The 207,564-nt window shown below is 59.7% G+C and carries 192 protein-coding genes, 4 tRNA genes, 2 rRNA genes and 2 pseudogenes (2 of these 200 only partly in view); 62 read left to right on the forward strand and 138 right to left on the reverse strand.

The window, feature by feature from the left end; translation table 11 throughout:
• The 3 genes in view from ACA071_RS22600 to ACA071_RS22610 are tightly spaced (at most 42 nt apart) and all read left to right on the forward strand, a layout consistent with a single transcriptional unit that may run on beyond the window.
• A protein-coding gene (locus ACA071_RS22600; RefSeq protein WP_497641201.1) for a glycosyltransferase crosses the window boundary here: on the forward strand, nt 1-408 show its 3' portion. It extends 789 nt beyond the left edge of the window; only the last 408 of its 1,197 coding nucleotides appear in the window; its start codon lies beyond the left edge, outside the window; its stop codon occupies nt 406-408.
• Between the two features lie 42 nt (nt 409-450).
• Entirely contained in the window at nt 451-1,815 is a 1,365-nt protein-coding gene (locus tag ACA071_RS22605) for a UDP-glucose dehydrogenase family protein (RefSeq protein ID WP_497641202.1), read from the forward strand.
• Nucleotides 1,812-2,825: an NAD-dependent epimerase gene (locus ACA071_RS22610; protein ID WP_497641203.1), complete on the forward strand. Its 1,014-nt coding sequence runs from the start codon at nt 1,812-1,814 to the stop codon at nt 2,823-2,825. The genes ACA071_RS22605 and ACA071_RS22610 overlap by 4 nt, the downstream gene beginning before the upstream one ends.
• 423 nt (nt 2,826-3,248) lie before the next feature.
• Here ACA071_RS22610 and ACA071_RS22615 read toward each other — a convergent pair whose 3' ends face one another.
• From ACA071_RS22615 to mtnA, 10 genes are all read right to left on the reverse strand, one after another.
• A complete protein-coding gene (locus tag ACA071_RS22615) occupies nt 3,249-3,740 on the reverse strand; it encodes a hypothetical protein (protein ID WP_497641204.1) in 492 nt (163 codons plus the stop codon).
• Between the two features lie 136 nt (nt 3,741-3,876).
• Complete coding sequence (locus ACA071_RS22620; protein WP_497641205.1) at nt 3,877-4,200, reverse strand: hypothetical protein; 324 nt, start codon at nt 4,198-4,200, stop codon at nt 3,877-3,879.
• Nucleotides 4,201-4,489: 289 nt separating this feature from the next.
• Nucleotides 4,490-6,184: a 30S ribosomal protein S1 gene (gene rpsA / locus ACA071_RS22625; RefSeq protein WP_123406822.1), complete on the reverse strand. Its 1,695-nt coding sequence runs from the start codon at nt 6,182-6,184 to the stop codon at nt 4,490-4,492.
• Nucleotides 6,185-6,304: 120 nt separating this feature from the next.
• Complete coding sequence (gene cmk / locus ACA071_RS22630) at nt 6,305-6,994, reverse strand: (d)CMP kinase (RefSeq protein ID WP_054051914.1); 690 nt, start codon at nt 6,992-6,994, stop codon at nt 6,305-6,307.
• Nucleotides 6,991-9,198, reverse strand: a complete 2,208-nt coding sequence (locus ACA071_RS22635; protein ID WP_497645372.1) for a bifunctional prephenate dehydrogenase/3-phosphoshikimate 1-carboxyvinyltransferase — start codon at nt 9,196-9,198, stop codon at nt 6,991-6,993. Before ACA071_RS22635 ends, cmk begins: the two co-directional genes overlap by 4 nt.
• 28 nt (nt 9,199-9,226) lie before the next feature.
• Nucleotides 9,227-10,339, reverse strand: a complete 1,113-nt coding sequence (hisC, locus tag ACA071_RS22640) for a histidinol-phosphate transaminase (protein WP_497641206.1) — start codon at nt 10,337-10,339, stop codon at nt 9,227-9,229.
• Between the two features lie 10 nt (nt 10,340-10,349).
• Complete coding sequence (gene pheA, locus ACA071_RS22645) at nt 10,350-11,444, reverse strand: prephenate dehydratase (protein ID WP_028620536.1); 1,095 nt, start codon at nt 11,442-11,444, stop codon at nt 10,350-10,352.
• The gene (gene serC, locus ACA071_RS22650) at nt 11,444-12,529 is read right to left on the reverse strand and encodes a 3-phosphoserine/phosphohydroxythreonine transaminase (protein ID WP_497641207.1); all 1,086 of its coding nucleotides are present in this window, start codon (nt 12,527-12,529) and stop codon (nt 11,444-11,446) included. Before serC ends, pheA begins: the two co-directional genes overlap by 1 nt.
• A 243-nt stretch (nt 12,530-12,772) precedes the next feature.
• Nucleotides 12,773-15,436, reverse strand: coding sequence for a DNA gyrase subunit A (gene gyrA / locus ACA071_RS22655; protein WP_123510133.1), 2,664 nt, complete (start codon nt 15,434-15,436; stop codon nt 12,773-12,775).
• A 424-nt stretch (nt 15,437-15,860) separates the two neighbouring features.
• The gene (mtnA, locus tag ACA071_RS22660; protein ID WP_497641208.1) at nt 15,861-16,937 is read right to left on the reverse strand and encodes an S-methyl-5-thioribose-1-phosphate isomerase; all 1,077 of its coding nucleotides are present in this window, start codon (nt 16,935-16,937) and stop codon (nt 15,861-15,863) included.
• A 108-nt stretch (nt 16,938-17,045) separates the two neighbouring features.
• On the opposite strand from mtnA, the gene ACA071_RS22665 reads away from it, so the two are divergent.
• From ACA071_RS22665 to ACA071_RS22685, 5 genes are all read left to right on the forward strand, one after another.
• A complete protein-coding gene (locus ACA071_RS22665) occupies nt 17,046-18,380 on the forward strand; it encodes a TRZ/ATZ family hydrolase (RefSeq protein WP_497641209.1) in 1,335 nt (444 codons plus the stop codon).
• Between the two features lie 58 nt (nt 18,381-18,438).
• Entirely contained in the window at nt 18,439-19,137 is a 699-nt protein-coding gene (ubiG, locus tag ACA071_RS22670; RefSeq protein ID WP_497641210.1) for a bifunctional 2-polyprenyl-6-hydroxyphenol methylase/3-demethylubiquinol 3-O-methyltransferase UbiG, read from the forward strand.
• 4 nt (nt 19,138-19,141) lie between these two features.
• Entirely contained in the window at nt 19,142-19,813 is a 672-nt protein-coding gene (gene mupP / locus ACA071_RS22675) for an N-acetylmuramic acid 6-phosphate phosphatase MupP (RefSeq protein ID WP_497641211.1), read from the forward strand.
• A gap of 75 nt (nt 19,814-19,888) precedes the next feature.
• The gene (locus tag ACA071_RS22680) at nt 19,889-20,629 is read left to right on the forward strand and encodes a YciK family oxidoreductase (RefSeq protein WP_497641212.1); all 741 of its coding nucleotides are present in this window, start codon (nt 19,889-19,891) and stop codon (nt 20,627-20,629) included.
• Nucleotides 20,630-21,003: 374 nt separating this feature from the next.
• Entirely contained in the window at nt 21,004-21,930 is a 927-nt protein-coding gene (locus tag ACA071_RS22685) for a GGDEF domain-containing protein (RefSeq protein ID WP_497641213.1), read from the forward strand.
• A gap of 120 nt (nt 21,931-22,050) precedes the next feature.
• Here ACA071_RS22685 and ACA071_RS22690 read toward each other — a convergent pair whose 3' ends face one another.
• Together ACA071_RS22690 and ACA071_RS22695 are read right to left on the reverse strand one after the other, a co-directional pair.
• On the reverse strand, nt 22,051-22,812 hold the full coding sequence (locus ACA071_RS22690) for an iron-containing redox enzyme family protein (RefSeq protein ID WP_497641214.1): 762 nt from the start codon (nt 22,810-22,812) through the stop codon (nt 22,051-22,053).
• 79 nt (nt 22,813-22,891) lie between these two features.
• The gene (locus tag ACA071_RS22695; protein WP_497641215.1) at nt 22,892-25,348 is read right to left on the reverse strand and encodes an EAL domain-containing protein; all 2,457 of its coding nucleotides are present in this window, start codon (nt 25,346-25,348) and stop codon (nt 22,892-22,894) included.
• Nucleotides 25,349-25,640: 292 nt separating this feature from the next.
• Here ACA071_RS22695 and ACA071_RS22700 point away from each other — a divergent pair, with 292 nt between their 5' ends.
• Nucleotides 25,641-26,348: a hypothetical protein gene (locus ACA071_RS22700; protein WP_497641216.1), complete on the forward strand. Its 708-nt coding sequence runs from the start codon at nt 25,641-25,643 to the stop codon at nt 26,346-26,348.
• Nucleotides 26,349-26,501: 153 nt separating this feature from the next.
• On the opposite strand, the gene ACA071_RS22705 is transcribed toward ACA071_RS22700, so the two are convergent.
• The 5 genes from ACA071_RS22705 to ACA071_RS22725 form a co-directional block, all read right to left on the reverse strand.
• Nucleotides 26,502-28,319 carry an ABC transporter ATP-binding protein gene (locus ACA071_RS22705; protein WP_497641217.1) on the reverse strand — a complete coding sequence of 606 codons (1,818 nt, stop codon included), beginning with the start codon at nt 28,317-28,319 and terminating at the stop codon, nt 26,502-26,504.
• Nucleotides 28,312-28,914 carry a DsbA family protein gene (locus tag ACA071_RS22710; RefSeq protein ID WP_497645373.1) on the reverse strand — a complete coding sequence of 201 codons (603 nt, stop codon included), beginning with the start codon at nt 28,912-28,914 and terminating at the stop codon, nt 28,312-28,314. The genes ACA071_RS22705 and ACA071_RS22710 overlap by 8 nt, the downstream gene beginning before the upstream one ends.
• 40 nt (nt 28,915-28,954) lie before the next feature.
• Complete coding sequence (trhO, locus tag ACA071_RS22715; RefSeq protein ID WP_497641218.1) at nt 28,955-29,896, reverse strand: oxygen-dependent tRNA uridine(34) hydroxylase TrhO; 942 nt, start codon at nt 29,894-29,896, stop codon at nt 28,955-28,957.
• A gap of 168 nt (nt 29,897-30,064) precedes the next feature.
• Nucleotides 30,065-30,361, reverse strand: coding sequence for a BolA family protein (locus tag ACA071_RS22720; protein WP_497641219.1), 297 nt, complete (start codon nt 30,359-30,361; stop codon nt 30,065-30,067).
• 12 nt (nt 30,362-30,373) lie between these two features.
• Nucleotides 30,374-30,901 (reverse strand): DUF2059 domain-containing protein, encoded by a 528-nt coding sequence (locus ACA071_RS22725; protein WP_475268110.1) that lies wholly within the window; start codon nt 30,899-30,901, stop codon nt 30,374-30,376.
• Between the two features lie 193 nt (nt 30,902-31,094).
• Here ACA071_RS22725 and ACA071_RS22730 point away from each other — a divergent pair, with 193 nt between their 5' ends.
• Entirely contained in the window at nt 31,095-32,489 is a 1,395-nt protein-coding gene (locus tag ACA071_RS22730) for a class II fumarate hydratase (RefSeq protein WP_497641220.1), read from the forward strand.
• A 126-nt stretch (nt 32,490-32,615) separates the two neighbouring features.
• Here the strand turns inward: ACA071_RS22730 and ACA071_RS22735 are convergent, their stop codons facing one another.
• Nucleotides 32,616-33,569, reverse strand: a complete 954-nt coding sequence (locus tag ACA071_RS22735) for a DMT family transporter (RefSeq protein WP_497641221.1) — start codon at nt 33,567-33,569, stop codon at nt 32,616-32,618.
• Between the two features lie 210 nt (nt 33,570-33,779).
• On the opposite strand from ACA071_RS22735, the gene ACA071_RS22740 reads away from it, so the two are divergent.
• Nucleotides 33,780-33,974 carry a DUF6316 family protein gene (locus ACA071_RS22740; protein ID WP_497641222.1) on the forward strand — a complete coding sequence of 65 codons (195 nt, stop codon included), beginning with the start codon at nt 33,780-33,782 and terminating at the stop codon, nt 33,972-33,974.
• Between the two features lie 111 nt (nt 33,975-34,085).
• On the opposite strand, the gene ACA071_RS22745 is transcribed toward ACA071_RS22740, so the two are convergent.
• Nucleotides 34,086-35,270: a thiolase family protein gene (locus ACA071_RS22745; RefSeq protein WP_497641223.1), complete on the reverse strand. Its 1,185-nt coding sequence runs from the start codon at nt 35,268-35,270 to the stop codon at nt 34,086-34,088.
• 102 nt (nt 35,271-35,372) lie between these two features.
• Nucleotides 35,373-36,887, reverse strand: coding sequence for a polyphosphate:AMP phosphotransferase (pap, locus tag ACA071_RS22750; RefSeq protein WP_497641224.1), 1,515 nt, complete (start codon nt 36,885-36,887; stop codon nt 35,373-35,375).
• A gap of 263 nt (nt 36,888-37,150) precedes the next feature.
• On the opposite strand from pap, the gene mnmC reads away from it, so the two are divergent.
• The 5 genes from mnmC to ACA071_RS22775 all read left to right on the forward strand — a co-directional run bounded on the left by mnmC (nt 37,151) and on the right by ACA071_RS22775 (nt 44,627).
• Nucleotides 37,151-39,130, forward strand: coding sequence for a bifunctional tRNA (5-methylaminomethyl-2-thiouridine)(34)-methyltransferase MnmC2/FAD-dependent 5-carboxymethylaminomethyl-2-thiouridine(34) oxidoreductase MnmC1 (mnmC, locus tag ACA071_RS22755; RefSeq protein ID WP_497641225.1), 1,980 nt, complete (start codon nt 37,151-37,153; stop codon nt 39,128-39,130).
• A gap of 253 nt (nt 39,131-39,383) precedes the next feature.
• Nucleotides 39,384-41,156, forward strand: a complete 1,773-nt coding sequence (locus ACA071_RS22760) for an N-acetylglutaminylglutamine amidotransferase (protein WP_497641226.1) — start codon at nt 39,384-39,386, stop codon at nt 41,154-41,156.
• A gap of 3 nt (nt 41,157-41,159) precedes the next feature.
• A complete protein-coding gene (ngg, locus tag ACA071_RS22765) occupies nt 41,160-42,905 on the forward strand; it encodes an N-acetylglutaminylglutamine synthetase (protein WP_497641227.1) in 1,746 nt (581 codons plus the stop codon).
• Between the two features lie 142 nt (nt 42,906-43,047).
• Complete coding sequence (locus ACA071_RS22770) at nt 43,048-44,238, forward strand: osmoprotectant NAGGN system M42 family peptidase (RefSeq protein ID WP_497641228.1); 1,191 nt, start codon at nt 43,048-43,050, stop codon at nt 44,236-44,238.
• 161 nt (nt 44,239-44,399) lie between these two features.
• Entirely contained in the window at nt 44,400-44,627 is a 228-nt protein-coding gene (locus tag ACA071_RS22775; RefSeq protein WP_010461751.1) for a YheU family protein, read from the forward strand.
• A gap of 5 nt (nt 44,628-44,632) precedes the next feature.
• Here the strand turns inward: ACA071_RS22775 and csrA are convergent, their stop codons facing one another.
• From csrA to ACA071_RS22790, 3 genes are all read right to left on the reverse strand, one after another.
• Nucleotides 44,633-44,818: a carbon storage regulator CsrA gene (gene csrA, locus ACA071_RS22780; RefSeq protein ID WP_497641229.1), complete on the reverse strand. Its 186-nt coding sequence runs from the start codon at nt 44,816-44,818 to the stop codon at nt 44,633-44,635.
• Nucleotides 44,819-44,970: 152 nt separating this feature from the next.
• Nucleotides 44,971-45,303 (reverse strand): YnfA family protein, encoded by a 333-nt coding sequence (locus tag ACA071_RS22785; RefSeq protein WP_497641230.1) that lies wholly within the window; start codon nt 45,301-45,303, stop codon nt 44,971-44,973.
• A gap of 64 nt (nt 45,304-45,367) precedes the next feature.
• Nucleotides 45,368-46,183: an SDR family oxidoreductase gene (locus tag ACA071_RS22790; protein WP_497641231.1), complete on the reverse strand. Its 816-nt coding sequence runs from the start codon at nt 46,181-46,183 to the stop codon at nt 45,368-45,370.
• 400 nt (nt 46,184-46,583) lie between these two features.
• Between ACA071_RS22790 and ACA071_RS22795 the strand changes: the two genes are divergently transcribed.
• The gene (locus tag ACA071_RS22795) at nt 46,584-46,742 is read left to right on the forward strand and encodes a DUF3309 family protein (protein ID WP_177331420.1); all 159 of its coding nucleotides are present in this window, start codon (nt 46,584-46,586) and stop codon (nt 46,740-46,742) included.
• A 62-nt stretch (nt 46,743-46,804) separates the two neighbouring features.
• Here the strand turns inward: ACA071_RS22795 and ACA071_RS22800 are convergent, their stop codons facing one another.
• From ACA071_RS22800 to ACA071_RS22845, 10 genes are all read right to left on the reverse strand, one after another.
• The gene (locus ACA071_RS22800) at nt 46,805-48,898 is read right to left on the reverse strand and encodes an LTA synthase family protein (protein ID WP_497641232.1); all 2,094 of its coding nucleotides are present in this window, start codon (nt 48,896-48,898) and stop codon (nt 46,805-46,807) included.
• A 645-nt stretch (nt 48,899-49,543) separates the two neighbouring features.
• Nucleotides 49,544-50,149, reverse strand: a complete 606-nt coding sequence (locus ACA071_RS22805; protein ID WP_497641233.1) for an START domain-containing protein — start codon at nt 50,147-50,149, stop codon at nt 49,544-49,546.
• Nucleotides 50,150-50,191: 42 nt separating this feature from the next.
• Nucleotides 50,192-50,446, reverse strand: a complete 255-nt coding sequence (locus tag ACA071_RS22810) for a YkgJ family cysteine cluster protein (protein WP_497641234.1) — start codon at nt 50,444-50,446, stop codon at nt 50,192-50,194.
• 166 nt (nt 50,447-50,612) lie between these two features.
• Entirely contained in the window at nt 50,613-51,092 is a 480-nt protein-coding gene (locus ACA071_RS22815) for a translation initiation factor 2 (protein WP_497641235.1), read from the reverse strand.
• 90 nt (nt 51,093-51,182) lie between these two features.
• A complete protein-coding gene (locus ACA071_RS22820) occupies nt 51,183-52,622 on the reverse strand; it encodes an aminotransferase-like domain-containing protein (RefSeq protein ID WP_123425576.1) in 1,440 nt (479 codons plus the stop codon).
• Nucleotides 52,623-52,822: 200 nt separating this feature from the next.
• A complete protein-coding gene (locus ACA071_RS22825; RefSeq protein WP_497641236.1) occupies nt 52,823-53,635 on the reverse strand; it encodes an OmpA family protein in 813 nt (270 codons plus the stop codon).
• Entirely contained in the window at nt 53,632-53,988 is a 357-nt protein-coding gene (locus tag ACA071_RS22830) for a DUF4398 domain-containing protein (RefSeq protein ID WP_149660027.1), read from the reverse strand. The genes ACA071_RS22825 and ACA071_RS22830 overlap by 4 nt, the downstream gene beginning before the upstream one ends.
• A gap of 9 nt (nt 53,989-53,997) precedes the next feature.
• Nucleotides 53,998-54,822: a substrate-binding periplasmic protein gene (locus ACA071_RS22835; protein ID WP_497641237.1), complete on the reverse strand. Its 825-nt coding sequence runs from the start codon at nt 54,820-54,822 to the stop codon at nt 53,998-54,000.
• Between the two features lie 224 nt (nt 54,823-55,046).
• Nucleotides 55,047-55,976, reverse strand: a complete 930-nt coding sequence (locus tag ACA071_RS22840) for an electron transfer flavoprotein subunit alpha/FixB family protein (protein ID WP_497641238.1) — start codon at nt 55,974-55,976, stop codon at nt 55,047-55,049.
• A 2-nt stretch (nt 55,977-55,978) separates the two neighbouring features.
• Nucleotides 55,979-56,728: an electron transfer flavoprotein subunit beta/FixA family protein gene (locus tag ACA071_RS22845; protein WP_497641239.1), complete on the reverse strand. Its 750-nt coding sequence runs from the start codon at nt 56,726-56,728 to the stop codon at nt 55,979-55,981.
• 546 nt (nt 56,729-57,274) lie between these two features.
• Between ACA071_RS22845 and ACA071_RS22850 the strand changes: the two genes are divergently transcribed.
• On the forward strand, nt 57,275-58,939 hold the full coding sequence (locus ACA071_RS22850; protein WP_497641240.1) for an electron transfer flavoprotein-ubiquinone oxidoreductase: 1,665 nt from the start codon (nt 57,275-57,277) through the stop codon (nt 58,937-58,939).
• Between the two features lie 111 nt (nt 58,940-59,050).
• Here ACA071_RS22850 and ACA071_RS22855 read toward each other — a convergent pair whose 3' ends face one another.
• The gene (locus ACA071_RS22855; protein WP_497641241.1) at nt 59,051-59,941 is read right to left on the reverse strand and encodes an AraC family transcriptional regulator; all 891 of its coding nucleotides are present in this window, start codon (nt 59,939-59,941) and stop codon (nt 59,051-59,053) included.
• A 179-nt stretch (nt 59,942-60,120) separates the two neighbouring features.
• On the opposite strand from ACA071_RS22855, the gene ACA071_RS22860 reads away from it, so the two are divergent.
• Nucleotides 60,121-61,173, forward strand: coding sequence for an NAD(P)-dependent alcohol dehydrogenase (locus tag ACA071_RS22860; RefSeq protein ID WP_497641242.1), 1,053 nt, complete (start codon nt 60,121-60,123; stop codon nt 61,171-61,173).
• On the opposite strand, the gene ACA071_RS22865 is transcribed toward ACA071_RS22860, so the two are convergent.
• The 9 genes from ACA071_RS22865 to ACA071_RS22905 all read right to left on the reverse strand — a co-directional run bounded on the left by ACA071_RS22865 (nt 61,170) and on the right by ACA071_RS22905 (nt 69,161).
• Complete coding sequence (locus ACA071_RS22865; protein ID WP_497641243.1) at nt 61,170-61,973, reverse strand: IclR family transcriptional regulator; 804 nt, start codon at nt 61,971-61,973, stop codon at nt 61,170-61,172. The two genes, ACA071_RS22860 and ACA071_RS22865, sit on opposite strands and share 4 nt — an antisense overlap.
• Before the next feature lie 60 nt (nt 61,974-62,033).
• Nucleotides 62,034-63,344 (reverse strand): MFS transporter, encoded by a 1,311-nt coding sequence (locus tag ACA071_RS22870; protein WP_497641244.1) that lies wholly within the window; start codon nt 63,342-63,344, stop codon nt 62,034-62,036.
• A 181-nt stretch (nt 63,345-63,525) separates the two neighbouring features.
• Nucleotides 63,526-64,674, reverse strand: coding sequence for a galactonate dehydratase (gene dgoD, locus ACA071_RS22875; RefSeq protein ID WP_497641245.1), 1,149 nt, complete (start codon nt 64,672-64,674; stop codon nt 63,526-63,528).
• 47 nt (nt 64,675-64,721) lie between these two features.
• Entirely contained in the window at nt 64,722-65,342 is a 621-nt protein-coding gene (locus ACA071_RS22880) for a 2-dehydro-3-deoxy-6-phosphogalactonate aldolase (protein ID WP_497641246.1), read from the reverse strand.
• Nucleotides 65,343-65,361: 19 nt separating this feature from the next.
• On the reverse strand, nt 65,362-66,354 hold the full coding sequence (locus ACA071_RS22885) for a 2-dehydro-3-deoxygalactonokinase (RefSeq protein ID WP_497641247.1): 993 nt from the start codon (nt 66,352-66,354) through the stop codon (nt 65,362-65,364).
• Between the two features lie 97 nt (nt 66,355-66,451).
• A complete protein-coding gene (locus ACA071_RS22890) occupies nt 66,452-67,387 on the reverse strand; it encodes a hypothetical protein (protein ID WP_497641248.1) in 936 nt (311 codons plus the stop codon).
• A 26-nt stretch (nt 67,388-67,413) separates the two neighbouring features.
• The gene (locus tag ACA071_RS22895) at nt 67,414-67,965 is read right to left on the reverse strand and encodes a hypothetical protein (protein ID WP_497641249.1); all 552 of its coding nucleotides are present in this window, start codon (nt 67,963-67,965) and stop codon (nt 67,414-67,416) included.
• 53 nt (nt 67,966-68,018) lie between these two features.
• Nucleotides 68,019-68,531 carry a hypothetical protein gene (locus ACA071_RS22900; RefSeq protein WP_497641250.1) on the reverse strand — a complete coding sequence of 171 codons (513 nt, stop codon included), beginning with the start codon at nt 68,529-68,531 and terminating at the stop codon, nt 68,019-68,021.
• Nucleotides 68,532-68,678: 147 nt separating this feature from the next.
• On the reverse strand, nt 68,679-69,161 hold the full coding sequence (locus tag ACA071_RS22905; RefSeq protein ID WP_133838361.1) for a GNAT family N-acetyltransferase: 483 nt from the start codon (nt 69,159-69,161) through the stop codon (nt 68,679-68,681).
• 271 nt (nt 69,162-69,432) lie between these two features.
• Between ACA071_RS22905 and ACA071_RS22910 the strand changes: the two genes are divergently transcribed.
• From ACA071_RS22910 to ACA071_RS22930, 5 genes are all read left to right on the forward strand, one after another.
• Nucleotides 69,433-70,086 (forward strand): HD domain-containing protein, encoded by a 654-nt coding sequence (locus ACA071_RS22910; protein WP_497641251.1) that lies wholly within the window; start codon nt 69,433-69,435, stop codon nt 70,084-70,086.
• Nucleotides 70,087-70,198: 112 nt separating this feature from the next.
• Nucleotides 70,199-71,401, forward strand: a complete 1,203-nt coding sequence (locus ACA071_RS22915) for an MFS transporter (RefSeq protein ID WP_497641252.1) — start codon at nt 70,199-70,201, stop codon at nt 71,399-71,401.
• 84 nt (nt 71,402-71,485) lie between these two features.
• Nucleotides 71,486-71,821, forward strand: a complete 336-nt coding sequence (locus tag ACA071_RS22920) for a hypothetical protein (protein WP_497641253.1) — start codon at nt 71,486-71,488, stop codon at nt 71,819-71,821.
• 53 nt (nt 71,822-71,874) lie between these two features.
• A complete protein-coding gene (locus tag ACA071_RS22925) occupies nt 71,875-72,129 on the forward strand; it encodes a hypothetical protein (protein ID WP_497641254.1) in 255 nt (84 codons plus the stop codon).
• Between the two features lie 117 nt (nt 72,130-72,246).
• Nucleotides 72,247-72,627, forward strand: a complete 381-nt coding sequence (locus ACA071_RS22930) for a termination factor Rho (protein ID WP_497641255.1) — start codon at nt 72,247-72,249, stop codon at nt 72,625-72,627.
• A 127-nt stretch (nt 72,628-72,754) separates the two neighbouring features.
• On the opposite strand, the gene ACA071_RS22935 is transcribed toward ACA071_RS22930, so the two are convergent.
• From ACA071_RS22935 to ACA071_RS23070, 28 genes are all read right to left on the reverse strand, one after another.
• Entirely contained in the window at nt 72,755-73,738 is a 984-nt protein-coding gene (locus ACA071_RS22935) for a DUF3829 domain-containing protein (RefSeq protein ID WP_497641256.1), read from the reverse strand.
• Nucleotides 73,739-73,963: 225 nt separating this feature from the next.
• On the reverse strand, nt 73,964-74,893 hold the full coding sequence (locus ACA071_RS22940) for a PfkB family carbohydrate kinase (RefSeq protein WP_497641257.1): 930 nt from the start codon (nt 74,891-74,893) through the stop codon (nt 73,964-73,966).
• A complete protein-coding gene (locus ACA071_RS22945) occupies nt 74,886-76,352 on the reverse strand; it encodes a purine-cytosine permease family protein (RefSeq protein ID WP_497641258.1) in 1,467 nt (488 codons plus the stop codon). The genes ACA071_RS22940 and ACA071_RS22945 overlap by 8 nt, the downstream gene beginning before the upstream one ends.
• A gap of 183 nt (nt 76,353-76,535) precedes the next feature.
• Nucleotides 76,536-77,534 (reverse strand): ADP-ribosylglycohydrolase family protein, encoded by a 999-nt coding sequence (locus ACA071_RS22950; protein ID WP_497641259.1) that lies wholly within the window; start codon nt 77,532-77,534, stop codon nt 76,536-76,538.
• A complete protein-coding gene (locus ACA071_RS22955; RefSeq protein WP_497641260.1) occupies nt 77,531-78,244 on the reverse strand; it encodes a GntR family transcriptional regulator in 714 nt (237 codons plus the stop codon). The genes ACA071_RS22950 and ACA071_RS22955 overlap by 4 nt, the downstream gene beginning before the upstream one ends.
• A gap of 186 nt (nt 78,245-78,430) precedes the next feature.
• Entirely contained in the window at nt 78,431-79,399 is a 969-nt protein-coding gene (gene araH, locus ACA071_RS22960) for an L-arabinose ABC transporter permease AraH (RefSeq protein ID WP_054052214.1), read from the reverse strand.
• A 12-nt stretch (nt 79,400-79,411) separates the two neighbouring features.
• The gene (araG, locus tag ACA071_RS22965; protein WP_497641261.1) at nt 79,412-80,953 is read right to left on the reverse strand and encodes an L-arabinose ABC transporter ATP-binding protein AraG; all 1,542 of its coding nucleotides are present in this window, start codon (nt 80,951-80,953) and stop codon (nt 79,412-79,414) included.
• Between the two features lie 64 nt (nt 80,954-81,017).
• Nucleotides 81,018-82,022 (reverse strand): substrate-binding domain-containing protein, encoded by a 1,005-nt coding sequence (locus ACA071_RS22970; RefSeq protein ID WP_169373629.1) that lies wholly within the window; start codon nt 82,020-82,022, stop codon nt 81,018-81,020.
• A gap of 130 nt (nt 82,023-82,152) precedes the next feature.
• Nucleotides 82,153-82,971 carry an SDR family oxidoreductase gene (locus tag ACA071_RS22975; RefSeq protein WP_497641262.1) on the reverse strand — a complete coding sequence of 273 codons (819 nt, stop codon included), beginning with the start codon at nt 82,969-82,971 and terminating at the stop codon, nt 82,153-82,155.
• Between the two features lie 198 nt (nt 82,972-83,169).
• Nucleotides 83,170-84,045, reverse strand: a complete 876-nt coding sequence (locus ACA071_RS22980) for an SMP-30/gluconolactonase/LRE family protein (protein WP_497641263.1) — start codon at nt 84,043-84,045, stop codon at nt 83,170-83,172.
• A 123-nt stretch (nt 84,046-84,168) separates the two neighbouring features.
• On the reverse strand, nt 84,169-84,885 hold the full coding sequence (locus ACA071_RS22985) for a FadR/GntR family transcriptional regulator (protein WP_497641264.1): 717 nt from the start codon (nt 84,883-84,885) through the stop codon (nt 84,169-84,171).
• A 207-nt stretch (nt 84,886-85,092) separates the two neighbouring features.
• Entirely contained in the window at nt 85,093-85,653 is a 561-nt protein-coding gene (locus ACA071_RS22990) for a DUF1285 domain-containing protein (protein ID WP_497641265.1), read from the reverse strand.
• Between the two features lie 16 nt (nt 85,654-85,669).
• Nucleotides 85,670-86,275: a DUF4823 domain-containing protein gene (locus ACA071_RS22995; protein WP_497641266.1), complete on the reverse strand. Its 606-nt coding sequence runs from the start codon at nt 86,273-86,275 to the stop codon at nt 85,670-85,672.
• 193 nt (nt 86,276-86,468) lie between these two features.
• The gene (locus ACA071_RS23000; protein ID WP_497641267.1) at nt 86,469-87,437 is read right to left on the reverse strand and encodes a GTP 3',8-cyclase MoaA; all 969 of its coding nucleotides are present in this window, start codon (nt 87,435-87,437) and stop codon (nt 86,469-86,471) included.
• A gap of 140 nt (nt 87,438-87,577) precedes the next feature.
• On the reverse strand, nt 87,578-88,216 hold the full coding sequence (locus ACA071_RS23005) for a TetR/AcrR family transcriptional regulator (protein WP_133838378.1): 639 nt from the start codon (nt 88,214-88,216) through the stop codon (nt 87,578-87,580).
• 342 nt (nt 88,217-88,558) lie between these two features.
• Nucleotides 88,559-89,344, reverse strand: coding sequence for a TatD family hydrolase (locus tag ACA071_RS23010; protein ID WP_497641268.1), 786 nt, complete (start codon nt 89,342-89,344; stop codon nt 88,559-88,561).
• A 15-nt stretch (nt 89,345-89,359) separates the two neighbouring features.
• A complete protein-coding gene (locus ACA071_RS23015; RefSeq protein WP_497641269.1) occupies nt 89,360-89,716 on the reverse strand; it encodes a PilZ domain-containing protein in 357 nt (118 codons plus the stop codon).
• 32 nt (nt 89,717-89,748) lie between these two features.
• Complete coding sequence (locus ACA071_RS23020) at nt 89,749-90,735, reverse strand: DNA polymerase III subunit delta' (protein ID WP_497641270.1); 987 nt, start codon at nt 90,733-90,735, stop codon at nt 89,749-89,751.
• Nucleotides 90,728-91,360, reverse strand: a complete 633-nt coding sequence (tmk, locus tag ACA071_RS23025; RefSeq protein WP_497641271.1) for a dTMP kinase — start codon at nt 91,358-91,360, stop codon at nt 90,728-90,730. Before tmk ends, ACA071_RS23020 begins: the two co-directional genes overlap by 8 nt.
• Nucleotides 91,361-91,379: 19 nt before the next feature.
• Nucleotides 91,380-92,615 carry an endolytic transglycosylase MltG gene (gene mltG / locus ACA071_RS23030; RefSeq protein WP_497641272.1) on the reverse strand — a complete coding sequence of 412 codons (1,236 nt, stop codon included), beginning with the start codon at nt 92,613-92,615 and terminating at the stop codon, nt 91,380-91,382.
• A 3-nt stretch (nt 92,616-92,618) separates the two neighbouring features.
• Nucleotides 92,619-93,434, reverse strand: coding sequence for an aminodeoxychorismate lyase (gene pabC, locus ACA071_RS23035; protein WP_497641273.1), 816 nt, complete (start codon nt 93,432-93,434; stop codon nt 92,619-92,621).
• Nucleotides 93,434-94,678 (reverse strand): beta-ketoacyl-ACP synthase II, encoded by a 1,245-nt coding sequence (gene fabF / locus ACA071_RS23040; protein WP_497641274.1) that lies wholly within the window; start codon nt 94,676-94,678, stop codon nt 93,434-93,436. Before fabF ends, pabC begins: the two co-directional genes overlap by 1 nt.
• Nucleotides 94,679-94,786: 108 nt before the next feature.
• On the reverse strand, nt 94,787-95,023 hold the full coding sequence (acpP, locus tag ACA071_RS23045; RefSeq protein WP_003442511.1) for an acyl carrier protein: 237 nt from the start codon (nt 95,021-95,023) through the stop codon (nt 94,787-94,789).
• A 191-nt stretch (nt 95,024-95,214) separates the two neighbouring features.
• Nucleotides 95,215-95,958 (reverse strand): 3-oxoacyl-ACP reductase FabG, encoded by a 744-nt coding sequence (gene fabG / locus ACA071_RS23050; protein ID WP_169373617.1) that lies wholly within the window; start codon nt 95,956-95,958, stop codon nt 95,215-95,217.
• Nucleotides 95,959-95,974: 16 nt separating this feature from the next.
• Complete coding sequence (gene fabD / locus ACA071_RS23055) at nt 95,975-96,913, reverse strand: ACP S-malonyltransferase (protein WP_497641275.1); 939 nt, start codon at nt 96,911-96,913, stop codon at nt 95,975-95,977.
• 125 nt (nt 96,914-97,038) lie between these two features.
• Nucleotides 97,039-98,049, reverse strand: a complete 1,011-nt coding sequence (gene plsX, locus ACA071_RS23060) for a phosphate acyltransferase PlsX (protein ID WP_497641276.1) — start codon at nt 98,047-98,049, stop codon at nt 97,039-97,041.
• A 4-nt stretch (nt 98,050-98,053) separates the two neighbouring features.
• Nucleotides 98,054-98,236, reverse strand: coding sequence for a 50S ribosomal protein L32 (gene rpmF / locus ACA071_RS23065; RefSeq protein WP_008152339.1), 183 nt, complete (start codon nt 98,234-98,236; stop codon nt 98,054-98,056).
• A gap of 13 nt (nt 98,237-98,249) precedes the next feature.
• Nucleotides 98,250-98,777 carry a YceD family protein gene (locus ACA071_RS23070; protein WP_497641277.1) on the reverse strand — a complete coding sequence of 176 codons (528 nt, stop codon included), beginning with the start codon at nt 98,775-98,777 and terminating at the stop codon, nt 98,250-98,252.
• A gap of 105 nt (nt 98,778-98,882) precedes the next feature.
• Between ACA071_RS23070 and ACA071_RS23075 the strand changes: the two genes are divergently transcribed.
• Nucleotides 98,883-99,461, forward strand: coding sequence for a Maf family protein (locus ACA071_RS23075; protein ID WP_497641278.1), 579 nt, complete (start codon nt 98,883-98,885; stop codon nt 99,459-99,461).
• A 482-nt stretch (nt 99,462-99,943) separates the two neighbouring features.
• Here ACA071_RS23075 and sppA read toward each other — a convergent pair whose 3' ends face one another.
• The 3 genes from sppA to rluC are packed head-to-tail and all read right to left on the reverse strand — an operon-like array spanning nt 99,944 to nt 102,566.
• Nucleotides 99,944-100,933 (reverse strand): signal peptide peptidase SppA, encoded by a 990-nt coding sequence (gene sppA / locus ACA071_RS23080; RefSeq protein WP_497641279.1) that lies wholly within the window; start codon nt 100,931-100,933, stop codon nt 99,944-99,946.
• A 24-nt stretch (nt 100,934-100,957) separates the two neighbouring features.
• Entirely contained in the window at nt 100,958-101,617 is a 660-nt protein-coding gene (locus ACA071_RS23085; RefSeq protein WP_497641280.1) for an HAD-IA family hydrolase, read from the reverse strand.
• On the reverse strand, nt 101,604-102,566 hold the full coding sequence (gene rluC, locus ACA071_RS23090) for a 23S rRNA pseudouridine(955/2504/2580) synthase RluC (protein ID WP_497641281.1): 963 nt from the start codon (nt 102,564-102,566) through the stop codon (nt 101,604-101,606). The genes ACA071_RS23085 and rluC overlap by 14 nt, the downstream gene beginning before the upstream one ends.
• Before the next feature lie 702 nt (nt 102,567-103,268).
• Here rluC and rne point away from each other — a divergent pair.
• Nucleotides 103,269-106,532 (forward strand): ribonuclease E, encoded by a 3,264-nt coding sequence (gene rne / locus ACA071_RS23095; RefSeq protein WP_497641282.1) that lies wholly within the window; start codon nt 103,269-103,271, stop codon nt 106,530-106,532.
• Between the two features lie 177 nt (nt 106,533-106,709).
• On the opposite strand, the gene ACA071_RS23100 is transcribed toward rne, so the two are convergent.
• The 12 genes from ACA071_RS23100 to ACA071_RS23155 all read right to left on the reverse strand — a co-directional run bounded on the left by ACA071_RS23100 (nt 106,710) and on the right by ACA071_RS23155 (nt 118,159).
• Entirely contained in the window at nt 106,710-107,300 is a 591-nt protein-coding gene (locus ACA071_RS23100) for a nucleotidyltransferase family protein (protein WP_497641283.1), read from the reverse strand.
• Entirely contained in the window at nt 107,297-108,280 is a 984-nt protein-coding gene (locus ACA071_RS23105) for an XdhC family protein (RefSeq protein ID WP_497641284.1), read from the reverse strand. Before ACA071_RS23105 ends, ACA071_RS23100 begins: the two co-directional genes overlap by 4 nt.
• A complete protein-coding gene (locus ACA071_RS23110) occupies nt 108,280-110,601 on the reverse strand; it encodes a xanthine dehydrogenase family protein molybdopterin-binding subunit (RefSeq protein ID WP_497641285.1) in 2,322 nt (773 codons plus the stop codon). Before ACA071_RS23110 ends, ACA071_RS23105 begins: the two co-directional genes overlap by 1 nt.
• Nucleotides 110,598-111,068 carry a (2Fe-2S)-binding protein gene (locus ACA071_RS23115; protein WP_497641286.1) on the reverse strand — a complete coding sequence of 157 codons (471 nt, stop codon included), beginning with the start codon at nt 111,066-111,068 and terminating at the stop codon, nt 110,598-110,600. The genes ACA071_RS23110 and ACA071_RS23115 overlap by 4 nt, the downstream gene beginning before the upstream one ends.
• Nucleotides 111,069-111,309: 241 nt before the next feature.
• Nucleotides 111,310-112,329: a UDP-N-acetylmuramate dehydrogenase gene (murB, locus tag ACA071_RS23120; RefSeq protein WP_497641287.1), complete on the reverse strand. Its 1,020-nt coding sequence runs from the start codon at nt 112,327-112,329 to the stop codon at nt 111,310-111,312.
• Nucleotides 112,326-112,790 (reverse strand): low molecular weight protein-tyrosine-phosphatase, encoded by a 465-nt coding sequence (locus ACA071_RS23125; RefSeq protein ID WP_497641288.1) that lies wholly within the window; start codon nt 112,788-112,790, stop codon nt 112,326-112,328. The genes murB and ACA071_RS23125 overlap by 4 nt, the downstream gene beginning before the upstream one ends.
• Entirely contained in the window at nt 112,790-113,554 is a 765-nt protein-coding gene (gene kdsB / locus ACA071_RS23130) for a 3-deoxy-manno-octulosonate cytidylyltransferase (protein ID WP_463258175.1), read from the reverse strand. Before kdsB ends, ACA071_RS23125 begins: the two co-directional genes overlap by 1 nt.
• Complete coding sequence (locus ACA071_RS23135) at nt 113,551-113,736, reverse strand: Trm112 family protein (RefSeq protein WP_007945752.1); 186 nt, start codon at nt 113,734-113,736, stop codon at nt 113,551-113,553. The genes kdsB and ACA071_RS23135 overlap by 4 nt, the downstream gene beginning before the upstream one ends.
• Before the next feature lie 25 nt (nt 113,737-113,761).
• On the reverse strand, nt 113,762-114,772 hold the full coding sequence (lpxK, locus tag ACA071_RS23140; protein WP_497641289.1) for a tetraacyldisaccharide 4'-kinase: 1,011 nt from the start codon (nt 114,770-114,772) through the stop codon (nt 113,762-113,764).
• Nucleotides 114,772-115,203, reverse strand: a complete 432-nt coding sequence (gene pocB / locus ACA071_RS23145; protein WP_169373602.1) for a flagellar polar localization protein PocB — start codon at nt 115,201-115,203, stop codon at nt 114,772-114,774. The genes lpxK and pocB overlap by 1 nt, the downstream gene beginning before the upstream one ends.
• Complete coding sequence (pocA, locus tag ACA071_RS23150; RefSeq protein ID WP_497641290.1) at nt 115,200-115,838, reverse strand: flagellar polar localization protein PocA; 639 nt, start codon at nt 115,836-115,838, stop codon at nt 115,200-115,202. The genes pocB and pocA overlap by 4 nt, the downstream gene beginning before the upstream one ends.
• Before the next feature lie 86 nt (nt 115,839-115,924).
• Nucleotides 115,925-118,159 (reverse strand): DNA internalization-related competence protein ComEC/Rec2, encoded by a 2,235-nt coding sequence (locus tag ACA071_RS23155; protein ID WP_497641291.1) that lies wholly within the window; start codon nt 118,157-118,159, stop codon nt 115,925-115,927.
• Nucleotides 118,160-118,295: 136 nt separating this feature from the next.
• Between ACA071_RS23155 and ACA071_RS23160 the strand changes: the two genes are divergently transcribed.
• Nucleotides 118,296-118,811 carry a DUF2062 domain-containing protein gene (locus ACA071_RS23160; protein WP_497641292.1) on the forward strand — a complete coding sequence of 172 codons (516 nt, stop codon included), beginning with the start codon at nt 118,296-118,298 and terminating at the stop codon, nt 118,809-118,811.
• 82 nt (nt 118,812-118,893) lie between these two features.
• On the opposite strand, the gene ACA071_RS23165 is transcribed toward ACA071_RS23160, so the two are convergent.
• From ACA071_RS23165 to ACA071_RS23180, 4 genes are all read right to left on the reverse strand, one after another.
• On the reverse strand, nt 118,894-119,673 hold the full coding sequence (locus ACA071_RS23165; RefSeq protein WP_497641293.1) for an ABC transporter permease: 780 nt from the start codon (nt 119,671-119,673) through the stop codon (nt 118,894-118,896).
• Nucleotides 119,670-120,602 carry an ABC transporter ATP-binding protein gene (locus tag ACA071_RS23170; RefSeq protein WP_429529115.1) on the reverse strand — a complete coding sequence of 311 codons (933 nt, stop codon included), beginning with the start codon at nt 120,600-120,602 and terminating at the stop codon, nt 119,670-119,672. Before ACA071_RS23170 ends, ACA071_RS23165 begins: the two co-directional genes overlap by 4 nt.
• A 132-nt stretch (nt 120,603-120,734) precedes the next feature.
• Nucleotides 120,735-121,358, reverse strand: a complete 624-nt coding sequence (locus ACA071_RS23175; RefSeq protein ID WP_497641294.1) for a glutathione S-transferase family protein — start codon at nt 121,356-121,358, stop codon at nt 120,735-120,737.
• Nucleotides 121,359-121,401: 43 nt separating this feature from the next.
• The gene (locus tag ACA071_RS23180; protein WP_497641295.1) at nt 121,402-122,061 is read right to left on the reverse strand and encodes a transglutaminase-like domain-containing protein; all 660 of its coding nucleotides are present in this window, start codon (nt 122,059-122,061) and stop codon (nt 121,402-121,404) included.
• Between the two features lie 248 nt (nt 122,062-122,309).
• Between ACA071_RS23180 and ACA071_RS23185 the strand changes: the two genes are divergently transcribed.
• On the forward strand, nt 122,310-124,757 hold the full coding sequence (locus ACA071_RS23185; protein ID WP_497641296.1) for an acyl-CoA dehydrogenase: 2,448 nt from the start codon (nt 122,310-122,312) through the stop codon (nt 124,755-124,757).
• A 65-nt stretch (nt 124,758-124,822) separates the two neighbouring features.
• The gene (locus ACA071_RS23190; protein ID WP_054051726.1) at nt 124,823-125,230 is read left to right on the forward strand and encodes a PA2817 family protein; all 408 of its coding nucleotides are present in this window, start codon (nt 124,823-124,825) and stop codon (nt 125,228-125,230) included.
• Between the two features lie 110 nt (nt 125,231-125,340).
• On the opposite strand, the gene ACA071_RS23195 is transcribed toward ACA071_RS23190, so the two are convergent.
• The gene (locus tag ACA071_RS23195; protein ID WP_497641297.1) at nt 125,341-126,339 is read right to left on the reverse strand and encodes a LysR family transcriptional regulator; all 999 of its coding nucleotides are present in this window, start codon (nt 126,337-126,339) and stop codon (nt 125,341-125,343) included.
• 89 nt (nt 126,340-126,428) lie between these two features.
• On the opposite strand from ACA071_RS23195, the gene ACA071_RS23200 reads away from it, so the two are divergent.
• The 4 genes from ACA071_RS23200 (at nt 126,429) to ACA071_RS23215 (ending at nt 130,503) form a co-directional block, all read left to right on the forward strand.
• Nucleotides 126,429-127,055, forward strand: coding sequence for an alanyl-tRNA editing protein (locus ACA071_RS23200; RefSeq protein WP_497641298.1), 627 nt, complete (start codon nt 126,429-126,431; stop codon nt 127,053-127,055).
• Nucleotides 127,056-127,147: 92 nt separating this feature from the next.
• The gene (locus tag ACA071_RS23205; RefSeq protein WP_497641299.1) at nt 127,148-127,918 is read left to right on the forward strand and encodes a 2OG-Fe(II) oxygenase; all 771 of its coding nucleotides are present in this window, start codon (nt 127,148-127,150) and stop codon (nt 127,916-127,918) included.
• Between the two features lies 1 nt (nt 127,919).
• Entirely contained in the window at nt 127,920-128,558 is a 639-nt protein-coding gene (locus ACA071_RS23210) for a LysE family translocator (protein ID WP_497641300.1), read from the forward strand.
• 196 nt (nt 128,559-128,754) lie between these two features.
• The gene (locus tag ACA071_RS23215; RefSeq protein WP_497641301.1) at nt 128,755-130,503 is read left to right on the forward strand and encodes a dipeptidase; all 1,749 of its coding nucleotides are present in this window, start codon (nt 128,755-128,757) and stop codon (nt 130,501-130,503) included.
• A gap of 107 nt (nt 130,504-130,610) precedes the next feature.
• On the opposite strand, the gene ACA071_RS23220 is transcribed toward ACA071_RS23215, so the two are convergent.
• From ACA071_RS23220 to ACA071_RS23235, 4 genes are all read right to left on the reverse strand, one after another.
• Nucleotides 130,611-130,686: transfer RNA gene (locus ACA071_RS23220), tRNA-Gly, on the reverse strand.
• A 3-nt stretch (nt 130,687-130,689) separates the two neighbouring features.
• Nucleotides 130,690-130,765, reverse strand: a tRNA-Glu gene (locus ACA071_RS23225).
• 105 nt (nt 130,766-130,870) lie between these two features.
• Nucleotides 130,871-130,946, reverse strand: a tRNA-Gly gene (locus tag ACA071_RS23230).
• A 3-nt stretch (nt 130,947-130,949) separates the two neighbouring features.
• Nucleotides 130,950-131,025 (reverse strand) — tRNA-Glu (locus tag ACA071_RS23235).
• A 393-nt stretch (nt 131,026-131,418) separates the two neighbouring features.
• Here ACA071_RS23235 and ACA071_RS23240 point away from each other — a divergent pair.
• Complete coding sequence (locus ACA071_RS23240; RefSeq protein ID WP_178117470.1) at nt 131,419-132,177, forward strand: hypothetical protein; 759 nt, start codon at nt 131,419-131,421, stop codon at nt 132,175-132,177.
• Between the two features lie 833 nt (nt 132,178-133,010).
• On the opposite strand, the gene ACA071_RS23245 is transcribed toward ACA071_RS23240, so the two are convergent.
• The 4 genes and pseudogenes from ACA071_RS23245 to ACA071_RS23260 form a co-directional block, all read right to left on the reverse strand.
• Nucleotides 133,011-133,892: a methyl-accepting chemotaxis protein gene (locus ACA071_RS23245; RefSeq protein ID WP_413787206.1), complete on the reverse strand. Its 882-nt coding sequence runs from the start codon at nt 133,890-133,892 to the stop codon at nt 133,011-133,013.
• 27 nt (nt 133,893-133,919) lie between these two features.
• Nucleotides 133,920-135,164 (reverse strand): annotated as a pseudogene (locus ACA071_RS23250) (HAMP domain-containing protein); the annotation flags it as partial.
• The gene (locus tag ACA071_RS23255) at nt 135,088-136,491 is read right to left on the reverse strand and encodes an aminotransferase-like domain-containing protein (protein WP_497641302.1); all 1,404 of its coding nucleotides are present in this window, start codon (nt 136,489-136,491) and stop codon (nt 135,088-135,090) included. The pseudogene ACA071_RS23250 and the gene ACA071_RS23255, both read right to left, overlap by 77 nt.
• A gap of 184 nt (nt 136,492-136,675) precedes the next feature.
• On the reverse strand, nt 136,676-137,437 hold the full coding sequence (locus tag ACA071_RS23260) for an SDR family oxidoreductase (RefSeq protein ID WP_497641303.1): 762 nt from the start codon (nt 137,435-137,437) through the stop codon (nt 136,676-136,678).
• A 234-nt stretch (nt 137,438-137,671) separates the two neighbouring features.
• On the opposite strand from ACA071_RS23260, the gene ACA071_RS23265 reads away from it, so the two are divergent.
• The gene (locus ACA071_RS23265; RefSeq protein ID WP_497641304.1) at nt 137,672-138,676 is read left to right on the forward strand and encodes an NADP-dependent oxidoreductase; all 1,005 of its coding nucleotides are present in this window, start codon (nt 137,672-137,674) and stop codon (nt 138,674-138,676) included.
• Nucleotides 138,677-138,762: 86 nt separating this feature from the next.
• On the opposite strand, the gene pyrF is transcribed toward ACA071_RS23265, so the two are convergent.
• Nucleotides 138,763-139,461: an orotidine-5'-phosphate decarboxylase gene (gene pyrF, locus ACA071_RS23270; protein ID WP_497641305.1), complete on the reverse strand. Its 699-nt coding sequence runs from the start codon at nt 139,459-139,461 to the stop codon at nt 138,763-138,765.
• 293 nt (nt 139,462-139,754) lie between these two features.
• Here pyrF and ACA071_RS23275 point away from each other — a divergent pair, with 293 nt between their 5' ends.
• The 3 genes from ACA071_RS23275 (at nt 139,755) to xopAW (ending at nt 142,586) form a co-directional block, all read left to right on the forward strand.
• The gene (locus ACA071_RS23275; RefSeq protein WP_054054921.1) at nt 139,755-140,513 is read left to right on the forward strand and encodes a response regulator; all 759 of its coding nucleotides are present in this window, start codon (nt 139,755-139,757) and stop codon (nt 140,511-140,513) included.
• Nucleotides 140,513-141,562 carry a sensor histidine kinase gene (locus ACA071_RS23280; protein WP_497641306.1) on the forward strand — a complete coding sequence of 350 codons (1,050 nt, stop codon included), beginning with the start codon at nt 140,513-140,515 and terminating at the stop codon, nt 141,560-141,562. Before ACA071_RS23275 ends, ACA071_RS23280 begins: the two co-directional genes overlap by 1 nt.
• Nucleotides 141,563-141,701: 139 nt before the next feature.
• On the forward strand, nt 141,702-142,586 hold the full coding sequence (gene xopAW / locus ACA071_RS23285; protein WP_497641307.1) for a XopAW family type III secretion system calcium-binding effector: 885 nt from the start codon (nt 141,702-141,704) through the stop codon (nt 142,584-142,586).
• Between the two features lie 227 nt (nt 142,587-142,813).
• On the opposite strand, the gene ACA071_RS23290 is transcribed toward xopAW, so the two are convergent.
• The 9 genes from ACA071_RS23290 to ACA071_RS23330 form a co-directional block, all read right to left on the reverse strand.
• Nucleotides 142,814-143,866, reverse strand: a complete 1,053-nt coding sequence (locus ACA071_RS23290) for an AI-2E family transporter (protein WP_497641308.1) — start codon at nt 143,864-143,866, stop codon at nt 142,814-142,816.
• A 68-nt stretch (nt 143,867-143,934) separates the two neighbouring features.
• The gene (locus tag ACA071_RS23295) at nt 143,935-144,753 is read right to left on the reverse strand and encodes a DUF4892 domain-containing protein (RefSeq protein WP_497641309.1); all 819 of its coding nucleotides are present in this window, start codon (nt 144,751-144,753) and stop codon (nt 143,935-143,937) included.
• A gap of 115 nt (nt 144,754-144,868) precedes the next feature.
• Nucleotides 144,869-145,723, reverse strand: coding sequence for an alpha/beta hydrolase (locus ACA071_RS23300; protein WP_497641310.1), 855 nt, complete (start codon nt 145,721-145,723; stop codon nt 144,869-144,871).
• Complete coding sequence (locus ACA071_RS23305; protein WP_497641311.1) at nt 145,720-146,526, reverse strand: alpha/beta fold hydrolase; 807 nt, start codon at nt 146,524-146,526, stop codon at nt 145,720-145,722. The genes ACA071_RS23300 and ACA071_RS23305 overlap by 4 nt, the downstream gene beginning before the upstream one ends.
• A gap of 264 nt (nt 146,527-146,790) precedes the next feature.
• Nucleotides 146,791-147,234 (reverse strand): hotdog fold thioesterase, encoded by a 444-nt coding sequence (locus ACA071_RS23310; protein WP_497641312.1) that lies wholly within the window; start codon nt 147,232-147,234, stop codon nt 146,791-146,793.
• Between the two features lie 32 nt (nt 147,235-147,266).
• Nucleotides 147,267-148,934: an AMP-binding protein gene (locus ACA071_RS23315; protein ID WP_497641313.1), complete on the reverse strand. Its 1,668-nt coding sequence runs from the start codon at nt 148,932-148,934 to the stop codon at nt 147,267-147,269.
• Nucleotides 148,935-149,099: 165 nt separating this feature from the next.
• Entirely contained in the window at nt 149,100-149,552 is a 453-nt protein-coding gene (gene sixA / locus ACA071_RS23320; RefSeq protein WP_497641314.1) for a phosphohistidine phosphatase SixA, read from the reverse strand.
• Nucleotides 149,549-149,896, reverse strand: coding sequence for a DUF4389 domain-containing protein (locus tag ACA071_RS23325; protein WP_123510001.1), 348 nt, complete (start codon nt 149,894-149,896; stop codon nt 149,549-149,551). Before ACA071_RS23325 ends, sixA begins: the two co-directional genes overlap by 4 nt.
• A gap of 29 nt (nt 149,897-149,925) precedes the next feature.
• Entirely contained in the window at nt 149,926-150,951 is a 1,026-nt protein-coding gene (locus tag ACA071_RS23330; RefSeq protein ID WP_497641315.1) for an NAD(P)H-dependent glycerol-3-phosphate dehydrogenase, read from the reverse strand.
• Nucleotides 150,952-151,147: 196 nt separating this feature from the next.
• Here ACA071_RS23330 and ACA071_RS23335 point away from each other — a divergent pair, with 196 nt between their 5' ends.
• The 6 genes from ACA071_RS23335 (at nt 151,148) to ACA071_RS23360 (ending at nt 158,783) form a co-directional block, all read left to right on the forward strand.
• Nucleotides 151,148-153,271, forward strand: coding sequence for a TonB-dependent receptor plug domain-containing protein (locus ACA071_RS23335; protein WP_497641316.1), 2,124 nt, complete (start codon nt 151,148-151,150; stop codon nt 153,269-153,271).
• Nucleotides 153,272-154,201, forward strand: a complete 930-nt coding sequence (locus ACA071_RS23340) for an ABC transporter substrate-binding protein (protein ID WP_497641317.1) — start codon at nt 153,272-153,274, stop codon at nt 154,199-154,201.
• Nucleotides 154,198-156,102 carry an ATP-binding protein gene (locus ACA071_RS23345; RefSeq protein ID WP_497641318.1) on the forward strand — a complete coding sequence of 635 codons (1,905 nt, stop codon included), beginning with the start codon at nt 154,198-154,200 and terminating at the stop codon, nt 156,100-156,102. The genes ACA071_RS23340 and ACA071_RS23345 overlap by 4 nt, the downstream gene beginning before the upstream one ends.
• A 248-nt stretch (nt 156,103-156,350) precedes the next feature.
• A complete protein-coding gene (gene fabA / locus ACA071_RS23350) occupies nt 156,351-156,866 on the forward strand; it encodes a 3-hydroxyacyl-[acyl-carrier-protein] dehydratase FabA (protein ID WP_042560484.1) in 516 nt (171 codons plus the stop codon).
• An 11-nt stretch (nt 156,867-156,877) separates the two neighbouring features.
• Nucleotides 156,878-158,098, forward strand: a complete 1,221-nt coding sequence (gene fabB, locus ACA071_RS23355; protein ID WP_497641319.1) for a beta-ketoacyl-ACP synthase I — start codon at nt 156,878-156,880, stop codon at nt 158,096-158,098.
• A gap of 496 nt (nt 158,099-158,594) precedes the next feature.
• Nucleotides 158,595-158,783: a hypothetical protein gene (locus ACA071_RS23360; RefSeq protein ID WP_497641320.1), complete on the forward strand. Its 189-nt coding sequence runs from the start codon at nt 158,595-158,597 to the stop codon at nt 158,781-158,783.
• A 70-nt stretch (nt 158,784-158,853) separates the two neighbouring features.
• Here the strand turns inward: ACA071_RS23360 and ACA071_RS23365 are convergent, their stop codons facing one another.
• From ACA071_RS23365 to ACA071_RS23390, 6 genes and pseudogenes are all read right to left on the reverse strand, one after another.
• The gene (locus tag ACA071_RS23365) at nt 158,854-159,396 is read right to left on the reverse strand and encodes a DUF2058 domain-containing protein (protein ID WP_497641321.1); all 543 of its coding nucleotides are present in this window, start codon (nt 159,394-159,396) and stop codon (nt 158,854-158,856) included.
• A 28-nt stretch (nt 159,397-159,424) separates the two neighbouring features.
• Complete coding sequence (mazG, locus tag ACA071_RS23370; RefSeq protein ID WP_497641322.1) at nt 159,425-160,258, reverse strand: nucleoside triphosphate pyrophosphohydrolase; 834 nt, start codon at nt 160,256-160,258, stop codon at nt 159,425-159,427.
• Nucleotides 160,259-160,390: 132 nt separating this feature from the next.
• Nucleotides 160,391-162,634 (reverse strand): GTP diphosphokinase, encoded by a 2,244-nt coding sequence (gene relA / locus ACA071_RS23375; RefSeq protein ID WP_497641323.1) that lies wholly within the window; start codon nt 162,632-162,634, stop codon nt 160,391-160,393.
• A 125-nt stretch (nt 162,635-162,759) separates the two neighbouring features.
• Nucleotides 162,760-164,112 carry a 23S rRNA (uracil(1939)-C(5))-methyltransferase RlmD gene (rlmD, locus tag ACA071_RS23380; protein ID WP_497641324.1) on the reverse strand — a complete coding sequence of 451 codons (1,353 nt, stop codon included), beginning with the start codon at nt 164,110-164,112 and terminating at the stop codon, nt 162,760-162,762.
• On the reverse strand, nt 164,112-165,014 hold the full coding sequence (gene cysM / locus ACA071_RS23385; RefSeq protein WP_169374307.1) for a cysteine synthase CysM: 903 nt from the start codon (nt 165,012-165,014) through the stop codon (nt 164,112-164,114). Before cysM ends, rlmD begins: the two co-directional genes overlap by 1 nt.
• Before the next feature lie 114 nt (nt 165,015-165,128).
• Nucleotides 165,129-165,551, reverse strand: a pseudogene (locus ACA071_RS23390) (DUF1016 N-terminal domain-containing protein); the annotation flags it as partial.
• Between the two features lie 349 nt (nt 165,552-165,900).
• Here ACA071_RS23390 and ACA071_RS23395 point away from each other — a divergent pair.
• Nucleotides 165,901-168,651, forward strand: coding sequence for a response regulator (locus ACA071_RS23395; protein ID WP_497641325.1), 2,751 nt, complete (start codon nt 165,901-165,903; stop codon nt 168,649-168,651).
• Between the two features lie 198 nt (nt 168,652-168,849).
• A complete protein-coding gene (locus ACA071_RS23400; protein ID WP_497645374.1) occupies nt 168,850-169,839 on the forward strand; it encodes a 2-hydroxyacid dehydrogenase in 990 nt (329 codons plus the stop codon).
• Here the strand turns inward: ACA071_RS23400 and ACA071_RS23405 are convergent.
• Nucleotides 169,836-170,279, reverse strand: a complete 444-nt coding sequence (locus tag ACA071_RS23405) for a hypothetical protein (protein ID WP_497641326.1) — start codon at nt 170,277-170,279, stop codon at nt 169,836-169,838. The genes ACA071_RS23400 and ACA071_RS23405 overlap by 4 nt on opposite strands.
• A 134-nt stretch (nt 170,280-170,413) precedes the next feature.
• On the opposite strand from ACA071_RS23405, the gene ACA071_RS23410 reads away from it, so the two are divergent.
• The gene (locus ACA071_RS23410; RefSeq protein ID WP_497641327.1) at nt 170,414-170,848 is read left to right on the forward strand and encodes a hypothetical protein; all 435 of its coding nucleotides are present in this window, start codon (nt 170,414-170,416) and stop codon (nt 170,846-170,848) included.
• Nucleotides 170,848-171,252 carry an META domain-containing protein gene (locus ACA071_RS23415; protein ID WP_497641328.1) on the forward strand — a complete coding sequence of 135 codons (405 nt, stop codon included), beginning with the start codon at nt 170,848-170,850 and terminating at the stop codon, nt 171,250-171,252. Before ACA071_RS23410 ends, ACA071_RS23415 begins: the two co-directional genes overlap by 1 nt.
• 141 nt (nt 171,253-171,393) lie before the next feature.
• Here ACA071_RS23415 and ACA071_RS23420 read toward each other — a convergent pair whose 3' ends face one another.
• Nucleotides 171,394-171,861, reverse strand: coding sequence for a TlpA disulfide reductase family protein (locus ACA071_RS23420; protein ID WP_497641329.1), 468 nt, complete (start codon nt 171,859-171,861; stop codon nt 171,394-171,396).
• A 114-nt stretch (nt 171,862-171,975) separates the two neighbouring features.
• Here ACA071_RS23420 and arsC point away from each other — a divergent pair, with 114 nt between their 5' ends.
• From arsC to ACA071_RS23435, 3 genes are read left to right on the forward strand one after another with little or no spacing between them, the layout of a single operon-like run.
• Nucleotides 171,976-172,329, forward strand: a complete 354-nt coding sequence (gene arsC / locus ACA071_RS23425; RefSeq protein ID WP_497641330.1) for an arsenate reductase (glutaredoxin) — start codon at nt 171,976-171,978, stop codon at nt 172,327-172,329.
• Nucleotides 172,326-172,922 (forward strand): NAD(P)H:quinone oxidoreductase, encoded by a 597-nt coding sequence (gene wrbA / locus ACA071_RS23430; protein WP_133840441.1) that lies wholly within the window; start codon nt 172,326-172,328, stop codon nt 172,920-172,922. The genes arsC and wrbA overlap by 4 nt, the downstream gene beginning before the upstream one ends.
• A gap of 1 nt (nt 172,923) precedes the next feature.
• Nucleotides 172,924-173,349 (forward strand): DUF2069 domain-containing protein, encoded by a 426-nt coding sequence (locus ACA071_RS23435; RefSeq protein WP_123509979.1) that lies wholly within the window; start codon nt 172,924-172,926, stop codon nt 173,347-173,349.
• 134 nt (nt 173,350-173,483) lie between these two features.
• Here the strand turns inward: ACA071_RS23435 and ACA071_RS23440 are convergent, their stop codons facing one another.
• On the reverse strand, nt 173,484-174,158 hold the full coding sequence (locus ACA071_RS23440; protein ID WP_054054851.1) for a DNA-3-methyladenine glycosylase I: 675 nt from the start codon (nt 174,156-174,158) through the stop codon (nt 173,484-173,486).
• Between the two features lie 67 nt (nt 174,159-174,225).
• Nucleotides 174,226-175,050, reverse strand: a complete 825-nt coding sequence (gene ttcA, locus ACA071_RS23445; RefSeq protein WP_497641331.1) for a tRNA 2-thiocytidine(32) synthetase TtcA — start codon at nt 175,048-175,050, stop codon at nt 174,226-174,228.
• Nucleotides 175,051-175,511: 461 nt separating this feature from the next.
• Here ttcA and ACA071_RS23450 point away from each other — a divergent pair, with 461 nt between their 5' ends.
• Both ACA071_RS23450 and ACA071_RS23455 read left to right on the forward strand, forming a co-directional pair.
• Entirely contained in the window at nt 175,512-176,114 is a 603-nt protein-coding gene (locus ACA071_RS23450; protein ID WP_133840438.1) for a Yip1 family protein, read from the forward strand.
• Nucleotides 176,115-176,257: 143 nt separating this feature from the next.
• The gene (locus ACA071_RS23455; protein ID WP_497641332.1) at nt 176,258-176,752 is read left to right on the forward strand and encodes a SprT family zinc-dependent metalloprotease; all 495 of its coding nucleotides are present in this window, start codon (nt 176,258-176,260) and stop codon (nt 176,750-176,752) included.
• A 118-nt stretch (nt 176,753-176,870) separates the two neighbouring features.
• Here ACA071_RS23455 and ACA071_RS23460 read toward each other — a convergent pair whose 3' ends face one another.
• Nucleotides 176,871-178,052, reverse strand: coding sequence for a CaiB/BaiF CoA transferase family protein (locus ACA071_RS23460; protein WP_497641333.1), 1,182 nt, complete (start codon nt 178,050-178,052; stop codon nt 176,871-176,873).
• Nucleotides 178,053-178,196: 144 nt separating this feature from the next.
• A complete protein-coding gene (locus ACA071_RS23465) occupies nt 178,197-179,531 on the reverse strand; it encodes a dicarboxylate/amino acid:cation symporter (RefSeq protein ID WP_497641334.1) in 1,335 nt (444 codons plus the stop codon).
• Nucleotides 179,532-179,872: 341 nt separating this feature from the next.
• Between ACA071_RS23465 and ACA071_RS23470 the strand changes: the two genes are divergently transcribed.
• Nucleotides 179,873-180,871 carry an AraC family transcriptional regulator gene (locus ACA071_RS23470; protein WP_497641335.1) on the forward strand — a complete coding sequence of 333 codons (999 nt, stop codon included), beginning with the start codon at nt 179,873-179,875 and terminating at the stop codon, nt 180,869-180,871.
• A 136-nt stretch (nt 180,872-181,007) separates the two neighbouring features.
• Here ACA071_RS23470 and ACA071_RS23475 read toward each other — a convergent pair whose 3' ends face one another.
• The 3 genes from ACA071_RS23475 to ACA071_RS23485 form a co-directional block, all read right to left on the reverse strand.
• Nucleotides 181,008-182,354, reverse strand: coding sequence for an ATP-binding protein (locus tag ACA071_RS23475; protein WP_497641336.1), 1,347 nt, complete (start codon nt 182,352-182,354; stop codon nt 181,008-181,010).
• On the reverse strand, nt 182,351-183,028 hold the full coding sequence (locus ACA071_RS23480; protein ID WP_008029360.1) for a response regulator: 678 nt from the start codon (nt 183,026-183,028) through the stop codon (nt 182,351-182,353). The genes ACA071_RS23475 and ACA071_RS23480 overlap by 4 nt, the downstream gene beginning before the upstream one ends.
• Nucleotides 183,029-183,147: 119 nt before the next feature.
• A complete protein-coding gene (locus tag ACA071_RS23485) occupies nt 183,148-183,750 on the reverse strand; it encodes a putative outer membrane beta-barrel protein (RefSeq protein WP_497641337.1) in 603 nt (200 codons plus the stop codon).
• Nucleotides 183,751-183,896: 146 nt separating this feature from the next.
• On the opposite strand from ACA071_RS23485, the gene ACA071_RS23490 reads away from it, so the two are divergent.
• The gene (locus tag ACA071_RS23490) at nt 183,897-184,688 is read left to right on the forward strand and encodes a dienelactone hydrolase family protein (protein WP_497641338.1); all 792 of its coding nucleotides are present in this window, start codon (nt 183,897-183,899) and stop codon (nt 184,686-184,688) included.
• A gap of 163 nt (nt 184,689-184,851) precedes the next feature.
• Nucleotides 184,852-185,577 (forward strand): 4'-phosphopantetheinyl transferase family protein, encoded by a 726-nt coding sequence (locus tag ACA071_RS23495; protein WP_497641339.1) that lies wholly within the window; start codon nt 184,852-184,854, stop codon nt 185,575-185,577.
• A gap of 189 nt (nt 185,578-185,766) precedes the next feature.
• Here ACA071_RS23495 and ACA071_RS23500 read toward each other — a convergent pair whose 3' ends face one another.
• Complete coding sequence (locus tag ACA071_RS23500) at nt 185,767-187,377, reverse strand: ATP-binding protein (protein ID WP_169373545.1); 1,611 nt, start codon at nt 187,375-187,377, stop codon at nt 185,767-185,769.
• Entirely contained in the window at nt 187,374-188,099 is a 726-nt protein-coding gene (locus ACA071_RS23505; protein WP_497641340.1) for a response regulator, read from the reverse strand. Before ACA071_RS23505 ends, ACA071_RS23500 begins: the two co-directional genes overlap by 4 nt.
• 734 nt (nt 188,100-188,833) lie before the next feature.
• Between ACA071_RS23505 and ACA071_RS23510 the strand changes: the two genes are divergently transcribed.
• Complete coding sequence (locus tag ACA071_RS23510) at nt 188,834-191,728, forward strand: ribonucleoside-diphosphate reductase subunit alpha (protein WP_497641341.1); 2,895 nt, start codon at nt 188,834-188,836, stop codon at nt 191,726-191,728.
• A gap of 258 nt (nt 191,729-191,986) precedes the next feature.
• Here the strand turns inward: ACA071_RS23510 and flgE are convergent, their stop codons facing one another.
• The 6 genes from flgE to ACA071_RS23540 form a co-directional block, all read right to left on the reverse strand.
• Entirely contained in the window at nt 191,987-193,321 is a 1,335-nt protein-coding gene (gene flgE / locus ACA071_RS23515) for a flagellar hook protein FlgE (RefSeq protein ID WP_497641342.1), read from the reverse strand.
• 31 nt (nt 193,322-193,352) lie between these two features.
• On the reverse strand, nt 193,353-194,081 hold the full coding sequence (gene flgD, locus ACA071_RS23520; protein ID WP_497641343.1) for a flagellar hook assembly protein FlgD: 729 nt from the start codon (nt 194,079-194,081) through the stop codon (nt 193,353-193,355).
• A gap of 15 nt (nt 194,082-194,096) precedes the next feature.
• A complete protein-coding gene (gene flgC / locus ACA071_RS23525; RefSeq protein ID WP_133840425.1) occupies nt 194,097-194,540 on the reverse strand; it encodes a flagellar basal body rod protein FlgC in 444 nt (147 codons plus the stop codon).
• Between the two features lie 3 nt (nt 194,541-194,543).
• Nucleotides 194,544-194,951: a flagellar basal body rod protein FlgB gene (gene flgB / locus ACA071_RS23530; protein ID WP_169373539.1), complete on the reverse strand. Its 408-nt coding sequence runs from the start codon at nt 194,949-194,951 to the stop codon at nt 194,544-194,546.
• 338 nt (nt 194,952-195,289) lie between these two features.
• Nucleotides 195,290-196,117 carry a protein-glutamate O-methyltransferase CheR gene (gene cheR, locus ACA071_RS23535; RefSeq protein WP_054054816.1) on the reverse strand — a complete coding sequence of 276 codons (828 nt, stop codon included), beginning with the start codon at nt 196,115-196,117 and terminating at the stop codon, nt 195,290-195,292.
• Between the two features lie 46 nt (nt 196,118-196,163).
• On the reverse strand, nt 196,164-197,096 hold the full coding sequence (locus ACA071_RS23540; protein ID WP_497641344.1) for a chemotaxis protein CheV: 933 nt from the start codon (nt 197,094-197,096) through the stop codon (nt 196,164-196,166).
• Nucleotides 197,097-197,181: 85 nt separating this feature from the next.
• Between ACA071_RS23540 and flgA the strand changes: the two genes are divergently transcribed.
• The 4 genes from flgA to ACA071_RS23560 all read left to right on the forward strand — a co-directional run bounded on the left by flgA (nt 197,182) and on the right by ACA071_RS23560 (nt 199,772).
• Nucleotides 197,182-197,943: a flagellar basal body P-ring formation chaperone FlgA gene (flgA, locus tag ACA071_RS23545; protein WP_497641345.1), complete on the forward strand. Its 762-nt coding sequence runs from the start codon at nt 197,182-197,184 to the stop codon at nt 197,941-197,943.
• A gap of 149 nt (nt 197,944-198,092) precedes the next feature.
• Nucleotides 198,093-198,419 (forward strand): flagellar biosynthesis anti-sigma factor FlgM, encoded by a 327-nt coding sequence (gene flgM / locus ACA071_RS23550; RefSeq protein WP_497641346.1) that lies wholly within the window; start codon nt 198,093-198,095, stop codon nt 198,417-198,419.
• A 48-nt stretch (nt 198,420-198,467) separates the two neighbouring features.
• Nucleotides 198,468-198,935: a flagella synthesis protein FlgN gene (locus ACA071_RS23555; RefSeq protein WP_497641347.1), complete on the forward strand. Its 468-nt coding sequence runs from the start codon at nt 198,468-198,470 to the stop codon at nt 198,933-198,935.
• A gap of 90 nt (nt 198,936-199,025) precedes the next feature.
• Complete coding sequence (locus ACA071_RS23560) at nt 199,026-199,772, forward strand: flagellar brake protein (protein ID WP_497641348.1); 747 nt, start codon at nt 199,026-199,028, stop codon at nt 199,770-199,772.
• A gap of 65 nt (nt 199,773-199,837) precedes the next feature.
• Here the strand turns inward: ACA071_RS23560 and ACA071_RS23565 are convergent, their stop codons facing one another.
• The 4 genes from ACA071_RS23565 to ACA071_RS23580 form a co-directional block, all read right to left on the reverse strand.
• On the reverse strand, nt 199,838-201,217 hold the full coding sequence (locus ACA071_RS23565; protein WP_497641349.1) for an MFS transporter: 1,380 nt from the start codon (nt 201,215-201,217) through the stop codon (nt 199,838-199,840).
• 69 nt (nt 201,218-201,286) lie between these two features.
• Entirely contained in the window at nt 201,287-202,528 is a 1,242-nt protein-coding gene (locus tag ACA071_RS23570; protein ID WP_497645375.1) for a glutamine synthetase family protein, read from the reverse strand.
• Nucleotides 202,529-202,755: 227 nt separating this feature from the next.
• Nucleotides 202,756-203,445 (reverse strand): sensor histidine kinase, encoded by a 690-nt coding sequence (locus ACA071_RS23575; RefSeq protein ID WP_497641350.1) that lies wholly within the window; start codon nt 203,443-203,445, stop codon nt 202,756-202,758.
• Nucleotides 203,442-205,046 carry a response regulator gene (locus ACA071_RS23580; RefSeq protein WP_497641351.1) on the reverse strand — a complete coding sequence of 535 codons (1,605 nt, stop codon included), beginning with the start codon at nt 205,044-205,046 and terminating at the stop codon, nt 203,442-203,444. The genes ACA071_RS23575 and ACA071_RS23580 overlap by 4 nt, the downstream gene beginning before the upstream one ends.
• A 351-nt stretch (nt 205,047-205,397) precedes the next feature.
• Here ACA071_RS23580 and ACA071_RS23585 point away from each other — a divergent pair, with 351 nt between their 5' ends.
• Entirely contained in the window at nt 205,398-206,708 is a 1,311-nt protein-coding gene (locus ACA071_RS23585) for a lysozyme inhibitor LprI family protein (RefSeq protein ID WP_497641352.1), read from the forward strand.
• A gap of 155 nt (nt 206,709-206,863) precedes the next feature.
• Here ACA071_RS23585 and rrf read toward each other — a convergent pair.
• A 5S ribosomal RNA gene (gene rrf / locus ACA071_RS23590) occupies nt 206,864-206,979 on the reverse strand.
• Nucleotides 206,980-207,130: 151 nt separating this feature from the next.
• Nucleotides 207,131-207,564 (reverse strand): 23S ribosomal RNA (locus ACA071_RS23595) (it continues 2,458 nt past the right edge of the window).

Consider the following 207,564-nt stretch of genomic DNA (forward strand, 5'->3'; position numbering starts at 1 on the left):
GACTTGCCACCGTATCAGCGAGCAGTTACGCATGGTGAGACGGGACTGCTCGTCGAGCACACTGCAGATGCGTGGACATCAGCGATACGCCAGCTCATCTTGGATACGCCATTGCGAGAGAAAATCGCAAAGCAGGCGTATGACAATACTTTCGAAAAACACTGCGTGACGCGTGTATCGATTATTTGGGCTGAGCAATTCACCCTTGTGCATCGGCATATGAAATCAACGCGTGGTTATGCGCTAAGGGCAAACAACTTTCGCAGTTTCGTTGTTACGCGTTTTCTCCAGTTTGAGTCGCTATGGGTCAGAACTGCTAATATTTATGCCCAAGGTGGATTACGGCTTCTGACCATAAAGATCTTTAATCGAACCAAACTCTTTTTTTCGCGCAAGACATCTCTCTAAGGAAGCCACACGAGCTCCCCGCATTTATCAGGATCATAAATCATGAGAATTACAGTTTTTGGCACAGGTTACGTTGGATTGGTTACCGGTGCCTGCCTCGCTGATGTCGGACATTCAGTTATTTGTGTAGACATCGATAGCGCGAAGATCGAAGGCTTGAAGAAAGGCGTTATTCCGATTTATGAGCCCGGACTGGCAGATCTTGTCGTTCACAATCAGCGCCAAGGCAGACTTGCCTTCACGACAGATGCGAAAGAGGGCGTTGAGTTTAGCGATATTCAGATCATCGCAGTCGGAACCCCTCCCAGCGAAGACGGTTCGGCTGATTTACAGCACGTACTGGCTGTGGCCGAGACGATCGGCAGACATATGGGCAATTGCAAGATAGTCGTGAACAAGTCCACTGTACCGGTAGGAACGGCAGATAAAGTACATCTCGCGATTAAATCTGTACTGGCAGAACGAAAATTCGAAGTCGATTTTTATGTTTGTTCAAATCCTGAGTTTCTCAAGGAAGGTTCAGCCATAGACGACTTCAGTAAGGGCGCTCGCATCATCGTTGGCACCGACTCCGACTATGTCAAGACGACTATGCGTGAGTGCTATGCCCCGTACAGCCGTAATCATGACAAGATGATTTTTATGGATGTACGCTCCGCGGAACTCACTAAATACGCAGCTAATGCGATGCTTGCGACAAAAATCAGTTTTATGAATGAAATTGCTCAAATGGCCGAACGACTGGGCGCAGATATTGAGCAAATCAGACTCGGCATTGGCTCCGATCCTCGCATAGGTTTCCAGTTTATCTACCCAGGCTGCGGCTATGGGGGCTCGTGCTTTCCGAAAGATATCCAAGCCTTGGTCCGTACCGCCCACGCAATTGGCTACGATGCGGAACTGCTGAATGCCGTGGAGTCAGTCAATAATCGCCAGAAGAATGTATTGTTCGATAAGTTATCCCAAGCCTTTAATCATGATCTGGCTGGCAAGACAATTGCGGTCTGGGGACTTGCCTTCAAACCAAATACAGATGACATGCGCGCGGCTCCGAGCCGGAGCCTGATTGAATCAGTGTGGGCGGCAGGCGGTAAAGTTCAGGCATACGATCCAGCGTCTATGGAAGAAACGACACGCATTTATGGGAAACGTGACGATCTAAAGCTGGTTGGTAATCGCGAGCAAGCTGTCGACGGTGCCGACGCACTTGTAATCTGTACCGAATGGAAGCAGTTTCGCACTATTGATTTTAATTGGCTAAAGACGTGTTTGAAGTACCCCGTATTGGTCGACGGACGTAACTTGTTTGAGCCTGCCGCAGCCAAAGACGCGGGAATTATGTACTTCGCGATAGGCCGAGCCGACTCGATTCGCCAAGTATCGGCGCTCGATGGAGAACCCAATTGAAGATACTCGTAACAGGGGCTGCCGGATTCATCGGTTTCCACGTAAGCCGATATTTACTTGAGCGTGGAGATGAAGTTGTCGGCATTGACAATCTCAATGACTATTACGAAGTCTCTCTCAAAGAGGCGCGCCTCGCACAATTAACTTCGCGTCAAGGTTTTCGCTTCATACGCATGGATATTGCAGATCGAGAAGCTATGACCTCACTTTTCGAAGGCGAAGGTTTTGACAAGGTTGTCCATCTCGCAGCCCAAGCCGGTGTTCGTTATTCTCTGGAAAAACCTCATGCCTATGCCGACAGCAATCTGATTGGCTTCTTGAATGTTATTGAAGGCTGTCGCCATGGAGCAATCAAGCATCTCGTATATGCCTCATCTAGCTCGGTTTATGGCGCGAACGAGAGCATGCCGTTCGACGTACGTGACAACGTCGATCATCCTGTATCTCTCTATGCAGCGACCAAAAAAGCCAACGAACTGATGGCTCATTCTTACAGCCACCTCTATGGAATACCCACTACCGGCTTGCGATTCTTCACGGTGTACGGTCCGTGGGGAAGACCTGACATGTCGCCATTCCTGTTTGTCAGGGCCATTCTTGAGGGTAAACCGTTAAAGGTTTTCAACTATGGCAAACACCGCCGCGACTTTACCTACATCGACGATATTGTCGATGGAGTAGTACGGGTGCTTGACCAAGTTGCGAAATCAAATGCCGAATGGTCTGGACTTACACCTGATCCGGCGTCTAGTCGCGCCCCATGGAAAATCTACAATATCGGGAACAGCGAACCGGTTGAATTGCTGACTTACATCACTCAAATCGAAAATGCATTGGGCAAAACCACACATAAAGAGCTACTGCCGTTGCAACCGGGTGATGTAGAACATACTTACGCAGATGTCGGACAGCTGAAGGCCGATACCGGCTACGTACCCAGCACTCCCATAGAGCACGGCATTAAACAGTTCGTGAGCTGGTACAAGGACTTCTACCGCATCACAGACTAATGAGTGGCTCCAGCTGACACGGCAGCAGTCACCAAAAAGCAGGAATCGGCATTAGGGGCCGGCCTTCACAGGCCGTTCCCCTGCCACACCACCTGGCATGTGGGTCCGCACCGGGCGGTTCGAGAGATTGAGGTTATGAGAGAAGCACTAATCCCAGCCCGTCGAACCACGCGATATTAAGCACGCGGTTCAGATCAAGACGACTGTTATGCCACCTACTGCGCCACCTGGTTACTCGCGCCAAGTGCTCGCAGCACACGATACGTCGTCGTTCCACGCTTCCATTGTTTAAGCTGGATAGCTCGCAATCGGTGTCATATCCATTTGTCCAGTTCACGCCAGACGGCTGGGGTTTGCGAAAATCCGAATTAGGCTATCCAACCAAAAATGTAAGGTCTCAGTTCATCGACGATCTACTGCAAGCTACGACCATACGAGCGCCGGGTATAGCTTGAACTGCTTTTGCGACTTGTAAGGCGCTGCGCACTTGATCTCGTTTCGGGAGAGCCACAGTTCGTAGTCCAGGAACTTGCGACCAAACGCAGTCGCCACCGCACTCTTGTTCTCGTTGACACTCAAGTGCGGCTTTTCATACAGACGCCCCAGCAAGACCATGACTCGCTCGCCTGCCTTCCGGCTGCGAACATACACGTTCGTCGTCGGTATAGCGCACAAAACAATGGCATCGGCGTTCAAACTCCCGCTCCACTTCGTCCAGCAGCACGTTCGCCAGCAATGGCAATAACGGGCCGCCTTGCGGCGGCTTTTCTCGACTACACCATTGATCAGCGGTCCCGCATCCAGAAATGCGCAAATCAGCCTGACAACCGCCCGATCCTCGATCCGATTGTGTAAACGATCTATCAAAATGTCATGGTCGACCCGGTCGAAAAATCTCTCCAGATCAGCATCCACCACCACTTTGCGCCCCGAAGACACGTAGCGCAGCCGACAAGGAAGGGTCCTGTGCGCGGTGGCCCGGGCGAAAGCCGTAGCTGTGTTCACTGAAAGTCGAATCGAGTAATGGCTGCAGGACTTGTAGTAGCGCTTGTTAGATCAAACGGTCGATTACCGTCGGGATACCCAACTCGCATTGTCCGCCGTCAAGTTTGGGAATGACCACACGTCGCACGCGATTGGGTCGGTAGACACCTGAAAGAAGATGTTCACAAATCGCTGCCCACTGGGTTAACAAGTGTTCGGCGGTCTGTTCAATATCCAGACCATCGAATCCCGCTGCCCCCTTGTTGGCCGTGACCCGTTTCCACGCCCGTTTCAGTTTTTCTCTCGCAAAGACCCGTTCCCGCACCTCTTGCCCTGCGTTGTCGGATTTGTCTTGCGGGCGATTGACCTCGTCGCTGACGGGAAACCTCACGGCTTCACCGCTCGCTATCTCCTACTATGGCCTCTGTTGAATTCTCGCTCCGGTTCGCACCGTCGCCCTTTCAGACATAAGGTGAAATCTCGCCCCAGGTAAGAACGCAATATTTCACCACACAGCCGCTGGACTTACACAGTCTGATCCTTGGCCACAAGAGCTTCGCTTCCTCCCCACACTCGGTCGCCCTCATGTAGTTGTGCCTCACTTCGTTCGCTGTGGTCTGCTTACAGAGCACACAAAAAAGGGCGACCGAAGTCGCCCTTTTTCTATGGTCTGACAGAACTTAGTTCTGTTTTTCCATTTGTGCACGCAACAGGTCGCCCAGAGTGGTAGGACCAGCAGCAGGTTCCGAAGTCGCTGGCTTGTCGCGCAGGCTTTGGATTGCTTCTTTCTCTTCAGCATCGTCTTTCGACTTGATGGAGAGCTGGATTACGCGGCTCTTGCGGTCAACGCTGATGATCTTGGCTTCTACTTCCTGGCCTTCTTTCAGAACGTTGCGCGCGTCTTCAACGCGGTCACGGCTGATTTCGGAGGCTTTCAGAGTCGCTTCGATATCGTCGGCCAGAGTGATGATGGCGCCTTTAGCGTCAACTTCCTTCACGATGCCTTTAACGATTGCGCCTTTATCGTTCTCTTGAACGTACTCGGAGAACGGATCGCTTTCCAGTTGCTTGATACCCAGGGAGATGCGCTCGCGCTCTGGGTCAACCGACAGGATAACGGTGTCCAGCTCGTCGCCCTTCTTGAAGCGGCGAACGGCTTCTTCGCCCACTTCGTTCCAGGAGATGTCGGACAGGTGAACCAGACCGTCGATGCCGCCGTCCAGACCAATGAAGATACCGAAATCGGTGATCGACTTGATGGTGCCGGAGATTTTATCGCCCTTGTTGAACTGGCCAGAGAAATCTTCCCATGGGTTAGATTTGCACTGCTTGATGCCGAGGGAGATACGACGACGCTCTTCGTCGATGTCCAGAACCATAACTTCCACTTCGTCGCCGACTTGTACGACTTTCGAAGGGTGGATGTTCTTGTTGGTCCAGTCCATTTCGGAAACGTGTACCAGGCCTTCAACGCCTTCTTCCAGCTCAGCGAAGCAGCCGTAGTCGGTCAGGTTGGTTACACGAGCGGTAACGCGAGTGCTTTCTGGGTAACGGGCTTTGATAGCAACCCATGGATCTTCGCCCAGTTGCTTGAGGCCCAGGGAAACACGATTGCGTTCGCGATCGTACTTCAGAACCTTGACATCAATCTCGTCGCCAACGTTGACGATTTCGGAAGGATGCTTGATACGCTTCCAAGCCATGTCGGTAATGTGCAGCAGGCCATCGACGCCACCCAGATCGACGAATGCGCCGTAATCGGTGAGGTTCTTGACGATACCTTTGACTTGTTGGCCTTCCTGCAAGGATTCCAGCAGAGCTTCGCGCTCGGCGGAGTTCTCGGCTTCCAGGACGCTACGACGGGAAACGACAACGTTGTTGCGTTTCTGGTCGAGTTTGATGACCTTGAATTCCAGCTCTTTGCCTTCCAGGTGCGTGGTGTCGCGCACTGGACGAACGTCAACCAGAGAACCTGGCAGGAACGCACGGATGCCGTTAACGTCGACAGTGAAGCCGCCTTTAACCTTACCGTTGATAACGCCCTTGACCACTTCTTCGGCTGCGAAGGCTGCTTCCAGAACAATCCAGCATTCAGCGCGCTTGGCTTTTTCACGGGACAGCTTGGTTTCACCAAAGCCGTCTTCAACCGAGTCCAGAGCAACGTGAACTTCGTCACCGACGTTGATAGTCAGTTCGCCAGCATCGTTGTAGAACTGCTCAAGCGGGATGAGTGCTTCAGACTTCAGGCCAGCGTGAACGGTTACCCAGCGAGCTTGGTAATCGATATCAACGATAACACCGGTGATGATGGAGCCTGCCTGAAGGTTCAGGGTTTTTAGGCTTTCTTCAAAGAGTTCCGCAAAGCTTTCGCTCATTTTAATTCCTGTTGAATAAGGGCGAAGGATACGCCCATCTCCACATCCCAGACGACGTGGGTTACGTTCATTAGAAGAAGCATCGCAAGACTATGACTGGTCCCCTGCGAAGCTTCTTGGTCACCCGGCGATATCGCGAATGGCGATTTCACTCATGATGCGTTCCAGCACCTGATCGATGGATAATTCCGTGGAATCCAGCTGTATGGCGTCAGCCGCCGGTTTGAGCGGGGCTACCGCTCGCTGGGTGTCACGCTCATCGCGGACACGTATCTCATCTAGCAGACTCGACAGACTAACACCATCGACTTTGCCCTTCAACTGCAAGTATCGACGGCGCGCACGCTCTTCGGCACTGGCAGTCAGGAATATCTTCAGCGGCGCGTCCGGAAAAACCACGGTGCCCATGTCGCGGCCATCAGCCACCAGGCCCGGTGGCTCCTGAAACGCCCGCTGGCGTTGCAGCAGCGCGTCGCGCACCGCCGGCAGCGCAGCAACCTGGGAGGCCCAGGCGCCAACCTGTTCGTTGCGCAGATCATCAGTGACATCGTCACCTTCAAGGATGATTCGCTGCGGATGACCTTCGGTCGCGCCGACGAACTGCACGTCCAGATGAGCGGCCAACAGCTTCAGCGACTCTTCATTGGTCAGATCGACACCATGATTGCGCGCCGCGAATGCCAGCAGACGATAAAGCGCACCGGAATCCAGCAGGCACCAACCCAGGCGCTTGGCCAGAATCCCGGCAATAGTGCCCTTGCCCGAACCGCTAGGGCCGTCGATGGTGATGACCGGTGGCTTGATAATCACGACTGAGCCTCTTGTGCAACACGAATACCGACCTGCGCGCACAGCGCGAGGAAATTCGGGAACGAAGTCGCGACGTTGGCACAGTCATGGATGCGGATCGGCGCCGTGGCGCGCAATGAAGCCACGCTGAAGGCCATCGCGATCCGGTGATCGCCGTGACCATGCACTTCGCCGCCGCCGATCAGGCCGCCGTCGATGATGATGCCGTCCGGGGTTGGCTCGCACTTGACGCCCAACGCCAGCAAGCCATCGGCCATGACCTGGATCCGGTCCGATTCCTTGACCCGCAGCTCTTCGGCGCCGCGCAGCACGGTGCGCCCTTCGGCACAGGCCGCGGCCACAAACAGCACCGGGAACTCGTCGATGGCCAGAGGTACCAGCGCTTCGGGAATCTCGATACCCTTGAGTTTAGCTGCTCGCACGCGCAGGTCGGCTACAGGCTCGCCACCCACTTCACGCTGGTTTTCCAGGGTGATGTCGGCGCCCATCAGACGCAGGATGTCGATCACGCCAGTCCGGGTCGGGTTAATACCGACGTGTTCAAGCACCAGCTCCGAACCTTCGGCAATTGACGCCGCGACCAGGAAGAACGCCGACGACGAGATGTCACCCGGCACTTCGATGTGGGTCGCGGTCAGTTTGTGGCCGGACTCGACCGACGCGGTAGCGCCGTTGACGGTCACCGGGTAGCCGAAGCCACGCAGCATGCGCTCGGTGTGGTCGCGGGTCGGTGCCGGCTCGGTGACGGTGGTCTTGCCTTCAGCGTACAGACCCGCCAGCAGCAGGCAGGATTTAACCTGGGCGCTGGCCATCGGCATGGTGTAGGTCAGGCCTTTGAGCTTGTTGCCGCCACGAATGGTCATCGGCGGACGACCTTCTGCGGCGGTCTCGATCACGGCACCCATCTCACGCAGCGGATTGGCTACGCGATTCATCGGACGCTTGGACAGAGAAGCATCACCGGTCAGGGTGCTGTCGAAGCTCTGCGCAGCCAACAGGCCGGACAGCAGACGCATCGAGGTGCCGGAGTTGCCCAGATAGATCGGACCCGGCGCAGGCTTCAGGCCATGCAGGCCGACGCCGTGAATGGTCACGCGACCGTGGTGCGGACCTTCGATCACGACACCCATGTCACGGAAGGCTTGCAAGGTCGCCAGGGCATCTTCGCCCTCGAGAAAACCTTCCACTTCGGTGGTGCCTTCGGCCAGGGAGCCGAGCATGATCGAGCGGTGGGAAATCGATTTGTCGCCCGGTACACGAATCCGCCCAGTCAGGCGGCCACCAGGTTGTCCCAGGAAAATCAGGTCGTTGGAATTCATAGCGTCCACATATGCCCGGCGGGCCAGGATTTTACTGAAATGTTCGCGAGCAACCCGGGCGCGAGTGAACACGCCCAACAATTGGTGCCCATCCCCTGCATCGACCGCGTCGCGCAAGGCGTCGAGGTCACTGCGAAATGTATCGAGTGTGCGCAGGACAGCTTCGCGGTTGGCGAGGAAGATGTCGTGCCACATCACCGGGTCGCTTCCGGCGATTCTTGTGAAATCGCGAAAACCGCCCGCAGCGTAACGGAAGATCTCAAGATTTTCATTGCGCTTGGCCAACGAGTCGACCAAACCGAACGCCAGCAAGTGCGGCAAATGGCTGGTTGCCGCCAACACTTCGTCATGGCGCTCGACCTGCATATGCTCGACATCGGCGCCTAATTCGCGCCACAAACGGTCAACCACGGCCAGGGCTGCCGGATCGGTTTGATCCAGCGGTGTCAAAATCACTTTATGGCGACGGAACAACTCGGCATTGGAGGCTTCCACCCCGCTCTGCTCGGAGCCGGCAATCGGATGCCCCGGCACGAAACGCGCCGGCATGCCGCCAAATGCTTCGGTGGCCGCACGCACCACGTTGCCTTTGGCGCTGCCGACGTCGGTCAGGATCGCTTGCCCCAGGTCCATGCCCGCCAAACGGACAAGCATTTTTTCCATGGCAAGAATCGGCACGGCCAGTTGAATCACGTCGGCGCCCTGGCAAGCAACGGCCAGGTCTTCTTCGCAACGATCCACTACGCCCAGCTCAACCGCCAGCTTGCGCGACTGCGGATCGAGATCGACCCCAACCACTTCGCGGCACAGGCCACTTTCGCGCAAACCCTTGGCAAACGAACCACCGATCAACCCCAGACCGACCACCACCAGGCGCCCGATCATAGGTTCAGCAGATTGCAGTGCAGTGACATCAACCACGAGCCAGAACCTTGGTCAGCGCCTCAAGGAAGCGACTGTTTTCAGCCGGCAGACCGATGGTGATGCGTAAGTGGTTCGGCATGCCGTAATTGGCCACCGGACGCACGATCACGCCTTCGCGCAGCAGGCCCTGGAAGACTGGCGCAGCGACCTGCCCCAGATCGACGCAGATGAAGTTGCCTTTGGACGGAATCCAGCTCAACCCCAGCTCACGGAAACCCGCTTGCAGTTGCAGCATGCCGGCTTCGTTCAGGCGACGGCTTTCAGCCAGGTATTCGGCGTCCTGCAGTGCAGCGCACGCGGCGGCCAGGGCCAGGCTGTTGACGTTGAACGGTTGGCGCACGCGGTTCAGCACATCGGCCACCACAGCGGTGGACAAGCCATAACCGACCCGCAGCGCCGCCAGACCATAGGCCTTGGAGAAGGTGCGCGAAACCAGCAGGTTCGGATAGGCCGCGAGGAAGTCCAGGCCATCCGGCAAGTCGCTGCCTTCGGCGTATTCGATGTAGGCCTCATCCAGCACCACCAGCACATGCGCCGGGACGTCCTGGAGGAATTCGTCCAGCGCTTCGGCACCGAACCAGGTCCCGGTCGGGTTGTTCGGGTTGGCGATGAACACGACTCGGGTGTCGGCATCGATCGCGGCCAGCATGGCCGGCAGGTCGTGGCCCCAGTCTTTGGCTGGGATAACACGCGCGTCAGCACCCACGGCCTGGGTCACGATCGGGTAAACCGCGAACGCATGCTCGCTGAACACAGCATTCAGGCCCGGGGCCAGATAAGCGCGCGCGACCAGTTCCAGAATGTCGTTGGAACCGTTGCCCAGCGTTACTTGATTGAGCTCGACGCGGCACTGCTCGGCCAGCAGGGTCTTGAGCGCAAAACCGTTGCCATCGGGATAGCGGGTCAGCTCGGCCAATTCTTCACGAATCGCGGCCAGAGCCTTGGGACTGGCGCCCAACGGGTTTTCATTGCTCGCCAGTTTGACGATTTTCGCCGGATCGATGTCCAGCTCGCGCGCCAGTTCATCCACAGGCTTGCCCGGAACGTACGGCGAAAGTTGTTGCACGCCCGGCTGTGCCAGAGCGAGGAAGTCACCACTCATTTGCTACCCCTTAGAGAACTGCTTTCGGGTAGGAACCCAGCACTTTGAGTGCTACTGCTTCCTGACTGATCTTTTCCAGCACACCTTTGATCAACGGATCGCGGTGGTGGCCGACGAAGTCGATGAAGAACACGTAGGTCCATTTACCGCTGCGCGACGGACGGGTCTCGATCCGTGTCAGATCGATGCCGTTGTCGTGAAACGGCACCAGCAACTCGTGCAGCGCGCCGGGTTTGTTGCTCATGGAGACGATGATCGATGTCTTGTCGTCGCCGGTCGGCGGCACTTCCTGGCTGCCGATCATCAGGAAGCGCGTGGAGTTGTCCGGGCGATCCTCGATTTTCTCGGCCAGACGGGTCAACCCGTACAGGCCTGCGGCCATGTCGCCGGCAATCGCCGCCGAGTTCCACTCACCCTTGACCCGCTTGGCCGCTTCGGCGTTGCTGGACACCGCCACGCGCTCGACATTCGGGTAATGGGCGTCCAGCCACTTGCGGCACTGGGCCAGGGACTGGGCGTGGGAATAGATGCGGCTGATGCTGTCGGTCTTGGTGTTTTCACCGACCAACAGGTGATGGTGAATCCGCAGCTCGACTTCGCCACAGATCACCATGTCGTGTTCGAGGAAGCTGTCGAGGGTGTGGTTGACCGCGCCTTCGGTGGAGTTTTCCACCGGGACCACGCCAAAATTCACCGCGCCGGCCGCCACTTCACGGAACACTTCGTCGATCGCCGCCATCGGCTTGCTGATCACGGCGTGGCCAAAATGCTTCATCGCCGCGGCCTGGGTAAACGTACCTTCAGGGCCGAGGTAAGCCACTTTCAGCGGCTGCTCGAGGGCCAGGCACGAGGACATGATTTCGCGGAACAACCGCGCCATCTCTTCGTTGCCCAACGGGCCCTGGTTACGCTCCATCACGCGCTTGAGCACCTGAGCTTCACGCTCAGGACGATAGAACACCGGCACTTCGCCTTCGGCCAGCGAGGCCATCTTTACTCGCGCAACTTCCTGGGCGCAGCGTGCACGTTCGCTGATCAGCTCCAGGACTTTGGTGTCCAGGGCATCAATGCGAACGCGCAGCGCCTTGAGTTCTTGCTCAGACATTAGCCGTGTTCCTTCTCGAACTCTGCCATGTACGAAATCAGTGCGTTGACCGCAACGATGTCGACGGCGTTATAGATGGAGGCGCGCATGCCGCCCACGGAACGGTGACCCTTGAGGTTCAGCAGGCCACGTTCGTCGGCGCCGACCAGGAACGGCTTGTCCAGACGATCGTCGGCCAGACGGAACGGCACGTTCATCCACGAGCGATCCGACTTGTTGATCGGGTTGCTGTACAGGCCGCTGGCGTCGATGAAATCGTACAGCGTGCGCTGCTTGACTTCATTGAGCTTGCCGATGGCCTCAACACCACCCTGCTCTTTCAGCCACTCGAATACCAGACCCGATAAGTACCAGGCCAGGGTTGGCGGCGTGTTGTACATCGAGCCGTTATCAGCCGCGACCTTGTAGTTGAGCATGGTCGGGCACAGGGAACGGGCGTGACCGAGCAGGTCTTCGCGGATGATGTTCACCAGGATGCCGCTCGGGCCAATGTTTTTCTGGGCGCCGGCGTAGATCATGCCGAAACGCGAGATATCCACGGGGCGCGAGAGGATGTCCGAAGACATGTCGGCGACCAGCGGAATATCACCGGTTTCCGGGATCCAGTTGAATTCCAGGCCGCCGATGGTTTCGTTCGGCGCGTAGTGAACGTAGGCCGCGTCTTTCGACAGGCTCCATTCGTTCTGACCGGGAATGGCGAAATAGTCGTAAGGCTTGGCGGTCGCGGCGACGTTGACGTGGCCGTAGCGCGAAGCTTCTTCGATGGCTTTCTGCGACCAGATACCGGTATCGATATAGTCGGCAGAGCCGCCTTCAGGCAACAGGTTCAGCGGAATCTGAGCAAATTGCTGGCTGGCGCCGCCCTGCAGGAACAGCACTTTATAGTTCGAGGGAATATTCAGCAGATCACGCAGATCCTGCTCGGCCTTGGTGGCGATGGACACAAACTCATCACTGCGATGGCTCATTTCCATGACCGACAGGCCCTTGCCGTGCCAATCGAGGAGTTCACCCTGAGCGCGCTTCAGGACAGCTTCAGGCAGCGCCGCAGGACCGGCACAGAAGTTATAGGCTCTCTTGCTCACATCCAATCTCGCTCTGATTTGGTGGTATCACGCAATAAACTGAAAATTCTGAAATTCTGAAATTCTGAAATTCTGTAGGAGCTGTCGAGTGAAACGAGGCTGCGATCTTTTCCTGGATCCTACAAAGCAAGATCAAAAGATCGTAGCCTCGTTTCACTCGACAGCTCCTACGGCTCCTACATTCCATATTCAAACAGGAGAAACAAGAAGGGGCGAATTCTCATCCGCCCCCTGTTTACCCGATTATTCCTGTGGCTCTTCGTCGGCTGCGGCGTCGAGTTGCTGGTCTTCGGCAACGTCGTCGATCACGACCTCACCGTCGAACACTGCACCTTCTTCGCCCTCTTCACCTTCGAGCTCTTCGCCCTCGACTTCCGACGGCTCCTGAACCCGCTCCAGACCGACCAGCGTTTCGTCGCTGGCGAGTTTGATGAGGGTCACACCCTGAGTGTTACGACCCAGGCTGGAGACTTCGTCGACACGGGTACGAACCAGTGTGCCCTGGTCGGAAATCAGCATGATTTCCTCGCCGTCGAGCACCTGGACGGCACCGACCAGACGGCCGTTGCGATCGTTGCTGACCATGGCGATAACGCCCTGACCGCCACGCTTGTACTCAGGGAACTCGGTGATCGCCGTACGCTTGCCGTAACCACGGGCAGACGCGGTGAGGATCTGGCTGCCTTCTTCCGGGATCAGCATGGAAATCAGCTTCTGGCCTTCCGGCAGACGCATGCCGCGGACACCGCGAGCGGTACGGCCCATGGCGCGAACGTCAGTTTCCTTGAAGCGCGTTACCTTGCCGCCGTCGGAGAACAGCATGACTTCGCGGCTGCCATCGGTAATGGAAGCAGAAATCAGCACGTCGCCTTCGTCCAGCTCCAGCGCGATCAGACCAACGCTGCGTTGACGGCTGAAGGATTCCAGCGGGGTCTTCTTCACGGTGCCTTTGGCGGTCGCCATGAAGATGAAGTGACCTTCGGTGTATTCATCAACCGGCAGCATGGTGGTGATGTATTCATCACTGTCCAGCGGCAGCAGGTTGACCAGCGGACGACCACGGGCAGCGCGGGACGCTTCCGGGATTTCGTAGGTTTTCAGCCAGTACACTTTGCCTTTGCTGGAGAACAGCAGCAGCGTGGTGTGGCTGTTGGCGACCAGCAGGTGAGCGATGTAGTCCTCATCCTTCACGCCAGTGGCCGATTTGCCTTTACCGCCACGACGCTGAGCCTGATACGCAGCCAAAGGCTGGGTCTTGGCGTAGCCACCGTGGGAGATGGTCACGACGCGCTCTTCTTCCGGGATCATGTCACCCAGGGTCAGGTCGAGACGGGCATCGAGAATTTCGGTGCGGCGCACGTCGCCGTATTCGGCGCGGATCACTTCCAGTTCTTCGCGGATCACTTCCATCAGGCGCGTGGCGCTGCTGAGGATGCGGATCAGCTCGCCGATCTGGTTGAGGATCTCTTGATACTCGGCCAGCAGCTTCTCGTGTTCCAGACCGGTCAAACGGTGCAGACGCAGCTCCAGAATGGCTTGTGCCTGTTCTGGCGAGAGGAAGTACTTGCCTTCACGCAGGCCGTATTGCGGGTCCAGGGTTTCCGGACGGCAGGAATCGGCACCGGCACGCTCAACCATCGCGACCACGGCGGAAGATTCCCACGCGGTCTTGATCAGCGCTTCCTTGGCTTCCGACGGCGTCGGCGAAGCCTTGATCAGGGCGATGACCGGGTCGATGTTCGACAGGGCAACCGCTTGACCTTCCAGGATGTGGCCACGTTCGCGGGCTTTACGCAGCTCGAACACGGTACGGCGGGTAACCACTTCGCGACGGTGACGAACGAAGGCTTCCAGCAGGTCCTTGAGGTTCAGGATCCGTGGACGGCCGTCGATCAGCGCAACGATGTTGATACCGAACACCGCCTGCAACTGAGTCTGGGCGTAGAGGTTGTTGAGGATCACCTCAGGCACTTCGCCACGACGCAGCTCGATCACGACGCGCATACCGTCCTTGTCGGACTCGTCGCGCAGTTCGGTGATGCCTTCCAGCTTCTTCTCTTTTACCAGCTCGGCGATCTTCTCGATCAGACGGGCCTTGTTCAGCTGGTAAGGCAGTTCGGTGATGACGATCTGCTGACGACCACCGACCTTGTCGATGTCTTCAATCATCGAGCGGGCACGCATGTAAATGCGCCCGCGACCGGTACGGTAGGCTTCGATGATGCCGGCGCGACCGTTGATGATCGCGGCGGTCGGGAAGTCCGGACCCGGGATGTATTGCATCAGCTCATCGATGGTCAACTCAGGGTTGTCGATGAGGGCCAGGCAACCGTCGATGACTTCACCGAGGTTGTGCGGCGGGATGTTAGTCGCCATGCCCACGGCGATACCGCTCGAGCCGTTGACCAGCAGGTTGGGAATACGGGTCGGCATGACCGCCGGGATCATTTCGGTGCCGTCGTAGTTCGGCACCCAGTCCACGGTTTCTTTGTGCAGGTCAGCCAGCAGCTCGTGCGCCAGCTTGGTCATGCGCACTTCGGTGTATCGCATGGCGGCGGCGTTGTCGCCGTCCACGGAACCGAAGTTGCCCTGACCGTCTACCAGCAGGTAACGCAGCGAGAATGGCTGCGCCATCCGAACGATGGTGTCGTACACCGCGGTATCACCGTGAGGGTGATACTTACCGATCACGTCACCGACAACACGGGCAGATTTCTTGTACGGCTTGTTGAAGTCGTTGCCCAGCTCGCTCATCGCGAACAGCACACGCCGGTGCACGGGCTTCAAGCCATCGCGCGCATCCGGCAGTGCCCGCCCGACAATTACGCTCATCGCGTAGTCGAGGTAGGACTGCTTCAGCTCGTCTTCGATATTGACCGGGAGGATTTCTTTGGCCAGTTCGCCCATGAGAAGCCTGATTCCTTTTTCTGGTGAAACTTCGTCACATCCATATGGGACGAACGAAGCTCGCCGACGCAGGCTGAGTGCCATGCACCGACTTACGACAAATCAACGAGTTATGCCATGGATCTGCGCAGTAAAGACAACCCCGCGGGACTGCCTCGGAAAACGCCGGATGTTATCACAAGAGCCGCCACGCACCTATCCCCCTGATGCGCATGGAGCATAGTTAGTTGACCGGTGACAGGCTTAACGGGGACGAGAGAGGCTTAGAGCCGTCACAACCCTCTATTCGCAAGCAGAATATGGGACAGCAGGGACGAGAGATCGAGTCATGGTTCATCGCGGGCAAGCTTTACTCCTACAGGAATGTGGAACCTGTAGGCGCGAGGCGTGCCCGCGAAGGCGTTTTAACTGACAACAAATACCGTCAATGCAGGCGCTTGCGACACATCAACTGCGCCATTTTCGCCGTATCCGGTCGCTCGACGATGCCCTTCTCGGTGACGATCGCATCGATCAGATCCGCCGGGGTCACGTCGAACACCGGGTTGAAGGCCTCGACATCGGCCCCGACCCGCTGACCACCCACATCCAGCAGTTCGCTGCCGGCGCGTTCTTCGATAGGAATGTCGTCGCCACTGGCCAGGCTCATATCGATGGTCGAGCTCGGCGCCACCACCATGAACCGCACACCGTGGTGCATGGCGCTCACCGCCAGTTGATAGGTGCCGATCTTGTTGGCCACATCGCCATTCGCGGTGATCCGGTCAGCGCCGACGATCACCCAGGTAATGCCTTTGGTTTTCATGATGTGCGCGGCGGCGGCGTCGGCATTAAGGGTCACTGGAATGCCTTCATTGGCCAGCTCCCACGCGGTCAGCCGCGAACCTTGCAGCCACGGGCGGGTTTCGTCGGCGTAGACGCGCTCGACCATGCCTTCGATGAAGGCGCCGCGAATCACCCCCAGCGCCGTGCCGAAACCGCCGGTGGCCAGGGCGCCGGTGTTGCAGTGAGTGAGGATTGCCTGGGCATTGCCTTGATGCTTGCGGATCAGGTCCACACCCAACTGCGCCATGGTCAGGTTGGCCTCGCGATCACTTTCGTGAATGGCGATGGCCTCTGCCTCCAGAGCCGCCAGAGGGTCTGCATCTTCCTTCAGGCGATCCAGGCGATCACGCATGCGACTCAAGGCCCAGAACAGGTTCACGGCCGTTGGACGGGAATCGGCCAGCAATGCGTAATCCTCTTCCCACGCGGCCTGCCAGTCACCGCCCTCGGCAATACGGGCGCGGGCTGAAAGCACCATGGCATACGCGGCACTGATGCCAATCGCCGGCGCGCCGCGCACCACCATCGAGCGAATGGCCTCGGCCACGCCAGCAGCGCTGGTGTAGGCGATCCAGGTTTCCTCGAATGGCAAAATCCGCTGATCCAGCAGGTACAGGGCGCCATCACGCCAATCGATGGCCTTAACCTTCTCCGCAGCCAACAGTCGATCGCGCATCCCACACCCCGCACTCATGAACAAAAGCCGCCGATTATAGCGATCCCCCCGCGAAGACGCTCGGGTATACTTCGCCATCCTTTACAAAAGCACTGGAACCGACCCTCGATGCCGAAACCTGCCGTTGCGCTCGACTTATTATTGCTGCCGACCTGGCTGGTACCCGTCGAACCCGCTGGCGTGGTTCTCAAAGAGCACGGCCTGGGCATTCGCGACGGTCGCATCGTGTTTATCGGCCCGCGTGCCGAAGCGCTGAAGTGTAACGCGACAGAAGTCCGCGAGCTGCCGGATGTTCTGCTCGCCCCCGGCCTGATCAACGCCCACGGTCACGCGGCGATGACGCTGTTCCGTGGCCTGGCCGACGATCTGCCGCTGATGACCTGGCTGGAAAACCACATCTGGCCGGCCGAGGCCAAGTGGGTCGATGAAGACTTCGTGCGCGATGGCACGGACCTGGCGATCGCCGAGCAGATTAAAGGTGGCATCACCTGTTTCTCTGACATGTATTTCTTCCCGAAGGTTGCCAGCGAGCGGGTTCATAACAGCGGCATTCGCGCACAAATCGCCATTCCGATCCTTGATTTCCCGATTCCTGGTGCCGCTACAGCGGATGAAGCCATTCGTCAGGGCGTTGAACTGTTCGGCGATCTCAAGCACCACGAGCGCATCAAAATCACCTTCGGCCCCCATGCACCCTACACCGTGGGCGACGAAAATCTGGAGAAAATCCGGGTGATCGCCGAAGAGCTGGACGCAGCGATTCACATGCACGTCCACGAAACCGCCTTCGAAGTGCAGCAATCAGTGGAACAGCGCGGCGAACGCCCGCTAGCCCGCCTCGGGCGCCTGGGTTTGCTAGGGCCACGCTTCCAGGCGGTTCACATGACCCAGATCAGCGATGAAGACCTGGCCTTGCTGGTAGAAAGCAACACCAATGTGATTCATTGCCCGGAATCGAACCTGAAGCTGGCCAGCGGTTTCTGCCCGGTGGAACGCTTGTGGCAAGCCGGGGTGAACGTCGCCGTCGGCACCGATGGCGCGGCCAGCAACAATGACCTGGACCTGCTCGGCGAAACCCGCACCGCCGCGTTACTGGCCAAGGCTGTCGCCGGCTCGGCCACGGCGCTGGACGCCCACCGTGCGTTGCGCATGGCCACCCTCAACGGTGCCCGCGCGCTGGGCATCGAGGCTGAAGTCGGCTCGCTGGAAATCGGCAAGGCTGCGGACATCGTCGCCTTCGACCTGTCCGGTCTCGCCCAGCAACCGATCTACGACCCGGTTTCGCAGCTTATCTACGCCACCGGTCGCGACTGTGTGAAACACCTTTGGGTCGCCGGCAAGCAACTGCTCGACGACCAGCGCCTGACGCGTCTGGATGAAGCACAACTCTGCGCCACGGCCAAGGCCTGGGGCCAACGCATCAGCGGCCACACCGAATCGTAAGCACCCCGGGCGTAAACCTGGGGCAACAGGATTTTTCAAGTTTTAGAGGACTTAAACCATGAGCAACGTCGACTACGCCGAAATCGCCAAATTCGAAGCCCTGGCTCACCGCTGGTGGGACCGTGAAAGCGAGTTCAAACCGCTGCACGACATCAACCCGTTGCGGGTCAACTGGATTGACGAACGGGTCAACCTGGCCGGCAAGAAAGTCCTCGACGTCGGTTGCGGCGGCGGCATCCTCAGCGAAGCCATGGCCCAGCGCGGTGCCACTGTCATGGGCATCGACATGGGCGAAGCACCGCTGGCGGTCGCGCAACTGCATCAGCTGGAATCCGGCGTGAGCGTCGAATACCGCCAGACCACCGCCGAAGCCCTGGCCGAAGAAATGCCCGAGCAGTTCGACGTGGTTACCTGCCTGGAAATGCTCGAACACGTGCCGGACCCGTCCTCGGTGATCCGCGCCTGCTTCCAGATGGTCAAGCCCGGCGGGCAGGTGTTCTTCTCCACGATCAACCGCAACCCGAAGGCGTACCTGTTCGCCATCATCGGTGCCGAATACATCATGAAGCTGCTGCCGCGCGGCACTCACGATTTCAAGAAATTCATCCGCCCGTCCGAACTGGGTGCCTGGAGCCGCATGGCCGGCCTGACCGTCAAGGACATCATCGGCCTGACGTACAACCCGCTGACCAAGCACTACAAACTGGCGGCCGACGTGGACGTCAACTACATGATCCAGACCCTGCGCGAGGAGTAAGCCGATGCGAATCAGAGCAGTCCTTTTCGACATGGACGGCACCCTGCTCGACACTGCGCCGGACTTCATTGCTATCTGCCAGGCAATGCGCGCCGATCGCGGCCTGCCACCGATGAACGACCAGCACATTCGCGACGAGATCTCCGGCGGCGCCAAGGCGATGGTTGCGGTAACGTTTTCCATGGACCCGGAATCACCGGGGTTCGAGGAGTTGCGCCTGGAGTTCCTGGAGCGTTACCTCGTGGGTTGCGCGGTTCACAGCAAACTCTTCGACGGCATGGGTGAACTGCTGGCCGACATCGAGAAGGCCAACCTGATCTGGGGCGTGGTCACCAACAAGCCGCTGCGGTTTGCCGAACCGATCATGCAACAGCTTGGATTGGCCAAGCGTTCGGCGCTGCTGATCTGCCCGGATCACGTGAAGAACAGCAAACCGGACCCTGAGCCGTTGATCCTCGCCTGCAAGATGCTCGAACTGGACCCCGCCAGCGTGTTGTTTGTCGGTGATGATCTGCGCGATATCGAGTCGGGGCGCGATGCCGGCACCAAGACCGCCGCCGTGACCTACGGCTACATCCATCCGGACGATAACCCGCGGCATTGGGGCGCGGATGTGGTGGTCGATCATCCGCTGGAGTTACGTAAGGTGCTTGATAGCGCGCTGTGTAGTTGCTGAGCGGCGACGCGGAGCGTCACTGGCTGCATTCCCACGCGGAGCGTGGGAACGATCTAACTCTCGTAGAGGTTTTTTATGTTTGATTATTCCGCCCGCCCTGAATTGCTCAAGGACCGGGTCATTCTGGTCACCGGCGCTGGCCGTGGTATCGGCGCCGCCGCCGCGAAAACCTACGCGGCCCATGGTGCCACCGTGCTGTTGCTGGGCAAGACCGAAGCCAACCTGACTCAGGTCTACGACGAAATCGAAGCCGCCGGTCATCCACAACCGGCCGTGATTCCCTTTAACCTGGAAACCGCCCTGCCCCATCAATACGATGAGTTGGCGGCGATGATCGAGACTGAATTCGGCCATCTCGACGGCTTGCTGCACAATGCGTCGATCATCGGCCCGCGCACGCCGATCGAGCAGTTGTCCGGCGAAAACTTCATGCGCGTCATGCACATCAATGTCAACGCCATGTTCATGCTCACCAGCACTCTGCTGCCGTTGCTCAAGCTATCCCAGGACGCTTCGGTGGTATTCACCTCCAGCAGCGTCGGACGCAAGGGTCGGGCGTACTGGGGCGCTTATGGCGTCTCCAAGTTTGCTACCGAAGGGCTGATGCAAACCCTGGCCGATGAAGTCGACACCGTGGCACCGGTGCGCTCAAACAGCATCAACCCCGGCGCCACCCGCACCAGCATGCGTGCCCAGGCCTATCCGGGGGAGAACCCGCTGAACAACCCGGCGCCTGAGGAGATCATGCCGGTCTACCTGTACCTGATGGGTCCGGACAGCACGGGCATCAACGGCCAGGCCTTTAATGCCCAGTAACGCCCGCACGTCGCATTTGTGCCGCGACATTTAACCGTCGCGGCACGCAACAACCGCTGCAACCTCCACCCTTTCCAGTCAAACAAATGCCGCCGGATCCGCCGACATTTTCAAAGCAGCGCTCTAATCCGATGATTTAGAACGGCTTTTATTCAAATGAACCGAATGGCACGACTTTCGCTCTAATTTTGTTCAGACACGCCGTGTGAAAGCAGCTGGCAGTCGCGCCTGAGTCGATAGGTACTTATCTTCGACAAAGCGGACTAAACTCGTACCAAATGTCCTACGGGACTGATGGACCAGTATGACGCGCAGCCCAAAGCCGCTCTCACCCAGCCTGTAAGACAGCCTTACTGCTTAGGGGCTCACGCCATATGAAATCACCTTCCCAGACCAACGCAATTGACTTCGATAGCGCCAAATTGCAACGCCTGGGCTTTGGTCAGCAGCCTCCTCTCCTGGAGCGGCCAGTCAGTCTCGCGCAATTGCGCCAGCAACTGGGCCAACAGCTGCAAACCAGTCTTGAGCCGCAACGCATTCTCGGGCTCTTTTTCCGCGAAATTCAACGCCTTGTTCCTCTGGATGCCTTGAGCTATCAGCACAAGGCCAGTGACTTACGCCTGGAATTCGGTCAGCGCGGTCATCACTCGGTCAGCTATAGCCTGAGCCACGAAGGTGAACATCTGGGTGAACTGGTGTTCCGCCGCAATAAACGCTTCAACGAACAGGAACAGGGCAATCTGGAGTCGCTGCTGTCTGCGCTGCTCTATCCGATGCGCAACGCCCTGCTTTACCGTGCAGCGACCCAAAGCGCCTTGCGTGACCCGCTCACCGACACCGGCAACCGTGTTGCCATGGACCAGACCCTGCAACGGGAAATCGAAATGTCGCGGCGGCATTTACAACCGTTGTCGTTGCTGATGCTGGATATCGACCACTTCAAACGCGTCAATGACAGCCACGGGCACAGCGCCGGCGATGAAGTGCTCAAAGCGGTTGCCGCTTCGATCAAGGGCCAGTTGCGTAACGTGGACATGGTGTTCCGGTTTGGCGGCGAGGAGTTTTTGATTTTACTGTCGAACACCACTCGGGAAGCGGCGGCCATGGTTGGCGAACGTTTGAGGTTTGCGGCACAGGCCCAGGACTATCAAGCCGATGGCCATTCAATCGAGCTGACCGTCAGTCTTGGTTGCTCGACCCTGCTGCCCGGCGAATCTGCCGAAAGCCTGTTGCGCCGAGCCGACAGCGCGTTGTACGTGGCCAAGCGCGAGGGGCGTAATCGCCTGGCGATGGCGGGTTGAGCCCGTGAGGGCTCATGTAGGAGCTGGCGAAGCCTGCGATCTTTTGGCGACCTTGAGACCGCAGAGGATCAAGATCAAAAGATCGCAGCCTGCGGCAGCTCCTACAGGGTTTGATTACCTTTAGCTTTCAGCCAGCGCCATCCGCTCACGCGCTACCGGCACCCGCTCCGCGTGTTCCTGCTGCATGCAGCGCTCCAGGAACAGGAACATGTAGTCGTAGCTCTTGCACACGGCCTGGCGCAATTCCACTTGCAAGGATTTGCTCGGGTGCATGCCCGCCAGGGTGCAGATAATTTCCAGCGCTTCCCACGGGTGGGCGTCATCGTACTGGGCGTGCATCTTCAGCCACTTCATCGCCCGCTTGCGATCTTCCTCAGGGAAGGCCGCCGCGTAGAGCCCACTGGAACAAACCAGCGCCGACCACTCCCCGGTCGCACCTTCAATGGCGTAGTTGGTGGCAGCGATGGCCACGATCAGCGAATCCGCCGAACTGGTGTGCCAGCACCAGTGGCTCAAGGCATGAAGCTCAGGGGCAACCTGTTGCGCTTGCAGATCTTCCAGGCTGACACCATGCGCCCGACTCCAGTGCACCCAGTAATCGGCGTGGTTCAGCTCGACGCGAATGTTACGCATCAGCCAGCGTCGCGCCATGTCTTCGCCGGGGTGGCGGGCAAAACGGGTCTTGGTGAGATTTTGTGCCATATACAACGCGAACTGCTCGACCACCGGCCAGCCACCTATCAGGTACTGACGCATAGTCTTGGCGCTGAGTTTGTTATCTCGCATGCGCTGATACAGTTCGTGTTCGACAACCCGGCGTTTGCTCTCGCTGCAATCCTGGATCAGTTGCTGAGCCCAGGCGGGATAACTTGCAGCTTCCATGAGTGGTCCGGTTCGGTTGAATGTGTCGATCACTGTTCGGCTCCTTTTGATTTGTGATTGTAAGGATCAGCAAGAGATTTCAACGGAACGTGCCAGGCGCCTTGAATAACAGCGGTTGCGGTCTGGCGGGACGACTTTGCAAACTGTCACAGGTAAACAACTGCGGGCGTTCGATGACATACCCTTGAGCGTAATCCACACCGATTTCGAGCAATGCCTGCTCGATCTGGGGTGTCTCGACAAACTCGGCAATAGTGCGCTTACCCATGACATGGCCGATGTGGTTTATCACCTCGACCATTGCGCGGTTAATCGGGTCGTCCAGCATATCCTTTACGAAACTCCCATCGATCTTCAAGAAGTCTACAGGTAAATGTTTCAAGTAAGCGAACGAGGACATTCCGGCGCAAAAGTCATCAAGTGAGAAGTGGCAACCTAAACCTTTGAGTTCATTAATAAATCTGATTGCACTTCCCAGATTCGAAATAGCGCTGGTTTCTGTAATTTCAAAACAAATCATTTCAGGAGGAATAGCGTAAGTAACAAACTGTTCACGCAAGAAGTCCAGGAACGCCTCATCTCCGATAGTAATACCTGACAGATTAATCGCACACATGGCCAACGGACCTTTGCGCTGTTCGGCAATACATTGGGCAATGATCTTGAAGACGTTCTCCACTACCCAGCGATCCAGCGACGTCATCAAGCCATAACGCTCGGCGGCCGGAATGAAACTGTCGGGCAAAATCATCCGCCCGGCCTCGTCATGCAGACGCAGCAGTATTTCGATGTGTCCGCCCTGTTCGATATGCCCCAGCGGCGCAATTTCCTGGGCGTACAGGCAGAAGCGGTTCTCTTCCAGCGCCATGTGCAAACGCTGGACCCAGGCCATTTCTCCGAAACGCAGGGACAGTTCCGAATCGTCGGCATGGTAGACCTGAACCCGGTTGCGGCCCTTTTCCTTGGCCATGTAACAGGCCATATCGGCGGCACGCAGCGAGGTTTCGAGGGTCGTCGGCGTCTGGGCGACATGCACCAGGCCGATGCTCACGGTGGTCAGGAACGGCCGCCCCTTCCACACAAAGTGCAGGTTTTGCACAGTCTGGCGCAGCACCTCGGCGATTTTTTCCGCATGCTCCGGCGCACAGTTCTCCAGCAGGATGCCGAACTCGTCACCGCCCAGCCGGGCCAGGGTGTCGCCTTCGCGCAAACCGGATTGCAGCAACGCGCAGATATGCCGCAGCAGCTCATCGCCCGCCGCATGGCCGCAGGTGTCGTTGACCAGTTTGAATTGGTCGAGGTCGAGGAACATCAAGGCATGCCGCCCAGGCTGGCGCGTCAGGTTGTGCAGCGCTTGCTCCAGGCGATATTCGAACTCGCGGCGGTTGGCCAGCCCGGTCAAGGCGTCGTGGGTGGCCTGCCAGGACAGGTTGGCGATGTATTGCCGTTCCTGGGTCATGTCGTGTAGCACCAGCACCGTACCACTGACTTTACCGGCGTTGCGGATCGGCGCGCCGACCAGGGTCACCGACACCGTGCTGCCGTCCAGGCGCTGGATCAGCTTGGAATGCTCGCTGCCGCCGCTGAGCTGGCCACTCAAGATGTGCTCGATCAAGGTAAAGCCGTCGGCCTGGGCATTCTCGTCCAGCAGATTGAACAACGCCGCCAGCGGTAACCCGGTGGCCTGCTCGGCTTTCCAGTGGGTCATGGCCTCGGCGGCCGGGTTCATGTAGGCAATCGCCCCTTCGACATCCGTGGTGATCACGCCATCGCCAATCGACTGCAAAGTGATCTGCGCCCGGTCCTTCTCCAGTTGCAGGGCCTCGGCAAAGGCATGTCGCTGCTTGAGCAGCTTGTGGGTGCGCAGCAATGCCAGCACGATCAACCCCAGCGCGGTGGCCAGGTTGGTCACCAGCAACAGCCGCAGAATCACCCGCGAACCCTCGCCCAGCGCATCGCTGAACGCCTTGGCAGCTGGGGTTACACCGTCGTTTATGGCAAAAATCTGATCCTTCCAGCGCTTGATATCGACCACGTTGGCCTGATTGTCGACCACATGCTGGTGCATCTCCCGAGCGACGTCATCCAGTCGCACCAGATAAGAGTCGCCCACCGTCCAGAGATCAATGGCTTTTTCCAGATAACTGAAATGCCGGAAGTTCAAGTACAGCCAGATAACGCTGGAAACGTCGTCCGGATGGTTACCCCCCTTGAGAATCCCCAGCCGTGCGGCTTCGAGGTCCGGCGGCTGCTTATCCAGTGCCACGCGCAACTCATGCCCGCCCTGGGGCACGGCAATCGCGTTCTGGTATTTGAGGAAGATCGTCTCGTCGCGGCTGTCGGCGTAGAGATTGAGGTAATAAATGGCGTCCTTCTGGCCCTTGGACCAAAGGCTTTCCCCGGCCACATAGCCACGAACCGCCGACAGCACATACAGGCTGACGCCGCCGAGCAACGCTTGAAACAGCACGACGGCGATAAACGGCCAGACGATGCCCAACAATCGTGGCGTTCCGAGAGTCCGTTTTGGCTTCATGAGGTCCCTTGCATAGGTACTGCCCTGATCATCATCCAGATCTGACCACTCCCGCAAGACTAGGAGGCGTTCCCTGTCCCCGCAAGGAGACGCCTGCTCCCGACGTGGACAAGTTGCCATAAATAACGGTTTTTCAGTGCAGATCGGACAAAAAGGAGGATCAACCGCCTCTGGAAAACTCCCCCGGCATAACTATGTACCGCCTGATCCTTCACTTGATCGCTTGTAATCGAGCCCGGACGCCAACGCCCCGAGCGATGCGCAGTTCATCGACAATCAAGAGAAGACTCTCATGCAAACGATCACTCCCGGTGGCCTGTTTCCCCCCACAAACCCTTCCGAAGCCGAACTACATAAAGGTCAGTTGGAAGATTATGAACTCATGCTGTCTGCCCTGCGTGAGCTGCCCACAACAGTCAATCTGAGCAACTTAATATCGACAGGGCTTTTTTCACCGTTACATAGGGTGAGTGAGGATGGGCTTAATGCTCTATGGCATGTGTTGCGTGATCGAGACTACATAGACATGTGCACAACACACCAAATAAAGCAGGGCGACCTGAGCGTCACCCTTGAAGAGGGCAAGTATGTTTATCAAGGCTGGAGTAACGAGGGCCACAAAGTCACTTTGGAACTGACGCAGAAGGCAAGTTGGCAAGTACTCAAACCCCGGATCGAACGGGCAGCCACTTTATTGGGCGGGCAGATCAACTCTAACCGTACTATCAGCCTGGGCAGGATGTGCGGGTTTTACGGTCTCGTGCCGTGGAGGCCGCGACACCTGCAGGAACATCCGGCCGCGATACAGGCCCTGCAAGAAAAAATAGCCAGCCATCATCTGAGACTGGAGGACGACTTCGACATTCTGGCGCTTAGACGACGTCCCACCGATAAAGATCGTGCCGCATTCCGGACCAGTCGACGTAATGCGTCCGATTCTGCACTGATTGATACACAGCAAATACACGGCCGGCGTCTCTGGACAGTGAAGCCAAACTGATCAGCGTGATCCGCGGGAAATACCCGGATCGCGAAATGATGCAGTCAGTCAATATCGCCACGACCATGCCGCCGTGCAACAGCTGCTCGGTCGTGGTCAAAGAGTTCGGATACGACGGTGGGCAGAACGCGCTGGAAGTGATGTGGAAATGACTTACAACTGCTGGAGATGCCCATAAAGCTTGGCGTACAACCCACCATCGGCAATCAATTGCTGATGGTCGCCATCCTCGGCGATGCGCCCGCCGTCGAACACCAGCACGCGGTCGGCCTGCTTCACTGCTGACAAGCGGTGGGCAATGATCAGGGTCGTGCGTTCGCTGAGGAATCGCGTCAGCGCCTCGTGCAGGTTGTATTCAGTGGCGGCGTCCAGCGCGGAGGTGGCTTCGTCGAGAATCACCACTTTGGGTTGGGCCAGGACCATCCGGGCAATAGCCAGGCGCTGGCGCTGGCCACCGGACAAGCGCACGCCGGAGCGGCCGACGACACTGTCCAGGCCCTGGGGCAAGGCGCGAACGGTGCCATCGAGCTGAGCGATTTCCAGGGCCTGCCAGCACGCTTCGTCGCTGCGTTCGCGGCCCATGGTCAGGTTGGCGCGCACGGTGTCGTTGAACAACGCCGGATGCTGCAGCACCACGGCGACATTTTCCCGCACGGTTTCCAGGCCGATCTCTTGTTGCGTCGCACCACCAAAGCGAATCGTCCCGGCCAGCGGCGTGTACAAACCCAGCAGCAACTGCACCAGAGTACTTTTGCCGCCACCGCTGGCGCCGACAATCGCGACTTTTTCACCGGGGGCGATGGACAGGTTCATCTGGTCCAGCACCAGTTCGTCGCCGTAGCTGAAACTCAAGCCTTGAACGTCGATGCCCACGGTGTTGCGCCCCTGGAATGGGTCGATGCCACCGGGGTATTGCGGCTCATCGGCCCGGGCCAGCAACTCGTTGATCCGCGACAGCGCGCCACCGGCGGCGTAGTAGGCATATTGCAGATTCAGCAACTGCTCCACCGGACCGATCATGAACCACAGGTAGCTGAACACCGCGAGCATCTGACCGATGGACAGGTCGGAAAACAGCACCGTGAGCATCGCCGCCGCGCGAAAAATATCGATGCCGAACTGAAACAGCAAGCCGCTGGCTCGGTTCGAGGCGTCGGTTTTCCACTGAGAGTTCACCGCGTAATCGCGCACTTCCCGGGCGCGCTGACCGAGGCGTCCGAGGAAGAATCCCTGCCGGTTGCCGGCCCGCACTTCCTGAATCGAATCCAGGGTTTCGGTCAATGCCTGGGTGAAGCGCGAAGTGCTGTCGTTTTCGAGTTTCTTCAGGTGTTTGACCCGTTTGCCCAACTGCACTGTGGCGTAGATCACCAGCGGGTTGAACAGCATGATCAGCAGCGCCAGCTTCCAATGCATCCAGATCAGGATGCTCGCGGTGCCGACCAGGGTCAGCATCGCCACGAGGAAACGACTGAGGGTTTCGCCGACGAATTTGTCCAGGGTATCGAGGTCGGTGACCAGGTGTGTGGTCACTGTGCCGCTGCCCAAACTTTCGTATTCACCCAGGGAAATCCGCTTGAGCCGTTCGATCAGCCGCACGCGAATCCGATAAACGATGTCCTTGGCCAGCGCCGCAAACAACTTCGCCTGCACCACGTTGAACAGCAACGCGCCACAGCGCAGGACAAAGGTCACCAGCAGCATCAGGCCGATGTAGCCGGCGGCTTTCTGCCAGGCATCAGGCAGTGCGTGGTTCATGACCTTCAGGGCGGAATCGCCGTGGCCCAGCAGCACTTCGTCCACCAGTAACGGCAGAAGCAAAGGTATTGGCACGCTGCACAGGGTCGCCAGAACGGCCACGCCGTTGGCGATCCACAGGGATTTTTTGTGATGCAGGGCCAAGCGGCGGATTTCTGCCCAGCTCAGTCGATCGACTCGCGGGGCTGCGGGTGCGTCATCGGGCAAATCATGCACAGGCAGCGCGCTCCAGCCAGCGGCCGAGCAGCGGTGACAGTTCACTCAAGGGTTGATAGCCGTTGGTCAGCAGCGCCAGTTGCCCGTCGCGTTCGGCGAGCAAGGTCGGGAACCCGGCGATGCCCAGGTCCTGGACCCAGGTGAAATCGGCCGCGGTCGCGGCGTGCTGATCGGCGCGATCAAATGCAGCGGCGAATTCGATGCGCGGTAAACCGGCCTGTTCCGCCAACTCCACCAGCACGCTGGCGTGGGTGACATCGCGCCCCTCAGCGTAGAACGCATGCTGAATCAGCCCCATCAGCTTCCACGCACAATCCGGCGCCAGGTTGCGCGCCGTGACCAAGGCCCGGCAAGCGGGCTCGGTGTCGTAGACAAAACCGTCGGGCAAGGCGCCTTCGGTTTTGAACGGCTGGCCGGTGGCCTCGGTGACCGCCTGCCAGTGCTCAAGAATGTAGCGCCGAGTGGTCGGCTCCAGTGCCGCGCCGCTGCCGGTGCGCAAGCCGCCCACCACCAGATGCAATTCCACGCCCGCTGCCTGTGCCTGCTCGACCAGCGCTTCGGCCACCGGCGCGAAGCCCCAGCACCAGGAACACATCGGGTCCATCACATAGAGCAGGCGGCGAGCAGACATGGATTCAAGCCTCGGAAGGGGTTTGCTTGTAGTTGTAACCGATCGGGTGCGGCAAATTGCGCGCCTTGGCCAGTTCGATCTGCTTCTGCCGATCGATGGCGCTGCGACGGGTTTTCTCGCTCAGCTTATCCCAGCAATGCGGGCAACTGATGCCGGCCACGTAGTGCTCGGATGCGCGGTCTTCGACGCTGATCGGTGTACGACAGGCATGACATTGATCGTAGTCGCCTTCGCTCAAGTCGTGGCGCACGGTCACGCGGTTATCGAACACGAAGCAGTCGCCCTGCCACTTGGTCTCTTCCTGCGGCACCTCTTCGAGGTACTTCAGAATCCCGCCCTTGAGGTGATAGACCTCGTCGAAACCCTGGCTGAGCATGTAGCTCGAAGCCTTCTCGCAACGAATGCCACCGGTGCAGAACATCGCGACTTTCTTGTGCACGGCCGGGTCGAAGTGTTCTTTGATGTAGTCAGGGAATTCGCGAAAACTGGTGGTTTTCGGATCGATGGCGCCTTCAAAGGTGCCGATCGCGACTTCGTAGTCGTTGCGGGTGTCGATCAACAGGACTTCCGGGTCGCTGATCAGCGCGTTCCAGTTCTCTGGATCGACGTAGGTGCCGACGGCTTTGTTCGGGTCCACGCCTTCGACGCCGAGGGTGACGATTTCTTTCTTGAGCTTGACCTTGGTGCGGTAGAACGGCTGGTCATCGCAGTACGATTCTTTGTGATCGATATCGTCCATGCGCGGGTCGTTCTTGAGCCAGGCCATCAGCCCGTCAATGCCTTCGCGGCTGCCGGACACGGTGCCGTTGATGCCTTCTTCGGCGATCAGCAGGGTGCCTTTGACGCCGTTGTCGACCATCGCTTGCAGCAATGGCTCACGCATTTCGACGTAGTTTTCCAGGGTGACGAACTTATACAGTGCCGCCACGACAATCTGTTGTGTCATGGGTGATTCTCCAGGTGGCTACCCTCGTAAGGGGTGAACCGGATGCGAAAAAAAACGCGCCGGGTGAGCGGCGCGTTGCGGATTTTAGCAAGAAAGCAGCTTCGAGCGGCAAGCTTCAAGCGGCAAGTTGAAGCAGGGCGCCGTAATCTTGCAGCTTGAAGCTGCTTTTTACTGCTTTCCTCCAGCACAGGTCGGTGAGGCCGGAGCCGCATCCATCTGTGCCCATTCTTCAGGCGTGTAGGTATGCAGCGCCAACGCATGAAACTCACCCATCAGCTCGCCCAGAGTGCCGTAGACCTTCTGGTGACGCTTGACGCGATTGAGCCCCTCGAACTGCTGGCTGACCACCACGGCCTTGAAGTGAGTCTGCAACCCACGGCTGTGCATGTGGCTTTCATCCAGCACCTGCAGGTGCTGGGGCTGCAGCAGCCCCAAGGTCGATTCAATGCGTTGTTGCATGGTCATACCCGACTCCGCTTAAGGCTTTTTCTTGACGGCAGGAGCAGCGGCGCCTTTCGGCTCCAGCTCGGCGGTCATATCAGCCAGCAGTTTGTTGACCACAGGTACTGCGCTTTCGAGCTTGGCCTGGGTCATCTGGGCCGATTGCTGAGTCAGCTGCGGCATTTTTTCCAGGACTTTTTTACCCAGTGGCGACTGGTAGAACGCGACCAGGTCCTTGAGCTCGGATTCGCTGAAGTTGGTGGTGTAGAGCTTGACCATGTCAGGTTTCAGCTTGTTCCAGCCAATGGCTTGGTCCAGAGCGGCGTTGGCCTTGGCCTGGTAGGTTTCCAGCAGGGCTTTTTTCGATTCAGGGGCTTTGGTCTGTTCAAAGCGCTGAGCGAACATTTGCTGCACTTGCATGTACACCGGAGTGCCCAATTTGTCAGCGTGCGCCAGGGTCAGGAAAGCTTCGGCACTGGCGTTGTGGCTGGCGGTATCGGCAAAAACCTGGCCGCTGGCGCAAACCAGTGCAACCGCGGTACAGATGGCACGAAGACGAGTCATCGAGTTTCCTTTTCTAGCAGGCGAGGTCGTTACCCCAAGGACGACCATTCTGCACCTAAAAAAGTGTGTCACTCAACCCCAAGCCTTATCGGGCCTGATTTAGAGGGGTTAAAGGGGCAAAAACCAGACTGATGGAACCACAGCGGCCGAACACGGCCTAAACTGCGCAATCAGACCTACAGGAGTGTGAGCGATGAGCCGTATCGAAACCGACAGCCTTGGTGAAGTGAACGTCCCGGATGAGGCCTACTGGGGCGCTCAGACCCAACGTTCGCTGATCAACTTCGCCATCGGTCAGGAACGCATGCCTCTGGCGGTGTTGCACGCCCTGGCGCTGATCAAGAAGGCCGCGGCCCGGGTCAATGACCGCAATGGCGACGTGCCCGCCGACATCGCCCGGCTGATCGAGCAAGCCGCCGACGAAGTACTCGACGGCAGCCATGACGACCAGTTCCCGCTGGTGGTCTGGCAGACCGGCAGCGGCACTCAGAGCAACATGAACGTCAACGAAGTGATTGCCGGTCGCGCCAACGAACTGGCCGGCAACGCCCGCGGCGGCAAGTCGCCGGTGCACCCCAACGATCACGTCAACCGCTCCCAGAGTTCCAACGATTGCTTCCCCACCGCCATGCACATCGCCACCGTCCAGGCCGTGCAGCAGAACTTGTTGCCGGCGATCAGCGAATTGTCTGGCGGGCTGGCCGAGCTGTCGGCACGGCACATGAAACTGGTCAAGACCGGCCGCACCCACATGATGGACGCCACGCCGATCACCTTCGGCCAGGAGGTTTCGGCGTTTATCGCGCAGCTGGATTACGCCGAACGGGCGATCCGCAGCGCCGTGCCGCAGGTCTGTGAACTGGCCCAGGGCGGCACGGCGGTTGGCACCGGGCTCAATTCGCCCCACGGTTTTGGCGAAGCGATCGCCGCTGAACTGGCGGCACTCTCCGGCCTGCCGTTCGTCACTGCGCCAAACAAATTCGCGGCCCTCGCCGGCCATGAACCGCTGACCACGCTGTCGGGGGCGCTGAAGACTCTCGCTGTGACCCTGATGAAAATCGCCAACGACTTGCGCTTGCTCGGTTCCGGGCCGCGCGCCGGTTTCGCCGAAGTGAAGCTGCCGGCCAACGAGCCGGGCAGTTCGATCATGCCCGGCAAGGTCAACCCGACCCAGTGCGAAGCCCTGTCGATGCTCGCGTGCCAGGTGATGGGCAACGACGTCGCCATCGGGTTTGCCGCGAGCCAGGGTCACCTGCAATTGAACGTGTTCAAACCGGTGATCATCCACAACCTGCTGCAATCGATTCGCCTGCTGGCCGATGGTTGCAGCAACTTCCAGCAGCATTGCATCGCCGGGCTGGAACCGGATGCCGAGAAAATGGCGGAACACCTGGAACGTGGCTTGATGTTGGTGACCGCGTTGAACCCGCACATTGGTTACGACAAGTCGGCAGAGATTGCCAAGAAGGCCTATGCCGAAGGGCTGACCTTGCGTGAGGCGGCGTTGCAGTTGGGGTATCTGACTGATGAACAGTTCGATGCCTGGGTGCGGCCGGAGAATATGCTGGAGGCGGGCGCCAAGGGCTGAGCGTCCTGCTCTGATCGTTCCCACGCTCTGCGTGGGAATGCCTCACTGGACACTCTGCGTCCGCTTCAAAAGGGACGCGGAGCGTCCCGGGCTGCATTCCCACGCAGAGCGTGTGAACGATCATCTTCAGGCCATTCTTACCCGCCGCGCCCTGAGCCCCGCCATCAACGACGGCCCCAACGCCACCAGCGCCGACCCCAGCACCACCAGCAGCGCCCCGCCATACCCCAGACCATTGATGGTCTCGGCATGCACATACTCCGGCCATGCCCACGCCGCCACGGCCACCGCAACAAATGTCACCAGCGGCGTAATCGCCAGCGTCGCACTGACCCGCGAAGCCTCCCAGTGCGCCAGCGCTTCGGCGAACGCGCCATAGGCGATCAACGTATTCATGCAGCACGCCAGCAGCAACCAGCCTTGTCGCGGACTCAGACTCAGCGCCTCCAAAGGATGCACCCACGGCGTCAGCAGCAGCGCGCAGAACAGGTAGATCACCATCATCACCTGCAACGAATTCCACACCGTCAGCAATTGCTTCTGGCCCAGGGCGTAGAAGGTCCAGACCGTGGACGCCGCCAACACCATCAACACGCCAGCGGTGTAGTCAGTCAGGGAAGTGAGCAATTCACTCAGGCGCTGATTGAAAAACAGCCCGAAACCGATCAGCAGCACCAACAGGCCAATGCCCTGCCCCACGCTGAAACGCTCCTTGAACACAAACAGACTGGCGATCAGCAACATGATCGGGCCCATTTGCACCACCAGTTGCGCAGTACCGGGGCTCAGCAGGTTGAGGCCCATCAGGTACAACACGTAATTGCCCACCAGCCCGAGCACCGCCATCAGCACCAGCCAGCCGCCCCTGGGGCCGAGCACTTTGCGGCTTGGCAGGCGCCGGGTCGCGGCCAGATAAAGGAACAGGCAGCCGCCGGATACCAACAGGCGAAACCAGGTCACCGTCACCGGGTCCATCACCTGCAGCACTTGCTTGAGCTTGATCGGCAAAATGCCCCACAGCAGCGCCGTCAGCAAGGCCAGGAACAGACCGTAAACCCAGCGACCCGATGAAATATGCATGCCGACCCCGAAGCCCAATGACGAGAGCCGTCATTCTAGGCCTGGCACCCGGCGGCACACAGGGACAGTTGCCGCCTAGCCGCGAATGAAACTGTGCAGGTCGCAACGTTAAATTGACGCAGTGCCGTCGATCAGGTCGCCGGGCACCGCAAGTACTTCAGATCTAAGCTCATTAGATCCGTAAACAGGACCTAGCCTCAGGAGATCGCTATGTACGGCATGCGCGCCCAGGACAACGCCCCCGCCACGCACTTTCGCAGTGACCGGATGTGTCGTGTGAATGGGGAGTTGTATTTCAGCACCCGGGAAAACACCCTTGAAGGGCCGTTTGATAACCCCGAGGCGGCGGCGCGGGAGATTCAGGCGTATATCGAGCGGATGCAGCTTCAGAGCAGGAACCGGTAGACCGAGCCGCACCATTCGCGGCAAGCCTCGCGCCTACAAGAGATCGCATTCGCTCGTAGGTGCGAGGCTTGCCGCGAAAGCAAGTGACCAGTCGCTACAAACCTTCCGGTTTCAGCGCACTGCCTCAAACAACCCCGTAGCCCCCATCCCGCCACCGACGCACATGGTCACCACGCCATAGCGCAAATTGCGCCGTTGCAGTTCACGCACGATGTGCCCGACCTGCCGCGACCCGGTCATGCCAAACGGATGACCGATGGAAATCGAACCACCGTTGACGTTGTACTTCGCGCTGTCGATTTCGAGTCGATTGCGGCTGTACAGGCACTGGGAGGCGAACGCTTCGTTGAGCTCCCACAAATCGATATCGGCAATCTGCAACCCCTTGGCCTTGAGCAACTTCGGTACCGAGAACACCGGGCCAATGCCCATTTCATCCGGCGCGCAACCGGCCACGGTAAAACCACGGAAGAACGCTTTGGGCTTCAAGCCCAGCTCCAACGCTTTTTCCAGGCTCATCACCAGCGTCATGGACGCGCCATCCGACAACTGCGACGAATTGCCGGCCGTCACCGAACCGTCCTCGGCAAACACCGGTTTCAAACCGGCGAGGCTTTGCAGGGTGGTGTCCGGGCGGTTGCAGTCATCGTGATCGACCACACCGTCGAGGATCTGTATTTGCCCGGTGGCCTTGTCTTCGACCCGGTACTTGACCGCCATCGGCACAATTTCATCGTCAAACAACCCGGCGGCCTGAGCCTGCGCCGTACGTTGCTGGCTCTGCAATGCGTACAGATCCTGTTCTTCGCGGCTGACGTTGTAACGCCGGGCAACGATTTCGGCGGTTTGGCCCATCGGGAAGTAGATGCCCGGCACCTGCTCCTTGAGCAACGGGTTGATCAAGTTGTCGGTGTAGACGCTTTTCATGGTCAGGCTGATGGACTCGACACCACCGGCAACGATGATGTCGCTGCATCCCGAGGCGATCTGGTTGGCGGCAATCGCGATGGCCTGCAAGCCCGAGGAGCAGAAACGGTTGAGGGTCATGCCAGCGGTGCCGATGCCCAGGTGCGAGAGCACCGCGACATTACGCCCGATGTTGTAACCCTGAGCGCCTTCGTTGGAGCCGGCACCGACAATGCAATCCTCGACACTGGCCGGGTCGATGTCGTTGCGCGTAAGCAGCGCATTGACGCAATGGGCCGCCATGTCGTCCGGGCGGGTCTGATTGAACTTGCCGCGAAAGGATTTGGCCAGGCCGGTCCGTACGCTGTCGACGATCACCACTTCACGCATGGCATACCTCATTGTTGTTGTCGGTTGGGAGTGGACCGAGCATAAGTCCACCCCATTACCGACCGCGACAATCATTCACCTCGCGTATGCGTAACCATCGTCTTACTTCTTGTGCTTCTTCGCCTTCTTGTCGGCTTTTTCGAACGCCTCTTCCAACGCTCGGTTGATCGTGCGCAGCACCTTGACCCGCGCCCAGCGCTTGTCATTGGCTTCCACCAGGGTCCAGGGCGAGATCTCGGTGCTGGTGCGATCGACCATGTCGCCGACGGCGGCGCGGTAAGCGTCCCACTTGTCGCGGTTGCGCCAGTCGTCCTCGGTAATCTTGAAGCGTTTGAACGGGATCTCTTCCCGGGACTGGAAACGTTCCAATTGGGTCTGCTTGTCGATGGCGAGCCAGAATTTGACCACGATGACGTTCGACTCGGCTATCTGCTCTTCGAAATCGTTGATCTCGCTGTAAGCCCGCAGCCAATCCGCTGGCGGGCAGAACCCTTCAATGCGCTCCACCAGGACCCGGCCATACCAGGAACGGTCGAACACCGTGAACTTACCCTTGGCCGGGAGGTGCCGCCAGAACCGCCACAGGTACGGTTGCGCCCGTTCCTCTTCGGTCGGCGCTGCAATGGGGATGATGCTGTACTGACGCGGATCGAGTGCCGCCGCGACCCGGCGAATCGCCCCGCCCTTGCCCGCCGCATCATTGCCTTCGAACACCGCCACCAAGGCGTGCTGACGCATGCGTTTGTCGCGCATCAGGCCGGAGAATCGTGCCTGCTCGGTAATCAACTGTTCTTCGTAATCGTCCTTGTCGAGGTTCTGGGTCAAATCCAGACTGTCGAGCAGGTTCATTTGATCGACATGGATGGGCAACGGCGCGGCGTTGACTTTGTCGGGATGGACCTTGGCTCGCTTCAAGGCATTTTGCAGGCCTTCGAGCAGGATCTGGCCCACCGCCAGACTGCGATAATGCGGGTCAACGCCTTCGATCACATGCCAGGGCGCGTAGTCGCGACTGGTACGGCGCAACACGCGTTCGCCGTACTTGACGAATTTGTCGTAGGTTTCAGATTGCTGCCAATCCAGCGGGCTGATGCGCCAACTGTGCAATGGATCGTCGGCCAGCGCCTTGAGTCGCGCTTTCATTTGTTGCTTGGAGAGATGGAACCAGAACTTGAAGATCAGCGCGCCTTCGTCGCAAAGCATTTTCTCGAAACGCTCGGACTGGTTGATCGCCTGATCCAGCACCGCATTCTTGAACAAGCCATGAACTCGCCCTTGCAGCATCTGGCTGTACCAGTTGCCGAAGAAAATCCCCATTCGGCCCTTGGCCGGGAGCATCCGCCAGTAGCGCCAGGCCGGTGGCCGCGCCAGTTCTTCATCGGTCTGCTGGTCGAAGGTGCGCACCTCGATCAGGCGCGGGTCCATCCATTCGTTGAGCAACTTGACCGTCTCACCCTTGCCGGCGCCTTCGATGCCATTGATCAGAATGATCACTGGAAAACGTTTTTGCTGCTGAAGTTCGAACTGCGCTTCGAGCAAGGCCTCACGCAGGGCCGGCACTTCGGCGTCATAGGTTTCTTTGTCGATGGCGTGACCGATTTCGGCAGATTCGAACATGGGCGGCTCCCTTCCAAGATTGAGCAAGACTAGCGGATTGACCTCTCCAACGGGGGGAGAAGTTCAAGCTTTAAGATCAAAAGATCGCAGCCTTCGGCAGCTCCTACAGTTGTACATCGATCCCCTGTAGGAGCTGCCGAAGGCTGCGATCTTTTGATCTTGCTCTGCATTTTCCTCGCCTTGCCTGGACCAGCCCTTGCCATGGATCAAGCACACACCCGCCGATCAGCTAGAATGCCCGCCTTGCCGCTGCCGAGCCTGCCATGAACCCTGAATTGCCCAACGCCCAGCTCGACTGGGACGACCAGGGACGCCCTTATTCGAGGGTGTTCGATGATGTGTATTTTTCCGACCTGTCCGGGTTGGACGAAACACGCTATGTGTTCATCGAACAAAACCGTCTGAAGGAGCGCTTTGCCGCATTGCCCGCCGACGGTCGACTGGTGATTGGCGAGACCGGTTTCGGCACCGGGTTGAATTTTCTCTGCGCCTGGCAACTGTTCGAAGAGCAGGCCGTGGCCGGCGCGCGATTGCATTTTGTCAGCGTGGAAAAGTACCCGCTGACCGCCCCGGATCTGCAACGGGCGCTGGCGTTGTGGCCAGAGCTCAAGCCGTTCGCCGATCAATTGCTGGCCCAGTACGTGGCCATCCATCAAGGCTTTCAACGGCTGGTGCTGGATAACGGCCGGGTGACCCTGACGTTGCTGATCGGCGATGCGCTGGAACAGTTGCCGCAACTGGATGCGCAGATCGATGCGTGGTTTCTCGATGGTTTCGCCCCGGCGAAAAACCCCGATATGTGGACCGCCGAGCTGTTTGCTGAACTGGCGCGCCTGGCCGCTCCCGACTCGACCATCAGCACCTTTACCAGTACGGGTTGGGTCCGTCGGCTGCTCAACGCGGCGGGCTTCAAGATGAAGCGCACGCCGGGCATCGGCCACAAATGGGAAATCCTGCGGGGCGCCTTTGTCGGCTGGCCTGCCGAGGTGGTAGCACCGACACCTGCCAAGCCTTGGTTCGCTCGCCCTCCCCGACCCGAAGGCGAGCGCCGCGCATTAGTGATTGGCGCCGGCCTGGCCGGTTGTGCCACTGCGGCCAGCCTCGCGGCACGCGGCTGGCAGGTGAGTTTGCTGGAGCGTCATGCCGACATCGCCCAGGAAGCCTCGGGCAATCCGCAAGGCGTGTTGTACCTCAAGTTGTCAGCCCACGGCACCGCGTTGTCGCAATTGATTGTCAGCGGTTTCGGTCATACCCGGCGGGTGCTCGAACAGTTGCATCGCGGCGTCGACTGGGACGGCTGCGGCGTGCTGCAACTGGCGTTCAACGCCAAGGAAGCCGAGCGTCAGGCGCAACTGGCGGCGGCATTCCCCTCGGACTTGCTGCACGTGCTGGATCAATCACAAGCCGAGGCGCGGGCCGGCATTGCCTTGGCTCATGGCGGATTGTTCTATCCCGAGGGTGGTTGGGTTCATCCTCCGGCGCTGTGCCAGTGGCAGGCTTCGCAGCCCAACGTTCAACTGCTGACCCATCGTGATGTACTGGAACTACGCAAGGTCGATGACCAGTGGCAAGCCTGGGACGGCGACACCCTGCTCGCCAGCGCACCGGTGGTAGTGTTGGCCGGCGCCGCCGAGATCAAACGTTTCGAGCAAAGTGCCGACTTGCCGCTCAAACGCATTCGCGGGCAGATCACCCGACTGGCGCAAACCACCGAGAGCCAGAGCCTGGCCACGGTGGTCTGCGCCGAAGGTTATGTGGCACCGGCGCGGCTGGGCGAACATACCCTGGGCGCCAGCTTCGATTTCAACAGCGATGACCTGACACCGACCACCGCCGAGCACCTGGGCAACCTGCAATTGCTGGAAGAGATTTCCAGCGATCTGGTCACTCGCCTGCACGCCGATCAACTCGCCGCTGAACAACTGCAAGGCCGCGCGGCGTTCCGTTGCACCAGCCCCGACTACCTGCCCATCGTCGGTCCGCTCGCCGACGGCCAAGCGTTCAACCAGGCCTATGCCGCCCTGAGCAAGGACGCCCGACAAGTGCCGGACATCCCATGTCCGTGGCTCGACGGCCTGTATGTCAACAGCGGTCACGGCTCACGGGGTTTGATCACTGCTCCGCTGTCCGGCGAGTTGTTGGCCGCCTGGCTGGATAACGAACCGTTGCCCTTGCCACGCAGCGTGGCCGAGGCCTGTCACCCGAACCGCTTTGCCTTGCGGCGGTTGATCCGCGGAGTTTGATCCGGTCACACCTGCGCGATAGCGTAGACACCTGGGTCCGGCACTGCTTCGAGCCGTCACTTGCAGGCTTCGTATAACTATCTACCACCGGGCACACCTCCTGTTGTGCCTGTCACCCGCAAAGCCCTCGCCCCGCTGCTTATAACCGATCGATCTAAAACTCCCGCCAAGCTACCGGGTCAGTTTCAGGGTACCCGCCGTTTTGGCGGGGTATTGATTGACCCTCCCCAACGGAAAAACCGGTAAGGACTTTATGTGCGGATTAGCTGGCGAGTTACGCTTTGATCATCAACCTGCGGACCTCGCGGCCGTTGAACGAATCACCCATCACCTGGCCCCTCGCGGCCCTGATGCGTGGGGCTTTCATAGCCAAGGGCCGATTGCCCTGGGCCATCGTCGCCTGAAAATCATGGACCTGTCGGACGGCTCGGCGCAGCCAATGGTCGATAACCAATTGGGCTTGTCCCTCGCCTTCAACGGCGCGATCTACAACTTCCCGGAGCTGCGCACCGAACTTGAAACGCTCGGTTATGCCTTTTATTCCGGTGGCGACACCGAAGTGCTGCTCAAGGGCTATCACGCCTGGGGCGAAGCGCTGCTGCCCAAGCTCAACGGCATGTTCGCCTTCGCCATTTGGGAACGTGACGCCAAACGCCTGTTCCTCGCCCGCGACCGTCTCGGCGTCAAGCCGCTGTACCTGTCGCGCACCGGCCAGCGCCTGCGCTTTGCCTCGGCGTTGCCGGCGTTGCTCAAAGGTGGCGATATCAACCCGATGCTCGACCCAGTGGCGCTCAACCATTACCTGAATTTCCACGCGGTGGTCCCGGCGCCGCGCACCTTGATCGCCGGCATCGAAAAACTGCCCCCAGCGACCTGGATGCGCATCGAGTCCGACGGGACCACCGAGCAGAAAACCTGGTGGACCCTGCCCTATGGTCCCCACGCCGACGAGATGAACCTGACCCTGGAAGACTGGCGTGACCGCGTGCTCGACAGCACTCGCGACGCGGTAGCGATCCGTCAACGCGCCGCCGTCGATGTCGGCGTGCTGCTTTCCGGCGGTGTCGATTCGAGCATGCTGGTCGGCCTGTTGCGTGAAGTCGGCGTGGAAAACCTCTCGACCTTTTCCATCGGTTTCCAGGATGCCGGTGGCGAGCGCGGCGACGAGTTCCAGTATTCGGACCTGATCGCCAAGCACTACGGCACCCAACATCATCAACTGCGCATCCAGGAGAGCGAGATCATCGAGCAGTTGCCCGCGGCGTTTCGCGCCATGAGCGAGCCGATGGTCAGCCATGACTGCATTGCTTTCTATCTGTTGTCCCGAGAAGTGGCCAAGCACTGCAAAGTGGTGCAGAGCGGCCAGGGCGCGGACGAGTTGTTTGCCGGTTATCACTGGTATCCGCAAGTGGACGGCGCGGCGGATCCGTACACGGCGTATCGCGATGCGTTTTTCGATCGCAGTTACGAGGACTATGCCGCCACTGTGCAGCCGAAATGGCTGACGGCGAATGACGCCGCCGGTGACTTCGTGAAGGAACATTTTGCACAACCCGGCGCTGATGCGGCGGTGGACAAAGCCCTGCGTCTGGACAGCACGATCATGCTGGTGGACGACCCGGTCAAACGCGTCGACAACATGACCATGGCCTGGGGCCTGGAAGCGCGTACGCCGTTTCTCGACTATCGCCTGGTGGAATTGTCGGCCCGGGTGCCGGGCAAATTCAAACTGCCGGATGGCGGCAAGCAAGTCCTGAAAGAAGCAGCGCGATTGGTCATTCCAAGCGAAGTGATCGACCGTAAAAAGGGCTACTTCCCGGTGCCCGGTCTCAAACATTTACAAGGCGACACACTGAACTGGGTACGCGAACTGCTGCTCGATCCGAGTCAGGATCGCGGTCTGTTCAACCCGGCCATGCTGGATCGCCTGCTGACCGACCCGCAAGGCCAGTTGACCCCGTTGCGCGGCTCCAAACTGTGGCAATTGGCGGCGCTGAACCTGTGGCTCAGTGAACAAGGAATCTGATCGATGAAACCCCACGCCACGGCTTACAGCCAACGCTTGTTGCGCGGTCAGGCCCCCTCCTACGAACGCTTGCAGGCGCGGCTGGCAGAAGACGGCAGCGAATTGAACACGGCGCCGATTGCGGTGCATTGCGGTTGGGGCCGGCTGCTGATCGGGCATACCTTTCCCGATGCCGGGAGCATCGCGCAGGAGTTGCTCAACGAGCAGCCCGGCGAGCGCGACATCGCACTCTATGTTGCTGCGCCCCAGCAAGTGCTGGGGCTGGAACCGGCGCAGTTGTTCCTTGACCCGTCCGACACCTTGCGCCTGTGGTTCAGCGATTATCGCCCGTCGACCCGGGTGTTTCGCGGCTTCCGCATTCGCCGGGCGCAAAGCGATTCGGATTGGCAGGCGATCAATCAGCTGTACCAGGCCCGCGGCATGTTGCCGATTGACGCGTCGTTGTTGACCCCGCGTCATCAGGGCGGCCCGGTGTATTGGCTGGCGGAAGACGAGGACAGCGGCGCGATCATCGGCAGCGTGATGGGCCTCAATCATCACAAGGCCTACAACGACCCGGAAAACGGCAGCAGCCTCTGGTGCCTGGCCGTTGATCCTCATTGCTCGCGGCCCGGCGTTGGCGAAGTGCTGGTGCGGCACTTGATCGAACACTTCATGAGTCGTGGGCTGAGTTACCTCGACCTGTCGGTATTGCACGACAACCGCCAGGCGAAAAGTCTCTACGCCAAACTCGGTTTTCGTAACCTTTCAACCTTCGCCATCAAGCGCAAGAACGGCATTAATCAGCCGTTGTTTCTCGGGCCGGGCCCGGAAGCCGAGTTCAATCCCTATGCGCGGATCATTGTCGAGGAGGCTCATCGGCGTGGCATCGACGTGCAGGTCGATGACGCCGACGCCGGGATGTTTACCCTCAGCCACGGCGGGCGCCGGGTACGTTGCCGCGAATCCCTGAGCGACCTGACCAGCGCCATCAGCATGAGCCTGTGCCAGGACAAGAGCCTGACGCACAAGGTGTTGAAAGCGGCCGGTCTGAACCTTCCCTCCCAGCAACTGGCCGGTAATGCCGACGACAACCTGGCGTTTCTCGACGAGCACGAACGGGTGGTGGTCAAACCGCTGGACGGTGAACAGGGTCAGGGCGTGGCGGTGGATTTGCAGACCATCGAAGAAGTCCAGCAAGCCATCGAAGCGGCTCGCAAGTTCGATACCCGCGTGTTGCTCGAAAGTTTTCACGAAGGCCTGGATTTGCGGATTGTGGTGATCGGTTTTGAAGTGGTCGCCGCCGCGATTCGCCGGCCGGCGGAAGTGGTCGGCGATGGTCAGCATTCTATCGGTGCGCTGATCGAAGCCCAGAGCCGGCGGCGTCAGGCGGCCACCGGCGGTGAAAGCAAGATCCCGCTGGATCACGAGACCCAACGCACCTTGCAGGCGGCGGGATACGACTACAACAGCATCCTGCCGGCGGGCGAGCATCTGTTCGTACGGCGCACAGCGAATCTTCATACCGGCGGCGTGCTGGAGGATGTCACCGCGATACTCCACCCGACCCTGGTGGATGCCGCTGTGCGGGCGGCGCGGGCGCTGGATATCCCGATGGTCGGGCTCGACCTGATGGTGCCGGCCGCCGACCAGCCGGAGTATGTGTTTATCGAAGCCAATGAACGCGCGGGCCTGGCCAACCATGAACCGCAGCCGACGGCGGAGCGGTTTGTGGATTTGTTGTTTCCGCATAGTCAGCCGGCGGTTTAACCCCCTTCATGATCGTTCCCACGCTCGGCGTGGGAATGACTCCTCGGACGCTCCGCGTCCGGTCTTGGGACGCAGAGCGTCCCTGGCTGCATTCCCACGCAGGGCGTGGGAACGATCAGTCGTCAACTCATCAGGAGTTTCCATGACCAGCAAAATTCCCGAACCGGATCTCAACTACCTGCAAAAAGTCCTGCTGGAAATGCTCGCCATTCCCAGCCCGACCGGGTTTACCGACACCATCGTGCGTTACGTCGCCGAGCGGCTCGAAGAGCTTGGCATTCCGTTCGAGATGACCCGCCGCGGCACCATCCGCGCCACCCTCAAGGGCAAGAAAAACAGCCCCGACCGCGCGGTGTCCGCGCACCTGGACACTATCGGTGCGGCGGTTCGTGCGGTGAAGGACAACGGTCGCCTGACGCTGGCCCCGGTCGGCTGCTGGTCCAGCCGGTTTGCCGAGGGCAGCCGGGTCAGCCTGTTTACCGACAACGGCGTGATCCGTGGCAGCGTGTTGCCGTTGATGGCCTCCGGGCACGCGTTCAACACCGCCGTGGATGAAATGCCGATCAGTTGGGACCACATCGAGTTGCGTCTCGACGCCTACTGCGCGACCCGCGCCGATTGCGATTCCCTGGGCATCAGCGTTGGCGATTTCGTCGCCTTCGACCCGTTGCCGGAATTCACCGAAAGCGGCCACATCAGCGCCCGACATCTCGACGACAAGGCCGGAGTTGCCGCACTGCTGGCGGCAATGAAAGCCATCATCGACAGCGGCGAAGAGCTGATGATCGACTGTCATCCGCTGTTCACCATTACCGAAGAAACCGGCAGTGGCGCGGCGGCGGCATTACCGTGGGATGTCAGCGAATTCGTCGGCATCGACATTGCACCGGTCGCGCCGGGGCAGCACTCCAGTGAACACGCGGTGAGCGTGGCGATGCAGGATTCCGGCGGGCCGTACGACTATCACCTGTCGCGGCATCTGCTGCGGCTGGCCAGTGACAATGAATTGCCGGTGCGCCGCGACCTGTTCCGCTATTACTTCAGCGATGCCCATTCGGCGGTCACTGCCGGGCATGACATTCGCACTGCGCTGCTGGCCTTTGGTTGTGATGCGACTCACGGCTATGAACGGACGCACATCGACAGCCTGGCGGCGCTCAGTCGCTTGCTCGGCGCATACATTCTGAGCCCGCCGGTGTTCGCCAGCGATGCGCAACCGGCCAAGGGTTCGCTGGACCGGTTCAGTCATCAGATCGAACATGACACGCAGATGGAAAGTGATACGCGGGTGCCGTCGGTGGACAGTTTGGTCGGGCAGCGCAACGATAGCTAAAGCGAACACGGACTCGTAGGAGCTGCCGCAGGCCGCGATCTTTTGACTTTCAGCGATGTCACTGACGCCGAAGATCAAAAGATCGCAGCCTTCGGCAGCTCCTACTGGTGGTGTGTTCATAACCGCCGTAGCATCGCGACATTGTTTTAGCCGAGGTGCTTATGCTGATCCCCTACGACCAACTTGAAGTCGACACCCTGACCCGCCTGATCGAGGATTTCGTGACCCGCGACGGCACGGACAACGGCGATGACACACCGCTGGAAACTCGCGTGCTGCGGGTTCGCCAGGCGCTGACCAAGGGCCAGGCGCTGATCGTTTTCGACCCGGACAGCGAGCAATGCCAGTTGATGCTCAAGCACGACGTGCCCAAGCACCTATTCGACTGAATCGCTCAACTACCTTTGCTTTTAGCCAGTTTGGTCTGGATGCATTCGTAGACTTCAGCCCGATGCACATTGACGTTTTGCGGCGCTTCAACGCCGAAGCGCACGCTGCCGCCGTTGACCGCCAGAATGCGCACGGAAATGTTGTCACCGATGGAAATCAACTCGCCTACAACGCGACTGAGTACAAGCATGGCATTCGTCCTTCAGGGTTACCGGACCCTGAAGATGCCCGGCGCACGACGGGGCTTCAATGCGCCGCAGGCAAATCAGTCCTGCCCTACAGCGCAGGGCATCGCGACCTACAGACAACTCGTACAAACGCTTTGAATGAAGGACCTGTCCTTCAGGACGCGGATAAGCGCGGGCCGAAAAGGATGACAGTCGCGCCGATTACGCACAGCGCCACGCCAACCCAGTCCGAGCCCAGCGGACGAATCCGCTCGACCACCGCCAGCCAACCAATCGACGCAATGATGTAGATGCCACCGTAGGCGGCATAGGCGCGGCCGGCGTAAGTGGCTTCGACCCGGGTCAGCAGCAACGCGAACAAGGTCAGGCTCAGCAGCGCGGGGATAACCCACCAGGCACTCTTGCCCTGACGCAGCCACATCCAGAACGCGAAGCAACCGGCGATTTCGAACAGTGCGGCGAGAAAAAACCACAGGTAATTGAGCATGCCGATGTCTCGTGAGGATGGCCGAATGCGGCCACCCTAACGGCGCGGTTGCCAGCGGGCAAGATCAGCCTGCGGTTTGTTTGGCCTTGGCGCGCATTTTATCGGCCATGACGGTCATTTCGTTGTAGAGCAGTTGCGGGTTTTTCTGTTTGAGCGCCCAAGCCATGCGGCCCTGTTCGTGGGGCAGGATCATGAACTCGCCGGCGGCCACTTGCGTGTAGATGTAGTCGGCAATGTCGGTGGCGCTGATCGGTGAGCTTTCCAGCAACTTACCGACCTGAGCTTTCATGGCCGGTGTCGGGCCACGGAAGGAATCCAGCAAGTTGGTCTGGAAGAACGACGGGCAGACCACATGGACGCCGACTTCTTGCTGAGCCAACTCGATCAGCAGGCTTTCGGACAGCGCCACTACACCGGCCTTGGCCACGTTGTAGTTGCTCATGGCCGGACCTTGCATCAGCGCGGCCATCGACGCGATGTTGATGATCTTGCCTTTGCTTTTTTCCAGCAGCGGCAGGAAGGCCTTGCAGCCTTTGACCACGCCCATCAGGTTGATCGCGATCTGCCAATCCCAGTCTTCCAGGGACAGTTCGCTGAAAAAGCCACCCGAGGCGACTCCGGCATTGTTGACGATGACATCGATGCCACCGAGTCTCTCTTCGCAGGCTTGGGCGAACGCGGTTAGCTGGCTGTAATCACGCACATCGCAACGCTGGATAAAACCATCGCCGCCGGCTTCGCGAACCAGCTTCAACGTTTCCTGCAAGCCGGGCTCACTGACATCCGACAAGGCCAGTTGCCAGCCTTCGCGGGCCCAGCGCAGCGCGATTTCGCGACCCAGGCCTGAGCCTGCGCCAGTGATCATCATGCGATTTTGCATAGCAAACAGCCTTGTTGTTCTGGGGAAGATGCGCCGAGTGTAGCGAAGGATATTGCCTGACCCACGCTCCATCAGATTGCTGAATGGTCGGGGCAAACCCGCGCGCGGCTTGAGACCGAGTCACGGCCTTCGCGGGCCAGCCTTGCTCCTACAGGTTTTGCATCGATCACCGTCGACATATACCTGCAGTAGCGAGGCTTGCCCGCGAAGAACGTTAACGCGGTCCAACTTGCGAACTAGTCTGAGGGGCAAAAAGAAATAACGCTTCAATCTAAAAAACATTAAAAAACTTTGAATTTTTTTTCATGCGCGTGAGTCGGATTTTGTAAGCAGTTCGGATTTATCGCATTCCGGCTGATAGTTAACTACTCGGTCAATCCAGAACACTTCCAACAAGGAAATCGTCATGGGCACAATTCTTATCGTTATTCTGATCCTCTTGCTGATCGGTGGTTTGCCAGTCTTCCCGCACTCCAGAAGTTGGGGTTATGGCCCATCAGGTATCCTCGGCGTGGTGTTGGTAGTGCTGTTGATTCTGCTCTTGCTCGGCAAGATATAAAGAATTAACCGGCAAAAAAAAGAGGCCCTTGAAAAAGGGCCTCTTTTTTATTGCGTCAGACGTTAGTCCGGCTTGCCGTTAACCACACCGGCGGTGTTATCCAGCAGGCTCTTGGTCGCGGTTTGCAGGAACGACTCAAGTTTCTGTTTGAGCGCCGCTTCATCAGCCGACTCCGGAATCACCACACCTTTGGGGTTAGCGCCCAGTTCGTATTGATACAGCTTGGGCGGCATCTCTTTAGGCAGCACCAGCACGCGGTCCGCCGTCAGCAATGCCACGGTCTGATCGCTACCCGACGGCTTGATCACGCCAAAACCTTTGTCGCCTTCCGGCAGGTTCAGCAAGTCGCGGCCCCAGCATTGGTGAACCACATCGCCACCGACGCGGCCCATGATGGTCGGCACGATGTCGATCTGAGTGCCCACGGTGTGGTCACGCTGACCGAATTTTTCCTGGATGCCCGGTGCGATCATCAGCATCGGCACGTTGAAGCGGCCCAGGTCCATTTCAGTGATCTGTTGCTCGTCGCCGAAACCATGGTCGCCGACAACCACGAACAGGGTTTCGTTGAAGTAAGGCTCTTTGCGCGCCTTCTCGAAGAACTGACCCAGTGCCCAGTCGGAATAGCGCATGGCGGTCAAGTGTTCGTTGAGGCTGCCGCGATTGGTCACAGGCTCCACCGGCAATGGCGTCGGCAAGGCATACGGCGTGTGGTTGGACAGGGTCTGCAGCAAGGCATAGAACGGTTTTTTGTCCTTGCCGTCGCGCGCCTTCAGTTCTTCCAGGCCACGGTCGAACATGTCCTGGTCGGACACGCCCCAGGTCGGGTCGGAGAACACCGGATTGACGAAGTCATTGCGCCCGATGAAGTTGGTCATGCCCTGGTTGCTGAAGAAACCCGACTGGTTGTCCCAGGCGAAGTCGCCGTTGTAGACGTACACATCGTCATAGTCACGGGTACTGAGCAATTGCGGCAGGCCGGACAGTTTGTGGCTGCCTTCCGGGGTCTGCATCAGGTATTCGAAACCTGGCAGGTTCGGGAAGCAGGCCATGGTGGCGAACATGCCCTGGTGGGTATGGGTGCCGTTGGAGAAGAAGCGATCGAACAACAGGCCTTCTTTCGACAACTTGTCGAAGGCTGGCGTGATGTTGCCCGGACGACCCAGGGCGCCCACCGAGTGACCGGCGAAGCTTTCCATCAAGATGACGACGACGTTCTTGATCGGCAGGGTCTTGTTGGCGTCAGGCGTGTAGTTACGGCGTACCGCCGCGATGTCTTCATCGACCAGTTTGTCGCTCGGGGTCAGCAACATGTCACGCACGGTTTGCTGAGCCAGAGGCTGTGGCAACGTGGCTTTCCAGATGTTGTCGCGATCTTCGGACAGCCGCGCCTTACCCGCCGCAATCAGCGACAGCGTGCCGTTAAGGCCCAACTGGTTGGCGAAGTTGGAGTCGGTGGTGTAGACGTCACCCCAACGCAGGGGCGGGCCTTGACGCAGGGTGCCACGGGCGGCGACCACGCAGACCAACAGGCACACCACGAAGACCGCGATGCGCGCATACCACGGGGCGATCTGGCGCGTGCCGATGCTGCCACCGCTGAACGGACCGCGAGGACGGGTGGCGCGGTCGGCGCCCTTGAACGCCAGGGTCAGGATCAAGGTGCCCACCGCCCAGGCCAGCAAGTAACGAACCACAGGGAAACCGTACCAGAGCATGCTCATCACGGTTTTCGGGTCTTCTTTCACATACTGGAAGACCAGGCCGTTGAGGCGCTGGTGGAATTCACGATAGAAGTCCATCTCCATCAGGCCGAGGAACAGCGCGATGCTCGAAGCAATGGTCAGCCAGAAACGGAAGAACCCGCGGGCGGCCATGGCCCGCGCGCTGAACAGTGCCAGCAGCAGCGGAATACTGAGATAGACCACCAGGCGCAGGTCGAAACGCAAGCCGTTGGCGAACGCTTCGAGGAAAGTCGAAGCCGGTGTGTCGAGGATCATCGCGCGGTTGTAGACCAGCAGCGCGACGCGCAGCAGGCTGAACATGACCATCATGACCAAGGCACACAGCAGCGTGTAGGCCAGATGCGATTTGACGGTCGGTTGCAGCAGGCGACTAGAAGCTCGCTGCTGATTCAGGGCGTCCGGGTTTGCCATGTCGTTTTAGGACCCATTGGAAGTTGAAGTTGCAAAAAATACAGCTGCGCCCTGCCCTCTGTTGGCCACTACTTGGCCCCGGGGCTTGCGCGGTGCGCAAATGTTGCACGATCACTCGCGGCATTGCCATTGATTACTGTCCGCAATGTTGGCGCGGACGGATTGTCTTGGACACTTTGTGAAAATTTCGTGCAACGAATATCCGGAAACACAATAAAGCCCAGGCAAAACACGCACTTTGTAGCAGCTGCCGAAGCCTGCGTTCGCTCGTAGCAGCTGCCGAGGTACGAGGCTGCGTTCGCTCGTAGCAGCTGCCGAGGTACGACGCTTCGTTCGCTCGTAGCAGCTGCCGAGGTACGAGGCTGCGCTCGCTCGTAGCAGCTGCCGAGGTACGACGCTTCGTTTGCTCGTAGCAGCTGCCGAGGTACGAGGCTGCGTTCGGCTGCGAAGCAGTCGTAAGAACAGCCGCCGCGGTGCTTCTGGCAGACCGTGCGCTCAGGTTTACGACTGCTGCGCAGCCGAACGCAGCCTCGTACCTCGGCAGCTGCTACAGACCGGGCTACGGCTTAACTGACCGGTATTTTCCCTGTACCACAAAGAAAAACGCCCCGAACAAGTCGGGGCGTTATCGAAAGACCAGCGCGGTTACTTCTCGGCGCGTTCTTTCAGGGCCTTCAAGGTATTGAACGGTGCGTCGACCACGAACTTGTTGGCCACCATCGACGGCACACTGCCACCCGGCTCGGTGTGCACCTGATAGGTCACTTCGACCTGATCCCCCTTGGATACGAACTTCCAGAAGCCGTCGACTTTGGCGACCCGGACGAAACCTTTTTCCTCAGGAATGTACTTCGGCACGCCTTCGAGTTTGCGGGTCAGGCTGCCATCGGCGCCTTCAACGGTGGTGACGTGCAACACCGAATCACGCGGGGTGACGGGCCAAGGGGTATTGAACTGGGTGTAGGTCCAACTCTGGTCGCCTTCGTGCTTGAGCAGCTTCTGGGCTTTGCACTCGTGAATCCAGGCGCAGGCGCCCGATACGTCTTCTTGCAGCGCGCGCAGTTTGGCGATGGTCGTCTTCATGAGGGTGACGCCCTGATAGGCCTTGTAATCGGAACCGGCCACTTCACTCAGGGACACCTTGATGCCGTCTTCGTTTTTGGCGACTTTCCAGTCTTCAGCCTGAACGGCCGTGGTGGCCAGGAAAACCGTCAAACCACACAGCACAGCAATACGATGCAACGAACCCATAGTCTTATTCCTTATTGTTGAAGTTCCGTTCGTTTGAACACATCACGCCGCCGTCATTCGCTCCCACCAGCCAATCAGCCGGATGGCTTCTTCACTGCTGTTTCCGCAGACCTCGGCATCCGCCTCAAACGCTGAACAAACGGCCGGACGTTCGGCTTGGCCGAAAATATTGCACAGGTTTTCGACGGACAGTTGCACGCAACGTTCCCCGGCGGGTTTGCCTTGCGGCATACCGGGAATCGGTGAACTGATGGAAGGGGCAATACAACAGGCGCCACAGCCTTCACGGCATTTCATGACGACAAACACCTCGCGACGGGCAATGTGTAAAAGGGACGTGGCACAGAGTAACCGCTAAAACGACTGTTTAAAATTACCTGGCCCGGAGTTTTTACGCTCAAGTGAACGTGACTGACCAGTCTCCGACGAAGTGTCTGGCCCGCGGCTCACCGATGGGAATGATTTACCGCTTGAACTCGAATTCCAACGCCGCGCCTTCGACTTCACGACGCTCTTCGTTGCGCAGTTGCAGCTGCATTTCGTTGCTCAGCAGACGACCGTTGAGTTGGAAGTCACTGGTTTTGTCTCCGAACATTTGTGGCAATACCCCATCGTGTTTAGGCAACGGCACAGTGCCAACGGGCTTGAGTTCTTCGACCATGTGCTGGGGCAGGCTCAAGTCGAGAGTGGCCGGTGGCAGTTGAGTGGTTTTGACCACTTCACTGGCCGATTTGGACTTGGCGGCAATGGGAGGACGTTTTTTTACCGGGGCAGCCTTCTTTTTCGCCGGAGCGGCTTTACTGGTTGCCACCGGTTTTTTCGGTGTTGACTTGGCGCTGCTGGCTGCCGGTTTATCCTGGACGGCAGCCGCCATGACACCGACCGGGAACGTAGTCACCAACAGGCAAATCGACAGCCAGGCAGCAGAAAAAATCGTTTTCATGGACCCAACGGCACTAACGGCAGAGGGCGATATGCTCGCCTGTTGCAAGCGACATGACAAGCACGGGCAGCAGATGACCTGCCCGTGCGATCAAAAACCGCTGGCCGTCTCCTGACAGAGCTGGGTCGCCAACATGCCAAGCGTCATCAATGCCCGCTCGGCCTCACGGTTCCAGGGGGTGCCACAGTTCAGTCGAATGCAATGATTGAACTGCTCGGTGTTGCTGAAGATCAGCCCCGGCGCGATGCTGATGCCCTGCTGCAAGGCTCGCACATGCAATTCCTGAGTGTTGACCCGCCCCGGCAAACTGACCCACAAAATAAAGCCACCGGTTGGCCGGCTCATCTGCGTGCCTTCCGGGAAGTACTGCTGCACCGCCAATTGGAAGGCACTGAGGTTTTTACGGTACTCCTGACGGATGTAGCGCAAATGCCGGTCGTAGCCGCCGTTTTCCAAGTATGCCGCGATGCCCATCTGCGTGACGCTGCACGCTGAATGCGTGCTGAACGTTTGCAGACGCTGAATCTCCTGCTGGTATTTGCCGGCGATCATCCAGCCGATCCGCACGCCCGGCGACAGGGTCTTGGAGAAACTCGAGCAATAGATCACCCGATCCAGCCGGTCGTAAGCCTTGAGCGATTTAGTGCGGCCTTGCTCGAACATCAGTTCGCCGTAGATATCGTCTTCGACGATCTGGATGTCGAAATCCGAGGCCAGGCGCAGCAATTGTTTCTGGCGCTCTTCGGGCATGGTGCCGCCCAATGGATTGCTCAGGCGCGTGGTCAGTACCAGCGCCTTGATCGACCACTGGTTGGCGGCCAGTTGCAGCGCTTCGAGGCTCATGCCGGTGGCGGGATCGCTGGGGATCTCAATAACTTTGAGGCCAAGCAGGTCGGCCAGTTGCAACAGACCGTAATAAGTCGGCGACTCGGCGGCGATCAGGTCGCCCGGCCGGGTCAGTACGCGAAGCGACATCTGCAAGGCATCGACGCAACCGTGGGTGATCACCACTTCGGACGGATCAACCACCACACCGGCATCGCGCATGCGGATCGCCACCTGACGGCGCAACGGCTCGAAACCCGGGCTGAACATGTAGCTGAACGCCCGTGGACTGTGGAAACGAGTGACTTTGGCCAACTGCTGATGCAGCGCCCGCACCGGCAAATAATCGACACTCGGCACCGCAGCACCGAGCGGGAAAACACCCTCGCGGCGCGATTCGACCAGGACCTGCTGAATGATGCTGCTGCGAGTGACCAGGCCGGGCCGTTCAACCCGGGCAATGTCCGGCGTCGGTGCCGTCAGGGCCGGGGTCTGGTGCACGTAATAACCGGACTGCGGACGGGCGCGAATCAGGCCTTGATCCTCAAGGTTGGCGTACGCCTGCAACACCGTCGCATGGCTGACATTGAGCTGCGAGCTCATCTTGCGCACCGAAGGCACGCGCTCCCCCGGTTGATAGACACCACGGCGGATGTCCTCGGCCAGTTGCTGAGCAATACGTTGGTAGAGCAAGAGATTGGTCATGACGCAGCACTCGATTTCACGGGCATTTTATTCTTGTGTGAAACAATACCGGAACAGTTTAGAAGTGTACGGGGACAGTTGCCACAATAGTCGACCGTACAGTGCAGTGTCAGCAAAATCTGTACTGCTTTGCGAAGCAATTCGCAGACACAAAAAAACCCGGCGCTGACTGACAGGCCGGGTTTTCCAGTGACGCAGCTCTAGCGAGCGGCGCCGAGCTGGCCTTTTTCGTCGGAGAACACAATTTCCACCCGACGGTTCTGTGCGCGACCGCGCTCAGAGGCGTTCACGTCCACCGGGTATTCATCGCCGTAGCCTTCGACCTGGATACGTTTGTCGTCGATGCCCAGGTCCATCAGCACATCGGCCACCGATTGCGCCCGGTCGCGGGACAGCTTGAGGTTGTCCTGTTTGCCGCCGGTGCTGTCGGTGTAGCCCTCGATCCGCACCACGCGTTTCGGGTTGAGTTGCAGAAACTGGACGATCTTGAGCACCACGCGATTCGCCGAGTTTTTCAACTCTGCTTCACCGGTATCGAACAGTACGTCGCCCAAAGTCATCACCAGACCGCGATCGGTCTGGGTGGTGGCCAGCGCAACGATTTGTTCTTCGAGCCACTTGCCCTGTTGCTGCACGCTGAGCAGCTTGGACTCACGCAGGGCCAGTTGCAGGCGCTGGCGCTCCAGTTCGAGCTTGGCCGCCTGCTCCTCGTTGAGCACTTGATTGGTGTGCTCGCGGGCAATTTCGCTGTAGCGCTGGCTCAGATAGGCGTAATGCACCACATCCGAACCGCTGCCCCAGTAGCTGGACAGACGATCGGCGCGTGCCAGGGACTCACCGGCACGGATCACATCCTTGGGGGCGATACGCAGCACATTGGAATCTTCCTTGACCTTCTGGAAGTCAGCACCGGCTTCTTGCAACGCCGACTCACTGTGCTGGCCGGCACAGCCGTACAGGCTGACGCAGCCTGCGAGGAGCAAACCGCCGAGTGCTTTGGTCTTGAGGCTCATTGGGCATCTCCCAGTTGCTTGCGCAGGCGAGTGATGCGGGTATTGAGTACGTTCAACTGCTCCTGGCTCTTGAGGGTCAGAACCCGGGCTTCGGCCAGGCGCGCGTCCAGCTCGGCTTGTTCGGCGCGCATGCGGGCGTGCTTGTAGGACTGGTCGGTCATGTCGCCCTGGGCACGGGAAAACTTGTCTTCGGCCAGTTTCAGCTCTGGCACTTCGTCAGCGGTGGCGCCAACGGCTTTGGCTTGTACGAGGGCCTGCTCGGTCAGGCGTATTTGTTCATTCGGCGCCGGATCGGCTGCACAACCCGCCAGAGCCAGAACGGCCAGGGCAGCGAAAAGAGGTCGAATACTCACTAAAAATCCCTACTGTTTTGGGGTACTGGCGGGGTGTTGCTGCAGTTGCTGCTGGGCTTTCCAACGCTCGATGTTGTGTTGCAGCACGGCTTCCGTCAGTCCGGACGCGGGCAATTCTGTCATCTTTTTGGCCAGCTGTCCGCGCAACCACGGATCGTTGCAGGCGGAGTTATGGGAAACCGCGAGGAACAGGCCGGGTTTGTCGACCGGTTGCGCAAAGGCTTGCAGGTCATTGCCCATGCCCAATGCCTGCGCGGCCGCCATGCCCGAGTAGCGTCCGGCGAGTACATATTCCACCTCATTCAGCAGCAATTTCTGAAAGGCCTGGGTGAGGTTTGGTGTACGACTCAGGGTCAATTGCTGCTCGGCGAAAGTGCCGAATTCCCGTGTCATTCGAGACTTTTCCGACACGGCACCCGTGTGCCCGTGCAGGTCTTTTGCCTCGCTGTAGGTGAGCGTCGAGTCCTTGCGGGTCCAGACCACGTAATCATTTTCCAGCAGCGGCGGATGGATGTAATCCAGGGTTTCCAGCTCGCTGAGCGTCAACGGCGCATCCGCCAGCATGTCCATGCGCCCGCTGCGCACTTCATCCAGGGCCTGGGAACGTTTACCGGCGTAGAGCATTTCGACCTTGATGCCCAACTCCCCCGCCACTTGCTGCAATAAATCGGCACTGGCGCCGATCAGGTGCTTGGGGTTTTGCGGGTCTTGCCACAGGTAAGGCGGTGCATCCGGGCTGCCGGTGACCACCAGGCGTTCGCATTTACCGGCGGCTGCGCACAGCCCCGGCAATAGTGACAATCCCAGCAAGCCCCACACAAGACGCAGATCCATAGCAATACACTCTTCTCAATCCCGGTTATGCCAACTGTAGGAACTGTGTAGGAGCTGTCGAGTGAAACGAGGCTTCGATCTTTCCATGTTCACTTGAGTCTCAAGCGAAAGATCAAAAGATCGCAGCCTCGTTTCACTCGACAGCTCCTACATACAGCGCCTACAGAAGAACAAAAAAAAAGCCCGACCAAAAGGTCGGGCTCTTTATAAGTCAGGCCGCTGGATTAGACCAGCTTCTCGAACTCAGGGATTGCTTCGAACAGGTCTGCCACCAGGCCGTAGTCGGCCACCTGGAAGATCGGCGCTTCTTCGTCCTTGTTGATCGCAACGATCACTTTGGAGTCTTTCATGCCGGCCAGGTGCTGGATCGCGCCGGAGATACCGACTGCGATGTACAGCTGTGGAGCAACGATCTTGCCGGTCTGACCGACCTGCATGTCGTTGGGTACAAAACCTGCGTCGACTGCAGCGCGGGAAGCGCCGACAGCAGCGCCCAGCTTGTCGGCCAGGGCGTACAGGTGTTTGAAGTTGTCACCGTTCTGCATGCCGCGGCCGCCGGAAACGACGATCTTGGCAGCGGTCAGTTCCGGACGATCGGACTTGGCCAGTTCTTCACCAACGAAGCTCGAAGTGCCAGCGTCGTGAGCCGCCGCAACCGCTTCAACAGCCGCCGAACCACCTTCAGCGGCAACCGGGTCGAAACCGGTGGCACGCACGGTGATCACTTTGACTGCAGCGTTCGACTGAACGGTAGCAATGGCGTTACCGGCGTAGATCGGACGCTTGAAGGTGTCAGCGCTTTCAACCGAGATGATCTCGGAGATCTGGTCAACGTCCAACTGCGCGGCAACGCGCGGCAGGATGTTTTTGCCGTTGGAAGTGGCGGCAGCCAGGATGTGGCTGTAGCCCTTGCCCAACTCGGCAACCAGAGGAGCGACGTTTTCCGGCAGTTGGTGAGCGTAGGCGGCGTTGTCGGCCACCAGCACTTTAGCCACGCCAGCGATTTTCGCGGCGGCTTCAGCCACGGCGCCAACGTTCTGGCCAGTGACCAGGACGTGGATGTCGCCACCGATTTTCGCAGCGGCAGCCACGGTGTTCAGGGTGGCCGGGGCCACTACCTTGTTGTCGTGTTCTGCGATTACCAAGATAGTCATGATTAGATTACCTTCGCTTCGTTTTTCAGTTTCTCGACCAGTTCAGCCACCGACTTGACCTTGATACCCGCGCTGCGTGCCGCAGGCGCTTCGACTTTCACAGTCTTGTTGGTGGAGGCGGTGGAAACGCCCAAAGCGTCCGGAGTCAGCACTTCGAGAGGCTTCTTCTTGGCTTTCATGATGTTTGGCAGGGACGCGTAGCGCGGCTCGTTCAAACGCAGGTCGGTGGTGACGATGGCCGGCTGTTTCAGGGAAACTGTCTGCGCGCCGCCGTCGACTTCGCGAGTCACGGCAACGGTGTCGCCGGACACTTCGACTTTCGAAGCGAAGGTGCCCTGACCGTAGCCGCTCAATGCAGCGAGCATCTGGCCAGTCTGGTTGTTGTCGCTGTCGATGGCTTGCTTGCCAAGGATCACCAGCTGAGGCTGTTCCTTGTCGACAACAGCCTTCAACAGTTTGGCAACGGCCAGGGAAGTCAGATCTTCAGCGGATTCGACGAGGATGGCACGGTCGGCACCCAGAGCCAGCGCGGTGCGCAGTTGCTCTTGAGCGGTGGACGGGCCGATCGAGACGACGACGATTTCAGTCGCAACACCTTTCTCTTTCAGGCGTACGGCTTCTTCCACTGCGATTTCGCAGAACGGGTTCATCGACATCTTCACGTTAGCGAGGTCGACGCCGGAATTGTCCGCCTTGACGCGAACCTTGACGTTGTAATCCACAACGCGTTTGACAGCTACAAGAACCTTCATGGATTCCTCGTTACTCTCCGGTGAAAAGAAAGTCGCCTAGGCGAACCTGGCGGTTGATGCTCGTGGGTGCAAGGGCACCTCTAAAAACGCTGGCATCTGAACGGGGTGACACTGCTCGCGTTGCTGATGACCGTTCGTCAGTGGTGACCGATGAGTCATTCATTACCGCGGCGTGTAAACTGCGCGCCGAATCTTCGCTGCGCATCACCTTGTACTGCCATCGCCCTGTCTTTAGAGGTGCTCTTGAAACCAACAGTCAGCCTACGGCGAGCGCAAAACCGCCCGTATCTTGACCGGAACACCTATTCCGGTCAATACGGCAAAATGGCCAGTCATAAGCCGCGTGACTTGGATTTCTCTGGCTTTGAGCCAATTCAAACAAACGTTTGTATTGGACGCTAGGAGTGGTGTAGATATAATGCGCCACCTAGAGAGAAAGGTGGTTCATCGATTGTCCTCTTCCGGCATTGCGCCGGGATTCATGGATGCGACACCAAACCTCCAATTAGAAAAAAAAACTGTTGAGCCTTGAGTAGGAGATAACCTGTGGAACGCGAATACATGGAATTCGACGTGGTCATCGTCGGTGCCGGCCCCGCTGGTCTTTCCGCCGCCTGCCGCTTGAAGCAGAAGGCCGCCGAAGCCGGTAAGGAAATCAGCGTCTGCGTGGTCGAAAAAGGCTCCGAAGTCGGTGCTCACATCCTGTCTGGCGCCGTGTTTGAACCACGCGCCCTGAACGAACTGTTCCCGGACTGGAAAGAACTCGGCGCCCCGCTGAACACGCCGGTCACGCGCGATGACATCTTCGTTCTCAAGAACGCAGAAAGCGCGCAGAAAATCCCCGACCTCTTTGTGCCCAAGACCATGCACAACGAAGGCAACTACATCATCTCCCTGGGCAACCTGTGCCGCTGGCTCGCCCAGCAGGCCGAGAACCTGGGCGTGGAAATCTACCCGGGCTTCGCCGCTCAGGAAGCGCTGTTCGACGAAAACGGCGTAGTGCGCGGGATCATCACCGGTGATCTGGGCGTTGATCGCGAAGGCAACCCGAAAGAAGGCCTGTACACCCCGGGCATGGAACTGCGTGGCAAGTACACGCTGTTCGCCGAAGGTTGCCGTGGCCACATCGGCAAGCAACTGATCAAGCGCTTCAACCTCGACAGCGATGCCGACGCCCAGCACTACGGCATCGGCCTGAAAGAAATCTGGGAAATCGACCCGGCCAAGCATCAGCCAGGCCTGGTGGTGCACACCGCTGGGTGGCCGCTGGACATCATGGGCACCGAAAACACCGGTGGCTCGTTCCTCTACCACCTGGAAAACAATCAGGTGGTTGTCGGCCTGATCGTCGATCTGTCCTACAGCAACACTTATCTGTCGCCGTTCGACGAGTTCCAGCGCCTCAAGCATCATCCGGTGCTCAAGCAGTACCTGGAAGGCGGCAAGCGCATCAGCTACGGCGCTCGCGCGATCGCCAAGGGCGGCCTGAACTCGCTGCCGAAAATGGTCTTCAAGGGCGGCGCGCTGATCGGTTGCGACCTCGGCACCCTGAACTTCGCCAAGATCAAAGGCAGCCACACCGCGATGAAGTCCGGCATGCTCGCCGCTGAATCGGTGGCCGAGGCGCTGTTCGCCGAGAAGGATGGCACTGAAGAGTTGACCACTTACGTCGACGCCTTCAAGAAGAGCTGGCTCTACGACGAACTGTTCGCCAGCCGCAACTTCGGCCCGGCGATCCACAAGTTCGGCGCCATCGTCGGTGGTGGTTTCAACTGGCTCGACCAGAACATCTTCGGCGGCAAACTGCCGTTCACCCTGCACGACACCAAACCGGATTACGCTTGCCTCAAGCTCGCGGCCGACTGCAGGAAGATCGACTACCCGAAACCCGACGGCAAGATCAGCTTCGACAAACTCAGCTCGGTGTTCATCTCCGGTACCAACCACGAAGAAGAACAGCCGTGCCACCTGAAGCTGACCGACCCGAGCATCCCGATCAGCAAAAACCTGCCGCTGTACGATGAGCCCGCCCAGCGTTACTGCCCGGCCGGCGTGTACGAAGTGGTGACCAAGGAAGACGGCGAGAAGCGCTTCCAGATCAACGCCCAGAACTGCGTTCACTGCAAGACCTGCGACATCAAGGACCCTGCACAGAACATCACCTGGGTGGCACCGGAAGGCTCCGGTGGCCCGACTTACCCGAACATGTAAGCCGAACGCCTGAACATCAAGGCTCCCGAAATGGGGGCCTTTTTGTTGCCTGCAATTTATGAAACACCGAAGGACCAATGTGGGAGCAGGCTCGCTCGCGAATGCGGTGAATCAGGCCGCGCGCTCGTCCCCAGGATTACGCTCAAAGTAGCGCTTATATTCGCGACTGAACTGCGACGTACTCTGATACCCCACCCGATGCGCCACCTGCGCCACGCCCAACCCTTCCCCCAGCAACAATTGCTGCGCCTTGAGTAACCGCAAGCGCTTCAAATACTGCACCGGCGACAACAACGTGCTGCGCTTGAAATGCTCATGAAAGGTCGACGCACTCATGTTCGCGCAACCGGCCAGCGTCTCCACATTCAGCGGCTCGGTGAAGTGCCCGTGCAAATGGTTGAGCGACGCCGCAATCCGCGCGAACTGCCCTTGCTGCTCCACCAACGCCCGCAACACATCGGCCTGGGGTCCGCGCAAGGCCACGAATAATAATTCACGCACCCGCGCCTGGCCCATGATCTGGCATTCCAGCGGATCGTGCAGGCAGCGTAACAGCCGCTCCACGCAACTGCGCATCCCGTCATCGAGCACCGTCGAGGTCATGGATTCCAGCGTCTGCGCCGCAATACTGCGCCCCGACACCAGCCCCATGGCCAACACCAATTCACCGAGCAATATCCGGTCGATGGCGATGGAAATCCCCAGCATCGGCCCCTCCGGCGCGGCAAAGGTTTCGCACTCGAACGGGACCGGCAACGCCTGGATCAGATAATGCCCGGCGCCATATTCCAGGGTTCGCGGCCCCAGATACGCCAATTTGCTGCCCTGGACGATGATCACCAGGCTCGGCTCATAGATCTGTGGGCCACGGGCCACATCGCGACTGGCGCGCAACACCTGCACACCCGGCAACGCCGTGGGAGCGAAGCCGTCGCGGGTGGTCAGCGGCTGGAGCAGTGACACCAACGTGGCATTGGCATCGAGATGACGGGTCAACAACATGGGGAAACTTCACGGAAATCGGGATGAAAGCATCATCGCAGGTCTGACGGCCAATGCGACCAATCCACGGCACATGCCGGAGGATTAGGCATGACACCCGGAGGAATCGCCATGGCCGACACCCGCTTCGGTGCCCAAAATGGCCCACCTCACCTGTCACTGCTTTTGCGAGGTTCCTCATGTACACCGCTATCGGATACGCCGCCCAGTCGGCCACCACTCCCCTCGCCCCCGTGAAATTCGAACGTCGCAGCCCTCGGGCCGACGACGTGGCGATCGATATTCTCTACTGCGGCGTCTGCCATTCCGACATCCACCAAGCCCGCAACGAGTGGGGCATTGCCGTTTACCCGCTGATGCCCGGCCACGAGATCGTAGGCAAAGTGACCGCCGTCGGTGCAAACGTGACCAAGCACAAAATCGGTGATCTGGTCGGCGTCGGCTGCATGGTCGACTCCTGCCGCAGCTGCGAAGCCTGCCAGTCCAACCTCGAGCAATATTGCCTCGAAGGTCCGACCATGACTTACGCCACCCCAGACCGGGTCGATGGCAGCAACACCATGGGCGGTTACTCCGACAGCATCGTGGTCAGCGAGCACTTCGTGGTGCGCATCCCGGAAAAACTCGACCTGGCCAGCGCCGCGCCGATCCTCTGCGCCGGCATCACCACTTACTCGCCGCTCAAGCATTACGGCGTGAAGGCTGGCGACAAGGTCGGGATCCTCGGCATGGGCGGCCTCGGCCACATGGGCATCAAGTTTGCCAAGGCCATGGGCGCGGAAGTGACGTTGTTCACCCGCTCCGCGAACAAGGCTGAAGAAGCGCGGCGTCAAGGCGCGGACCACGTGATTGTGTCCACCGATGCCGAACAGATGAAGGCCGCCGCGGGCCATTTCGACTTCCTGCTGGACACCATTCCGGTGCAGCACGACCTCAACCCCTACCTCGATACCCTGCGTTTCGACGGCGTGCATATTCTGGTGGGCTTGATCGAACCGGTTGATCCACCGGTCCACGCCGGCAAACTGGTGATGAGCCGCCGCGTACTGGCCGGTTCGCTGATCGGTGGCGTTGCCGAAACCCAGGAAGTGCTGGATTTCTGTGCCGAGCACAACATCACCTGCGACATCGAAATGCTCAACATCCATCAGATCAACGAAGCCTTCACCCGCATGATTGCCGGTGATGTGAAGTACCGCTTCGTGATCGACATGGCGACGCTGAAGGTCTAAGCCTTCGCGCCGAGTTCGGCGGAGAGCCGAGCCGTGACCCCTTTGATCAGGGGAATCAGCTCGGCCATTTTTTCCAGCGGCATGTACGGCACAGTGCTGGCGATGCTGATACCGGCGACGATGCGCTTGCTGGCATCACGAATCGGTGCCGCTACACAACGGATCGACGGTTCGTTGTCTTCCAGATCGAACGCGTAGCCCCCCGCCACATACTCGACCATGCGCTGCTGAAATTGCTCCCAGGACTGCTCCGGGTGCAGCGGCCAGAACTGATTCTTCCCACCTGCCGGCAGGCTGACTTCGTACAGCCGCTTCCAGTCTTCCTGCGTGTCATCGAGCATCAGCGCCTTGCCGATCCCGGTACGCGCCAGCGGCATGCGATGGCCGACCCGCGAACGCATTTCCGGGCCATTGCGCCCCGGATTCTTGTGCAGGTACAGCACCTCGTCGCCTTCACGAATCGCCAGGTGAATGGTGTCGCCGGTCAATGCCGACAACTCGTCCAGATACGGCCCGGCCAGGGTCACCAGTGGCAATTCTTCCCGAGCCTGGAAACCCAGTTCGATCAGCTTCGGCCCCAGCAAATAACCGACTTGCGGCACGACCCGCAGATAACGCTCATCCACCAGGCAACTGGCCAGACGATGGGTGGTGCTGCGCGTAGTGCCGATCAGCCGGGCGATTTCCTTGAGATCACGGGCTCCACTGGCCACGGCCTGAACCACACCCAAACCACGAAGCAGAGTCTGGGTGCCGGTTGGCGCGGCATCCTTGGCGATTTTTGGGGCGTCTTCCTGCATATCCAGCCTTTACCGTTGAGCGGGGGAACGGGCGGCATTATGGTCGCCCGACGGCTGCGACTACAACTCGATACGCTCGACCTTGCCCACCAGCAGCACGTAGGAAAGCGCACCGATCAAAGCGAGAACCGCGATGTAGGTGATCGCCGGCGCAAATGAATCACCGGTGGCGAGGAAACCGATGACGATTGGCGTGGTAATCGCCGACAGGTTGCCGATGAAATTGAATACCCCACCGGTCAGCCCGAGCAACCTTGCTGGAGCCAGGGTCGAGACCAGCGACCAGGTGATCGAAGCGAGCCCGTTACCGAAGAATGCCAATGCGAGGAAGGCAATCACCAGCGGCGTCGACTCGACGAAATTGGCGCCGATGATCGAGGTGGAAATCAGCAGGCCGCCAATGATTGGCAGTTTGCGGGCAAACCCGACGGTGTAACCGCGACGGATCAAAAAGTCCGAGAAGAATCCCGAACATAGCACGCCGACAAACGCCGCGAGAAACGGCAACGACGCCAGCAAGCCGGACTTGATGAAGTCCATACCGCGATATTTCACCAGGTAGGTCGGGAACCACGTCAGGAAAAACCACAACGTCGAGTTGAGGCAGAACTGGCCGAGGTAAATGCCCCAGAGCTTGCGTTTGCTCAAGACGATTCCGAGGTCGGTCCAGCTGAATTTCGCCTTGGCCTTGGCGGTGTCAGCCTGGATATCCACCAACCCGCCGCCCTCGCGGATCAAGTCGATTTCCGCCTCGTTGGCGCCTTTGAAATCCCGCGGCTCGCGATACACCGCGTACCAGATCACCGCCCAAATGATGCCGACGACACCGGTGCTGACGAACACCATGTGCCAGCCGTATTGGTGTTGCAGCCAGGCCAGCACCGGCGTCAGGAACGCCAACCCGACAAACTGACCGGAGGTGTAGAAACCGATGGCCGTGGCGCGTTCGCGCTCAGGGAACCAAGTGGTGACCACGCGGCTGTTGATCGGATACGCCGGCGCTTCCAGCGCACCGACCGCCATGCGCAAGACGAACAGCGCGATGAAGCTGGCGGCGAAACCGAGCATCACCGTGGCAATCGACCACAACAGCAATGCGACGCTGTAGAGAATGCGCGGCGGTACGCGATCCACCAGCCAGCCGCCGGGGATCTGCATGGCGGCGTAGGTCCAGCCGAAGGCCGAGAAAATCAGCCCGACATGGATCGGGTCGATCCCCAGTTCGCTGGTCAGCGCCGGGGCGGCAATCGACAGGTTGCTGCGGTCGAGGTAGTTGATCACCACGGTGATAAACAACAGCACCATGATGAAAAAACGCTTACGGCTGGGCGTCACCAACGACGCCTGCCCGGTGAGGGTTTGCGGTTGCATGAGGGATGCCTCTTCTTATGTTTATTGAGGTCAATGGGCGCAACGTAACCTTGCGTTGATCGTTCCCACGCTCTGCGTGGGAATGCAGCCAGGGACGCTCCGCGCCCCAAGAGCGGACGCAGAGCGTCCGGTGAGGCATTCCCACGCAGAGCGTGGGAACGATCACCTCACCGCGCAGGAATCACCATTCGGCAAAACTGCCATCGGCATGGCGCCAGATCGGGTTGCGCCAGCGATGCCCGACGGCTGCGCGTTCGATCACATATTCCTCGTTGATTTCGATCCCCAGCCCCGGGCCATTCGGGATCTTCACGAAACCTTTGTCGTAGTCGAACACCCGCGGATCCTTGACGTAATCCAGCAGGTCGTTGCTCTCGTTGTAGTGGATGCCCAGGCTCTGTTCCTGGATGAACGCGTTGTAGCAAACCGCGTCCAGTTGCAGGCACGCCGCCAGCGCAATCGGGCCCAGCGGGCAATGCAGCGCCAGCGCCACATCGTAGGCTTCGGCCATGTTGGCGATCTTGCGGGTTTCGGTGATGCCACCGGCGTGGGAGGCATCGGGCTGGATGATGTCGACGTAACCTTCGCTCAGCACGCGTTTGAAATCCCACCGCGAGAACAACCGCTCACCGAGGGCAATCGGGGTGCTGGTCAGCGGCGCCAGTTCCTTCAGCGCTTCGTAGTTTTCGCTGAGCACCGGTTCTTCGATAAACATCAGTTTGTACGGGTCGAGTTCCTTCATCAGCACCTTGGCCATGGGCTTGTGCACCCGGCCATGGAAGTCAACGCCAATGCCGACGTTCGGGCCGACCGCGTCACGCACGGCGGCGACGTTGGCCAGGGCCATGTCGACTTTCTCGAAGGAATCGAGGAATTGCAGCTCTTCGGTGCCGTTCATTTTCACCGCAGTGAAGCCACGCTCGACCGCTTCTTTGGCCGCGCGAGCGGTGTCCGCTGGACGGTCGCCGCCGATCCACGAATACACGCGAATCTTGTCCCGTACCTGACCACCGAGCAAATCGCTGACCGACACCCCGAGGGCCTTGCCCTTGATGTCCCACAACGCCTGGTCGATACCGGCCAGTGCGCTCATGTGGATCGCACCGCCACGGTAGAAGCCGCCGCGATAGAGCACGGTCCAGATGTCTTCGATGTTGCGTGGGTCTTTGCCGATCAGGTAATCGGACAATTCTTCAACGGCAGCGGCGACGGTGTGTGCGCGGCCTTCGACCACGGGTTCGCCCCAACCGGTCACGCCCTCGTCGGTTTCGATCTTGAGGAAGCACCAGCGCGGCGGGACGATGAAGGTGGTGAGTTTGGTGATTTTCATCTTTTTGTCTCTCTTGTTAGATGTAGCGCGCTCGGCGCCAAAAAGTCTTAACGCAGCGCGTTCCATGCAGCGACATAGGCCTTGGCATTGGCCGCCACTTGCTCGGGGGTCATGCCCGGTTTGAACAACCCGGACCCCAGGCCAAATCCTTTGACCCCGGCGTCGATAAACACCTGCATGTTGTCCGGCGTAATGCCACCGACCGGCGCCAGGATGGTTCCGGCCGGCAACACGGCGAGCCAGGCTTTCACCACGGCTGGGCCCATCTGTTCGGCGGGAAACATCTTCAGCACATCCGCGCCTTCGGCCAGTGCAGCAAAGGCTTCGGACGGTGTCGCCACGCCCGGCGACAGAAACAACCCCGCCGCCTTCGCCGCGCGCAATACCTTGGGATCGCTGTGAGGCATGACGATCACCTGGCCGCCCGCCGCTTTCACCTGTTCGACCTGTTCCGGCGTCAACACCGTGCCCGCGCCGATCAGGCAATCGGCAGGCAAGGTACTGCGCAGGATGCGGATACTTTCGTACGGCTCGGGGGAATTGAGCGGCACCTCGATGACGCGAAATCCGGCGCTGTACAGCACTTCGCCGATGGCCGCAGCCTCTGTAGGACGCAGGCCGCGCAGGATCGCGATCAGGCCGTTTTGCGCCAGGGCTTGCTTGAGCATGTCAGACCTCCAGTCAGGTTTAACGGGATGGATTGGGTTTGATCAGGCCGGCGGCGAGCGCCAGTTGCCACAACCCGCGCTCGGTGGCTTGTTCGGCCACGGTCACCTTGGCAAAGCCGCAGGCTTCGAGGGCCCGGCCGTAGCGAGCGCAGAGTTGGGCGTTGCCGATAAGGATGATCGAGGGCAGATGCACGCTGTTGCGGCGGCGCCGCTGAACGTTGGCCAAGGCCGACAGTTCATGGCCAATCAACAGGCCAGACAAATAGTCCGGTTGCGCGGTGGCACTGAGTTCGCCGGTCAGCCCAAGGCTGCGAGCGCTGAACAGTGTCGACAACGGCCCGATCTCGCCGTCCGCCGACAACGCCACTTGCACGCCACGGTCAAACGCCTGGCTATCGAATGACGCGCCCTGCTGTTGGGTGCGTCCGAGAATGCTGTGTTCACTGAGCACGGCGAAGACTTCGCCGGTCATGAAAGTGTCGAAATGAACGATGCAGCCATCGGCCACTTCCACCCATTTCGAATGACTGCCCGGCAAGCCGATCAACAGATCGCCGCTCGCCCCGTCCGGCAGATTCTGCAACACGCCCAGCACCTGGGTTTCCTCGCCGCGCATCACGTTCGGTAGACGCGAACGCTGAATCACACCCGGCACGATGTGTACATCGACACCGCGAAGACTGCGTACGGTTTGTAGGGAGGTTCCGAGATTGGCGACGTTTGCCGGCGTGTCGCAGTAGGCCGCTTCGCGCCAGCCCTGGGCACTGCCGACCATGCCGCAGGCAATCACCGGTAAATCAGGTTGCGCGTCGAGCCAGTCACCGCAAGCGTCATCGAAGGCCAGTTCAAAACCGTCGGTGCATTCCTGGCCGTTGATGATTCGCGGCGTGCGCGGCAGCTGCATGATGCCGGACGACAGCGAACGCTGTTCCAGCACCTGGCCACCCGCGGCGAGTTTGTAAGCACGTAATGAGGTTGTCCCCCAATCGAGCGCGATCAATTGCGCCAGCATCGCTTCACCTGTTTTGTTTTTGGCAGTGAGTGAGCTGGACTATAGACCTTCTAGATGGAAAATCTCAATATGTAATTAATACTCCCACATATTGGGATTAGTCGATTTGTGGCGTCCACCGTTCTCTGGCCCCAATATCCGCCCCGACTTCAACCTTCAGCGTCTCCCGCGTCAGCGAGCCCACCAGATGGGTATCACCGTTCTCAGCCGAGATACCGGGTTCGCGCCGACCATCACCTCGAATCAGCGTGTAAGCCGTCAACGGTTTGGGGGTCTGATCCGACCATTTCACCAGGCGCATTTTTTTGTTGCTGGGCGCAAATGAAGCCAACAGGCCGGCGTAAGGCACATCGCGGCATAAACCGACGTCGTCGATCTGGTCGTAGGCTGGCGATAACTCGTCACGCCAGCGAACGATGCAAACCGGCTCGAATTGCAACCACGCCAACGGCCAATCTGCGGGTTTGAGTGAAACGCGTCGAGGCGCAATTCGAGGGTTTTTCACCTCGGCAATAATCCGCGATGTCGGCACGTACATCACTTTTGAATAGTAAGCGACGAAAGGGAACGCAGTAATGACGACCTTGCAGGGCATGTACTCCTGGGGTTCCAGGAGCCGAACTAATTCTGCTGATTCGATGTAATTCCAACCCGAGTGATCTTCATTGTTCTCGAATAGCATACTGGCCGATAGTTCATAGCGTCGGTCGCCCTCGATCAGCCGCATTCCGTCTATGCGGCCATAACCTTCCAGTGCAATGCGGTGTTCCACGGAAAAGTCGAGGTCACCATTGAGTGAACAATGCAGGCTGGTGCCTATTTGTCCGCCCCGCCCGTGTACCTCATATAAATTAATCAGGTCCCTGTCCGACGTGAACCGCAGGTTATAGGACGAATAGCCAGTATGATTGAACGAGACAAACTCGAGTCGAGCCGGCGGTACATCGAGATGCAGGCACCCCGAACACAATGCACACAACATCATTAAGGTAAAAAATCGCAGCTTTAGCGCGACGGGTAGCAGCCTTGCCATACTTACTCCGTTGAATTTCTGATGATTTACCAGCGTTTACGCTTTACCACGGCCAAGAAGTCGGCGGCGGGAATTGACATCACGCCCGAGTAATAGGGGCCGTACGAATCTCCCAAGATCAACACCCTGCAGGGTATGGATTCACGCGAACGCAAAAGAGCCAGCAGTTCATTTGTGGGTATCGATGTGTTCAAGGAACCGTCTTTTGTCTGCCTGACAAACACGCTCGCCGAGTAAGTACGTAAAGCGTTCGGTTGCGCCCGATCCACTTCCGCTATTTCATCCCGTGCATATTTCTGCGGCTCATTCCATGTGAAAAAATTTGTTCCGCCATCCAGTGAACAGACCAGTGACTCACCGTTCTGCGCTTCTCCGGTTTGCTGTTTGAAAAAATGCAAAACATCCGCAGTCGACGTAAAGCGAATGTCGTACAGACCTCCACCCTGAACATTATCTATAGAAAGATAAGCGACCTCGACCGGGAGAATAATGGGCCGCTGCGCACAGGAAGCACACAAAACCGCCGTGCCTGTCACATGCAGCCTTTTCATCTGAAGTTGCCAGCGACTCAAGCCCATGGGCAGCAGTTCTCGACCGTCGGCAGTGACCGGCCAGGTAAAAACCGCAGCATCTATTCGCCCGCTCTATTTAACTGAGAAACGATGTCAGCCACCGACATATAGAGCGAACCGGTGTAATAGGCCTTATAGCCGGTCGCCGTAGAAATCACCTTGCACGGAATAGAAGACTTCCCGGCCAACAGATTCATCAGCGTATCTTTGTCCAAATACTCAGATGACCGGCGCTTATCGGCCACCTTTTTAAAAGCGACATTGGCGATATATCCAAACCCCTTACTTCCTTTGAACAGTGGATCTGATTCAATCAAGCCTGTGGCTGCATAAGTGATCGTATGCGTCACCGAAAAATCGGTATCTTGTGCCAGCGCACACATGAAGACCTGATCAAAACGATTCGCCCGTTTTTCTCGCCAGAACAGCTCAAGTAACTCTATATCCGAATGGAAGCGAACCTCAAAGTAGACGCTATCCTTCCTGATCTGAATCGAATCAAATGCCAGGTGAGCAGGCCTGATGCCATGTGTACGGGCACAGGATGCACACAAAACCAGTGCCACCGTCATTACCAACAACCCAACGATCGGGCGCAGAGGAAATAAGCAGGAGCCTGATTGCATTGCAGGTGTCGTCCGTGAGCGCGCAAAGGGCGCACAGAGTGCCGGACTAGAGCGATGTCGACAACTGATTCAGAAGCAGATTGCCATCAGCCCTCAACGACCTTCGGCAAACTCCCGCAACACCGCCCCATCCATCCGATAACGCACCCACTCTTCCTGTGGCTGCGCGCCGAGGGATTTGTAGAACTCGATGGCCGGTTTGTTCCAGTCCAGCACGCTCCATTCGAAACGCCCGCAATCATTGGCGCAGGCAATTTTTGCCAGGTGGCGCAGCAAGGTTTTGCCGGCGCCGCCGCCGCGTTGTTCGGGGGTGATGTAGAGGTCTTCGAGGTACAGGCAGTTGCTGCCCAGCCAGGTCGAATAGCTGAAGAAGAACACCGCGAAGCCGATCGCCAAGCCGTCACGCAGGCAGATCAGGCCGTGGGCGGTGGCGCCTTCACTGAACAGGCTGCGCTCGATATCGGCAACGCTGGCGATGACTTCATGACGGGCACGTTCGTAGTCGGCCAGCTCAGTGATGAACGCGAGGATTTGCGGTGCATCGCTGGGGGTCGCCGGGCGGATCTCGATCGTCATGGACGTGCCTTGTCAGAAGTTGAAAACGCCATACTAAGGCGGCAATCGGCGCTCGTCACATGGGAAAGCAAAAAGTACCCTGTAACTCACCTCGCACCTGTAGCAGCTGGCGAAGGCTGCGTTCGGCTGCGCAGCAGTCGTGAATCCAGGCGGCGCGGTGTATCCGACGGACCGCGTGCTCAGGTTTGGCGTCTGCTTCGCAGCCGGACGCAGCCTTCGCCAGCTGCTACAAATCCGTGTCGCTACAAGAACTCTGCATAAAAGGATGTTTATGACTGCCACCGCCTTCACCCCCCTGCATACCCTCGCCGAAACGCTCCTGCCCCACGCGCTTGAACCCTCGGAAGACGGCGCCCACGACCTGTCGCACTTGCAGCGCGTCTGGCACAACGTGCGTACGCTTCACGCGCAAGAAGGCGGTGATCTGGACGTGCTGCTGGCGGCGGTGCTATTGCATGACTGCGTGGCGGTGGAGAAGAACTCACCGCTGCGCGCTCAGGCTTCAAGGCTGGCAGCGGAGAAAGCGGCGACGCTGCTGACAACACTGGATTGGTCCGGCGCAAAAATCACCGCCGTCGCCCACGCCATCGAGGCCCACAGTTTTTCCGCCAACATCACCCCGACCACTCTCGAAGCGAAAATCCTGCAAGACGCCGACCGGCTCGACTCCCTCGGCATGCTCGGCGTGGCGCGAACCTTCTACATCGCCGGGCGCATGGGCAGTGCGTTGTACGACCCGCTGGACCCGGAAGCCAAGGCCCGGGACTACGACGACAAGCGCTTTTGCCTCGACCATTTCCAGACCAAGCTGCTGCACCTGGCGGATGGTTTCCAGACCGCCTCGGGTCAACACCTGGCGCAGATTCGCCATCAGCGGCTCAAAGGTTTCATGGAGTTGTTCAAGGAAGAAATCGGCGTCTGCTGAACCCCTTACTCCGGCCTGCACTAACCCTGAAATCGGCAACCTCGGACCTAACATCGGCGCTTTGCATGGTAGATAGATCAATCGCACGTCTATCGGCTCAAGGAACCGCTGCATGTCTACCGCCCCGCCCCAGGTCTCAAGCAAGTTGTTCGGCCTGTTTTGCCTCGCCAGTTACCTGCTGTCGCTGTCCTATGGCTCGACGTTTTTGCTCTCGCTGTTGATCGGCTCCAGAGGCGGTAATGAGCATGACGCCGGCAGCGTGATTTCGGCGGCGATGCTCAGTACTTTTGCGGCGGTGATCGTTTCCGGGCATCTGTCTGACCTGCTCGGCGCGGCCCGTTCGATTGCGCTGTTTGGCATCCTGTTGGTAGCGGCAAGCCTGGGCTTCGCGCTGACGCCAGGCTTTGGCAACCTGCTGCTGTTTTTCGGGCTGCTGCTGGGGCTGGGCTGGGGGGTGTTCTACACCTTGGGGCCGATCATTGTGGCGAGTCTGGTGACGCCGGCCCAACGGGCCAAATACTTTGCGTTGCTGTCGGGCAGCATGATGACCGGCATTGGCAGCGGTCCGTTGCTGGGGCGCGCCGCCAGTGCGCTGGGTTATCCGGTGACAGCGGCGTTTTACCTGGCGGCGCTGGCCAGCCTTGTCGGCGTGTTGCTGTTTTGGCGGCTGGATTCGCAGCTCAAAAAAGCGCCTGCGAACGCGGCCACCGTCTCACGAATCTCCTGGGGCGCAGCGGTGCAAGTGCTGTCTTCCAAAGCGCTGTTCCCGATCATCATGGTGGGCCTCGGCGGCTGTGTGTTCGGCGGGCTGTCGAGTTTCCAGACCAGTTACGCAACGTCGCGCTCACTGGATTACTCGCTGTTCTTTTTCGGCTTCATGGGCGCGGCGATCAGCAGCCGAATGCTGATCGCCAGCTTCGTGGTCAAACGCGATCCGTTCCGTGCATCCTGCCTGTTGTCGGGGCTGATGATGGGCTCGATCCTGATGTTCGGCTTTGTGGTCGACAGCAGCTTCACGTACCTGTTGGCGGCGGTGATGCTCGGGGTCGGCTACGGCTTGACTTACTCGGTGATCAACGGCCTGGCCGCCAACGAAGCGCCGGCCGGCACTACTGCGCAAGCCTTGCTGCTGTTTAGCCTGTCTTATTTTATCGGCGTGTTCGGCTTTCCATTTCTGGCTGGCAAAATCATTGTTGAGCAAGGGATGGCGACACTGTTGCTTACAGTTTTACTGATCGCGGTGCTGAACTGGCTGATCACCGTGGGCCGGCTGGTCTGGCACCGAGTGGCCGGCAAAAACCTGCAACAAGCCTGAACCGTTCGTCGTTCATCAGGCACCAATCCAAATCGAGGGCGGACCAATATCAGGTAAGGACTCTAATAATCTGGAGACGACACCATGATCATGTCCCGGCTGACCGCTCTCGCTCTCGCTGCCCTGCTGTCCTCTACGGCCTTCGCCGCCACCTCGACCTCTGGCACCGGCCCGACCGACCCGGTCGAAAAACCCAAAGCCCCCGCCATCCAGAGTGCCCCTGGCATGAACACCAATGGTTCAGGGGTCGACAGCAGTCTGCCGCCGTCCACGGGCACCGATCCGCGCCTCAAGGGCAACGACACCGGCCGTCAGGGCGGGACAAGCATGCCGGACACCCAGACACCCGATAACGCCGGCCCCGGCACGGGCTCGAAAACCACCACCGGTGGTTCGGGCTCCGAAGGTACCGGCCAATAGTTCGCCGACGCGAGCGACGCAACACCCTATCCACAGCCATGAAAGAGGTAACCATGAACGTCGATAAAAACCTGGAAAAAGAAGTCTTGACCCGTCTGCTGCACGCCCATCCAAATGGTTTGGGCAAGGAGGTCCTGGACAATTACCGGGGGGAGAAAGTCGTGGCCAGTACCCTCGCCACGTTGCAGGATCGCGGGCTGATCCATCACGGTCATGTGACCTGTAACGAGGCGGGTGAGCATTCGCTGAACCTGCCGATCAAACTCAGCGCGGCGGGGGTTGAAGCGGCGCGTAAGTTGGACGTTTAACAACAGCAAGATCAAAAGATCGCAGGCTTCGCCAGCTCTTACGGGTGTACGCCATGCATCGCAGGAATTGCCGCAGGCTGTGATCTTTTAAACATTCGTGAAGCCAGGAGAAATCCCATGCCTCGTGGAAGCAAAGACAAGTACACCGCCGAGCAAAAGCGCAAGGCCGAGCACATCGAAGAAGGTTACGAACACAAAGGTGTGTCCAAGGACGAAGCCGAAGCCCGAGCCTGGGCCACGGTGAACAAACAGTCGGGAGGTGGCGAACGGGCCGGTGGCTCCGGGCGCAAGAAACCGGCGAGCACCAAGTCCGAGGATCGCAAGGAATCATCTCGCCGAGCGGTCGCCAGCCGTGAAGGTCATTCGCGCAACAGCAAGGCTTCGCGCGATACCCAGACCGTCGACAGTTTGATGAAAGAAGCCCGGGCGAAGAAAACTCCGGGGCGGTCGGGGATGCGCAAGCAGGCGTTGATTGAGGCGTTGCGCAAAGCCGGTTGACGCTCGGGATCTGTGTTGAATTTGATCGCCCCTTCGCGGACAAGCCTCGCTCCTACGGGGGATTGCGTGATCCCTTGTAGCAGCGAGGCTTGCCCGTGAAGACGTCAGATGTTTTAAGCGTGAGCGCTCAACACATCGGATGATTAAACCGGTTAATGACGTTCGAGTAATTGCGGTTGTAGCGGTTAGCCGAATTGACGATGTTGGAACTGCGCATGTGTGCCGGCATTTTTGCCATCAAACCGGTTTCTTCGCGTTTGAACACGCCGTCCTTGATGTCTTTGATCATCGAGCGGGACTGGCCGATAAACTCGTTGATTTCCAGCATGCCGCCACTGCAGCTCTTGCCGGTCTTGGCGGATTGCTCGGAGATTGTCTTGTTCCAACCGGCGGCAGCATCCGCCACTTGCGCCAGGGACTTCTCGAAAGCGTCCAGTGCTGCTGCGTCATTAGGCGCAGCAAACAACACGTTCGCGTCGGCATTGTTGACTTTGCCGTAGTAAATCAGCCCGGCGCGATAGTAAGCCGCAGTGTCCTTGGGCGCCTTGTCGAACGCGTCCTTGGTCAACGCCTGATCACGATCACTCAGCCCTTTGTAGAACGCCTCTTCTTTCTGCGCGACCAGTGTCAGTGCCGCCAGGTAATCCGTGCTCAATTGACGAGCCTTGGCGCCATTGTCGGCCAGGTAACCTTTGGAGTCGGCGTAGTTGTTCAACTCGTGGCTCAACGGCGACAACGCCTTGAGCGCTGCGGAGAAGTCCTTGGCGGCGGCATCGATTTCGACAATCCGGGTGTCGATGGCAGCGGCGGAGTCCAGTTTCGTCGCCGAGCGATCAACCAGAATGTCGTTCTCGATGCGCATCGAGGTTGGCGCTTCTTTGCCCTTTAACAGCGGCATCTGTTGATTCAGGTAGTTTTCCCGGGCTTCCTGGAAAGATGTCGTCAGGCTGTTGGCCACATCGACATACAGGTTGTACTTCTCGATTTGTTGCTGTTCAGCGGCGCTTTGGCTGGTCTTCGCGCTGACAGTCGCGTCAGGCTTATCGCCACAACCGGTTAACAAAGCAGAAGTCGCGACCAGTGTCGCGGCAATCATCATCCGGTAATTCATTTTTTCTCATCCATAAAAAAACGCGGCGGGCCATGCATGGCTTGCCGGGGGGGATTCGAGGGGAGGTTTTGCAAACGGGGGACTCTCTCCATGAGTGTACGAAACTGGCCTGACGAGTTGTCAGACGCCCCTTCCTGGGGGGCGCATTGTGCGAATTTTCAGACGTGATAGCAAATGCCTACCGCCATCGCTGTAGGAGCGAGGCTTGCCCGCGAAGGCGTCCGATCAGTCGCCGAACGTCTCGCGGATCAACGCATCGACTTCAGCAATACCCGGCGAAGTCGCCGGCCCCCACCGGGTCACGGCCAAAGCCGCCGCCGCGTTCGCCCGCCGCGCCGCCTCGACCGCCGGCAATCCTTGCGCCAACCCGGCCACAAACACCCCGGCATGGGCATCCCCGGCGCCGTTACTGTCCACCGCCTCGACCTTGTACCCGGGCACGTGCTGACAATCACCGCGCTGGCGAATCCAGCACCCTTGCGGGCCATCTCGCACCACCATCAACACTTCGGCCGGCAGATGATCGACCAACCGATCCAACGCCTCATCAATGTCCGAGCCCCCGGTAAACCGCAGCGCCTCGACGCTGTTGCTGGTCCACACATCGATTCGTGGCAGCAGCGCATTCATCAGCGGCTCATCCGGCGACTCCACCAACGGGCCCGGATCGAAAATCACGTTGATGCCTTTCGGCAATCCCAACACCCAATCCACCAGCGCCTGCGCTTTGCCAACGTGCAGCAAGCTATAACCGCTGACATAGACATAGTCCCCCGCCTCGGCCGGCACGCTCGCCAGGTCCTCGGTGGACACCTCGCCTTCGGCGCCGATATAGGAAATAAAACTGCGTTCGGCCGAGGCGTCGGTCACAGCGACGCACAACCCGGTATCGCGCTCGGCCTTGTGGGCGATGCCGATCTGAATGCCTTCGACCTTCATCGCCTCTCGCGCCAGGTCGCCGAAACGCCCGGTGCCATGCCGACCGAGGTAAACCACCGGCAAACCATTACGCTGGGCCGCGGCCATCACGTTGAACCCGCCGCCAGCTTCAAAACTGGCGGATTGCGCCAACACGTCGCCGCCAGCCTGGGGCAGTTTATCCACGGCCATGACCAGGTCGATGATGACCTGGCCGGTGTGCAACAACTTAGGCATGAGCGTTCTCAACCAGTGCAGCGCGACGATCCTTGGCCCCGCCGAGTACGAAATAAATGCCGCCCGCTACCAGAAAGGTCACGATCCAGCCGAGGCCGTTATGGCCCAGCCACGAGTCGGACAGGAAGCCGCGGAACCAGATGTTTTCGGCCGTGGTGCCGATGGTGGTGAAGCTGAAGCCCAGCACGATCGCAATCGCCCACGCACCGAAGGCACGCCACTCGATGCCGCCGCGATACCAATAGGCGCTGCTCGGGCTGACGTCCAGCAGGTCTTTGGGGCTGTAGTAATGACGGTGAATCAGATCAACGACGAAGATCCCGACCCACGCGGTGATCGGCACCGCCAGCAGGGAAATGAAGGTGATGAACGGGCCGTAGAAGCTATCGGCGATCAGCATGAAGTAGATCGAACCGGCGAAGATCGCGACGATATCGACCACCACCGCGTAGACGCGAGGGACCTTCAGGCCGAGGGTCAGCGTGGTCAAACCGGCGGAGTACACCGACAGGTTATTCGACAGCAGCAAGCCGCCGAATGCGGTGATCAGGTACGGCACGGCCATCCAGGTCGGCAGCATGTCGCGGATCGCGATGATCGGGTCAGTGGCTTGGGCCAAGTCATTGTTGCCCACCGACAGCAAGCCGCCGAGGGTGATCAGCAGCACCAGCGGAATCCCCGCACCGAATGCGGCGGAGGCCACCAGGCGCACGGCTTTGACGCTTTTGTGCTGATAGCGCGACATGTCGGCGCCAGCGTTGGCCCAACCGATCCCGGTGCCGGCAGCCATGGTGCCGACGCCGATGATCATTGCGCTCAGCGGTGCCGGCGTGGCGTTGAACACCGCGCTCCAGTCGATGGTGGCGCAGAGGAAACCGCCGACAAGAATGTTCAGCGCGCCGAACACGTAGGTCGCCCACTTCTGGATCACCAGCAACGTAGCGTGGCCGAGGCCGGATACCGACAGGGTCAGCAGGACGAAAATCGCAATGAAGATCAATGTCAGCACTGGCGCGCTTTTCGCTTCCACCGGCGAGCCGAACAGGATCGAGCACAACGACAGCAACACGAAGGCGGCGGTGGTGGTGTTGACCGTCTCCCAACCCAGGCGCGACATCAGCGAAACCACGGTCGGGCCGATGTTGCCGCGAACGCCGAAGATCGCTCGGGACAGGGTCAGGCTCGGTGCGCGGCCACGACGGCCGGCGATGGAGATGATCCCGACCACCGCGAACGAGCCGGCAGCGCCGAGGATCGCGACGATGATCGCCTGCCAGATCGCCAAGCCGCGAAACGCCACCAGCGTGGCGCCCAGCGGCAAGCCGAGGATGGAGATGTTGGCGGCGAACCAGACCCAGAACAGTTGCAGCGGATGACCGTTGCACTCGCTTTCCGGGACCGGTTCGATGCCACGGGTTTCCAGTTGCCCGGCGCTTGGCCCGGCGTTCGATGAACTCATGATGGATGCTCCTGTTGCCATTGTTTTGGTTGTGGGCAGACGGATTTCTAAGTGACCTGCGCAACCCCGCGTAGGCGCTGCCGAAGGCTGCGATCTTTTGATCTTGATTTACAGCTGCCTCAAGACTGCCAGGATCAAAAGATCGCAGCCTTCGGCAGCGCCTACAGGTTTATTGCGTACACCTCAGCGCAGGGCGAGGAGTCCTTTCACAAGGGGTTCCAGCTCCAGGCCATTCACGGTTTTGACCTTCTCGATCATCGCCGCCGGCCAGCTCTCCAGCCCCAGGCAAGCGCCGAGCATCGCGCCGAGAATCGCCGCAATGGTGTCGGTGTCGCCGCCCAGGCTCGCCGCCATGCACACGGCTTCGAAGGCGTTCATCTCCCCGATGGCCACTTGCTGGGCCAGGGCAAATGACACCACCACCGATTCCTGCGAGGCCACGGAAGTACCGATGACGTCGTAGAGCAAGTCCGCCAGCAAGGCCTTGTCGCTATCGATGCTGATGGTCCGCGCCCAACTGATCCGCGAGGCGATGCGCCCGCCGGCGACCCAGTGACCATGGCCTTCAGCTTGCTGAGCGATCTGCATGCCCAGGTTCAAGGCCTCGCCGAGGTCCATGCCATTGATCCCGGCCGACACCACCGCCGCCACCGCCGCCGCGCTGGAAATCCCCAGCGTGGTGTTGTGGGTGACTTGGCAGGCCTGCACCACAGCCTTGATGAAGCGCTCTGGATCAGCGACATCCGCCGCGATCCCGACCGGGGTGATGCGCATCGCCGCGCCATTGGTGGTGCCGTAGCGCCCCGCCTCTTCCGGCGAATGGCCGGCGAGGATCATCTCGATGGCGCGCTTGGTCGAAGGGCCGAGCAAATCCTGCGAGCCCTTGGCCTGCATCTCGGCTTCCCATTCGATCAGCCGTTGCGCGAGCACTGACGGCTCGATCCGGCCTTCGCCTTCGATCAGCAATTGGCCGACCAGGATCGCCTGTTCGGTGTCGTCGGTGATCGAGCCCTTGGGCATGTTGGCGGCGATCGGTTGATCGGGGCCGGCGTCTTCCAGATCGGTGATTTCGCCGAAGTGCGCCTTGATCTGGGCACGGCTCAGGGATTGGGTCGGCATGCCCAGGGCATCGCCCAACGCCAAGCCATAGAACGCGCCCAAGGCATGATTGAGCGCGGTCACTTTGACTCTCCAAATTGCAGGTGCAGACGAAAATGCACAGGGTCGAGCAAGCTTTCGACCTGTTCCATGAACCGGCCCTGACGGTCGTACGTGGTGCGCAGGGCCTTGAGGAATACCGTGCCGGTTGGGCGACCGAGCAATTCGGCGTCTTCGGCGTTCAGTGGCTCGGCGCCAATCCATTGATCGCCGCGTTCGCCGATGTAACCGTAGGCGGCCAGGGTGATAGTCAGTGAGTTATCGATCAGGCCCACTCGCGGCAGGCTTTCCAGGGTGCCAGTGGCGGGAATCAATGAGCGTTCAAGGGATACCAGCGTGCCGTCGTTGGCACGGCGGCGACGGTCGAGGGTGATGAACTGGTCGGTGCCGAACCGCGACACCAAGTCAGGACGACTGACCGCTTCCAGGCGCAGCACTTCGGTGTTGATCAGCGCCCCGCTGTCCGCCAGGGCCTGGGCCCAGCCGCTGTGCTGATCGAGCACCACACCGTCGAAGGTGACGATGGAGCCGACGCCGCTTTGCGTAGCGATGTAGTTGCGCCTCTTCAGTTCGGCCAGGGCTTCACGCAGCGTGCCGCGGCTGACCTTGAATTCTTGAGCCAACTGATGCTCGCCCGGCAACAGAAAGCCGTCCTCCATGAGGCCGCTTTCGATGCGCCGGATGAGTTCGTCGACCACCCGTTGTTTCTTGTCAAATCGAACCTGTCTAATCATGTACAAATTGATAACCGAAACAGGGTCGGGCGAGCAAGGCATTTTTTAAGGGAGGTGACCGGTGGACTGATCGTTCCCACGCTCTGCGTGGGAATGCAGCCCGGGACGCTCTGCGTCCCACAAGCGGACGCAGAGCGTCCATTGAGGCATTCCCACGCGGAGCGTGGGAACGATCAGGTAGAGGGGTTAGCGTTGTTTCAGACGGTCAATCACGACGGCCAACAACAGAATCGAACCACGAATCACATACTGATAAAACGTATCAATGTTCTTCAAGTTCATCGCATTCTCGATGATCGCCAGAATCAACACCCCGGCAATCACATGGCGAATCATGCCGATCCCGCCGCTCAACGACACCCCGCCCAACACACACGCGGAGATCACCGTCAGTTCAAAACCCTGGCCAATCATCGGTTGCCCCGAGGTCATGCGCGAAGCGAGGATCACCCCGGCCAACGCCCCGATCAAACCGTGCACGGCAAAGATGATGATCTTGGTCCGGTCCACGTTGACCCCGGCCAACAGCGCCGCTTCCTGGTTACCGCCGATGGCCATGGTGTTGCGCCCGTAGGTGGTGTAGTTCAGCAGCCAGCCGAAAAACAGGAAGCAAACGATGGTGATCAGGATCGGCACCGGCACGCCGAACAACTGGCCGTTGCCGAAGACGAAGAACTGTTCCTGCGACACGCCGACCGCTTTGCCATTGGCAAAAATGTAGGCCAGGCCACGCACGATTTGCATGGTCGCCAACGTGGTGATCAAGGCATTGACCCGCAGCTTGGCGATCACGATCCCGTTGATCAAACCGACGATCAGCCCCATGAACAGCGCCGCCGCGACACCAAGGAATACGCTGTCGGTGTCACGCATCACCACCGCCGCGACCACGCCGGCACAGGCAATCACCGAACCCACCGACAAGTCGAAGTGCCCGGACGCCAGGCAATACAACATGGTGCACGCGGCAATCCCGGTAGTGGAAATCGCCAGGCCCAACCCGCGCATGTTCAGCGGCGAGAGGAAGTTGTCGATCAGCAACGTGCAGGCGACGAAGATGGCGATGGCCGCCAGCAGCATCACCCAGTCATCGAGAAAACGCCGCAGGTCCAGGGGTTTGCGCTGGGTGGGCAGAGCGTTGTTTTGGATGGTCATCATAATTACCTCTCAGTTCGCCACGCCGTCAGCGCGTTGGCGCGGCAAAGCCAGTTGCAGCAGGTTGGGTTCATTGGCCTCGTCGCGGGACAGTTCGCCGCGCATCGCGCCTTCGCACAGCACCAGAATGCGATCGGAAATGCCCATGACTTCCATCAAGTCGCTGGACACCACAATCACCGCGATACCACTGGCGGCGAGGTTATGGATGATCTGGTAGATCTCGGCCTTGGCGCCGATGTCGATGCCACGGGTCGGTTCGTCGAGCAGCAGGACTTTCATCGGCATCGACAGCCAGCGACCGAGAATGGCCTTCTGCTGATTGCCGCCGGACAGGTACATGATTTTCTGCGAGGCGCTCGGCGTCTTCACTTTCAGCGCGGCGATTTGCTTGTCGGCATTGCCCTTTTCCCATAGACCGCGCAGCAGGCAACCGAACGTGGAATGGGCGCCCCGCGCACTGATGTTGATGTTCTCGGCGACGCTGGAGAGCGGCATGATGCCCTCCTTCTTGCGGTCTTCGGGACAGAGCAAAACCCCGGCGGCAATCGCATCTCGAGGGGAACGCAGTTTCAGTTCATGGCCCCGCAGCTCCAGGCGTCCGGCCGTGTTGCGGGTCAAGCCGCTGAGCATGCGGAACAGCTCCGTGCGCCCTGCCCCAACCAAACCGAACAGCCCGAGAATCTCGCCTTTGTGCACCTCGAAACTCACCGGTTCACGCAGGCCCGGCCCGAGTAGACCGTCAACCTTCAGCGCCACCGCACCGCGTTGACGCGGACGGTAATCGTAGATGTCCTGGATGTCGCGACCGACCATGCAGGTCACCAACTGGTCGTGGGTCAGTTCGCTCATGTTCTCGAACGTGCGCACGAAGCGGCCGTCCTTGAACACCGTCACCGCGTTGCAGATGCGGAACACTTCTTCCATGCGATGGGAAACGTAGAGCACCACTTTGCCTTCGTCCCGCAGGCGACCGATGATCGCCATCAAGCGATCGATCTCCCGGGCTGAAAGGCTGCTGGTCGGCTCATCAAAAGCGATCACATGGGCGCCACGGGATAATGCCTTGGCGATTTCGACCAATTGGCGCTGGCCGAGGGACAGCCGTCCGACTTTCTCCTGCGGATCGATTTCATCGGCCAGGCCCTTGAGGCAAGCCAATGCTTGCTGGCGCAAGGCACCGCGATTGATCAGGCCGAAACTGGCCGGCAGATGCCCAAGGAACAGGTTTTCCGCCACGGTCATTTCCGGGACCAGATGCAGTTCCTGGTGGATCACCGCCACACGGCTGGCGATGCTGTCGGCGGTGGACTTGAAAGCCATCGTCTGCTCGCCGATTTGCAGGTCGCCGCTGCTCGGGATGTAGGCGCCGCCGAGGATTTTCAGCAACGTCGATTTGCCGGCGCCGTTCTCGCCCATCAAGGCATGGACCTGCCCCGGATGGGCGACGAAGCTGATGCCGTCCAGCGCCTTCACCCCGGGAAAGGTCTTGCCGATCCCGTTGAAGCGCAAGCTGCCGCCGCGGTGTTCTTGTGTTTGTGTTTGCGCTTGCATAACCACCTCATCACACAGATCAGGCGGCCCCGTCGCCAGGGCCGCCAATGAAATCAACCGGCCTTCAGTTCCACAGGCCGATCTTTTCCAGTTCCTGCTTGAAGTTCTCACGAGTGATCAGCGTCACCTCGTCCATGGCGGTGTATTTCGGCGGCTCTTTGCCGGTGGTGACCCACTCGTACATCATCACTGCGGTGTTGTAGCCCTCGATGTGCGGGCTCGGCAGCATCGAGCCGAAGAAGCCGCTGTTGGGCTTTTTCAGTTCGCCGATGGCGTCAGTGCCGTTGATGCCGATCCCGATGACATTAGCGGCGGTGAACCCGGCGCTTTCGGTGGCGCGCACGCCGCCCAGCACGGTGTTGTCGTTCATGCCGCCGATGATCAGGTTTTTCGCACCGCTGGGCAGTTTCACCAGCGCCGAGTTGGTGGCGTCCATGCTGCCTGGGACGTCGAGGGTTTTCTGTGCGGTAAAGAGGATGTGGTCTTTCGGGAAGCCGGCATCTGTCAGCGCCTTGGCCGAACCGTCGGTGCGTTTCTTGCCAGTGTCGAGTTCGTTGAAGGTGTTGATCACGGCATAGGTTTCTTTCCAGTCCCAGCCGCGCTTCTTGGCTTCGGTGGCCATGGCATTGCCCTGTTTCTCGCCGACTTCAAACGCGGCCATGCCGAGGTAAGGCACGTCTTCCATGAATTTACCGCTGGCATCGACAAAACGGTCATCGACCGCAATCACTTTCAAACCGTTGGCCTTGGCCTTGGCGACGATGGCCGGGCCGAGACCGACGTCTGGCGGGCAGATCACAAAGCCTTTCGCGCCGTTGGCCGCCAAGCTGTCGATGGCCGAGAGGGTTTTCTCGCCATCCGGCACGGCGATCTTGATCACGGTGAAGCCTTTGTCCTTGCCGGCCTTTTCAGCGAAGGCCCATTCGGTCTGGAACCAGGGTTCTTCCGCCTGCTTGACCAGAAAACCGATTTTCACTTGCTCGGCCGCCAGCAGCGAACTGCTCAGGCTGACCGCCGTGACCGCCAAAGCGGCACAGCACAGGGAACGGATCCCACGACGACGATTCATAAGCTGACTCCTTGTTATTTTTTTTGAGCGTTATTTGAAAGCCGATACAGCGGTCAAAACGTGTAGCAAATAGTCATATCGTATGATGATTGGATGACGGACGGAGTTCCGCGTCCGACATCCGTTGTCCTCAGTCGTGGTACATGACCGAACGACCACCATCGATGGTGATGCACGAGGCATTGATGAACGGTGCTTCATCGCTGGCCAGGAAAACGGCCGTCATCGCCACTTCCATCGGCTGACCGATGCGTCGCGGTGGATGCAGATCAAAGGCCCGCTGACGTTCGGCCTGGGGGTCGGCAAAACCGTTCCAGTAATCGACGTTCAGTTGGGTTTCGATGTAGCCCGGCGCGATGGCGTTGACGCGAATGCCCTTCGCCGCGTATTCGATGCCGAGGGCGCGGGTCAGGCCGAGCAAGCCGTGCTTGGCCACCGGGTACGGGAAGCAGCCCGGAATAATGTGGGAGGAATGGGTCGAGGCAATGTTGATGATGCTGCCGATGCCTTGCTCGATCATTTGCGGTAGCACGGCTTTGCAGCCGAACCAGGCGCCGTCGAGGTCGATGGCGAAGCAACGACGCCAGTCTTCTTCGGTCATTTCCAGTGGATCGCGGAACACATTGACGCCGGCGCAGTTGACCAGCACGTCGATGCGGCTGTGGCGTTCGACGGCCAGTTTGGCCATGGCGTGCAGGTCTTGCTGATGGGACACGTCGGCCTTGATCGCGTGGACGTCAAAACCTTTGTCCCGCCAGTGGGCCGCGACTTTCTCGACTTTCTCACCCTGGATGTCGCTGATGATCAGCTTGGCTTGCTGGCAGGCGAAGGTCGCGACAATCGCCTCGCCAATGCCCTGAGCGGCGCCGGTCAGCAGTACGACTTTGTTTTTCAGTCGTTCGCCCTTCGGCGGCTCGGGCACCGGTGGCAAGGAAAGAGGCTCAGCCATGAAGCCGGACTCCCTTTTTCAGGCACGACAAAAACCGGGCATCTGTCGATGTCCGGCCGAAAAACTGTTTGGAAAATCGCTGCATCACTTCACCCGTTTTGTTTTTTTAAGTGTGAGTGCGTGTAACTGATGGAGCCGACTATAAACCCGACCGCCAAATAATCTCAATATATAATTTTACATCCCATATTTTGGGATTCACCCAGCAAATCTCGTACAGGTTTTTCCGGGCACATCGACCCGAAGCGACAGCACCGCGCCGTCCAATGGATGGTTGAGCGGGCTTGCGGCGCTGGTGATGTAGAGGGTTTGCAAGTCTTCGCCGCCGAATACGCAACTGGTAGGTCGGCTAACCGGCAGTTCGATCACCCGATCGACTTGGCCTTCAGGGCTGAGTCTGAGTAGGCAATTGCCATCCCATCGAGCGTTCCAGAAGTAACCCTGGGAATCCATTGCCGAGCCATCGGGGCCGCCGCGTTCGTGGGGGCCGAACCAGACCTGGGCCGGGTCGAGGGCGCCGTCGGTGCGGATGAAATGTTGATAGAGCGTGCTGTCGAGGCTGTCGGCGAAGTACAGGCGAGTCGAGTCATCGCTCCACAACAGGGTGTTGGGAATGCCCAGCCCTCTGAGCAGCGGCGTTACCCGAGCGTCGTGGTCGATACGGAACAGGCCGCCGGAGCGACGCTCGATGGGCAGGTCTTCGCCGTTCTCGCCGATATTGTTTTGCATGGTGCCGAGCCAGAGCCGGCCTTGGGCATCGCAGCGGGCTTCGTTGGGGCGGTTGCCTGGTTGTGGGTCGGCGACGCAGAGCAGGGTCAGCTGGGGTTCCAAACCCAGTGAGTCGAGATCCAGCCGATACACGCCGCTGCTGAGGGTCACCAGTGCGTCGCCGCTTTCGCAGGGGATGAAGGCGGACACATGCTCGGGCATCTGCCAGATCTGCACGTTATTGCCGATCAATCGCAGCGCTTGCTTGCCAGCGATATCTACCCAGTAAAGCGCTTGGGTGGGTGCGTCCCAGAAAGGGCCTTCACCGAGTTGGGCGCGGTGTTCGGTAACGGCAGTCCACGTCATGAAACCTCCTGCATTGTTATTGTTTTTTGTGTGGGAGCGGGTTTGCTTTTGTGACTGTGGCATCAATGTTGAATTTGACGACGCCTTCGCGGGCAAGCCTCACTCCTACATGGGAATTGTGTTTTAGCTGGCTTTTTTGTCGGCCATGACTTGTGGGTAGAAGCGTTTGATTGCCAGGTCGGCGTTGTCGATCAGGGTCATGCAGGCCCACACACCCCGCGCGGCATCCCGGGCGGCGATGGCGTCGGCCATGTCTTTGTGGATCGGCAATGTGCGGCGCAGTTCATCCGGGTCGGCGGCGGACACTTCGAAAGACACCGCCAGCAGCGCGCCGAGGGCCGGGACCATTTGTTCGATGAATTGATTGTGGCTGGCGGCGAGGATGCACTCGTGGAAGAACTGGTCGGCGCGGTTGTAATCGATGCCGCTGTCCACCGCCCGCTCCAGCGCGTTGTACGCCTGAAGAATGGCTTGCACCTGTTCGACGGTGGCGCGCTCGCAAGCCCAGCGCACCGCCATGGGTTCGATGGTGCGGCGCAGGTCGAGCAAGTCGTCAACGAAGTTTTCCGGCAGGCCACTGCGCGACAGCCAGCCGACGACTTGCGGATCAAACAGATTCCAACGTTTTATCGGCAGCACCCGCGTCCCGACCTTCGGCCCGACTTCGAGCAAGCCCTTGGCGACCAAGGTCTTGATGGCTTCGCGAATCACCGTGCGACTGACCCCAAGCTGCTCGCCGAGGGCGGCTTCAACCTTGATGGTTTCGCCGGGCTTCACCTGGCCGGCGGCAATCCAGCAACCGAGCCAATCGACCGTCGACGCATGAAAACTGCTGGACATGAAAACCTCGAAGCAGGGACGGCAAAAAGCCGTTCGCGATGGAGGTCCACGCTAATCATCATATGATTGGCTGTCAAATTGATTTTTCGAGACAACACAAAACAAATGTGGGAGCGGGCTTGCTCGCGAAAGCGGCCTGTCAGTTTATTAATATGCTGACTGACACGACGCCTTCGCGAGCAAGCCCACTCCCACAATTTGATCCGGTTACGGTTCGAGACCGATGGGGAAGAACTCGCCACCACTCCACACACCCAACCAGCGCTGCCCATCGATCTCACGACTCACCGCCAATTCCACCAATTGATAGAACACGTTGCGATGGATCAGCGCTTCGAGGTTGGTCCGCACATGCACGTAGGGCGCAGGTTCTTGTGTCACGGGATCGATCACGACGCGCATTGGGTGTTCGGCTCCCGCCTCGGCCGTCTCATCGACATTGGTGGTGAAACGTAGAAGCTGAGCTTCGCCCTCGCCTTCGACATCTACAGCAATCGCCACGAACGGCGCGTCATCGACTTTGATGCCGACTTTCTCGACCGGGGTAATCAGGAAGTAATCATCGCCGTCGCGGCGGATGATGGTGGAGAACAACTTGACCATCGGCTTGCGCCCGATCGGTGTGCCCAAGTAATACCAGGTGCCGTCCCGGGCGATGCGCATGTCGATGTCGCCGCAGAAGTCGGGGTTCCACAGGTGGACCGGTGGCAAGCCTTTGGTCTTGGGGATTTGCCCCAGCAGGTCGTTGGCTTTTTGCGGGCCACTCATGGCGATCTCCTCAGGATTACTGTTCGCTGAGGCCCAACAGGCTACGAGCGTATTGCTCCAGCGGCGGGCCCAGCAGATCTTCGGGCTTGGTGTCGTGGAACGTCAGTAAACCGCCACGACTCTTGATCCGTGCAGTATCGATCAAATACTGGGTGCTGGTCTCGATCAACATGATCTGAATCACGCCACTGTCGATGCCGAGGCGGTCCACAGCTTCCTGGTCGAGCCATTCGTCCGAGTTGCCGATGCGGTCGTCGGCCTTGGCAAACCGGGTATAGAGCAGGTAATGCGCACCAGCGGCCCGGGCTTCGCCCATGGCGGCGTCGAGGCCTTCCGGCGCACGGGCGCGGCGGACCATCGGGAAGTATTCGATAAAGCCGTCGAAGGCTGTTTCGGCGACCACGTTAGGTCGCGGGTAAGCACTGCCCGGTGGTGCGAAAGCACCCTGAGCAATGTAAATGAATGAGTCCGGCTGAATGCGGAAGTTGTTCACGCGCTGACTGTTGCTGTGATCCAGCAGCCCCGCGTCGCTCATGTGGTAGCGAACACCTTCGCCCATGTCGCTGACATTCATGCAGCCACCAAGCGCCATAACGGCCAGCAGCAAAACCAGGCTACGCATCCTACCCTCCAGAAGCCGGTGACGGAAAACCGGCGAATGGGCGTTGGATGCAGCTTCCGCGCCAGCTCAGGATTATCGTCGACTTATAGAACGCAATCGCGGGCAAGCCTTGCTCCTACAGGTTTGTGTCGTACGCAAATGTGCGGACACCATCAATCCTGTAGGAGCATGGCTTGCCCGCGATGAGGACTTGTCAGCCGCCGATGATTTTCATGATGGTCGCGCCACCGGAGAACGCCACTTCCTGCTTGTCCCCCAGAGCCTTCACCAACAGCCGCTGCAAGGCCGGCAGCGCCTGATGACGCGGCTTATCCAGTAAGTCGCCGACATAGTGGCGATTACTCGATGACAGGCAGCCATGTAGCCAACCGGTGGACGACAGCCGTAGCCGCGAACACGTCCGGCAGAACGGCACACTTTCGTTGGCGATCACGCCGAAGTGGCCCTGCCCCGGGATTTCGTAGCGCACCGCCGTGGCATCCACCGGGGCGTCGGCTTGCAGGTATTCATAGCGCTCGCCAATCAGGCTCAGCAACTGCTGAAGGCTGACGAACTGCTGCAGGAAGGCGTTGTTGTCGCTGGCCAGATGACCCATGCGCATCAACTCGATAAAGCGCAACTCATAGCCACGCTCCAGACAGTAATCGAGCAGCGGCATCACCTGATCGAGATTCTGCCCGCGCAACGGCACCATGTTGACCTTGATCTTCATGCCGGTCGCCGAGGCCTGGTCCATGCCATCGAGCACGGTAGCCAAGTCGCCACCGCGGGCAATGCTGCGAAATGCACTGGCGTCCAGGGTATCGAGGGAAACGTTGATGCGCCGGATACCGGCATCCACCAGCAGCGGCAGTTTTTTCGCCAGCAACTGACCATTGGTGGTCAGGCTGATGTCCTCAAGGCCCATCTGGCCGACGGCGCTCATGAAAGCTTCGAGTTTGGGGCTGACCAGCGGCTCGCCACCGGTGATGCGCAACCGCTCGATACCGGCGGCTTCGATCAGATACGCCACGCCACGCGCCATGGCCTCGGCCGACAATTCATCCTGCGCAGCCACCAGCCGCTTGCCGTTAGGCACGCAATAGGTACACGCGTAATTGCAGGCTGAAGTCAGGCTGATCCGCAAATTGCGAAAACGCCTGCCTTGACGATCAACGATCATGGAGCACTCCGGCAGAAGAAGTTTCGGGACCGCTAAAACTTGACTCACAAATCAAGTTTTAGCAATACCTAAGCCTGAGTATATTCCTGCGGTACTGCGCCATGTAGCAAAATCATGGCGCGATAAGGCCAGTGAATGGCTCAGCTGCTAGGCGTGTCGGTGTCGCGCTTGCGCTTGTTGCCCATGCGCACGCCGATGTCCATCAGGAACTGGAAGAAGCCTTCCTGATCTTCCAGCACATTGCTCCAGAACGGCGAGTGATACAGCGCCACGGCGCCATGCACCAGCGCCCAGGACGCGCAGTAATGGAAGTATGGCGGCACGTCTTCGAGCTTGCCTTCGCTGATCCGGCCCTTGATCAGCAGGGTCAGGCGTTCGAAGTTCGAGGCGCGGATCTTGTGCAGTTCCTCGACCATCTCCGGCACCTGGTTGCCCTTGACCACCTTTTCTTCGAGGCGATCGAACAAGCGATAGCGTTGCGGGTCGCGCATGCGGAATTCGAAGTAGGCCCGGGACAGGGCTTCCTTGTCCTTGTCGACATCGGCCGAATGCAACAGCTCGTTCAAATCGCGCTCGTAATCGAGCATCAGGCGCAGGTAGATCTCCGCCTTGGATTTGAAGTGCTTGTAGATCGTGCCTTTGCCGATACCGACGGCATCAGCAATCATCTCGACGGTGACACTGTCTTCACCCAGTTCGAGGAACAGCTTGAGCGCGGTATCGAGAATTTCTTGCTCGCGGCGACGAAACTCACGGACCTTACGAGGTTCTTTATGCATAAGAAAAGGTCTGTAGGGGTCAAAATTCGAAGCCGCGTATTATGCCTAACTTGCGCCAAAATGCACGGATCATCCGACCATATCTGCGTTTCTTGATCATTTCACGCAAGGTCACCGGTTGATGAGAACTCTTCCGAAGCGCCCGTATTCCAAAATTGTTTAAAAACCGGGGCGGCTAAACTGGACTCGGCGCAATACTGATCAATACTTGAACTGTCGGCGGGGCATCTCCCCCAAGTGTCGCGTCGATATAGGTACCAACGGACCGCGTACCTTTGTTTTACTCCTAATGGTCTTAACCCGGATTCACCCCCCAGAACCCGGGTTTTTTTTGCCTGCGATTTAACCTTTCACATGCGCCAACGGGAACAAACGCTTGAAGTTCTCGGTGGTCTGCTCGGCAAACCGCTCATAGGATTCCCCCCGCAGCATCGCCAGAAACTCTGCCACTTCCCGCACATATTGCGGCAGGTTCGGTTTGCCGCGATAAGGGATCGGCGCTAGGTACGGCGAGTCGGTTTCCACCAGCAAACGGTCGGCCGGTACTTTACTCGCGACATCACGCAACGCATCGGCATTGCGGAACGTGACAATTCCGGACAGGGAAATGTAATAACCCATGTCCAGCGCGGCCTTGGCCATGTCCCAGTCTTCGGTGAAGCAATGCAGCACGCCGGCTTGCGGGAGTGCGGCTTCGCGCAACAGATTCAGAGTATCGGCGCGAGCGCCACGGGTGTGAATGATTACCGGTTTGCCGGTCTGCCGGGCGGCTTGCAGGTGCAGGCGGAATGACTCCTGCTGCAACTCGGCGGCTTCCGGCTCGTAGTGATAATCCAGGCCGGTTTCACCAATCGCCACCACCCGAGGGTGATTCAGTTCTTGTAACAGCCAATCCAGCGCGGGCGCGGCACCGGGCTGCACATCCAGCGGATGCACACCTACCGAACAATCGACGTCGTCATAACGCTCGGCCAGGGCTTTGACATCGGCGGCGTTGTCGACGCTGACGCCGATACACAAAAAGTGCCCCACCCCGCGTTGCCGGGCCGCATCGAGTGCGGCATCCAGAGAGCCGTTGTGGGCGGCGAGGTCGAGGCGATCAAGGTGGCAATGGGAATCTACGAGCATAAAAAGGGCTGCAACTTACATCGTATGAGTGGGACGGTCGGATTTCAGGGCTCCGGCCAGATGGGTTTCGATTCGACTGCGAGCGGTGTTGTCACCCTCGTTGAACTGCACGCCAACCCCGGCAGCCCGGTTGCCCTGAGCGCCTTTGGGGGTGATCCATGTGACCTTGCCGGCGACCGGAATTTTTTCCGCATCGTCCATCAGGTTCAGCAACATGAACACCTCATCGCCCAACCTGTAGCTTTTGTTGGTCGGGATAAACAGGCCACCGTTCTTGATAAACGGCATGTAGGCCGCATAAAGCACGGACTTGTCCTTGATGGTCAGGGACAAAATGCCGTTGCGCGGCCCGGTATTGACGGGTTCATTCATGCTGACCTCCACGGCTGATGCTCAGAGTCTAGTCACTTCTGGCCAGGCAAAGACACCCATTGCACCAGCAACGCCTCAAGCAATAGCGCCGGATTCAGGTTGGCCTTGCTCATCACCTTCTGACGCTGGGCGAGGATCCAGTCCTGAATATTCAGCACTTTGCCCTGCGCGGACTTCTGCGCCAGGTATTGAATGACCTTGCGCATGTCCGTCAGGCCGAGGCCTTCTTCATCCTGAGTCAACTGATAGCGCAGGATCAAGCTCGACCAATCGCAGAACCAATCGAACAGCAGCAACTGCGGGATGGATTTCCATTCTTCGGCCAACTGGGTCGGTGATTTCTGTTGCTTGAGCAACTGCTTCACGCCTTCGACCACCAGCCCGCGCTGTTCGCGTACACCCTGGTTCTGCAACTTGACCGCGGCCAATGGCGAGCCAGCGGCCAAGGTCAGCAATTCGATGCGTTCTTCTTGAGAGCAATCCGGCAACGCCGTCGCCAACCACGCCAGGCTCATGGCCTCGCTGGGCAACGGGCAAGCCTGCTGCTGGCAGCGGCTCTTGATCGTCGGCAGCAGACGGCTGGTCTGGTGGCTGACCAGCAGCAACACGGTATCGCCGGACGGTTCTTCAAGGCTTTTGAGCAAGGCGTTGGCGGCGTTGACGTTCATCGACTCCACCGGCTCGATCAGCACCACTTTGCGCCCGCCCATCTGTGCGGTCTGGACCACAAAGCTGACCAAGTCACGAACCTGATCGACCTTGATTGCCTTGTCCGCCTCTTCCGGCTCCAGGATGTAGTTGTCGGGGTGGCTGCCAGCCTTGAGCAGCAGGCAGGATTTGCACCCGCCGCAAGCATCCTGCGCGGTCGGACGCTGACACAACAAATGCGCCATCAACCGCTCGGCCAACGCACGCTTGCCAATCCCGGCCGGGCCATGCAGCAAATAGGCGTGAGCGTGCTGTTTACGCCCCGCCAGTTGCTGCCAGAGCTCGTCCTGCCACGGATAGGCCTCAGCCACGGGTCAACTCCAGCAAGCGCGGGAGCAACGCATCCAGCGACCGCTGGACCTGCGGCAGCGGCTGGGCAGCATCGACCAGCACATAACGTGCGGGATCCGCCTCAGCGCGCTTGAGAAAGGCACTGCGCACCGCATCGAAAAAGGCCCGGCCTTCTAGCTCGAAACGATCCAGCCGACCGCGAGCACTGGCGCGAGCCAGACCGACTTCTACCGGCAGATCGAAAATCAGTGTCAAGTCAGGGCGCAAGTCACCCTGAACGAAGGCTTCCAGGGTCGCGATGCGCTCCAGCGACAAACCGCGACCGCCGCCCTGATAGGCGTAAGTCGAATCGGTGAAGCGATCGCACAAGACCACCGCACCACGAGCCAGCGCCGGGCGAATCACCTCGGCCAGATGCTGGGCTCGCGCGGCAAACACCAGCAACAGCTCGGTGTCGGGGTTCATGACTTCGTCCACCGGGGCCAGCAGCACTTCGCGGATCCGCTCGGCCAACGGCGTGCCGCCCGGCTCGCGGGTCAGCAACACTTCGATACCGGCGGCGCGCAGGCGCTCGGCCAGGTATTCGCGGTTGGTGCTCTTGCCGGCGCCTTCCGGGCCTTCCAGGGTAATAAACAAGCCAGTCACAGGCAGTCCTTAATCAGAGTCATTGCGAGCTTTGCGGCGCGGCTGCATCCGGTGCGGGCGCGGGTTCTTGCGCCGGCGTTGGCGGTACAGATTCAGGCGCGGTCGTCGGTTCCGGTGCGGGAGCCGGCTCTTGCGCCGGCACCTGCGGCACCGCTTCAGGCACGGTATCGGGGGAAGCCGCGGGAGTCGGTGTCTCGGCCTCCGGCGTCACGGGCGCGTTCGCCGGTGCCGGGCTGGAGCGGTAATCGGTGCGGCGCTTGAGCTGGAACTCGCGCACTGCCGAATTGTGTGCATCCAGGTCATCGGAGAACACATGGCTGCCGTCGCCGCGAGCGACAAAATACAAACTGTTGCCGGCCACCGGGTTCAGCGCCGCATGGATCGCTTCGCGGCCGACCATGGCTATCGGGGTTGGCGGCAATCCGGAAATCATATAGGTGTTGTACGGCGTCGCTTCCTTGAGGTGGGCGCGGGTCAACTTGCCGGTGTAGCGATCACCCAGGCCGTAGATCACCGTCGGATCGGTCTGCAACATCATGCCGATCGCCATCCGCCGCACGAATACGCCAGCAATCTGCCCGCGCTCCTGTGGCACGCCGGTTTCCTTCTCCACCAGCGAGGCCATGATCAGCGCCTGATAGGGTTCGGTGTACGGTGCATCAGCGGCGCGCTTGTCCCATTCCTTGGCGAGCACTTCATCGAGGCGCTCATAAGCTTTTTTCAGCAGCTCGGCGTCGGTCATGCCACGCACGAAGCTGTAAGTGTCCGGAAAGAAGCGGCCCTCAGGGAAAATCCCGGTATGGCCGATCTTGTCCATCACTTGTGTGTCGCTCAGGCCGTTCAGGGTTTGCTTGAGCTTGTCATCCTTGGCCAGGGCGGCGCGGACCTGCCGGAAATTCCAGCCTTCGACCAGGGTCACGCTGTACTGCACCACTTCGCCGCGTTTCCACAGATCGATCAGACCGTCGACGGTCATGCCGGGCAGCATGCGGTACTCACCGCTGTGAATCGGTGTGCTGGCGAGGTTGAAGCGCCAATAGACGCGCAACCAGAAGGCGTCTTTGATGACGCCATCGGCTTCGAGTCGATAGAAGGTGCGGGTCGGTGTTGTGCCCTTGGGCACTTCCAGCAGTTCTTCCTGGGTGATGTTCAGCGGTTGTTCCAGCGCCGAATGGATTTTCCAGGCCGAAGCGGCCATTAGCAGCCCCGCCAGAACCAGTCCGGTTTCCAGCAGCAGCAAGAATTTACGTCTCACGTATCAAGCATCCAGTAGCGCGCGGGCAAGGGTTTGGAGTTTACGGGTGAGCGGGCCAACCGACCAGCTCAGTGCTGCATAGGCGCGCACCGGCCAAACGCCATACACGCTGTTGCAGACGAAGACTTCATCGGCCCATTGCAGCTGATCGAGGCTGATGTCGGTGATGTGCGTGGGGATCCCCAATGACTCAGCCTGAAACAATAATTCGGCACGCATCACGCCGGCCACGCCGCAACGCTTGAGATCGGCGGTGATCAGCACACCGTCGCGAACCAGGAACAAGTTGCTGAAGACGCCTTCAATCACCCGACCGACCCGATCGAGCATCAGACCTTCGGCGTGCTCGGTGTCTTGCCACTCGGCCCGGGCGATGACCTGCTCCAGGCGATTCAAATGCTTGAGGCCGGCGAGCAACGGTTGATTGGACAATCGCGTGGTGCACGGGAACAACCGAACCCCCTGTTCGCTATGAACAACGGGATAAGCCGCAGGAGGATTGCCTTGCAAAATACGCCGGGCCTGGGCCGAAGGGTCGGGAGCATAACCGCGCAAACCGTCACCACGGGTGAGGATGAGCTTGAGCACGCCCTCGCCCAGTGCAGTGGCATAGGCCAACAATTCGCTGCGGATCAAGGAATGATTGGCAGTGATCGCCAGGCGTGAACAACCCTGCGCCAGACGCGACAGATGCCGATCCAGCAACAACGGTTGCCCGCCTCGCACAGCGATGGTCTCGAATAGACCATCACCGTAAGCCAGGCCGCGATCCTTCAGCGACAGAGCGTCAGCCGGCTGACCGTCGACCCAGCTGTCCATCAGTCAGCGAACCGGCGGAACACCAGCGAGCCGTTGGTCCCGCCAAACCCGAAGGAATTGGACAGCACCACATCGATATCCATGTTGCGCGCGGTGTGCGGCACGAAGTCGAGGTCGCAACCTTCATCCGGCTCATCGAGGTTGATGGTCGGCGGTGCCACTTGGCTGTTGATCGCCAGCACACTGAAGATCGCCTCGACCGCGCCCGCCGCACCCAACAGGTGACCGGTCATGGACTTGGTCGAACTGACCGCCATTTTGTAAGCGTGATCGCCGAACACCGACTTGATCGCACAGGCTTCGGCGAGGTCGCCGGCCGAGGTCGAAGTGCCGTGGGCGTTGATGTACTGGACCTGGTCGCCATTGATCTTGGCGTCGCGCAGGGCATTGGTGATGCAGCGTGCAGCACCGGCGCCGTCGGCGGGAGGCGAAGTCATGTGGTAGGCATCGCCACTGGTGCCGAAGCCGATCAGCTCGGCATAGATGGTCGCGCCGCGGGCCTTGGCGTGTTCCAGCTCTTCAAGCACCAGCGCACCGGCGCCATCGGACAGAACGAAGCCATCACGGCCCTTGTCCCATGGACGGCTGGCGCGGGTTGGCTCGTCGTTGCGGGTCGACAGTGCACGGGAGGCACCAAAGCCGCCCATGCCCAGGCCGCAAGCGGCCATCTCGGCGCCGCCGGCAATCATCACGTCGGCTTCGTCGTACATGATGTTGCGAGCCGCCATGCCGATGCAGTGCGTACCGGTGGTACACGCGGTGGCGATGGCGTAGTTAGGTCCCTGCGCACCCAAGTGGATGGACAGGAAACCGGAAATCATATTGATGATCGAGCCAGGCACGAAGAACGGTGAAATTCGACGAGGGCCGGAGTCATGCAGCGTGCGGCTGGTTTCTTCGATATTGGTCAGACCGCCAATACCCGAACCCATGGCCACGCCGATGCGCTCACGGTTGGCGTCAGTGACTTCCAGACCGGAATTACGCACAGCCTGAAACCCTGCGGCCAGACCGTATTGAATGAACAGGTCGAGCTTTCGAGCTTCCTTGACCGACAGGTATTCCTCGACATTGAAGCCCTTTACCGAGCCGCCAAAGCGGGTGGAATAGGCAGAAAGGTCGGTGTGTTCGATCAGACCAATGCCACTGCGGCCAGCCAGAATGCCCTGCCAACTGCTCGGCACATCCGTGCCCAGTGGCGACAACATACCCATACCGGTGACTACGACGCGTCTACGCGACACAGCACTCTCCTTTTTCAAATGACGACTTTGCATCAGGCCTAAAGAAAAAACCGCACGCCGTAATGGCAGTGCGGTTTTTCCATGACAGCAAGCAGCGATTACAAGCTATTAAGCCTGATGGTTAGTAACGTAATCGATTGCAGCTTGTACAGTAGTGATCTTCTCAGCTTCTTCGTCAGGGATTTCGGTCTCGAATTCCTCTTCCAGAGCCATCACCAGCTCAACGGTGTCAAGGGAGTCGGCACCCAGGTCTTCAACGAAGGAAGCAGTGTTGACCACTTCTTCTTCTTTAACGCCCAGTTGCTCAGCAACGATTTTCTTGACGCGCTCTTCGATGGTGCTCATACCTTGTTTTCACTCCTAATGGACAAATTCAGGCAGCTGGCCAGTGGGTAAGTGTATAGAAAGACTTTTCAGTTTTTCAACTGAAAGCTTCACTCCTCAAACCCAGGGACCCTCTGCCTATAAATAGATTGCAGCTTTATAACGGATTTTAGACAGCTCGTATGACATTTTTTTGAAGCAATCCGTCACATTTAACTCATGTACATCCCGCCGTTCACCGGGATTGTAGCCCCAGTAACGTAAGCCGCACCGTCGGATGCAAGAAAAGCGACCACAGACGCGATCTCTTGAGCTTGCCCCAGACGGCCCAGCGGAATCTGTGTCGCCAAGGATTCACGCTGCGCTTCAGGCAGCTCGCGGGTCATATCAGTATCGATGAACCCTGGGGCCACCGAGTTTACCGTAATCGAACGCGAACCGACTTCACGCGCCAGTGCGCGACTGAAACCTTCCAGACCGGCCTTGGCGGCAGCGTAGTTTACTTGGCCTGCGTTGCCCATGGCACCCACAACCGAACCAATACTGATAATTCGTCCCCAACGGGCCTTGGTCATGCCGCGCAAAACCCCCTTGGACAGGCGAAACAGACTGTTCAGGTTGGTATCGATGACGTCGTTCCATTCGTCGTCTTTCATGCGCATCATCAGATTATCGCGGGTGATACCAGCATTATTGACCAGAATTGCCGGGGCGCCGAACTGCGCGGTGATGCTTGCCAGCACCGCTGCAACCGATTCGTCGCTGGTGACATTGAGTTCCAGGCCAGTGCCTTGAATAGCGTTTTCTTTCAGGGTAGCAGCGATGCGCTCGGCACCCGAGGCGGAGGTCGCGGTGCCAATGACGATGGCGCCCTGACGACCCAATTCCAGGGCGATGGCCTGGCCGATACCGCGGCTCGCGCCGGTGACCAGTGCAACTTTACCTTGCAGACTCATGCAAGTTTCTCCTGATTCAGGCCAGCGCTGCGCGAGCGGCAGCGAAAGCGTCTGGGGTATTGAGGTTGGATGTCGACACGCCTTCGGCGCAGCGTTTGTTCAGACCGGCAAGCACCTTGCCCGGACCGCATTCGACCAGCTGGGTCGCGCCCTTGGCCGCAAGCGCCTGGACCGATTCGACCCAGCGCACAGGCTTGTAGAGCTGCTCAAGCAGATCGCGCTTGAGGGTATCCAGATCGGCCGGCACATTGGCGCTGACGTTCTGCACCACCGGGACCTGCGGGACCTGCCAGTCAATGGCCGCGATGGACTCGGCAAAGCGCTCGGCCGCCGGACGCATCAGTTCACAGTGGGATGGCACGCTGACCGGCAACGGCAAGGCGCGCTTGGCACCACGGGCCTTGCAGCCTTCGATGGCACGTTCGACCGCCGCCTTGGCACCGGCGATAACGACCTGGCCGGGAGAATTGAAGTTGACCGCACTGACCACTTCGCCCTGCGCCGCTTCTGCACAGGCCGCCAGCACGTCAGCATCTTCCAGGCCGAGGATAGCGGCCATGCCGCCCTGCCCGGCCGGAACGGCTTCCTGCATCAACTGACCACGACGTTCGACCAGTTTCACCGCGTCGCCCAGACTCAGGCTGCCTGCCGCCACCAGGGCGCTGTATTCGCCCAGGCTGTGACCGGCCACATAAGCCGGACGCGCACCGCCTTCCGCCAGCCACAGGCGCCACAAGGCGATCGAGGCGGTCAGAATGGCCGGCTGGGTTTTATCGGTTTGATTGAGTTGTTCTTCCGGCCCTTGCTGGGTCAGTGCCCACAGGTCGTAACCCAGAGCATCGGAAGCTTCTTTGAATGTTTCGAGGACCACCGGATGTTGCGCGCCCAACTCGGCCAGCATGCCGAGGGACTGCGAACCCTGTCCTGGAAAGACGAATGCGAGGGAAGCAGACATGTAACAAGCCCCTAATGATCTTGTCGTCGGAGAATTGACGTCCCGCTTGGGGGACGCAAGAAGCTGACAGTTGGATGGCCAATTGAACTGAGCGGTCACATTTAAGCATTGTCCGACGAAAACGCCTAAGGCAACAAATCCTCCAGACGACCGTGAAGCCGCTCCGGGAGGTTTTCCTGGATCTCGATCAGGGCGCGCTGGATCGCACTCTGGAAACCCTGCACCCCGGCCGAACCGTGGCTTTTCACCACAATCCCCTGCAAGCCGAGAAAGCTCGCGCCGTTGTGCCGCGCCGGCGCCAGGTCCGCCTGCAAGCGCTTCATCAGCGGCAGCGCCAAAGCACCGACCATCCGCGAGGCGACGTTCTTCTTGAACAAGGCTTCGATACGCCCGGCAATCATGGTCGCCAGGCCTTCGCTGGACTTGAGCAGGATATTGCCGACAAAACCGTCACACACCACCACGTCCGCCTCGCCGCGGTACAAACCGTCACCTTCGACAAAACCGATGTAGTTGATGCCCCGGGCGCTCTGCAACAAGGTCGCGGCCAGCTTGACCTGCTGATTGCCCTTGATGTCTTCAGTACCGATGTTTAGCAACGCCACCCGCGGGCGAACGACACCCAGGGTTTCCGCCGCCACCGAGCCCATGATCGCGAACTGCAACAAGTGCTCGGCACTGCAATCGACGTTGGCACCGAGGTCGAGCAACTGGCAATAGCCCTTCTGGGTCGGAATGGCCGCGATCATCGCCGGCCGGTCAATGCCCGGCAAGGTCTTGAGCACAAACCGCGACAGAGCCATCAGCGCACCGGTGTTGCCGGCGCTGACACAGGCCTGGACCTTGCCATCACGCAACAACTCAAGGGCCACGCGCATTGACGAGTCAGGCTTGCCGCGCAAGGCCTGGGCAGGTTTTTCGTCCATGGTGATAACTTCGGACGCCGGCGTAATCGACAGGCGCGCGCGATCCACAGCCGAATGACCGGAGAGCAGCTCTTCTAAAAGGGAGGGTTGACCGACGAGGGTCAGGTGCAGCGAGGGTGTAGCAGACAGGCAAGCAAGGCTGGCCTGAACAATGCTGCGGGGACCGAAGTCCCCGCCCATTGCGTCAATCGCGATGACTTGAGCAGACAAGTGATTACTCGTCAGCGCCCTTGTCGATCACTTTACGGCCACGGTAAACGCCTTCTGGCGATACGTGGTGACGCAGGTGAATTTCACCGGTGGTTTTTTCTACAGACAGAGTGCTTGCCGTCAGGGCATCGTGCGAACGACGCATGTCACGGGCAGAGCGGGATTTTTTGTTCTGCTGAACAGCCATAATTGATTAACTCCTAAACGTTTGGGTCACGCTTTAACTGCGCCAATACACTGAACGGGTTGGACCGCGTTGACTCGTCCTCGCTCGGTTCGGGCTCATCGAGACCCGCCGGCTGCTGGCATTCTTCCGGATGATGAGCAGGCACAATGGGCAAGGCGAGCAGAAGCTCCTCCTCGATCAGTGACTGCAGATCCAATGGATCTTCGCCCAGTTCCAGCACGTCATAACCTTTCGGCAACGACTGGGTATTCGCACCCTCTTTCACCACAGCATAACTGCATTCGCTGTGGATCGGCAGGGTGACCAGCTCAAGACAACGCTGGCAAACCATTTTGACTTCGGTGTCGATAAAGCTGTGGATTACCACAGATTTACGTTCATCTCGTTCAAAAACGAATTTAGCCTGCACCGTACCGACAGTGTCGGAAAGCGGGTCGCAGAGTCTCTCCAAATCGGCCAGCAGCATTTCACCTTGAAGGGTGGTGCCACGATCAGCCAATTTGCGCGGGTCAACGTGAGGTGGAATCGGGTCATTCAACATAGGCGCAGCATTATAGGGATGCACCCAGCCATGTCAAAGGAAATTCAGCCCTGTCCGTCACTTGGAAGCCTCGCTAGAATTCGCCCCTGCCTTTTGGAGATGCGCATGCTGCCTTTATTACTCGCTTCAAGCTCGGTTTATCGCCGGGAATTGCTAGCCCGCCTGCAGCTTGAATTTACCTGCAGCTCGCCGGACATCGATGAAAGCCATCGTCCGGACGAGTCCGCGATTAATCTGGTCAAGCGCCTCGCCGAAGAGAAAGCACGCGCACTGGCCGACAGCCACCCCGCTCATCTGATCATCGGCTCCGATCAGGTCGCGGTGCTCGGCGAGCGCATTATCGGCAAACCCCACACGTTCGAAAAGGCCCGTGAACAACTGCTGGCCTCCAGCGGTGCCAGTGTGACCTTCCTGACCGGCCTGGCCCTGCTCAACAGCCAGACCGGCCACTGCCAGGTCGACTGCGTGCCGTTCACCGTGCACATGCGAACTCTCGATCAGGCGCGCATCGAACGTTACCTGCGCGCAGAACAGCCCTACGACTGCGCTGGCAGCTTCAAGGCGGAAGGTTTGGGGGTGAGCCTGTTTCAAAGCACCGAAGGCCCTGACGCCACCAGCCTGATCGGCCTGCCACTGATTCGCTTGATCGACATGCTCTTGGCGGAAGGAATCCAGATCCCCTGAGCCCCCACCTGTAGCAGCTGGCGAAGCCTGCGTTCGGCTGCGAAGCAGTCGTGGAATCAGGCGGCGCATTACTTCAGGAATACCGCGCGCTCAGGCTCTACCTGATTGATATGTTGCTGGTTGAGGGTGTGCGAATTCCCTGACCACCCCCTGTAGCAGCTGGCGAAGCCTGCGTTCGGCTGCGAAGCAGTCGTGGAATCAGGCGGCGCATTGCTTCAGGAATACCGCGCGCTCAGGCTCTACCTGATTGATATGTTGCTGGTTGAGGGTGTGCGAATTCCCTGACCACCCCCTGTAGCAGCTGGCGAAGCCTGCGTTCGGCTGCGAAGCAGTCGTGGAATCAGGCGGCGCATTGCTTCAGGAATACCGCGCGCTCAGGTTTTGCGACTGCTGCGCAGCCGAACGCAGGCTTCGCCAGCCGCTACAGGGTTGCGCGCACAAAAAACCGGCCACGAAAGCCGGTTTTTTATGTCACGACAGAATCAGCGCAACGACGGGCCGTTAAACCCCATCCACATCGCCAATTGCTCGGCGACGCTGGCACCGAGCTTCTTCGAGAAACGATCAAACGTCGATTCCTGAATGGTGAAGTCCACCAACTCTTTCTCGCCGATCACGTCACGGGCGACCGAACTGGCATTGCCCAGGCCATCGATCAGCCCCAGCGGCAGCGCCTGTTCACCGGACCAGACCAGCCCGGAGAACAACTCCGGATGCTCTTTGTCCTTGAGCCGATCGCCGCGCCCCTTCTTCACGCTGTTGATGAACTGCTGATGCGTAGTGTCGAGCACACCCTGCCAGAACTGAGTCTCCTCAGCCTTCTGCGGCTGGAACGGATCAAGGAACGACTTGTGCTCACCCGAGGTGTAGGTACGACGCTCAACGCCGAGCTTCTCCATGGTCCCGACAAAACCGTAACCGGCCGCCGTCACACCAATGGAACCCACCAGGCTCGCCTTGTCGGCGTAGATCTGATCGGCCGCACTGGCGATGTAATAGGCGCCGGAAGCGCCCAGATCGGAAATCACTGCATATACCTTGGTATCCGGGTGCAGACCGCGCAGGCGTTTGATTTCGTCGTACACGTAACCCGACTGCACCGGACTGCCGCCCGGGCTGTTGATGCGCAGGATCACACCCTTGACCTTCTCATCTTCGAAGGCTGCACGCAGACTGCCAACAATGTTGTCGGCGCTGGCGGATTCCTTGTCGGCGATCACGCCATTGACGTCGATCAACGCGGTGTAGTTGGAGCTGCGGGTCGCGCTCTTTTCCATGTCCATCAGCGGCGTAAACAGCAGCAGCGCCGCAAACAGGTACACAAAAGTCAACAGCTTGAAGAAAATCCCCCAACGGCGTGAGCGGCGCTGCTCCTGCACACCGGCCAGCAGGGTCTTCTCCAACAGCTTCCAACTCTTCTCGTCACCGCCATCAGCGCCAGCCTTGGCAGGCGCTTTCCATTCGTCGGTCATGCCATCTACCCCAGCAAAAACGTATTAGGCCTGATTGAGCCAGGCATGCAATTCTGAAAAACGATCAATGGCCAGCTTCGGCTCGAACAGTTTCAACGCCTCGATGGATTGGGCACCGTAACTCACCGCGACCGAATCCATGCCAGCGTTGCGCGCCATTTGCAGATCAAAGGACGAATCCCCGACCATCAGCGCCTGCTGCGCAGAAACGCCACAATGGACAAGGATCTCTTCCAGCATCAGAGGGTGAGGCTTGCTGGCAGTTTCATCCGCCGCACGGGTGATATCGAAATAGTCTTCCCAGCCGTGCGCCTTAAGCACCCGATCCAGCCCGCGACGAGCCTTGCCGGTAGCGACCGCCAAGTGATAACCCTCATCGCGAAACGCTGCCATCGACTCGACAACGCCTTCGAACAGCGGCGAAGGCACCGCCTCCGCGGCGATGTAGTGATCGGCATAGTGCTGACGGAACGCTATCAGCTCGTCGTCGCCGATTTCCGGGTACAAGGTGCGAATCGCCTCGGGTAAGCCCAGGCCGATAATGCCTTTGACGGCAAAGTCATCGCACAATTGAAAACCGGAGCGCTCGGACGCGACATGCATTGCCTCAACAATCCGACCAATGGAATCGGCCAGTGTGCCGTCCCAATCGAAAATCAACAGTTTGTAATCAGAGGGGTGCACTCAGGCGCTCCACGGTCTTGGCCCACATCTCATCCACCGGCGCCTGCAATTTCAGCTCGCCACCATCCGGCAACGGCACGGTCAGCATGTAGGCGTGAAGGAACAGACGCTTGCCGCCCAGGTCACGAATTTCTTTACTGAAATCGTCATCGCCGTACTTGGTGTCGCCGGCGATGCAGTGCCCGGCGTGCAAGGTGTGGACGCGAATCTGGTGAGTCCGGCCGGTGATCGGCTTGGCTTCGATCAGGGTGGCAAAGTCGCCGAAACGACGCAGGACCTTGAACACGGTCACAGACTCCTTGCCCTCCTCCTCGTCAACTTCGACCATCCGCTCACCGGAGCGCAGATTGCTCTTGCCCAGCGGCGCACGGACTTGCTTGATCGAGGCCGCCCAGTTGCCGCGAACCAGCGCCATATAGCGCTTATCGATGCCATCGCCGCGCAATGCTGTGTGCAAGTGACGCAGCATGCTGCGCTTTTTGGCGATCATCAGCAGGCCGGAGGTGTCACGGTCGAGCCGGTGAACCAGTTCGAGCTCCTTGCAATCGGGACGCAACTGACGAAAGGCTTCGATCACGCCGTAAGTCAAGCCGCTGCCGCCGTGAACCGCGATGCCGCAAGGCTTGTTGATCACGATCAGCGCCTTGTCCTCGAAGATAATCGAGGCTTCGAGGCGCTGGAGCAGGCCTTGTGCCAGCGGTACCGGCTCATCGCGCTCAGGCACGCGAACCGGCGGCACGCGCACGATATCGCCCGCCTGCAGCTTATATTCGGGCTTGATCCGACCCTTGTTCACCCGCACTTCACCTTTACGCAAAATGCGATAAATCAAGGTCTTGGGCACGCCTTTGAGCCGAGCGAGAAGGAAGTTATCAATACGTTGGCCGGCATATTCCGGCGAGACCTCCAGCAGTTGTACGGCTGGGGTCGAAGGGGCAGTAGTCGTCATGGCGCGGATGATAACAATTTTTTATGGAATTGAAGCACTTAATCATTGCTGCTATAGTCGCGAACGCCGCCAAAAGCGGCCTGGACAGCGGACTAACGGTCAAAAACCGGCCCTGACCAACGCAATTCACCAGGACGCGAGGCCGTCCTACGGGGCTTTCGCTACGTAACGGTGGAGTTTGCAGGTGTAACGAGCGCAGGTGACATGAGGCCTGAATCAAGCCGCAAAGCAGAGTTTTCACTCGCCTTGCTCGCCAATATTCATGGCCAGTTCACAAAGTGCAGTCAGCTGCGAATGACCCCGAGCGAACGCTTCGGAAACAACGCCTAAATTAGCCATGATGCGTGACCTCCCCTTTCGGAGCTCACGGTAAATGCCAACCCGCTGCGGATTCTGCGCGCGGCAGCACCCGAATTATCAGGGATACGTGTAGGGTGGAGATGCACAACCGCTGGACTGTGTAGCAATAGGCTTTATCAAGACGCTTCATCTCGTCCACAGCCGCTGGTTGATTCCTCCTCCTGACTGAGTGCTTAAGTAGCCACAGCAAGCAGGACGCGTACGTCGCGACGCCGGCCCACATTGGCCGCCATCGCTAGACACTGGAGTGTCCAACCACACTCCTGACGCACCTGACACCGACCGTGAGAAGTCGTGTGTGCCGAACGCCGTTTCCGGCAGCCCGGAAACCGACGGTACTACATGAAAAGAATGCTGATTAACGCAACTCAACCCGAAGAGTTGCGTGTTGCACTGGTAGATGGCCAACGCCTCTACGACCTGGACATCGAATCCGGTGCACGCGAGCAGAAGAAGGCCAACATCTATAAAGGCCGGATTACTCGCATCGAACCAAGCCTTGAGGCTGCCTTTGTCGATTTCGGCTCCGAGCGCCACGGCTTCCTGCCCCTCAAAGAAATCTCCCGCGAATACTTCAAGAAAGCCCCCGAAGGCCGCGTCAACATCAAAGACGTCCTGACCGAAGGCCAGGAAGTCATCGTTCAGGTCGAAAAAGAAGAACGTGGCAACAAGGGCGCAGCCCTGACCACCTTCATCAGCCTGGCCGGTCGTTACCTCGTTCTGATGCCGAACAACCCGCGTGCCGGCGGTATCTCCCGTCGAATCGAAGGTGAAGAGCGCAACGAACTGCGTGAAGCCCTGAACGGTCTGGTTGCCCCGGCCGACATGGGTCTGATCGTGCGCACTGCCGGCTTGGGCCGCAGCAGCGAAGAAATGCAGTGGGACCTCGACTACCTGCTGCAACTGTGGACCGCTATCAAAGAAGCCTCGCTGGATCGCTCCGCGCCATTCCTGATCTACCAGGAAAGCAACGTGATCATCCGCGCCATCCGCGATTACCTGCGCCAGGACATCGGCGAAGTGCTGATCGACAGCGTTGAAGCCCAGGACGAAGCCCTGACCTTCATTCGCCAGGTGATGCCGCAGTACGCCAGCAAGATCAAGCTGTACGAAGACAGCGTTCCGCTGTTCAACCGTTTCCAGATCGAAAGCCAGATCGAGACCGCATTCCAGCGCGTCGTTGAACTGCCTTCCGGCGGTTCCATCGTCATCGATCCGACCGAAGCCCTGGTGTCCATCGACATCAACTCGGCGCGCGCCACCAAAGGCAGCGACATCGAAGAAACCGCCCTGCAGACTAACCTTGAAGCCGCCGAAGAAATCGCCCGTCAGTTGCGCTTGCGCGACATCGGCGGCCTGATCGTCATCGACTTCATCGACATGACCCCAGCCAAGAACCAGCGCGCCGTGGAAGAGAAAGTCCGCGAATGCCTGGAAGCCGACCGCGCTCGCGTGCAAGTCGGTCGCATCTCGCGCTTCGGCCTGCTGGAAATGTCCCGTCAGCGCCTGCGTCCATCGCTCGGCGAAAGCAGCGGCATCGTTTGCCCGCGTTGCAACGGCACCGGCATCATCCGTGATGTTGAATCGCTGTCGCTGGCGATCCTGCGCCTGATCGAAGAAGAAGCCCTGAAAGACCGCACCGCCGAAGTTCGCGCACAAGTGCCGATCCCGGTAGCCGCGTTCCTGCTCAACGAAAAACGCAACTCGATCACCAAGATCGAACTGCGTACCCGTGCCCGCATCGTCATTCTGCCGAACGATCACCTCGAAACGCCGCACTTCGAAGTTCAGCGTCTGCGCGATGACAGCCCGGAAGCCCACATCAACCAGTCCAGCTACGAAATCGCTGCTGCCGCTGCCGAAGTGGAAGAAGTCCAGCCAGCCGCCGCGACCCGCACCCTGGTTCGCCAGGAAGCCGCGGTCAAGACTGCACCGGCCCGCGCCAACGCTCCGGTCCCGACCGAAGTCGTCGCTGCCGCACCTGTTGCTGCTCCGGTTGCCGTGCCAGAGCCAAGCCTGTTCAAAGGCCTGGTGAAGTCGCTGGTCAGCCTGTTCGCTACCAAAGAAGAGCCAGCCGCTCCGGTTGTGGTTGAAAAACCAGCGACCACCGAGCGTCCGGCCCGTAACGAAGAGCGTCGCAACGGTCGTCAACAGAGCCGCAACCGTAACGGTCGCCGCGATGAAGAGCGCAAGCCTCGTGAGGAACGTGCACCGCGTGAAGAACGCGCACCACGTGAGCCACGCGAAGAGCGTCAACCACGCGAAGCCCGTGAAGAGACCACCACTCCAGTAGTTGCTCGCGAAGAACGCGCACCACGCGCCCCTCGTGAAGAACGTGCACCGCGCGCTCCACGCGAAGATCGCAAGCCACGTGGCGACCGCGAAGAGCGTCCGGTACGTGAACTGCGTGAACCACTGGATGCCGAGCCCGCTGTTGCAGACGCTGCCGTTGCCGTTGCCGCAACCACTGAAGAGCGTCCAGCCCGTCAGCCACGCGAAGAACGCGCTCCACGCCCACCGCGTGAAGAACGTCAGCCACGTGCCGAGCAGGCTGTTGCCGCTGTCGCGGAAGAAGAGCTGCTGACCAACGAAGAGCAACAGGAAGAAGGTCAGGAAGGCGCCGAAGGCGATCGTCCACGCCGCCGCTCCCGTGGCCAGCGTCGTCGCAGCAACCGTCGTGAGCGTCAACGTGATGCCAACGGCAACGTGATCGAAGGTTCGGAAGAATCCGAGTCCGCCGAAGGTAGCGAAACCAACGAAAACGGCGAAGCACCAAGCGCTGCCGATCTGGCCGCCGGCCTGGCAGTTACCGCCGCCGTTGCCAGCACCGTGATCAGCGCCCCGGCTGAAGCCCAGGCTAACGAGCAAGCCGAACGCGCCACCGCTGCCGTGCAGGAAACTGCACCGGTAGAAGCGCCGGTCGTTGAAGCGACTACCCCGGTAGAAGCCACAGCCGCTCCGGAAGTTGAAGTAGCGCCGGTTCGTGAAGCACAGCCTGAAGTTCAAGTTGCCGCCGAGCCTGCTTTCGTTGCTGAGCCAGTGGTTGCCGCAGAACCGGTTGTCGAAACGATCACCGAAACCGTGACCGAAGCGGTTCGCGAAGTTCGTGAAGAGCAAACCGCGTTCAACTGGGTTGCCGAGCCGGTAGCCGCCGAGCCAGTCATCGAAGCGCCAGCGCCAGTCGCTGAAGCCCCGGTTGCTGAAGCGATGGTCTCCGAGCCAGTGGTTGCCGCCGCCGAGCCTGCTCCGGTCGTCGAAGCCCCTGTTGTAGCCGAAGTGGCTGCACCGGAGGTCGAAGCCGCCCCAGCCAGCGCCCTGACCGAAAACGGCCGCGCGCCGAACGACCCGCGTGAAGTGCGTCGTCGCAAGCGTGAAGCCGAGCGTCTGCAGAAAGAAGCCGAACAGGCTGCCGCTGCTGCTCCGGCTGTAGCCGAGCCAGCACCGGTTGTTGCTGAAGTCGTCGAGGCAGCTCCTGCCCCGGTTGCTGAAGCCGCTGCCGAGCCGGTTGAGTCCGTGATCGACGAAGCACCACGCTCCGTTCAGGATGCGGTACAGCAACACGAACAAGCCCTGGAAAAAGAGCACGAGCCTAAACCCCTCGTCTGATTCCATCGGCCACTAAAAAGCCCCGCCTGGTGATCCAGGCGGGGCTTTTTTTACATTGGATTTCCGATCGTTCCCACGCTCTGCGTGGGAATGCCTCTACGGACGCTCCGCGTTCGGCTTCTTATGGGACGCGGAGCGTCCCAGGCTGCATTCCCACGCAGAGCGTGGGAACGATCATTACGAGTAGACCAACTTCTCAGGCACGTCCACATCCCACAGCACGCCCGGATCCTCCACCGCGACTTCAACCACCCTCGCCTGCGCAAACAAGGGTTTGGCTCCACGATCTCCAGACAACCCCATCAACCCCAGACCAAAGCTGCGTCCGAACCCGACCGGGTGCCCGAACTCGCCCTCGTGCACCGGCACGCTGATGCAATCATCGGCAATCCCCGCCACCACCCGTTCAATACTCGGCGGCAGGATGAACGGCATATCCCCCAGCACAATCAGCCAGCCATCCAGCTGCGAACAGGCAGCAACACCCGCAGCAATGCTGTCACCCATGCCGGTGGACTCGATCAGTACAATCTCGCAGCCATAAGCCTGAGCCATGCGAATCACCTGCGGGCGATCCTCGGTGGTCACCAGCACGCGCTTCTCAAGGCTGGCCGGCAGATTCACCAGTACCTGCTCAATCACCGAACGCACGGCGCCGTCACGACCGGCACAGTCGGCCAGCAACTTGTCCTTTTCGACACCCGCTACCTGTCGAAACCGACTGCCCTGCCCCGCCGCCAGCACGATGACACCGATGGGCTCGCTCATACGTCCTCCCGCAACGGCTTCTTCTGCTTGAGTTCGACGCCGTTCTTGATCGCCACGATTTCGGCCAGCAGCGACAAGGCGATTTCCGCCGGGGTGTGGCTGCCGATATGCAGACCGATCGGGCCGTGCAGCCGCTCGATGGCCTGTTCTGACAAGCCTAGCTGAGCCAGATTGTCCCGGCGTTTCAGGCTGTTGACCCGCGAGCCCAGCGCACCAACGTAAAACGCCCTGGAGTCGAGGGCGGTGAGGAGCGCCATGTCGTCCAGCCGTGGATCGTGGGTCAGGGCAACGATGGCGGTGCGTTCGTCGGTCTGGATGGTCAGCACGGCTTCATCGGGCATCCCTGGCACGAAGCGACCGTGCTGTTCTTCCCAGCCGTAGACGAATTCGGTGCGCGGATCGCAGATCAGCACTTCGAAGTCCAGCAGCCGGGCCATTTCCGCGACATAGCGTGACAGTTGTCCGGCGCCGATCAGCAACAAACGCCAGCGCGGGCCGTAAATGGCGCGCAGGGTATTGCCGTCAAAACTCAGCACATCGTTCTTGTTCGCCGGATGCAACACCACTTCACCGGTCGCCAGATCCAGCGAGCGAGAGACGATTTCATGGGCCTCGCAGCGTGCCAGCAACTCGGCGACCCACTCCGGATCGCCGACGCGTTCCTCAGTCAGGCGCAACGTGCCGCCGCAAGGCAAACCGAAACGTGCCGCCTCCTCGCGAGTGACGCCATAAGTGATCAACTGCACGGGCGGCCCGTCGGCCGGGATACGACCATCGTGCAACCTGGCAATCAGATCGTCCTCGACGCAACCGCCCGACACCGAGCCGATCACCACGCCGTCTTCACGCAAGGCCAACATGGCGCCAGGCGCCCGGGGCGCGGTGCCCCAGGTCTGGACCACGCTGTACAACACCACCCGCTGACCGGCGCGGCGCCATTCGAGCACGCTGCGCAGGACGTTCAGATCGACGCTGTCCATCAGGCGTCGGCCTTCTGCCAACCCTGCAGTTGATAACGAACCGGCAGGCTGCGGATGCGTTTGCCGGTGGCGGCAAAGATCGCGTTGCACAGCGCCGGCGCAATCGGTGGCACGCCCGGCTCACCGACCCCACCCAACGGCACCTCGCCCGGCGGCGTGACCAAATGCACGGCGACTTCTTTCGGCGCCAGGGACATGCGCGCCACTTCGTACATGTGAAAGTTGTCCTGCTGGACCTTGCCGTCCTTGAAGCTGATTTCGCCAAGCACCGCGTTGCCCAAGCCCATGACGCAGGCGCCTTCAAACTGCGAACGAATCCGCTCGGGGTTGATCTGCGGACCGCAATCCACGGCGATGTCAGCCTTGTGCACGATCAAGGTGCCGTCGTCTTTGACTTCGACCTCAATCACCGCTGCGACATAGGTGACGAAGCTGTAATGCACCGCCAGCCCCAGGCCTCGACCCTTCGGCAGCGTGCGCCCCCAACCGGCAGCCTTGGCGGCGGTTTCCAGCACCGTGCGCATCCGCGCGGTGTCGATCGGATAACGCTCGGGGGATTCGCCGTAGTTCCACTCTTCACTCAAGGTCCGTGGATCGATCTGACGGTCCGGACCGAGCAATTTGATCTGATACTTCAGCGGATCCTGCTTGGCCTTGTGGGCCAATTCATCAACGAACGTCTGAATCGCAAACCCGTGGGGGATGTTCGACACCGAGCGATACCAGCCGACCCGGGTGTGCACCGTCGCTTCCGGGTTTTCCAGGCGCACGTTGGGGATCGCGTAAGCCATGTTGGTGAAGCCCATGCCTAACTCGAACGCCGCCTCATGGTTCATGCCCGGCGCGAACAGCGCGGTGATGCTCGGCGCCACGGTGCGGTGCAGCCAACCCGACGGCATGCCGTCCTTGTCGAGGCTGGCCTTCAGGTACTCGGCGGACACGGTGTGGAAGTAGGAACAGTGAATATCGTCTTCACGAGTCCACTGCACGCGCACTGCCTTGCCGGGGAATTCCTTGGCGAGGATCGCCGCTTCGATGACGAAGTCCGGCTTGGATTTACGCCCGAAACCACCACCGAGCAAGGTGACGTTGAACGTGACGTTATCGAATGGCAGGCCGAGACGTTCGCCAATCCGCTCGCGGGTGACTTGTGGCGCCTGGCTTGGGGCCCAGGCTTCACACACGCCATCCTTGAAGCGGGCGATGGCGACCATCGGTTCCATTGGCGCCTGCGCCAGGTGCGGCAGATAGTAGGACGCTTCGAGGGTGCTGCTGGCGCTGCCCAAGGCCTTGTCGATATCACCAGTATTGCGCACCACTTTGCCCGGTTTGAGCGAGGCGGCTTCCAGTTCCTTGCGATAGGCAATCGAGTCGTAACTGGCGTTGGGGCCGTCATCCCATTCGATCTTTAGCGCTTCGCGGCCCTTAATCGCGGCCCAGGTATTGCTCGCCACCACGGCGACGCCGCCCAAAGGCTGGAACTCAGATGGCAACGGACGGCCTTCAATCTGCAAGACCTTGATCACGCCGGGGACCTTCAGCGCCGCGCTGTCATCCAAGGACTTGACCTTGCCGCCATACACCGCAGGACGGGCAATCGTGGCATAGAGCATGCCATCGAAATGCACATCAGCGCCGTAGACCGCACGACCGTTGACGATGTCGGCACCGTCGATGGCGCGTACGCCCTCCTTGCCGATGTAGCGAAATTCCGACGGCTGCTTGAGCCGCAGGCTGTCGCGGGCCGGCACCGCCAACGCACCGGCAGCGGCGGCCAACGCGCCGTAACCCAGTTCGCGACCGGTCGGCAGGTGAATGACCTTGTGCAATTTCGCGTGGCATTCGCCAACAGGGACTTTCCACTGCTCGGCCGCGGCCTGTTCCAGCATCGTCCGTGCGGCGGCACCGCAACGGCGCATCGGCTCATACCAGTGGCGCATGCTGCGCGAACCGTCGGTGTCCTGGTTGCCGAAACGCACTTCATCACCCGGCGCCTGCTGCACCTTGACCAACGCCCAATCGGCGTCGAGTTCATCGGCCACCACCATGCTCAGGCTGGTGCGCACGCCCTGGCCCATTTCCGAACGGTTGCAGACCACGGTCACCGTGCCGTCAGCGGCGATGCTGACGTAGACCTTCGGATCATCGATCCAGCCGTTGGGCATACCGTCGGCGCCGAACTTCTTCGGTTTGTCTTCGGCGAAAGCGTCCTGCCAGCCCCAACTTGCGGCGAGCACCAGCGCACTGGTGGCACCGACGCCTTTGAGGAAACCGCGACGACTGAAATTGCTCAGGGCGAAATCATTCGGGAGCTGGCTCATGCCTTGGCCTCCTTCAAGTGCGTGGACGCCTGGCGAATGGCGGTCTTGATTCGGTTGTAGGTGCCGCAGCGGCAGATGTTGCCGACCATCGCTTCTTCGATCTGCTCGTCACTCGGATTGGGATTGGTCTTGAGCAACGCAGTGGCCGACATGATTTGCCCACCCTGACAAAAACCACACTGCGCTACGGCAGTATCGAGCCAGGCTTGCTGGACGATTTGCCCGACCGGATCGGCGTGCAGGTTATCGATGGTGCTGACGTTCTGGCCGACCACCGAGCCGATCGGCGTGATGCAGCTACGGGCCGGCAAACCGTCGATATGGATGGTGCAGGCGCCGCACAGACCCATGCCGCAGCCGAATTTGGTGCCGTTGTAACCGGCGACATCGCGGATTGCCCAGAGCAGCGGCATATCCTCGGTTACATCGAGTTGATGGTCTTGGCCATTGAGTTTCAGGGTAATCATGGGCACGCCCGCATATGGTCAGGGTTATGGGGTCGAGCAATCTGCCGCCAGGGGTTAGCGGTGGGTTCACGCAGATCGGCTCAGGCTAATGGGCTCTCTTACGCGGACGACAGCGTCTGCATCGGGCCTTTGGTGGAGCAAAGCTTGCATCGTTAGGGGGCTAAGTTAACCCAGCATTAACAAAAAAGCCCTGCACATTTGAAGTGTGCAGGGCTTCGAAATTCGCCTTGAAAGCGTAGCCTCAATAGCGATTGGGCTCCATTTCCAGTTCGACGCTGAATCGTTGCGAAATGTCTGCCTGGATCCGTTGCGCCAGCGCCAACAGTTGCAAACCGGTCGCACCGCCGTAGTTGACGAGCACCAGCGCCTGCAATTTATGCACGCCGGCATCCGCATCACGGAAACCTTTCCAGCCAGCCTTCTCGATCAGCCAGCCCGCCGCCAGTTTCATCTGCCCATCTGGTTGCGCATAGGCCACCAGATCCGGGTATTCCACCTTGAGCCGGGTCACCAGCGCCGCTGGCACCAAAGGGTTTTTGAAGAAGCTGCCGGCATTGCCGAGCACGGCCGGGTCCGGGAGTTTTTCGCTGCGAATGCTGCAAATCGCCTGGCTGACATCAGTCGGCGTCGGCTGATCGATGCCCTGCTCGGTCAGGCGCTGGCGCACCGGGCCGTATTCCAGATGCAGGTGCGCGGTGCGGTTCAGGGTGAACCGGACCCGCAGGATCAACCAACGGCCCGGCTGCTGTTTGAACAGGCTGTCGCGGTAGGCGAAGTTACATTCTTCCAGCGTGAAGTCGCGCAGCTCGCCGGTCTGACGATCCAGCGCGGTGAGGCCGGCGAACACGTCTTTGATCTCGACGCCGTAAGCGCCGATGTTCTGCATCGGTGCCGCGCCAACGGTGCCGGGGATCAGGCTGAGGTTTTCCAGCCCCGACAAACCCTGGGCCAAGGTGTGCTGCACGAACGGATGCCAAGGCTCGCCGGCCTCGGCTTCGATCACCACTTGGCTGCCGTCATCGCTTAGTACGCGAATGCCGCGGGTAGCCATGCGCAGCACCAGCGCCTGGATATCGGCGGTCAGCAGCAAGTTGCTGCCGCCGCCGATCACCAACAGCGGCACGTCGTGCGCCACTGCATAGGCCAGGGCTTCACGCACCTCGGCGTCGCTATGGGCTTCGGCAAATAGCTGAGCCCGGACATCCACGCCAAAACTGTTGAACGGCTTGAGCGAAACCTGGGGTTGTACCTGCAAACTCATAACCGTCCCTTTAACTCGATCACCAGCAAATCGCTGGCACGCTCGATCAAATCCAGCACTTGCTCGAAGCCTTGGTCGCCGTCGTAGTACGGGTCCGGCACTTCGTCGATCTCGGATGCATAACGACGTAGGAACAGGTCCAGTTCGGCCTTGCCCTTGGCCGGTTGCAGGGCCTCGAGGTTGCGCAGGTTGCTGTTGTCCATCGCCAGGATCAGGTCGTACGTGGCGAAATCCGCGCGGCTGACTTGCTGCGCGCGCTGGGCCGACAGGTCATAACCACGCAGTTTGGCCGCGGCCTGGCTGCGTTTGTCCGGGGCCTTGCCGACGTGCCAATCCCCGGTGCCGGCGGAGGCCACTTCAATCTGATCGGCCAGCCCGGCCTCACGCAGTTTGTGCCGCAGCACCCCTTCGGCCGTGGGCGAACGGCAGATGTTGCCCAGGCAGACGAACAGAACCCGCATCAGGCCTCCAGCAGGCGACGAACGCGCTCAAGGTCTTCGACGGTATCAACGCCATGCGGCGGTGCGATCAGTGCGTCGGCGACGTGAATCCGCACGCCGTGCCACAGAGCACGCAGTTGTTCCAGGGATTCGGTGTTCTCCAGCCAGCACGGGCCCCAGCTGACGAAGTCATGCAAGAAACCGGCGCGGTAGGCATAGATGCCGATGTGCCGGCGATACGGCACGCCTTCCGGCAGGTGCTCGCGGCTTTTGGCCAACGCGTCCCGGGCCCACGGCAAGGTGGCACGACTGAAGGTCAGCGCCAGGCCATTGAGGTCGCTGACCACCTTGACCACGTTGGGATTGAACAGGCTTTCCACGTCTTCGATCGGCTCGGCCAACGTGGCCATGCGCGCTTCGGTGTGGGCAGCGAGGTTGGCGGCGACCTGATCAATCACGCTTGGCGGGATCAGCGGTTCGTCGCCCTGAACGTTGACCACGATGGCGTCGGGCGCCAGGCCCAATTTCGTCGCGACTTCGGCCAAACGGTCAGTGCCGGAATTGTGGTCTTCACGGGTCAGCACCACTTCGGCGCCAAAACCCTTGCAGGCCTCGACGATGCGCGCATCGTCCGTGGCGACCACTACGCGCTGGGCGCTGCTTTTGCTCGCCTGTTCCCAGACGTGCTGGATCATCGGCTTGCCGGCGATCAGCAGCAGCGGTTTGCCCGGCAGGCGGGTGGAGGCGTAACGCGATGGAATGACAACGGTGAAGGCTGTGGTCATTTATCCAGGCGCTCGTCGGTGGTCAGGGTGCGGGCTTCGGTTTCGAGCATCACCGGGATGCCGTCGCGAATCGGGTAGGCCAGGCCGGCGCCCTTGCTGATCAGCTCGGTCTTGTCGGCGCTGAGCTTGAGCGGGCCTTTGCAGACCGGGCAAGCGAGGATGTCGAGCAATTTAGTGTCCATGAGCATTCCCTGGATAAAAACGGTTTTAAGGCAAAAGACGAGCCGGCAACAGGCGTATCAGCTGCGTATCGAACCAGGCCACGAAGGCCGGCGATGGCGCAGCATCGACCGCCAGGTACCACCAATCGGCGGCGGCAAAGGCACGGCACTTCACCGCATCCTTTTCGGTCATCACCAACGGCAATGCCGGTGTGAAATTCAAAGCCTGCACGCTGTATTCGGCGTGGTCGGCAAACCCATGGGGTATCGGCTGCCAGTGTAGCGTTTCGAGGGTGTTGAAGAAACGCTGGGGATTGCCGATGCCGGCCACGGCGTGCAGCGCCTGGCCAGCCGGGAAGTGGTCGAGCGGTCGACGTTCGCCGGTTTTCAGGTTGATCAGCGCGGTGGGTTGCAGCTGGAAGGCAAAACCGTCGGCGCGATCAGTGGCGGCGCCGTTGTAGAGCACCGCGTCGACGCTTTGCAGACGCTCGATCGGTTCACGCAATGGCCCGGCCGGCAGGCAGCGTTTATTGCCCAGGCCACGGGCGGCGTCGATCAGCACCAGTTCGAGGTCACGGGCCAATCGATAATGCTGCATGCCGTCGTCGGACAGAATCAGGTCCAGCGGTTCACTGGCCAGCAAGGCTTTGACGGCGCTGCTGCGATCCGGGTCGATCATCAACGGAACGCCGGTGCGCTGCACGATCAACAGTGGCTCGTCGCCTGCGATATCGGCGCCTTGATCGGCCTCGACCCGCCATGGTAATTGCGGCGGCTTGGCGCCGTAACCCCGGCTGACCACGCCGACCCGCAATCCTTGGCGCTGGCAATGTTCGATCATCCACAGAATCAGCGGCGTCTTGCCCGTACCGCCGACGGTAATATTACCCACAACGATCAGCGGCACCGGCGGCTGGTAAATCTCACCCTCGCCCGCCAGGAAACGTTTGCGCTTGCCCGTGACCACTCGCCGATACAGCCATTCCAGCGGCTGCAACAGCTTCAGGGCCGGATGACCGGCGTACCACGCGGCGAGTAAACGATCGGACATGGCCATCAGGGAGCGGGCGGCGCCGCCTCGACCGTGGTCATGCGCAGGTGGCTGAAACCGAGCTTGCCGGCGGCGTCCATGGCGGTGATGACGGACTGATGCTGAGTCTTGCCGTCGGCGCTGATGGACAGCGGCAGGTTAGTGTCGCCGTTGGATTCTTTCTGCAACGCGTCCATCAGGCTGGCCAGGTCATTCTTCGGCAACAACTGATTGTTGACCGAAAACACGCCCTCGGCGCTGATGGCGACATCCAGTTGCTTGACCTGCTGGTCTTCAGCAGGCGAGCCGCTGACCGCTTCCGGCAGTTCGACGCGCAACTGGGTTTCCCGGGTAAAGGTGGTGGTCACAACGAAAAACAGCAGCAGGACAAACACCACGTCGATCAGCGACACGAGATTGATGTCTATGTTCTCCCGTTGCTTGCGGCGGAATTTCACGCTTTTTTGCCCTCGGACAGGTCCACGTCACGGTCGCCCTGCACCACTTCAACCAGCTTGATCGCTTCCTGCTCCATGCCCACCACCAGCTCATCGATGCGCCGTTGCAGGAAACGGTGGAAGAATACCGACGGGATACCGACGATCAGGCCCGAAGCCGTGGTGATCAAGGCTTTGGAAATACCACCGGCCAGCACCGCAGCGTTGGTGGTCATGCCGGTGCCCATGAACGAACTGAAGATATCGATCATGCCCAGCACCGTCCCGAGCAACCCGAGCAACGGGGCCATGGCGGCGATGGTGCCCAGCGCATTGATGTAGCGCTCCAGCTCGTGGATGACCCGGGCGGCGGCTTCTTCAATGCACTCTTTCATGATCTCGCGACCATGCCTGGAGTTGGCCAGGCCGGCGGCGAGGATTTCGCCCAACGGCGAGTTGGCGCGCAGTTCCTTGAGTTTTTCTTTATTGAGTTGTTTGTCTTTGATCCAGACCCAGACCTGCCCGAGCAAATGCTCCGGGGTCACACGACTGGCGCGCAGGGTCCACAGGCGTTCGGCAACGATAGCCATTGCTGCGATGGAACTCAGAATGATCGGAATCATCATCCAGCCGCCGGATTTAACCAATTCCCACACAGTGACAGTCCCCTCGAAAAAGTGCGCCACTCTAACATAGGGGGTCGACGCACCGAAGACCGGGATGTCGCATCCTGTCTGGCCGGTTATTTGTTCACCACCGGTGCATCGCGCCAGAAGCGCCGTTGTTGACGCATCGTCGACGGTGGTTTGAAGCTTCCCAGCAGCAGACGGACGGCGCCATGCTCGGCGCTGTCGTAGATGTGCAGGCCGCGCTTGCGATAACGCGCCATCACCGTGGGATGAGGATGGCCGAAAGAATTGCCGTGGCCTCGGGAAATCAGCACCGCGTTGGGTTGCAGTGCGGTGAGCAGCACCATGGATGAGGAACTGCGGCTGCCGTGGTGCGGCGCCGCCAACCAGTCGGTGGGCTCCGCCAAAGGGCCGTCCAGCAGTGCGCGTTCGGCGCTGGAGTCGATATCGCCGGTCAGCAGCAAGCGTTCTCCATTGGCTTCGATCTGCAGGACGCAGGACTTCTGGTTGCTTTCGCTGGCCGATGACCATTGCCAGAGCTGGAACGTCACGCCGTCCCAAGTCCATTGCCGGCCGCTTTCGCAGCCTTCGGCCTGCAACTCGGCAGGCAGGGCCAACGGGTCGCCACTGAGTACCCGCGTTACTGGCAGCCCCTGAGCAATGGCTCGCGCGCCGCCGGCATGGTCGGCGTCGGCATGACTGAGCAGCATCAGGTCGAGGCCGCTCACACCCAGTTTGCGTAACGACGGCAGCACCACTCGCTCACCGATGTCGAAATCACCAAAGCGCGGGCCAGCGTCATACAGCAACGTGTGATGGCGAGTGCGCACCAGGATCGCCAATCCCTGGCCGACATCCAGTTGCCAGACCTCGGCCCGCCCCTCGGGCACGTCGTCGCGCGGCGGAAAAACCAGCAGCAACAACATGGGCCAACCCAACGGGCGCAATGGCACGCCTCGCGGCATTAATAGTAGAAAGGCTCCCAACGCGCCGATGACTCCGATCCAAAGCGGCACCGCCACGGGCACCCACGCGGGTAATTGGCCGGCCATCAATGACAGGCCCTTGAACAGCAAGTCGATCAGACCACCCGCCAACCACAGCAGCCCCTCCCCTACGTAAGGAATCGGCAGCAGCAAAGTCCCGAGCAAGGCGGGTGGCAATACCACCAGACTGATCCACGGCACCGCCAGCAGATTGACCAGCGGCCCGCTGACACTGATCGGCAAACCCAACATCAGCAGCAACGGACCCAAGCCGATCGCGATCAGCCATTGGGCGCGCGTCCAGGTTTGCCACCAGCGCCAGGGACCGAGCCGGCCGCTGAAGGTAAAAATCAATACCGCCACCGCGACAAAGGACAACCAGAAACCCGGTTGCAGACTCGCCAACGGGTCCAGCAACAGGACGCCATCGACCGCCAGCAACAGCGGCCACCAGGCGCCGAGATGACGAAAACGCAAGCGCCACAACAGCACCAGGCCGATCATCACGCAGGCCCGGCGCACCGGCACCTCGAACCCGGCCAGCAGCCCGTAACCGAGGGCTGCCGCGAACGCCAGGCCACACGCCCACGGCAGCCAGGGCCAGCGTCTCGGCCACAGGCCATAACGGGCCAGCCCGGCGATCAGCAGGTACACCGATCCCGCCAGCAAACCGATGTGTTGCCCGGAAATCACCAACAGGTGCACGGTGCCGGTGTCTTGCAACACCTGCCAGTCCTCGCGACTCAGCCCGGCGCCATCGCCGAGCACCAACGCCGCCAGCGCCCCCGCTCGCCCCTGAGCATCGACACTGAGCAAACGCTGGCGGATGCCATCGCGCCAGGCCCAGCGCGCGGGTGACAGGCGCTGACCATCCTTGATCGTCCCGGTGGCGCCGATGCCTTGGGCCAGCAGCCAGGCGTCGTAATCGAAGGCATGGGGATTGAGCAGCCCGGTCGGACGCTTCAACTTCACCGCCAGACGCCAGCGTTCACCGCTGTTGACCGGCGGCCCGTCGTACCAGGCCAGGCGTATCAGCGACGGCACCGCCCCGTGTCGCGAGCGCGCCTGCGCCAACTCGAACCGCATCACTGTTTCACTGTTCTGCGGCAGTCCCACCACTCGACCTTCGATCCAGCGGGTTTCGCCGTCCAGACTCGCCGACAGCCGATCATCCAGTGCCGACTGCGCCTGCCCGCACGCCCAACTGAAGCCAAACAGGAAAAATGCCAGCGGATAGGTGCGAAACGGCAGAAACATCAAACCCACGACCGGCAGCAACAGCCATAACCAGACCGGCGGTAATGCCGGTAAAAAACGCAGCGCCAACAACCCGAGCGCCAGCGCCACCATCCCTGTGCGCATAAGCCCGTCCTTGAGAGTCCCCCCACTAGGCATAGTCGGCTCGGCGCACAAGCACGGTTATTAATTGTCACAAAGTCTGAATGGGTGGCTAATAGAATCCAGACATACTTGCCGCCTGAACCGACCGAGAAGCCTTATGCCCCGGCGCTTATTCAAACGCTACATGCCAGACCCGACCAGCATCAGGGAACACAAATCCTTACGCTTTCTCGGCACCCTGCTGCATGACCCCAACCTCTGGCACCTCAATCGTCATTCGGTGGCCCGGGCGATGGCCGTCGGTCTGTTCGCCGCGTTTCTACCCATCCCGCTACAAATGCTGCTGGCCGCCGTCCTCGCGATCATGATTCGCGGCAACATGCCAATTGCGGTGAGCCTGGTCTGGCTGACCAACCCGATCACCATGCCCGCCGTATTCTTCTGTACGTATCAGACCGGCGCCTGGCTGATGGATGTGCCCGCCCGTTCGCTGCCAGACGAGTTGACCTGGGAGTGGATCAGCGGCGAACTCTCGACGTTGTGGCAGCCATTTTTGCTCGGGTCGGTGGTGACAGGGTTGGTACTTGGGGCGTTGGCCTACTGCCTGACCATGATGTATTGGCGTTGGTGGGTCGGGCGGCAATGGAAGCGGCGCAAGAAAAACCGGATGTAGAACGCAAAACGGCCTCCGCTTGGGAGGCCGTTTTTTTATTGCTGTGTCTGGGCTTGCCCGAAGGGCGCGACTCGGTCCCGAATCAGGTTCGCATCCCGCGCCCACTCACCAGCAACCGCGCACAGCCGATGTACAAGGCCACGGTCGCCACCAGCATGAAGGTGATCGCCACGCTGATCTTGATGTCCGAAACGCCGAGGATGCCGTAACGGAACGCGTTGACCATGTGCAGAACCGGGTTGGCCAGTGACACGGTCTGCCAGAACGGCGGCAGCAAGGAGATCGAATAGAACACCCCGCCCAGGTACGTCAGCGGTGTCAGTACGAAGGTCGGGATGATCGAGATGTCATCGAAGTTGCGCGCAAACACGGCGTTGATGAAGCCCAGCAGCGAGAAAATCGTCGCCGTCAGCACCACCACCAGAATGGTCACGCCCAAGTGATGCACCTGCAAATCGGTGAAGAACATCGACAGGATGGTCACGATGATCCCGACCATCAACCCGCGCAGTACACCGCCCAGGGTGTAGCCGATCAGAATCGTGTGCGGAGACACCGGCGAGACCATCAATTCCTCGATGGAGCGCTGGAACTTGCTGCCGAAGAAACTCGACACCACGTTGCCGTAGGAGTTGGTGATCACCGACATCATGATCAGCCCCGGCACGATGTACTCCATGTACGTGAAGCCACCCATGCCACCAATCTGCTTGCCGATCAGGTTACCGAAGATCACGAAGTACAAAACCATGGTGATGGCTGGCGGCAGCAGGGTCTGCGGCCAGATCCGGGTAAAGCGCTTTACCTCACGATAAACGATGGTATTAAGGGCAACGAGGTTGGGCTGCAGCTCGGAACTCATACCGCCACCTTCGACAGATTTTTCTCCACCAGGGACACGAACAACTCCTCGAGGCGATTGGTTTTGTTACGCAGGCTCAGCACTTCGATGTTCTGCTGCGCCAACTGGGTGAACAGCGCCGTGATGCCCATGGCCTTGTCGACCTGGACTTCCAGGGTATGGCCGTCGAGCAGTTTGGTCGGGTAGCCGAGCAACTGCGGGACCACGCCCAAGGTGTTCTTGATGTCGAGCAGGAAGGTTTCCACATGCAGTTGGCTGAGCAACTGCTTCATGCTGGTGTTCTCGACGATGGTGCCGTGGTCGATGATCCCGATGTTGCGGCACAACTGCTCAGCCTCCTCCAGGTAATGGGTAGTGAGGATGATGGTGATGCCCTTCTGGTTCAGCTCGGTGAGGAAGGTCCACATCGAGCGACGCAATTCGATGTCCACCCCCGCCGTCGGTTCGTCGAGGATCAACAGGCGCGGTTCGTGAACCAGGGCGCGGGCAATCATCAGTCGACGCTTCATGCCGCCGGACAGGGAGCGCGACGGCACATCGCGCTTGTCCCACAGGCCCAGTTGCGTCAGGTATTGCTCGGCGCGTTCCTTGGCGATTTTCGGCGGGATGCCGTAGTAACCGGCCTGGGTCACGACGATGTCGAAGGTCTTTTCGAACTGGTTGAAGTTGAATTCCTGGGGCACCACGCCGATGGAGCGCTTGAGCTGTGCAGGATTCTTGTCCAGGTCGTGACCGAAGATATTCACCGTACCCGTGGTCTTGTTCACCAGGGTCGAGAGAATGCCGATGGTCGTGGATTTGCCGGCGCCGTTAGGGCCGAGCAAGGCGAAAAAGTCACCTTCGGCGACGTCCAGATCGATACCACTCAAGGCCTGGAAACCGTTGCCGTAGGTTTTGGTTAGCTGCCGGATGGACAGAGCGGAACTCATATCGGGATACGCACCAAGAAGGGAAGAAAGGAACAAATAAGGGCGGGCGGCGAGCAATACAACCACGGCGCACGAGCGCAATGGTGCTTGTCGCCGCCACACAAGTACAGTCAAGTGTGTCGATAGTGAGTATTAAGTCAACGCAGTCATGACCGCTTTCTGATACGCCGGGCGCTGTTTCAGTCGCGCATACCAGGCTTCCAGATGTGGCTGTGGCGTGCGCTCGATCGGCATCTCGAACCAGGCATAAATGAAACTGCCCAAGGGAATGTCGCCCATGCCGATTTCATCACCGGACAGGTACGGCTTAGCGGCCAGCGCCTGATCGGCCATCGACAGCAGACCGTCGCATTCCTTGATCGCAGCGTTGATGGCCGGCCAATCCTGCTGCTCTTTCGGAGTGCGCAACACGCCCCAGAACACGGTGCGGAACGGGCCGGCAAAGCTTGAAGTGGTCCAGTCCATCCATTTATCGGCAGACGCCCGGGCCTGAAGATCTTGCGGATACCAGGCCGTTTCGTTGGCGTGACGCGCCATCAGGTAACGCACGATGGCGTTGGATTCCCACAGCACGAAGCCGTCGTCCTGGATCACTGGCACGCGGCCATTGGGATTCATGGCGCGATACTCTGGCGTATCCACCACACCGAAGGCACCGCCGGCATCGATGGCTTCATAGGCCAGGCCAAGTTCCTCGGCGGCCCACAGTGGTTTCCTGACATTCGACGAGTTTTTCCGACCCCAGATCTTCAGCATGAGCGCCTCTTTTTGGATGAATGCGCAGGCAGCATACGCCGGATCAGGCGCGACTCAAATCACTCTGCATGTCCCCCAACAGTACCGGCAGTTGCTCGCCGAACAGGTGCGGATAACACTTTTCCAAGTGCTCGAAAAAGAACGCTTCGGGCACGTCGGGGAACTGGCCGTGGTCCACCAGGTATTCCATCAATTGCTCGCCATCGCGGTTGAAGGGATGGAAAACACTGTCGTTGACGCCATCGAATTCCAGCGGTGCAACATTGAACAATTCGCACAAGCCTTGATTGAACGCCGGCGTGGCTTTGACCCAGCGTTCGTTCAGGTACAGCTCGGTATAACCGTGCATGGCGAACACATCGCTCTTGAGCAGTTCGAGCAGGCGCGGGGTCGACAAGTGATTGCGCACGTCCGCCAGACCGATGCGTGCCGGGATCCCGCAATGACGGGCGCACCCGGCCAGCAAGGTCGCCTTGGGCACGCAATAACTTTCGCCGGTCGCCAAGGCGTAACTGCCGCACAAGGTGTCTGGGTCGCGGCTGAAGGTGTAGGGGTTGTAGCGCACCGCCTCGCGCACCGCGTAATAGAGATTGATCGCCTGCTCGCGCGGATCGCGACTGACACCGCGATGTTTTTCGGCGAACTCCACCACCGCAGGGTGGTCACTATCGATGAAGCGGCCGGGACGCAGATACTCGTGCATGAGGACGATCTCCTGGGGGAGCCTCGAGTCTAGCGACACCTTCAGCACAGAGATAACGACGATTCGGCCAAACATGGGCGCTTTGCCGCTCGTCTTGCGAACGATTTCCGAGGCCTGATGCCAACAGGTCTTACAAAACCCATCCAAGGTTTCCCACGATTTCAATCCATTGCTCTGACCACCCGATTTTGCGGATGCCGTCTAAGCTCTGAAAGTTGGTTTTGCCCTGGCTTCACGGAGGATTAAATATGCTGTTGTTGTGGATACTGATTCTGATTGTCGGCATCGCCTGGTTGGCCCACCGCCGCATCGCCCCGCTGCCGGCCTTGAGCATTGTTGCGGTCTATGTGGTGGCGATGGGCGCCTTCAGCCATGCACCGGGCTGGTTGCTGCTGATTCTCTGGGTACTGATCGCAGCCGTTGCGGCCCCCCTGTTGCTGCCCGACCTGCGCCGCAAATACTTCAGCGCGCCGCTGTTCAGCTGGTTCCAGAAAACCCTGCCACCGATGTCGCAAACCGAGCGCGATGCCATCGATGCCGGCACGGTCTGGTGGGACGGCGAACTGTTCAGCGGGCGTCCGGACTGGGACAAACTGCTGTCCTATCCCAAAGCCCAACTGAGCGAAGAGGAACAGGCCTTTATCGACGGCCCGACCGAAGAACTGTGCGCGATGGTCAGCGACTGGCAGATCGGCCAGGACATGGACCTGCCACCCGAAGCCTGGTCTCACATCAAGGAAAACGGCTTCTTTGCGCTGATCATTCCCAAGGAATTCGGTGGCAAAGGCTTCTCCGCCTACGCCCACTCCCAGGTCGCGATGAAACTGGCGACCCGCAGCGGCGACCTCGCGTCCACCGTGATGGTGCCCAACTCCCTCGGCCCCGCCGAGTTGTTGCTGCATTACGGCACCGACGAACAACGCAACCATTACCTGCCACGGCTGGCCCGCGGCGATGACATTCCGTGCTTTGCCTTGACCGGTCCACTGGCCGGCTCCGACGCCGGCGCGATGCCCGACACCGGGGTGATCTGCAAAGGCGAATGGGAAGGCCAGGAAACCCTCGGTCTGCGCCTGAACTGGGAAAAGCGCTACATCACGCTGGGCCCGGTGGCCACCCTGCTCGGCCTGGCCTTCAAGGCCTATGACCCGGACCATCTGCTGGGTGACAAGGAAGACCTGGGCATCAGTCTGGCGCTGATCCCGACTGACACCGCCGGGGTTGAAATCGGCCGCCGTCACCTGCCGCTCGGCGCCGCGTTCATGAACGGCCCGAACTCCGGCAAGGATGTATTCATTCCGCTGGACTTCCTTATCGGCGGCCAGGAAATGCTCGGCAAGGGCTGGATGATGCTGATGAACTGCCTGTCGGTAGGCCGTTCGATTTCCCTGCCCGCAGTGGGCACCGGCGCGGCTAAGTTCACCAGTCTGGTGACCGGCCAGTACGCTCAGGTACGTGAGCAATTCAATGTGCCGCTGTCTGCCTTCGAAGGTATTCAGGAAGCCATGGCCCGCATCGGCGGCAACGCCTGGATGATGGACGCCGCGCGTATGCTGACCGCCAACGCGGTGGACCTGGGCGAGAAACCGTCGGTGCTGTCGGCGATTCTCAAGTATCACCTCACCGAACGCGGCCGCGAGTGCATCAGCCACGCCATGGACGTGCACGGCGGCAAGGCCATCATCATGGGGCCGAACAACTACCTCGGTCGTAGCTGGAATGGCGCGCCGATCTTTATCACCGTGGAAGGCGCGAATATTCTTTCGCGCAACCTGATGATCTTCGGCCAGGGCGCGATTCGCTGCCATCCATTCGTGCTCAAGGAAATGGCCCTCGCCGGTCGTGAGGACAAGGATCAGGCCCTCACCGAATTCGATGGCCTGCTGCTCAAGCACATCGGGTTTGCGGTGAGCAACGCCGCCAGCACGCTGGTGCTGAACCTCGGTTTCGGTCATTTCGAACGGGCGCCGGGCAACTCGCTCAGCCAAGGTTACTTCCGCGCCCTCAACCGTCAGGCCGCAGCGTTTGCCATGCTGGCCGACCTGAGCATGATGCTGCTCGGCGGTGAACTTAAACGTCGCGAACGCCTGTCGGCACGCCTGGGGGATGTACTGAGCAACATGTACCTCGCCTCCGCCGCGCTCAAGCGTTACCACGACCTCGATTCGCCAGACCACATGGCCCCGCTGTTTATCTGGGCCATGGAAGAAAGCCTGGGCCAGTCCGAGCGCGCGCTGGATGAACTGCTGACCAACTTCCCGAACAAGGTGCTGGGTTGCCTGCTGCGGGTGATCGTGTTTCCGTTCGGTCGTCGTCACAAAGGTCCGTCGGACAAACTTGGCGCCGAAGTGGCGGCGGTCATTGGCCGGGCCAAGGGCGATCCGACCCTCGAAGAACTGCTCGGCGGTTGCTACCGTCCGCAATCGGCTGATGACGCTGTCGGCGCCCTGCAACACGCCTGCAACCTGCTGACCGCGGCGCAACCGTTGCAGAAAAAGTTGCACGTGGCGCTCAAGAGTGGCCAGGTCAAACCAACGGCCGGGGAACACGCCATCGATGCCGCACTGGAAGCCGGGGTGTTGCAACCGGTTGAGGCGCAGACCCTGCGTGACGCCGAAGTGGCGCGGCGCAAGGTGATCGATGTCGATGATTTCGACAAGGATGAGCTGGCGCTGGCCGACGGAAAGGTCCGCTGATCCTGTAAAAATAGGCGTGGGAGCTTTATACTCCCGCGCCCGTTTTGCTCTTGAGGACTTATCTCGTGTCCAATGTCGTTGCCGATCATCTCGTCTTGCTGGACCACTTGCGCAGCATCCTGGTCGCCGTAGGTGAGGCCGAACAGGTTCCCGAAGAAAGCCATGCCTTGTTCCTGGAGCGCTTCGACGAATTGCGTGCGTTGCTGCCGGTCGATCCGATCGAAAGCCAATACCTGGGCCAGGACATTCTCTGCCAGGTCATCACCCGCTACCCGCAAATTGCCCACCTGGTACCGCGCGACCTGCTGTGGTACTTCGCCGGTGACTGCCTGCACTACATGCCCGATGATGAAATCGACTTGTATCAAGCCCTGGAAGAACGTCGTTTCGAAGCTGAACAGAACGACGAACCGTTCGACTGGAACCAGGAAAAACAGCTGCTGGCGATGTCGCAAGACGACAGCAAGCACTGATCCACGGTTAGAAATGCAAAAAGGCCCGCATGTTATTCATGCGGGCCTTTTTTTGTGGAATCAGTGAGGACGCCTTCGCGGGCGATCCGACTTGCCCGCGAAGAGGCCCGTCAGAGCAACCCATCACTCTCCGGCAACTCATACTCCGCCGCAACCTTGCTCAATGCACTCGGCTTACCCGGCTTACTCAAGGTCGGCTCCTTCTCCAGACACTCCACCAAATAATCGATAAACACCCGCAGCTTCGGCGGCAGATAGCGCGTCGGCGAGTGCAACAACCACGCACCACCATGGTAGGAAGCCAGAAAAGTCCAGTCCGGCAACACCTGCACGATCAACCCCTGCTCCAGCGCATATCGGGCGGTGAAGTACGGCAAGCTGCCAATGCCGATGTGCTGCAACACCGCGCCCAATCGCACGCCAGTGTGATTGGCGGCATAACGACCGCGCACGCCCACGGTCACGGCCTTGCTGCCTTTCTTGAATTTCCAGCGCGCATCGCTCGGGGTTTCGCCCAAGTAGATGCAACTGTGATTGAGCAAGTCATGGGGATGCGCGGGCGTACCGTGTTCGGCCAGGTACTGCGGCGTCGCACACAGCAAGTGGTCGATGGTCAGCAACTGCCGCCCGACCAGTCCCGCTGGCGGGCGATCGGTAATGCGGATTGCCAGATCAACATTGTCATCGATCAAATCCACCTGCCGATCTTCGAGCAACAGTTCCACATCCACTTTGGGATAACGCCGCAGAAATTCCGGCATATGCGGATGAATCACAAATCGCCCCACTGCCTTGGGCACGCTAACCCGCACCAGTCCTTCGGCCTCGTGAGTGAACTGACCGCTGATTTCCATCACCGATTTGGCCGCGCTGACCATCTCCTGGCAACGCTTGAACACCTCTTCGCCGCCATCGCTCAACCGCAGTTTGCGCGTGGTGCGCTGCAGCAATCGAGTGGCCAAGGCTTTTTCCAGGCGCGAGATGCTGCGACTGACCGCTGAAGGCGATGAACCCAGTTGACGTGCCGCTTCGGAGAAGCTGCCAGTCTCGACAACCTTCACGAAAATCGCCATCTCACCCAGCAGCGGCAGCGGTAGATTTATGCTCACAGCGCAACAGTCCTTTGATGTTTGAATGGATTATCACGCAATTCCACGCTTCATATAATAAAAATAGAATCTTTATAAGGGCATGGAATATGACGCTTCGCCTCTTTTTCCATAGTGATGACCTCAAAGCTAATGTGGAAGTCCTGGATTGCACGCCCCACGAGAATGAATTCGCTGTCGTTTTGCGCGCCACACTGTTCCACCCCCAAGGCGGTGGACAGCCTTGTGATACCGGCTGGATCGGTGAAAGCCAGGTGCTGCGGGTGGTCCAGGATCCAGACCGGATCGTCCATTACGTTGACCACCCGGTAAAACTCGGCATGACCCAGATCCGGGTCGATGAACAACGCCGCCAATTCAATACCCGCATGCATTCGGCCGGCCACCTGATCGGCCACTTCGTCCAGGTACTGGGCTGGATGCCGATCAAAGCCCACCACTGGCCGGGCGAGGGCCGCGTGCAGTTCAAACCGACGGATTCGGCAGAAGAGGTTGAGGCCCAGACCCTTCAGGACGGCATCGCGCAGTGGGTCGCCCATGATCTGCCGCGCCTGACTTCGATGCGCGAAGGCGCCCGGGAGATCGGTTTTGGCGAACTGCCTGCCTACGGCTGTGGCGGCACCCATGTACGGAGCCTGAAGGATTTGGGCACGGTCACGATCGACTCCCTTTCACTGAAAAAGGGCACGCTTTCTGTCCACTACCACGTGGATTGAGCTTGTTGGCGATGTCGACACCGTCATCGCCTGACGCCGGGGGAGCGTGCATTCGCGGGCTCCGTTGACTACTCGATAGATGGACCTAAACCATGATGCTTGACGTCGAGCGTCTCGATGAGACGTGCATAAAAAAACTGGCCCACGAAGAAGTCCTCGCCATCCGCGTCAAAGGCTTTTTGCCTCAGCCGCTGGCGGTGCAAATTGGTGACAAGATCCTTGCGCCGGGCTTCGAGGGCTACATCAATGCGCCGAGCATCGGTCGCATCGGCATGGCATTTTACGAAGCGGAAAACCAGCCGTTGCTGATCGAAGACTATTTCGAGCGCGCCACCAGCAATATCGAGGAACTGCGCAATCGCTGCGCGCCCTACTCGTCCCCGGTCGACACCCTGCGCTGCATGCTCGACGAGTCCTGGCCGGCGGGCGCGCATCTGGAAAACCTCTACGGGCGCAAGATGTATGTCGGCCTGTCCCGGGTGGTGAAACCCGGCGTGTGCTTCCTCGCCCATCACGACATTTTTGCCAAGGACGCCCCAGACAGTTTTCAGGCCCGCAGCCTGGAGGCGCAATTCGCCTGCAACGTTTACCTGAACATGCCCACCGAGGGCGGTGCGTTGCAGATGTGGGACCACGACATTTCCCCCGACCGCTTCGACGAAATGCGTGGCGACAGTTACGGCATCGACCCGGCGCTGCTTGGCCCTCCGACCCTAGAGATACGCCCTGATCCGGGTGATTTCATCATGTTCAATTCGCGCTGCATGCACTCGGTGACCCCGGGCGTGGCGGATCCGCGCTTGAGCCTTTCGTTCTTTGTCGGTTATCGCGGCAATGCTTCACCCCTTACTTTCTGGAGTTGAAATGCTTTCGAATTACCTGGGCGAGTTTCTGGCGCTGGCAACCATCCACTTTCTGGCCGTGGTCGCACCTGGTCCGGACTTCGCCGTGACCATCCGCCAGAGCGTGCGCTTCGGTCGACTGGTGGGCATTTGTACGGCGCTGGGCATCGGCGCGGGGATTTCCGTGCATGTGCTTTACACCCTGCTCGGCGTCGGCGCCTTGATGCACACCACGCCGTGGTTACTGACGGTGGCTAAGGTCGTGGGCGGCGCCTACATCCTGTACCTCGGCGTCAGCCTGTTACGCAGCAAGCCCAAGACCGCACTGGAGGGAGACAAACCTGCGGACGAACCGGTCGTGGAACAAACCCTGTTGAAGGCGTTCACCACCGGTTTCCTGACCAACGCGACCAACCCGAAAGCCACGCTGTTTTTCCTGGCAATCTTCACCACCATCATCAGCGCCACGACCCCCTTACAGATTCAGGCGCTGTATGGCCTGTGGATGTGCTTCGTCAACGCACTGTGGTTTGTGATCGTCGCGTTGTTCTTTTCCAGCGCCCGGATTCGGCTGCTGTTCATGCGCATGGGGCACTGGTTCGAACGAACCATGGGGGTGATTCTGATCCTGTTTGCCGGGCGCCTGATCCTGTCTATGTAAACCCGCGCCCATGCAAAAGGCCCGCTCAGTCAGACTGGCGGGCCTTTTTCGTTTCTGCGTCGCTTTTGCAGTTCTGTGCGACAGTTCCCACTTCAGGGGCTCCCCTGCCGCTCCCTCGTGGTGTTAGTTTGGAAACCTTTCTGATTCAACGATCAGAAATTTCTTACTCACTACCTGCGAAGGAATGCCCTCAGCGATGGATTTTTCTCTCAAGCAACTGGCCGCGACCACCCTGATTTTGGCGAGCCTTTCGTCGTTCACCACACTGGCGCATGCCAACATCACCCCGCAACAGAGCGCGACCCTCCTCAAGTCTTTCAGTGAAACCTCGGTCACGGATTTCAGGCAGTTCCTGGGTGGCGTGGCCAAGAGCGACCTGGCCAAAACCGCCAACCTCGGCCCGGCCATCAGCGCCTTCCTCGACAACAAAACCCTTTCTGCCGAACAGCAGAACGAGATCACACGCCTGCTGGGTATTTATGCGCGGGTGAAATACGGCAGCGCGGCCACCGAGACCCTGCGCGAACTGGTGGAAATCCCGACCTTCCAAGTGGAAGGCGTCGCCCAGCACGACAACCCTGAATTCATCAAGATCGCCGACAAGATCAAGGGCCTGGCCCAGGCCTTCAACCTGAATTTTCGCAACGTCGACAATCGCGTCTATGAAATCTCCCTCGAAGGCAGCGGTGATGAAGTCGTGGGCATTCACGCGCATGCCGATGTGGTGCCCGTGACGCCGGAGAACTGGGTGCTGAAGGACGGCACCAAACTCGATCCGTTCAAAGTCACCCTGATCGGCGATCGCATGTATGGCCGTGGCACCGAGGATGACAAGAACGGCATCGTGGTGGCGATGTACGCGATGAAGATCATCAAGGAAGAGAAGCTGCCGCTGGCCAGGAACTTCAAGTTGCTGGTAGACACCACCGAGGAAACCACCGGCGACGCCATTCCCTATTACTTCGAACACAACCCGACACCCAACTACAACCTGGCGCTGGATGGTGGCTACCCGGTGGTGATTGCCGAGAAAGGCTACGGCACCGTAATGGGCAACTTCCCGATCCGCAAAGGTGAAGGCAAAGGCGCTGAAATCATCTCGATGACCGGCGGCAAGGCCACCAACCAGATTCCGTCGGCTTCGGTGGCCACCCTTGTCACTGACAAGCCCGCCGAACTGGCCGCCAGCCTGCAGAAGGCCGGTACCGATTACGCCAAGCGCAACGCCGACAACGGCGGCAACTTCGAAGTGAGCGCCAAGGTCGATGGCAAGGACGTCAAGCTCACGGTCACAGGCGTTTCCGCGCACTCCTCCGAGCCCGAGTCCGGTGTGAACCCGGTGGCCAGGATGCTCGACTTCATCAATAGCCTGGATGGAAAAGTCGCGCTCAAGCACAACCACATCACCGACGCCGCCCGTTACGCTGCCGACAACTGGGGCCTGGATTACCTGGGTGGCAAACTGGGGGTTGGCTTTGCCGATGCCTTCATGGGTCCGCTGACCACGTCCCTGACTTTTGTCGGGATGGATGACAAAACCTTCAAGCTCGCGGTCAACCTGCGCGTGCCGAAGGGCGAGTCCCCGGAAGCGCTCAAGGCGAAAATTGCTGAAAAGATTGGCGCCTGGAGCAAGAAGACCCACGTAGCGGCGACCTTTGACTACTCGATCGCCGAGCCGATGTACCGTAATCCTGAGGGTGAATGGGTCAAGGCCCTGCTGGCCGTGTCCACTGAAAACCTGGGTATGGAACATAAGTTCGGCAGCTCCGCCGGCGCCACTTCGGTCCATGAGTTGCCCAATGGCGTGCAATTCGGCTTGGCCAGACCTGAGGTGAAGTACACCGGCCACACCGACAACGAGTTCAAGACCGTCGATCAGTTCCTGCTGGACCTGCAGATCGTGACCGAGATGATGGGGCGCATCGGGCAGTTGCCGAAGCTCTGATCGCACGTTCGGACCCGCTGCTCTGGCGGGTCCGACTCTTTGAGGTTTCAGCAAAAAACGCACAAACAAAAACGCCGCTCATTGCTGAGCGGCGTTTTTGTTAAATATGGAGCGGGAAACGAGACTCGAACTCGCGACCCCGACCTTGGCAAGGTCGTGCTCTACCAACTGAGCTATTCCCGCAAATGGCGTCCCCTAGGGGACTCGAACCCCTGTTACCGCCGTGAAAGGGCGGTGTCCTAGGCCACTAGACGAAGGGGACACGCTAACTGAAACACATGGTGTGTATTTCAGTGCCCAAATCCGCATCCGAAGATGTCGGTTCTGGTTTCACTCAGCCCTGCCCGAAAGCAACGCTGTTTAAAATTGGAGCGGGAAACGAGACTCGAACTCGCGACCCCGACCTTGGCAAGGTCGTGCTCTACCAACTGAGCTATTCCCGCATATGGCGTCCCCTAGGGGACTCGAACCCCTGTTACCGCCGTGAAAGGGCGGTGTCCTAGGCCACTAGACGAAGGGGACACACGTACAACATTCACTCCCTACCGCGTTTCGCTGTGTGCTTTACGCTGTAAGTGGCGCGCATTCTATGGATGGATTGAGGGGTCGTCAACCCCCTGATATAAATTTATTTAAATCAATGACTTCGCCGTGCTTTGGGAGGCGAATCGGGGTTTTCCGTCGCCCGGCGTTTGACGCCTATATTCTGGCACCCGCCAAGGCGCTATAGTCCACCCACGCAATAGATGATGGCAATGTGCACCACGCACGCTGTTACTTATATAAGCAGGGGCACGGCCGATATAAGTAGAGGCGTGGCCGATTCAACTCGTCGAGCGGCCCTATGCGCCCCCACGCCGAGCCACTACACTCGCACGCGAACCCTATAAAGAGGTCTTACCGGTGACACCACTCATGATCACCCTGCTAGTCGTAGCCGGGATCGCACTATTGATCGCCATTGGCTACATGAACCATGTGGTGGAAAACAATAAGCTGGAAAAGGCCCGTACCAAGGTTGAACTCAACGACCGCCTGCGTCGCTGCGGCGAAATCACCGAGACCTTCCCCGGTCAGTTGATGACACCTGCGCTCAAGCTGCTGTTGACCCGTCTGGAGCTGAACGTCTGTCAGCGCCTGCTGCACCTTGAAAAAACCAATGCCTCGGTCAAGGCCCGCATCGCCGAACTGAACACCCTGGTTGCCCAGGGCGAATCGATCCCGGTCAACAATCCGCCGGCACCGATCCAGACCGAAGCCAAGGCCAAGGACGTGCGCTTCCTGCTCGAAGCCTTGCACGGCCAGATCACCCGCGCAGCCCAGGACGGCTTCCTGCCGACCAACGAAGCCAAGCGCTGGATCCGCGAAGTCCGCCACATCCTGGTACTGCTGCACATCGAGTTCTTCAACAACCTCGGCCAGCACTCCCTGCAACAAAACCAGCCCGGCCAGGCTCGTCTGGCGTTCGAACGCGGCGTGCAATACCTGCGCAAACAACAGGAACCGCAACTCTACGCCGAACAACTCGAATACCTGGAAAAACTCCTGGCCCGCGCCAACGCCCAAGTCATGGACCAAACCGCCCCGGCTGAAGGCGAAGTCAACCAATTGACCGAAGGGTTGAAAGACGTCGAGGCTGATGCCGACTGGAAGAAAAAAGCGATTTACGACTGATCAGAACAGTCAGAGAAAGCCACCGGGAGGTGGCTTTTTTTTGCTTTGGGTTTGAAGATCAAAAGACCGCAGCCTTCGGCAACTCCTACAATTTAATCGAGTACATCTGGGAGAGAATGGTCGACTGTCAGGCTCGCTCCCACAGTTTGATCGAGTACATCCGGGAGAGATTGGTCGGCTGTCAGGCCGTCATCGCAGGCAAGCCAGCTCCCACAATTTGATCGAGTACATCCGGGAGAGATTGGTCGGCTGTCAGGCCGTCATCGCAGGCAAGCCAGCTCCCACAATTTGATCGAGTACATCCGGGAGAGATTGGTCGGCTGTCAGGCCGTCATCGCAGGCAAGCCAGCTCCCACAATTTGATCGAGTACATCCGGGAGAGATTGGTCGGCTGTCAGGCCGCCTTCGCGGGCAAGCCTCGCTCCTACAAAAGCACAAGCAAAAGCAAAAACGACGCACACCGACCCGCCCCTCACCACTCATTAGGCCGAGCGTTAGCTCGCCTGCCCTTGATCTTGCCCTACCCGCCCCTTCGGGAGGCTGAGAGGAGGTGTTCATCTGGGGGGGAGGCGCGAAGCGCCGTTCGACGAAGTCGAACACATCGAGAGGAGGTCGAAGCGAAGCCGACCGGAGGCGATGCCCCCAGATGAATACCGGAACGAAGGCACGCCGAGCCTAAGCGAGGGGCCGGACGCTCGGGGCGAGACCTTTGGTTCCTTTGGGGCGTTTGCCAAAGGGACTCGCCGTAAGGGCGAAACCGCCAGCCGCCGTCACCGCAGCAACGGATATGTACACAACCACCCAAAACCTGGTCGACCCAAAGGTCGCCAAGGTCAAAGCCGAAAGTGCCCAACCATCCCCTTAAGCTCAACCCCCAACTGCGCCAACTCAATACTGGACGCCGCATTCCCCTGCATCGCCAACGAAGACTGATCCGCACTCGCCCGAATACTCGTCACACTGCGATTAATCTCCTCAGCCACCGAACTCTGCTCCTCGGCTGCCGCCGCGATCTGCTGGTTCATCTGCTGAATCAACGACACCGCCGCCGCAATACTGCCCAGCGCACTCTCGGTCTGCAGCGCATCACTCACCGCGAGTTTCACCAACTCACCACTGTTCTGAATCTGCTGCACCGACGACTGCGCCGCCGAGCGCAAGGCACTGACCAGCCGCTCGATCTCCTCGGTCGATTGCTGGGTACGCTTGGCCAACGCCCGAACTTCATCGGCCACCACCGCAAACCCCCTGCCCTGCTCCCCTGCCCGCGCCGCCTCGATGGCCGCGTTGAGCGCCAACAAATTGGTCTGTTCAGCCACGCTTTTGATCACGCTGAGCACCGTACCGATATTCTGGATCTCCGCACTCAGGCTCTCGATGCTGGAACTGGCCGAGGTCGCCGAGTCCGCCAGTTGCTCGATCCGCGCCATGCTCTGGCGCACCACCTGCTGACCGCTCTCGACCTTGTCGTCCGCCGTCTGCGCGGCCGTAGCGGCCTCTTCGGCATTGCGGGCCACGTCATGCACGGTCGCGGTCATCTGGTTCATCGCCGTGGCGACCTGCTCGGTTTCTTCCTTCTGACTGCTGACTTCCAGGTTGGTCTGCTCGGTCACCGCCGACAGCGACTGCGCAGAACTGGCCAACTGCTCGATACCCGCCTGCAAACCACTGACAATACTGCTCAGCCCCGCGCCCATCTGCTGCATCGCCAGCATCAACTGACCGATTTCATCACGACGGGTCACTTCCACCGTCGCACTCAAATCACCTGCTGCAATCTGCTGGGCAACACGGATCACACTGCGCAGCGGTGCCACGATCAACCGGGTAATCACCCACGCCGCGATCAGCCCGACCAACAACGCCAGCGCCGAAGAACCGATGATCAACAGTGAATTCTTTTTCAGCTCGGCCTGCATCGCCCCGTCTTCGGCCACATAGGCCTGGTCCACCCGGTCCACCACTTGGGCGGCGCGCTGATGCAGTTGTTCGTAGACGGTTTTTTCCTGGGCCAGCAGCCCGGTGTATTCGGCGAGCTTCTCGCTGAAGCTGGCGATGTGGCCGGTCACTTCATTGAGGACGGTCTGGTAGCCCTCATCCTTGACCGTGGTTTTCAGCTGTTCGGCCTGAGTCAGCGCCTGGTCGGCCTGCTCGATCTTGCCCTTGCCAGCGCTGTCGTCGTCCCCCTTGCGGCTCTGGTCGAGGCGCACCCGAGCCTCGTTCATGGCCTGCAACATCAGCCGCGAGACCTGGCTGACCTGATTGGCCTGCTCGATGAATTGCGCGCCGTCCTTGCCTTCGGATTCCTTCAAGGTATAGGCGCCATCGTCGGCGAGGCCAGCCTGCAATACGTCCAGGTTATTGGCCACGCTGGACACCGACCAACTGGCCATTTCAAGGGCCAGGTCCTTGGCCTGGGTCAGCGAGACAAATTCGTCGAAGGCCTTGCGATAGGCGCCAAGCGACTGCTCGACATCGTTCATCACCGGCACATTGGCCGCCGATTGCGCCTTCAACTGGGTCGACAAGGCAATCAGCGCATCAACGCCCTGGCGCAGGGCATCGGCGGTTTTCGGGCTGCTGTGCAAGGCGTACTCCTGCTCCAGCAAGCGCACCTTGAGCAAACCGCTGTTGAGCGACGACATCTGCTTGAGCCCGTCGAAGCGATGACTGATGGTTTGCAGGGACCATACGCCAATGGCCGCCACCAAGGCGGTCAACAACAGCACCAGGACAAACCCGATACCCAGTTTTTTCGCCATACCGAGGTTGGCAAAACGTCCTTGCACGGCCGAAATCATTGCTCGTAGTCCCCTGCCATAGTCTGTAGATGCGAGATTCGCAACGGGCCTGTGCCAGCACAAGTCTCTGGCGTCGGAATAATGGCAAAAAGCTACGCCCACGTCGTTTTCAGAACGTTTTAGGTCGATTCGAAGCGGTGGCCTGGAAAAACCGTCGGGCCCGCGGATCGCAGGCATACGCCACATTGATACGCTGCCAGTCACTGACCTCACCAGTGGGGCTGAAGGCCGTCGGGGAAGACAGCAGGACGCCGAAACGTCGTGCCTGAGTCCGTAGCTGAGCGTAGTCGGACATTGGCGATCGCGCCCAGATGAACAAGCCACCGCAAGGCTTGCCGAATACCTCCCATTCGGCATCTTCAAGCACCTGCAATGCCGCAATCCTGTCCACGTTCAGGCGCTGACGCTGGCGCTGTACCAGCTTGCGATAGGCACCGGTGGCCAACAGACTGGCCAGCACCGACTCGCAGAACCGCGACCCGCCCATGCTGCTGATCATCTTGACCTCGGCCAGCCGTGCAATGAGCTCGGCACTGGCCACCACAAACCCCACGCGCAAGGAACTGCTGAGGGTTTTCGAGAAGCTGCCGACGTAAATCACCCCGCCCCCGTCATCCAGCGCGGCGAGCCGGGCGCCGGGCCCGTTGTGCATATCCGCATAAACGTCGTCTTCGATCACCAACACGTCATGAGCCTTGCTCAGTTGCAGGACCTGTTGTGCCACCGCGGGTGTCACGCAGCTTCCCGTGGGGTTGTGGTGGAAGCTATTGATAAACAGCGCACGAGGGCTGTGTTTGATCAGCAAACGCTCCAGCACCTGCGTGTCGGGACCTTGCGCGGTACGTGGCACCTCAAGCATGCGCACCCCGTGCAACCTGAGCAGATCGAACAGCTGAGAAAAACCGGGGCTTTCCACCACCACGCAATCGCCGGGTTTGAGCAAGGTGCGCACGATCAGGTCCAGCCCCTGGCTGGCGCCGGCCGTGGTCAGGACGCGACTTTCGTCCGCCTCGATATTGAGTGGTTTGAGGCGTTTGAGGATCTGCTGGCGCAAGGCGAGCAAGCCCAGTGGCGTGCCGTAGTTGAACAGGCCGGCCATGTCGATGCGGGCTACCTGGCGGATCGCGTAACTGAGGTCGTCCGTCTCGCGCCAGCTTTCGGGCAATCCGCTACCCCCCAGCATCAGTTCACCCGACAGGTTCTCGGCGAGCCCCGTTTGCATCGCCTCTGCGCCTTCTAACCGGGGTAGATCACACGCGTCCGACACAACCGTTACCGACGCGGCGACAAAGAACCCTGCACCGGGACGTGATGCCAGGAGCCCTTGGGCGACCAGGCGCTCACAGGCTTCAACGACACTGGACTGACTGAGTAAATTGATTCGCGCGATGTGCCGCACGGAAGGTAAGCGAGTCGCCGGCGGCACTTCGCTTTGACGGATCCAGCTGGCCAGTCCGTCGACGATTTGCTGTACGACCGGCACCATTGCCTGTCGATCAATTCTCAATTCCATGAGCAAGCAAACTCCTGTCCATTTTGCTGCGAGCAGTTAATCACAGGAGCGCACGCCAGGCTGTGCGACAACGCCGCCAAAACGGGCGGTTCTAACCATTTGAAACACATTCCCCAGTGCGTTCACGGAACCACAAAAAAACCCGCACAGATGCGGGTCTTTTCCTACAAAGAAAATGCCGGATTCAGAACGCCGTGACCCCACCATCCACCGCCAGCGAATGCCCGGTGGTGAACGCTGCACCGTCACTGCACAGGTACAACACCGCACTGGCGATTTCCTCGACCTTGCCGATGCGTCCGACCGGGTGCATGGCATTGGCGAACTCGCCCTTCTTCGGGTCGGCCTCATAGGCACGACGGAACATGTCGGTGTCGATCACCGCCGGGCACACCGCATTCACGCGGATCTTTTTCTTCGCGTATTCGATAGCCGCCGATTTGGTCAGGCCGATCACCGCGTGCTTGGAGGCAGCGTAGATGCTCATCTTCGGTGCCGCGCCAAGGCCGGCCACCGATGCGGTGTTGACGATCGCACCACCGCCCTGGGCCAGCAGCAATGGCAACTGATACTTCATACACAGCCAGACGCCTTTGACGTTGACGCCCATGATCGCGTCGAACTCGTCAATCGTGCCGTCAGCGAGTTTGCCTTTTTCGATCTCGATGCCGGCGTTGTTGAAGGCATAGTCGAGACGGCCGTAGGTATTGATAACCTCGTCCATCAGATGTTTTACCTCGCTTTCCACGGTGACGTTGCAACGCACGAAGGTCGCGTCGCCACCCGCCGTGCGAATCAGCGCTACCGTGCCCTCGCCCCCCGCAGTGTCCAGATCGGCGACCACCACCTTCAACCCTTCGGCTGCAAAGGCCTGGGCGGTGGCGCGGCCAATGCCATTGGCTGCACCGGTCACAACAGCTACCTGGCCGGAAAACGTCATGCTCATTGTTATGTCCTCGAAGAGAAGATGGCGGGGATCGCGTGCTCGCAGTCTAGCCACGGGGCCTTGCGCACGGCAGCACTATCAGAAGGCCGGTTGAGCGCCCATGAGTCACAGTGATAGAACCGTCCAACCAACTATCACTGCACTTGATCGGTCTGCATTCGCCGCATCAGCCAACCTTGCGGCATCTGCCCTGAAGGTCTATCAACAAGGCTTCATTCATCTTGAGTGCCAGTCATGACTACCCAGACCAATCGCCAATTCCTGCTCGCCAAACGTCCGGTGGGCGCGGCGACCCGCGAAACGTTCACCTTTCAAGAAGTACCGGTCGGCGAACCGGCGGCGGGTCAGATCCTGGTCAAGAACGAATACCTGTCCCTGGACCCGGCCATGCGTGGCTGGATGAACGAGGGCAAGTCCTACATCCCACCGGTCGGCATCGGCGAGGTCATGCGCGCACTGGGCGTAGGCAAAGTCGTGGCGTCGAACACCCCTGGGTTTGCGGTCGGCGACTACGTCAACGGCGCCTTGGGCGTGCAGGACTATTTCCTCGGCGAGCCACGCGGTTTCTATAAGGTTGATCCGAAACTGGCGCCACTGCCGCGCTACTTATCCGCGCTGGGCATGACCGGGATGACCGCTTACTTCGCCCTGCTCGACGTCGGCGCACCGAAGGCCGGCGACACCGTGGTGTTGTCGGGCGCGGCTGGCGCGGTGGGCAGCATTGCTGGGCAGATTGCCAAGATCAAAGGCTGCCGCGTCATCGGCATCGCTGGCGGCGCCGACAAGTGCAAGTTCCTGATCGATGAATTGGGTTTTGATGGGGTCATCGACTACAAGAACGAAGATGTCGTCGCCGGGCTGAAACGCGAATGTCCGAAGGGCGTGGACGTGTATTTCGATAACGTCGGCGGCGATATCCTCGACGCGGTGTTGAGTCGCCTGGCCCTGAAGGCGCGCGTGGTGATTTGTGGCGCGATCAGTCAGTACAACAACAAGGAAGCGGTCAAAGGACCGGCCAACTACCTGTCGCTGCTGGTCAACCGCGCACGGATGGAAGGCTTTGTGGTGATGGACTACGCCGCGCAATTCGCGGCGGCCGGGCAGGAAATGGCCGGCTGGATGGCCAAGGGGCAGCTGCAGAGCCGAGAAGATATCGTCGAAGGACTGGAGACGTTCCCGGAAACGCTGATGAAGCTGTTCAGCGGCGAGAATTTCGGGAAGTTGGTGTTGAAGGTTTAAAGCGGTAGATCAAAAGATCGCAACCTTCGGCAGCGCCTACAGGGGATCGCGTTTCCCTGTAGGCGCTGGCGCAGCCTGCGATCTCTTTACGCCAGCTCAGCCACCACAGCCGTCAACGCCTTGGCCGGATCCGCCGCCTGGCTGATCGGGCGGCCGATCACCAGATAGTCGGAGCCGGCATCCAGTGCCTGACGCGGGGTCAGGATACGGCGCTGGTCGTCCTGGGCGCTGCCCGCCGGACGAATCCCCGGGGTCACCAATTGCAGCGACGGGTGCGCCGCTTTCAGGGCCTGGGCTTCCAGGGCCGAACACACCAGACCGTCCATCCCGGCTTTTTCCGCCAGCGCAGCCAGGCGCAGCACTTGCTCCTGCGGCTCGATGTCCAGGCCGATACCTGCCAGATCTTCACGCTCCATGCTGGTCAGCACGGTCACGCCGATCAACAGCGGCTTGGGGCCGGTGCGCTGGTCGAGCACTTCACGGCACGCCGCCATCATGCGCAGACCGCCGGAGCAGTGCACGTTGACCATCCACACGCCCATTTCCGCCGCAGCCTTGACGGCCATGGCGGTGGTGTTCGGGATGTCGTGGAATTTGAGGTCCAGGAACACTTCGAAACCCTTGTCACGCAAAGTGCCGACGATTTCCGAGGCGCAGCTGGTAAACAGCTCCTTGCCGACTTTGACCCGGCACAGTTTCGGGTCCAACTGGTCGGCCAGCTTCAGTGCGGCGTCACGGGTGGGGAAATCCAGGGCGACGATGATAGGAGTCTGGCAGACGGACATGTGCGGGCTCTCAGGCAGGACGAAATCGGCGCGCATTGTAGCGGAACCAGCGCCGCTGCGGGACCCGATGATCGGTAAATCGTCCCGCAGACTCTGGCAAGCCTAGCTTGTGGGCCAATTGTGTCGAGCCCGATACACACAAGACACGTCCCCAACAAAGGCCGACGCTACCCTCGGCAGCCGCAACACGTCCTTACAGCACTTCCCGCCTTCGGGCCGGACGCCTATGCTGAAGCCACAACCTCGCAGCCCATCTTTGTGGTTGGCAGCCTACCTGGCAGATGAACGCACGCATGCACAACACCCCTGCACCTGTGAACGACGATCAAAAAGCGCCCGGCGACGACAAACGCTGGAGCATTCGCGCCCTGATCGTCGACGATGACGTCCCGATCCGCGAATTGATGATCGACTACCTGGCCCGGTTCAATATCCACGCCAGCGGCGTCACCGATGGCGCGGCGATGCGCTTGGCGCTGCAAGCGGAACATTTTGACGTGGTGGTGCTCGACCTGATGCTGCCCGGCGAAGACGGCTTGTCCCTGTGCCGCTGGCTGCGTGCCGAATCGGACATCCCGATCCTGATGCTCACCGCGCGCTGCGAACCCACCGACCGCATCATCGGCCTGGAACTGGGCGCCGACGATTACATGGCCAAGCCGTTCGAGCCCCGGGAACTGGTGGCGCGGATTCAGACGATTCTGCGGCGGGTGCGCGACGATCGCACTGAACAGCGTGCGAACATTCGCTTCGACAACTGGCGCCTGAACAGCGTGCTGCGTCAGTTGATCGCCGCCGACGGCCTGGTGGTGCCGCTGTCCAACGCGGAGTTCCGCTTGCTCTGGGTGTTTATCGAACGTCCGCGCCGGGTGCTCAGCCGCGAACAATTGCTCGATGCCGCCCGTGGTCGCTCGATCGAAGCCTTTGATCGCAGCATCGACTTGCTGGTGTCGCGCTTGCGCCAGAAACTCGGCGATGACCCGAAAAACCCACAGCTGATCAAGACCGTTCGCGGTGAGGGTTACCTGTTCGACGCCAGGGACATCGGCTAATGCGTGCGCGCTTCGATACGCTGTTTGGCCGCCTGTTTGGTGTGCTGCTGATCGCGATTATCCTGGCGCACCTGTTGGCGTTTTTCTGGTTTCGCCATTACGGCCCGCCTCCACCTCCACCGCCGCCCGGGTTCTCCGAGGACTTCGACGGGCGACGTCCACCGATGGACCCGCGCTTCGAAAAACGCCCGCCTCGGCCATGGTTCGGCGGGCCGTTGGTGCCACTGACCTTTCAGTTTGTTTCGCTGATCATCGCCGCTTGGTACGGCGCCAAACTGCTGAGCCGGCCGATCCAGCGCCTGAGCGATGCCGCCGAGCGCTTGAGCGAAAACCTCGACAGCCCGCCGCTGGATGAGTCCGGCCCACGGGAAGCGCGGCAGGCGGCCCACACTTTTAACAAGATGCAGCGGCGGATTATCGAACAAGTGCAGCAACGCTCGCGGATGCTCGGGGCGGTGTCCCACGACCTGCGCACGCCGCTGTCGCGCCTCAAGCTGCGCCTGGAACAAATCGACGACGACAAACTGCAAGGCCAGATGCGTCAGGATCTGGACGACATGATCCACATGCTCGATGCCACGCTCACCTACCTGCACGAACATCGCACCAGTGAAGCCCCGCAATGGATGGACGTGCAGGCGCTGGTGGAATCCCTGAGCGAAAACGCCCAGGACCAAGGGGCCGACGTCCAAGCCAGTGGGCATTGCGCGCCGCTGCAAGTCCAGCCGATGGCCTTGCGCTCGTGCGTCAACAACCTGATCGACAATGCACTGCGTTATGCCGGGGAAGCCCTGATTACCCTTGAGGACAGCCGCGAGCAGTTGGTGATCAGGGTGATTGATCACGGCCCGGGGATTGCCGCGGACAAACGCGAAGCAGTGTTCGAGCCCTTTTATCGGCTGGAGGGATCACGCAATCGCAACTCCGGTGGCGTCGGCCTCGGCATGACCATCGCCCGGGAAGCGGCGGAACGTCTGGGCGGGCAATTGAGCCTGGAAGAAACCCCCGGTGGTGGCTTGACCGCTGTCATCAACCTGCCCCGCACCTGAAGCTCCACAGCGGATCCTGGTTTAGCCTGCCGACTCTGTGTACCAACCGGTACAAACGCCACATACCCACGACAACTTACCCCTTGAGGCTGCATAAGCCGGTGCACTCACCGGTTTTCCGTACAAAGGAGTGAGCCCAATGATCGGTAGCGTCAGCAGCAACTACACGAGCTATACCAGCACCAGCACCAGCACCAGCAGCACGTCGGCCAACAGCCCCCGCGCTCAACAGTTCCAGAAAGAACTGTTCGCCAAGCTCGACAGCAACAGCGACGGCTCGGTGGATCAGGATGAACTCAAGAGCGCCCTGTCGCAGAAGTCCGACAACGGCATATTGGTCAGCCTGAGCAAGAACTTCGCCGACCTGGACAGTGACGACAGCGGCAGCCTCAGCAGTGAAGAAATGGCCGCGATGGCGCCACCGCCACCGCCGCCACAGGATCAGGCGCCGAACACTGACCTGGCCGACGCGCTCCTCGGCGCCCTGGACGCCGACGGCGATGGCAACCTCAGCAGCGATGAACTGAGCAATGGTTTGACCAGTGCCGGCAGCAGTGCCGACAGCGCGCAAATCTTCTCGGCCCTGGATAAAAACCAGGACGGCACCGTCAGCAAGGACGAACTCGCCGCCAGCCTTAGCCCGCCGCCACCGCCGCCGCAACAGGCGTCCAGCGACGAGTTGTTCAGCCAGCTCGACACTGATAGCGATGGCAGCATCACGGCCACTGAACTGAGCAGCGCGTTACAGGCCAGTAACAGCAGCTCATCGACTTCAACGTCGACGTCGACTTCCACCGACACCAGCGCCGCGTTGCTGAAGATACTCGACAGCGACAGCAGCGGTGGCGTCAGCAGCGACGAACTCAAAGCCGCCCTGCAGGCAGGTCGCGAGAAAAACAGCGACAGCTCCACTGTTCAGTCGAACGTCAGCGAAGCCATTAACAAAATGATCGCCAACCTGACCAAGCAATATTCGCTCGATAACGTGGCAAGCACGGGTAAGTACTTGAACGTCTCGACCTAAGGCAAAAGCTTCGCGGGCAAGCCTCGCGCCTACAGGATTTCTGTTATGTCGCGATAATGCGAACGACGCATGACCTGTAGGAGCGAGGCTTGCCCGCGAAGAGGCCATCACAGACACAAAAAAGCCCACTGACCTTCACAGGTTCAGTGGGCTTTTTGATTGCCTGAAACAGATCGGTCGGCTGTCAGGACGTTATCGCGAGCAAGCTTTGCTCCTACAGAGCAAGATCAGCGGCGATCCTCGACGCGAGCCTGACTCTTGCTCCAGTCAGTCAACAAGCTATACGCCACCGCCAACAACGTCGGCCCGATAAACAACCCGATAAACCCAAACGCAATCAACCCGCCAAACACCCCCAGCAGCACAATCACCAACGGCAAATTCCCACCGCGGCTGATCAGGTATGGCTTCAGCACGTTGTCCACGCCGCTGATGATGAACGTGCCCCAAATACCGAGGAACACCGCCATCCCGTATTCGCCCTTCCACGCCAGCCAGGCCGTAGCCGGAATCCAGATCAGCGGCGGGCCCATCGGGATCAGGCTCAACATGAACGTCACGATCCCCAGCACCAATGCCCCAGGAACCCCGGCAATCAGGAACCCGATCAACGCCAGCACTGCCTGGGCTGCCGCCGTGCCGATCACCCCGTTCACTACCCGTTGCACCGTCCCGGCGACCAATTCGATGTAATACCCGGCGCGGTCACCGATCAGTCGTGACAGCAAGCTATGGACAAACGCCGCCAGGCGCGGCCCGTCACGGTAGAAAAAGAACACAAAGACAATGCTCAACGTCAGTTCGAGTATGCCGCCGCCAATCTGCGCACTGCGCGCCAGCAACCAGTTGCCGACCTGACCGAGGTAAGGCTTGATCGCCAGCATCATCGCCGCGCCCTGCTCGTCGATGCTGTTCCAGATCCCCACCAGCCGCTCACCGATCAAGGGAATGCTGCCCAGCCAGGCCGGTGCTTCCGGCAGCCCGTCGACCTGCACATCCTTGATGAACACCGTGGCATCGCGCACGTGATCCGCCAGGTTGAACCCCAGCCACACCAATGGCACCGCCACCAGCAACATCCAGCCCAGGGTCAGCAAGGCGGCCGCCAGGGATTCACGGCCGTTGAGCCAACGGGTCAGCAAGCGCATCAGCGGCCAACTGGCAAACGCCAGCACCGCCCCCCAGAACAGCGCCGACCAGAACGGCGCCATCACCCAGAAGCTCGCGCCAAACAGCACCAGGAGCAGAATCTGCACCAACAGCCGATCGTTATTGATCATCGAAATCTCGAAAAAGTCAGTCAGCAGAAGAGTAGGCGAACGCGCGGAACGCGTTCGCCTGATGCAGCTTATCGCAACAGTTCGAAGTGCAGGCCAGAGCCGTCGACGCTACCGGTTTCCATGCGCGCTGCACGTACGCCCTGGGCGATCAGCGATTGGCGCCAGGCTTCGGCCTTGGCCCCGGAAACACTGACCCGCAGCGTGGTGTCCAGGTTCAATCCCCGAGAGATCAAGCGCAGCCAGGTGTCGTCGGGATCGGCACTGAGTTTCGGGAAGTCGAGTTCGCCGGTGCTTTTGAGCTGGCGAAGCAAGGTCGCCGAAGTCGGCAGCAAATCCCCCAGCGGCGCTGCCGATTCGAACTGTTCGACGTGCAGGTAGGCTTTGCGATTGCCACGGGTGATGCTGTAGAGCGCCACCAGCGAATTGTCCTTGGGCGCCGCCAGACGCAGCAGCAAGTACGCCTGTTGCTCGTCAGCGCCATAGAGCTTGGAGTTGCCGAAGACATCATTGGCCCACAGGCTGCTTTCGCCGCAATCACGGGCCTGGCACCAGAACAGCAGTTCGGCGCCCTGCTTCTGCAAGGCTTCGCGCGCGGCGGTAAATGCTTCGGTGGAGGAGTGCTCTGGTGGCAATTCGTAGGTCACCGAGGTGGTTTGCCCTCGGGCGCTGACCTGGCCGTCGAAGCGCAACTGGCCGCTGATCTTGCGGATCGAGCCCAGCGGATAGATCCGCTCAAGTTCTACCGGTGGGCGATAGTCGACAATCTGCGCATCGGCCAGTCGCGGCACGATCGGCAGGTCCTGGCTGCCCGGAACATCGGCAGCAAACAATAAAGGGCTGAAACAACACAACGCCAACAGGCTGAGTGAACGCTTAGGCAGGCTCATCGGATTAGCATGGCCTGGGCGACCGTGAGGCCATTCGGGGTCGCAGCGGTGTAGAGATCGATCATGGTTGTCTCCCTTTTCAACCCGCCCAGCCTCGACAGTTGCCCGGCGCAAGTCAAGGAACGGCGAAGAACCGATTGAAACAGTCTGCGACAAGGTCGGCGCCGGCCTCATCATTCAGGTGCAAATGATGGCCGCCAGGCAGCTGTTCACGGCTAAAGGGTAGACGTTCCAGTAACTCGGGATGTTTGGCCAGCATGCCGTCAGCCGCAACCACCAGCAGCGTAGGACAAGTGATTCGCTCTACGAAGGCCATCGCCTGTTCTTGTGTCAGCCGCAGCGGTGATGGCAGCGTCAGGCGGCTATCGGTGCGCCAGGTGTAGCCTCCCGGCACTGGCATCAGGCCTCGTTGCGCCAACAACTCGGCGGCTTCGCGACTGACTGCCACCAGGCCTTTCATGCGCGCTTCGATAGCCCGGTCGAGGGTGGTGTAGACCGGTTTGCGCTTCTCCCGCAGATCCAGTTGCGCTTGCAGGGCCATGCCCATGCGTTCGGCAGCATTTTCACCTTTGTCTGTAGGAGGAATGACGCCATCGATCAAGGCCAGATGGGTGACACGCTCCGGCATCGACCCGGCGACGATCAACGAAGCAATCGCGCCCATGGAGTGCCCCAGCAGCGCAAACCGCTTGAGTCCAAGTTGTTCGGCGACTTGCAGCACGTCATGGGCGTAATCCCACATCGCGTAACCGGCGCCGACCGGACGATGCCCTGAATGGCCATGGCCAGCCATGTCCAGCGCAATAACCCGCAAGCCTTTGAGCTTGGGTGCCAACCGGGCAAAGCTGTTGGCGTTGTCCAGCCAACCGTGCAAAGCGATCACCGGCAAGCCATCCTCGGGACCCGACAGGTGCGCCGCCAGCTCAATGTGCGGCAGGCTCAGGCGGACTTCTTCGACCACGCTGCTCATGCGCAATCCTGCTGGCGGCGACCTTCCCAGCGGCTGAACAGGTTTTTCAGCAGCGTGGCGGTGTCTTGCGGACGTTCGAGCGGAAACATGTGGCCGCCGGGCATGGTCAGTGACTCGCCCAGCGGCATACGCCCGACGGAGCTGGCGTGGTGACGCATGACCACGCGGCTGTTATTCCCGCGCACCACCGCCAGCGGTACTTTCAGTTGTCGTGCGCGGCCGGGGCTGGTGTGGGGCACGCCGCGGTAGATGCTGATTTCCGTGGCCGGATCGAAACGCAGGCGCAGCTTGTCGCCGACCTTGTGCAAACCGTGTTGCAAGTAGGCATCGAAGCATTCCGGGTCGAAACCGCGAAACAGGGTTTTACCGGCGAAATAGCGGCGGGCGCTGTCCAGATCGGCGAACTCTTCACGCCGGCCCAAAGTGCGACCGGCCGGCGTCAGGCGATCGATGAAACCGAAACGCTTGGCGGCGAGAATCACCCATTGATCGGCGCGGGTCAGTACTGGCGAATCGAGCATTACCACCCCGCGATACAACTCGGGGCAACGCAGCGCCGCATGCAGGTGCAACACACCGCCAAAGGAATGGCCGACGCCCCAGACCGGTTCCGGTTGTTGTTTCAGGTGATGGATCAGTTCGTCCACCAGGTTGCGCCAGTTGTCATCGGCTGGGAAACGCGGGTCGTGGGCGTGCTGCTCCAGATGCGTCACCTGATATTCAGGCGCCAACGCCGCGAACAACTTGCCGTAGGTCCCCGAAGGAAAGCCATTGGCGTGGGCGAAAAAGATCTGCTGCGACATACCGGTCAATCCATGGGCGAGAAACGTGGGGTTGATTGTCCGTAAGACCGTGGACTACAGCAATGACCGTAACTGACAGGAATGATGACAGTCCGGCCATGGCTATGCTTGAGATCCTTGTAGTAGCTGGCGAAGCCTGCGTCCGGCTGCGAAGCAATCGTAAAACCTGAATACGCGGTACATCAGACACACCGAGCAGTCTGGATTGGCGACTGCTTCGCAGCCGGACGCAGGCTTCGCCAACTGCTACATGATGGAGTCACGTTAACGGGCCGGCGGATTCTCCCCCAACGGCACCACCGCCATGGTCAACCGCGACACACAACTGGCCTTGCCTTCATCACTGGTCAACCGAATATCCCAAACATGCGTGGTGCGGCCGATATGGATCGCCTTGGCCACCGCCGTCACCCGCCCACTGCGCAAGCCGCGCAAATGGTTGGCGTTGATTTCCAGGCCCACGCAGTAAAACTTGCTGGCATCGATGCACAGGTAACTGGCCATCGAACCGACGGTTTCAGCCAGCACCACTGAGGCGCCGCCGTGCAGCAGGCCGTAAGGCTGGTGCGTACGATGGTCGATGACCATGCTCGCGCTCAGGGACTCGTCGTCGAAGGCTTCAAAGCGGATATCCAGCACTTCGCCGATGGTGTTTTTCTGGATGGCATTCAATTGTTCAATGTTGGGAGCGGTACGCCACAGACTCATCGCTGACTTCCTTTATTGAGATTGTTCGTCGCTCAATCCTGCCACAGCACCGCCTCGCTGCGCTCGCTCCATTCTTCGAAACGGGCACCGTACGCGGCTTCGATCACGTTGCGCTTGATCTTCAGGGTCGGGGTCAGGAAGCCGTTTTCCACCGCCCAACTGTCCTTGACCACCACCAGCAGGCGCAAGCGCTCATGTTTGTCGAGGGCGCCGTTGACCTCTTCCAGAAGTTTTTCCAGGCTGGAATGCAAGGCGTTGCGAGCCGAACTGGCAGCATCCTGCAAACCCACTGCCGAGAGCACGCACAACCCCAGCGGCGCACTCAGACCATCACCGACCACACAAACCTGTTCGATCCGCGAATGCACCGCCAACCGATTCTCGATCGGCGCCGGGGCCACGTATTTGCCTTTGCTGGTCTTGAAGATTTCCTTCAGGCGCCCGGTCAGGCGCAGGTTGCCCTCGGCATCTTGCTCGCCCTTGTCCCCGGTGCGCAGGAAACCGTCCTCGGTGAGGGTGTCGGCGGTTTTCTCCGGTTCCTTGAAATACCCGAGCATGGTCGCGCCGCTGCGCACCATGACCTCCCCCGTCTCGGCGATCCGCACTTCGACCTCGGGGCAGGGCTTGCCGATCCAGCCCGGTTTGTCATCGCCTGGCCGGCCGATGTGCGAGTAACCGCAGCTTTCGGTCATGCCATACACCTCCAGCACGTCCAGCCCGAGTTTGCGGTACCACAGCAACAAGGTCTGCGGCACCGGCGCGGCACCGGACAACGCAATGCGCAGCGCATCCAGCCCCAGCCCGACGAGGACTTTGTGCCCTACCCGCTTGCCGATGATCGGCAGGCCGAGCAGGAAGTCGAGGCGCTTTGCCGGGATCTTGCTGTACACGCCCATCTGAAATTTGGTCCAGATTCGCGGCACGCCGAACATTGCGGTCGGCCGCGCGCGCTGTAGATCGGTGAGGAAGGTATCGAGGCTCTCGGCAAAGAACACGGTTTGCCCGGTGTAGATCGAAGCGAGTTCAACGAACATCCGCTCGGCGACGTGGCACAGCGGCAGGTAGGACAGCAGCCGATCCGACTCGTTAAGGCCGAACAGCTGCGTGCCACGGGTGGTGGCGAAGCCGAGGTTGCCGAAGCTGTGCATCACGCCTTTGGGCAGGCCGGTGGTGCCGGAGGTGTAGATGATGGTCGCTAACTGCTCGGCGGCGGGTTTCGGGTCGTCCTGGATCGGTGAGCTTTTTTGCAGATCGTCCCAGCTGAAATTGAAGGTGCCGGGCGGATGCAACGGCAGGCTGATGGTTGGCAGGTCGGGGCTGACTCCGCGCGACATGCCGGGCCAGTCATCGAGTTTGCCGATGAACGCCAGCGCGGCTTCCGAGTGTTCCAGCACCTGGGCCACGGATTCGGCGGTGAGGTTGGGGTACAGCGGCACCGAGACATGCCCGGCCATCCAGATCGCCAGGTCGGCGATGATCCAGTGGGCGCAGTTTTTCGAGATCAGGGCGATGTGACTGCCTTGGGGCAGTTCCCGGGCACGCAACCAATGAGCGGCGCAGCGGGCTTGATGGCCGACATCGGCCCAGGTCAGCGTCTCGACCTGGCCACCGCCCAGCGGCTGGACCAGAAAGCGCTGGCGGGGATGACGGGCTTCACGCTCGTAGAACACGTCCAGCGGCAAACGAAAGGCAGCAGACATGCGACTTGCTCCTGTTTTTTTGGTCTGGAGCAAGCGTAGTCAACCAAGCAAGTGCTTGGTTAATTATTTGGAGCAAAGCAAGATCAAAAAAGATCGCAGCCTTCGGCAGCTCCTTGGGATTGTGTAAACCCTGTAAGAGCTGCCGAAGGCTGCGATCTTTTGCTTTTAAGGGTGTTTGATGCCTTTGAGCTTCATCGCCCCAGCCAGCGGCAAGTCGCCTTCCAGCTCGGCCAGACCGGCGGTTTTCACCGCTTCCGGATCTTGCACATGACCGTGCTGCAGGTAGCCCAGCAGGTTGCCCACCAGCGGGTTGTGGCTGACCAGCAGTGCGTGATCGACAGACACCAACTGCTCGGCCACCGCTTGTGGACGGTTGTCGGGGGTCAGCCACTCGACGGTGCGAATCTCGGGAGCGAACCCCAGCGCTTCACGGACCAGCTGTGCGGTCTCCTGCGCGCGCAGGTAAGGGCTGGCGTAAATGGCCGTAATCGGCCGGCCGATCAACTCGGCAGCCGTGCGCAGCACTTCTTCACGACCATGGGCCGTCAATGCCCGTTCGGAATCTGGACGCGTGCCGTGTGGCTCGGCTTCACCATGACGCAATACCCAGAGTTTCATAGCTTAGGCTCCTCATCTCGGGCCGGATGCGGCGCAGGCGCTACAACGTGCGGCGCTTCACCTTCCGGTGTACGCGGCGTCGGCCAATCGGCGAACGGCCAGGGCTTCTGGTCGCTGTGAAACGTGCCGAAACGGCCGATCTGCGCCAGGAACTGGCTCAGGCTGTCGCCGAAGTTCATCAGGCTGGCGCTCGGGGCGCCATAGATCAAACGATAGATCAACTGCACCAGCACCACCGCACCGAGGATGAATTGCGCCACTTGCCAAACCAGCAAGAACACGATCATCCACAACACTCGCAGCAGAATGGATTCGTACTTGGCTTCTGTTTTCGGATCGTTCATGTCTCGCTTCCTGTCCGTAGATAAAGGAATCAGTTGAAACCGCTGGTGGAGATAAAGTCGACGTCGGTCTTCGGCTCGGCGCGCATTAACAGTTCGATCACCTGCTCAAGCGTGCGCCCTTCAAACAAAATCGCGTGCAGCCCGGCGACCAGCGGCATGTACACCCCCGCTTCCTGGGATTTGGCCTTGAGCACTTTCAGCGTGTTCACGCCTTCGGCGACTTCACCCAGGCGCGTCACCGCGTCTTCCAGGCTCAGGCCCTGGCCGAGGGCGAACCCGACCTGGTAGTTGCGGCTTTTCGGCGACGAGCAAGTGACGATCAAATCGCCCACGCCGGCCAGTCCGAGGAACGTCATCGGGTTGGCGCCCTGATTCACCGCAAAGCGGGTCATTTCCGCCAATGCCCGGGTAATCAACATGCTCTTGGTGTTTTCGCCCATGCCCAGCGCCACGGCCATGCCCGCGATGATCGCGTAGACATTTTTCAACGCGCCGCCCAACTCCACGCCGAAACGGTCGGCGCTGGCGTACACGCGAAAGGTGCGCCCGTGCAGTGCTTCCTGCACTCGCACGCAGAGTTCTTCGTCTTCACTGGCGACCACCGTCGCAGTCAGCGCATGTTCGGCGATTTCACGGGCCAGGTTCGGCCCGGACAGCACGCCAATGCGCGCTTGCGGGGCGATCTCTTCGAGAATCTCGCTCATCAGCTTGAACGTGTGGGCTTCGATGCCTTTGGTCAAGCTGACCAGCAGTTTGCCAGTCAAGCGTTCGGCGTAAGGCACCAGTACCGAGCGCAGCGCGCTGGACGGCAGCGCGACGAAACACAGGTCGCAGGCTTCCAGGGTGGCCGGCAGGTCGGTGACGGCCGTAACGCCGGGCAGGATCTTGATACCTTTGAGGTAACGCGGGTTTTCGCGATTGACCCGGATGGCCTCGGCCTGTTCGGGGTCACGCATCCACTGCAGGACCTGATGCCCGTTTTCGGCCAGCAGATTTGCCACGGCGGTACCAAAACTTCCGCCTCCCAGGACCGCAATTGGGCGCTGTTCAGTCATATGCAATCCGTTAATCCATACCAGTGGCGATGTCGGCATTATACGGAGCGGCCCAGTGGCGGCCAGCCCCCGCGTCAATTACCGACACTTGTAGGAAGAAGACCAACAAAACCGAGGAAAATGCCCGCAACGTGACTGGAAAAGTCGCCGACCTCGGTTAACATGCGCGCCACTTAACCGCTACCAAGGCTGTGTCGTGTCTTTTGGTCCCTCCTCACCTCGCTCGTCGCTGGTTCTGGCGCTGATCTTCAGCCCGGTTTTGCTGGCCGACGACCTGTTCCTCGACAGCGAACCGCTGCCGCAAGTGCTGACGGCCACACGCTTGAAACAGTCGCCGGCCGCCGTGCCGGGGAGCATGACGGTGATCGACAGCGAATTGATCAACGCCAGCGGCGCCCGGGACATCAGCGAACTGCTGCGTCTGGTGCCCGGGATGATGGTCGGCGATATCAACGGCAATCAGGCCGCAGTGAACTACCACGGCACCAATGCCAGCGAAGCCCGGCGCATGCAGGTGTTGATCGATGGCCGCTCGGTGTACCGCGCCGGCCTGGCCACGGTGGACTGGAGCGATATTCCGGTGGCCATGGAAGACATCGAGCGCATCGAAGTCTTTCGCGGCCCGAACACCGTCAGTTATGGCGCCAATGCGCTGATGGCGGTGGTCAACATCATCACGCGCAACCCGGCGGACAGCCACGGCACGCGGCTCAAAGTCACCCGCGGCCAGCGCGGCATCAATGATTTCTACGCCAGCCAGGGCACCGGTTGGGACGGTGGCGATTTGCGCCTGTCGCTCTCCGGTCAGCAAGACGATGGCTTCGACTCAGACCGTACCGGTGCCGATTACCGTGACAGTCGGCGCTTGAACCGTTTCAACCTCGCTGTCAGCCAGACGCTTAACGAGAACCAAAGCATCGACTGGCAATTGAATGCCAAGGACGGGTCCAACCAGCGGCCCTACACCTACCGCCCTGTGTTCTCCGGGATTACTGCCGCCGGGAACAATTCCGACGTGATCGCCAAGGATTACGCCGGCTCGTTGCGCTGGAACCTCGACATCAATCCCGAGCACAGCCTGTATATCCAGGGTTCGGCGCAACACTGGGACCGCCAGCAAACCTGGCGTGCCTGCGATGCCGAAGTATCGTTCAGCCCGCAGCTGACCGACCTGTGGCAACTCAACCCGAATTACGCCGAACGCCTGGCGCGCAACATGGAGCGCTACACCGGCCCCGGCGCACCGGCCGGCACCCCGGCCGAACAGGCGCTGGGCAATCAGGTACTGGACCAATGGAAAAACGGCGCCCGGCAAACCCTCTGTGGCGACATCGACCAGAGCGCCCGGGAATCGCGCTACGACCTCGAACTGCAAGACACCCTGAGCCTGTCCGATAGTCTGCGACTGGTCAGCGGCATGAACTATCGTTACGACCGGGCAGACTCCGAGACCTACTTCAATGGCACGCTCGACGACACCACTTGGCGCACGTTTGGCCAGCTCGAGTGGCGCGCCAGTGAACACTGGTTGCTCCAGGGCGGTGCCATGTTCGAAGACACGCAATTGACCGGCAGTTCGCTGACCCCGCGAGTGGCGGTCAATTACCTGATCAACCCGCGCCATGGCTTGCGTGCGGTGTACTCCGAAGCAATCCGCTCGCCGGACATGTTCGAGAACAACGTGAACTGGAGCTATCAGGTGACCAACCTGCGGCCCAGCGCCTATGGCCAGTCCAGCGCCCGCTACTTCGTCAAGACCCGCGGCCCCGGCGACCTCGATAAAGAACGCATGCGCTCCCGGGAACTGGGTTACAACGGTTTCTTCGCCGAGCTCGGGCTGGCGGTGGATGTGAAGCTGTTCTACGACGAAATCACCGGCATGATCAGCGAGCCGCTGCGCAACAACCAGTACATCGCCAGCAACAGCAACAACTCACGCTTCGCCGGGACCGAAACCCAACTGGACTGGCGCGTCAGTAATGCCGATCGCCTGCGCCTGACTTATGCCTACGTCGATGCCAAGGCCAGCAACCCGCTGGACCAGCAGCAGACTGCGCGCAACAGCGGCTCTGCCGGTTGGCTGCGCAATTGGGGTCGGGGTTGGAACAGCGCGCTCTTCTACTATGGGGACGATGCCCTCAACGGCTACCGCTTCGAACGGCTCGATACGCGCATCGCCAAACGCATCGGCCTGGGCAAGGCCAACCTGGAACTGGCCGGCGTGCTGCAACAACGCCTCGACAATCAGCCCACCACCTTCGTCGACAACAATTACGACGAACGCCGAGTGCTCTACTTCAGCGCGGAGCTGGAGTTTTAGATGCAACCGCAGTCACGGAAGACGCCAACCCTTGGCCACCTGCTGGCCGTGGTGTGCCTGATGCTCAGTGGGCTGTTTTGCAGCCTGTCGGCCAGTGCCATGGAGATTCTGCTGACCGGCGCCGAAGACAGTCCCGGCGTGCAATCTTTCACCCAGGCCCTGAGCGAGCTGCGCCCCACGGACAGCGTGCGTTTCCAGCCGCTGGCCAGCCTGCCGGCGCCAGGTAAATTGCCCAGTGGCACGCGCTTGATCCTGCTTGACCTGCCGAGCCTCGACTGGCGTCTGCAAGACAGCCAAGGGCCGGCGACGCTGGTGCTGCGCATCAGCCGCCTGCAAGCGCGGCAACGCCTGAACAATGTGCTGCCAACCCACCTGAGCCTGTTGTGGAGCGATCCGCCCTTGGAGCGGCAATTGCGCCTGACCCGACTGGTCCTGCCGCAGGTTCGCCGCATCGGCGTGCTGTATGACCGGCACAGCGAATTCCTCTTGAAAGAACTGCGCCAGGCCGCCCTGCCCCTAGGCCTGGAAATCGTCACCGAACGCTGGGACAACACCAACGACAGTCGCCCGTTACTGACGCTGCTGAAAAACAGCGACGTGCTGCTAGGGCTCGACGACCCCGACCTGTACAACCCGAAAACCGCGAAAAACCTGCTGCTCAGCAGCTACGGACGACAGATGGCGCTGATTGGCCCCAACGCCGGCTTCGTCAAGGCCGGCAGCCTGGCCAGCAGCTACAGCGACCAGAGCGACTGGCTGGCGATTCTCGACGAACTGCTCGACCGGCCACCGGCCAGTTGGCCACGCACGCTCTACCCCAAGCACTTCAAAGTGTTAAGCAATCCGCAAGTGGCTCGTTCATTAGGTATCGAACAGATGAATGAAGCATCTGTCGCAACACAATTGGCTGAAGGAGAAAGCCGCCCATGACCTTCCGACGCCGTTGGGACATCAATACCCGGACCCAGATCATCAGCCTCGGCCCTGCCCTGCTGCTGACCTTGCTGCTGATCAGTTTCTTCACGTTCGTGCGGATCCAGGACTTGCGCCAGGAGCTCAACCACACCGGTCAACTGATCGCCAACCAACTGGCACCGGCCACCGAGTACGGGGTGATCTCCGGCAACAATGACGTGCTGGAAAGTCTGCTCAAGGCCACGCTGGCCACGCCCAACGTGCGCTTTCTGGAAGTGCAGGACAGCGCCAACCGGATTCTGGTGTACGTCGAGCAACCGTCGGAATCCCACAACCGCTCGCAACAGGTCGAAGTGTTCCAGGCGCCGGTGCGGCTGCAACGGATCGCGCTGAACAATGACTTCTTCCAGAACACGCGGACCTCGGTCAGTGCGCCGAGCGAGGATTACCTGGGACGGGTGATCGTCGGCCTGTCCAACGACGCCTTCAGCCAGCGCCAGCAAGAGATCCTGTTCAAGGCCGGGATCCTCGCGTTGTTCGCCCTGCTGTTTACGTTCCTGCTGGCCCGGCGTCTGGCGGGCAGCTTGTCGCAACCGATCCGCGACATCGGCAACGCAGTCAAGGCGATTCAGAAAGGCGACTACACCACGCCGCTGCCGATCGTCGATGACACCGAGCTGGGGGCTTTGTCGCAACACATCAACAACCTCGCCGAGGGGCTCGAAAAAGCCAGCCGCGAACAGCAGCAAGCGATGTCGCAGTTGATCCAGACCCGCGAGGAAGCGGAAAAGGCCAACAACGCCAAATCCGACTTTCTGGCGATGATGAGCCACGAACTGCGCACGCCGATGAATGGCGTGCTGGGCATGCTGCAATTGCTGGAAACCACAGACATGACCGAGGAACAGGTCGAATACGCGGCGCTGGCCTCGGAGTCCACCGAACACTTGCTCAAGGTCATCAACGACATCCTCGACTTCTCGCGCATCGAGCGTTCGGAACTGGAACTGGAGCACATTCCGTTCAACCTCGCGGACCTGATCGGCAGCTGCGCCCAGTCCTTCCAGCACAGCGCAGTGCAACGCAAACTCGACCTTGAGCTGCTGATCCCCGACGACATGCGCGCCTTGCAGGTTCAGGGCGATCCGACGCGGATCCGGCAGATTCTGGTCAACCTGATCGGCAACGCGCTGAAGTTCACCGAACAGGGCCGCGTGACCATCGAACCGCAATGGCAATCTTTGGATCACGAACTGCTGTGGTTCACCTGCACCGTGCGCGACAGTGGCATCGGAATTTCCCCCGAAAGACTGGAATTGATGTTCAACGCGTTCCAGCAGGCCGACAGTTCCATTTCAAGACGTTACGGCGGCACCGGGCTCGGTTTGCCGATCGCCCGCACCCTGGCCGAGCGCATGGGCGGTACGTTGCGTGCCCAGAGTGAAGAAGGTCGCGGTTCGGTGTTCACCCTGGAAATCCCCCTCGCCCTTTATAAGCAGGCGTTGCCGGAACTGGCGTCACCGCGGGTGCCGACCGGCAATGGAAACGGCGAAGGGCGCAATGTGCTGCTGGTGGAGGACAATCCGGTCAACCAGACGGTCATCGAAGCCATGTTGCGCAGCCTGGGCTTTACGGTCAGCGTCGCCAGCGATGGCGCGCAGGCGGTGCGCAGTGCCGAGAGTCTGATTTTCGAGGCGATTCTGATGGACTGCCGGCTGCCAATCCTCGACGGCTATGAAGCGACCCGACAGATTCGCCAATTACCCGGCTGCCTGGACTTGCCAATCATCGCCCTGACGGCCAACGCTTTGCAGGGTGACCGCGAAGCTTGCCTCGCGGCGGGCATGAACGATTACCTGGCCAAGCCCTTCAAACGGACTGATCTGCAGCAAATTCTGCAGCGTTGGGTGCAGTAGTACTGTCCTTTCGGCTATCTGCGACTGGCGTGAAAGGCGAAAGTGCGGCAGTCTTAGGCACCCGAACAGGCCCGAAAAGGGGCTTGAATAATAATTTCAGTGCACAAGTGTACATTCATGTCCTTGGTGCTGTGACTTTCACCACAACGCAATAGTCTATGAGTAGGCTGTCGACTCGAGGCATGAACGCTTCGATCGGCCGGGAAGATTTGCCCCACCCTGCCGCACGGGACTATTGAGGAGCTCGCATGACCAAACAAAACGCCTTTACTCGGGAAGACCTGCTGCGCTGCAGTCGCGGTGAGCTGTTCGGCCCAGGTAACGCGCAACTGCCCGCCCCGAACATGCTGATGGTGGATCGCATCACCCATATCAGCGAAGAAGGTGGCAAGTACGGCAAAGGTGAATTGGTCGCCGAGCTGGATATCACTCCAGACCTGTGGTTCTTCGCCTGTCACTTCGAAGGTGATCCGGTGATGCCGGGCTGCCTGGGCCTCGATGCCATGTGGCAACTGGTCGGCTTCTTCCTCGGCTGGCAAGGCCTGCCGGGCCGCGGTCGCGCACTGGGTTCGGGCGAAGTGAAGTTCTTTGGTCAGGTCCTGCCGACTGCCAAGAAAGTTACGTATAACATTCAGATCAAGCGTGTCCTCAAAGGCAAGCTGAACCTCGCTATCGCCGATGGTTCGGTCAGTGTCGACGGCCGCGAAATCTACACCGCCGAAGGCCTCCGGGTCGGCGTGTTCACCTCCACTGAAAACTTCTAAGGGTTATCCGCATGCGCCGCGTCGTTATCACTGGTCTGGGCATCGTTTCGTGCCTGGGCAATGACAAAGAGACCGTCTCCGCTAACCTGCGTGCAAGTCGCCCGGGCATCCGGTTCAACCCGGAATATGCCGAAATGGGTCTGCGTAGCCAGGTTTCCGGCTCCATTGACCTGCCACTCGAAGAGCTGATCGATCGCAAGATCTATCGCTTCGTCGGCCACGCGGCGGCTTACGCCTACCTGGCCATGAAAGACGCCATCACTGACTCCGGTCTGACCGATGAGCAAGTCTCCAACCCGCGTACCGGCCTGATCGCCGGTTCCGGTGGCGCCTCCACGCTGAACCAGATGGAAGCGCTGGACATCCTGCGCGAGAAAGGCGTGAAGCGCGTTGGCCCATACCGCGTAACGCGGACCATGAGCAGCACCGTTTCCGCTTGCCTGGCCACGCCGTTCAAGATCAAGGGCCTGAACTACTCCATCGCTTCTGCCTGCGCCACCAGTGCTCACTGCATCGGTACCGCCATGGAACAGATCCAGATGGGCAAGCAGGACATCGTGTTCGCCGGCGGCGGTGAAGAAGAACATTGGAGCCAGTCGTTCCTGTTCGACGCCATGGGCGCACTGTCCAGCAAGCGCAACGACACCCCGGAAAAAGCCTCCCGCGCCTACGACGCTGACCGTGACGGTTTCGTCATCGCCGGCGGTGGCGGCATGGTCGTGGTCGAAGAGCTGGAACACGCTCTGGCCCGCGGCGCGAAGATCTACGCGGAAATCGTTGGCTACGGCGCGACGTCCGACGGCTATGACATGGTCGCTCCAAGCGGCGAAGGCGCCATCCGCTGCATGCAGATGGCCATGTCCACCGTCGACACCCCGATCGACTACCTGAACACCCACGGCACCTCGACTCCGGTCGGCGACGTCGCGGAAATGAAAGGTGTGCGTGAAGTGTTCGGCGCCAACGCTCCGGCCATCAGCTCCACCAAGAGCCTGTCGGGTCACTCCCTGGGCGCCGCCGGCGTTCACGAAGCGATCTACTGCATGCTGATGATGGAAGGCAACTTCATGGCGGGTTCCGCCAACATCGACGAACTGGACCCGGAAGTGGCAGATATGCCGATCCTGACCAAGACGCGCGAAGACGCCACCATCAACACTGTGATGAGCAACAGCTTCGGCTTCGGTGGCACCAACGCCACGCTGGTACTGAAGCGCTGGGCCGGCAAGTAATACCCCGCCGCCTCGCATCACACAAAAAACGCCCCGACTGGTTCGGGGCGTTTTTTTGTGCCTGATAAAACACCTTCGCTGCAATGCCTTTGTAGCAGCTGCCGAGGCACGAGGCTGCGTTCGGCTGCGGAGCAGTCGTGAATCAACCGACGCGTTTCTTCAGGAAGACCGCGCGCTCAGGTTTTACGACTGCTTCGCAGCCGAACGCAGCCTCGTGCCTCGGCAGTTGCTACAAGCTGAACGCAGGCTTCGCCAGCTGCTACACGTTGTGTGCAGGCATTGCATTGGTAGCGTTTTGTTCATCGCGAACATGAAACTTTTGTCATTTAACTCAGCTACCTGCGACCGAATGTCGCGTGTTTAGCGGGCTGCGGGACTTTTGCAGTTTTCGCAATTATTCGTTGCCGAACGAAAGCATTTACTTAGCAACCTAACAAAACATATAACAGAGGCCTGCACACGCCTTGGTGCAGGTAACTGAGATTGGAGCTAGCAGATGACTGTAAAAGTAACTGAACGCGACGATTCACATAAATCCCATGAAGGCATCGCCGCCGGTATCCGTATCTGGGATGTACATCAACAAGACATGCTGGTCGGCATGTTCCATTCCGAGACCGATGCGCATAACTACAAGTCTGAACTGGAAATACTGGAGCAGCAGCGCGAAGCGCGTTCCGCATAAGCAACTACAGCATTGAAAACGACAAACCCCGCCATGAGCGGGGTTTGTCGTTGTAGCAGACCCTAAAGGCTTACCACATCAGGTCATCAGGAATCTGATAGGCCGCGTACGGATCGTCCTCGGCCGCGACTTCTTCGGTCTTGACGTTCAGCTGCACGATCCGCTGCGGATCGCGCTCCTGGATCTTCAGGGCCGCCTCACGCGGGATCACTTCGTAACCGCCGGCGTGGTGCACGATCGCCAGGAAGCCGTTGCTGAGCTGGTTGCGCATCAGCGGGTTGACCGAGAGGCGCTTGACCTTCTTGTCATCGACGAAGTTGTAGTAGTCCTCGGTGGTCAGCTTCGGCAGGCGCGACACTTCGATCAACTGCTTGACCTGAGCCGCGCGAGCCTTGGCCTCAACCTTCTCCTGCTGCAGACGGTTCAGTTCCTGATCGCGCTTGACCTTCTCGGCCAACGCTTCCTGAGCCAGGCGCTGTTGGGTATCGTCCTGTTCGATCTGGCCTTTATGGACCAGGCGTTGCTGCTTCTGCTTGTCTTTGCCGACCTGTTTGGCCTGCTTTTGGTTGACCAGCCCTGCTTTGAGCAACTGGTCGCGAAGGGAAATGCTCATGGTGCTTATTTCTCACTTAGGCAACTGCTCAACCGCAGCTGGGCAAATTCTTTTCCTGACGTTTGGCTTCGCCCCACAGGGCGTCCAACTCTTCGAGGGTGCAATCTTCTATGGGACGGTGGGTGTCGCGCAATGCCTGTTCGATAAATCGGAAGCGTCTTTCGAATTTGCTGTTGGCGCCACGCAAGGCAGTTTCCGGATCGACCTTCAGATGCCGCGCCAGATTGACCACCGAAAACAGCAGGTCACCCACCTCGTCGGCAATCGCTGCCGAGTCGTTGTCGGCCATGGCCTCGAGCACCTCATCGAGTTCTTCGCGGACCTTGTCCAGCACTGGCAGCGCATCCGGCCAGTCGAAACCGACCTGCCCGGCGCGCTTCTGCAACTTGGCCGAACGGGACAGCGCCGGCAGCGCTGCGGGCACGTCATCGAGCAAGGACAGTTGTTCTGGCGCGGCAGATTTCTCGGCACGCTCTTCGGCCTTGATCTCTTCCCAACGCTGTTTGACCTGTTCTTCATTCAAACGCGGGACGTCCAGCGGCGCGTACAGATCGCCAGTGGGGAACACGTGGGGATGACGACGAATCAGCTTGCGGGTGATGCTGTCGACAACCCCGGCGAACTCGAAACGTCCTTCTTCCCGAGCCAGTTGGCTGTAATAAACCACCTGGAACAGCAAATCGCCCAACTCGCCCTGCAAGTGATCGAAGTCACCGCGCTCGATGGCATCAGCGACTTCGTAGGCTTCTTCCAGGGTATGCGGGACGATGGTCGCGTAGGTTTGCTTGATGTCCCACGGGCAGCCGAACTGCGGATCGCGCAAGCGGTTCATCAGGTGCAATAAATCTTCGAGTGAATACATCAATCAATCTCTGCATCTGCAACGCGGTGTGTCGGGTAACCGTGACTCTGTAGGAGCAAAGCTTGCTCGCGATGGCGGTGTATCAGGTAAACCGCTATCGCGAGCAAGCTTTGCTCCTACAGGGGGACCGATTCACGGGGTGCGGTTACGCCGGGTTTCGATGATGTTCGGCAACTGGGAAATTCGCCCCAGCAACCGACCCAATGCATCCAGGCCCGGAATCTCGATGGTCAGGGACATCAACGCGGTGTTGTCCTCTTTGTTCGAGCGGGTGTTGACCGCCAGCACGTTGATCCGCTCGTTGAGCAGCACTTGCGACACGTCACGCAGCAAACCGGAACGGTCGTAGGCGCGGATGATGATGTCCACCGGGTAGGTGAGCACCGGCACCGGGCCCCAGCTGACCTGGATGATCCGCTCTGGCTCGCGCCCACCCAGTTGCAGCACCGAGGCGCAGTCCTGGCGGTGAATGCTCACACCACGGCCCTGGGTGATGTAACCAACAATCGCATCCCCCGGCAATGGCTGGCAGCAGCCGGCCATCTGGGTCATCAGGTTGCCGACGCCCTGGATCTGAATGTCGCCGCGCTTGCCGGGCTTGTAGCCGGTGGCTTTGCGCGGGATCAGTTCGAGCTGCTCGTTGCCGCGTTCCGGCTCGACCAGTTGCTGCGCCAGATTCACCAGTTGCGCCAGGCGCAAATCGCCGGCACCGAGGGCGGCGAACATGTCCTCGGCGGTCTTCATGTTGGCCTTTTCGGCCAACTTGTCGAAATCCACCGCGGGCAGGCCGAGGCGCGTGAGTTCGCGCTCGAGCAAGGTTTTACCGGCCGCGACGTTTTGATCGCGGGCCTGCAATTTGAACCAGTGAACGATCTTCGCCCGCGCTCGCGAGGTGGTGACGTAACCCAGGTTCGAGTTCAGCCAGTCACGACTCGGGGTGCCGTGCTTGCTGGTGATGATCTCAACTTGCTCACCGGTTTGCAGGCTGTAGTTGAGCGGTACGATGCGCCCGTTGATCTTGGCACCGCGGCAGTTGTGACCGATTTCAGTGTGCACGCGGTAGGCGAAGTCCAACGGCGTCGAGCCCTTCGGCAAGTCGATGGCGTGACCGTCCGGGGTGAAGATGTAGACCCGGTCCGGTTCGATGTCGACGCGCAGTTGATCCGCCAGGCCGCCGATGTCACCGAGCTCCTCGTGCCACTCGAGAACCTGACGCAACCAGGAGATTTTCTCTTCGTATTGGTTGGAACCCGCCTTGACGTCGGTGCCCTTGTAGCGCCAATGCGCACACACCCCCAGCTCGGCTTCTTCGTGCATCGCATGGGTGCGGATCTGCACTTCCAGCACTTTGCCTTCCGGGCCGATCACCGCGGTGTGCAGCGAGCGGTAGCCGTTCTCTTTCGGGTTGGCGATGTAGTCGTCGAATTCTTTCGGGATGTGTCGCCACAAGGTGTGGACGATGCCGAGCGCGGTGTAGCAGTCGCGCATTTCCGGCACCAGCACGCGAACGGCACGCACGTCGTAGATCTGGCTGAACTCCAGACCCTTGCGCTGCATTTTGCGCCAGATCGAATAGATGTGTTTGGCCCGGCCGCTGATGTCGGCATCGACGCCAGTGGCGGTCAATTCGTTTTTCAGTTGGTTCATCACGTCAGCGATGAAGCGCTCGCGATCCAGGCGCCGCTCATGCAGCAACTTGGCAATCTGCTTGTACTGGTCGGGTTCAAGGTAACGGAAGGACAAGTCCTCCAGCTCCCACTTGATATGACCAATACCCAGGCGATGAGCCAGCGGCGCATAGATGTCGAAGACTTCACGGGCCACGCGGTTGCGTTTTTCGTCGTCGGCGGTTTTCACCGCACGGATCGCGCAGGTGCGTTCGGCCAGTTTGATCAGCGCGACGCGTACGTCGTCGACCATGGCGACCAGCATCTTGCGCAGGTTTTCCACCTGGCCCTGAGTGCCCAGCACCAGGGATTGACGGGGGCTCAGGCTGGCGCTGATCGCCGCCATGCGCAACACGCCGTCGATGAGTTTGGCGACCACCGGACCGAAGCGCTGGCTGATTGCCGGCAATTCGATCTGGCCTTCGCGCACGCCGCGATACAGGATCGCGGCGACCAGCGAATCCTGATCGAGTTTGAGGTCGGCGAGAATTTCGGCGATCTCAAGGCCCGTGCGGAAACTCGAGGTCCCTTCGGACCAGAGGTTTTTCGCCGCATTGGCTTGCTGTTCAGACGCACGAGCGAACTCGCACGCTTCTTTCAAGGCTTCGCGATCCAGTGCCTGATCGACAGTGACCGCGTGATCGAGCCAAGCCTCGAGATTGATACTGCCGTCGGTGTTGATCGGCTGGTGTGCTCTCACCTGTACCATCTTGCTTTACCTTCCCTACGACGCAGATTCAATGCGTCAAATCGCTGACCTTCATTGCCCGTGAGCCCGCGCCGGGCGAGTGCGCGGCGGCTGCACGGGCGGCCAGTCGGACCAGACGAGCCATCCTAGCTCGCTTCAAATAACGCCATGGCCTCGACATGTGCCGTCTGAGGAAACATATCGAGAATCCCGGCACGTTTTAACCGGTAGCCCTGCTTGATCAATTCGACCGTATCGCGCGCCAGAGTTGCAGGGTTGCACGACACATACACCAACCGTTCGGCGCCCAGGGACTTGAGCTTGCGCACCACCTCAAAAGCACCGTCGCGCGGTGGGTCCAAGAGTACCGCACAAAAGCCTTCGCGCGCCCATTCGGCATCAGCCAAAGGCTGGGATAAATCGGCCTGAAAAAACTTCGCATTATGCAGATTGTTGCTAGCGGCGTTTGCAGCGGCCCGCTCGACCATCGCCTGCACGCCTTCCACCGCCACCACTTCGCGGACGGTCTTGGCCAGCGGCAAGGCAAAGTTGCCCAAGCCGCAGAACAGATCGAGGACACGCTGACCGGCTTCAGGTTTCAGCCAATCCAGAGCCTGGGCAACCATTGCTTCGTTAACCCCGGCGTTGACCTGGATGAAATCCCCCGGCCGATACGCCAGGTTCAAATCCCACTGTTCCAGGCGATAACCCAGCGACTGATCGACATCGACCGGTTGCGGTTCGCCGTCGCCATGCAGCCACAATTGGGCTTCATGGAACGCGCAGAAATCCTTGAGGATCGTCATATCGGCGTCGGACAACGGCGCCATGTGCCGCAGCAATACCGCCAGCGATGAGCCACTGAACAATTCCACATGCCCCAGCGCCTGAGGTTTGCTCAAACGACGGAGCATCTCCGGCAAGCGGGTCATGATCGGTTGCAAGGGCTGTACCAGCACTGTGCATTCGGTAATCGCGACGATGTCCTGACTGCCCGCAGCACGGAAACCGACTTCGAGTTTTTTCGCCTTCATGTCCCAGCGCACCGCCACTCGGGCGCGACGGCGGTAACCGAATTCCGGACCGCTCAACGGCGCTGCCCACTCTTCAGGTTCGACACCGGCGACCTTGGATAATTGCTCGGCGAGCATGCGCTGTTTCAGGGCGAGTTGTTCGTTGTGGGGCAGGTGCTGCACGCTGCAGCCGCCGCAGCGACCGGCATGCGGGCACGGTGCCGGGCGACGCAGTTCGCTGGCCTGGAACACTCGCTCGGTGCGCGCCTCGACCACTTTGCCGTGGGCATTGAGCACCCGCGCCTCGATTTCTTCACCGGCCAAGGCGCCGATGACGAACCAGGTGCGACCTTCGAAAAACGCGATACCGCGACCGTCATTGGCCAGGCGCTCGATGCTCAAGCGCTGCTTTTTGCCGGTCGGAATTTGCGGGGCTTTGCTGCCGCCCGTGGGTTGGAAGCGCAGGCCTCTCTCTTGCTTGGCCATCAGTTGGGCGCATCGAAAATGCCGGTCGACAAGTAACGGTCGCCACGGTCGCAAATGATCGCGACGATCACCGCGTTTTCAACTTCTTTGGAAAGGCGCAGCATCGCTGCCACCGCACCGCCCGAGGACACACCACAGAAGATGCCTTCTTCGCGGGCCAAGCGACGGGTCACGTCTTCGGCTTCGCTTTGCGCCATGTCGACGATGCGGTCGACACGATCGGCTTGATAAATCTTCGGCAGGTATTCCTGCGGCCAGCGACGGATACCCGGAATCGCCGAGCCTTCCATCGGTTGCAGGCCAATGATCTGCACGTTGTCGTTCTGCTCTTTCAAGTAGCGCGACACGCCCATGATGGTGCCGGTGGTGCCCATCGAACTGACGAAATGCGTGATGGTGCCCTCGGTCTGGCGCCAGATTTCCGGGCCGGTAGTGGTGTAGTGCGCCTCGGGATTATCACCGTTGGCGAACTGATCCAGCACCTTGCCACGGCCTTCGGCTTCCATACGCTGAGCGAGGTCGCGAGCGCCTTCCATGCCTTCTTCCTGGGTCACCAGAATCAGCTCGGCGCCATACGCCGTCATCGCGGCTTTACGTTCGGCGCTGGAGTTGTCCGGCATGATCAGGATCATCTTGTAACCCTTGATCGCGGCGGCCATGGCCAGCGCGATCCCGGTGTTACCCGAGGTCGCTTCGATCAGCGTATCGCCGGCGTGGATCTGCCCGCGCAACTCGGCGCGGGTGATCATCGACAGCGCCGGCCGGTCCTTGACCGAACCCGCCGGGTTATTCCCCTCGAGCTTGAGCAAAAGGGTGTTGCTGGTGGCGCCAGGCAGGCGCTGCAAACGAACCAGCGGAGTGTTGCCGACGCAATCGGCGATGGTTGGGTACTGCAAGGTCATGGCGTATTCGCAATCCAGACTGCGGGGGCGCCTATCATACCGGCAAACGTTCGCAGGCCATATCACGCAAAGTGTGGTGCTTATGGCTTATGGGAATAAGCGGCCGGATCAGTCCTCTAGCGTTGACCACCGCTCCTGAATCGCCATACGCAGGTAAAACTCACGTTCTTCCGGGAGCTTGCTCTGAGTCAGGATCAGCAGGTTGTGGGTCCAGGGCAATAGTGTCAGCAGTGCTGACACTTTTTCATCGCCCCGATAAGCCTCGTAGAATTGGCGCATACGGAACAAATTACGTCGGGTAAAGCCACGCAACCCAGGCTGAGTCTGGGCCAGATGCTCAGCCAACTGACTGACCACGGAATCCCCCCACTCAGCCAGTTCAATCTTGCGACTGATATAAGCACCGACCTGCCAGTACAACTCGATAAGTTGGGTATTTACCGCCTGAATGGCCTGCTGCCTGGCACCGTGAATCAGCGTAAGCACTTCATTGAAACGGTCATCGGTTGTGTTGCCGGAAACGCTGGGTGCATTCATGCCCAACTCCTTGAGGATGAGTAAAAGCGGGAGCTTAAACCGTCAAGAAAGCTTTAAGGCGCCGTCAAAACCCTTTAGGAAATGTCGTACAGAAACATAGGAACGCTCCGGCAAAACCAGAACGATGGGACTCATGATCACCAGCAAATAATTCTGAGTGGCCGATTACTCAAGATTGCCTCGCCAGGGGCACCCAGGGTTTGCCCAGCCGGTAAAAGCGCCGATCCAGCCGACGAATAACGAGATCAATTTTACGAAGATTGCCCGCAAGCAAATCGCTACACTGCGCAGGTGGTGCGTGCCGGATGCACGCGCGGGTCCAATAAATAGCGGGATGCAGGAGAGATGCGTGCTCAAGAAACTGGGAATTAAAGGCCGCGTGCTGTTGCTGACCTTGCTGCCGACCAGCCTGATGGCGCTGGTGCTGGGCGGCTATTTCACCTGGATGCAGCAATCGGACCTGCAAGCCCAACTCATGCAGCGTGGCGAAATGATCGCCGAACAACTCGCGCCGCTGGTGGCCCCGGCCATGGGCCACAAGAACACTGACCTGCTGGAACGAATCGCCACCCAATCGCTGGAGCAGACGGACGTGCGCGCGGTGACCTTCCTCGCCCCCGACCGCACACCACTGGCCCACGCCGGCCCGACCATGCTCAATGCAGCACCGATCGGCAACAGCTCGCAGATGCTGCGCCGCAGCGGCAATGACGCGACTCGCTACTTGCTGCCGGTGTTCGGCAAGCACCGCAACCTGGCCGGCGACCTGATTCCCGACGAAGCTGACCGTCTGCTCGGCTGGGTCGAACTCGAACTGTCCCACAACGGCATGCTGCTGCGCGGTTACCGCAGCCTGTTCGCCAGCCTGTTGTTGATCGGCGCCGGTCTGGCCGGCGCGGCGCTGCTGGCCCTGCGCATGGGCCGCACCATCAACCGGCCGATCAGCCAGATCAAACTGGCGGTGGCGCAACTCAAGGACGGTCACTTGGAAACCCGCCTGCCGCCCCTCGGCAGCCAGGAACTGGATGAACTGGCGTCGGGCATCAACCGCATGGCCGGCACCCTGCAAAACGCCCAGGAAGAATTGCAGCACAGCGTCGATCAGGCCACTGAAGACGTGCGCCAGAACCTGGAAACCATCGAGATCCAGAACATCGAACTGGACCTGGCGCGCAAGGAAGCCCTGGAAGCGAGCCGGATCAAATCCGAGTTCCTGGCCAACATGAGCCACGAAATCCGCACGCCGCTCAACGGCATTCTCGGTTTTACCCACCTGCTGCAAAAAAGCGAGCTGACCCCGCGCCAGCTCGATTACCTGGGCACCATCGAAAAGTCCGCCGACAGCCTGCTGGGGATCATCAACGAGATTCTCGACTTCTCGAAAATCGAGGCCGGCAAACTGGTGCTCGACAACATTCCGTTCAACCTGCGCGACCTGCTGCAGGACACCCTGACCATCCTCGCCCCGGCCGCCCACGCCAAACAGCTGGAGCTGGTGAGCCTGGTGTATCGCGACACGCCGCTGTCGCTGGTCGGCGATCCGCTGCGCCTCAAGCAGATCCTCACCAATCTGGTCAGCAACGCGATCAAGTTCACCCGCGAAGGCACCATCGTCGCCCGGGCCATGCTTGAAGAGGAACACGAAGACAGCGTGCAACTGCGCATCAGCATTCAGGACACCGGCATCGGCCTGTCGAACCAGGACGTGCGCGCCCTGTTCCAGGCGTTCAGCCAGGCCGATAACTCGCTGTCGCGCCAACCGGGCGGCACCGGTCTGGGGCTGGTGATTTCCAAGCGTTTGATCGAGCAGATGGGCGGCGAGATCGGCGTCGACAGCACGCCGGGGGAAGGCTCGGAATTCTGGATCAGCCTGAGCCTGCCGAAAACCCGCGACGACGCCGAGGACCTGCCCGGCCCGCCGTTGCTCGGGCGTCGCGTGGCGGTGCTGGAGAACCACGAGCTGGCCCGTCAGGCGTTGCAGCATCAACTGGAAGACTGCGGCCTCGAAGTCACGCCGTTCAACACCCTGGAAAGTTTGACCAATGGCGTCACCGGCGCCCATCAGACCGAACAGGCGATTGAACTGGCGGTGCTTGGCATCACCAGCAACGACATGCCGCCGGAGCGCCTCAACCAACATATCTGGGACCTTGAACACCTGGGCTGCAAAGTCCTGGTGCTGTGCCCGACCACCGAGCAGACGCTGTTCCACCTCTCGGTACCCAACCCCCACAGCCAGCTTCAGTCGAAACCGGCCTGTACCCGCAAATTGCGTCGAGCCTTGTCCGATCTGGTCAACCCGCGCCCACAGCGCAGCGAACCCGGCGAACCGGTATCCAGCCGTGCGCCGAAAGTACTGTGCGTCGACGATAACCCGGCCAACCTGCTGCTGGTGCAAACCCTGCTCGAAGACATGGGCGCCAAGGTCCTTGCTGTGGAAAGCGGATACGCCGCGGTCAAAGCGGTGCAGAACGAGACTTTCGACCTGGTGCTGATGGACGTGCAGATGCCCGGCATGGACGGGCGCCAGAGCACCGAAGCGATTCGCCAGTGGGAAAGCGAACGGCATTGCACGCCGCTGCCGATCGTGGCCCTCACCGCCCACGCCATGGCCAACGAAAAACGCGCACTGCTGCAAAGTGGCATGGACGATTACCTGACCAAACCCATCAGCGAACGGCAACTGGCCCAGGTGGTGTTGAAATGGACCGGCCTGGCCCTGCGCAATCAAGTGCCGGAGCGTTCCAGCGATAGCCATGGCGGCAGTGAATTGCTGGTGCTCGATCACGAAGAAGGCCTGCGCCTGGCGGCCGGCAAGGCCGATCTGGCGGCGGACATGCTGGCGATGTTGCTGGCCTCGCTGGAAGCCGATCGCGAGGCGATTCGCGTCGCCCGCGAAGCCAACGACCAGAATGCCTTGATCGAACGGGTCCATCGCCTGCACGGCGCCACACGTTACTGCGGCGTTCCGCAACTGCGTGCCGCCTGCCAGCGCAGTGAAACCCTGCTCAAGCAACAGGATCCGAAAGCCCTGGCGGCACTCGAAGAACTGGAACGCTCGATCAATCGCCTGGCGGCGCAGGCCCGCATCAGCGCCTGATCCAGCGCAATAACACCCCTCTCCCGGATTGCTACGATCCCTGTAGCAGCTGGCGAAGCCTGCGTTCGGCGACGAAGTCGTCGTCAATCCGGCATACGCGGTCTGCTTGACTCACCGAGGTGGCTGATTTTACGACGGCTTCGCCGCCGAACGCAGGCTTCGCCAGCTGCTACAAGGCTCTTCAAGGAGGACACGATGATGCGCACGATTCTGTTCAGCAGCCAGACCTACGACCGCGACAGCTTTCTTGCGGCCGATGTGCCCGCCGGCATCGAGTTGCAGTTTCAATCGGCGCGCCTGAGCCTCGACACCGTGGCGCTGGCCGAGCAGCACGAAGTGGTGTGCGCCTTTATCAACGATGACCTCAGCGCCCCAGTGCTCGAACAATTGGCCGCCGGTGGCACGCGCCTGATTGCCCTGCGTTCGGCCGGTTACAACCATGTCGACCTGGTCGCGGCGAAACGCCTGAACCTGGCCATCGTGCGCGTGCCGGCCTACTCGCCCCACGCCGTTGCCGAACACGCGGTGGCGTTGATCCTCGCGCTGAACCGGCGCCTGCACCGCGCCTACAACCGCACCCGCGAAGGGGATTTCAGCCTGCACGGGCTGACCGGTTTCGACCTGGTGGGCAAGACCGTCGGCGTGGTCGGCACCGGACAGATCGGCGCGACCTTCGCGAAAATCATGAACGGGTTTGGCTGCCAGTTGCTCGCCCACGATCCCTACCCCAATCCACAGGTCGAAGCCCTCGGCGCGCGCTACCTGAGTTTGCCGCAGCTGTTGGCCGAGTCGCAGATCATCAGCCTGCACTGCCCGCTCAATCAGCAGAGCAAACATTTGATCAACCGCGAGTCACTGGCGCACATGCAACCGGGGGCGATGCTGATCAACACCGGGCGCGGCGGCCTGGTCGACACGCCGGCGCTGATCGACTCCTTGAAGGACGGGCAATTGGGCTATCTGGGGCTGGATGTGTATGAAGAAGAGGCGCAGTTGTTCTTCGAGGATCGCTCGGACCTGCCGCTACAAGACGATGTGCTGGCGCGGCTACTGACCTTCCCGAACGTCATCATCACCGCGCACCAAGCCTTCCTGACGCGCGAAGCGTTGGGCGCGATTGCCGCGACCACCTTGCAGAACATCGCGGCCTGGGTGGCCGGCGCGCCGCAGAATCAGGTCGAAGGCTAGATCTTCGAGATCAGGATCATCAATCCTAGCCAACCGAAGCCGATCAGGCGCTGTTGCAGGGAATGCCCGGGACGCAGCAAAAACCAGACAAAAAACGGTGGCAATAAAAACACCATGATTTTCAGCCAACCTTCCACCGGACGTGGCCACGTGTCGGCTGCCGGCGCATTTACTGCTGGCACTGCTGGCACGCCTCGGCGTCGGTGCCGGGAAACAGGCGCGGGTGGAACCTCGGGGGTTGGCTCAACCTCCGGTGCCGGTTCGGCCACGGCAAACGAAACCTCGGGGACGTGCGCATCCCGCGGCAACTGTCCGAAGGAGATCGGAGTAGCCCTGGAGGTGGTCGCTGGCTCCGCCGCCAACGGTGCGCCGCAATGAATGCAGGTGTGTGCCGTAGAGCTGATGCTCTTTTTGCATTCAAAACATTCGGTCCAGGCCATTTCCATTCCTTAGGGGTGCAAAAGCGGCAGTGTGCCATGAGTGCAGGGGGGATTTGAACCTGATCGAAGGTCACATGCCCGCGCCATGCTGCGTTGATGCCCGTGCTAGCATACCGCGCATATTTGGAGGACCCATGGTCGAACACGATTTCCGCTATACCCTGATGAACCCGCAGCACACCCTGACCGAATGCCGCGCCCTGGTGCCGGGGCGTTATCAAGTCACCGGCAATGGCGGCTCGATTCGCAATAATGACGTGCTGGTGGTCACCCTCAAAGGTGCCAAGGACTTGTCCATGCGCCTGACCGTCGAAACCGTTCGCCACCTGATCAACCCGCCCGGCCAATGGGTCGCGGTGGCCAGTGGTCCGGTGTTTGGCGAACTGGCGATCCACACCTGGAAGGTCAACTGCGACAGCTGCTCCAAAGAACTGAGCTTCGAGTTCGCGGTCGACGCCAAGCTGGGCAACAAGGCCGAAAAGCCTGCCGCTACCGCGCGGGTTGCCGAGTTGGGCTGGACCACCGTTGGCGAGAAACACCTGTGCCCGAAATGCCAGGAGCCTGCGTGATGAAACACCTTGCCCTGGCGGCCATGGTGGGCGCCAGTCTGATGGGCTGCGCCGCCGAACCGGTTCAACTGCAACACAACCGCAGCTACATTCTGGAATGGATCGGCGAACGTCCGTTGATGGACTACAGCCACCTGACCATCACCCTGGGTGAGGACGGTCGCGCCTACGGCAACGGCGGCTGTAACCATTGGTTCGCGCCGTACACCCTGGACGGCGACAAACTGAGCTTCGGCAAAGTCGGCAGCACCCGCAAACTCTGTGCACCAGCGTTGATGGAGCAGGAAAAGCGTTTCCTGCAGGCGCTGGAAAATGTGCAGCGCTGGGACATTTCCCCGATCGACCAGATGCGTTTCTGGCCGGCCGAAGGCAAGCCGTTGCGTTGGTGGCTTGAAGAGGGTTGATTCCCTCCTCCGCGATCGCTGATCGACCGATCGTTCCCACGCTCTGCGTGGGAATGCATCAAGTGACGCTCTGCGTCACAGGGACGCGGAACGTCCCGGGCGGCATTCCCACGCAGAGCGTGGGAACGATCTGACACCGACTTAATTAGTCGCCTTCAACTCTTCCAGCTTCGCCATCACCCCCGCCGCCGTCTGCTCACCCATCAACTGTTCCCGCACCTTGCCCTTGTCATCGATGATGTACGTCACCGGTAACGCTTCACTGCGAGGCAAATCGAACAGCTCCGCCGGGTCCTGGGCGAGAACGGTGAACTTGATCCCCAGTTTTTCACTGGCGCTTTTCAGCTCTTCGCCCTGCACATTGTCGAAGTTGACCCCGAACACGCCGATCTTCTTGCCCTTGAGCTGTTCGGCCAGGTTATTCAGTTCCGGGATCTCGGTCCGGCACGGGCCACACCACTCAGCCCAGTAATTGAGCACCAGCCATTGTTTGTCGAGACGCCCCGCCGATACTTTGTGACCGTCCTGGTCAATGCCATAGTCGTTACCGCAGCCCCCCAGCATCAGCGCCCCGATGATCGCCAACGCCGCTGCCAATCGCCTATTCATATCGTGATCCTTGTTCAAAATTGAATGCGCCTGCGACCCATCGCCTCCCGAGGTTCTGGATTGCGCGCTGCACAGTTAGAATAGCCGCCACCTTACGCAAGATGCGACCCGCACATGACCGATCTGACGCTTTATCACAACCCGCGCTGCTCGAAATCCCGCGGTGCGCTTGAACTGCTCGAAGCCCGTGGCCTGACCCCGACCGTGGTCCGCTACCTCGAAACCCCGCTGGACGCCGCGCAGCTCAAGAGCTTGCTGGGCAAACTCGGCATCAACGCCCGACAGTTGCTGCGCACCGGTGAGGACGAGTACAAGACCCTCAACCTGGCCGACGCGACGCTGAGCGAGGCGCAATTGATCGCAGCCATCGCGGCGCACCCGAAACTCATGGAGCGGCCGATCCTGGAAGTCGGCGACAAAGCCGTCATCGGCCGTCCACCGGAGAATGTGCTGGAGTTGTTGCCGTGAGCGCGCCGTACATTCTGGTCCTGTATTACAGCCGCAGCGGCTCGACCAATGAAATGGCCCGGCAGATTGCCCGCGGCGTCGAGCAGTCGGGCATGGAAGCACGCCTGCGTACCGTGCCGCCGATTTCCACCGAATGCGAAGCCGTGTCGCCAGACATCCCGGACGAAGGCGCGCTCTACGCCAGTCTCGACGACTTGAAGAACTGCGCGGGCCTGGCCCTCGGCAGCCCGACCCGATTCGGCAACATGGCGGCGCCGCTCAAGTACTTTCTCGACGGCACCAGCAACCTGTGGCTGACCGGCGCCCTCGTCGGCAAGCCGGCCGGGGTGTTCACTTCCACCGCGAGCCTGCACGGCGGCCAGGAAACCACGCTGCTGTCGATGATGTTGCCGTTGCTGCACCACGGCATGCTGATCACCGGCCTGCCCTACAGTGAATCGGCCTTGCTGGAAACTCGTGGCGGCGGCACGCCTTATGGCGCCAGCCATCACGCTGGGGCCGATGGCAAACAGGGTTTGAATGAGCATGAAGTCGCACTGTGCCGGGCCTTGGGCCTGCGCCTGGGCAAGACCGCACAGAAACTGGAGGGCTGACATGGCCAAGAAGCCGAAGATTCTGCCCTCGATCGAATGGCTCGAACCGCGGGTCCGGGCGATGCGCGCGGTCAGCCTGCTGTGCTTTTTCGGTCTGGTGGGTTTGCTTTGCGCTTACTACCTGCTGGTCGCCGACCTGCATGGCGCACGGCCGTGGGTGATTTTGCTGATCGAACTGGTGCCGCTGCTGTTGCTGGCGCCGGGAATGATTGTCGGCAGCGCGCGCGGGCATTCATGGATGTGCTTTGTGGTGAACCTGTATTTCATCAAGGGCGCACTCGCCGCGTACGACCCGAACCGGCAGCTGTTCGGGTTGCTGGAGATGGGCGCGAGCCTGGCGGTGTTTTGCTCGGCGTTGTTGTATGTGCGGTGGCGGTTTCAGTTGAATCGCAAGCTTGCTGGTGAAGGCGAGATTAGCGTCGCCTGACTGCCTACAGTGATCGTTCCCACGCTCTGCGTGGGAATGCATCAGGTGACGCTCCGCGTCACAGGGACGCGGAGCGACCCGGGCGGCATTCCCACGCGGAGCGTGGGAACGATCAATGGGAACGATCATCCGCGTTAATGATTCACGGTGTACGCGAGCATCATCGAAATCTGGCTCATCGCCCGCCCGCCACTCTGTTCATGCCACTGGTTGAACACGTCCTGCACCAACGCCAGGTCCCGCTGGCTGGTCGGCACCTTGTCGACGATCTTCTGCGCATTTAACCCCGCGACCACGTCATAGCTCGGCACAAACGTATCCTTGCCGACCATGCGCAAGAAGCGTGGCGCCGACAATCCGCCCAATTGATGACCGCGCTTTTTCAGGAAGGTCCACAAGCCAACGATGTCGGTCACCGGCCATTCGGCGATCAGTTCGCCGAAGCTGCCCTTTTCATGGGCCACGTCGAGGATGAATTGCGCATTGCGCGGCACGCTCTTGAGCTTGCCCAGGTGACGGATGATCCGTGCGTCCTGCATCAGGCGCTCCAGGTGCTCGGCACTCATCAGCACGACTTTTTCCGGGTCGAACTTGAAGAACACTTCTTCGAAGGACGGCCACTTGGCGTCCACCAGGCTGTGTTTGAGCCCGGCACGGAACACTCGCAGCGCCATGGTCGAGAGGTAGCGGTCGTCGCTGATCTTGCGCAATTGCGCCGGGGTCTTGGGAACCGGCAGATGGGCTTCCAGTTCAGCCGCCGAACCGAAGCGGTTCAGACAGTACTCGTGCAGCCACTTGTAATCGCGCATGCCCTCTCCTGAGCAATGAAATAAAAACGGCGCCCGCGAGCGCCGTTTGTCTGAGTGGTTCGAACCGTCAGAGGTTCACGACATTGACGAACCGCGAAGCGGCGGTTTCATCGATGCGCAGGTGGGTGAAGTCGAACAGGTTGCGGTCCGCCAGTTGCGACGGCTGCACATTTTGCAGGCTGCGGAAAATACTGTCGACGCGGCCCGGGGTCTTGCGCTCCCACTCTTGCAGCATGTCCTTGACCACCTGGCGTTGCAGGTTTTCCTGGGAGCCGCAGAGGTTGCACGGGATGATCGGGAATTGCTTGAAATCCGCATAGGCCTGGATGTCTTTTTCGTTGCAGTAGGCCAGCGGGCGGATCACCACGTTGCGCCCGTCGTCGGCGCGCAGCTTGGGCGGCATGGCTTTGAGCGAGCCGTTGAAGAACATGTTGAGGAAGAACGTCTCGACGATGTCGTCGCGGTGGTGACCGAGGGCCATCTTCGTTGCGCCGATTTCATCAGCGAAGGTGTACAGCGTGCCGCGACGCAGGCGTGAGCACAGCGAGCACGTGGTCTTGCCTTCCGGGATCAGCTCCTTGACCACCGAATAGGTGTCTTTCTCAACGATGTGGTACTCGACGCCCAGCGCTTTCAAATAAGCCGGCAGTACGTGCTCGGGGAAACCGGGCTGCTTCTGGTCCATGTTCACGGCGACAATGTCGAACTTGATCGGGGCGACCTTCTGAAAGTGCATCAGCACGTCGAGCATCGTGTAACTGTCCTTGCCACCGGACAGGCAGACCATGACCTTGTCGCCGTGTTCAATCATGTTGAAATCGGCAACAGCCTCACCGGCCTGGCGGCGAAGGCGCTTTTGCAGTTTGTTCTGGTTGACCGTAAGAGTGCCCATGACGCGAAATCCGTGAGGTGTGACGAAAGGCCGGCATTTTACGCAAAAACTTCCCGTCGGCGAAGAGTCCGGCGATGGGCAGAATCTCTGCGCCTACGCGCTCTTTGTAGCAGCTGGCGAAGCCTGCGTTCGGCTGCGCAGCAGTCGTCAGTCCAGCTTATGCGATTTGCCTAATGCACCAAGGTCGCTGATTTTACGACTGCTGCGCAGCCGAACGCAGGCTTCGCCAGCTGCTACACAGATTGCGTCATGTCAGCACTGCCCATTTCAACAGACCCTACGGCGATTAAGCCCCGTGTTTACAGCGCGATTTGCTCTAACGCCCTGCAACCTGCGCCGGCAACTCCTTTCTATACTGCGACATAAGGTCGCACACATATTCAGACCTTTACTTACTTGGCCACTTTGGCCCGTAGGCGCTCCGCTGGGGGGCGATGGTAAAAACAAGAGGAGTGACTGGCATGATCCATCACGTAGTGGGGCTCTTCACCCACCCCGACCAGGAATGGAAAGAAATTCGTGGCGACCAAGAGGAAAGTATCAGCCACATGTACCTGACCCACACGCTGATTCTGGCGGCGATTCCCGCCGTGTCGGCCTTTATCGGCACCACCCAGGTCGGCTGGGTCATTGGCAGCCGGGCGCCGGTCATGCTCACGACAGAGAGTGCGCTATGGATGACGATCATGTCGTACGTGGCGATGCTCGGTGGCGTGGCAGTGATGGGCGCGTTCGTCCACTGGATGGCCCGCACCTATGATGCCAATCCGAGCCTGGCCCGTTGCGTCGCATTTGCCACCTACACCGCGACACCGCTGTTCGTTGGCGGGTTGGCGGCGTTGTATCCACACATGTGGCTGGGGATGGTCGTTGGCACGGCCGCCATCTGCTACACGGTGTACCTGCTGTACGTGGGTTTGCCGACCTTCATGAACATTCCATCGGACGAGGGCTTCCTGTTCTCAAGTTCAGTGCTGGCTGTAGGCCTGGTGGTGCTGGTAGCCATCATGGCATTTACCGTTATTGTCTGGGGACTCGGCGTGGGGCCGGTCTATACGAACTAGCTTTTCATACAACAAGATCTGCCAATACAGGCCGCCGCAAGGCGGCCTTCTAATTGGTATGGGGGGACGACCATTCGGCGCCTTACTGATTCGCAAGTCCCGAGGGTTGCGGCATACTCGACGTCTCTGGAGATCCATCAAGCATGCCCGAGCAACTCAATACCCGCGTCGAAGACTGTTACCAACAAGCCGAAACCTTTTTCAAACGACCTTTCAAACGCCCCGTGGTGAGCCTCAAGCTGCGCGGTCAGAAAGCAGGTGTCGCGCACCTGCACGAGAACCTGCTGCGCTTCAATCCGCAGTTGTACCGGGAAAACACCGAAGACTTCCTCAAGCAGACCGTGGCCCATGAAGTCGCGCACCTGATCGCCCATCAACTGTTCGGCGACCGTATCCAGCCCCACGGCGAAGAGTGGCAACTGATCATGCGCGGTGTGTACGAACTGCCGCCCAACCGCTGCCACACCTACGACGTCAAACGCCGCAGCGTGACCCGCTACATCTACAAATGCCCGTGCGCCGACAGCGATTTCCCGTTTTCGGCCCAGCGCCATGGTTTGGTACGGCAGGGGCGGCGGTATTTGTGTCGCAGATGCCGCAGCACATTGGTATTTAGTGGCGAGATGCGGGTCGAGTGACCGCATGATCCGGCATGATCGTTCCCACGCTCTGCGTGGGAATGCATCCCGTGACGCTCTGCGTCACAGTGGACGCAGAGCGTCCATGGCGGCATTCCCACGCGGAGCGTGGGAACGATCAACTGACGACTTTCGCCGCTCGCAATTCCTCGATCCGCTGTGCAGTGAATCCCAACTCCCCTAACACCTGATCCGTATGCGCCCCCACCGCCGCCCCGATAAACCGAGGCTGTGGCAACCCCTCGGAAAACCTCAACGGACAGGCCATCTGTTGCTGACTCGATCCATCCCCCCGAGGCACCTCAGTCACCACGCCACGCGCCTGCAACTGCGGATGCCGCACCGCCTCGGCCACACTCAACACCGGCTCGACACACGCATCGACCCCGGCAAACAACGCACACAATTCGGCAAAGTCGTGCTTCTCGAATTCCATCTTCAACTCATTTTTCAACGCCTGTTGCCGCTCGGGTTTGGGCGACAAACCCTGGGCGGCCAGTTCCGGGCGCCCCAGCGTCGCACACAGTTGCTGCATAAATGGCGGCTCCAGGCTGCCCACCGACAACCAACGACCATCCCGCGAGCGGTAATAATCGTAGAAGCTGCCGCCATTGAGCATCTGCTCTTCCCGCCCCGGCTCCACGCCACAAGCCAGATACCCGGCGCCGGCCATCGCGTTCAGGCTGAAGGCGCAGTCGGTCATGCTCACATCCAGGTGCTGCCCCTGCCCCGTCTGTTGCCGGGCGATCACCGCCGCCAGCAGGCCAATCACCCCGTGCAGCGAGCCACCGGCAATGTCCGCCGCTTGAATCCCCAACGGTAGCGGGCCGCTGTCGGCGCGGCCGGTGTAGCTCGACAGGCCCGCCAGCGCCAAGTAGTTGATGTCGTGCCCTGCGCGGTCCTTATAGGGGCCGGTCTGGCCGTAGCCGGTGATCGACACGTAAATCAGCTTCGGATTGATCGCCTTCAACGCTTCATAACCCAGGCCCAAGCGCTCCATCACGCCGGGGCGAAACTGCTCCAGCACAATGTCGTGGTCCTGCAGCAGTTGCTTGATCACCTCCAGCGCCTCGGGTTGTTTGAGGTCCAGGGCCAGGCTGCGCTTGTTGCGGTTCAGATAAGCGTGGCTGGCGGAGACGCCCTGGTCGTGGGGCGGCAGCACCCGCAGCAGGTCCATGCGAGTCGGCGATTCGATGCGCAGCACCTCGGCCCCCATGTCCGCCAGCAACAACGAGGCGAACGGCCCCGGCAGCAGTGTCGAGAAATCCAGAACCTTCAGTGATGCCAATGGACCGAGCATGGGTGTTCTCCGTAAACGATGCCTCCAGACTAGGCAGCCGATGGCATTGCAGCAATCACCTGATGTGTCAGCAACGGTGACCGTTACGCTCAAACCGCAGGCATGAAAAAACCCGCCGAAGCGGGTTTTTCATTACAACGCGCCTTACTTGACGTTGCTTGGGGTTGGGCCTTCGGCCACACCCAGGTCGTCTTCTACGCGTTCGTCGGAGATACCGCGACCGCCAGACGCCAGCTCGGCTTGCATCACGTCGGTGTCCAGTTCCTTGACCCACTTGGCGACCACCAGGGTGGCAACCGCGTTACCCACAAGGTTGGTCAGGGCACGGGCTTCGGACATGAAGCGGTCGATGCCGAGGATCAGCGCCAGACCGGCAACCGGCAAGTGACCAACGGCCGACAGGGTCGCGGCCAGTACGATGAAGCCCGAACCGGTCACGCCAGCAGCGCCTTTGGAGGACAGCAGCAACACCACCAGCAGGGTGATCTGGTGGGTGATGTCCATGTGGGTGTCGGTCGCCTGAGCGATGAACACGGCCGCCATGGTCAGGTAGATCGCAGTACCGTCGAGGTTGAACGAGTAACCGGTCGGGATCACCAGCCCCACGACAGATTTCTGTGCGCCCAGACGCTCCATTTTGATCAGCATGCGTGGCAGTACCGACTCCGAAGAAGAAGTACCCAGCACGATCAGCAGCTCTTCACGGATGTAGCGAATCACTTTCAGCACGCTGAAACCGTGAGCGCGAGCGATACCGCCCAGCACTATCAGCACGAACAGCAGGCAAGTGATGTAGAAGCAGGCCATCAACTGACCCAGTTGCACCAGCGAGCCGACACCGTAGGCACCGATCGTGAAGGCCATGGCACCGAAGGCACCGACTGGCGCGAGCTTCATGATCATGTTGATGATGTTGAACATCACGTGAGCGAAGCGATCAATGAAGTCCAGGATCGGCTTGCCGTAGGCACCCAGGCGATGCAGGGCGAAACCGAAGATCACCGAGAACATCAACACTTGCAGGATATCGCCGGTGGCGAATGCACCGAAGATGGTGTTCGGGATCACGTTCAGCAGGAAGCCAACGACGCTTTGATCAGCACCGGCGGCAACGTATTGAGCGACTTTGGAGGCATCCAGCGTCGTTACATCAATGTGCATGCCGGCGCCCGGCTGGACGATGTTGACCACCACCAGGCCGACCAGCAAAGCGATGGTCGAAACGATTTCGAAGTACAGCAGCGCGTAACCGCCGGTCTTGCCGACCGATTTCATGCTCTGCATGCCCGCGATACCGCTGACGACGGTGCAGAAGATGATCGGGGCGATGATCATTTTGATCAGTTTGATGAACCCGTCACCCAGTGGCTTGAGGGCCACACCGGTCTGCGGGTAGAAGTGACCGATCAAAATACCGATGATGATGGCAACGATCACCTGGAAATACAGGGATTTGTACAGTGGCTGACGAGTCGTCATTGCAAAGTTCCTCAAGAGTGCCCCATGACAACATCCATCTGTTGCCCAAGACACTTCAATTGCGAACCCTCCTGCACTGGAGGGATTTGTTTTTGTCGAGCTGCGCAACGGCAGGCATCTGCCGGTTGTATCGCAAAGCCCGTGCCACCTTAGCCGAATCACCTGCAAGCCTTTTGACATCAAGGGCTGTAGGGTTTTCTTTATCACCGGTTAGTTACAGCAATGTGGCGGATTCCCGCCGTTCCTACAAACCTCGTCCTACAATTTGGCGGATATCCGCCTTGTTCCTCGACAAGCCCTGCCGCTACCATCGGCCGCTTAATGGACGGACCTGCCCTGCTATGCGAGAACGCACCATCGCCAGTCATTTCGCCCGTGCCGCCCTCGGTGGCGCGCGGCGGCGTGGTTATGATTATTCCGGCCTGTTGTTACAACTGGGGATCGGCTCCGAGTTGCTCGACGAGCCGCGGGCACGCATCGCGCCGGAGCAATTCACCCGGCTGATCCAGAGCCTGTGGCTGGCGCTGGACGACGAATACCTGGGATTCGGGCAGGCGGCGAGCAAACCCGGCAGTTTCGCCATGATGTGTCATGCCCTGATCCACTGCCGCAACCTCGATAAAGCACTGCAACGCGGCTTATTGTTTTATAGCCTATTCCCCGAGGCTCCGCGCCTGACCCTGAGCCATGAAGGCGAAATGATTCGCCTGAGCCTCGACGATTCGCAGCTGTGGGACCCGGATCACTTTCTCAGCGAAAGCCTGCTGATGATCTGGCATCGATTGGGCAGTTGGCTGATTGGCCAGCGCATTCGCCTGGAACAAGCCACCTTCAGTTACGCGAGACCCGAGCATGGGGCGGAATACGATCTACTGTTTCCCTGCCCCTTGGCGTTTTCAACGCAACAGAGCAGCCTGCTGTTTCACAGCCGCTACCTGGCCATGCCGTTGTTGCAGGACGAGCGAACGCTCAAGCATTTCCTCGAACGCTCCCCCGCCGACCTGCTCTCACGCCCGGATGACGGCGACAGTTTGAGCAGCCAGTTGCGCCGCTTGCTCAGCCGCGACAGTTCACGCTGGCCAGACCTGGAAGCCGTCGCCGCGCACCTGCACATCAGCCCGCAAACCTTGCGCAGGCACTTGCGAGAAGAAGGCAGCAGTTTTCAGGAATTGAAGGATCAGTTGCGCCGGGACATTGCGATTTATCACCTGGGGCGCGCGGATCTGTCGTTGCAACAGATTGCCGAGCAGCTGGGGTTTTCCGAGCCTTCGGCGTTTCACCGGGCGTTCAAGAAGTGGACGGGGCTTACGCCGGGAGCCTACCGCGCCCAAGAGAATTGAGTACATGCCGATCGTTCCCACGCTCCGCGTGGGAATGCAGCCCGGGACGCTCCGCGTCCCATCAACAGCCGAACGCGGAGCGTCCGTTGAGGCATTCCCACGCAGAGCGTGGGAGCGATCAGCGTGGGAGCGATCATTACATCACCGGGAAATGAATCCGGAACGCCGCTCCGCCCAACGCTGAATCGCCCAAGGTCAGCTTGGCGCTGTAGCTCTCGATAATGTCCTTGACCACCGCCAACCCAATTCCCTGGCCCGGATGCTGTCGATCCAGCCGCTCACCCCTTTGCAGAATCCGCGCACGCTGATCCGGTGGCACGCCCGGCCCGTCGTCTTCAACGCACAGCTCAATCCCGCTCAGGGTTTCGCGCACGCTGATGCGCACTTCGCTCAGGCACAGGCGATAGGCGTTTTCCAGCAGGTTGCCCATCATTTCCAGTAAGGCGCCCTGCTCGATCGGCACGTAACACTGTTCCGGCAAATCGAAAGCCACCCGTACACGCTTGTCGCGGTAGACCTTGTCCAGCGTATCGCACAGGCTTTGCAGCACCGGGCGCAGGCGTACCTGATGGCGCACCAGGCCGCTTTTGCGCAGGCTGGCGCGCTGCAATTGATAGCTGATCTGCTGGCTCATGCGTTCGATCTGCGATTGCAGGACCCAGGCCTGATCACGATCAGCCGGGCGCTGGGCCATGTCCTCGCTGACGCTTTGCAACACGGTCAACGGGGTTTTCAGGCTGTGGGCCAGGTCGTCGAGGGAATCACGATAGCGGCTGCGTTGTTCTCGCTCGCTGTGCAACAAACGGTTGAGGGAGCCGGTCAGGCGCAGCAGTTCGCGGGGGTGTTCTTCGCTGAGGCTTTGGCGGGTGCCGCTTTCAATTTCGTCCAGTTCCTGGCTCAGACGGCGCAAGGCCTGCAAGCCCCAGGTCAAACCGATCCACAGCAACGCCAGCAACACCAGCAGTGCCGCGCCGAAACCGAGGTAGAGATTTTCTCGCAGGCCTTCAACGGTGACTTCGTACTCGCGCACCGGTTGCAGGGCGACGATGCTGAACGCGGCGCTTTTGCCGCCCAGCAACTTGACTTCGACGTCGTAGACGAAGAACTCCTGGCCGTTGGCTTCGCGAATCCGCGCAAATTCATTACCGCGACCGTCGTAGCGCGGTTTGTAGTTGATGTTTTCTTCCTGGGTGGCTTTCGAACGCCAGACCAGATGCCCTTCGCGATCGTAGATGTAGCCGAGCAAGCGGCTGTCGGTGAGGTTGAAACGCTCATCGGGCAACTGCAACGGCATCTGCAAGCGGTTGTTTTCCACCCGTGCGGCGGAGATCAACGTGGTGACGTCCGAGGCCAGGCGTTGCTCGATGGAATCCTGCAACGCCAGGCTGAACGCGCCCTGCATCGCCGGCAGCAACGCCAGCATGAACAACACCGCCAGCAAAGTGGCGGCGAGCATCAAGCGAACACGAAGGGAACGAATCAAGTGCAGCGCTCATTGAACAGGTAGCCGAGGCCACGCACGGTATCGATCGGCTTGAACCCCGCCGGACCTTCGAGTTTGCGGCGCAAGCGGCCGACCAGCACTTCGATCACATTCGGATCGCGCTCGTCGTCGTCCGGGTAGAGCTGCTCCATCAAGCGGTCCTTGGCCACCACTTGCTGGTGATGACGCATCAGGTACTCGAGAATCCGGTACTCGTAGGCGGTCAACGCCAGCGGCTGTTCGTCGAGGGACGCCTGCTTGCGATTGAGGTCGAGCAGCAGCGGCCCGGCGACAATTGTCGACTGGGTGAAGCCGCTGGAGCGGCGCAACAAGGCGTTGAGCCGGGCGTCCAGTTCTTCGAACTGGAACGGCTTGACCACGTAGTCGTCGGCGCCGGCGGCCAGGCCTTCGACCTTGTCCTGCCAGTTGCCACGCGCGGTGAGGATCAGGATCGGAAAGGTCTTGCCCCGGGAGCGCAGCTGACGAATCAGGTCGAGCCCGCCCATGCCCGGCAGGCCGAGGTCGATCACCGCCAGGTCATGGTTGAACTGCTCGGTCTGGTACAGCGCCTCTTCGGCGTTGGCCACGGACTCGACCACGTGGCCGCTATCTGTCAGGCGGGTTTGCAGGTGATGGCGCAACAGCGCTTCATCTTCGACGACCAGCAGTTTCATAATGCTCTCCCGGGCAAAACTACATCTCCAGAGGTACGTGCGCGCACCTCGATGGCTAACATGGCGACGCCGGATCACCCTTTTTGGGTGACCCGGCGCAGGTCTGTCGCGAACTGCTTTTAGAAAGCGTAGTTGGCAGACAGGTACGTCTGGGCGCTGCTGTTCAAGGCCAGCGACCCTTGTTTGCTACCACCGCGCTCGCTCATTTCGGTGCTGGCATTGCTGCGCAGGTAACGGTAACCCAGCTCGACCGAGGTGTTTTGCGAAACTTGCTGCAACACACCGACCTGGCCGCCGAGGGCGTAACCGATGTCGCTGTCGCGGCTGAAGCCTGGGGACTCTTGAGTCATTTTGGTGATACCGGCCGTGGCACCGCCAAACAGTTTGGTGCTGCCGCCTACCGGGTAGAACAAATCGTAGCTGCCCAGCAGGTTTTCCTGCCGCAGTTTAATGCCATTGTGCGAGCCCGACACATTGTCGTAAGTGGCGTAGTAACGGCCCTGGCTGTTTTGCTGGCCCAGACGCACACCCCAAGTGGTGTCTTTGCCGATCACGCCGTCGGCGTTCGGGCTATTGAGGTTGTCATTCAAGGCGTGGGATTTATTCACCTTGTCGCTGGTCTGGCCGAGGGTCAGGCCGGCGAAGGTGCCGTCGGTGGCGTTGGCCGCAGCGCTGGCGCCGAAGACAGCAAAAGCCAGAAGCAGTTTTTTCAATCCAGTCATAGGAAGTTTCCTTATGCGTTATCGCTTTTTGGGTACGGGGCAAGGTTACTCACCCCCCCCTGAACTCCCCCTGAACGCACTCTGAACCTAAGCTGAATCAAATCGACTAGGCTCAATTGACGACTTTCTTTGCAGGAGAACCGACCATGCGCATGTTCCTAGCCCTCGTCTTGCTGGCCGTGAGCGGGCTGACCCAGGCTGCGATCAAGACCCAGGAAATTCCTTACCAGAGCACCGACGGCACGAAGATGATCGGCTACTACGCCTATGACGACGCGATCAAAGGCCCGCGTCCGGGTGTGGTGGTGGTGCATGAATTCTGGGGACTTAACGATTACGCCAAGCGCCGCGCCCGGGATTTGGCCGGGTTGGGTTACAGCGCGTTGGCCATCGACATGTACGGCGGCGGCAAGAACACCGAGCATCCAAAGGACGCCATGGCGTTCATGCAAGAGGCGCTGAAAGACAGCGCGGTGGCCAGCGCTCGCTTCCAGGCCGGGCTCGACCTACTGAAGAAACAGCCGCAGACCGATCCGAACAAACTCGCGGCCATCGGCTATTGCTTCGGCGGTGGCGTGGTGTTGAATGCGGCGCGTCAGGGCTTACCTTTGAAGGGCGTGGTGAGCTTCCACGGTGCGCTGGCGACCAATACACCGGCGACACCGGGCAGCGTGAAGGCGAAAATCCTTGTCGAGCATGGCGCCAGGGACAGCATGATCACCGCAGCCAACGTGGCGGCTTTCAAATCAGAGATGGATAAAGCGGGGGCTGACTATAAGTTTGTCAGCCTGGCGGACGCCAAGCATGGATTCACTAATCCGGATGCGGACCGGTTGGGTCATGGGGATCACGGCGGGCCGGATATTGGCTACAACAAGGCGGCGGATGAAAGTTCGTGGGCGGACATGAAAGCCTTCTTCAAGAAAATATTTGGCTAACACCCTGATCGTTCCCACGCTCTGCGTGGGAATGCAGCCCGGGACGCTCCGCGTCCCTTCGCGGATGTGACGCGGAGCGTCACTGGATGCATTCCCACGCAGAGCGTGGGAACGATCGGCGTAGGGCTACCCACCGTCAACCCAACCCGGCAAAATGCCCGACATGAATCCCGCCCCCGCCCTACCCGCCTGCTGCACCCCACTCGACGCCCATTGGCCGCTGCCCTTCGTGCTGCCCGATACCGTGCTGTTGAGCACGCACTTCGACACCTCGCAACTGGCCATCGATGACTTCCAGCGCAGTGCCATCGCGCCGCCGGCGAGCATTCAGCGGTCGGTGGCCAAGCGTCAGGCGGAGTTTCTCGCCGGACGAATCTGCGCCAGGGCGGCGTTGCAACAACTGGACGGGCTGAGTTTTATCCCGGCGATAGGCGAAGACCGCGCGCCGGTCTGGCCTGCGCACATCACCGGTTCGATCACCCACAGTACTGGCCGGGCCGCGGCGATTGTCGCGAACAAGGCGCACTGGCGCGGCCTGGGTATGGACCTGGAAAACCTGCTCAATGTCGAACGGGCGGAACGCCTGGCCGGTGAAATCCTCACGCCGCCGGAATTGCAGCGCATGGCCGCGGGCGGGAGCGAGCATTTGGCAATGCTGGTCACCCTGACCTTTTCGGTGAAGGAAAGCCTGTTCAAGGCGCTGTATCCGATCGTTCAACAGCGCTTTTATTTCGAGCATGCGGAAGTGCTGGAATGGACCGTGGAGGGTCAGGTGCGGTTGCGCTTGCTCACCGACTTGTCCAGTGAATGGCGGAACGGGACGGAGCTGGAAGCGCAGTTTGGGGTGCAGGATGGGCAGTTGTTGAGTTTGGTCAGTATCAAGGCTTGAAACTCACCCCCTGTAGCCGCTGGCGAAGCCTGCGTTCGGCTGCGAAGCAGTCGTAAATTCTGCGCACGCGGTTTACCTGAAACACGGCGGTGTCTGGTTTAGCGACTGCTTCGCAGCCGAACGCAGGCTTCGCCAGCTGCTACAGGTGTTCGTCAGGCTTCGCCAGCTGCTACAGGTACTTGTTAAGCCTTACCGCTTCTCCTGATTGCGCGGCCAACTCAAACTGAAGCACGCCCCACCCAGACTTTTGCTCTTGCTGATCAGCGCCCGCCCGCCGTGCCAATGGACGATCCGCCGCACAATCGATAAACCCAAGCCATGCCCGCCAGACGCGCGGGTGCGGCTGTCATCGAGGCGCAGAAACGGGGTGAAGATTTTCTCCCAGGCCACTTCCGGCACGCCCGGCCCGTCATCCTCGACATCCACGCGACAGCGCAACTGCCCCACCTGATAACTCACGGTCACCCGCGATTGCGCATGGCGCATGGCGTTGCTGACCAGGTTCTGCAAGGCGCGGTGCAGGTAGCGCGGCTCGGCTTCGACCCAGGCATCGTCGCAATCGGCGGCCGACAGGCACAACCCGCGCTGCACCGTGACTTCCGCGCGCAACGGCGCCAACTCTTCGATCACCTGATTGACCAGTGCATCCAGATCGACCCGCTGGAAATTCAGCGCCGGTGAACCCTGCTCCAACCGGGCGTAGGTGAGCATCTCGTCCACCAATTTATCGAGGTCCTCGATGTCGTGGTCCATGCCTTCGCGGTATTTTTCCAGGGCCTGGGGCGTGGTGGCCGAGCCGATCATTTCCAGGCCAAACCGCAGGCGCGCCACCGGGGTGCGCAGTTCGTGCGACACCGCGCGCACCAGTTCACGCTGAATCGCCAGCAACTGCTGCAGGTGCTCGGCCATGCCATTGAACGCCGAGGCCAGGCGCCCGACCGAATCCGCGCCGCGTGCCGGCACGCGGGTTTCCAGGCTGCCCTTGGCGATGCGCGTGGCGGCGGCTTCGAGACCACGCAAGCGGCGCTCCAGTTGCCGCACCAACAGGTAAACGATCAAACCGATCAGCGTCAGGCTAAACGCGGCGATCAGCACCAGCCACTCCGGTGGATAAGGGTTCATCTGGAACAGCGGGCCAATTTCCAGCACCCACGGCGTGCCGACCATGCCGGCAAACACCCGGATCGAATCGCCGCCCTTGCCCAGCGCCATCACCGTGTCGCCTTCGGACACCCGACGACTCTGATCCTCGTCCATGTCCGCCTGCTCGACCTTGACCAGCCTCAGGTCGAAACCAAAGCCTTTGTCTTCCTTCAATTGCGCCAAACGTGCGGGTTGTTCGGCGACCGGGTAGCGCACCAGTTCGTCGGCCAACAGGTAAATGGTCGCCCGGGCCAGTTGTTCGCTGATCTGCTGGACTTCGCCGGTGAGCACCAGTTGTTCCTTGTCACTGACCAAACGGTAAACCTTCGCCGCATGCGGCCCGGTCTGTTCCACCAGCGCCTGGCCGCGCAGCACGCGGGTGCGCTGGGTCAGGTCGAGGTCGGTCTGAGAAAAGGTTTGCAACGCCAGGGGAATGCCCAGCAGGCGCTCCCACACCAGCAACGCGCGATGGCGCTCGGTTTCGTTCATCGGTTGCAGGTTGTCGGCCATCAGCGAGAACGTGCCGTGGGCCAGGCGTTCGCGGTATTGCTCGCTGCGCACCTGGTTGAGCAGGTGCAACGCCAGCACGCCGAGCACCGCCACCAGGATCAGCGCCGCGCACATGCCGCCGTAGATGCGCAGGAAGATCGAATTCACAGCGGCAGGTCTACGCAGGCTTCCGGCACGAACAGGTAACCTTTGCTGCGCACGGTCTTGATCAGCCGTGGATGATCCGGGTCATCGCCGATTTTCGGGCGGATACGTGAGATGCGCACGTCGATGGAACGGTCCTGGCCGTCGTAGCCGATGCCGCGCAGGGCGGTGAAGATTTCTTCCCGGGACAGGATGCGCCCGGCGTTCGCCACCAGCAGCCATAACAGGTCGAACTCGGCGCTGGTCAGTTCGATGCCGTGGTCATTGAGCCAGGCTTCACGCAACGCGTTGTCCACCACCAGCGGGCCGAACTGCAATCGCCGGAGTTTTTCCGGGGCCACTTCCGGCGCTTCGCTGCGGCGCAACAAAGCCTGGATGCGCGCCAACAACAAGCGCGGGCGCACCGGTTTGCAGACGTAGTCGTCAGCGCCCAGGTCCAGGCCGAGAATCTGATCGGTGTCGTCGGTGCGGGCGGTGAGCATCAGGATCGGGCCGTCGTACTTGTCGCGCACCTTGCGGCAAATGCTCAGCCCGTCTTCGCCGGGCAGCATCAGATCGAGGATCACCAGGTCCGGCTGCTCCTTGATGATCCGTGCGGCGGCCAGTGCGCCATCGCCTTCGATGGATACGCGCAGGCCATTGGCTTCCAGATAATCGCGGGTCAGTTCGGCCAGACGCTGGTCGTCCTCGACAATCAATACCTGCCAGGCTTCTTGCTGCTCCACGGGTGACCTCTGCTTGCCAACAACACTAATAAGGAAGGATCCGCCCGTCTTTTTGTAATGATTGGGGAGGATAAGAATGCGTGTGCACCGGCCGATTGTATAAACGCCGGCCGCAGAGAAAACAAGTCGGCAAATGCGTTCGGACAACCAGGAATTATGTGGTAGGGTTCGCGCCCTTAAAAATCCAAACGGCTGTTTTCAATCATTGAAAATCGATGAAAAACGGCTCGATCCAGCAGCGTCGCGGCTTACACGCTCGTTCCACCTTTCACCCACAATTTACGCACAGGTTTATCCACAGGTAGTACGTTGCAACACTCCCCAAAACGCACTATCTTGTACCCCGGCGCTAAAAAAACCCTACATGTAGGGTTTTAGCTTAAAAGCCCAACCACATTTCAGACCAGAAACTCAAGCGCTTTATTGCCTGTTTACGGTTGAACCAAGCGAGATTTTCAAAGCCCAAACCACACAAGTGGATGGCACCGTTTTTTCAGGCCTGTGCGGCCAGAACGGTACGGGTGTTGCAGTCATAACTGGCACCCAGAAAGGAATCCGGTTTCGAGCCCAGGCTCGCAGCCAAAGACTTCGGCAAGGAAGCTGCGTTATTAGCCTTTTTCCTACTGCCCAGAAGTCGTTATGCCCGACACCCGTCGGTTGTAGTGCTTCAGGACAGAACGGTGGGCACCGTGATGGTGCCCAAACAAACATAGAGAATGTGGAGACAACCCCCCATGCAAACCGACACAACTCGCGAGAACCCGCAGGGCACCTTGCCGCAGGCTGCTGATTCGTCTTCGGATCTGTCCGCCACCGCGCCTGGCCAACTGCGCGTGATCAAGCGTAACGGCACTGTCGTTCCTTACACCGATGACAAAATCACCGTCGCCATCACCAAAGCGTTTCTCGCAGTTGAGGGCGGCACCGCTGCTGCCTCGTCGCGAATCCACGACACCGTTGCCCGCCTGACCGAACAAGTCACCGCGACCTTCAAGCGTCGCATGCCTTCGGGCGGCACCATCCACATCGAAGAAATCCAGGACCAGGTCGAACTGGCCCTGATGCGTGCCGGCGAGCAGAAAGTGGCCCGCGACTACGTGATCTACCGTGACGGTCGTTCGAAAGAACGCGCTGCCCACGCACCGGCCGAGGAAGCAGTCAACGCTCACCCGTCGATCCGCATCACCCGCGCCGACGGCACCTTTGCTCCTCTGGACATGGGCCGCCTGAACACCATCGTCACCGAAGCGTGCGAAGGTCTGGAAGAAGTCGACGGCGACCTGATCCAGCGCGAAACCCTGAAAAACCTGTACGACGGCGTGGCCCTGACCGACGTCAACACCGCACTGGTGATGACCGCCCGTACGTTGGTTGAGCGTGAGCCGAACTACTCGTTCGTGACCGCCCGCCTGCTGATGGACACCCTGCGTGCCGAAGGCCTGAGCTTCCTGGAAGTTGCCGAAAGCGCGACTCACCACGAAATGGTTGACCTGTACGCCAAGGCCCTGCCTTCGTACATCGCCAAAGGTATCGAATACGAATTGCTGAACCCGATCCTGGCCACCTTCGACCTGGAAAAACTCGGCAAGGCGATCAACCACGAACGCGATCAGCAGTTCACGTACCTGGGCCTGCAAACCCTGTACGACCGTTACTTCATCCACAAGGATGGCGTGCGTTTCGAACTGCCGCAGATCTTCTTCATGCGCGTGGCCATGGGCCTGGCGATCGAAGAGAAGAATAAAGAAGACCGTGCGATCGAGTTCTACAACCTGTTGTCGTCCTTCGACTACATGTCCTCGACCCCGACCCTGTTCAACGCCGGCACCCTGCGTCCACAGCTCTCCAGCTGCTACCTGACCACCGTGCCGGATGACCTGTCGGGCATCTATCACGCGATCCACGACAACGCCATGTTGTCGAAATTCGCGGGCGGTCTGGGCAACGACTGGACGCCGGTTCGTGCCTTGGGTTCGTACATCAAGGGCACCAACGGCAAATCCCAGGGCGTTGTTCCGTTCCTCAAAGTAGTGAACGACACCGCCGTAGCCGTTAACCAGGGTGGCAAGCGCAAAGGCGCTGTGTGTGCCTACCTGGAAACCTGGCACATGGACATCGAAGAGTTCATCGAGCTGCGCAAGAACACCGGTGATGACCGTCGTCGTACCCACGACATGAACACCGCCAACTGGATCCCTGACCTGTTCATGAAGCGCGTCTTCGATGACGGCCCGTGGACCCTGTTCTCGCCATCCGAAGTTCCGGATCTGCACGACCTGACCGGCAAGGCTTTCGAAGAGCGTTACGAGTACTACGAAGCCCTGTCCCAGTACCCAGGCAAGATCAAGCTGTTCAAGACCATCCAGGCCAAAGACCTGTGGCGCAAAATGCTGTCCATGCTGTTTGAAACCGGCCACCCATGGCTGACCTTCAAAGACCCGTGCAACCTGCGCAGCCCGCAGCAGCACGTGGGCGTGGTCCACAGCTCGAACCTGTGCACCGAGATCACCTTGAACACCAACAAGGACGAGATCGCCGTTTGCAACCTGGGCTCGATCAACCTGCCGAACCACATCACCAACGGCAAGCTGGACACCGCCAAGCTGGAACGCACCGTGAACACCGCCGTTCGCATGCTCGATAACGTTATCGACATCAACTACTACTCGGTGCCACAAGCGAAGAACTCCAACTTCAAGCACCGTCCGGTCGGTCTGGGCATCATGGGCTTCCAGGACGCTTTGTACCTGCAGCACATCCCTTACGGTTCCGACGCTGCCGTCGAGTTCGCCGACAAGTCGATGGAAGCGGTCAGCTACTACGCGATCCAGGCTTCCTGCGACCTGGCTGACGAGCGCGGCGCTTACGAGACGTTCCTGGGTTCGCTGTGGTCCAAAGGCATCCTGCCGCTGGATTCGCAACAGATCCTGATCGAGCAACGCGGCCAGAAGTACATCGACGTTGACCTGAACGAATCCCTGGACTGGGCACCGGTTCGTGCCCGCGTTCAGAAAGGCATTCGTAACTCCAACATCATGGCCATCGCACCGACCGCGACCATCGCCAACATCACTGGTGTATCGCAGTCGATCGAACCGACCTACCAGAACCTCTACGTGAAATCGAACCTGTCGGGCGAATTCACCGTGATCAACCCGTACCTGGTTCGCGACCTGAAGGCTCGCGGTCTGTGGGACTCGGTCATGATCAACGACTTGAAGTACTACGACGGTTCCGTGCAGCAGATCGAGCGCATCCCGCAAGAACTCAAAGAGCTCTACGCGACCGCGTTCGAAGTGGACACCAAGTGGATCGTTGACGCGGCCAGCCGTCGTCAGAAGTGGATCGACCAGGCTCAATCGCTGAACCTGTACATCGCCGGCGCTTCGGGCAAGAAGCTGGACGTGACTTACCGCATGGCTTGGTACCGTGGCCTGAAAACCACTTACTACCTCCGTGCCCTGGCCGCGACCAGCACCGAGAAGTCGACCATCAACACCGGCAAGCTGAACGCTGTTTCCAGCGGCGGCAACCATGGCGAAGATTCGGTCCTGGCCGCTCCGGCAGGTCCAGCTCCAGTGCCGAAGGCTTGCGCCATCGACGAGCCGGATTGCGAAGCTTGCCAATAAGCTGAGCCGGTAGGCGCTGCAAGGCGCTTACCTGAAACCCCCGATGAGCCTCTGGCTGGTCGGGGGTTTTCTTTTGCCCCCTCTTCAAGATCAAAAGATCGCAGCCTCGTTTCACTCGACAGCTCCTACACGGGATCGCATTTCAACGTAGGAGCTGTCGAGTGAAACGAGGCTGCGATCTTTTGATCCATAACTGACAACCACAAAAAAGCCCCTCATGTGAGGGGCTCTTGGTAAACCGCTACAACCCAACCGGCATCAGGTCATCTGAATGATGGTCTGCATGATGGTGCTCTGGGTGGAGATGGTCTTGGCGTTCGCCTGGTAGTTGCTTTGCGCCTTGATCAGGTTGACCAGCTCGTTGGTCAGGTTGACGTTGGACTCTTCAAGGGAGTTGGACTGGATGGAACCCAGGGTGCCGGTTTCCGGAGCGTCGTAGCCCGGGATACCCGAGGCGAAGGTCTCTTTCCAGCTGGTGCCGCCAACCGCCTGCAAGCCTTGTTCGTTAGTGAAGCTGGCCAGCGCAACCTGGCCGATGGCCTTGTTCTGATTGTTGCTGAAGTTGGCGAACAAGGTGCCGGTGCCGTCGATGGTCAGGTTGGTGATCTGGCCGGTAGCGTAACCATCCTGGGTCGGAATCGTACGCGAGGTGTCAGCGTTGTACTGAGTGGTCTTGGCCATGGAAATGGTTATGCCACCCGGGTTGGCCCCAGCGCCGTTGGCCTTCCAGGTGCCATTGGTCACGGTGCCTGGCACCCAGCCAGTCATTTTCAGGTCACTGCTGATGGTCGGGGTCGTAGCCGGCGGGATCGGGGGCGTGCTCACCTGCAGCAAATTACCATTGGTGTCGAATGTCAGCGTCGAGGCTACCGGAGGGGTGACGGTTGGATCACTGCCAGTCGCGTCCGGGTTACGACCGTCCACCAGGGTGTAGACCTTCCAGGTATTGGCACCGGTTTTCACCACGTACTGATCCATGGGGTGCATGTTGCCCTGGCTGTCATAGATCGGGGTGGTGAACTGTTTGGTGTAAGACGCCGTCTTGGTCGGGTCGAATGGAACACCCGTGGCCACCGTGTTATCAACCGGCAAGGATGTCGAGTTCAAGTTGATCGACGAAGTCACCAACGTAGTCGTCTTCGGCGCCAGGTTCGAGGTGTCGAGTTTCAGGTCAGTCAGCACGCCATTGATGATCTTGCCATTGGCATCCACGCCGTAGCCTTGCAGGCGGGACGTCTGGTCGCTGTTGGTGATGAAACCGTCCTTGTCGACCTTGAACGTACCGTTACGGGTGTACGACAACGAACCGCTATTGCTCAGGGTGAAGAAACCCGAACCGTTGATGCCCATGTCCAACACGTTGCCGGTGTTGTTGACGTCACCCTGGGTGAACTGCTGGGAAACGTTGGACAGGCGCACGCCGCTGCCGACGACCTTGCTGCCGCTGCCGAGCTTGGTCGCCGAGTAGACGTCTTCAAACTCTGCACGGGAGGATTTGAAACCGGTGGTCGCGACGTTGGCGATGTTGTTACCGGTCACGTCCAGTTGTTTGTTGGCTGCATAGAGACCGCTAAGGCCGATATTGAAAGACATATTCCACTCCTTTGTGCCGGGTTAGTCGGCTCTATATACCAATGGTTTGAACTTTGGACAGGGCGACCGGGCCCAGGCCCGCGAGGTTGAGCATCAGCTCGCCACCCGTCTGGCTGAGGGTCACGCTGTTGACCGTGGCCGGCAGGTACACCGCCAGATCCGTCGCCTTGCCGTCGATCGGCGTACTGGCCTTGATGGTGTAAGCGCCGACCGGAACGGCGGTGCCGCTCGAATCCTTGCCATCCCATGTGAAGCTGGAACTGCCGACGGCCCGGGAGCCCAAGTCGATGGTTCTGACAGTCTTGCCGTCTTTGTCGGCAATGGTCACGGTGCCGCTGGCGATCGACGAAGTCAGGTTCACCGAGCCGTTAACCGGCTTGGTCGGATCATCGATCTGGATATTGTTGGTCTGCACGATCACGGAACGGCCAACCAGGGACGAAGCCTGCAATGCCTGGGAAGAGTTGTAGTTGCCGGCGATCGAGCTGACCGTGTCGTTCAGCGTGGTAATGCCTTCCAGGCTGCTGAACTGCGCCAACTGCGCCACGAACGCACTGTTGTCCTGCGGATCCAGCGGGTTCTGGTTTTTGAGCTGGGTCACCAGCAATTGCAGGAACGCATCTTTGCCCAGCGTCTGGCTGCCGGTCGCGCTATTGGTCGCGGAGGCAATGCCGTCACCCGTGGAGCTGCTCGTCTTGACGGAAGAGTTCGCCAGGATGTCGTTGATGCTGAGGCCGCTGGTGGAATCGGTAACACTCATCTGAGTCGCCCCTTATCACTGACCGAGGGTCAGGACCTTCTGCATCATGGTTTTGGCGGTGTTCATCATTTCGGCGTTGGTCTGGAACGAACGGCTCGCGGAAATCATGTCGGCCATTTCTTCGACGACGTTGACGTTCGGGTAGTAGACGTAGCCCTTGGCGTCGGCGGCCGGATGGTTCGGCTCGTAGCGCGCTTCAAGGTTGCTCTGGTCTTCGACCACGCCCAGCACTTGCACACCTTGACCGGCGGCGTCCTGGCTCTGGAACAGCGAATCGCTGCCGCCGCTCTGGCCACCCTGGAACATGGTGGCGAACACCGGGTGACGGGCGCGATAGGTCTGGTCGATGCTCGACGAGACGGTTTCGGCGTTGGCGATGTTCGAGGCGACGGTGTTCAGGCGAGTGGTCTGGGCACTCATGCCGCTACCGGCGATGTTGAAAACACTGGCGAGGGACATGACTTACTCTCCACGCAGGGCTGAAACCAGCCCTTTGAATTTGCTGTTGAGCAGGGTGAAGCTGGCCTGGAAGCCGACGGCGTTTTCCGCGTAGTTCGACTGTTCCAGTTGCGCGTCCACGGTGTTCTGGTCGATCGACGGTTGCATCGGCGTGCGATACAACAGCGACTCGTCGCCATTGCCCAGGCCTTCAGCTTCGATATGACGGCTGTTGGTCATGTTCAAGGCGAAAGAACCGCTCTTGGTTTTCTCGTTCTGCGCGGCAAGCACTTTGGAGAAGTCCAGATCCCGAGCCTTGTAGTTCGGGGTGTCGGCGTTGGCGATGTTGTTGGCCAGGACTTCGGCACGCTGGGCGCGGAAGCCCAGGGCTTGTTCGTGGATACCGAGCGCTTTATCGAAGCTGATGCTCATGTCGGGAAACCTTCGGGTGACCTGATTTTTCGTAACTGGAACATAGCAAGCGGCGTGCCAATTCAAAAAACCCCGTAAACCGGGGCTTTGCGGGCATCGGCAAGGCGGCAATGCCAGAAAAGCGGCAACCGATTTCCGCCGTCTGCCGCTTTTCTGCCGCTTTCCTGAATCGCGCGCCGCCCCGTAGGAGCTGCCGCAGGCTGCGATCTTTTGATCCTGGTTTTTAAAATCAAGATCAAAAGATCGCAGCCTGCGGCAGCTCCTACGTGATGCAAAAGCGGCAGGCATAAAAAAACGGGAGCCCCTGAGGACTCCCGTTTTTTGCTACCGCCAGCGAATCATTTCGCCTGGTAAATGATCCCCGGGCTGCACTGGACCATCTGGTAATGATCCGGCAAACCGTTCAGCGCCTCGGAAGCGCCAAGGAACAGATAACCGCCCGGCTTCAACGTGCTGTGAATGCGCAACAGGATGTCCTTCTTCACCTCGGCGGAGAAGTAGATCAGCACGTTGCGACAGAACACGATGTCGAACTTGCCCAGGGCCGCGTAACTGTCCAGCAGGTTGAACGAGCGAAATTCCACCCGGCTTTTGATCGGCGCCTTGATCGCCCAGCGGCCCGGCCCTTTCGGGTCGAAGAAACGCTGCAGGCGTTCGGGTGACAAGCCGCGACCGATCGCCAGGCTGTCGTACTCGCCGGTCTTGCAGTTGGTCAGCATGGTGCCGGACAGGTCGGTGGCAACAATCTGCACACCCATCTTCAACTGGCCCATGTTGGTCCGCTCGAACTCGTCGATCGACATCGACAACGAATACGGTTCCTGGCCCGACGAGCAAGCTGCCGACCAGATGCGCAGGCGTTGACCGGGAGCAGCCTTGATCGCTTCGGGCAGCACCTTGTTCTTCAAGACTTCAAACGGATAGGTGTCACGAAACCACAGGGTTTCGTTGGTCGTCATGGCATCCACCACCATTTCGCGCAAACCACTGCGCGGCTGGGTCTGGATGCGCTGGACCAGTTCACCCAGGGACTTGATGCCTTGCTGTTCCATCAGTTTGTTGAGACGGCTCGAAACCAGGTACTGCTTGTTTTCACCGAGCAAAATGCCACAGGCTTTTTCCAGGAAGACCCGGAACTGTTCGAAATCCAAATTACCCGTAGACAAAGATACCGCCTCTTAAATCGTGTTGACCGCCAGGGGCAAAAGGCCCCTAGCTGATGTCTGCTGCTTTGATCCGGTCGACTACCCGGGATGCCAGGTCATCAGGACGGAATTTGGCAAGGAAGTCATCGGCACCGACTTTCTTGACCATCGCCTGATTGAACACACCCGACAACGAAGTATGCAGGATGATATGAAGCTTTTGCATGCGAGGGTCGTTGCGGATCTCGGCCGTCAGGGTGTACCCGTCCATCTCCGGCATCTCGATGTCGGAAATCATCATCAGGAACTCTTCTTCCGGCTTCTTGCCCTCATCGACCAGCTTGCGCAGGTAATCCAGCGCCTGCCGACCGTCGTTCAACGCCACCACTTCGACGCCGACCGTTTGCAGGCAACGCGAGACCTGCTTACGCGCCACCGACGAGTCATCGACCGTCAACACCCGCAAGGACAACGCCTTGTGCTGGGTTTCGACATCGACCACACCGACCGAAATCGCTTCCGGTGTCGGTGCAACCTCCGCCAGGATCTTTTCGACGTCGATGATTTCGACTAACTGATTGTCGACCCGAGTCACAGCCGTGAGGTAATGATCGCGTCCAGTGCCCTTGGGTGGCGGATGAATCTCCTCCCAGTTCATGTTGACGATGCGCTCTACCGACCGGACCAGGAAACCCTGGGTCTTGGTGTTGTACTCCGTGATGATCACGAAGGGATTGCTTTGATCGAGCAACCGACCGGAACCGGTCGCCATCGCCAGATCCAGAATAGGAATGGTCGCCCCACGAATATTTGCCACACCGCACACGACGGGACTGGACTTGGGCATCAAGGTCAGTTTGGGGCATTGCAGCACCTCACGAACCTTGAACACGTTGATCCCGTACAGTTGCTGGCCGTCGAGACGGAACAACAACAGCTCCAGGCGATTCTGCCCTACCAGTTGCGTGCGCTGGTTTACCGAATCCATTACACCAGCCATGCCCAGACTCCTACACCAACAACGCTAAGTTGTGTTGCGACGCACATTCATCACTAAACGGCACGGCGCTTGCTTTTTAACCCGTATGAACGAACAAACGACATTTTTCCGACGCCTGACATCAAACTACCGCAAATTGCTTTGCGTGGTGTCGGCCGTTTGCTTTTTACCCGTTGGCAGCCCTGCCGTTGCTGATGCGGTTACCTTGCCTGACATGCTTATCGGCGTCACTCAGGGCTTTCTTGAATTCACCGTAGAAGACTATCTCGCTACCAGTCAAACGGAAGGTCGCTACGAAATCGAGGTCAAACAGCTCGATCCACGCCTGCGCATGCCCATGTGCGACAAGGAATTGACAGCCTCACTGGAGAGCCCCGCCACCCCGATCGGCCGGGTTACAGTCAAGGTTCGCTGCGAGGGCAGCTCCCCGTGGACAGTGTTCGTACCCGCTCAAGTGCGCCTGTTTCGAGACGTTGTCACTACCACCCGCCCTCTCAAGCGCGCGGGCATTATCGAACCTGCCGACGTCACTTTGCGCGAGCGGGACATCAGTCTGATCAACCAGGGGTATTTCACCTCGGTCGACCAGGCCATCGGACAGAAACTTACCCGACCAACGGTCGGCGATCAGGTCATTACCCTCGTCCATCTGGAACAAGCAGAAGTGGTGCGCAAAGGCGACCAGGTGGTGATTACCGCCCGCAGTGGTACGCTCAGTGTGCGCATGCCGGGTGAAGCGCTCTCCAATGGCGGGCTGGCCGAGCAAATACGGGTTAAAAACCTCAATTCCATGCGAGTCATCAAGGCGCAAGTCACCGCGCCGGGCCAGGTGGAAGTGTCTATGTAGAGGACAAGCTATGGCGCTCTGGCAGGCTGTTACCTAAACTGTGCCCAAGCAGCGCTGGCGCATGCAGCTCATTGAATAAATGAGCCTAAAGTTTTCGCAGGTATTGCCGAAAACATGGCAAGCGTCCAAATACCCAGAGGTTTTTTATCATGGTCATCGATTTCAGCCGTTTGAACAGCTCCTCGTCACTTACGGGCAGTACACGTACCAGCGTTGCCAAGGAAACCGCCGACGCCGGCAAATCCGCGCCGCTGACTACCCCGGCCGAACAGGCCAGTACCGTCAAAAGCGGGGAATCGGTACATCTCAGCAATGAGGCTCAACAGTTGCAGAAGGTCACTGACAAGCTGCGCGATCAGCCTGCCGTCGACAACGCCCGTGTGGCCGAGTTGAAAGCAGCGATTGCCGATGGCAGCTATAAAGTCGACAGCAGCCGTGTAGCCAGCAAACTGCTCAACTTCGAAGCCCAGCGCTAGGCCATCGCCTGCGCCAGGCTTTTGGACGCTTAAAACCCAAGGCCAGCCATGCACGACACTAATCTACTGCAACTGATCACCGACGACTTTGCTCCAGCGCAACGCTTGCTGGAGTTACTGCAAACCGAGTCCCTCGCCTTGCACGGTCGCGACATGCCACTGCTCGAAGAGATTCTGGCGCAGAAACAGGCATTGATCATTTTGCTCGAACAGCATGGCCGCAAGCGCAGCGAAATCCTCGCCAGCCTCAACCTGCCCATCGATCGCCACGGCCTGGAGCAACTCGCCAGCCATTCGAGCATCGGCGATCAGTTGCTGGAGCAGAGCGACGTACTGACCGATCTTCTGGCTCAATGCCAGGCGGCCAACGTCAAGAATGGCCAGTCGATCCTGATGCAGCAGGCCGCCACGGCCAATCAGCTGAAAATCCTCACCGGTGGCGAACCTCCAGCGCTCTATGATGCCCGCGGCTCAACCGCCAAGCTTGCGAAGCCACGCCCGCTCAGTCAGGCATGAGTCCGCCAATTGAGCACACCCTATCAAGACGCGAAACATGCTGGCAGAATGCTGGCTAGTAGTCATATTTTGTCTGGAGATTGATGAACCGTGTTCAATGCCTCAAGCGCGGAAGACGCTCCGCAACCACCCAAGGTGCTCACCACACCCCTGGAAATCTCCGGCAACCTTCGCCAGTTGCAAGACAGCCATGATCCGCTGATCATCACGTTCCACGAACGCAGCCAGCGTTTCCAGAGCTATCTGGTGGACCTCGATCGTGACAGCAACATGATGGCCCTGGATGAAATGATCCCCCGCGATGGTGAACGCTTCCTGCTGGCCGGCGAACCCTTTCGGGTCGAAGGCTTCCATGACGGCGTGCGCATTGCCTGGGACAGCAACGGTCCGCTGACCATCGACGAGTCCGGTGGCGGTCGTTGCTATCGTGGTGCGCTGCCTTCCGAAGTGGTCTACCACCAGCGTCGCAATGCCTTTCGTGCGGCGTTGAAACTGGCACAACTGGTCAATGTCGAACTGGGCGGAGAAAAGCTCAAGGCACCGGTCAACGGCAAGTTGCTGGACATCTCCGCCACCGGCTGCAAGCTGCGCTTCGAGGGCGACATCACCTCCAGCCTGCAACTGGGCCAGGTCTACGACCGTTTCGTCGCTGCCCTGCCCTTCGGCAGCATGACCGCCCCGGTTGAACTGCGTTACCTGCACTTCGAAGAAAGAATCTCCACCACCTTCGCCGGCGTCCGCTTTCACAACATGAGCGGCCTGGTGCAACGGCAGGTGGAGCGCTTCGTCTACCAGCTGCAACGCGAAGCCCGGCGCTTCGACAAAGACGACATGTAATACGCCGCGGCAATAAAAAACGGGCAGTCCCTTGCGGTGACTGCCCGTTTTTTTATGCCTCGATTTTAAGGCCTGGCCTCGGTGAAGCTTTGTTCGCGACCGCTGTCCGGGTCTTCGGGATCTTGCGGATCTGTCGGCTCTTCCGGAGTTGGATCGGGTTCAGGCTCTGGTTCCGGCTCGATCGGATTCTGCATCTGATCCTGCACCACTTGCTCATCCACCCGCGGGTCGAGGGCCGCCACCAGCGGTGAACTCGACATGCTATCGGGCATGGCCACGTGATGCAGCGGTGCATCGTCGACCACATGCAGATTGGTCACCGCTTTCGGGCGAATCCGCCACACCAGCACCAGCGCGAAGAAACTGAAGAAGGCATACAGCATGTGGCTACCGAACAGTTTCATCAGCACCCCGGCCACCAGCGGCCCGATACTGGCGCCGACACCGTAGGTCACCAGCAACATCGCCGTCAGGGACACCCGGCGATCACCCTCGACGTGGTCATTGGAAAACGCCACCGCCAACGGGTACAGGCAGAACTGCACCAGCGAACAGAGGAACCCGGCGATGAACAGCACCTCCAGCGGCACCTGCTGCATGATCGCCAGCGGCAACGCGGCCAGTGCCAGGCAAAAAGCAAACGTGCGGATCAGCAGCGCCCGGTCATAACGATCGGACAACCAGCCCAACGGCCACTGCACCACCAGCCCGGCAAAAATGCAGCTACCCATGAACAGACCGACCTGCTCGGTCGACAGCCCCTGCTGCGAGGCATACAGCGGCGCCAAGCCGTAGAACGAGCCGACGATCAACCCCGCGCCCAACACCGTGCTCAACGACTGTGGCACGCGCTTGATAAAGAACCGTGGCTCCATCGGTGCCGGATGCAAAGGCGCCGGGTGAATGCGTCGAGTCAGGGCCACCGGCACCAGGCACAACGCGAAGCACAGGGCGACCAGCATCAGCAGTTCCAGACCGAGGGCCGGGTGCAGGACCAGGATCAATTGACCCAACACCAGCCCCAGGTACGAGGCAATCATGTAGCCACTGAACACCAGGCCACGTTGCTTGGCCTCCGCCTGCTCATTGAGCCAGCTTTCGATCACCATGTACTGGCACATCATGCCCAGGCCGACGATGACCCGCAGAAACAGCCAGGCGGGCAGCCAGTCGATCAAGCCGTGGCCCAACACCGCCGCGCCGACGATCCCGGCACACGCCGCGTAAGCGCGAATATGCCCGACCCGGGCAATCAATCGGTGACCGATTTTGCCGCCCAGCACCAGGCCAAAATAGTTGGCCGCCATCAACGCACCGACCCATAGACCATCCACATGGTCGGCGGCCAGGCGCAAGGCCAGATAGGTACTTAACAGACCAGAGCCGATCAACATCATCAGCGAGGCGAAATACAGTGCTCGAAAGGATTTCCAGATTTGGCGCATCGGCGTTCCGAGCGGCTCCTTGCAGTGGGATCGGGCTATCGAAAACGATAGCCCGAAGACGACGGATCGTCAGGCCTGGGCTGCTAAAACACGCCGTTCCCAGGGAGTTATTTCATCAAAGAAGCTGGTCAACTCCATGGACTTCGAAGCGATGTAGCCTTCGATGAACTCCTTGCCAAACAGTTCCTTCGCCAATTGGCTACGTTTCAGACGTTCAAGGGCTGCGTGCAAGGTACATGGCAACGAAAGATTATCCGGCACCACGAATTCGCCCTGGATGGCCTCGCTTGGTTCGAGTTCGTTTTCGATACCGTACAACCCCGCAGCCAGGCTCGCGGCAATCGCCAGGTACGGGTTGGCATCCGCGCCGGGCAAGCGATTCTCGACCCGACGGGCCACCGGCGAACTTGCCGGAATGCGCAAACCCGCAGCCCGATTGTCGTGGGACCAGCAGGCATTATTCGGTGACGCGAACGGGTGGCACAGGCGCTGGTAAGAATTCACGTTCGGCGCAAACAAGGCCGTGAAGTCTGCCATGCCGGCCTGTTGACCACCGATAAAATGACGGAAGGTCGCCGTCGGTTCCCCGGCCTTGTCACTGAACACGTTACGCCCGCTGCCGATCTCGACGATGCTTTGGTGAATGTGCATCGAACTGCCCGGCGTGTGGGCCAACGGCTTGGCCATGCACACCACCGTCAGGCCGTGCTTGAGCGCGACTTCCTTGAGCAGGTGCTTGAACAGGAAGGTCTGGTCGGCCAGCAACAGCGGATCACCGTGCAGCAGATTGATCTCGAACTGACTGACGCCCATCTCGTGCATGAAGGTGTCGCGGGGCAAGCCCAGGGCTGCCATGCATTCGTACACTTCACTGAAGAACGGCCGCAATCCATTATTGGAACTGACACTGAACGCCGAATGACCGTCCTCGCGACGCCCGTCCAAACCCACCGGCGGCTGGAACGGTTGCGTCGGGTCAGGGTTAGGCGCGAAGACAAAGAACTCGAGTTCGGTTGCCACCACTGGCGCCAGGCCTCGTGCGGCATATCGGGCGATAACGGCTTTGAGTTGCCCGCGAGTCGATAGCGAGGAACTCTCCCCGGTCAGCTCGTCCGCATCGCAAATGGCGAACGCCCGGGGCTGTTTGCTCCAGGGTAAGCGATGGATCTGCGCAGGGTCCGGCACCAGCGCCAGGTCGCCGTCATCGCTGCCGTAAAAGCGCGCTGGCGGATATCCGCCCATGATGCATTGCAGCAGCACTCCCCGCGCCATCTGCAACCGTCGCCCTTCGAGGAAACCCTCGGCGGTCATTACTTTGCCCCGTGGTACGCCGTTCAAATCCGGCGTGACACATTCAATCTCATCAATGCCCGTCAATCGCTGAGCGAGTGAACGCTGGCCATCGGTTGTCATGACGCAATCCTTGTTGTTGTGCGAGCCGCGAACGGCGACCCGTACAAAATAGGCTCCACCCGTTCGGAATATCAAGCATCGGCGAACAAAAAGCAGGACAAGGTCGTAAAGCGGTAAAGGCGACGTCAGGGCAGGTAGAGACTGAAGACGCCACCACCCAGCGGGCCGCCATTGCTGATTCGGGTATAGCCGCCGACGCCATTGCGCTGATGCAGCGCCGCGATCCGTCCGGCGAAGTACAGGCCCAGGCCTGTGCTGCCGGTGCTGTGGTTGATGCCCTGCACATAATCGGCCTGGCGTTCGATCATCTCGGGCGGATAGCCCTCGCCATCGTCGTTGATGATGATCACCAACTGACCAGCATCATCGCTGACGGTGATCAACAGCGCATCACGGGCGTAACGGATTGCATTGTTGATGCAGTTGGCCAGCACCGAAGCGACCAGTTCCCGATCGAAGAAGCCCAACGGGCTCAGCGGATCGACTTCGTACGTCGCCATGATGCCGCGACTGGTGAACACCTCTTGATGCGCCGCCAATTGCGCTTCAATGAAGTCATCCAGTTCATGGTAAGCCGGCTGCAACGGCATCTGGTTGACGCCGAGCTTATAGAGCCCCAGCAACTGCACCAGCATGCCATTGAGGTGGGCGAATTCGAAGTCGATGACACCCTGCTCCCTGGAATGCTGCTGATCGGGCAAGCGCGCCAGCCATTGGCTGTGGGCCTGCATCAACATGGCCAAAGAGTTTTTCATGTCGTGCACAGTAGAGGCGATTACCGTAGAGAAATCGAGTGCCTGTTCGCTGTCGCTCATTCGCCAAACGCCTTGCTTCGCAGCTTCTGATAACGGGAAAAACGCGGGTCGGTATCGGGCATCAGGCCAACCGTTTTCAGGCAGGCTCGACACTCTTCAAGTTCCACCGAAGGAGCGCTGGCGTCAGTGCCATGCAGCAGCGACTGCGCCATGTTCAACGCAATACTGATGTTCTTTGGTTGCAGCGCCAGGGCTTTGCGGAACACGTCTCGCGCTTCCACCAGGTTGCCGGTCTTGTACACCCGCACGCCCTGCCGGTTGAGATCGGCAGCAGCGTTACCGGCATTGAGGATCGTCGGGTCGTCGGTCAACTTGGCGATGCCCTTCATCACCGAAGGGTCGTCACCGTAGATCTCTGCACAGTTTTTCAGCATCGACGCACCTGCAGTGGCCTGCCCGAGCATTTGCAGTTGCTTGGCCACCAGCAGCGCCGCTTCGGCACTCATGAATTGCTCCATGCCATCGAGGCGCATCATTGCTTGTTCGGTGAGCTTCTCGGCGGTCTCGGCATCATTGAGCAGCAGGCTGGTGGCTTTCATCAGCCGCGCACGAATCTGCAGGCCGGGGTCGGAAGGGTTTTCCTTGGCCACCGCGCTGAGGGTCGTGTTGATTTCCAGACGGGTCCGGGTATCCAGGCCCTTTTCACTGCCTTTGCTGATCAAGGCATGGGCCAGGCCAAGGTTGCTTTCCGCATCCTTGAAGCGGGACTGGGCACCTTGCGCCACTGCCTGACGATAAGCTTTGGAAGCCGTGTCAAAATCTTCGTTGGTCATCGCCAACTTACCCAGCAATGCTTGCCGGCGCACTGCCAATGGCGACAGTCGAATGGCTTCCTCCAACACACGCTGAGCGCCCTTGGTATCGCCTTCGGCGACCAGCACATCAGCCATGCCGTCATAGAGCGCAGGCATCATCGGAAACACCTTCAGCGCTTTTTCGTAAACGCCTTTCGCCTGGCCGACCTGCCCGCGTTTGAACAACAACTTGCCCAGCCCGGCAAACGCCCATGGCAAAGGCCGATCAGCAATGATGCTGTCGTAGAGACGCTCCAGCGCCTCGTTCTGGTTCAGGTCGCGCAGGGCATCGGCGCGATAACGCAGGCACAGCGGCGAGTAGCGGATGTCCTGTTTGCACAACGCGATACAAGCGTTGAGCACCTCGACCGGTTTACCGCGATCAAGCGCCTGCAGGATCGGCTTGAGCAACGTCTTGCGCTGTACCAGCCGCTCCAGTCGTTGGGCCAGGCCAGAGCGGTTGAACGGTTTGGTCAGGTAAGCATCGGGCTCGTGCTCAAGGGCACTGAGTACCATGGCCTGACTGGTCTCGGCAGTGACCATGACGAATACGCTTTCATGGCTGATCAGCTTCTCGATCATCAGGTCCTCGAGCACCTGCTGACCGTTCTTCTTGCCATCGCCCAGGTGAAAATCCTGCAGGATGAAATCGTAGGACTTCTGCGCACACATGCGCAGCGCCTGTTCACCGGTATCAGCGGTGTCGACATCCTTGATGCCCAGTTCCCGCAGCATGGACCTGACGGAGCTGCGGAAATCCGAGAAATCATCGACGATCAGAAAACTCTTTTGGTGATACGACAGCATCGAAGATTTCCAGGCAATTTAAGAAGAACAACCCAAAGACAGATACACAGCTTCGCTGCCCCTTTTGGCGCGCAGATGATAACTGCAGGCCAAAGGCTATCAAGCGATTTCTCTAGTTGCCGCACGCAAAGAGAACAGCGACCGTTCGGGTTATCGGCCAGTAGTGGCATTCCCTTGAAGCGGTGGGCGTATAAACGTGCATTGGGCTGCGCCGATGCTGGCCTTGATGCACACTTGGCTTGCGACGTACTTATTCTATGAACTCAAGGTCTGATTACTGTGTACACCAAAGGACGCTGCATTTTGTCTGCTTGTGCTCTGCTATCTACCCCGCATGCACTGGCGACTGGAATGGACTGTACAAAAGCGGCAAGCGCCGTTGAGAAAACCATCTGCGCGAGTACAGCGCTGTATGCACTGGATACGCAAATGGGAGAGGCTTACCGCGCGTTGGTCCATGCCAACCTTCAGGCACAGCCTGAACTGAGAAAAGCCCAGCGCATATGGCTGAAAACGCGCGATCAGTGTGCCGACAATCAGGCTTGCCTCGATCAGAGCTACCGCGAGCGCGTTCAGTCATTGCAAAAGCAATTGAGTGAAGCCGCCGCCTACAAACCTTTAGACGTCGACAAGTTAGCTGCAGAAGATCTGCGACAAGCCATACAAACAGCGAGTAACGCCAATACGGAATTTCCGTTGGAGCGAACGCTTGAATTGCTTGCGATCAAAACAGGCACTTCTCAGTTCTCAGATGTGGAAGATGAAGACGCCTCTGCAGATGAAGCTCATTTTCCAAAGACGACTCCAAAGGGTGTTACGAAAGATGAGTGGAAGGCTCTCACCGCTTCCAAAATTGAAGGGGCCAGCGAGTCCGGGAAAAGCTCTTATACCTTAATGGATCTGGACGGTGATGGACGGCGGGATCTTATCGTCGACACCTACACAGGTGGCACTGGCTTATTTTCTTACGTAGAAACATATCACCGCGCGGGAGATGTGTTTGTCAGGAGGACAAGTGCTCTCGATTCTGAGTCGAGTTCTGGCAGCTCCCTTCTTTCCATCAATGATCGTGGAGCAAACCAGTCCGTGGACTGGATAAACCTTCGTGGCCGTGTGTATGCAGCCTACCGAAACAGCTACTACGGTGTTGATCAGCTTTATCTCCTCAATCCTCTCGAGATAACAGGCGCAGTGCCCATTGTGACGGTTCACTACCGATATGAACTGTCTGTCCCCAAGACTCAAAAAGATGAAGCCAGCGACACGAGCATTACTTTGGACGATGCCCTGCATCGGGCACTCACTCAGGCATTGGGCAAAATCAGCAAAACAGAAGCGAAAGATGTAGGCGAACAGAAAGAACCCCTCTGCCCTATTCCCCTTTCCGGGGAAGGTGACGGTGCCTATTACGGTTATGGCCCTGGACACTACACTTTTGAAATTGTCGGGGATCTGCCTGTCGTCATTAGGAACCAGTGCTACATCGGAAGAATGATGGATTGGTTTGGGGGTTACAGCGCCAAGAATGGACTGGAAGCGCAACTGGTGCTGCGTAAACCAGATAGAGAGGAAACCGAACTTACCTACCAAGTGAATGGCAAACGCCGAATGACCAATGTGGCCACCTCTCAGGGTAAAGTCGAGGGGGACAACGGCGGCTAGTTGGTTGCCCGTGATCCTTTCGATTTGCGGACGCAAAAAACCCCATCAGTTGATTCTGATGGGGCTTTTTTTATTTTCGCTTTTCACCGCGCCACTTTCCTGCGGGCAAAACAAAACCCCTACCTGGATACGCAGATAGGGGTTTCGGAATTTAATCTTGACGATGACCTACTCTCACATGGGGAAACCCCACACTACCATCGGCGATGCATCGTTTCACTGCTGAGTTCGGGATGGGATCAGGTGGTTCCAATGCTCTATGGTCGTCAAGAAATTCGGTAGCCAGGTCGTTCACCTTTCGGTTTACGCTCCAGCGAATGGGTATGTGACAGATTTGTGTGTTTTTTTGCTGCGAACTTTCGGTTCATTGCGTCTTCACACACCGCAATCTGGCCTTTCGACGCAAATTGCTTGGGTGTTATATGGTCAAGCCTCACGGGCAATTAGTATTGGTTAGCTCAACGCCTCACAGCGCTTACACACCCAACCTATCAACGTCGTAGTCTTCGACGGCCCTTCAGGGGACTCAAGGTCCCAGTGAGATCTCATCTTGAGGCTAGTTTCCCGCTTAGATGCTTTCAGCGGTTATCTATTCCGAACATAGCTACCCGGCAATGCCACTGGCGTGACAACCGGAACACCAGAGGTTCGTCCACTCCGGTCCTCTCGTACTAGGAGCAGCCCCTCTCAAATCTCAAACGTCCACGGCAGATAGGGACCGAACTGTCTCACGACGTTCTAAACCCAGCTCGCGTACCACTTTAAATGGCGAACAGCCATACCCTTGGGACCGGCTTCAGCCCCAGGATGTGATGAGCCGACATCGAGGTGCCAAACACCGCCGTCGATATGAACT

The organism is Pseudomonas sp. LBUM1646, assembly GCF_059716165.1.

What these genes read in the sequence shown, in the direction of transcription:
- ACA071_RS23465 (WP_497641334.1), bottom strand. Translation starts at nt 179,531, where the DNA reads ATGACGACTCGTCAGCCACTGTACAAATCCCTGTATTTCCAGGTGATC.
- araH (WP_054052214.1), bottom strand. Translation starts at nt 79,399, where the DNA reads ATGACCATCCAAAACAACGCTCTGCCCACCCAGCGCAAACCCCTGGAC.
- ACA071_RS22945 (WP_497641258.1), bottom strand. Translation starts at nt 76,352, where the DNA reads ATGAGTTCATCGAACGCCGGGCCAAGCGCCGGGCAACTGGAAACCCGT.
- ACA071_RS22810 (WP_497641234.1), bottom strand. Translation starts at nt 50,446, where the DNA reads ATGAAATGCCGTGAAGGCTGTGGCGCCTGTTGTATTGCCCCTTCCATC.
- mnmC (WP_497641225.1), top strand. Translation starts at nt 37,151, where the DNA reads ATGAACCCTGAATTGCCCAACGCCCAGCTCGACTGGGACGACCAGGGA.
- ACA071_RS23205 (WP_497641299.1), top strand. Translation starts at nt 127,148, where the DNA reads ATGATGCTTGACGTCGAGCGTCTCGATGAGACGTGCATAAAAAAACTG.
- ACA071_RS22895 (WP_497641249.1), bottom strand. Translation starts at nt 67,965, where the DNA reads ATGGGCTTGAGTCGCTGGCAACTTCAGATGAAAAGGCTGCATGTGACA.
- ACA071_RS22905 (WP_133838361.1), bottom strand. Translation starts at nt 69,161, where the DNA reads ATGACGATCGAGATCCGCCCGGCGACCCCCAGCGATGCACCGCAAATC.
- ACA071_RS23440 (WP_054054851.1), bottom strand. Translation starts at nt 174,158, where the DNA reads ATGCGCGATTACAAGTGGCTGCACGAGTACTGTCTGAACCGCTTCGGT.
- dgoD (WP_497641245.1), bottom strand. Translation starts at nt 64,674, where the DNA reads ATGAAAATCACCAAACTCACCACCTTCATCGTCCCGCCGCGCTGGTGC.
- ttcA (WP_497641331.1), bottom strand. Translation starts at nt 175,050, where the DNA reads ATGGGCACTCTTACGGTCAACCAGAACAAACTGCAAAAGCGCCTTCGC.
- ACA071_RS22980 (WP_497641263.1), bottom strand. Translation starts at nt 84,045, where the DNA reads ATGACGTGGACTGCCGTTACCGAACACCGCGCCCAACTCGGTGAAGGC.
- pyrF (WP_497641305.1), bottom strand. Translation starts at nt 139,461, where the DNA reads ATGTCCGTCTGCCAGACTCCTATCATCGTCGCCCTGGATTTCCCCACC.
- ACA071_RS23305 (WP_497641311.1), bottom strand. Translation starts at nt 146,526, where the DNA reads ATGTCGCAGCAGATCTTTTTCGCCCACGCCAATGGCTTTCCTTCGGGG.
- ACA071_RS23200 (WP_497641298.1), top strand. Translation starts at nt 126,429, where the DNA reads ATGACGCTTCGCCTCTTTTTCCATAGTGATGACCTCAAAGCTAATGTG.
- ngg (WP_497641227.1), top strand. Translation starts at nt 41,160, where the DNA reads ATGAAACCCCACGCCACGGCTTACAGCCAACGCTTGTTGCGCGGTCAG.
- pheA (WP_028620536.1), bottom strand. Translation starts at nt 11,444, where the DNA reads ATGTCTGAGCAAGAACTCAAGGCGCTGCGCGTTCGCATTGATGCCCTG.
- ACA071_RS22820 (WP_123425576.1), bottom strand. Translation starts at nt 52,622, where the DNA reads ATGACCAATCTCTTGCTCTACCAACGTATTGCTCAGCAACTGGCCGAG.
- ACA071_RS23135 (WP_007945752.1), bottom strand. Translation starts at nt 113,736, where the DNA reads ATGGACACTAAATTGCTCGACATCCTCGCTTGCCCGGTCTGCAAAGGC.
- ACA071_RS23275 (WP_054054921.1), top strand. Translation starts at nt 139,755, where the DNA reads ATGCACAACACCCCTGCACCTGTGAACGACGATCAAAAAGCGCCCGGC.
- ACA071_RS22985 (WP_497641264.1), bottom strand. Translation starts at nt 84,885, where the DNA reads ATGTCCAGCAGTTTTCATGCGTCGACGGTCGATTGGCTCGGTTGCTGG.
- ACA071_RS23155 (WP_497641291.1), bottom strand. Translation starts at nt 118,159, where the DNA reads ATGCGCACAGGGATGGTGGCGCTGGCGCTCGGGTTGTTGGCGCTGCGT.
- ACA071_RS23175 (WP_497641294.1), bottom strand. Translation starts at nt 121,358, where the DNA reads ATGCTGAAGATCTGGGGTCGGAAAAACTCGTCGAATGTCAGGAAACCA.
- xopAW (WP_497641307.1), top strand. Translation starts at nt 141,702, where the DNA reads ATGATCGGTAGCGTCAGCAGCAACTACACGAGCTATACCAGCACCAGC.
- ACA071_RS23010 (WP_497641268.1), bottom strand. Translation starts at nt 89,344, where the DNA reads ATGCTCGTAGATTCCCATTGCCACCTTGATCGCCTCGACCTCGCCGCC.
- ACA071_RS23310 (WP_497641312.1), bottom strand. Translation starts at nt 147,234, where the DNA reads ATGAGTCTGTGGCGTACCGCTCCCAACATTGAACAATTGAATGCCATC.
- ACA071_RS22845 (WP_497641239.1), bottom strand. Translation starts at nt 56,728, where the DNA reads ATGAAGGTTCTTGTAGCTGTCAAACGCGTTGTGGATTACAACGTCAAG.
- sppA (WP_497641279.1), bottom strand. Translation starts at nt 100,933, where the DNA reads ATGACCGACGAATGGAAAGCGCCTGCCAAGGCTGGCGCTGATGGCGGT.
- ACA071_RS23575 (WP_497641350.1), bottom strand. Translation starts at nt 203,445, where the DNA reads ATGAGCGACAGCGAACAGGCACTCGATTTCTCTACGGTAATCGCCTCT.
- arsC (WP_497641330.1), top strand. Translation starts at nt 171,976, where the DNA reads ATGACCGATCTGACGCTTTATCACAACCCGCGCTGCTCGAAATCCCGC.
- ACA071_RS22680 (WP_497641212.1), top strand. Translation starts at nt 19,889, where the DNA reads ATGTTTGATTATTCCGCCCGCCCTGAATTGCTCAAGGACCGGGTCATT.
- ACA071_RS23400 (WP_497645374.1), top strand. Translation starts at nt 168,850, where the DNA reads ATGCGCACGATTCTGTTCAGCAGCCAGACCTACGACCGCGACAGCTTT.
- ACA071_RS23410 (WP_497641327.1), top strand. Translation starts at nt 170,414, where the DNA reads ATGGTCGAACACGATTTCCGCTATACCCTGATGAACCCGCAGCACACC.
- ACA071_RS23185 (WP_497641296.1), top strand. Translation starts at nt 122,310, where the DNA reads ATGCTGTTGTTGTGGATACTGATTCTGATTGTCGGCATCGCCTGGTTG.
- csrA (WP_497641229.1), bottom strand. Translation starts at nt 44,818, where the DNA reads ATGCTTGTACTCAGTCGCGTTGTAGGCGAGTTGATTTCCATCGGTGAC.
- flgC (WP_133840425.1), bottom strand. Translation starts at nt 194,540, where the DNA reads ATGTCCCTCGCCAGTGTTTTCAACATCGCCGGTAGCGGCATGAGTGCC.
- ACA071_RS23300 (WP_497641310.1), bottom strand. Translation starts at nt 145,723, where the DNA reads ATGAGCAGCGTGGTCGAAGAAGTCCGCCTGAGCCTGCCGCACATTGAG.
- ACA071_RS22925 (WP_497641254.1), top strand. Translation starts at nt 71,875, where the DNA reads ATGAACGTCGATAAAAACCTGGAAAAAGAAGTCTTGACCCGTCTGCTG.
- ACA071_RS22910 (WP_497641251.1), top strand. Translation starts at nt 69,433, where the DNA reads ATGACTGCCACCGCCTTCACCCCCCTGCATACCCTCGCCGAAACGCTC.
- ACA071_RS22915 (WP_497641252.1), top strand. Translation starts at nt 70,199, where the DNA reads ATGTCTACCGCCCCGCCCCAGGTCTCAAGCAAGTTGTTCGGCCTGTTT.
- ACA071_RS23160 (WP_497641292.1), top strand. Translation starts at nt 118,296, where the DNA reads ATGCCCCGGCGCTTATTCAAACGCTACATGCCAGACCCGACCAGCATC.
- ACA071_RS23485 (WP_497641337.1), bottom strand. Translation starts at nt 183,750, where the DNA reads ATGACTGGATTGAAAAAACTGCTTCTGGCTTTTGCTGTCTTCGGCGCC.
- cysM (WP_169374307.1), bottom strand. Translation starts at nt 165,014, where the DNA reads ATGACCTTGCAGTACCCAACCATCGCCGATTGCGTCGGCAACACTCCG.
- ACA071_RS23460 (WP_497641333.1), bottom strand. Translation starts at nt 178,052, where the DNA reads ATGCTCGGTCCATTGGCATCACTGAAGGTTCTGGATTTCTCGACACTG.
- ACA071_RS23110 (WP_497641285.1), bottom strand. Translation starts at nt 110,601, where the DNA reads ATGAGCCAGCTCCCGAATGATTTCGCCCTGAGCAATTTCAGTCGTCGC.
- ACA071_RS22800 (WP_497641232.1), bottom strand. Translation starts at nt 48,898, where the DNA reads ATGGCAAACCCGGACGCCCTGAATCAGCAGCGAGCTTCTAGTCGCCTG.
- fabG (WP_169373617.1), bottom strand. Translation starts at nt 95,958, where the DNA reads ATGAGTCTGCAAGGTAAAGTTGCACTGGTCACCGGCGCGAGCCGCGGT.
- pabC (WP_497641273.1), bottom strand. Translation starts at nt 93,434, where the DNA reads ATGGACAGCTGGGTCGACGGTCAGCCGGCTGACGCTCTGTCGCTGAAG.
- ACA071_RS22930 (WP_497641255.1), top strand. Translation starts at nt 72,247, where the DNA reads ATGCCTCGTGGAAGCAAAGACAAGTACACCGCCGAGCAAAAGCGCAAG.
- ACA071_RS23215 (WP_497641301.1), top strand. Translation starts at nt 128,755, where the DNA reads ATGGATTTTTCTCTCAAGCAACTGGCCGCGACCACCCTGATTTTGGCG.
- mtnA (WP_497641208.1), bottom strand. Translation starts at nt 16,937, where the DNA reads ATGCGCGATCGACTGTTGGCTGCGGAGAAGGTTAAGGCCATCGATTGG.
- ACA071_RS22770 (WP_497641228.1), top strand. Translation starts at nt 43,048, where the DNA reads ATGACCAGCAAAATTCCCGAACCGGATCTCAACTACCTGCAAAAAGTC.
- ACA071_RS23580 (WP_497641351.1), bottom strand. Translation starts at nt 205,046, where the DNA reads ATGCTGTCGTATCACCAAAAGAGTTTTCTGATCGTCGATGATTTCTCG.
- ACA071_RS22730 (WP_497641220.1), top strand. Translation starts at nt 31,095, where the DNA reads ATGAGCCGTATCGAAACCGACAGCCTTGGTGAAGTGAACGTCCCGGAT.
- ACA071_RS23005 (WP_133838378.1), bottom strand. Translation starts at nt 88,216, where the DNA reads ATGCATAAAGAACCTCGTAAGGTCCGTGAGTTTCGTCGCCGCGAGCAA.
- ACA071_RS22605 (WP_497641202.1), top strand. Translation starts at nt 451, where the DNA reads ATGAGAATTACAGTTTTTGGCACAGGTTACGTTGGATTGGTTACCGGT.
- mazG (WP_497641322.1), bottom strand. Translation starts at nt 160,258, where the DNA reads ATGTATTCACTCGAAGATTTATTGCACCTGATGAACCGCTTGCGCGAT.
- ACA071_RS23490 (WP_497641338.1), top strand. Translation starts at nt 183,897, where the DNA reads ATGCGCATGTTCCTAGCCCTCGTCTTGCTGGCCGTGAGCGGGCTGACC.
- ACA071_RS23015 (WP_497641269.1), bottom strand. Translation starts at nt 89,716, where the DNA reads ATGAATGAACCCGTCAATACCGGGCCGCGCAACGGCATTTTGTCCCTG.
- ACA071_RS23570 (WP_497645375.1), bottom strand. Translation starts at nt 202,528, where the DNA reads ATGACCGCCGAGGGTTTCCTCGAAGGGCGACGGTTGCAGATGGCGCGG.
- ACA071_RS22720 (WP_497641219.1), bottom strand. Translation starts at nt 30,361, where the DNA reads ATGACCATGCAACAACGCATTGAATCGACCTTGGGGCTGCTGCAGCCC.
- ACA071_RS23510 (WP_497641341.1), top strand. Translation starts at nt 188,834, where the DNA reads ATGCAAACCGACACAACTCGCGAGAACCCGCAGGGCACCTTGCCGCAG.
- ACA071_RS23360 (WP_497641320.1), top strand. Translation starts at nt 158,595, where the DNA reads ATGACTGTAAAAGTAACTGAACGCGACGATTCACATAAATCCCATGAA.
- ACA071_RS23340 (WP_497641317.1), top strand. Translation starts at nt 153,272, where the DNA reads ATGCAACCGCAGTCACGGAAGACGCCAACCCTTGGCCACCTGCTGGCC.
- ACA071_RS23280 (WP_497641306.1), top strand. Translation starts at nt 140,513, where the DNA reads ATGCGTGCGCGCTTCGATACGCTGTTTGGCCGCCTGTTTGGTGTGCTG.
- mupP (WP_497641211.1), top strand. Translation starts at nt 19,142, where the DNA reads ATGCGAATCAGAGCAGTCCTTTTCGACATGGACGGCACCCTGCTCGAC.
- ACA071_RS23325 (WP_123510001.1), bottom strand. Translation starts at nt 149,896, where the DNA reads ATGAACGATCCGAAAACAGAAGCCAAGTACGAATCCATTCTGCTGCGA.
- ACA071_RS23480 (WP_008029360.1), bottom strand. Translation starts at nt 183,028, where the DNA reads ATGAAACTGCTGGTCGTCGAAGATGAAGCGCTGTTGCGCCATCACCTG.
- ACA071_RS23405 (WP_497641326.1), bottom strand. Translation starts at nt 170,279, where the DNA reads ATGGCCTGGACCGAATGTTTTGAATGCAAAAAGAGCATCAGCTCTACG.
- murB (WP_497641287.1), bottom strand. Translation starts at nt 112,329, where the DNA reads ATGAGTTTGCAGGTACAACCCCAGGTTTCGCTCAAGCCGTTCAACAGT.
- flgM (WP_497641346.1), top strand. Translation starts at nt 198,093, where the DNA reads ATGGTCATCGATTTCAGCCGTTTGAACAGCTCCTCGTCACTTACGGGC.
- ACA071_RS22710 (WP_497645373.1), bottom strand. Translation starts at nt 28,914, where the DNA reads ATGTGTTCCTGGTGCTGGGGCTTCGCGCCGGTGGCCGAAGCGCTGGTC.
- ACA071_RS23450 (WP_133840438.1), top strand. Translation starts at nt 175,512, where the DNA reads ATGATCCATCACGTAGTGGGGCTCTTCACCCACCCCGACCAGGAATGG.
- ACA071_RS22935 (WP_497641256.1), bottom strand. Translation starts at nt 73,738, where the DNA reads ATGAATTACCGGATGATGATTGCCGCGACACTGGTCGCGACTTCTGCT.
- ACA071_RS22870 (WP_497641244.1), bottom strand. Translation starts at nt 63,344, where the DNA reads ATGCAACCGCAAACCCTCACCGGGCAGGCGTCGTTGGTGACGCCCAGC.
- ACA071_RS23455 (WP_497641332.1), top strand. Translation starts at nt 176,258, where the DNA reads ATGCCCGAGCAACTCAATACCCGCGTCGAAGACTGTTACCAACAAGCC.
- ACA071_RS23265 (WP_497641304.1), top strand. Translation starts at nt 137,672, where the DNA reads ATGACTACCCAGACCAATCGCCAATTCCTGCTCGCCAAACGTCCGGTG.
- trhO (WP_497641218.1), bottom strand. Translation starts at nt 29,896, where the DNA reads ATGACACAACAGATTGTCGTGGCGGCACTGTATAAGTTCGTCACCCTG.
- ACA071_RS22735 (WP_497641221.1), bottom strand. Translation starts at nt 33,569, where the DNA reads ATGCATATTTCATCGGGTCGCTGGGTTTACGGTCTGTTCCTGGCCTTG.
- ACA071_RS22785 (WP_497641230.1), bottom strand. Translation starts at nt 45,303, where the DNA reads ATGCTCAATTACCTGTGGTTTTTTCTCGCCGCACTGTTCGAAATCGCC.
- ACA071_RS23420 (WP_497641329.1), bottom strand. Translation starts at nt 171,861, where the DNA reads ATGAATAGGCGATTGGCAGCGGCGTTGGCGATCATCGGGGCGCTGATG.
- ACA071_RS23240 (WP_178117470.1), top strand. Translation starts at nt 131,419, where the DNA reads ATGATCACCCTGCTAGTCGTAGCCGGGATCGCACTATTGATCGCCATT.
- ACA071_RS22990 (WP_497641265.1), bottom strand. Translation starts at nt 85,653, where the DNA reads ATGAGTGGCCCGCAAAAAGCCAACGACCTGCTGGGGCAAATCCCCAAG.
- ACA071_RS22805 (WP_497641233.1), bottom strand. Translation starts at nt 50,149, where the DNA reads ATGGGTTCGTTGCATCGTATTGCTGTGCTGTGTGGTTTGACGGTTTTC.
- ACA071_RS23000 (WP_497641267.1), bottom strand. Translation starts at nt 87,437, where the DNA reads ATGATCGTTGATCGTCAAGGCAGGCGTTTTCGCAATTTGCGGATCAGC.
- kdsB (WP_463258175.1), bottom strand. Translation starts at nt 113,554, where the DNA reads ATGACCACAGCCTTCACCGTTGTCATTCCATCGCGTTACGCCTCCACC.
- ACA071_RS22860 (WP_497641242.1), top strand. Translation starts at nt 60,121, where the DNA reads ATGTACACCGCTATCGGATACGCCGCCCAGTCGGCCACCACTCCCCTC.
- fabD (WP_497641275.1), bottom strand. Translation starts at nt 96,913, where the DNA reads ATGTCTGCTTCCCTCGCATTCGTCTTTCCAGGACAGGGTTCGCAGTCC.
- ACA071_RS23315 (WP_497641313.1), bottom strand. Translation starts at nt 148,934, where the DNA reads ATGTCTGCTGCCTTTCGTTTGCCGCTGGACGTGTTCTACGAGCGTGAA.
- ACA071_RS23415 (WP_497641328.1), top strand. Translation starts at nt 170,848, where the DNA reads ATGAAACACCTTGCCCTGGCGGCCATGGTGGGCGCCAGTCTGATGGGC.
- ACA071_RS22955 (WP_497641260.1), bottom strand. Translation starts at nt 78,244, where the DNA reads ATGATTAGACAGGTTCGATTTGACAAGAAACAACGGGTGGTCGACGAA.
- ACA071_RS23585 (WP_497641352.1), top strand. Translation starts at nt 205,398, where the DNA reads ATGGACTGTACAAAAGCGGCAAGCGCCGTTGAGAAAACCATCTGCGCG.
- ACA071_RS22900 (WP_497641250.1), bottom strand. Translation starts at nt 68,531, where the DNA reads ATGACGGTGGCACTGGTTTTGTGTGCATCCTGTGCCCGTACACATGGC.
- fabA (WP_042560484.1), top strand. Translation starts at nt 156,351, where the DNA reads ATGACCAAACAAAACGCCTTTACTCGGGAAGACCTGCTGCGCTGCAGT.
- ACA071_RS22975 (WP_497641262.1), bottom strand. Translation starts at nt 82,971, where the DNA reads ATGGCTGAGCCTCTTTCCTTGCCACCGGTGCCCGAGCCGCCGAAGGGC.
- ACA071_RS23100 (WP_497641283.1), bottom strand. Translation starts at nt 107,300, where the DNA reads ATGAGCGAGCCCATCGGTGTCATCGTGCTGGCGGCGGGGCAGGGCAGT.
- ACA071_RS22695 (WP_497641215.1), bottom strand. Translation starts at nt 25,348, where the DNA reads ATGAAGCCAAAACGGACTCTCGGAACGCCACGATTGTTGGGCATCGTC.
- ACA071_RS23125 (WP_497641288.1), bottom strand. Translation starts at nt 112,790, where the DNA reads ATGCGGGTTCTGTTCGTCTGCCTGGGCAACATCTGCCGTTCGCCCACG.
- flgD (WP_497641343.1), bottom strand. Translation starts at nt 194,081, where the DNA reads ATGAGTGTTACCGATTCCACCAGCGGCCTCAGCATCAACGACATCCTG.
- araG (WP_497641261.1), bottom strand. Translation starts at nt 80,953, where the DNA reads ATGCAAGCGCAAACACAAACACAAGAACACCGCGGCGGCAGCTTGCGC.
- pap (WP_497641224.1), bottom strand. Translation starts at nt 36,887, where the DNA reads ATGTTCGAATCTGCCGAAATCGGTCACGCCATCGACAAAGAAACCTAT.
- ACA071_RS22970 (WP_169373629.1), bottom strand. Translation starts at nt 82,022, where the DNA reads ATGAATCGTCGTCGTGGGATCCGTTCCCTGTGCTGTGCCGCTTTGGCG.
- gyrA (WP_123510133.1), bottom strand. Translation starts at nt 15,436, where the DNA reads ATGGGCGAACTGGCCAAAGAAATCCTCCCGGTCAATATCGAAGACGAG.
- ACA071_RS22890 (WP_497641248.1), bottom strand. Translation starts at nt 67,387, where the DNA reads ATGGCAAGGCTGCTACCCGTCGCGCTAAAGCTGCGATTTTTTACCTTA.
- rpmF (WP_008152339.1), bottom strand. Translation starts at nt 98,236, where the DNA reads ATGGCTGTTCAGCAGAACAAAAAATCCCGCTCTGCCCGTGACATGCGT.
- ACA071_RS22835 (WP_497641237.1), bottom strand. Translation starts at nt 54,822, where the DNA reads ATGGATCTGCGTCTTGTGTGGGGCTTGCTGGGATTGTCACTATTGCCG.
- ACA071_RS22685 (WP_497641213.1), top strand. Translation starts at nt 21,004, where the DNA reads ATGAAATCACCTTCCCAGACCAACGCAATTGACTTCGATAGCGCCAAA.
- ACA071_RS22725 (WP_475268110.1), bottom strand. Translation starts at nt 30,901, where the DNA reads ATGACTCGTCTTCGTGCCATCTGTACCGCGGTTGCACTGGTTTGCGCC.
- ACA071_RS23170 (WP_429529115.1), bottom strand. Translation starts at nt 120,602, where the DNA reads ATGAGTTCCGCTCTGTCCATCCGGCAGCTAACCAAAACCTACGGCAAC.
- ACA071_RS23495 (WP_497641339.1), top strand. Translation starts at nt 184,852, where the DNA reads ATGAATCCCGCCCCCGCCCTACCCGCCTGCTGCACCCCACTCGACGCC.
- ACA071_RS22635 (WP_497645372.1), bottom strand. Translation starts at nt 9,198, where the DNA reads ATGATCGGGCGCCTGGTGGTGGTCGGTCTGGGGTTGATCGGTGGTTCG.
- ACA071_RS22995 (WP_497641266.1), bottom strand. Translation starts at nt 86,275, where the DNA reads ATGCGTAGCCTGGTTTTGCTGCTGGCCGTTATGGCGCTTGGTGGCTGC.
- ACA071_RS22840 (WP_497641238.1), bottom strand. Translation starts at nt 55,976, where the DNA reads ATGACTATCTTGGTAATCGCAGAACACGACAACAAGGTAGTGGCCCCG.
- ACA071_RS23345 (WP_497641318.1), top strand. Translation starts at nt 154,198, where the DNA reads ATGACCTTCCGACGCCGTTGGGACATCAATACCCGGACCCAGATCATC.
- ACA071_RS23565 (WP_497641349.1), bottom strand. Translation starts at nt 201,217, where the DNA reads ATGCGCCAAATCTGGAAATCCTTTCGAGCACTGTATTTCGCCTCGCTG.
- ACA071_RS22790 (WP_497641231.1), bottom strand. Translation starts at nt 46,183, where the DNA reads ATGCAAAATCGCATGATGATCACTGGCGCAGGCTCAGGCCTGGGTCGC.
- acpP (WP_003442511.1), bottom strand. Translation starts at nt 95,023, where the DNA reads ATGAGCACCATCGAAGAGCGCGTCAAGAAAATCGTTGCTGAGCAACTG.
- ACA071_RS22885 (WP_497641247.1), bottom strand. Translation starts at nt 66,354, where the DNA reads ATGCTGGCGCAATTGATCGCGCTCGATTGGGGGACAACCTCATTACGT.
- ACA071_RS23105 (WP_497641284.1), bottom strand. Translation starts at nt 108,280, where the DNA reads ATGGACAGCGTCGATCTGAACGTCCTGCGCAGCGTGCTCGAATGGCGC.
- ACA071_RS22690 (WP_497641214.1), bottom strand. Translation starts at nt 22,812, where the DNA reads ATGGAAGCTGCAAGTTATCCCGCCTGGGCTCAGCAACTGATCCAGGAT.
- ACA071_RS22855 (WP_497641241.1), bottom strand. Translation starts at nt 59,941, where the DNA reads ATGTTGTTGACCCGTCATCTCGATGCCAATGCCACGTTGGTGTCACTG.
- ACA071_RS23330 (WP_497641315.1), bottom strand. Translation starts at nt 150,951, where the DNA reads ATGACTGAACAGCGCCCAATTGCGGTCCTGGGAGGCGGAAGTTTTGGT.
- ACA071_RS23290 (WP_497641308.1), bottom strand. Translation starts at nt 143,866, where the DNA reads ATGATCAATAACGATCGGCTGTTGGTGCAGATTCTGCTCCTGGTGCTG.
- sixA (WP_497641314.1), bottom strand. Translation starts at nt 149,552, where the DNA reads ATGAAACTCTGGGTATTGCGTCATGGTGAAGCCGAGCCACACGGCACG.
- ACA071_RS23245 (WP_413787206.1), bottom strand. Translation starts at nt 133,892, where the DNA reads ATGCTGGCGATGCAGCAGATGGGCGCGGGGCTGAGCAGTATTGTCAGT.
- ACA071_RS22775 (WP_010461751.1), top strand. Translation starts at nt 44,400, where the DNA reads ATGCTGATCCCCTACGACCAACTTGAAGTCGACACCCTGACCCGCCTG.
- rpsA (WP_123406822.1), bottom strand. Translation starts at nt 6,184, where the DNA reads ATGAGCGAAAGCTTTGCGGAACTCTTTGAAGAAAGCCTAAAAACCCTG.
- lpxK (WP_497641289.1), bottom strand. Translation starts at nt 114,772, where the DNA reads ATGGCCATGTCCGATCGTTTACTCGCCGCGTGGTACGCCGGTCATCCG.
- ACA071_RS22865 (WP_497641243.1), bottom strand. Translation starts at nt 61,973, where the DNA reads ATGCAGGAAGACGCCCCAAAAATCGCCAAGGATGCCGCGCCAACCGGC.
- ACA071_RS23075 (WP_497641278.1), top strand. Translation starts at nt 98,883, where the DNA reads ATGCTGCCTTTATTACTCGCTTCAAGCTCGGTTTATCGCCGGGAATTG.
- ACA071_RS22700 (WP_497641216.1), top strand. Translation starts at nt 25,641, where the DNA reads ATGCAAACGATCACTCCCGGTGGCCTGTTTCCCCCCACAAACCCTTCC.
- ACA071_RS22665 (WP_497641209.1), top strand. Translation starts at nt 17,046, where the DNA reads ATGCCGAAACCTGCCGTTGCGCTCGACTTATTATTGCTGCCGACCTGG.
- ACA071_RS22740 (WP_497641222.1), top strand. Translation starts at nt 33,780, where the DNA reads ATGTACGGCATGCGCGCCCAGGACAACGCCCCCGCCACGCACTTTCGC.
- flgA (WP_497641345.1), top strand. Translation starts at nt 197,182, where the DNA reads ATGAACGAACAAACGACATTTTTCCGACGCCTGACATCAAACTACCGC.
- ACA071_RS22920 (WP_497641253.1), top strand. Translation starts at nt 71,486, where the DNA reads ATGATCATGTCCCGGCTGACCGCTCTCGCTCTCGCTGCCCTGCTGTCC.
- ACA071_RS22825 (WP_497641236.1), bottom strand. Translation starts at nt 53,635, where the DNA reads ATGAGCCTCAAGACCAAAGCACTCGGCGGTTTGCTCCTCGCAGGCTGC.
- ACA071_RS23365 (WP_497641321.1), bottom strand. Translation starts at nt 159,396, where the DNA reads ATGAGCATTTCCCTTCGCGACCAGTTGCTCAAAGCAGGGCTGGTCAAC.
- relA (WP_497641323.1), bottom strand. Translation starts at nt 162,634, where the DNA reads ATGGTACAGGTGAGAGCACACCAGCCGATCAACACCGACGGCAGTATC.
- hisC (WP_497641206.1), bottom strand. Translation starts at nt 10,339, where the DNA reads ATGAGTGGTGACTTCCTCGCTCTGGCACAGCCGGGCGTGCAACAACTT.
- ACA071_RS23070 (WP_497641277.1), bottom strand. Translation starts at nt 98,777, where the DNA reads ATGTTGAATGACCCGATTCCACCTCACGTTGACCCGCGCAAATTGGCT.
- ACA071_RS23255 (WP_497641302.1), bottom strand. Translation starts at nt 136,491, where the DNA reads ATGGAATTGAGAATTGATCGACAGGCAATGGTGCCGGTCGTACAGCAA.
- fabB (WP_497641319.1), top strand. Translation starts at nt 156,878, where the DNA reads ATGCGCCGCGTCGTTATCACTGGTCTGGGCATCGTTTCGTGCCTGGGC.
- ACA071_RS22815 (WP_497641235.1), bottom strand. Translation starts at nt 51,092, where the DNA reads ATGAAAACGATTTTTTCTGCTGCCTGGCTGTCGATTTGCCTGTTGGTG.
- rluC (WP_497641281.1), bottom strand. Translation starts at nt 102,566, where the DNA reads ATGACGACTACTGCCCCTTCGACCCCAGCCGTACAACTGCTGGAGGTC.
- ACA071_RS23435 (WP_123509979.1), top strand. Translation starts at nt 172,924, where the DNA reads ATGGCCAAGAAGCCGAAGATTCTGCCCTCGATCGAATGGCTCGAACCG.
- ACA071_RS22760 (WP_497641226.1), top strand. Translation starts at nt 39,384, where the DNA reads ATGTGCGGATTAGCTGGCGAGTTACGCTTTGATCATCAACCTGCGGAC.
- ACA071_RS23115 (WP_497641286.1), bottom strand. Translation starts at nt 111,068, where the DNA reads ATGATTACCCTGAAACTCAATGGCCAAGACCATCAACTCGATGTAACC.
- ACA071_RS23555 (WP_497641347.1), top strand. Translation starts at nt 198,468, where the DNA reads ATGCACGACACTAATCTACTGCAACTGATCACCGACGACTTTGCTCCA.
- ACA071_RS22745 (WP_497641223.1), bottom strand. Translation starts at nt 35,270, where the DNA reads ATGCGTGAAGTGGTGATCGTCGACAGCGTACGGACCGGCCTGGCCAAA.
- ACA071_RS23165 (WP_497641293.1), bottom strand. Translation starts at nt 119,673, where the DNA reads ATGAGTTCCGAGCTGCAGCCCAACCTCGTTGCCCTTAATACCATCGTT.
- flgB (WP_169373539.1), bottom strand. Translation starts at nt 194,951, where the DNA reads ATGAGCATCAGCTTCGATAAAGCGCTCGGTATCCACGAACAAGCCCTG.
- ACA071_RS23260 (WP_497641303.1), bottom strand. Translation starts at nt 137,437, where the DNA reads ATGAGCATGACGTTTTCCGGCCAGGTAGCTGTTGTGACCGGTGCAGCC.
- ACA071_RS22880 (WP_497641246.1), bottom strand. Translation starts at nt 65,342, where the DNA reads ATGCTCAAGCAAGCCCTGGCGCAAAACGGCCTGATCGCGATCCTGCGC.
- ACA071_RS23470 (WP_497641335.1), top strand. Translation starts at nt 179,873, where the DNA reads ATGCGAGAACGCACCATCGCCAGTCATTTCGCCCGTGCCGCCCTCGGT.
- rne (WP_497641282.1), top strand. Translation starts at nt 103,269, where the DNA reads ATGAAAAGAATGCTGATTAACGCAACTCAACCCGAAGAGTTGCGTGTT.
- rlmD (WP_497641324.1), bottom strand. Translation starts at nt 164,112, where the DNA reads ATGGCCAAGCAAGAGAGAGGCCTGCGCTTCCAACCCACGGGCGGCAGC.
- ACA071_RS23295 (WP_497641309.1), bottom strand. Translation starts at nt 144,753, where the DNA reads ATGAGCCTGCCTAAGCGTTCACTCAGCCTGTTGGCGTTGTGTTGTTTC.
- ubiG (WP_497641210.1), top strand. Translation starts at nt 18,439, where the DNA reads ATGAGCAACGTCGACTACGCCGAAATCGCCAAATTCGAAGCCCTGGCT.
- ACA071_RS22940 (WP_497641257.1), bottom strand. Translation starts at nt 74,893, where the DNA reads ATGCCTAAGTTGTTGCACACCGGCCAGGTCATCATCGACCTGGTCATG.
- flgE (WP_497641342.1), bottom strand. Translation starts at nt 193,321, where the DNA reads ATGTCTTTCAATATCGGCCTTAGCGGTCTCTATGCAGCCAACAAACAA.
- ACA071_RS23540 (WP_497641344.1), bottom strand. Translation starts at nt 197,096, where the DNA reads ATGGCTGGTGTAATGGATTCGGTAAACCAGCGCACGCAACTGGTAGGG.
- ACA071_RS23210 (WP_497641300.1), top strand. Translation starts at nt 127,920, where the DNA reads ATGCTTTCGAATTACCTGGGCGAGTTTCTGGCGCTGGCAACCATCCAC.
- ACA071_RS23180 (WP_497641295.1), bottom strand. Translation starts at nt 122,061, where the DNA reads ATGCACGAGTATCTGCGTCCCGGCCGCTTCATCGATAGTGACCACCCT.